General features: G+C 61.5%; 200 protein-coding genes, 2 tRNA genes and 6 pseudogenes. 97 read left to right on the top strand and 111 right to left on the bottom strand.

Translation table 11 applies throughout. From position 1 onward, the window contains the following. Nucleotides 1–377: 377 nt before the first annotated feature. The 6 genes from FFS60_RS06400 to rfbB form a co-directional block, all read right to left on the bottom strand. The gene (locus FFS60_RS06400; protein WP_137821433.1) at nt 378–1,751 is read right to left on the bottom strand and encodes a sigma-54 dependent transcriptional regulator; all 1,374 of its coding nucleotides are present in this window, start codon (nt 1,749–1,751) and stop codon (nt 378–380) included. Beyond that, a complete protein-coding gene (locus FFS60_RS06395) occupies nt 1,748–3,559 on the bottom strand; it encodes an ATP-binding protein (protein ID WP_137821432.1) in 1,812 nt (603 codons plus the stop codon). Before FFS60_RS06395 ends, FFS60_RS06400 begins: the two co-directional genes overlap by 4 nt. Nucleotides 3,560–3,696: 137 nt before the next feature. Further along, nucleotides 3,697–4,560, bottom strand: a complete 864-nt coding sequence (gene rfbD / locus FFS60_RS06390; protein WP_137821431.1) for a dTDP-4-dehydrorhamnose reductase — start codon at nt 4,558–4,560, stop codon at nt 3,697–3,699. Continuing rightward, the gene (rfbC, locus tag FFS60_RS06385; protein ID WP_137821430.1) at nt 4,557–5,102 is read right to left on the bottom strand and encodes a dTDP-4-dehydrorhamnose 3,5-epimerase; all 546 of its coding nucleotides are present in this window, start codon (nt 5,100–5,102) and stop codon (nt 4,557–4,559) included. The genes rfbD and rfbC overlap by 4 nt, the downstream gene beginning before the upstream one ends. Next, on the bottom strand, nt 5,099–5,971 hold the full coding sequence (gene rfbA / locus FFS60_RS06380; protein WP_137821429.1) for a glucose-1-phosphate thymidylyltransferase RfbA: 873 nt from the start codon (nt 5,969–5,971) through the stop codon (nt 5,099–5,101). Before rfbA ends, rfbC begins: the two co-directional genes overlap by 4 nt. Beyond that, nucleotides 5,968–7,032: a dTDP-glucose 4,6-dehydratase gene (gene rfbB / locus FFS60_RS06375; RefSeq protein ID WP_137821428.1), complete on the bottom strand. Its 1,065-nt coding sequence runs from the start codon at nt 7,030–7,032 to the stop codon at nt 5,968–5,970. The genes rfbA and rfbB overlap by 4 nt, the downstream gene beginning before the upstream one ends. Nucleotides 7,033–7,519: 487 nt before the next feature. Between rfbB and FFS60_RS06365 the strand changes: the two genes are divergently transcribed. Then, nucleotides 7,520–8,896: a site-specific integrase gene (locus FFS60_RS06365; protein WP_137821427.1), complete on the top strand. Its 1,377-nt coding sequence runs from the start codon at nt 7,520–7,522 to the stop codon at nt 8,894–8,896. Between the two features lie 121 nt (nt 8,897–9,017). Further along, nucleotides 9,018–9,230: pseudogene (locus FFS60_RS06360) on the top strand (M24 family metallopeptidase); the annotation flags it as partial. Between the two features lie 89 nt (nt 9,231–9,319). On the opposite strand, the gene FFS60_RS06355 reads toward FFS60_RS06360, so the two are convergent. Further along, entirely contained in the window at nt 9,320–10,702 is a 1,383-nt protein-coding gene (locus FFS60_RS06355) for a heavy metal sensor histidine kinase (protein WP_171016491.1), read from the bottom strand. Nucleotides 10,703–10,704: 2 nt separating this feature from the next. Next, nucleotides 10,705–11,382 carry a heavy metal response regulator transcription factor gene (locus FFS60_RS06350; RefSeq protein ID WP_004374688.1) on the bottom strand — a complete coding sequence of 226 codons (678 nt, stop codon included), beginning with the start codon at nt 11,380–11,382 and terminating at the stop codon, nt 10,705–10,707. Nucleotides 11,383–11,589: 207 nt separating this feature from the next. Between FFS60_RS06350 and FFS60_RS06345 the strand changes: the two genes are divergently transcribed. The 6 genes and pseudogenes from FFS60_RS06345 to FFS60_RS06320 all read left to right on the top strand — a co-directional run. Further along, entirely contained in the window at nt 11,590–11,949 is a 360-nt protein-coding gene (locus FFS60_RS06345; protein ID WP_024616817.1) for a co-regulatory protein PtrA N-terminal domain-containing protein, read from the top strand. 167 nt (nt 11,950–12,116) lie between these two features. Next, nucleotides 12,117–12,674: a plastocyanin/azurin family copper-binding protein gene (locus tag FFS60_RS06340; RefSeq protein ID WP_024616818.1), complete on the top strand. Its 558-nt coding sequence runs from the start codon at nt 12,117–12,119 to the stop codon at nt 12,672–12,674. A 147-nt stretch (nt 12,675–12,821) separates the two neighbouring features. Further along, a complete protein-coding gene (locus tag FFS60_RS06335; protein WP_003246762.1) occupies nt 12,822–13,355 on the top strand; it encodes a plastocyanin/azurin family copper-binding protein in 534 nt (177 codons plus the stop codon). A 79-nt stretch (nt 13,356–13,434) separates the two neighbouring features. Continuing rightward, a complete protein-coding gene (locus tag FFS60_RS06330) occupies nt 13,435–13,683 on the top strand; it encodes a DUF2933 domain-containing protein (protein WP_003246761.1) in 249 nt (82 codons plus the stop codon). Between the two features lie 5 nt (nt 13,684–13,688). Next, nucleotides 13,689–16,052 (top strand): heavy metal translocating P-type ATPase, encoded by a 2,364-nt coding sequence (locus FFS60_RS06325; protein ID WP_171016490.1) that lies wholly within the window; start codon nt 13,689–13,691, stop codon nt 16,050–16,052. 173 nt (nt 16,053–16,225) lie between these two features. Beyond that, nucleotides 16,226–17,686 (top strand): annotated as a pseudogene (locus FFS60_RS06320) (ATP-dependent endonuclease); the annotation flags it as partial. A gap of 167 nt (nt 17,687–17,853) precedes the next feature. Here the strand turns inward: FFS60_RS06320 and FFS60_RS06315 are convergent. The 4 genes from FFS60_RS06315 to FFS60_RS06300 all read right to left on the bottom strand — a co-directional run bounded on the left by FFS60_RS06315 (nt 17,854) and on the right by FFS60_RS06300 (nt 21,662). Beyond that, nucleotides 17,854–18,825 carry an ExeA family protein gene (locus FFS60_RS06315; RefSeq protein ID WP_024015038.1) on the bottom strand — a complete coding sequence of 324 codons (972 nt, stop codon included), beginning with the start codon at nt 18,823–18,825 and terminating at the stop codon, nt 17,854–17,856. After that, a complete protein-coding gene (locus FFS60_RS06310) occupies nt 18,815–20,452 on the bottom strand; it encodes a DDE-type integrase/transposase/recombinase (RefSeq protein ID WP_200876640.1) in 1,638 nt (545 codons plus the stop codon). Before FFS60_RS06310 ends, FFS60_RS06315 begins: the two co-directional genes overlap by 11 nt. Before the next feature lie 4 nt (nt 20,453–20,456). Next, on the bottom strand, nt 20,457–21,032 hold the full coding sequence (locus FFS60_RS06305) for a recombinase family protein (protein ID WP_033902375.1): 576 nt from the start codon (nt 21,030–21,032) through the stop codon (nt 20,457–20,459). Between the two features lie 195 nt (nt 21,033–21,227). Beyond that, on the bottom strand, nt 21,228–21,662 hold the full coding sequence (locus FFS60_RS06300) for a mercury resistance transcriptional regulator MerR (protein WP_010981353.1): 435 nt from the start codon (nt 21,660–21,662) through the stop codon (nt 21,228–21,230). A gap of 71 nt (nt 21,663–21,733) precedes the next feature. On the opposite strand from FFS60_RS06300, the gene merT reads away from it, so the two are divergent. From merT to FFS60_RS06265, 7 genes are read left to right on the top strand one after another with little or no spacing between them, the layout of a single operon-like run. Continuing rightward, on the top strand, nt 21,734–22,084 hold the full coding sequence (merT, locus tag FFS60_RS06295; protein ID WP_004099002.1) for a mercuric ion transporter MerT: 351 nt from the start codon (nt 21,734–21,736) through the stop codon (nt 22,082–22,084). A 12-nt stretch (nt 22,085–22,096) separates the two neighbouring features. Continuing rightward, nucleotides 22,097–22,372, top strand: a complete 276-nt coding sequence (merP, locus tag FFS60_RS06290) for a mercury resistance system periplasmic binding protein MerP (RefSeq protein WP_004099005.1) — start codon at nt 22,097–22,099, stop codon at nt 22,370–22,372. Nucleotides 22,373–22,399: 27 nt separating this feature from the next. Next, the gene (gene merC, locus FFS60_RS06285; protein ID WP_004099006.1) at nt 22,400–22,822 is read left to right on the top strand and encodes an organomercurial transporter MerC; all 423 of its coding nucleotides are present in this window, start codon (nt 22,400–22,402) and stop codon (nt 22,820–22,822) included. A gap of 39 nt (nt 22,823–22,861) precedes the next feature. Further along, on the top strand, nt 22,862–24,547 hold the full coding sequence (merA, locus tag FFS60_RS06280; RefSeq protein WP_137821424.1) for a mercury(II) reductase: 1,686 nt from the start codon (nt 22,862–22,864) through the stop codon (nt 24,545–24,547). Between the two features lie 17 nt (nt 24,548–24,564). After that, nucleotides 24,565–24,930, top strand: a complete 366-nt coding sequence (merD, locus tag FFS60_RS06275; protein WP_113935372.1) for a mercury resistance co-regulator MerD — start codon at nt 24,565–24,567, stop codon at nt 24,928–24,930. Continuing rightward, nucleotides 24,927–25,163, top strand: coding sequence for a broad-spectrum mercury transporter MerE (gene merE, locus FFS60_RS06270; protein ID WP_113935373.1), 237 nt, complete (start codon nt 24,927–24,929; stop codon nt 25,161–25,163). The genes merD and merE overlap by 4 nt, the downstream gene beginning before the upstream one ends. Next, a complete protein-coding gene (locus tag FFS60_RS06265; protein WP_113935374.1) occupies nt 25,160–26,152 on the top strand; it encodes a DUF3330 domain-containing protein in 993 nt (330 codons plus the stop codon). Before merE ends, FFS60_RS06265 begins: the two co-directional genes overlap by 4 nt. Before the next feature lie 7 nt (nt 26,153–26,159). On the opposite strand, the gene FFS60_RS06260 is transcribed toward FFS60_RS06265, so the two are convergent. The 5 genes from FFS60_RS06260 to FFS60_RS06240 form a co-directional block, all read right to left on the bottom strand. Then, entirely contained in the window at nt 26,160–26,774 is a 615-nt protein-coding gene (locus tag FFS60_RS06260) for a recombinase family protein (protein WP_015063516.1), read from the bottom strand. A gap of 60 nt (nt 26,775–26,834) precedes the next feature. Further along, on the bottom strand, nt 26,835–28,052 hold the full coding sequence (locus tag FFS60_RS06255) for a TniQ family protein (protein ID WP_137821423.1): 1,218 nt from the start codon (nt 28,050–28,052) through the stop codon (nt 26,835–26,837). After that, nucleotides 28,049–28,957: a TniB family NTP-binding protein gene (locus tag FFS60_RS06250; RefSeq protein WP_003830789.1), complete on the bottom strand. Its 909-nt coding sequence runs from the start codon at nt 28,955–28,957 to the stop codon at nt 28,049–28,051. Before FFS60_RS06250 ends, FFS60_RS06255 begins: the two co-directional genes overlap by 4 nt. 2 nt (nt 28,958–28,959) lie before the next feature. Continuing rightward, a complete protein-coding gene (locus FFS60_RS06245) occupies nt 28,960–30,639 on the bottom strand; it encodes a Mu transposase C-terminal domain-containing protein (protein WP_003830788.1) in 1,680 nt (559 codons plus the stop codon). Nucleotides 30,640–30,895: 256 nt separating this feature from the next. Then, nucleotides 30,896–31,789 carry a cation transporter gene (locus tag FFS60_RS06240; RefSeq protein ID WP_033902376.1) on the bottom strand — a complete coding sequence of 298 codons (894 nt, stop codon included), beginning with the start codon at nt 31,787–31,789 and terminating at the stop codon, nt 30,896–30,898. A 100-nt stretch (nt 31,790–31,889) separates the two neighbouring features. Here FFS60_RS06240 and cadR (FFS60_RS06235) point away from each other — a divergent pair, with 100 nt between their 5' ends. The 8 genes from cadR (FFS60_RS06235) (at nt 31,890) to FFS60_RS06200 (ending at nt 37,264) form a co-directional block, all read left to right on the top strand. Continuing rightward, a complete protein-coding gene (cadR, locus tag FFS60_RS06235; RefSeq protein WP_024015046.1) occupies nt 31,890–32,297 on the top strand; it encodes a Cd(II)/Pb(II)-responsive transcriptional regulator in 408 nt (135 codons plus the stop codon). A gap of 130 nt (nt 32,298–32,427) precedes the next feature. Then, nucleotides 32,428–32,775 carry a DUF3703 domain-containing protein gene (locus tag FFS60_RS06230; protein WP_137821422.1) on the top strand — a complete coding sequence of 116 codons (348 nt, stop codon included), beginning with the start codon at nt 32,428–32,430 and terminating at the stop codon, nt 32,773–32,775. Then, nucleotides 32,772–33,281, top strand: coding sequence for a signal peptidase II (gene lspA / locus FFS60_RS06225; RefSeq protein WP_003452327.1), 510 nt, complete (start codon nt 32,772–32,774; stop codon nt 33,279–33,281). Before FFS60_RS06230 ends, lspA begins: the two co-directional genes overlap by 4 nt. Beyond that, complete coding sequence (locus tag FFS60_RS06220) at nt 33,281–34,027, top strand: AraC family transcriptional regulator (protein WP_036992934.1); 747 nt, start codon at nt 33,281–33,283, stop codon at nt 34,025–34,027. The genes lspA and FFS60_RS06220 overlap by 1 nt, the downstream gene beginning before the upstream one ends. 68 nt (nt 34,028–34,095) lie before the next feature. Further along, on the top strand, nt 34,096–34,962 hold the full coding sequence (locus FFS60_RS06215; RefSeq protein WP_036992931.1) for a sterol desaturase family protein: 867 nt from the start codon (nt 34,096–34,098) through the stop codon (nt 34,960–34,962). Nucleotides 34,963–35,288: 326 nt separating this feature from the next. Then, nucleotides 35,289–35,549: a hypothetical protein gene (locus FFS60_RS06210; protein WP_256658040.1), complete on the top strand. Its 261-nt coding sequence runs from the start codon at nt 35,289–35,291 to the stop codon at nt 35,547–35,549. Continuing rightward, complete coding sequence (locus tag FFS60_RS06205) at nt 35,539–36,966, top strand: UvrD-helicase domain-containing protein (RefSeq protein WP_137821421.1); 1,428 nt, start codon at nt 35,539–35,541, stop codon at nt 36,964–36,966. Before FFS60_RS06210 ends, FFS60_RS06205 begins: the two co-directional genes overlap by 11 nt. A gap of 97 nt (nt 36,967–37,063) precedes the next feature. After that, nucleotides 37,064–37,264 (top strand): heavy-metal-associated domain-containing protein, encoded by a 201-nt coding sequence (locus tag FFS60_RS06200; protein WP_003246756.1) that lies wholly within the window; start codon nt 37,064–37,066, stop codon nt 37,262–37,264. A 19-nt stretch (nt 37,265–37,283) separates the two neighbouring features. Here FFS60_RS06200 and FFS60_RS06195 read toward each other — a convergent pair whose 3' ends face one another. The 4 genes from FFS60_RS06195 to FFS60_RS06180 are packed head-to-tail and all read right to left on the bottom strand — an operon-like array spanning nt 37,284 to nt 39,578. Beyond that, complete coding sequence (locus FFS60_RS06195) at nt 37,284–37,598, bottom strand: hypothetical protein (RefSeq protein WP_017675723.1); 315 nt, start codon at nt 37,596–37,598, stop codon at nt 37,284–37,286. Nucleotides 37,599–37,645: 47 nt separating this feature from the next. Beyond that, nucleotides 37,646–38,440 (bottom strand): DNA-binding domain-containing protein, encoded by a 795-nt coding sequence (locus FFS60_RS06190; RefSeq protein ID WP_003460128.1) that lies wholly within the window; start codon nt 38,438–38,440, stop codon nt 37,646–37,648. Next, nucleotides 38,437–39,273: a DUF692 domain-containing protein gene (locus FFS60_RS06185; RefSeq protein WP_004374664.1), complete on the bottom strand. Its 837-nt coding sequence runs from the start codon at nt 39,271–39,273 to the stop codon at nt 38,437–38,439. Before FFS60_RS06185 ends, FFS60_RS06190 begins: the two co-directional genes overlap by 4 nt. A 44-nt stretch (nt 39,274–39,317) precedes the next feature. Next, nucleotides 39,318–39,578: a hypothetical protein gene (locus FFS60_RS06180; protein WP_108232652.1), complete on the bottom strand. Its 261-nt coding sequence runs from the start codon at nt 39,576–39,578 to the stop codon at nt 39,318–39,320. A 290-nt stretch (nt 39,579–39,868) separates the two neighbouring features. Between FFS60_RS06180 and FFS60_RS06175 the strand changes: the two genes are divergently transcribed. From FFS60_RS06175 to FFS60_RS06150, 6 genes are all read left to right on the top strand, one after another. Then, on the top strand, nt 39,869–40,075 hold the full coding sequence (locus FFS60_RS06175) for a co-regulatory protein PtrA N-terminal domain-containing protein (protein ID WP_003139535.1): 207 nt from the start codon (nt 39,869–39,871) through the stop codon (nt 40,073–40,075). 193 nt (nt 40,076–40,268) lie between these two features. Then, entirely contained in the window at nt 40,269–42,101 is a 1,833-nt protein-coding gene (locus tag FFS60_RS06170) for a copper resistance system multicopper oxidase (RefSeq protein WP_137821420.1), read from the top strand. 12 nt (nt 42,102–42,113) lie between these two features. Further along, the gene (locus tag FFS60_RS06165) at nt 42,114–42,428 is read left to right on the top strand and encodes a hypothetical protein (RefSeq protein ID WP_009686150.1); all 315 of its coding nucleotides are present in this window, start codon (nt 42,114–42,116) and stop codon (nt 42,426–42,428) included. Beyond that, the gene (locus FFS60_RS06160; protein WP_004374649.1) at nt 42,418–43,509 is read left to right on the top strand and encodes a copper resistance protein B; all 1,092 of its coding nucleotides are present in this window, start codon (nt 42,418–42,420) and stop codon (nt 43,507–43,509) included. The genes FFS60_RS06165 and FFS60_RS06160 overlap by 11 nt, the downstream gene beginning before the upstream one ends. Nucleotides 43,510–43,518: 9 nt before the next feature. Beyond that, nucleotides 43,519–44,361: a cytochrome c gene (locus tag FFS60_RS06155; RefSeq protein ID WP_003139525.1), complete on the top strand. Its 843-nt coding sequence runs from the start codon at nt 43,519–43,521 to the stop codon at nt 44,359–44,361. Continuing rightward, entirely contained in the window at nt 44,351–44,794 is a 444-nt protein-coding gene (locus FFS60_RS06150; RefSeq protein WP_003246746.1) for a DUF411 domain-containing protein, read from the top strand. The genes FFS60_RS06155 and FFS60_RS06150 overlap by 11 nt, the downstream gene beginning before the upstream one ends. A 177-nt stretch (nt 44,795–44,971) precedes the next feature. Here FFS60_RS06150 and FFS60_RS06145 read toward each other — a convergent pair whose 3' ends face one another. The 5 genes from FFS60_RS06145 to FFS60_RS06125 form a co-directional block, all read right to left on the bottom strand. Continuing rightward, nucleotides 44,972–46,297 carry an OprD family porin gene (locus FFS60_RS06145; RefSeq protein ID WP_137821419.1) on the bottom strand — a complete coding sequence of 442 codons (1,326 nt, stop codon included), beginning with the start codon at nt 46,295–46,297 and terminating at the stop codon, nt 44,972–44,974. A 157-nt stretch (nt 46,298–46,454) separates the two neighbouring features. Continuing rightward, nucleotides 46,455–46,787 carry a DUF2790 domain-containing protein gene (locus FFS60_RS06140; RefSeq protein ID WP_017675718.1) on the bottom strand — a complete coding sequence of 111 codons (333 nt, stop codon included), beginning with the start codon at nt 46,785–46,787 and terminating at the stop codon, nt 46,455–46,457. A 341-nt stretch (nt 46,788–47,128) separates the two neighbouring features. Then, nucleotides 47,129–48,388: an OprD family porin gene (locus FFS60_RS06135; protein WP_137821418.1), complete on the bottom strand. Its 1,260-nt coding sequence runs from the start codon at nt 48,386–48,388 to the stop codon at nt 47,129–47,131. 129 nt (nt 48,389–48,517) lie between these two features. Then, a complete protein-coding gene (locus tag FFS60_RS06130; RefSeq protein ID WP_045733424.1) occupies nt 48,518–49,921 on the bottom strand; it encodes a heavy metal sensor histidine kinase in 1,404 nt (467 codons plus the stop codon). Further along, nucleotides 49,918–50,592, bottom strand: a complete 675-nt coding sequence (locus FFS60_RS06125; RefSeq protein WP_017675714.1) for a heavy metal response regulator transcription factor — start codon at nt 50,590–50,592, stop codon at nt 49,918–49,920. The genes FFS60_RS06130 and FFS60_RS06125 overlap by 4 nt, the downstream gene beginning before the upstream one ends. Before the next feature lie 571 nt (nt 50,593–51,163). Here FFS60_RS06125 and FFS60_RS06120 point away from each other — a divergent pair. From FFS60_RS06120 to FFS60_RS06105, 4 genes are all read left to right on the top strand, one after another. Next, nucleotides 51,164–52,432 (top strand): TolC family protein, encoded by a 1,269-nt coding sequence (locus FFS60_RS06120; RefSeq protein ID WP_045733423.1) that lies wholly within the window; start codon nt 51,164–51,166, stop codon nt 52,430–52,432. A gap of 153 nt (nt 52,433–52,585) precedes the next feature. Further along, nucleotides 52,586–54,175, top strand: coding sequence for an efflux RND transporter periplasmic adaptor subunit (locus tag FFS60_RS06115; protein WP_045733422.1), 1,590 nt, complete (start codon nt 52,586–52,588; stop codon nt 54,173–54,175). A gap of 14 nt (nt 54,176–54,189) precedes the next feature. After that, on the top strand, nt 54,190–54,531 hold the full coding sequence (locus tag FFS60_RS06110) for a P-II family nitrogen regulator (protein WP_045733421.1): 342 nt from the start codon (nt 54,190–54,192) through the stop codon (nt 54,529–54,531). An 11-nt stretch (nt 54,532–54,542) separates the two neighbouring features. Beyond that, nucleotides 54,543–57,665: an efflux RND transporter permease subunit gene (locus FFS60_RS06105; protein ID WP_045733420.1), complete on the top strand. Its 3,123-nt coding sequence runs from the start codon at nt 54,543–54,545 to the stop codon at nt 57,663–57,665. Between the two features lie 107 nt (nt 57,666–57,772). Here the strand turns inward: FFS60_RS06105 and FFS60_RS06100 are convergent, their stop codons facing one another. Beyond that, nucleotides 57,773–58,741, bottom strand: a complete 969-nt coding sequence (locus tag FFS60_RS06100) for an arsenic resistance protein (protein ID WP_059392065.1) — start codon at nt 58,739–58,741, stop codon at nt 57,773–57,775. Nucleotides 58,742–59,026: 285 nt separating this feature from the next. Here FFS60_RS06100 and FFS60_RS06095 point away from each other — a divergent pair, with 285 nt between their 5' ends. Then, nucleotides 59,027–60,007: an IS5 family transposase gene (locus tag FFS60_RS06095; protein ID WP_137821417.1), complete on the top strand. Its 981-nt coding sequence runs from the start codon at nt 59,027–59,029 to the stop codon at nt 60,005–60,007. A 392-nt stretch (nt 60,008–60,399) separates the two neighbouring features. On the opposite strand, the gene FFS60_RS06090 is transcribed toward FFS60_RS06095, so the two are convergent. From FFS60_RS06090 to FFS60_RS06065, 6 genes are all read right to left on the bottom strand, one after another. Further along, the gene (locus tag FFS60_RS06090) at nt 60,400–60,678 is read right to left on the bottom strand and encodes a hypothetical protein (protein WP_224490798.1); all 279 of its coding nucleotides are present in this window, start codon (nt 60,676–60,678) and stop codon (nt 60,400–60,402) included. 147 nt (nt 60,679–60,825) lie between these two features. Beyond that, complete coding sequence (locus FFS60_RS06085) at nt 60,826–62,151, bottom strand: OprD family porin (RefSeq protein ID WP_026088463.1); 1,326 nt, start codon at nt 62,149–62,151, stop codon at nt 60,826–60,828. Between the two features lie 212 nt (nt 62,152–62,363). Continuing rightward, the gene (locus FFS60_RS06080) at nt 62,364–62,660 is read right to left on the bottom strand and encodes a hypothetical protein (RefSeq protein WP_017675706.1); all 297 of its coding nucleotides are present in this window, start codon (nt 62,658–62,660) and stop codon (nt 62,364–62,366) included. A gap of 96 nt (nt 62,661–62,756) precedes the next feature. Then, entirely contained in the window at nt 62,757–63,233 is a 477-nt protein-coding gene (locus tag FFS60_RS06075) for a hypothetical protein (protein WP_017675705.1), read from the bottom strand. A 26-nt stretch (nt 63,234–63,259) separates the two neighbouring features. Beyond that, nucleotides 63,260–63,604, bottom strand: a complete 345-nt coding sequence (locus FFS60_RS06070; protein ID WP_017675704.1) for a DUF3703 domain-containing protein — start codon at nt 63,602–63,604, stop codon at nt 63,260–63,262. 16 nt (nt 63,605–63,620) lie between these two features. Then, entirely contained in the window at nt 63,621–65,903 is a 2,283-nt protein-coding gene (locus FFS60_RS06065) for a heavy metal translocating P-type ATPase (protein ID WP_137821438.1), read from the bottom strand. Between the two features lie 235 nt (nt 65,904–66,138). Between FFS60_RS06065 and cadR (FFS60_RS06060) the strand changes: the two genes are divergently transcribed. Next, the gene (gene cadR / locus FFS60_RS06060; RefSeq protein ID WP_017675702.1) at nt 66,139–66,591 is read left to right on the top strand and encodes a Cd(II)/Pb(II)-responsive transcriptional regulator; all 453 of its coding nucleotides are present in this window, start codon (nt 66,139–66,141) and stop codon (nt 66,589–66,591) included. Nucleotides 66,592–66,673: 82 nt separating this feature from the next. On the opposite strand, the gene FFS60_RS06055 is transcribed toward cadR (FFS60_RS06060), so the two are convergent. The 6 genes and pseudogenes from FFS60_RS06055 to mreA all read right to left on the bottom strand — a co-directional run bounded on the left by FFS60_RS06055 (nt 66,674) and on the right by mreA (nt 71,171). Continuing rightward, on the bottom strand, nt 66,674–67,318 hold the full coding sequence (locus tag FFS60_RS06055) for a thioredoxin domain-containing protein (RefSeq protein WP_137821416.1): 645 nt from the start codon (nt 67,316–67,318) through the stop codon (nt 66,674–66,676). After that, nucleotides 67,315–67,758: a disulfide bond formation protein B gene (locus FFS60_RS06050; protein ID WP_137821415.1), complete on the bottom strand. Its 444-nt coding sequence runs from the start codon at nt 67,756–67,758 to the stop codon at nt 67,315–67,317. The genes FFS60_RS06055 and FFS60_RS06050 overlap by 4 nt, the downstream gene beginning before the upstream one ends. Nucleotides 67,759–68,611: 853 nt before the next feature. Then, a pseudogene (locus FFS60_RS06045) lies at nt 68,612–69,266 on the bottom strand (TraX family protein). A gap of 47 nt (nt 69,267–69,313) precedes the next feature. Then, nucleotides 69,314–69,754 (bottom strand): YqaA family protein, encoded by a 441-nt coding sequence (locus FFS60_RS06040; protein WP_137821414.1) that lies wholly within the window; start codon nt 69,752–69,754, stop codon nt 69,314–69,316. 3 nt (nt 69,755–69,757) lie between these two features. Further along, a complete protein-coding gene (locus tag FFS60_RS06035; RefSeq protein WP_137821413.1) occupies nt 69,758–70,873 on the bottom strand; it encodes a nickel/cobalt efflux transporter in 1,116 nt (371 codons plus the stop codon). 10 nt (nt 70,874–70,883) lie between these two features. Beyond that, nucleotides 70,884–71,171, bottom strand: coding sequence for a metal-sensing transcriptional repressor MreA (mreA, locus tag FFS60_RS06030; RefSeq protein ID WP_045733414.1), 288 nt, complete (start codon nt 71,169–71,171; stop codon nt 70,884–70,886). 118 nt (nt 71,172–71,289) lie between these two features. Here mreA and FFS60_RS06025 point away from each other — a divergent pair, with 118 nt between their 5' ends. Genes FFS60_RS06025 through FFS60_RS06015 form a run of 3 tightly spaced genes read left to right on the top strand, consistent with a single transcriptional unit; the run spans nt 71,290 to nt 73,109 of the window. Next, nucleotides 71,290–71,649, top strand: a complete 360-nt coding sequence (locus FFS60_RS06025) for a hypothetical protein (RefSeq protein WP_137821412.1) — start codon at nt 71,290–71,292, stop codon at nt 71,647–71,649. A gap of 47 nt (nt 71,650–71,696) precedes the next feature. Continuing rightward, entirely contained in the window at nt 71,697–72,434 is a 738-nt protein-coding gene (locus FFS60_RS06020; protein ID WP_137821411.1) for a HupE/UreJ family protein, read from the top strand. 12 nt (nt 72,435–72,446) lie between these two features. Beyond that, the gene (locus FFS60_RS06015) at nt 72,447–73,109 is read left to right on the top strand and encodes a transmembrane anchor protein (protein ID WP_137821410.1); all 663 of its coding nucleotides are present in this window, start codon (nt 72,447–72,449) and stop codon (nt 73,107–73,109) included. Nucleotides 73,110–73,177: 68 nt separating this feature from the next. Here FFS60_RS06015 and FFS60_RS06010 read toward each other — a convergent pair whose 3' ends face one another. The 8 genes from FFS60_RS06010 to FFS60_RS05975 all read right to left on the bottom strand — a co-directional run bounded on the left by FFS60_RS06010 (nt 73,178) and on the right by FFS60_RS05975 (nt 83,820). Further along, nucleotides 73,178–76,312, bottom strand: coding sequence for an efflux RND transporter permease subunit (locus FFS60_RS06010; RefSeq protein ID WP_137821409.1), 3,135 nt, complete (start codon nt 76,310–76,312; stop codon nt 73,178–73,180). Next, nucleotides 76,309–77,769, bottom strand: coding sequence for an efflux RND transporter periplasmic adaptor subunit (locus tag FFS60_RS06005; protein WP_137821408.1), 1,461 nt, complete (start codon nt 77,767–77,769; stop codon nt 76,309–76,311). Before FFS60_RS06005 ends, FFS60_RS06010 begins: the two co-directional genes overlap by 4 nt. Then, nucleotides 77,766–79,028 (bottom strand): TolC family protein, encoded by a 1,263-nt coding sequence (locus FFS60_RS06000; RefSeq protein WP_137821407.1) that lies wholly within the window; start codon nt 79,026–79,028, stop codon nt 77,766–77,768. Before FFS60_RS06000 ends, FFS60_RS06005 begins: the two co-directional genes overlap by 4 nt. A gap of 92 nt (nt 79,029–79,120) precedes the next feature. Next, the gene (locus FFS60_RS05995; protein WP_171016489.1) at nt 79,121–79,450 is read right to left on the bottom strand and encodes a hypothetical protein; all 330 of its coding nucleotides are present in this window, start codon (nt 79,448–79,450) and stop codon (nt 79,121–79,123) included. A gap of 487 nt (nt 79,451–79,937) precedes the next feature. Then, nucleotides 79,938–80,963, bottom strand: a complete 1,026-nt coding sequence (locus FFS60_RS05990; protein ID WP_137821406.1) for an IS110 family transposase — start codon at nt 80,961–80,963, stop codon at nt 79,938–79,940. 248 nt (nt 80,964–81,211) lie between these two features. After that, nucleotides 81,212–82,159, bottom strand: a complete 948-nt coding sequence (locus FFS60_RS05985) for a site-specific integrase (RefSeq protein ID WP_256658039.1) — start codon at nt 82,157–82,159, stop codon at nt 81,212–81,214. Nucleotides 82,160–82,359: 200 nt separating this feature from the next. Beyond that, on the bottom strand, nt 82,360–82,611 hold the full coding sequence (locus FFS60_RS05980) for a hypothetical protein (protein WP_137821404.1): 252 nt from the start codon (nt 82,609–82,611) through the stop codon (nt 82,360–82,362). A gap of 582 nt (nt 82,612–83,193) precedes the next feature. Further along, the gene (locus FFS60_RS05975) at nt 83,194–83,820 is read right to left on the bottom strand and encodes a glutathione S-transferase family protein (RefSeq protein WP_137821403.1); all 627 of its coding nucleotides are present in this window, start codon (nt 83,818–83,820) and stop codon (nt 83,194–83,196) included. A 124-nt stretch (nt 83,821–83,944) separates the two neighbouring features. Between FFS60_RS05975 and FFS60_RS05970 the strand changes: the two genes are divergently transcribed. Next, nucleotides 83,945–84,889: a LysR family transcriptional regulator gene (locus FFS60_RS05970; protein ID WP_137821402.1), complete on the top strand. Its 945-nt coding sequence runs from the start codon at nt 83,945–83,947 to the stop codon at nt 84,887–84,889. Between the two features lie 320 nt (nt 84,890–85,209). Here FFS60_RS05970 and FFS60_RS05965 read toward each other — a convergent pair whose 3' ends face one another. From FFS60_RS05965 to FFS60_RS05950, 4 genes are all read right to left on the bottom strand, one after another. After that, nucleotides 85,210–85,566 (bottom strand): hypothetical protein, encoded by a 357-nt coding sequence (locus FFS60_RS05965; RefSeq protein ID WP_137821401.1) that lies wholly within the window; start codon nt 85,564–85,566, stop codon nt 85,210–85,212. A 69-nt stretch (nt 85,567–85,635) separates the two neighbouring features. Continuing rightward, on the bottom strand, nt 85,636–85,983 hold the full coding sequence (locus tag FFS60_RS05960; protein WP_137821400.1) for a hypothetical protein: 348 nt from the start codon (nt 85,981–85,983) through the stop codon (nt 85,636–85,638). Between the two features lie 130 nt (nt 85,984–86,113). Continuing rightward, nucleotides 86,114–86,845: a phage antirepressor N-terminal domain-containing protein gene (locus FFS60_RS05955; RefSeq protein WP_137821399.1), complete on the bottom strand. Its 732-nt coding sequence runs from the start codon at nt 86,843–86,845 to the stop codon at nt 86,114–86,116. Nucleotides 86,846–86,849: 4 nt separating this feature from the next. Next, nucleotides 86,850–87,338 (bottom strand): hypothetical protein, encoded by a 489-nt coding sequence (locus FFS60_RS05950; RefSeq protein WP_137821398.1) that lies wholly within the window; start codon nt 87,336–87,338, stop codon nt 86,850–86,852. A 110-nt stretch (nt 87,339–87,448) separates the two neighbouring features. Between FFS60_RS05950 and FFS60_RS05945 the strand changes: the two genes are divergently transcribed. Beyond that, nucleotides 87,449–87,712 carry a helix-turn-helix domain-containing protein gene (locus FFS60_RS05945; protein WP_137821397.1) on the top strand — a complete coding sequence of 88 codons (264 nt, stop codon included), beginning with the start codon at nt 87,449–87,451 and terminating at the stop codon, nt 87,710–87,712. A 916-nt stretch (nt 87,713–88,628) separates the two neighbouring features. On the opposite strand, the gene FFS60_RS05935 is transcribed toward FFS60_RS05945, so the two are convergent. The 7 genes from FFS60_RS05935 to FFS60_RS29225 all read right to left on the bottom strand — a co-directional run bounded on the left by FFS60_RS05935 (nt 88,629) and on the right by FFS60_RS29225 (nt 93,768). After that, nucleotides 88,629–88,704, bottom strand: a tRNA-Thr gene (locus FFS60_RS05935). Between the two features lie 293 nt (nt 88,705–88,997). Further along, nucleotides 88,998–90,212 (bottom strand): methyltransferase, encoded by a 1,215-nt coding sequence (locus FFS60_RS05930; protein ID WP_137821395.1) that lies wholly within the window; start codon nt 90,210–90,212, stop codon nt 88,998–89,000. A gap of 86 nt (nt 90,213–90,298) precedes the next feature. Beyond that, the gene (locus FFS60_RS05925; RefSeq protein ID WP_028629891.1) at nt 90,299–90,988 is read right to left on the bottom strand and encodes an ABC transporter permease; all 690 of its coding nucleotides are present in this window, start codon (nt 90,986–90,988) and stop codon (nt 90,299–90,301) included. After that, nucleotides 90,985–91,680 (bottom strand): ABC transporter permease, encoded by a 696-nt coding sequence (locus FFS60_RS05920; protein WP_137821394.1) that lies wholly within the window; start codon nt 91,678–91,680, stop codon nt 90,985–90,987. Before FFS60_RS05920 ends, FFS60_RS05925 begins: the two co-directional genes overlap by 4 nt. Nucleotides 91,681–91,727: 47 nt before the next feature. Further along, entirely contained in the window at nt 91,728–92,480 is a 753-nt protein-coding gene (locus FFS60_RS05915; RefSeq protein WP_137821393.1) for an ABC transporter substrate-binding protein, read from the bottom strand. Between the two features lie 19 nt (nt 92,481–92,499). Beyond that, entirely contained in the window at nt 92,500–93,273 is a 774-nt protein-coding gene (locus tag FFS60_RS05910; RefSeq protein WP_028629888.1) for an ABC transporter ATP-binding protein, read from the bottom strand. Between the two features lie 63 nt (nt 93,274–93,336). Then, entirely contained in the window at nt 93,337–93,768 is a 432-nt protein-coding gene (locus FFS60_RS29225) for an EAL domain-containing protein (protein WP_274802496.1), read from the bottom strand. 100 nt (nt 93,769–93,868) lie between these two features. On the opposite strand from FFS60_RS29225, the gene FFS60_RS28620 reads away from it, so the two are divergent. Further along, the gene (locus FFS60_RS28620; RefSeq protein ID WP_171016487.1) at nt 93,869–94,351 is read left to right on the top strand and encodes a hypothetical protein; all 483 of its coding nucleotides are present in this window, start codon (nt 93,869–93,871) and stop codon (nt 94,349–94,351) included. A 468-nt stretch (nt 94,352–94,819) separates the two neighbouring features. Here the strand turns inward: FFS60_RS28620 and FFS60_RS05900 are convergent, their stop codons facing one another. From FFS60_RS05900 to FFS60_RS05835, 14 genes are all read right to left on the bottom strand, one after another. After that, nucleotides 94,820–95,176, bottom strand: a complete 357-nt coding sequence (locus FFS60_RS05900; protein WP_137821392.1) for an HNH endonuclease — start codon at nt 95,174–95,176, stop codon at nt 94,820–94,822. A 224-nt stretch (nt 95,177–95,400) separates the two neighbouring features. After that, entirely contained in the window at nt 95,401–95,871 is a 471-nt protein-coding gene (locus FFS60_RS05895) for a hypothetical protein (protein ID WP_137821391.1), read from the bottom strand. Next, nucleotides 95,872–96,117 (bottom strand): hypothetical protein, encoded by a 246-nt coding sequence (locus FFS60_RS05890; protein WP_137821390.1) that lies wholly within the window; start codon nt 96,115–96,117, stop codon nt 95,872–95,874. Continuing rightward, entirely contained in the window at nt 96,114–96,383 is a 270-nt protein-coding gene (locus tag FFS60_RS05885) for a hypothetical protein (protein ID WP_137821389.1), read from the bottom strand. The genes FFS60_RS05890 and FFS60_RS05885 overlap by 4 nt, the downstream gene beginning before the upstream one ends. Nucleotides 96,384–96,467: 84 nt before the next feature. Then, on the bottom strand, nt 96,468–96,704 hold the full coding sequence (locus tag FFS60_RS05880) for a hypothetical protein (RefSeq protein WP_137821388.1): 237 nt from the start codon (nt 96,702–96,704) through the stop codon (nt 96,468–96,470). A 78-nt stretch (nt 96,705–96,782) separates the two neighbouring features. Then, nucleotides 96,783–97,130: a hypothetical protein gene (locus tag FFS60_RS05875; protein WP_137821387.1), complete on the bottom strand. Its 348-nt coding sequence runs from the start codon at nt 97,128–97,130 to the stop codon at nt 96,783–96,785. Beyond that, entirely contained in the window at nt 97,130–97,342 is a 213-nt protein-coding gene (locus tag FFS60_RS05870) for an AlpA family transcriptional regulator (protein WP_137821386.1), read from the bottom strand. Before FFS60_RS05870 ends, FFS60_RS05875 begins: the two co-directional genes overlap by 1 nt. A 122-nt stretch (nt 97,343–97,464) precedes the next feature. Continuing rightward, on the bottom strand, nt 97,465–98,037 hold the full coding sequence (locus FFS60_RS05865; RefSeq protein WP_137821385.1) for a hypothetical protein: 573 nt from the start codon (nt 98,035–98,037) through the stop codon (nt 97,465–97,467). Continuing rightward, the gene (locus FFS60_RS05860; protein WP_137821384.1) at nt 98,037–99,242 is read right to left on the bottom strand and encodes an integrase arm-type DNA-binding domain-containing protein; all 1,206 of its coding nucleotides are present in this window, start codon (nt 99,240–99,242) and stop codon (nt 98,037–98,039) included. The genes FFS60_RS05865 and FFS60_RS05860 overlap by 1 nt, the downstream gene beginning before the upstream one ends. A 208-nt stretch (nt 99,243–99,450) precedes the next feature. Next, nucleotides 99,451–99,526 (bottom strand) — tRNA-Phe (locus tag FFS60_RS05855). Between the two features lie 76 nt (nt 99,527–99,602). Beyond that, on the bottom strand, nt 99,603–99,875 hold the full coding sequence (locus tag FFS60_RS05850; protein WP_028629886.1) for an oxidative damage protection protein: 273 nt from the start codon (nt 99,873–99,875) through the stop codon (nt 99,603–99,605). After that, nucleotides 99,872–100,939, bottom strand: a complete 1,068-nt coding sequence (mutY, locus tag FFS60_RS05845; protein WP_137821383.1) for an A/G-specific adenine glycosylase — start codon at nt 100,937–100,939, stop codon at nt 99,872–99,874. Before mutY ends, FFS60_RS05850 begins: the two co-directional genes overlap by 4 nt. Beyond that, nucleotides 100,936–103,167: an AsmA family protein gene (locus FFS60_RS05840; protein WP_137821382.1), complete on the bottom strand. Its 2,232-nt coding sequence runs from the start codon at nt 103,165–103,167 to the stop codon at nt 100,936–100,938. The genes mutY and FFS60_RS05840 overlap by 4 nt, the downstream gene beginning before the upstream one ends. 147 nt (nt 103,168–103,314) lie before the next feature. After that, on the bottom strand, nt 103,315–103,713 hold the full coding sequence (locus tag FFS60_RS05835) for an acetyl-CoA sensor PanZ family protein (protein ID WP_028629883.1): 399 nt from the start codon (nt 103,711–103,713) through the stop codon (nt 103,315–103,317). 129 nt (nt 103,714–103,842) lie between these two features. Between FFS60_RS05835 and hisB the strand changes: the two genes are divergently transcribed. The 7 genes from hisB to FFS60_RS05800 all read left to right on the top strand — a co-directional run bounded on the left by hisB (nt 103,843) and on the right by FFS60_RS05800 (nt 108,833). Continuing rightward, on the top strand, nt 103,843–104,436 hold the full coding sequence (gene hisB, locus FFS60_RS05830) for an imidazoleglycerol-phosphate dehydratase HisB (RefSeq protein ID WP_137821381.1): 594 nt from the start codon (nt 103,843–103,845) through the stop codon (nt 104,434–104,436). Further along, the gene (gene hisH / locus FFS60_RS05825; RefSeq protein ID WP_137821380.1) at nt 104,436–105,074 is read left to right on the top strand and encodes an imidazole glycerol phosphate synthase subunit HisH; all 639 of its coding nucleotides are present in this window, start codon (nt 104,436–104,438) and stop codon (nt 105,072–105,074) included. The genes hisB and hisH overlap by 1 nt, the downstream gene beginning before the upstream one ends. 4 nt (nt 105,075–105,078) lie before the next feature. Continuing rightward, a complete protein-coding gene (locus tag FFS60_RS05820) occupies nt 105,079–105,336 on the top strand; it encodes a DUF2164 domain-containing protein (protein WP_028629880.1) in 258 nt (85 codons plus the stop codon). Between the two features lie 40 nt (nt 105,337–105,376). Beyond that, nucleotides 105,377–106,114, top strand: coding sequence for a 1-(5-phosphoribosyl)-5-[(5-phosphoribosylamino)methylideneamino]imidazole-4-carboxamide isomerase (hisA, locus tag FFS60_RS05815; RefSeq protein ID WP_016495212.1), 738 nt, complete (start codon nt 105,377–105,379; stop codon nt 106,112–106,114). Between the two features lie 142 nt (nt 106,115–106,256). Further along, nucleotides 106,257–107,027 (top strand): imidazole glycerol phosphate synthase subunit HisF, encoded by a 771-nt coding sequence (gene hisF, locus FFS60_RS05810; protein WP_028629879.1) that lies wholly within the window; start codon nt 106,257–106,259, stop codon nt 107,025–107,027. Between the two features lie 134 nt (nt 107,028–107,161). Next, the gene (locus tag FFS60_RS05805; RefSeq protein ID WP_028629878.1) at nt 107,162–107,917 is read left to right on the top strand and encodes an ABC transporter substrate-binding protein; all 756 of its coding nucleotides are present in this window, start codon (nt 107,162–107,164) and stop codon (nt 107,915–107,917) included. Between the two features lie 160 nt (nt 107,918–108,077). Further along, entirely contained in the window at nt 108,078–108,833 is a 756-nt protein-coding gene (locus tag FFS60_RS05800) for an ABC transporter substrate-binding protein (protein ID WP_137821379.1), read from the top strand. Between the two features lie 268 nt (nt 108,834–109,101). Here FFS60_RS05800 and FFS60_RS05795 read toward each other — a convergent pair whose 3' ends face one another. The 4 genes from FFS60_RS05795 to gpmI all read right to left on the bottom strand — a co-directional run bounded on the left by FFS60_RS05795 (nt 109,102) and on the right by gpmI (nt 114,157). Continuing rightward, the gene (locus tag FFS60_RS05795) at nt 109,102–109,866 is read right to left on the bottom strand and encodes a divergent polysaccharide deacetylase family protein (protein ID WP_028629876.1); all 765 of its coding nucleotides are present in this window, start codon (nt 109,864–109,866) and stop codon (nt 109,102–109,104) included. Nucleotide 109,867: 1 nt separating this feature from the next. Continuing rightward, nucleotides 109,868–111,181 carry a S41 family peptidase gene (locus FFS60_RS05790; protein WP_028629875.1) on the bottom strand — a complete coding sequence of 438 codons (1,314 nt, stop codon included), beginning with the start codon at nt 111,179–111,181 and terminating at the stop codon, nt 109,868–109,870. 26 nt (nt 111,182–111,207) lie between these two features. After that, a complete protein-coding gene (locus FFS60_RS05785) occupies nt 111,208–112,473 on the bottom strand; it encodes a murein hydrolase activator EnvC (RefSeq protein ID WP_137821378.1) in 1,266 nt (421 codons plus the stop codon). A gap of 148 nt (nt 112,474–112,621) precedes the next feature. Continuing rightward, on the bottom strand, nt 112,622–114,157 hold the full coding sequence (gene gpmI / locus FFS60_RS05780; RefSeq protein WP_137821377.1) for a 2,3-bisphosphoglycerate-independent phosphoglycerate mutase: 1,536 nt from the start codon (nt 114,155–114,157) through the stop codon (nt 112,622–112,624). A gap of 167 nt (nt 114,158–114,324) precedes the next feature. Between gpmI and FFS60_RS05775 the strand changes: the two genes are divergently transcribed. The 3 genes from FFS60_RS05775 to secB are packed head-to-tail and all read left to right on the top strand — an operon-like array spanning nt 114,325 to nt 115,500. After that, on the top strand, nt 114,325–114,738 hold the full coding sequence (locus FFS60_RS05775; protein WP_028629872.1) for a rhodanese-like domain-containing protein: 414 nt from the start codon (nt 114,325–114,327) through the stop codon (nt 114,736–114,738). 1 nt (nt 114,739) lies between these two features. After that, entirely contained in the window at nt 114,740–115,015 is a 276-nt protein-coding gene (gene grxC, locus FFS60_RS05770; RefSeq protein ID WP_028629871.1) for a glutaredoxin 3, read from the top strand. 14 nt (nt 115,016–115,029) lie between these two features. Then, complete coding sequence (secB, locus tag FFS60_RS05765; RefSeq protein ID WP_028629870.1) at nt 115,030–115,500, top strand: protein-export chaperone SecB; 471 nt, start codon at nt 115,030–115,032, stop codon at nt 115,498–115,500. Nucleotides 115,501–115,639: 139 nt separating this feature from the next. On the opposite strand, the gene trmL is transcribed toward secB, so the two are convergent. Then, on the bottom strand, nt 115,640–116,101 hold the full coding sequence (gene trmL / locus FFS60_RS05760; protein WP_137821376.1) for a tRNA (uridine(34)/cytosine(34)/5-carboxymethylaminomethyluridine(34)-2'-O)-methyltransferase TrmL: 462 nt from the start codon (nt 116,099–116,101) through the stop codon (nt 115,640–115,642). 76 nt (nt 116,102–116,177) lie between these two features. Here trmL and FFS60_RS05755 point away from each other — a divergent pair, with 76 nt between their 5' ends. After that, nucleotides 116,178–116,540, top strand: a complete 363-nt coding sequence (locus FFS60_RS05755) for a hypothetical protein (protein ID WP_305955944.1) — start codon at nt 116,178–116,180, stop codon at nt 116,538–116,540. Nucleotides 116,541–117,257: 717 nt separating this feature from the next. On the opposite strand, the gene FFS60_RS05750 is transcribed toward FFS60_RS05755, so the two are convergent. The 5 genes from FFS60_RS05750 to FFS60_RS05730 all read right to left on the bottom strand — a co-directional run bounded on the left by FFS60_RS05750 (nt 117,258) and on the right by FFS60_RS05730 (nt 121,671). Beyond that, nucleotides 117,258–117,464 carry a hypothetical protein gene (locus FFS60_RS05750; protein WP_256658038.1) on the bottom strand — a complete coding sequence of 69 codons (207 nt, stop codon included), beginning with the start codon at nt 117,462–117,464 and terminating at the stop codon, nt 117,258–117,260. Nucleotides 117,465–117,716: 252 nt separating this feature from the next. Continuing rightward, nucleotides 117,717–119,153: a nitrogen regulation protein NR(I) gene (gene ntrC, locus FFS60_RS05745; protein WP_028629866.1), complete on the bottom strand. Its 1,437-nt coding sequence runs from the start codon at nt 119,151–119,153 to the stop codon at nt 117,717–117,719. Continuing rightward, the gene (glnL, locus tag FFS60_RS05740; protein WP_028629865.1) at nt 119,150–120,235 is read right to left on the bottom strand and encodes a nitrogen regulation protein NR(II); all 1,086 of its coding nucleotides are present in this window, start codon (nt 120,233–120,235) and stop codon (nt 119,150–119,152) included. The genes ntrC and glnL overlap by 4 nt, the downstream gene beginning before the upstream one ends. A gap of 257 nt (nt 120,236–120,492) precedes the next feature. Further along, nucleotides 120,493–121,116 (bottom strand): DUF4124 domain-containing protein, encoded by a 624-nt coding sequence (locus FFS60_RS05735; protein WP_028629864.1) that lies wholly within the window; start codon nt 121,114–121,116, stop codon nt 120,493–120,495. A gap of 3 nt (nt 121,117–121,119) precedes the next feature. After that, on the bottom strand, nt 121,120–121,671 hold the full coding sequence (locus tag FFS60_RS05730; RefSeq protein ID WP_028629863.1) for a DUF4124 domain-containing protein: 552 nt from the start codon (nt 121,669–121,671) through the stop codon (nt 121,120–121,122). Nucleotides 121,672–121,918: 247 nt separating this feature from the next. On the opposite strand from FFS60_RS05730, the gene FFS60_RS05725 reads away from it, so the two are divergent. Beyond that, nucleotides 121,919–124,162 (top strand): mechanosensitive ion channel domain-containing protein, encoded by a 2,244-nt coding sequence (locus tag FFS60_RS05725; protein WP_137821374.1) that lies wholly within the window; start codon nt 121,919–121,921, stop codon nt 124,160–124,162. A gap of 183 nt (nt 124,163–124,345) precedes the next feature. Here the strand turns inward: FFS60_RS05725 and glnA are convergent, their stop codons facing one another. Then, nucleotides 124,346–125,749, bottom strand: coding sequence for a glutamate--ammonia ligase (gene glnA, locus FFS60_RS05720; protein ID WP_028629861.1), 1,404 nt, complete (start codon nt 125,747–125,749; stop codon nt 124,346–124,348). A gap of 332 nt (nt 125,750–126,081) precedes the next feature. On the opposite strand from glnA, the gene thiI reads away from it, so the two are divergent. The 9 genes and pseudogenes from thiI (at nt 126,082) to FFS60_RS05675 (ending at nt 138,506) form a co-directional block, all read left to right on the top strand. Next, nucleotides 126,082–127,536 (top strand): tRNA uracil 4-sulfurtransferase ThiI, encoded by a 1,455-nt coding sequence (thiI, locus tag FFS60_RS05715; protein WP_137821373.1) that lies wholly within the window; start codon nt 126,082–126,084, stop codon nt 127,534–127,536. Nucleotides 127,537–127,665: 129 nt separating this feature from the next. Further along, entirely contained in the window at nt 127,666–129,483 is a 1,818-nt protein-coding gene (gene typA, locus FFS60_RS05710) for a translational GTPase TypA (protein ID WP_028629859.1), read from the top strand. A gap of 337 nt (nt 129,484–129,820) precedes the next feature. Beyond that, a complete protein-coding gene (locus FFS60_RS05705) occupies nt 129,821–131,476 on the top strand; it encodes a ShlB/FhaC/HecB family hemolysin secretion/activation protein (RefSeq protein ID WP_137821435.1) in 1,656 nt (551 codons plus the stop codon). 115 nt (nt 131,477–131,591) lie between these two features. Beyond that, a pseudogene (locus FFS60_RS05700) lies at nt 131,592–132,701 on the top strand (filamentous hemagglutinin N-terminal domain-containing protein); the annotation flags it as partial. A gap of 163 nt (nt 132,702–132,864) precedes the next feature. Further along, nucleotides 132,865–135,348, top strand: a pseudogene (locus tag FFS60_RS28840) (DUF637 domain-containing protein); the annotation flags it as partial. After that, nucleotides 135,340–135,621: an EndoU domain-containing protein gene (locus FFS60_RS29395; RefSeq protein ID WP_371926376.1), complete on the top strand. Its 282-nt coding sequence runs from the start codon at nt 135,340–135,342 to the stop codon at nt 135,619–135,621. The pseudogene FFS60_RS28840 and the gene FFS60_RS29395, both read left to right, overlap by 9 nt. A gap of 9 nt (nt 135,622–135,630) precedes the next feature. Continuing rightward, nucleotides 135,631–135,879 carry a MafI family immunity protein gene (locus FFS60_RS05690; RefSeq protein ID WP_137821370.1) on the top strand — a complete coding sequence of 83 codons (249 nt, stop codon included), beginning with the start codon at nt 135,631–135,633 and terminating at the stop codon, nt 135,877–135,879. A 499-nt stretch (nt 135,880–136,378) separates the two neighbouring features. Continuing rightward, on the top strand, nt 136,379–137,566 hold the full coding sequence (locus FFS60_RS05685; RefSeq protein WP_305955945.1) for a DUF637 domain-containing protein: 1,188 nt from the start codon (nt 136,379–136,381) through the stop codon (nt 137,564–137,566). A gap of 655 nt (nt 137,567–138,221) precedes the next feature. After that, nucleotides 138,222–138,506, top strand: a complete 285-nt coding sequence (locus FFS60_RS05675; protein WP_137821368.1) for a hypothetical protein — start codon at nt 138,222–138,224, stop codon at nt 138,504–138,506. A 257-nt stretch (nt 138,507–138,763) separates the two neighbouring features. On the opposite strand, the gene FFS60_RS05670 is transcribed toward FFS60_RS05675, so the two are convergent. After that, complete coding sequence (locus FFS60_RS05670) at nt 138,764–140,521, bottom strand: carboxylesterase/lipase family protein (protein WP_171016488.1); 1,758 nt, start codon at nt 140,519–140,521, stop codon at nt 138,764–138,766. A 200-nt stretch (nt 140,522–140,721) separates the two neighbouring features. Beyond that, nucleotides 140,722–141,171 carry a Bro-N domain-containing protein gene (locus FFS60_RS05665; protein WP_028629856.1) on the bottom strand — a complete coding sequence of 150 codons (450 nt, stop codon included), beginning with the start codon at nt 141,169–141,171 and terminating at the stop codon, nt 140,722–140,724. Between the two features lie 605 nt (nt 141,172–141,776). Between FFS60_RS05665 and estP the strand changes: the two genes are divergently transcribed. The 4 genes and pseudogenes from estP (at nt 141,777) to FFS60_RS05645 (ending at nt 146,214) form a co-directional block, all read left to right on the top strand. Further along, nucleotides 141,777–143,717 (top strand): esterase EstP, encoded by a 1,941-nt coding sequence (gene estP / locus FFS60_RS05660; protein WP_137821366.1) that lies wholly within the window; start codon nt 141,777–141,779, stop codon nt 143,715–143,717. A 68-nt stretch (nt 143,718–143,785) separates the two neighbouring features. Then, nucleotides 143,786–144,106 (top strand): annotated as a pseudogene (locus FFS60_RS05655) (hypothetical protein); the annotation flags it as partial. 75 nt (nt 144,107–144,181) lie between these two features. Continuing rightward, on the top strand, nt 144,182–145,096 hold the full coding sequence (locus tag FFS60_RS05650; protein ID WP_137821365.1) for a DUF808 domain-containing protein: 915 nt from the start codon (nt 144,182–144,184) through the stop codon (nt 145,094–145,096). A gap of 278 nt (nt 145,097–145,374) precedes the next feature. Beyond that, nucleotides 145,375–146,214 carry a potassium channel family protein gene (locus FFS60_RS05645; protein ID WP_137821364.1) on the top strand — a complete coding sequence of 280 codons (840 nt, stop codon included), beginning with the start codon at nt 145,375–145,377 and terminating at the stop codon, nt 146,212–146,214. A 16-nt stretch (nt 146,215–146,230) separates the two neighbouring features. Here the strand turns inward: FFS60_RS05645 and FFS60_RS05640 are convergent, their stop codons facing one another. Continuing rightward, nucleotides 146,231–146,626 carry a YkgJ family cysteine cluster protein gene (locus FFS60_RS05640; RefSeq protein ID WP_028629853.1) on the bottom strand — a complete coding sequence of 132 codons (396 nt, stop codon included), beginning with the start codon at nt 146,624–146,626 and terminating at the stop codon, nt 146,231–146,233. A 266-nt stretch (nt 146,627–146,892) separates the two neighbouring features. Between FFS60_RS05640 and FFS60_RS05635 the strand changes: the two genes are divergently transcribed. The 7 genes from FFS60_RS05635 (at nt 146,893) to FFS60_RS05605 (ending at nt 156,348) form a co-directional block, all read left to right on the top strand. Then, nucleotides 146,893–150,489 (top strand): DUF2339 domain-containing protein, encoded by a 3,597-nt coding sequence (locus FFS60_RS05635; RefSeq protein ID WP_137821363.1) that lies wholly within the window; start codon nt 146,893–146,895, stop codon nt 150,487–150,489. Beyond that, entirely contained in the window at nt 150,486–151,868 is a 1,383-nt protein-coding gene (locus tag FFS60_RS05630; RefSeq protein ID WP_137821362.1) for a DUF3999 domain-containing protein, read from the top strand. Before FFS60_RS05635 ends, FFS60_RS05630 begins: the two co-directional genes overlap by 4 nt. A 172-nt stretch (nt 151,869–152,040) precedes the next feature. After that, nucleotides 152,041–153,690 carry a histidine kinase N-terminal 7TM domain-containing protein gene (locus tag FFS60_RS05625; RefSeq protein ID WP_137821361.1) on the top strand — a complete coding sequence of 550 codons (1,650 nt, stop codon included), beginning with the start codon at nt 152,041–152,043 and terminating at the stop codon, nt 153,688–153,690. 155 nt (nt 153,691–153,845) lie between these two features. Beyond that, nucleotides 153,846–154,856 (top strand): class 1 fructose-bisphosphatase, encoded by a 1,011-nt coding sequence (locus FFS60_RS05620; protein ID WP_028629849.1) that lies wholly within the window; start codon nt 153,846–153,848, stop codon nt 154,854–154,856. A 3-nt stretch (nt 154,857–154,859) separates the two neighbouring features. Further along, nucleotides 154,860–155,459: a DUF924 family protein gene (locus FFS60_RS05615; protein ID WP_137821360.1), complete on the top strand. Its 600-nt coding sequence runs from the start codon at nt 154,860–154,862 to the stop codon at nt 155,457–155,459. Nucleotides 155,460–155,527: 68 nt separating this feature from the next. After that, on the top strand, nt 155,528–155,782 hold the full coding sequence (bamE, locus tag FFS60_RS05610) for an outer membrane protein assembly factor BamE (protein WP_028629847.1): 255 nt from the start codon (nt 155,528–155,530) through the stop codon (nt 155,780–155,782). Further along, nucleotides 155,779–156,348, top strand: coding sequence for a lipocalin family protein (locus tag FFS60_RS05605; protein WP_137821359.1), 570 nt, complete (start codon nt 155,779–155,781; stop codon nt 156,346–156,348). Before bamE ends, FFS60_RS05605 begins: the two co-directional genes overlap by 4 nt. 27 nt (nt 156,349–156,375) lie before the next feature. Here the strand turns inward: FFS60_RS05605 and FFS60_RS05600 are convergent, their stop codons facing one another. Further along, complete coding sequence (locus FFS60_RS05600) at nt 156,376–157,740, bottom strand: formimidoylglutamate deiminase (protein ID WP_137821358.1); 1,365 nt, start codon at nt 157,738–157,740, stop codon at nt 156,376–156,378. Between the two features lie 193 nt (nt 157,741–157,933). Between FFS60_RS05600 and hutC the strand changes: the two genes are divergently transcribed. The 12 genes from hutC to hutG all read left to right on the top strand — a co-directional run bounded on the left by hutC (nt 157,934) and on the right by hutG (nt 171,774). Continuing rightward, entirely contained in the window at nt 157,934–158,686 is a 753-nt protein-coding gene (gene hutC, locus FFS60_RS05595) for a histidine utilization repressor (protein ID WP_137821357.1), read from the top strand. After that, a complete protein-coding gene (locus FFS60_RS05590; protein ID WP_137821356.1) occupies nt 158,683–159,282 on the top strand; it encodes a HutD family protein in 600 nt (199 codons plus the stop codon). The genes hutC and FFS60_RS05590 overlap by 4 nt, the downstream gene beginning before the upstream one ends. A gap of 185 nt (nt 159,283–159,467) precedes the next feature. Then, on the top strand, nt 159,468–160,475 hold the full coding sequence (locus FFS60_RS05585; protein WP_137821355.1) for an ABC transporter substrate-binding protein: 1,008 nt from the start codon (nt 159,468–159,470) through the stop codon (nt 160,473–160,475). Nucleotides 160,476–160,730: 255 nt separating this feature from the next. After that, complete coding sequence (locus FFS60_RS05580; RefSeq protein ID WP_137821354.1) at nt 160,731–162,056, top strand: YjiH family protein; 1,326 nt, start codon at nt 160,731–160,733, stop codon at nt 162,054–162,056. Nucleotides 162,057–162,095: 39 nt separating this feature from the next. Continuing rightward, nucleotides 162,096–163,766 carry a urocanate hydratase gene (gene hutU / locus FFS60_RS05575; RefSeq protein ID WP_137821353.1) on the top strand — a complete coding sequence of 557 codons (1,671 nt, stop codon included), beginning with the start codon at nt 162,096–162,098 and terminating at the stop codon, nt 163,764–163,766. Continuing rightward, a complete protein-coding gene (hutH, locus tag FFS60_RS05570; RefSeq protein WP_137821352.1) occupies nt 163,763–165,301 on the top strand; it encodes a histidine ammonia-lyase in 1,539 nt (512 codons plus the stop codon). The genes hutU and hutH (FFS60_RS05570) overlap by 4 nt, the downstream gene beginning before the upstream one ends. Nucleotides 165,302–165,510: 209 nt before the next feature. Beyond that, nucleotides 165,511–166,479: an ABC transporter substrate-binding protein gene (locus FFS60_RS05565; RefSeq protein WP_028629838.1), complete on the top strand. Its 969-nt coding sequence runs from the start codon at nt 165,511–165,513 to the stop codon at nt 166,477–166,479. A 71-nt stretch (nt 166,480–166,550) separates the two neighbouring features. Next, the gene (locus FFS60_RS05560) at nt 166,551–167,402 is read left to right on the top strand and encodes a proline/glycine betaine ABC transporter permease (RefSeq protein ID WP_028629837.1); all 852 of its coding nucleotides are present in this window, start codon (nt 166,551–166,553) and stop codon (nt 167,400–167,402) included. Further along, nucleotides 167,399–168,229 carry a glycine betaine/L-proline ABC transporter ATP-binding protein gene (locus FFS60_RS05555; protein ID WP_081668116.1) on the top strand — a complete coding sequence of 277 codons (831 nt, stop codon included), beginning with the start codon at nt 167,399–167,401 and terminating at the stop codon, nt 168,227–168,229. The genes FFS60_RS05560 and FFS60_RS05555 overlap by 4 nt, the downstream gene beginning before the upstream one ends. An 11-nt stretch (nt 168,230–168,240) precedes the next feature. Then, the gene (hutH, locus tag FFS60_RS05550; protein WP_137821351.1) at nt 168,241–169,773 is read left to right on the top strand and encodes a histidine ammonia-lyase; all 1,533 of its coding nucleotides are present in this window, start codon (nt 168,241–168,243) and stop codon (nt 169,771–169,773) included. Continuing rightward, nucleotides 169,770–170,978 carry an imidazolonepropionase gene (hutI, locus tag FFS60_RS05545; protein ID WP_137821350.1) on the top strand — a complete coding sequence of 403 codons (1,209 nt, stop codon included), beginning with the start codon at nt 169,770–169,772 and terminating at the stop codon, nt 170,976–170,978. Before hutH (FFS60_RS05550) ends, hutI begins: the two co-directional genes overlap by 4 nt. Then, nucleotides 170,971–171,774, top strand: coding sequence for an N-formylglutamate deformylase (gene hutG, locus FFS60_RS05540; RefSeq protein ID WP_028629834.1), 804 nt, complete (start codon nt 170,971–170,973; stop codon nt 171,772–171,774). Before hutI ends, hutG begins: the two co-directional genes overlap by 8 nt. A 51-nt stretch (nt 171,775–171,825) precedes the next feature. On the opposite strand, the gene FFS60_RS05535 is transcribed toward hutG, so the two are convergent. The 4 genes from FFS60_RS05535 to FFS60_RS05520 form a co-directional block, all read right to left on the bottom strand. After that, nucleotides 171,826–172,782, bottom strand: a complete 957-nt coding sequence (locus FFS60_RS05535) for an alpha/beta fold hydrolase (RefSeq protein ID WP_137821349.1) — start codon at nt 172,780–172,782, stop codon at nt 171,826–171,828. Between the two features lie 15 nt (nt 172,783–172,797). Further along, nucleotides 172,798–174,210: an NAD(P)/FAD-dependent oxidoreductase gene (locus tag FFS60_RS05530; protein ID WP_137821348.1), complete on the bottom strand. Its 1,413-nt coding sequence runs from the start codon at nt 174,208–174,210 to the stop codon at nt 172,798–172,800. 175 nt (nt 174,211–174,385) lie between these two features. Continuing rightward, nucleotides 174,386–174,859 (bottom strand): NUDIX hydrolase, encoded by a 474-nt coding sequence (locus FFS60_RS05525; protein WP_137821347.1) that lies wholly within the window; start codon nt 174,857–174,859, stop codon nt 174,386–174,388. Next, a complete protein-coding gene (locus tag FFS60_RS05520) occupies nt 174,856–175,287 on the bottom strand; it encodes a hypothetical protein (RefSeq protein ID WP_028629830.1) in 432 nt (143 codons plus the stop codon). The genes FFS60_RS05525 and FFS60_RS05520 overlap by 4 nt, the downstream gene beginning before the upstream one ends. 93 nt (nt 175,288–175,380) lie before the next feature. Between FFS60_RS05520 and pip the strand changes: the two genes are divergently transcribed. From pip to FFS60_RS05495, 5 genes are all read left to right on the top strand, one after another. Continuing rightward, nucleotides 175,381–176,355 carry a prolyl aminopeptidase gene (gene pip / locus FFS60_RS05515; RefSeq protein WP_028629829.1) on the top strand — a complete coding sequence of 325 codons (975 nt, stop codon included), beginning with the start codon at nt 175,381–175,383 and terminating at the stop codon, nt 176,353–176,355. Beyond that, nucleotides 176,355–176,792 carry a D-aminoacyl-tRNA deacylase gene (dtd, locus tag FFS60_RS05510; protein WP_028629828.1) on the top strand — a complete coding sequence of 146 codons (438 nt, stop codon included), beginning with the start codon at nt 176,355–176,357 and terminating at the stop codon, nt 176,790–176,792. Before pip ends, dtd begins: the two co-directional genes overlap by 1 nt. Before the next feature lie 120 nt (nt 176,793–176,912). Further along, nucleotides 176,913–177,704, top strand: coding sequence for a transporter substrate-binding domain-containing protein (locus tag FFS60_RS05505; RefSeq protein ID WP_028629827.1), 792 nt, complete (start codon nt 176,913–176,915; stop codon nt 177,702–177,704). Nucleotides 177,705–177,784: 80 nt separating this feature from the next. Next, on the top strand, nt 177,785–178,747 hold the full coding sequence (locus FFS60_RS05500; protein ID WP_028629826.1) for an amino acid ABC transporter permease: 963 nt from the start codon (nt 177,785–177,787) through the stop codon (nt 178,745–178,747). Next, nucleotides 178,740–179,474 (top strand): amino acid ABC transporter ATP-binding protein, encoded by a 735-nt coding sequence (locus FFS60_RS05495; RefSeq protein WP_028629825.1) that lies wholly within the window; start codon nt 178,740–178,742, stop codon nt 179,472–179,474. The genes FFS60_RS05500 and FFS60_RS05495 overlap by 8 nt, the downstream gene beginning before the upstream one ends. A 173-nt stretch (nt 179,475–179,647) precedes the next feature. Here the strand turns inward: FFS60_RS05495 and FFS60_RS05490 are convergent, their stop codons facing one another. From FFS60_RS05490 to ubiE, 10 genes are all read right to left on the bottom strand, one after another. Continuing rightward, on the bottom strand, nt 179,648–180,070 hold the full coding sequence (locus tag FFS60_RS05490) for a UPF0158 family protein (protein ID WP_028629824.1): 423 nt from the start codon (nt 180,068–180,070) through the stop codon (nt 179,648–179,650). Between the two features lie 39 nt (nt 180,071–180,109). After that, on the bottom strand, nt 180,110–180,817 hold the full coding sequence (locus tag FFS60_RS05485; protein ID WP_028629823.1) for a 16S rRNA (uracil(1498)-N(3))-methyltransferase: 708 nt from the start codon (nt 180,815–180,817) through the stop codon (nt 180,110–180,112). Continuing rightward, nucleotides 180,814–181,614 carry a twin-arginine translocase subunit TatC gene (gene tatC / locus FFS60_RS05480; protein WP_028629822.1) on the bottom strand — a complete coding sequence of 267 codons (801 nt, stop codon included), beginning with the start codon at nt 181,612–181,614 and terminating at the stop codon, nt 180,814–180,816. The genes FFS60_RS05485 and tatC overlap by 4 nt, the downstream gene beginning before the upstream one ends. After that, nucleotides 181,611–182,129 (bottom strand): Sec-independent protein translocase protein TatB, encoded by a 519-nt coding sequence (tatB, locus tag FFS60_RS05475; RefSeq protein WP_137821346.1) that lies wholly within the window; start codon nt 182,127–182,129, stop codon nt 181,611–181,613. The genes tatC and tatB overlap by 4 nt, the downstream gene beginning before the upstream one ends. A gap of 6 nt (nt 182,130–182,135) precedes the next feature. Continuing rightward, entirely contained in the window at nt 182,136–182,393 is a 258-nt protein-coding gene (locus FFS60_RS05470) for a twin-arginine translocase TatA/TatE family subunit (protein ID WP_028629820.1), read from the bottom strand. A 25-nt stretch (nt 182,394–182,418) separates the two neighbouring features. Continuing rightward, entirely contained in the window at nt 182,419–182,754 is a 336-nt protein-coding gene (locus FFS60_RS05465) for a phosphoribosyl-ATP diphosphatase (RefSeq protein WP_028629819.1), read from the bottom strand. Further along, entirely contained in the window at nt 182,747–183,148 is a 402-nt protein-coding gene (gene hisI / locus FFS60_RS05460) for a phosphoribosyl-AMP cyclohydrolase (RefSeq protein ID WP_137821345.1), read from the bottom strand. The genes FFS60_RS05465 and hisI overlap by 8 nt, the downstream gene beginning before the upstream one ends. A 78-nt stretch (nt 183,149–183,226) precedes the next feature. Beyond that, nucleotides 183,227–184,819: a ubiquinone biosynthesis regulatory protein kinase UbiB gene (ubiB, locus tag FFS60_RS05455; protein WP_137821344.1), complete on the bottom strand. Its 1,593-nt coding sequence runs from the start codon at nt 184,817–184,819 to the stop codon at nt 183,227–183,229. Then, entirely contained in the window at nt 184,816–185,433 is a 618-nt protein-coding gene (locus FFS60_RS05450) for an SCP2 domain-containing protein (protein WP_028629816.1), read from the bottom strand. Before FFS60_RS05450 ends, ubiB begins: the two co-directional genes overlap by 4 nt. After that, complete coding sequence (gene ubiE / locus FFS60_RS05445; protein WP_028629815.1) at nt 185,433–186,203, bottom strand: bifunctional demethylmenaquinone methyltransferase/2-methoxy-6-polyprenyl-1,4-benzoquinol methylase UbiE; 771 nt, start codon at nt 186,201–186,203, stop codon at nt 185,433–185,435. The genes FFS60_RS05450 and ubiE overlap by 1 nt, the downstream gene beginning before the upstream one ends. A gap of 130 nt (nt 186,204–186,333) precedes the next feature. Between ubiE and FFS60_RS05440 the strand changes: the two genes are divergently transcribed. The 3 genes from FFS60_RS05440 to FFS60_RS05430 all read left to right on the top strand — a co-directional run bounded on the left by FFS60_RS05440 (nt 186,334) and on the right by FFS60_RS05430 (nt 188,132). Continuing rightward, nucleotides 186,334–186,609: a polyhydroxyalkanoic acid system family protein gene (locus FFS60_RS05440; protein ID WP_028629814.1), complete on the top strand. Its 276-nt coding sequence runs from the start codon at nt 186,334–186,336 to the stop codon at nt 186,607–186,609. Between the two features lie 175 nt (nt 186,610–186,784). Next, nucleotides 186,785–187,216 carry a phasin family protein gene (locus FFS60_RS05435; RefSeq protein ID WP_137821343.1) on the top strand — a complete coding sequence of 144 codons (432 nt, stop codon included), beginning with the start codon at nt 186,785–186,787 and terminating at the stop codon, nt 187,214–187,216. Between the two features lie 10 nt (nt 187,217–187,226). Next, the gene (locus FFS60_RS05430) at nt 187,227–188,132 is read left to right on the top strand and encodes a phasin family protein (RefSeq protein WP_028629812.1); all 906 of its coding nucleotides are present in this window, start codon (nt 187,227–187,229) and stop codon (nt 188,130–188,132) included. A gap of 48 nt (nt 188,133–188,180) precedes the next feature. Here the strand turns inward: FFS60_RS05430 and FFS60_RS05425 are convergent, their stop codons facing one another. From FFS60_RS05425 to FFS60_RS05380, 10 genes are all read right to left on the bottom strand, one after another. After that, a complete protein-coding gene (locus FFS60_RS05425; protein ID WP_137821342.1) occupies nt 188,181–188,795 on the bottom strand; it encodes a TetR/AcrR family transcriptional regulator in 615 nt (204 codons plus the stop codon). Nucleotides 188,796–188,870: 75 nt separating this feature from the next. Further along, nucleotides 188,871–190,553, bottom strand: coding sequence for a class II poly(R)-hydroxyalkanoic acid synthase (phaC, locus tag FFS60_RS05420; RefSeq protein ID WP_028629810.1), 1,683 nt, complete (start codon nt 190,551–190,553; stop codon nt 188,871–188,873). A gap of 172 nt (nt 190,554–190,725) precedes the next feature. Further along, on the bottom strand, nt 190,726–191,583 hold the full coding sequence (phaZ, locus tag FFS60_RS05415) for a poly(3-hydroxyalkanoate) depolymerase (RefSeq protein WP_028629809.1): 858 nt from the start codon (nt 191,581–191,583) through the stop codon (nt 190,726–190,728). A gap of 153 nt (nt 191,584–191,736) precedes the next feature. After that, nucleotides 191,737–193,416 (bottom strand): class II poly(R)-hydroxyalkanoic acid synthase, encoded by a 1,680-nt coding sequence (gene phaC / locus FFS60_RS05410; protein ID WP_028629808.1) that lies wholly within the window; start codon nt 193,414–193,416, stop codon nt 191,737–191,739. A gap of 276 nt (nt 193,417–193,692) precedes the next feature. Further along, complete coding sequence (locus tag FFS60_RS05405) at nt 193,693–194,067, bottom strand: gamma-butyrobetaine hydroxylase-like domain-containing protein (protein ID WP_137821341.1); 375 nt, start codon at nt 194,065–194,067, stop codon at nt 193,693–193,695. 58 nt (nt 194,068–194,125) lie between these two features. After that, on the bottom strand, nt 194,126–195,463 hold the full coding sequence (gene hslU, locus FFS60_RS05400; RefSeq protein WP_028629806.1) for an HslU--HslV peptidase ATPase subunit: 1,338 nt from the start codon (nt 195,461–195,463) through the stop codon (nt 194,126–194,128). 29 nt (nt 195,464–195,492) lie between these two features. Continuing rightward, nucleotides 195,493–196,023 (bottom strand): ATP-dependent protease subunit HslV, encoded by a 531-nt coding sequence (gene hslV / locus FFS60_RS05395; RefSeq protein ID WP_028629805.1) that lies wholly within the window; start codon nt 196,021–196,023, stop codon nt 195,493–195,495. Between the two features lie 96 nt (nt 196,024–196,119). Then, nucleotides 196,120–196,833, bottom strand: a complete 714-nt coding sequence (locus tag FFS60_RS05390; RefSeq protein WP_028629804.1) for an SPOR domain-containing protein — start codon at nt 196,831–196,833, stop codon at nt 196,120–196,122. Nucleotides 196,834–196,839: 6 nt separating this feature from the next. Further along, nucleotides 196,840–198,579 (bottom strand): arginine--tRNA ligase, encoded by a 1,740-nt coding sequence (gene argS / locus FFS60_RS05385; RefSeq protein WP_028629803.1) that lies wholly within the window; start codon nt 198,577–198,579, stop codon nt 196,840–196,842. A 138-nt stretch (nt 198,580–198,717) separates the two neighbouring features. After that, a complete protein-coding gene (locus tag FFS60_RS05380; RefSeq protein WP_137821340.1) occupies nt 198,718–200,940 on the bottom strand; it encodes a primosomal protein N' in 2,223 nt (740 codons plus the stop codon). A 167-nt stretch (nt 200,941–201,107) separates the two neighbouring features. Here FFS60_RS05380 and rpmE point away from each other — a divergent pair, with 167 nt between their 5' ends. From rpmE to FFS60_RS05360, 4 genes are all read left to right on the top strand, one after another. Beyond that, nucleotides 201,108–201,320: a 50S ribosomal protein L31 gene (gene rpmE, locus FFS60_RS05375; protein ID WP_028629801.1), complete on the top strand. Its 213-nt coding sequence runs from the start codon at nt 201,108–201,110 to the stop codon at nt 201,318–201,320. Nucleotides 201,321–201,346: 26 nt separating this feature from the next. Continuing rightward, complete coding sequence (locus FFS60_RS05370) at nt 201,347–202,147, top strand: thermonuclease family protein (RefSeq protein WP_028629800.1); 801 nt, start codon at nt 201,347–201,349, stop codon at nt 202,145–202,147. Further along, nucleotides 202,144–203,595, top strand: coding sequence for a M48 family metalloprotease (locus FFS60_RS05365; RefSeq protein ID WP_137821339.1), 1,452 nt, complete (start codon nt 202,144–202,146; stop codon nt 203,593–203,595). The genes FFS60_RS05370 and FFS60_RS05365 overlap by 4 nt, the downstream gene beginning before the upstream one ends. A 99-nt stretch (nt 203,596–203,694) precedes the next feature. Further along, nucleotides 203,695–204,963 carry a malic enzyme-like NAD(P)-binding protein gene (locus FFS60_RS05360; protein ID WP_028629798.1) on the top strand — a complete coding sequence of 423 codons (1,269 nt, stop codon included), beginning with the start codon at nt 203,695–203,697 and terminating at the stop codon, nt 204,961–204,963. Nucleotides 204,964–205,105 lie beyond the last annotated feature (142 nt).

The following is a 205,105-nucleotide window of genomic DNA, read 5'->3' as shown; positions in this document are numbered from 1 at the left end:
CCAGGTCGAGTAACTGCTGCTGGAAAGACATAAAAAATCCGATGCCAGAGATCTGGCATCGGATTCTCGGGGAGCCTCGGCAACAGCTCAAATGCTTATGTGAACAGCATTACGGCGCAGGGCCGGGCTCGTTCGGACACCCGGCGGGTAGCCAGGTGTTGCCGCGGGCCAGTACCCGACGGCGATCATGAGAGGACCCCGTGGCTGGCTTGTGGCCAGGTCGGGGAGAGGTCAGGCACTTGCGGGCCCAGCCTCCTGACCCTGCACCAGGCAGGGATTGCGTCTCGAAGGGCAAGCCTTGTGCCATTGCGGCGAAACCGCTCTGTTTCGGGCTTTCGCGCCAGCGCGGATACGCCGGCTGAGCGGATTATTGCCGATCAATCCTGCTCGTCGGCGGGATTTCCGCCGCTGAAGCTGAGGTTGTGCTTGCGCAGCTTGTCCGAGAGGGTCTTGCGCGGCAGGCCAAGGGCTTCGGCCACGCTGCGCAGCGAGCCATGGGGGCGGGTCAGCTCGGCGGCGATCAGTGCGCGCTCGAAGGCTTCCACCTGTTCGCTGAGGCCACCGTCCACTTTCGGCAGGTCCACCGGCGTGTTGTCCAGGGCCAGGTCCAGGCCGAGGGCAAAGCGTTCCGCGGCGTTCTGCAGCTCGCGCACGTTGCCCGGCCAGGCGTGGGTCAGGAGCAGGGCGCGCTGGCTGCTGTCGAGGCTGCGCGGGGCCATCCCATGACGGCCGCGCGCTGCGTCGGCGAAGTGCTGGAACAACGTCAAGGCGTCTTCACCGCGTTCGCGCAGTGGCGGAATGCGCAGGCTGGCGACGTTCAGGCGGTAATAAAGGTCGGCGCGGAAGCGGCCCTGGTCGGCGGCCTGGCGCAGGTCTTCCTTGGTGGCGGCGATCACACGGATATCCAGGGGGATCAGCTGGTTGGCACCCAGGCGCTCCACCACGCGCTCCTGCAGCATGCGCAGCAGTTTGACCTGGACGTCCAGGCTCATGCTCTCGATTTCGTCGAGGAATACGGTGCCGCCGTTGGCGAACTCGAACTTGCCGATGCGGCGTTTCTGCGCACCGGTGAACGCGCCCTGCTCGTGGCCGAACAGCTCGCTCTCCACCACAGACTCGGCCAGGGCGCCGGCGTTGATGGCGACGAAGGGGCCATCACGGCGTGCCGACAAGTCGTGCAGGGCGCGCGCCACGACCTCCTTGCCGGCGCCGGTTTCGCCGAGGATGAGCACGTCCGCGTTGGTGGCGGCGAGGGCACCGATCTGTTCACGCAGGCGCTGCATGGCCGGCGACTGACCTACGAGACGGCCGCTGAGCTGTTGGCGATCGGACAGGGCCAGGCGCAGGCTGCGGTTCTCCAGCACCAGGCGGCGCAGATCCAGCGCGCGGCGCACGCTGTCCAGCAACTGGTCGCTGGGGAAGGGTTTTTCCAGGAAGTCGTAGGCGCCCGCACGCATGGCCTGCACCGCCAGCGGCACGTCGCCGTGGCCGGTGATCAGCAGGACCGGCAGGTCAGGGTCGCGCTCGCGCAGCTGGCGCAGCAACTCCAGGCCATCGATGCCGGGCATGCGGATATCGGTGACCACCACGCCGGGCCAGTCCTTTTCGATCTTCTCCGCCACACCTTGGGCGTCGCCCAGGGCCTGCACCTTGAGGCCGGCCAGGTCGAGGGTCTGGCTGAGGGCCTGGCGCAGGTGCGGGTCGTCATCGATCAGCAACACCTGGGTGCGGGCGTCTAGGGCGTTGGTCATGCAGAGAGGTCCTCGGGGGGCTGTGGGATGACGCCCGGAGCGGCGTTGCGCAGGCGCAGGGTCAGCAGGGCGCCGCCATCGGGGTGGTTGGCGAGCAGCAACTCGCCGCCGAGGGCGCGCATCAGGCTATCGCAGATGGCCAGGCCCAGGCCAAGGCCCTGAGCGCTGGTCTTGGTCGTGAAGAAGGGCTCGCGGGCATGGCGCAGGGCGTCTTCGGAGAACCCGGGGCCATTGTCGCGCAGGTGCAGCTCGACGCCCTCGGCCGTGGTTTCGGCGCTGAGCCAGATGCGCCGTGGCTGGGGCTTTTCCTTCAAGGCGTCGAGGGCATTGGCGAGCAGGTTGCCGAGCACCTGGCGCAGACGGGTTTCACCGGCCTGGACCCAGAGCGGTGCGTCAGGCAGGTCGCGGATCAGTTCCACGTCCATGGCGCGTCGGCGTTTGGCCAGCAGGGCCAAGGCGTCGTCCAGGGCGGGTTGCAGCGCGACACTCTCCGGCGCGTGCCGATCGCGACGGGCGAAGGCGCGCAGGTGGGCGATGATGGACGCCATCCGGCCGGTCAGCTCGCTGATCTGGCGCAGGTTGCCGCGTGCGTCGTCAAAGCGTTCGTGGTCCAGCAGGACGCCAGCGTTGTCGGCGTAGCTGCGGATGGCCGCCAGGGGTTGATTCAGCTCGTGGCTGATGCTCGCCGACATGGTGCCGAGCGCGGAGAGCTTGCTGGCCTGCACCAGTTCGTCCTGGGCGCGCACCAGCTCTTGCTGCGCCTGTTCACGCTCCAGCACTTCGTCCTTCAGCCGGCTGTTCAAGGCTTCGAGGTCCTGGGTGCGTTCCTGCACACGCATCTCCAGTTCGTGGCGGGCGCGGGCATCGAGGGCGATACGGTCGAGGTAGTGGCGGCGCCGTTGCATCATCAGGCCGAGCAGCAACAGCAGGGTCAGCAGGGTGGCGCCGCCGATGGCGACGGTGGTCGTCACCTGGCGATCCACCAATTGGCGCGGGGCGAGGATGCTGGCGGTCAGGCCGGTTTCCTGCAGTTCTCGGCTCTGGGTCATCCAGGCGTTGTCATCGAGCTTGAGCGGTGGCGGTGATTGCGTCGGATAGGGCTGGTTGGCGGCGATGGCAGCGCGCTCGGCATTGTCCAGCGATCGCGTGGCGTGGAAGCGCCAGTCGCTGCGCGAGGAGATGATCACCACGCCGTTGGCGTCAGTCACCATGAGCTGCTCCGGGGTATTGCCCCACAGCGTCTCGGCATCGTCCAGGTCCACCTTCACCACCAGGATGCCGATGATCCGTGCCCCATCGCGCACCGGACTGGCGAAGAAGTAACCGCGCTTGCGCGAGGTGGTTCCCAGGCCGAAGAAGCGACCCTGCTTGCCGGACAAGGCTTCGCGGAAGTAGGGGCGGAAGGTGAAGCTGCGGCCGACGAAGCTGTCTGACTGATCCCAGTTGGAGGAGCTCAGGGTGAGACCGGCAGGGCTCATCAGGTAGATCACGTCGGCCCCAGTATCCTTGCGGACTTCGGCCAGCACGCGATTGGCTTCGGCCTGCAGGGCCGCGCTGTCCGGTGCCGCCAGCAGATCGCGCAGCGGCGGCAGGTCGGCCAGGATGGGCGGCAGGACCTCGTAGCGGTGCAGAGTGCCCAGCAGGTTGGCGACGTAGAGGTCCAGGGTCTGGCGATTCTGTTCAGCCAGGGACTCGCTGTAGTAGCGCTCGCTGAAGTGCTGCAGCGGCCACAACAGTGGCGCCAACAGCAGCGCCAGCAGCACCAGGCTGCGCCAACGTGGGCGGTGGGGAGTGGGGATGGCAGTCATGCGGTCACTGTGCGCCGGTCGATGAAGCGCATTATGGCATCGCGGCAGCGGGCTGTTGCCAGGAAAGTCCCGCGCGGAGAAGGGGGGGAGCGCGCTTGCTGCGAAGATTCGCGAGCAAGCTCGCTCCTAGGTTGGCGTCAGCTTCTGCGTAGGCATTCCGCCAGGGCGACGCGCCAGTCTGGCAGGGCTACCTGCCAGTCCCGCTGCAGCTTGCTGCCGTCGAGTCGCGAATTGAGCGGGCGCTTCGCCGGCGTTGGGTACTCGCTGGAGGGGATGGCCACCAGGTGTGCGCAGGGCTTGCCGGCGGCCTTCAACTGCTCGGCAATGGCGCTGGCAAAACCGAACCAGGAGGTCTCTCCCTGATTGGTCAGGTGGTAGACGCCCCAGTGCTGGTTGCCCGCTTGCCACTGGTCCATCAGTTGGAGCGTGGCCTCGGCGATGCTGCCCGCCCAGGTCGGCGCGCCAACCTGGTCATCCACCACACGCAGCTCTTCGCGCTCCTGCAGCAGGCGCTGCATGGTGAGCAGAAAGTTGCGTCCGTGTAGGGAGTAAACCCAGCTGGTGCGCAGTATCAGGTGCTGGCCGCCGACCGCCTGGATTGCCTGTTCGCCGGCCAGTTTGCTGCTGCCATAAACACCCAGCGGATGGGTCGGGTCGTCCTCGCTGTACAGGCCGGCCTTGCTTCCGTCGTAGACGTAGTCGGTGGAGTAATGGAACAGCGGAATGCCGAGGGCGGCCGCTTCCTCAGCGAGTACGCCGGGGGCCGTGGCATTGATGGCGAAGGCGGCTTCCGGCTCGTTCTCAGCCTGGTCTACGGCGGTATAGGCGGCGGCGTTGATCAGCAGGTCGGGCGCCTGGGCACGCACGTGCTGGCGAACTCGCTCGGGATTGGCGAGGTCGAGCTGCTCGCGCCCAAGGGCAATGACTTCTGCCTTGCCGGCCAGGGCGAGCTGGAGTTCCTGAGCCACCTGGCCGTTGTTGCCTGTAATGAGGATCTTCATTCGAACAGGTCCGCGTCCTTGAAGTTGACGCCAGCCTTGTCCTTGGCGGACAGCTGTGGCGCTTCGGCGAGCGGCCAGTCGATTGCCAGGTCCGGGTCGTCCCAGCGGATGCAACGCTCGTGTTCGGGGGCGTAGTAGTCCGTTGTCTTGTAGAGGAACTCGGCGTACTCGCTCAGGACCACGAAGCCGTGGGCGAATCCTTCCGGAACCCAGAGTTGGCGCTTGTTATCGGCGGATAGCACGATGCCGGCCCATTTGCCAAAGTTCGGCGAGCTACGGCGCAGATCCACCACTACATCGAAGACCTCCCCCTGGGTTACCCGTACCAATTTCCCTTGGGGTTGCTGTAACTGGTAGTGAAGCCCGCGCAGAACTCCGCGCTGGGAGCGCGAATGGTTGTCCTGCACGAATTCACGTTTGATGCCGGTCGCTTCGGCAAAGGTGCGGGCGTTGAAGCTTTCATAGAAGAAGCCGCGTTCGTCGCCGAAGATTTTGGGTTCGAGGATGAGGACTTCGGGGATGGCGGTTGGAGTCGCTCTCACGCTTTCTCTCCTGCGATATCGAACAGGTACTGGCCGTAGCCGGTCTTGCCGAACGCCTTGGCACGGACCAGCAATTGCGCCTTGTCTATCCAACGGTTCTGGTAGGCGATCTCCTCCAGGCATGCCACCTTCAAACCTTGGCGGTGTTCGATGGTCTGGACGTACTGGGAGGCTTCCAGAAGGCTGTCGTGGGTTCCTGTATCCAACCAGGCAAAGCCACGGCCAAAGCGCTCCACGCGCAAATCACCCCGATGCAAGTAGGCGTTGTTTACGTCCGTGATTTCCAGCTCGCCGCGCGGGGATGGCTTCACCGCTTTGGCAATGCGAATCACGTCGTTGTCGTAGAAATACAGGCCGGTGACGGCATAACTCGATTTCGGCTTGGCGGGTTTCTCTTCGATCGAGACGGCACGACCGTCCTCATCGAACTCCACAACGCCAAAGCGTTCAGGATCCTTTACCCAATAACCGAAGACCGTGGCTCCGTTCGAGGACTGGGCGGCGCGCTTGAGCTTCTCGGTGAAGTGCTGCCCGTGGAAGATGTTGTCGCCCAGGATCAGGCAGACCGAATCCGTGCCGATGAATTCTTCACCGATCAGGAAGGCCTGGGCCAGGCCATCCGGGGAGGGTTGTTCGGCATAGCTGAACTGCACGCCGAACTGGCTGCCGTCGCCCAGAAGATTGCGGTATTGGGGCAGGTCCTGGGGCGTGGAGATGATCAGGATCTCGCGGATACCGGCAAGCATCAGTACCGAGAGCGGGTAGTAGATCATCGGCTTGTCGTAGATCGGCAGCAGCTGCTTGGAAACGCCCAGGGTAATGGGGTGCAGGCGGGTACCGGAGCCGCCGGCGAGGACTATCCCTTTCATTCGGACGCTCCCAGTCGTTCGCGTTGATAGCTGCCATCCTGGACACGATGGCTCCACTCCATATTGTCGAGGTACCAACGGACGGTTTTGCGCAGGCCGGTCTCGAAGGTTTCCTGGGGCGTCCAACCGAGCTCGCGCTCGATCTTGCTGGCGTCGATGGCGTAACGCACGTCGTGGCCTGGGCGGTCCTTGACGTAGGTGATCAGCTCTTCGAAGTGGGTGATTCCCGCCGGCTTCTGCGGCGCCAACTCTTCCAGCAGGGCACAGATGGCACGGACCACATCGAGGTTCTTCTGCTCATTGTGCCCGCCGATGTTATAGGTTTCGCCGACTTCGCCACGGGTGACGACTTCGAGCAGGGCCCGAGCGTGGTCCTCGACGAACAGCCAGTCGCGGACTTGCTGGCCATTGCCGTAAACCGGCAGCGGCTTGCCCTCCAGGGCATTGAGGATCATCAGCGGGATCAGCTTCTCAGGGAAGTGATAGGGGCCGTAGTTGTTCGAGCAATTGGTCAGCAGGACCGGCAGCCCGTAGGTGCGGTGCCAGGCGCGAACCAGATGGTCGGACGCGGCCTTGCTGGCCGAGTAGGGCGAACTCGGGGCATAGGGCGTGGTTTCGGTGAACAGGTCGTCCACGCCGTGCAGATCGCCGTACACCTCGTCCGTGGAAATGTGATGGAAGCGGAATGCCGCCCTGCGTACCTCATCCAGGCCCAGCCAATAGGCGCGTACGCTTTCCAGCAGGCTGTAGGTCCCGACGATGTTGGTCTGGATGAAAGCCGCCGGCCCGTCGATGGAGCGGTCGACATGGGATTCGGCGGCCAGGTGCATCACCGCATCGGGCTGGAAGCGAGTGAGCGCTTCGCCGACCGCCTGGCTGTCAGCAATGTCGGCCCGGAGGAACTGATAGCGCGGATTATCCGAGACCGAAGTCAGGGATTCGAGGTTGCCGGCGTAGGTCAGCTTGTCGAGGTTCAGTACCTCGTGCTGGGTCTCGGTCAGTAAGTGGCGAATGAGAGCTGAGCCAATGAAGCCGGCTCCACCGGTGACCAGGATGCGCATATTCCATGTCCTGAAGATTTTGAATGGCGCATAGCTTGTTGGCAGTGATGGGCTGATGCAAGTCCACCGGACAGAAATGCAACTTGGTTGTGCCGATTGGCTCGTGGAGCTTTGTGCTGAAAACAGGACGGATTGAAGCGGGTTGGAGCGGCGGCTTTGCTTCTAGTCAGGCGGTGTGGCCTTGCAAACAAAAAGGCCTCGCATCGCTGCGAGGCCTTCTTTTATATGGTGCCGGCACCAGGAATCGAACCCGGGACCTACTGATTACAAGTCATTGTCAAAGGCCTGTTGTATACAGGTCGTATGATGAAAATTGACAGGATTGACGAGTTGTAAATTCTTATATTTAAAGGATTTTAACGTGTTTACTGGCTTTCGAGGCTGAATATAACCCTTGTTTGTTTTTAGTCAAAACCCTACCCCGGCCCTACCCCAAGCGCTATAATCCCTACCCCAAACCTACCCCGGAAACGGTCAGGATTTCGGTATGACGACGCGCACGGCCATGAACGAACACACCCTCAAACGGCTCAAGTATGACCCCGCGAAAGGTCGTGTCGAATTCCTCGATCCCCCTATGCCCGGACACGGCACGTTCGGGGTCAGGGTCAACAAAACATGCAAAAGTTTCATCTTGCTGTACAGCTTTCATAACCATCCGCGCCGCCTGACCCTGGGCACTTACCCCGATTTGTCTCTCGCAGAAGCGCGCGCAAAAGCCATGCAGGCCGTTGAGCTCCTTAAGCAGGGCATTGATCCGGGGCAGAAGAAGATTGTCGAGTTGGTCGAGTACCGCACCAGTCCGACGTTCGAAGAGGCAGTTGTCAGCTACCTGGAGTGGGCTGAAAAGAACAAGAAATCGTGGCGTGAAGATGAGCGCATGCTGCGCAGCGAGTTTGTTCCGCACCTCGGTCGCACCAAGATCAGTGACGTCACACGTAAGCAGGTCATGGCGCTGCTGGATCACAAGGCCAAGACCGCCCCGGTACAAGCCAACCGTCTGCTCGCCGTGATCCGCAAGATGTTCAACTTCTGCGTTGATCGCGAGATTGTTCAAGCTACGCCCCTGGTGCAGATTAAGAGGGTGGCCAAGGAAACGCCACGGGAGCGCAGTCTCAATCGGCACGAGCTGGTGTGGTTCCTCCACCAGTTGGCCGGAGCCTCGCTGACGACCAACACGCGCTTTGCTCTGCTGCTGAGTCTGATGCTGGCGCAGCGCTCGGGGCGCGTTGTAGCGATGCGCTGGGTCGACTTTGACCTCGACGACCTGATCTGGGACCGCAGTGGCAAGTTCGAAAAGAACAACAACCCGATTGCTATTCCGCTTTCAGAGGATGTGCTGAGCATTCTGAAATATCTGCGCGAGCGGCAAATTCAGAAAGTGATGTCGAATGATCCTGATCGCTGGGTGAATAGTAAAAAGCTGCCCAGTCCTGGGCAGTACGTCTTTCCCGGGCGTTGGCCTACCAAGCCGCAGACGCAACCTTCGCTCAACCGCGCGATGCGCCGCTTCTACGATGACTACGTGAAGGATTCGGAGCGAGTTGAAGAGGAGAGCCTGTTACGTGTCGCGGACGGCTATCCGCGCCCAACCGTGCATGACTTGCGTCGCACGGCGACCACGCACATGTCCAAGCATGGTTTGGGCAAGGAAGTGCGCAGTCGCATCCTCAACCACAAGGACCTGTCGGTGGATGCAATCTATGACCGGTACTCGTACTTTGATGAAAAGGCAGAGGCGCTCCGGGGCTGGCATGTCTATCTGAAGGGGTTGCTACGGAAGGAGTTTGGTGACGTGGATTGGGTGGAGTTTTACGGGCGCCGCATGGAGGCTGTTACGCCTAGTGAAGACAATGAGGAATAAGTCCACGTCCTGAGCGCCGGCTTGCTGGTGCCTGAGCTCTGTGGCTGCTGGTTAATGGGTAGTCGTCATTAGCCTGAGCTGTCTCTCGATCCGGAGTGTGTGTCTACAGGTTTGATTTAAGCTGCGCGAAGGCATGGTCTTCACCATCGAACCCATGCTCAATCAAGGCAGAACCGAGGCCGACGGCTGGACGGTGGTAACCAGAGAGGGGGCGCTTTCCGCGCAGATCGAGCACACCGTCGCGGTGACTGCATCGGGTTTTTCAGTGCTGACATTGTGTCCAGATGAGGCGAGCATGCTGATCCGTTGCACGGATCAAGGTCTGGCCGGATAGCAGCCCTTAGTAACAGACTACTATCGGTCAGGAGCAGCCATCCAGCGCCTACAAGTTCTGGGTCGGTTTATACCCTCAGCCCCTATCAACTAGGGTGGGGAGAACCGAGGAAGCTCGATGTGGAAGCCTGTGAGGCCCTCTACCGAAGTGCACCAGATGCGGCCTTTGTGGGCCTCGATGATGGAGCGGGTGATGGCAAGGCCGAGGCCGGCATTGCTCGGGCTTCCCTCGCGCCGGGCGGGATCTACCCGGTAAAAGCGGTCAAAGAGTTTCTCCAGGTGCTCTGGAGCGATTGTGCCGCCCGGGTTCTCGATGCTGAGGCTGGTTGTGTCCGCTGTCTGGCGGATCCGCAGCGAAATCGTCTTCCCCTCCGGCGTATAGCGCAGGGCATTGGACAGCAGGTTTGAGATCGCACGATCAAGCATCAGCCTATCGCCACGCACTTGGCCTGTACCCGTTACAGAAAGTCGGATGTCGCGCTCTTCGGCCAGCAGGCGGTAGTACTCGGTCAGCTTGGCGGCAACGTCCGCCAGCTCGATGGCGGTTTGTTCCGGGACGATCAGGCCATTATCAGCCTTGGCCAAGAACAGCATGTCATCAATCATCCGAGACATGCGCTTCAAGTCCTCCAGGTTGGAGTACAGATTATCCTCATAGGCATTGATATCGCGTTTTTTACTCAGCACGACCTCGGTGTGGGTCATCAGATTGCTGACTGGAGTTCGTAGCTCGTGGGCAATGTCGGCCGAAAAATTGGAGAGCCTAACGAAGGCATCCTCTAGCCGAGCCAACATCGCATTGAAGGATAGAACCAGTTGCTGAAGTTCCCGCGGCACTGGTTCGAGAGGGATTCGTTCCTGTAACGAGCGAGCGGACATCCCGGAGGCCACATGAGTGACTTGCCGCAGAGGCCTAAGGCCGCTGCGAGCAACCACGCAGCCGAGCGCGGCACTGAACAGGGCACTGATGACCAATCCAATCCAGAACCATCGTTGCAGCGTGTCGAAAAAGTGTGTGTGATTGGTGACGTCAAGAATCAGCAAAGCTGTGAGCGGCTCAGCCTGATCGGCTACCGAGATTTGCGCCGTCATGCCGCGGTACATGTGTTGGCCGTTCTGCCACTCCCACATGCTCTGCTCATTTTCACGTCTGAAACGCTCTGGTACTTCGACTGCTCTGGGGTCGGAGAACAGTACAGAACCGTCACTGGCCAGGATAGTGGCCGCCAGATCCTGATGGGCTCCCAGCAAGGCTCGCAACTGCGGTAATTCTTCCGAAAGGCTCGCTTCACCGCGAGCATTGTTGAGGATATGTTTGGCGGATTCGAGTTTCTCCACCAGGGCCTGCCGATCCAGCATCTTGAAGTGGTGCTGGCTGAGCATATTGAAACTCAGCCCTGCTACCGTCAGGACTGCAATTACCGCGGACATGAACATCAGGCTCATGCGTGCTGTCAGCGAAAGGTGCTTCATATTCACTCCGGCGCATCCATCATGTATCCCATGCCGCGGGCGGTATGAATCAGCTTGAGATCGAAATCGTCATCGATTTTTGCGCGTAGCCGGCGTACCGCAACCTCAATGACATTGGTGTCGCTGTCGAAATTCATGTCCCAAACCTGAGAGGCAATCAGCGACTTCGGGAGCACCTCGCCGCGCCGGCGCAGTAGCAGTTCCAGCAGTGAAAACTCCTTCGCGGTCAGGTCAATTCGTTTACCGCCGCGGATGGCGCGACGCTTCATCAGATCGACTTCCAAATCGGCAATTTTCATCGTTGTTTGCGTGGGTGAGCCATTGCCTCTACGCAGCAGCGTTCTGACCCTGGCCAGAAGCTCTGAGAAAGCAAATGGCTTGATCAGGTAGTCGTCCGCACCCAGCTCCAACCCTTTAACGCGGTCTTCCACACCATCGCGTGCCGTCAAGAACAGTACGGGGACGTCTTTTCCTGCTGCGCGCAACATGCGCAGCACTTCCCAACCGTCCAGCCCAGGCATCATTACATCCAGAATTAGCAGGTCATAGGCTTCGCTAAGTGCATGCTGAAGGGCATCTGTACCGGTCATAACCCGGTCGACATTGAACCCAGCCTCGGTGAGACCTTGCTGGAGGTACGTACCGGTTTTGGGTTCGTCTTCAGCTACCAGTAGTTTCATGTGTGCAGACTCCAAAAGTCGGGTGGCCTGAGTTTGCAGGCAAACCGCGGCCCCAACCAGAAGCTTACGAAAATGTAATTCTGACTTCAGCTCACTGACAGGGTGGCTTGTCTAGGGTGCAAGCATGAGCACTAGGTTGTGCTCTCGGCCCTCGACAGACCAAAAGCAGAGGTGCCGGCCATAGTTAGCACTGATGGAGACTGCCCCATGAAATCGCTGAAACCTTTACTTCTGGTTGGTTCGCTGCTGCTTTCTTCTATGGTCTGGGCCGAAGGGGGGGGTGATCGTACCTTTGAGCGCATGCAGCAGATGCGCGACAAAGCGGAAGCCGTGCTGATCCAGGCAGAGAAGGCCCCAGTCGGCGAGCGGCATGTGCATATGAAGGAGCACATGAACATGCTCGAAGACCTCATGAGTCAGCTGCACAATGAACATCCTGCTCCAGGCATGTCTGCCGAAGATCATTTGGCCTGGATGGAAAAACACGACAAGTTAGTAGACGACGTGCTGGGTCAAATGATTCGCGAGCACAAGCTGATGATGGCCGACAAAGAGTGCCATAAGTAAGAGTTTCCCCCATCTTCCAGGCCTTCCGTGATTGCTCCTTTGGCCTAGCGGCGCCTCAATGGCGCCGTGCTTTTTTCCAGCTGACGCAATTGTAGTTTTGGGGTCAGCGGCCTGGCAGGAAGCGGGGAATAGCATGAGATTTCCAGCCTACCTAGCGAGGTCTCACCATGAAACGCATCCCTCTTAAGCTGCTGATCAGCACACTGTTCATCAGCACCACTTTTCCGGCATTTGCCGAGACCAGCGACAGTAGCAATGGCATTGGGCAGCAGGCCCAGGCGACGCCAGCGACTCGTACCATCTTGGTAAAGATGGACGACATCAACTACAGCCAGAAAACGATCGATGTGAAGCCAGGTGAAACCGTGCGCTTCGTTCTGAAGAACGAGGGCGCGTTGATGCACGAGTTCAACATCGGGCAGGCAGCGTCCCAGCTGGAGCACCAGCGCAAGATGGCGTCCTTGTTCAAGGACGGCACACTGACCCCGACCGGCATGGCCGAGCGCATTGTCTGGCATGAGCGTTATGGCACGGGAGACTCCAACCCTCCAGGCTATCCGGAAGTCATCAAAGCCAAGCATGACGACCCGAACGCGGTTCTCGTCGAGCCCGGCACAACCAAAGAGTTCGTGTGGACCTTCCCTAAGGCGGGCAGTTTGAGCTTCGCCTGTACATTGCCTGGGCATTACCAGGCGGGGATGGTCGGTGAGTTTGCTCTGCGTTAGTCCGGCATCGGTGCTACCCGTTGGCAGCGGGCTGGGTAGCACCGATCTGACGAACCTTACTGCGATGTAGTTTTCACGTCAGCGTACCGCCAGCTGCACCTCATTAGCATCGGGACTCATCCCTCCTCAACACCTCAGAGGCACACCATGAAACTCAGACCCGCTTTCATAATCACCACCCTTGGCTTGCTGCTCAGTGCTGCCAATGCGCTGGCCAGCCCGGGCCACAAGAAAGACAGTATTGGGCAACCGGGAGACGGTCAGGCAGTAGATCGCACCATCGAAGTCCGGATGGGGGACATCTTCTTCGAACCCAAAGCAATGGAGATCAAAGCAGGCGAGACAGTTCGCTTCGTCCTGAAAAATGACGGTGCACTGCTACACGAATTCAATCTTGGCAAAGCGGCATCCCATGCCGCGCACCAGAAAGAGATGGCCGCGATGTTTCAGAACGGCACGCTGTCCCCTACAGGTGCACATGACATGAGCAATATGGGCCATGCCATGGGCGGCATGAAGATGGTCGGTATGGAACACGATGACCCCAACAGTGTTCTTGTCGAACCTGGAGCACGCGAAGAGTTGATCTGGACCTTCTCCGCCGCCACCGAACTGGAGTTCGCCTGCAATATTCCAGGACATTATCAGTCGGGAATGGTCGGTAAGGTGACCGTACGCTGACGTTTATTGATACTCGCCAACTCCGTCCAGTCTGAGACACCTATACTGATCCGGCCGCCATTGAAACGAGGCTATTGTCGTGGACCATACCCATCACACCAGTACCACTGAGCCGCCTTTTTGGAAGAGCAAGATTGGCATTGCGCTGATCATGCTGGCCGTAATCGGCATCTTCTATGTAGCGCGTGAGCATTACGGTCATCTTTCGCAGGCCCTGCCGTACCTCATCCTGCTGCTATGCCCGCTGATGCATCTGTTTGGCCACAATCACGGCGGGCACTCCCACTCCAGCAGCACCGCTGTTTCCAAGGACGAAGAAAGGACATAGATCGCATGCAAAAGACCTCCTGCCATCATGACCAGGATCATTCACATAACTCGCACGCCCACTCCGAGAGCCAGCGCGACCCGGTGTGTGGCATGGAGGTCAAACCTGATGGCCCTTATCGCGAGAGCTTTGAAGGGAAGGCCTATCATTTCTGCAGTGCGAAGTGCCTAGAGAAATTCCAAGCAGATCCTCATCAGTACATGAGCCATCAGTCTCATGGGGAGCATCACCAGCACGCGACTCCAGCACCCACATCGACACCTGTAGGTGCTGAATACACCTGCCCGATGCATCCAGAAATCCGTCAACCGGCTCCCGGAAACTGCCCGATCTGCGGGATGACGCTGGAACCTGTCATCCCGGAGCTGGAAGAGGAGGAAAATCCAGAGCTGAAGGACTTCTCGCTGCGGTTCTGGTGGACCCTACCGTTGACCGTCATCGTGACCGTATTGGCGATGGCCGGCCATTCCTTGCAACTGTTTCATGGCACGACCCAGAACTGGGTCGAGCTGGCTCTGGCGACGCCCGTGACGCTATGGGGTGGCTGGGTATTCTTCACCCGCGGCATTGACTCCATCCGCCACCGCAGCCCCAACATGTGGACCCTGATCGGTTTGGGAACGGCCGCTGCCTACCTCTACAGCGTGACCGCTACCTTGGTTCCGCAGTGGTTTCCGGCGGCTTTTGCCCAGGACGGACGTATCGGCGTCTATTTTGAAGCAGCCGCGGTGATTATCTCACTCACGCTGTTGGGCCAAATGCTCGAACTCAAGGCCCGCTCGCAGACTTCGGCAGCCATCAAGTCACTGCTGAGGCTGGCACCAAAGACTGCGCGTCGCATCAAGCCCGATGGCCAGGAAGAAGATATTCCGCTGACACATGTCCATCAGGGCGACCACCTACGTGTCCGGCCGGGAGAGAAAGTCCCGGTGGACGGTACGGTTCTAGAGGGGGAGAGCGCCGTCGACGAGTCGATGCTTACCGGAGAACCGTTACCCGTGACCAAGCGGGTAGGGGATGCCCTTATCGGTGCCACCCTGAACACCCACGGCAGCCTGGTGATGGAGGCGCAGAAGGTCGGTGCCGAGACCATGCTGTCGCAGATCGTTCAGATGGTGGCCAGAGCCCAACGTTCCAAGGCCCCCATGCAGCGTATGGCTGATGCGGTGGCAGGGTATTTCGTGGTCGGGGTGATCCTGATCGCGATTCTGACCTTCTTCGGCTGGGGGCTATTAGGGCCGGAATCAGGCTGGGTATTTGGCCTGATCAATGCGGTGGCGGTGCTAATCATTGCGTGTCCCTGCGCTCTGGGTCTGGCAACCCCGATGTCCGTCATGGTTGCGACTGGCAAGGCCGCTAGCAGCGGTGTGTTGTTCCGCGATGCCAGCGCCATCGAAAATCTATGCAAGATCGACACGCTCATCGTCGACAAGACTGGAACCCTGACTGAGGGGCGTCCCGTATTTCATAGTGCGGAAGGGACAGGCGGTTACGACTCCAATGAAGTGCTGCGCCTGGCTGCTAGTCTCGACCAGGGTAGTGAGCACCCGCTGGCTCATGCCATCGTCGATCATGCGCGCGGTCAGGGCATTGCACTGGTCAAACCGGACACTTTCGAATCTGGCTCGGGTATTGGTGTGCGCGGCCAGGTCGATGACCATCAGCTGCAGCTCGGCAACACCGCACTGATGGACGAGGCGGGCGTCGATATTACCCCGCTGCGCAATCGCGCCGAGCAACTGCGTCTGGAAGGCATCAGCATCATCTATTTGGCCGTTGATGGTCGCCTGGCGGGACTCCTGGCCGTTTCCGATCCGATCAAGCCTACTTCTCAACAGGCTGTCTCCAAGCTTCAAAGCGAAGACGTAAAGGTCATCATGGCCACTGGTGATGGCCTCACCACAGCAAGAGCCGTGGCGAAGCAGCTCGGAATCGAGGAAGTGCATGGTGAGGTCAAACCGCAGGATAAGGAGAAACTGGTCGCCGATTTGCAGGGCTATGGCCGTCGTGTCGCCATGGCGGGTGACGGCATCAACGATGCGCCCGCCCTGGCCAGGTCTGACGTAGGTATCGCCATGGGCACCGGTACCGATGTGGCGATGAACAGCGCCCAAGTGACGCTGGTCAAGGGAGATCTGATGGGCATCCTGCGAGCGCGCACCCTGTCAGTGGCAACCGTGAAAAACATGAGGCAGAACCTCGCCTTTGCGTTCCTCTACAACGCGATGGGAATCCCGCTAGCAGCGGGGCTGCTGTACCCGCTGACGGGGCATCTTCTGTCGCCCTTGATTGCTGCGCTGGCGATGAGTGTCAGCTCGGCGTCGGTGGTCTTCAATGCTCTGAGGTTGAAATCAACGGACATCGGATAGGCTTCCATACCACCGACCAGGTGATTATTCAGAAGCGCATCTGACCGGAAAATGCCGTACGGTAGTTTCCGGTCCGACCTATCTGTCGCAACACATAGTGACGAGGTGACGTTCGATGGACTGTTGCCGCTGCGGGTAGGAGACTGGTCGTCGTTAACCCATGAGGACTCTCCGTGGCCCGCATTCGCAGACTGATTATCAGCAACTTCCGATCTATCCAGGCGCTCGACTGGGTGCCGGCCCCAGGAATTAACTGCCTCATAGGTCCTGGCGATAGTGGAAAGTCCAGCATTCTAGATGCGATTGACCTTTGCGTCGGCGCCCGCCGAGGCGGCACGTTCGGCGACATGGACTTCTTCGCATTAAACGTCGATGTACCCATCACCATCAGCGTGGCGCTTGGCGATTTGCCGGTATCGCTGATGGATATCGATGTCTACGGCGAGTTCTTGCGTGGATTCCATCCCGGTACGGGGGAAGTCGAAGACGAACCGCGAGCGGGGCTGGAGACCGTCATCACCTTGCGTCTGCAAGTTGGTGCCGATTTGGAGCCTGTTTGGACACTTTTCTCCGAGCGCGCGGAGCAGCAGCAACTTGAACGCACTCTTCCCTGGAAAGAACGAGCGGCACTAGCGCCCGCCCGTATCGGCAGCTTTGCGAGCTCGAACCTGTCGTGGAGTCGTGGCTCAGTGCTCAATCGACTTACCGATGAGCGCGCCGAGCTTGGTGCTGAACTGGCGCGCGCCGCTAGGCAAGCAAGAGCGAACTTTGGCAATCAAGCAGCCGAACATCTGACCCAGACGCTTGAGGTCGTGCAACGCACAGCACAGCATCTTGGCGTTTCGGTCGGGGCTATGCCTCAGGCGCTTCTTGACGCACATTCTGTGTCGATTGGCGAGGGGGCGATCGCGCTGCACAGTGAAACAGGTATTCCGCTGCGCTCCCTTGGCACGGGCTCGTCACGCTTGCTAGTGGCAGGGCTTCAAAGGGCTGCGGCCAGCGCCGCGCCAATTGCCCTGGTTGATGAGGTGGAATACGGGCTTGAACCTCATCGGCTCATGCGATTCCTGGACTCGCTGGGTGCAAAGGACGCTGCCGCTCCGTTGCAAGTGTTCATGACGACGCACTCGCCGGTCGCGCTGCGCGAGCTGTCCGGCAGCCAGTTATTCGTTGTTCGGTCAGCACCTCAGCGCCACAGTGTTATGCCAGCTGGGGAAGCCAACGAGGTACAAAGTACCCTTCGGAAGGACCCCGAAGCATTCCTCGCCAAATCCATCATCGTTTGCGAGGGGGCCAGCGAGGTTGGCTTCGCGCGTGGCCTTGACCAATGGTGGGTCAGTCTTGGCGCTACCTCATTCCTGGCCCATGGCGGCGCGTATGTGGACGCCGGCGGGGGAAGCCCCGATAACAGTCTTATCCGGGGAACAGCACTTCTGAACTTGGGTTACCGCGTGATGGTTTTTGTAGATGCCGACAAGCCTTCGACCGCGGGGCTCGCTGAAGCATTCTTGGCCGCCGGCGGGCAAATTCTTACATGGCGACCAGGTCTCACTCTGGAGGACGAGATCTTCCGCCATCTCAGTGACCAAGCACTCGATGCACTTCTGGCGAAAGCCGAAACAATAGTTGTAGCGGCCTGCATTTAAAAACGTCCCGACCTGCAATCAATACGATTTTCGACCGGAATTAACTGCGACTGACCGGCCCGGCAAACCAGCATTAACTGCGAATGAGCCTGCATTGATCCGCGCCGACCTGCATTCCATCGTCGCCAGCCTGCATTATTTGCAAATGACAGGACTCAGATAGGCAAGCCCGCTGCCAGCATCTTGTCACGTAACTCAACCGCCCGCGCCGGGTCTAGCGCATTACTGAACAGAGCCTTGATTTCGGTGGGTTTGGCATCGAATTGCTCCACTAGATCCTTGATGCGGTAGCCGTGACGAGTGAGGGTTGGCTCCAGATCATCCAGTTGGCGCGACAGCACCGATTGCACGAGTTCCGCCGAAACGGGTTTCTCGCCGGTCAGGTAGCCGGCTTCCAGTGCCAGGCTGAGGTGCAGTTGGATTTGCAGTGGCGTGCGCAGTTTAGTGGCGAGTAGGTCGATCGCGTCTTCGGTCAGAATCGACTCGGGTTCGACCTTCCCCGCAGTGCAGGTTTCCAGCAGCCACTGAATGTATTCCCGCTGACTGCCAGCAATGCCATCGAGCGAGAAGATGTCGGTGCGGTAGCCGATTTCCTCCATCGTCGGTCGGCGCAGGTCGTTACGCAGCTTGGGATGCCCGGCCAACACGATCGACAGCCGCCCGTCACCGTCCTCCACCAGCTCCATCAGACGCTTAAGACCGGTCAGGGTATGGCCGTTGAGGTCATGGGCCTCATCGACGAACAGGGCGACCGGGCGCTTGTTCTTCCTCACCAACTCGCGTAGGTCACGCTCACGCTTTTCGCCCTGGGTGGGGATGCGTACCTGCTTCTCGGTGGAGAGGTCATAGAAGAGCGCTGCGATGAAAGTGGCCAGCTTGATGCTGTGCTTTTCAATGGCGAGAGACTTGGAGACCGTGATCTTCTTTTCCTCTTCCATCGCTTGTTGAAGCCGGCGCAGCATTACGGTCTTGCCGCTGCCGATGACGCCGCACAGTGCAATCAGCCGTCCTTCGAAGATCGCCCCCTTGATGTCCTTGATCAACTGCTGATGGTGGGCGGTTTCAAAATAGCCGGCCTGGTTCAGTGGCAACGCCAGTCCGTAGTGCTGCATTACTTCAGCCCGCATGTTCTTCTCCTGTTTTCTTATGGCGGAAGTAGCCCCGCACGCGCTCCAAGACAATGCGGCGTGTCAGGGTTTCGCTCAGCACCTGATGGATGAAGGCTTGATCGTCGGGAGAGAGCTTAGCCAACGGCTGCGCTAGGTCATCGGCAATGGCGAGCTTGGCGGCGATGGCATTGGGAAACCGGTATTCGTGCGCCTCGGCATCGAAGGGTTGGCGTGGCAGTGCCGTCGGAATAATAGAGGGTGTGAGTCGCACATCGTCGCCAGCCAATGCGGCGATAGGCAGGCCAAGCTGGCCGGCTAGCAAGCGGATGCGATCAGAGCGCTCATCCGCCTTGCCGCGTTTGAAGGCGCGGTAACGATGTAGGGGAATTGGCCCGGAGACGGGGTAGTAAGGTCCGAAGCGCTCCCCCTCGAACTCGGCATAGAGTTCGTCATCGAACAAGCCCCAGAGCAACACCACGGTTTCGCCCGCCATGTCGGGCTCCACCTCGTAGGCCGTGCCGTCGATGGTGACGCGGGCATCGACGCCGACCTTGCGTCGTTCCGGCTCGCGGGCAAAGCGGCAAAACTGTTCCCAGGTGCACATTTCGCGCAGGCCCTCGACGGGCAGGTTGGCCAGCCAGTCCTCAATCCGCGAATGCGGTTCGGAGCGATGATCCTGCACGTTGTAGGTGCGCACCAGATAACGCAGCAGCCACTCATTGGCCTGCGCTTCGGTTTCCGGTTTGTGGAAGTGATACAGCGTCTCGTGGGCTTCCTTCACCGTGCGGAAGGGGCGCTCCACTTTGCCTTTCGAGCGAGCCGTGGTGCGGGTGCCATCCTTGCCGGCCGGGATGTGTGTCTGCCATTCGATGTCCAGCGCCTGCATGACGTTCTGGAATACTCGGCGTTTGGCCACCGGGCCGTTGTCCAGGTAGATCATCTTCGGGCGGCCTTGGAAGGGAAAAGTCGGGTCCGCCTTCAGCGTCATGGCGTTGAACAGGAAGCGCAGCGCTGACTCCGCGTCCTCGCCATATACACAGTGGTACTCCTGATAGGCCACTCCGCTGCGGTCATCCACCACGCTGAACAGCATCAGCGTCGGCATGCCCCTAGCCGGATCGATCCAGTCCGGCTTATCGATGTGCTTGAGGTCGGAGGGCGACAGGTCGAACTGCCAGCAGTCATTGCTGTGCGCAGCCTGAAAGCGGGTGGCCGGTGGTTGCCGCAACAGCCGCGACTGGTCCAGGTGCCAGCGGCTTAGGTACTCGTTCACCGTGCTGCGGGTCAGAACCCCTTTGGGCGCCTTGACCAAGCCTTGCTCGGTTTCCACCCCATAGCCCTCCAGCAGCTCGATGGCACGGCGGGTAGATAGGTGCCGCCCTTGTTTGTTGGTGGTGCGCAGTTTCAGCGCGGCAATTAGCTCGCAGTAGCGCTCCAGCTCGGCCTGCTGCAATACCCGCGGCTTACCATGGTCGGCGCGGTGAGCCGCGTGGGGTTTATGGATGAGGTTCAGCGCCCGGTATACGGTGCTTGGGGACACGCCGTACAACTCGGCTATCGCGGCCACCTGAGTAATCCGTTCCGGGCTTTTCTTGGGCAGACGGTCGAGCCGCTGCCGCAACTGCATCAGCGAATCGGTCGGGATGGCTTTACGCCGCCCGCTGGGCATCACGCTCGGCCTCGGTGAGATAGTTGTAGAGCGTCGAGCGGCCGATGCCCATCATCCGACAGATTTCCGCCACGGTATGTTTCCGCTCATGGTAGAGGCGCAGGGCAAGCTCCTGCTTGGCCGGGTCGAGCCGTTTCTTGCGTCCGCCCTTGCGGCCTCGCGCCCGTGCAGCGGATAAGCCGGCTTGGGTGCGCTCGCGGATTAGGTTGCGTTCGAACTCGGCCAAGGCACCGAACAGGTGAAACACCAGGCGGCCACCAATCGAGGCGGTGTCGATGTTTTCCTGCAAGCTGCGCAAGCCGACGCCGGCGGCGTCCAATTGCTCAACCAGCCGGATCAGATCCTTCAGCGAGCGGCCGAGGCGATCCAGGCGCCAAATCACCACGGTGTCGTCACGGCGTAGCGTGGCCAGCAAAGCGGTCAAGCCAACCCGCTCAGCCTTGGCACCGCTGGCGGTATCCTCGAACACCCGCTCGCAGCCGATCTTCGCCAGAGCATCGCGTTGCAGATCGAGGAGTTGGTCGTCGGTCGAGACGCGGGCATATCCAATCAACATGGCGTTGTCCAACTATTCAGCGATAGTTCAGTGTAGTCGGATACTGAAAGATGGAGACTGTAGTTGGATGCCAACGATGCGGGTTTGCGTGGGAATTGCTGTCATTTTCAGAAGGTGACTGCACGGAATATCAAGAGTCGGCTGCACAGTCTTTTCTGATCTGTGGTCGTCTCAGAAAACGGAAAATAAAGCACGCTAAGCTGTGGAAGCCCCTGCCAAGCTCGTTCCACCTTGCAACGACGCAATCAGCGGACACGAAACATTCCCCTGCCGCGAATGGCAGGCGCACACCAGGTCAGACAGCACAGCCTCCATGCGCGCCAAATCGGCCATCTTCTCGCGCACGTCTTGGAGCTTGTGCTCGGCCAGGCTGCTGGCCTCCTCGCAGTGGGTGCCATCGTCGAGCCGCAGCAACTCGGCGATTTCATCCAGGCTGAAGCCCAACCGCTGGGCCGATTTCACGAATCGCACCCGTGTCACGTCCGCCGCGCCATAGCGGCGAATGCTGCCATAGGGCTTGTCCGGCTCGGGCAACAAGCCCTTGCGCTGATAGAACCGGATGGTCTCCACGTTGACGCCGGCTGCCTTGGCAAAAACGCCAATGGTCAGGTTCTCCAAATTATTTTCCATACCGCTTGACTCCGTACATGAGTACGGAAGTAAGGTTACGCTATCCAATTCAAATTCGAAAGGACAAGCGCATGTCTGAACCACAAACCGGGCGCGGCGCGCTCTTCACTGGCGGGCTGGCCGCCATCCTCGCCTCGGCCTGCTGCCTCGGGCCGCTGGTCTTGGTCGCCTTGGGATTCAGCGGGGCATGGATCGGCAACCTGACCGTGCTGGAGCCGTATCGCCCGATTTTCATCGGTGCAGCGTTGGTCGCGTTGTTCTTCGCCTGGCGGCGCATCTACCGCCCTACGCAAGCCTGCAAACCGGGTGAGGTCTGCGCGATTCCCCAAGTGCGAGCTACTTACAAGCTCATTTTCTGGGTCGTGGCCGTGCTGGTCCTGGTCGCCCTCGGATTTCCCTACGTCATGCCATTTTTCTACTGATCGGAGTTCACCATGAAAAAACTGTTTGCCTCCCTCGCGCTCGCCGCCATTGTTGCCCCGGTGTGGGCCGCCACTCAGACCGTCACGCTGTCTGTACCGGGCATGACCTGCTCCGCCTGCCCGATCACCGTCAAGAAGGCGATTTCCAAGGTCGAAGGCGTCAGCAAGGTTGACGTGACCTTCGAGACCCGCGAAGCGGTTGTCACTTTCGATGATGCCAAGACCAGCGTGCAGAAGCTGACCAAGGCCACCACCGATGCGGGCTATCCCTCCAGCATCAAGCAGTGAACCACTGAACCCGAACCTGGGGCGATCATGGGACTGATCACACGCATTGCCGACAAGGCTGGCGCGCTTGGCAGCGTTGTTTCCGCGATGGGCTGCGCCGTGTGCTTCCCGGCCATCGCCAGCTTGGGCGCGGCCTTCGGCCTCGGTTTTCTACAGGAATACGAAGGATTGTTCATCTCCAAGCTGCTGCCGCTGTTCGCTGTCGTGGCTTTGCTGGCGAACGCATTGGGCTGGCTCAGTCATCGCCAATGGCACCGCAGTCTGCTCGGCATGATCGGGCCAGCCATCGTGTTCGCTGGAACTGTCTGGCTGCTTGGCAACTGGTGGGCAGCACACCTCGTATACACCGGCCTGGCGCTGATGGTCGGCGTGTCGATCTGGGACTTGGTTTCGCCGGCACATCGCCGTTGCGGCCCGGACGGTTGCGAACTCCCCACGAAACAAGGCTGACGGCGGAAGTCGGCAGCCAACACAGAAAAGGAACGATGAATGACCACCCTCAAAATTACCGGCATGACCTGCGACTCCTGCGCGGTTCACGTCAAGGAAGCTCTGGAGAAAGTGCCTGGCGTGCAATCAGCGGAGGTTTCCTATGCCAAGGGCAGCGCCAGGCTCGCCATCGAGGCCGACACATCGCCGGATACGCTGACCGCTGCCGTGGCCGGACTCGGCTATCGGGCTACGCTCGCCGATGCGCCCGTGGCTCCGGCGGGCGGCGGATTGCTCGGCAAGGTGCGCGAATGGCTGGGCAGTGATGACAAGGCTGGCGGGGATGCTGGCAAGCTCCATATCGCCGTGATCGGCAGCGGCGGCGCCGCGATGGCGGCAGCGCTGAAGGCCGTCGAACAAGGCGCGCACGTCACGCTGATCGAGCGCGGCACCATCGGCGGCACCTGCGTGAATGTCGGCTGCGTGCCGTCCAAGATCATGATCCGCGCCGCCCACGTCGCCCACTTGCGTCGCGAAAGCCCGTTCGATGGCGGCATGCCGCCCACGCCGCCGACGATCTTGCGTGAGCGGTTGCTGGTCCAGCAGCAGGCGCGCGTCGACGAACTGCGTCATGCTAAGTATGAGGGCATCCTGGACGGGAATCCGGCCATCACCGTTCTGCACGGCGAAGCGCGTTTCAAGGACGGCCAGAGCCTTGTCGTTCGTTTGAACGATGGTAACGAGCGCGCTGTGGCCTTCGACCGTTGCCTGGTTGCCACGGGTGCCAGTCCGGCCGTGCCGCCGATCCCGGGCTTGAAAGAGTCACCCTACTGGACTTCGACCGAGGCCCTGGTCAGCGACACGATTCCCGAACGCCTGGCCGTGATCGGCTCGTCAGTGGTGGCGCTGGAACTGGCGCAAGCCTTTGCCCGACTCGGCAGCAAGGTGACGATCCTGGCACGCAGCACGCTGTTCTTCCGCGAAGACCCGGCCATCGGCGAAGCCGTCACGGCCGCGTTTCGCATGGAGGGCATCGAGGTACTGGATCACACGCAGGCCAGCCAGGTCGCGCATGAAGGCGGCGAATTCGTGCTGACCACGGGGCACGGCGAAATACGCGCCGACAAGCTGCTGGTCGCTACCGGCCGAGCGCCGAACACGCGCAGCCTGAATCTGGAAGCGGCGGGCATCGCACTCAATCCGCAAGGCGCTATCGTCATCGACTCCGGCATGCGTACCAGCGTGGAACACATCTACGCCGCCGGCGACTGCACCGACCAGCCGCAGTTCGTATATGTGGCGGCAGCGGCCGGCACCCGTGCGGCGATCAACATGACGGGCGGCGACGCAACCCTGAACCTGACCGCGATGCCGGCGGTGGTGTTCACCGACCCGCAAGTGGCGACCGTGGGTTACAGCGAAGCGGAAGCACACCACGACGGCATCGAGACCGACAGCCGATTGCTGACGCTGGACAACGTGCCGCGCGCGCTGGCGAACTTCGATACGCGCGGCTTCATCAAGCTGGTAGTCGAAGTGGGCAGCGGGCGCTTGATCGGCGTGCAGGCGGTCACGCCGGAAGCGGGCGAGCTGATCCAAACGGCAGCGCTGGCGATTCGCAACCGCATGACGGTGCAGGAGCTGGCCGACCAGTTGTTCCCCTACCTGACGATGGTCGAAGGACTGAAGCTCGCGGCGCAGACCTTCAACAAGGACGTGAAGCAGCTTTCCTGCTGCGCTGGGTGAGGAAAAGGAGGTGTTCTATGAACGCCTACACGGTGTCCCGGCTGGCCCTTGATGCCGGGGTGAGCGTGCATATCGTACGCGACTACCTGCTGCGCGGACTGCTGCGGCCGGTGGCGTGCACCCCAGGCGGCTACGGCCTGTTCGACGAGGCGGCCTTGCAACGGCTGTGCTTCGTGCGGGCGGCCTTCGAAGCGGGCATCGGCCTCGATGCGCTGGCGCGGTTGTGCCGGGCACTCGATACGGCGGACAGCGACCAGGCCGCAGCGCAGCTTGCCGTGCTGCGCCAGTTCGTCGAACGCCGACGCGAAGCGTTGGCCGATCTGGAAGTGCAGTTGGCCACCCTGCCTACCGAGCCGGCACAGCACGCGGAGAGTCTGCTATGAACAGTCCCGAGCGTTTGCCGACCGAAACACCCAAGCCGTTCACCGGCTATCTGTGGGGCGCGTTGGCCGTGCTCACCTGTCCCTGTCATTTGCCGATTCTCGCCGTTGTGCTGGCCGGAACGACAGCCGGCGCATTCATCGGGGAACATTGGGGTATTGCAGCCCTCACGCTGACCGGCTTATTCATTCTGTCCGTGACGCGGCTACTGCGCGCCTTCCGGGGCGGATCATGATGACTTCGCACCCCGCCGGATGGACGGCGACTGAGTTGGCGCAGGCGGCGGCGAGCCGGCAGCTTGAGCTGTATTACCAGCCGCTGGTCGATCTGCGTAATAACCGGATCGTCGGCGCGGAAGCGCTGCTGCGCTGGCGGCATCCGAGCTTGGGACTGCTGCCACCAGGTCAGTTCATACCGCTGGCCGAGTCGTCCGGCCTGATGCCGGCAATTGGCACGTGGGTGCTGTGCGAAGCCTGCCGACAGATGCGCAAGTGGCAAGCATTGGCGTGGCAGCCGTTCCGGCTCGCCGTCAATGTGTCCGCGAGTCAGGTCGGGCCGATGTTCGATGCCGAGATTCAGCGGGTGCTGACCGATGCGGACTTACCCGCCGAATGTCTGGAGATCGAGTTGACTGAATCGGTCGCCTTCGGCAATCCGGCCCTGTTCGCCACCTTCGACGCCTTGCGTGCCCTCGGCGTGCATTTCGCGGCCGACGACTTCGGCACGGGCTATTCCTGCCTGCAACATCTGAAGTGCTGCCCGATCACCACGCTGAAGATCGACCAATCGTTCGTTGCCAGGCTGCCGGACGATACCCGCGACCAATGCATCGTGCGGGCGGTGATCCAGCTCGCGCATGGGCTGGGCATGGAGGTAGTGGCCGAAGGCGTGGAAACACCCGACAGCCTGGCGTGGTTGCGGCAGGCCGGCTGCGACACGGTGCAGGGCTTTCTGTTCGCCAAGCCGATGCCGGCGGCGACCTTCGCCAGCTTCGTCAACCAATGGAGAAACACCACCATGAACGTCAACGAACCGAGCACCGCTTGCTGCGTGTGTTGCAAGGAAATCCCGCTCGATGCCGCCTTCACCCCGGAAGGCGCGGAGTACGTCGAGCACTTCTGCGGGCTGGAGTGCTACCAGCGCTTCCAGGCACGCGCCATTACTGCGACCGAAACCAGCGCCAAGCCGAGCGCTTGCGATTCGCCGCCGTCAGGCGGAGGCTGACTACTTGTCAGGTACGGTTGAGTAGTTTCGTCCCATCTGGGCGCAACTCGCCTTTTGGGGAAATGTGTCGGTACAGGGTCTGTCGCGTGATGCCGAGTTCCTGGCACAGGTCGCCGACCTTGGTTTCGGGCTGGCACATTGCCGCCATCGCCAGGCGCAGCTTGGCGGCCGTCATCTTGAACGGCCGGCCACCTTTCCGACCGCGCGCCCGTGCCGAGGCCAGGCCCGCCACGGTGCGCTCGGCGATCAGTTCGCGCTCGAACTCGGCCAGCGCGGCAAAGATGCCGAAGACCAGCTTGCCGGCGGCCGTCGTGGTGTCGATGGCCGCACCGTGGCCGGTCAGCACCTTCAGTCCGACACCACGGCCGGTCAGGTCGTGGACGGTATTGATCAGGTGGCGCAGGTCACGCCCGAGCCGGTCCAGTTTCCACACCACCAGCGTATCCCCCTCGCGCAGCGCCTTTAGGCAGCTCGCCAAGCCAGGGCGGTCTTCGCGCTTGCCAGACGCCTGATCCTCGTAAAGTTGGGTGGGATCGACGCCAGAAGTGACTAGCGCATCGCGCTGCAAGTCGGTGGCCTGTGAGCCGTCTGCCTTCGATACCCGCATGTAGCCAATCAGCATCTTGCACCTGTCACATATACGTTCGATTATGTGACAGTGTGAACCGGAAAGTTCTGGTCGTCAAAATTTGTCACTTAACCCGTCATTCTGTCTAAGACATGCAAAGGGCTCATCAGGCTCGTAATGTGACAAAAATTCCGTGGGGATGCCTTCCTTCGCGAAGGTAGCGCGCAACTGTTCCAGGGAAGCGGGGTCGCGCCGACCATAGGAAGCCAACGCGAACAGCGAGCGTGCCGTCTCGGGGCCGTGCCGCGCTTCAATGATGGCCTCATCAATGGCCTTGACCGCACGCTGCCAGTGATCGACGGGTTCGGGCTTCAGCGCTTTCGCCGGCAGGCCACTGGTGAACCCGGTTTGGGGCTCGGACCAGAACAGCTTTGCATGCTCGCCTGGCGGGCTAATATCCCTCACCTCAATCAAGCTGATTGCCGTTGCCGCCGCCTCCAGCATCTGCAATCGTACTGCCGGGTTCAGGGTTTCATACGGTCGCCACAGACTTTGCCCAGCACGCAGCGGATGCCCGCAGCCTTCCCATACTTGGCGGAGATACCCCGCGCAGGTTCCGCACGTCGAAAGCGGGGTGTTCAGCTCATCGAGCAGCGTGCGTATTAGCCGAAACCACAATCCAGCGTGGATGCGTCGGCGCGGCAGCTCCACATGGCCGGTCGTCAGTGCCTGCCAGGTACGCCGGTCCATCACTGCAATCGCGTCGCTGGCGGTGCGCGGCGCAGTGTCGGCGTTATCCCAGCCGAGAAACCGCCCAGGCACGCCCCAATAGGATTCCAGCCAGCAACCATGCAGCGGGCAGCTCAGCATCAGGGGCAGCTTCCATGCAAGCAGTACGGCTTGGTTTGCCGGGTCGTTCAGACAGAGCGGACAGGCGCGATGTATCGGCTGGCTGGGCAGCCAGGCACGCCAGTTCGTGATGGATCGCGTCCTACGGCGGAGTTTCGGCAGCAGCACCGAGAGCTGGAACGCATAGGTTTCCAATGCGTCTGGAATCTGATCATCAAGGCTATCCAGTAGCCAAGGCACCCAGCCGGCGAAACTCATGCAACGCAGCCGGTCCAGCTCGATGCCGCTCCGCTGGAAGAGCATCATCAGCAGCGACAGTGGTGGCGCGGTATCCAGGTCATCAACCTGGCCGTGACCAAGATCGTGCTCCAGCAGGTCGGACACCTCCATGTGATAGCAAAGGGCCACGCGGTTGAGCCATGAAGACAAGGCTTCGCCTTCCTTGGGAGCCGGATGCAGCGGCCAGCGTGGCGCTGGCTTCACATCAGTTCCCGCTCGAATTGCCGACGCCGCTCGCTTGGGCCGGTGTAATCGGCCATGCTGAGCGTGCGGTGGTTGATCGCTTCCTCGCCGCTCTCCACGGCGACGAGGGCCGCCGCCATCAGCAAGTGCGCCAGTTCGCCGATGGTGCCCTCGCTGCGTGTGAGCAGGTAGCGGGCCATGTCCAGCGTGGCAATCGACGAGGGTCGCCGCAATGGAAGCGAAGCGGCGAAGCTGGCCAGCAGTGAGCAGCAATCGTCGTTGGCCTCCCACACCGGCAGCATCATGGGCTCGAAGCGGTTTTCCAATTGGTCATCCGAGCGGATGGCCAGGTAGGCGTCGCGCGTGCCGACCCCGACCAATGGGATGCGCAGCTCATTGCCGAGGAAGCGCAGCAGGTTGAGAAATTCCCGCCGGTTGACGCTGTTGCCGGCCAAGACGTTGTGCAGCTCGTCGATCACCAGCATGCGCACGCCGACCTTGCGCAGCAGTGCCAGCGCCAGTTGCTCCATTTCCGGCAGCCGTGGGCGCGGGCGCAATGGTGCCCCCATCGCGGCAAGTAGCGCGACGTAGAAGCGGATCACCGACGGTTCGGACGGCATCTGCACGACCAGCACCGGCATGTGTTCCTGGTCCGCGTCGGAGCTGGCCGGATGCGTGCGCCGGAATTTCTCGATGATCATCGACTTGCCGTTGTTGGTCGGGCCAACCAGCAGCAGGTTGGGCATGCGTTGCTTGTTTGGCCACGCATACAGGGTTTCCAGCCGGTTCAGCGCCTCGACCGCGCGCGGGTAGCCGATCCAGCGGTCGGCGCGAAGGCGCTGGATGCGCTCGTCCGCCGGCAGCCGAGCCAGCCCCTGTGCCGCTGGCAGCAGGTGTGACAAGTCGATGATGGGATATTCGTCCACGGCTACCACTCCTCGATCTGGTCGAACGGTTTGGCCGGAGGCAGGTTGTCTGCCTGCGGATCAGCAACGTCCGTTTTCGGCGGAATCGGCTTGTCCGGCGGAGGCGATGCCTTGAGGTGCTGGCGTCGATCCGCGTCGCGCCGCGCCTTGCGCGTGGCCTTCTGTGCGGTGGTCACGATCTCGCGCATCTGCCCGATCATGCGGAACAGCGCCGACTCATCCACCTGTTCGCGTCCCTGCTGCCGCAATTTCGTCAGCGCCTGCCGTTGTTCCCAGAGGGTGACAGCCGGGTGCGACAAGGTACGGTAGGGGATTTCCAGGTAATGCTGCCCCTCCGGTTCCAGCACCCAGATACGGCTGATGTCACGCGGGTCGCGCCGGATCAGGAAAGCGGGCAAGCGGTCGCGTCGTGCGATCCACGGTTTGAGCGCATCGGCGTAGTAGTGAATGTGGTCGATGACAAAGCCGGTGCGAGTCAGAGTACGGCGAATGATGGGCAGGAAATCGACCAAAAAAGCCAAGGCGCGGGTGACGACAGCCGGTACACCGACACGCGCCACGGCTTCTGACCAGCGCGCCGCCGGCGGCTGAAGCAGGCCGTTGTGCACAGAGCCGTGATAGGTGCCCACCGCCAACGTGAGCCAGCGCTCCAGCTCACGCAATGTCAGGGCGGCCTTGTTTTCGGAATCGTAGTCCCCGCGCTGGTCAGGGTTGGAGAAGGTCGTCCCTGGCAATTCATCGTGGATCATCTGCATCGCCGTACCGATGATCCGTTCCACGATGCCGCCGTAGTGCGGCTGCCCTGGCGGACGATAGTCCAACCGGATGCCGTGCTGCTCGCAGCCACGGCGCAGCGCCTCGCTCTTGAACTCGGCCGCGTTGTCCAAGTAGAGCAGCCTGGGCTTGCCGCTCATCGGCCAATCCATTTCTATATTCAGACCCTCCAGCCAGGGACGCTTGTCGCAGGCGACATGCACAAGGCACAGGCCGACCGAAACAGATGACGGCGCTTCCAGCGTGACGACCATGCCGAGCACGCAGCGGGTAAACACGTCGATGGCGATGGTCAGATACGGACGGCCAATCGGTTGCCGGTCGCGCTCGTCCACCACGATCAGGTCGATGACCGTGTGATCAATCTGCACTTGTTCCAGTGGCGCGGTCACGGCGGGAGGCTCACCACCGACACCTTGCAGGCTGCGGGACGCATCCTGACCTTCCCGGCGGCGAGTGGCCTTGAGCGGGTCGAGGCCGGCGATCCGCAGGGCCAAAGTGTTGCGCGCCGGCACCCGTAGCTTTTGCGCTTTGCAAGCCTGCGCGACCTCGCGGTGGAACGCCGCCAGGCTACGCTTCTGCTTGGTCAGGAAGCGCTTTTGCAGCAACTCGCGGATGATGCGCTCAACTGATTCCGGCAAGCGTCCCTTGCCTTTTCCGCCGCCGGACTGGCCGGGAACCAGGTCCGTCACAAACCCAGCACCTTGCCGGGCACGCCGGATCAGGACATACACCTGCCGCCTGGATAGGCCCAGCGCTTGAGCAGCGGCATCGGCGGCTTCATGCCCAACCACTTCAAGCGCTGCCAGCGGCCCGATGATTTCGGTCCGGTGCCGGGCCTGTGCCCATGCCGCATCGGGCAGGGTGGCCACGCCCTGCTCGGCAATTGGTAATGTGTCTGACGCCATGCTCACACCTCGCTTTGGTGCACACGAGTATTGAGCATAGTCGAGATTGGTGCAGATGACTTCTGATATTGCGTGGTCAGGAGCCGACTGCACACCTGGCGTTACGCCCCGTCAATTGGTGCAGTCGTCTTCTGAAAATGACAATTGCCTGCTCAGAGCGTGGAGTCCAACAAACGAAGGTTTATTGGACTGTCCGTACCATTGATGTTCACTTGTAGAAAGTGAGCCCATCGCGATGGAATACAGGATCGGTTGGTCAGGCTTTCAATGCCAGGATTCGGCGCGCACCGTTCAATACGATGAGGCCAACGACCGTACCAATCACCAAGTCTGGGTAGGGAGAGCCCGTCCACGCAACCAGCGCGCCGGCGACGATAACGCCAATGTTCGCGAGCACATCGTTGGCCGAAAAAATCCAGCTCGCTTTCATGTGTGCACCGCCTTCGCGATGGCCATAGATCATCAAGAGACAGCTGGCGTTTGCGACGAGTGCAACTAAGCCAATCCCCATCATCAGCATCGACTCAGGTTCGCTGCCATAGTGGAAGCGTCTAGCCACCTCCACGAGTACGCCCAGTGCCAACAGGATCTGAAAGAAACCCGCCAGGTGCGCAGCGCGAACTTGCAGCTGTGCACTGCGGCCGACGGCAAAGAGAGCCAAGCCATAGACGGCAGCATCCGCAAACATGTCCAGCGAGTCGGCAATAAGGCCCGTCGACTGAGCGATCAACCCTGCGCCCATCTCGATAACAAACATGGCAGCGTTGATGCCGAGCAAAATTTTCAGGGTGCTCGCCTCTTTCGACGCCGCTAATTCCTCATCAGCGCGATTGGTCGAGGCTGCTTCCTGACTAGCTGGTTGAGTCCCCAGTAGCGCTGCCCCTAGACCCAGGGACTCCAGCTTGGTAGTGATTGGGTCAACCGCCCCGTCATGGAAAGCGAGTACCTGCCTGCTGCTCAGATCAAAGGACAACGAACGAAGCTCAGGCAAGCTATTCAGCGCGAGCCGAATCATTCGCTCTTCCGAAGGGCAATCCATCTTGGGTACAGAAAAATGGCTGACCCAGGCTCCTTCGGTCGAGGGCGCGCTCGCTGCTTCAGCAGGCGCTGACACTGAACCGCAGCCACAGGATTTTTCACACGAGCTCATGATCCGCCTCTCCTATCAGGTTCAATTCTGGCAATTGAAAACCATATAGCAGGTATAGGGTCAAGCCTGGATATACTGGCTGTTTATCGAGGAGCAGCCTATGCGCATTGGTCAACTTGCACAGCTGACGGGAGCGGACATTCAGACCATTCGTTTCTATGAGCGCCAGGGCCTGCTTGCATCGCCCAATCGCCAGGCAAATGGCTACCGAGCCTACGAAGCGGATCATGTGGAGAAACTGCTGTTCATCCGCCGTTGCCGGTCCTTTGGCATGTCGTTGGACGAAATTGGTGTTTTGCAGAGCGTTCAAGCACAGCCGCAGCAACCGTGCGCGGCGGTCAATACGCTGCTTGATAGCCATATCGCCCAGGTCAGGGCCCAGATCGCATCCTTGCAAGCCCTGGAAAACCAGTTGGTGACGTTACGCAGCTGCTGCGATGACGAACGACAAAGCCTGGACTGCGGAATACTTTCGGGTCTAGTGGAGGGAGGCAAACGGCTTCCATAAGGCGCGCTAGAAAAGTGCCATTCGCTTCTGCTCAAAGCGTAGAGCTTGACCCTATAGCGGCTACAGGGTGTTCACTTGCACGATCGGCCCAGAATCATGGCCTTCCAACTGCTGCGCAAGTGAGTTCCAGATGAATACCGCCCTCCGCAATGCCAACGATGAAGCCTTTTTCCAGGCAAGGACAGCACTCCGTGAAAAGGCGCCAACCGAGGCATTCCCCTGGCTCGAGCGCGCCCACATCTTGAGCCAGCACATGCCCGTCCTGCATGCGCGGAGCCATTGGTTGATGCTAAGGGCTGGCTGGCAGTTGCGCGACTACCGGGAAATGTTCGGCCAAGCACCACGGATCATCGCTGCCGTGTTGTTCTCGAAGATCTGGGTACCGCTCGGCAATACCGGACGCGCGAGGATCAGTGCATTCGCGCCGATGCCCGTCTCACCCGGATTGCAGCGACTGTTTCAGGGAGCGAAACAATGAAATCGCCACTTGGAATGGCGCACCGTATCACTCCCGGGCTCTGGTGGACGCTATCGCTAGCCGTTGCCCTGGCCGACCAGGCGATCAAATATGTAATTGAGGGTTCGCTCTCGGTCGGCGCCGTGGTTCCTCTGACCCCAGTCTTCAATCTGGTCCATTTCTGGAATACCGGCGCAGCGTTCAGCTTCCTAGCTGACGCGGGCGGTTGGCAGCGCTACTTCTTCATTCTCCTCGCACTGGTTGTTTCGATTGGGCTCGCGTTGCTCTTGCGTAAGCCCAGGGCCAAGCTCGAAGCGCTGGGCTATAGCCTCATACTGGGAGGGGCAGTGGGGAATCTGATCGATCGCAGCTTCCGAGGCCATGTGATCGACTATCTGGATTTTTTCTGGCAATCCTGGCATTGGCCTGCATTCAACTTGGCGGACATCGGCATCGTGGGCGGTGCCGCCATGTTGCTCCTGAGCAGTGTGCTGAGTCCAAGCGCGGAACTGGACCGGGGCAGATAATGCGAAGCTCGGATGCCGCAGAAGTGGCTCGCTGGTCAGGCCATGCCTGGGTCGGCCCCGGTATCGGCGTCTTTCTCGGCCATGCCGCCCACCAGGATTGGCACCATCATCAAGCACATCAAATTGCAGTGGGGCTCGACGCCGCGATAACGGTTGAAACGCCGTTGGGTGGGCAATCTGGGGCTGCCATCTTGATTCCGGCAGGCTTGAAGCACCGGCTCAGTGCTGGGCAGGTCCTGTCGATCTACCTGGATGTGCTGTCCGATGAGGCGCGTGCCTTGCGGGTGAGCGGAGCCGTGAGGCTGATGGAGATCGTAGCGGCCGATATTGCTGCGATGGTCGAGGCACTGAGGGCGTCGGGGCATTCGCCTGTCCAGTTGCAGGCGCAGGTACGTCGGCTGTTGCGGCTTGCCGATCCACCAATCCCTGATCCGCGCTTGACCAAGGTCACCGCAGCGCTGCGCGAAGGCCAAATGGGGCGTGAGGCAATGGCCGCGTTGGTGCATTTGTCACCCACGCGTTTTTCCCATTGGTTCGTGGAGCAAACCGGCCTGCCGTTGCGCAGCTATGTCAAATGGCTGCGCCTCACCCAAGCCCTGCAACACCTGGCCAAAGGGGGACGGCTGACCGAAGCCGCGCATGCGGCAGGTTTTTCCGACTCGGCGCATTTCTCCCGGACATTCAGGGCGCTGCTGGGCATCGATCCGTCCTCCGCCCTGGCTGCGGTCGATCTCCAGAAGTCATAGCTCTTTCGTTCAAGTCGAACGTCGTCCTCTGCACCTACCGTGAAGGCTCTCTACATAGGAGCTGAGCGATGTCCACTTCTCTTCGATTCGCCCTACGCTGGTTGAGCTATCCGCTCGTGTTTGGTGGCAGCGCCGCCTTCATGGTCTGGGCCTTGTACGCCGGGGTGCCGTACTGGCCCAGCACACCCTTGGTAGCCGCAGTCGGTCTATTGGCCGTCGCGGGGCTGGAGCGTATCCAGCCTTTCCGGGAGGGCTGGCTGGAGGATCACCAGGACACCCTGACCGACCTGGTGCATATGCTGGTGAATCTTTCCGTCATCCAGTTCACCGCCGAAATCCTGGCCAGGCTGGGCGATGCAGTGCCGGCTACAGTTCGTCTCTTCCCAGTCGAGAGTCCACTTTGGGTTCAGCTGCTGCTGGTCGCCGTCGTGCTCGATCTGAGCCTGTATGCCATGCACCGCATCAGCCACCACGTACCCTGGCTGTGGCGTTTTCACATGATTCACCACAGCGCCGAGCGCTTGTACTGGATGAATGGGGAGCGCCGGCATCCCCTACATGCGATGCTCATGGCTGGCCCGGGATTGGTGCTGCTGTTTGCATCCGGCGCGCCTTCGGCAGTGGTTGCCACCTGGTTCGGCATTCTGACCGTTCACTTGGGCTTTCAGCACTCGAACCTGGATTACCGGCTGGGTTGGCTGCGCCATGTCATCGGGGTGGCTGAAATTCATCGTTGGCACCACAAGCGCGACTTCGAAGATGCCCAGGTGAACTTCGGCGAATTTCTGATGGTGTGGGATCGGCTATTCGGGACGTTCTACGACAGTACAGGAAAGCAGGGCGACGCCAATGTCGGCTTGCGTGAGAGGGACTATCCCAAGGGTTACCTTGGTCAGTTGACCGAACCCTTTGGGCGAGACCGAGCCCGCACATAGCGTAGTGGGCCTCAAAGCTGTAGGCCCCATGTGTTTGCCTGGAATGATCTGGCTCGTGGGCGGAAGAGACTAGATGTTCCCGCATGCCAAGCAGACATGCGCTCTAACGAGGCAATCGATTCACTACCTATAAGCCCCGTCATTTGCAATTAATGCTGGTTGGTAGCCATGGAATGCAGGTCAGCGCGGATAAATGCAGGTTCATTCGCAGCTAATACTGGTTTGCCGGGCCGGTCAGTCGCAGTTAATTCCGGTCGAAAATCGTATTGATTGCAGGTCGGGACGTTTTCGTTTGCAAGCCGTTACAAATAGTGGGTGCAGAGCTGATGAACGCACACATTCAGACGAAGTCCCAAGGCCGCGTGACGCTGAACGATATCCGAGCCGAGCGACTCGTGGATGGGTACTCACCTGAGAGACGAGAGCTGCTGGGAACCGCATCCCGTATCCGCAACAGCGGCTGGTTCAAGTCGCTGACAACCTATCAGGAGGTTGCAAGGGACATCGTCGGTCCGTCTTTACAGAACGCCGAACCGGGCTTCATGGCAGTCACGAATCAGCTCTGGACGTTTACAAGTGCCCCCTGAGATTGATCTTTTCGCTATCGAGCGTGGCTCCATAACGGCCCCCGCAGGTTGTGGAAAAACGCAATTGATTGCCGAGACGCTCATCGCGCATAGGCAGAGCAAACCCATCCTCGTCTTGACACATACGAACGCCGGCGTTGCGGCCTTACGGGCGCGCCTGAGACGAGCCGGTGTTCCTAACTCCGCATATCGAGTCTCCACCATTGACGGATTCTCGATGCGCCTGATCGCTAAGTTCCCAGCGCGAAGCGGCCATAACCCGCAGATCCTACAGCTGCATCAACCCAATACTGACTACCCGGCAATTCGGGAGGCCGCCATGCAGTTGTTGCAGGCCGGTCACCTCGCTCAGCCCCTTCGCGCCACCTATGCACGGTTGCTTGTCGACGAGTACCAAGACTGCAACGTCGTCCAGCACGCCATCGTGTCTGGTTTGGCCCAGGTGCTTCCGACCTGCGTGCTCGGTGACCCGATGCAAGCCATATTCAGCTTCCGTGGCAATCGACTGGTGCATTGGGCGAATGAGGTGCAACCCCTGTTTCCCGCAGCGGGAGAGTTGAGGATACCGTGGCGCTGGCGGCTGGCTGGAGCTGAGAACCTCGGGCAGTGGCTGCTCGCCATAAGGCAACAACTTCAAGCTGGTCAGCCGGTGGATCTGCGCACGGCTCCAGCAGAAGTGCGTTGGGTGCAGCTAAACGCCGGAACCGAAGTTCAGCAGCGACTGGTGGCCGCGAGAACCGAAGCTCCCAACGCTCAGGGTAGCGTCCTCATCATCGGGGACTCCATCAACGTGCAAGGTCGCCATCAGCTCACGAGCCAGACACCCGGTGCCATGGCCGTAGAAGCCGTCGACCTGAGAGATCTCGTCAACTTCGCCAGGAACTTTGACTTGCAGGGTGCCAATGCTCTGGCACAACTTGTGGAGTTTGCTTCCAGCGTAATGACGGGGGTAGGTGCAGCAAACCTGCGAACGCGCGTGGAGTCGCTGCGTGCAGGAAGGGCCCGAACGCCTCCGACCGCGGCCGAGGCTGCGGCGATCGATTTCGTAGCAGCGCCAACATTGGGGCAAGCGCTCCGTGTGATCGATACGCTCGCTGAGCAGCACGGGGCACGTGTATACCGACCGGAGGTTCTGTACTGCTGCCGGTCTGCAATGCAAGCGGTGGTGGGAGGTGCTGCCGACTTTCTGAGTGCAGCCATTCAAGCGCGAGAGCGCAATAGACACCTTGCCCGACCGATCGCAAGACGCTCTGTAGGCAGCACATTACTTCTCAAGGGGCTGGAGGCGGATGTCTCGGTTGTCCTGCATCCTGAGCTTATGACCCCCCAGAATCTATACGTCGCACTGACGAGGGGCGCAAGGCATGTCGTGGTGTGTTCACCAACCCCCATCCTTACGCCCGTGGTAAACGGCTGATCCTTTTGTAGCGCTTACGGGCTTGACCTTGCCATCGTGTCAAGGTCGATGCTGTCCGTGCGGTAACTTGAGCCGCGGACGAAATGAGGTGAAAGACATGTTTAGTCTGAGTGTTGCGGGGATGGGCTGTGGCAGTTGCGTGAGCAAAATCACGAAGGCCATTCAAGCTCTGGATCAGGATGCACGAGTAGAAGTGGATCGAGCGGCCGGCAAGGTCACCGTTGAGAGCACAGAAAGTGCCGAATCGATCCGCGAACTCATCCAGGAGCTTGGCTATTCGGCCCAGGTCAGCGCTTGAGCGCTGACCTGCTATCCCACTAAATCTCCAGTTCTGAGAGCTCTTTTAGCCCTGGGATACTGGTGACCTCGTTGGTCATACCTTCTGAACCATCTCGGCCGCGAAGCCAGTTTGAGTGATCGCCTGGCTCGCGCATTTCCAGCGTGTCATAGGAGTACCGCTTGCGCTTGAACAGGCTTTTCAATGCAGCGAACTCGTGGCTTTTTTCGTCTTCTATGCCGACGACTTCTCCTGCAAGCCGCTCCCAGTGGCCAACGCCGTCGGCCAGCATTGCCTGATAGGTCTCCGGGTCAAGCAAGGCTTGCTGTTTGAAATGCATGATGCGGTGAGTCATAGCGCTCGGAGTGGCCAAAGAGAGAGCGCTAGCCTAAAGGTTCCGGGTCATTCGTGTAATAGCTGGCCGCGCTTTAGCAAACCGTCGTTGACCCACAACTTCAACCAGGTCGCGGCTTGCAAGGGAGCTTGCTCGCCATGCGTGGCGCTCAACGACTCGCAGAGTTCAGCGAACGATCCGCCCTCGATGAGAAACTGCAATGCCGAAGCCTCCGCTGGCTCCAGGCTCCGGTACTGGCAGACGAGTTCATGACGCCAAACAAGACAGGCTAGGTTCGTTGGCAGGCGGGTAATATCAGGCAGCAAGCTGCCGGACTTGGCGGCTTTCCACAACTCCAGCGTGTTGTACTGCAGCTGCAACCACCGGGCAGATGCAGTCAGGGAAACCCTGAGTGAAATCCAGTCTTCAGCCGAAAAATCACTCATGGTCTCCAGCGAAAGCGCTTCGACATCCTGAGCGTCGAAGGCCAGTGTAAAGGCCCATTCCAGTTCCGCGAGTTCGCGCATCGGCGATAGTTGGGGTTCTTCGACGTAGCTGCTAATGAACTCGGGCAGCTTCTCGCCCAGCCAGCGAATGCTGAAATGTCGTGGTGGCCAGGCGGCCAAGTAGGCCAGTGCGAGCTGCTCGAATGATTCGTTGCCGATCCAGTGAAGCAGGGCAGGGAAGTCTTCTCGCAAGACCGCAAGCAGGCGCGAACGGTAAGCGTTGTGGTAGATCTGCAGGCCTTCGAGAGCACTCAGCGCTGTGCTACCTCGGATCTGCTCCAAAAGCTCGTTGGAGGGCAGGGCACTGTCACCTGTCAGGTAAGTTTCAAATGCAGTCTGTAGGGCGATCAGGCTCAAGGGGTGGCCCCCGATATCACAGATTTGGCGATAGCACGGGCATGTGCTAATTCGGACAACAGCTCTTCCAGCGGCGGAAACTGGTCATCCCGCTCGATCAAGGTCGATGTCGGGCCCAAGTAGCTCAAAGTCTTGCTGTAGAGAGACCAAACCGGATCAGCGATGGGCTGGTCATGGGTGTCGATGAGGTACTGCCCGTAATCGCTGTGCCCGGCCAGGTGAATTTGCCGAATCCGCTCGTGCGGCAATTCCATGATGAACTGCCAAGGGTCGAAACCCTGGTTGCGCGAACTGACGTAGACGTTGTTCACGTCGAGAAGCAGCTCGCACCCGGTCAGGTAACTGAGCTCCGAGAGGAACTGAGACTCGCTCATGCTGGATGTTGTCCACTGCACGTAGGAGGAAACGTTCTCCAGCACGATGGGACGTTCCAAAACATCCTGCACCAAGCGCACCCGGGCCGCGACATGCAGCAGGCTCTCCTGGGTAAACGGCAGCGGTAGCAGATCGTGAAGTTGATGGGCGTTGCCTCGACTCCAGCACAGGTGATCAGACACCCACTGAGGCTGCACCCGATCCGCCAGCTGCTTGAGCTGTCGTAGGTAGTCTATGTCCAAGGCATGTGAGCCGCCAATCGAAAGAGATACTCCGTGCATCACCAGGGGGTAGTGCTCGCCGATCGCATCAAGGAAGTAGAGAGCCTTGCCGCCCTCCACCAGGTAATTCTCGGAAATGATCTCGAACCAGTCGACCGCAGGCCGTTCCTCCAGGATCTGCCGGTAATACTCGTTACGAAGGCCAAGACCGAAACCCAGAGTTTTGCGCTTACTCATTCGAGACTCCAGCAGGGGAGTGGCATGCACTCCCCTGAACCGCCTTATTCGCTGGTTTTGCCACCGGCTTCGTCACATTTGGTCTGGGTCATCAACTTGAACCCTTGGCCTTTGCATTCGCCTTGGCCTTTGCAGTCGTTTTTCGCGGTCATGCAGTCGTTCTGCCCTTTGCAACCATTGATCCCGAAGCACTTCACTTCTGCTGCTTTGGTGTCCTGGGCGGCCTGGACAGGCAGGGTAGCAAACAGGCTGGCGGCCACGAGAGCCAGAGCGGCACCGGTAGCGACGTTGGATTTATTCGACATAGTGACAATCTCTCTTAATTGTTGGTGGTCTTATCCGCGGGTGCGAATGACCCTGAGTAGCTTAGGCATCGCTGCCGAGCATGCCCTCTCAAGAAATTCGCAAGGCTTTATGAGGGCATGAAAGACAGTACCGAGCCTTCTGGATGGGCTACAAGAAAGAAATAGCAACCTGACAGAACTGTAATGTTCGGCTCAGGTTGCTGACAGGCCCTCTTAGTTAACGTGACATCGAGCCTAAAGCTCGGCCTCTGCAGTTGCAGGGACCACTTAACTTACGAGGAATACCCAAAATGAAATCGATCAAAGCTCTGCTTGTAGTTACTGCTCTGAGCATCTCCAGCTTGGCAATGGCTGAAGGTGGTGCTGACCGAACCTTCGCGCGCATGGAGCAGGCACGCCAGACGTCTCTGGAGGCCTACCGGGTGGCCCAGCAGCAGAAAGTTGAGGCTCCTGTAGCCAGCAGTCCAACCGAGCAAGCAGAGCACACCAACTGCTGAAGTCATCTACCTTACAGAAATGTAATCACCCGGATGGTTGGGATATGGCAGTTTCATACTGCTCATCGTCGGTAAGGCTTGTGCAATGCACCGACGTGGAAAGTTGAGGGGTAAATCCCCGACATTGAAGCAGCCATGAACCCGAGACCGGGCACACCATCACCGGCTCATTTGACGGATTGGACAAAACGGCATGCAAAGCAAAACCACAAGGCGCACCTTCGTCAAAGGCCTGGCAGCCACCGGTATTATCGGCGGACTTGGCCTGTGGCGCACGCCGGTCTGGGCGGTGAACAGCCCCGGCCAGCCCAACGTACTGACTGGTAACGAATTCGACCTATTCATCGGTGAAACCCCGGTGAACATCACCGGCGCAGCGCGCACGGCCATGACCATCAACGGCTCGCTCCCTGGGCCGATTCTTCGTTGGCGCGAAGGCGATACCGTCACATTGCGCGTGCGCAACCGCCTCAAGGAGGACACCTCCATCCATTGGCACGGCATCATCCTGCCGGCGAACATGGATGGTGTTCCTGGCCTGAGCTTCCATGGCATCGCCCCTGACGGCATGTATGAGTACAAGTTCAAGGTCAACCAGAACGGTACCTACTGGTATCACAGTCACTCGGGGCTGCAGGAGCAGGTCGGCGTATACGGCGCGCTGGTCATCGATGCCAAGGAGCCCGAGCCCTTCAGTTACGACCGTGATTACGTCGTGTTGCTGAGCGACTGGACGGATGAAAATCCAACGCGGGTACTGGCCAAGCTCAAGAAACAGTCGGACTACTACAACCAGCACAAACGCACCGTTGGTGACTTCATCGATGACGTAAGCGAGATGGGTTGGTCCGCCGCCGTAGCCGATCGCAAGATGTGGGCCGAGATGAAGATGAGCCCGACGGATCTCGCTGACGTCAGTGGCTACACCTACACCTACCTGATGAATGGCCAGGCACCCAATGGCAACTGGACCGGCATATTCAAACCAGGCGAAAAGATCCGCCTGCGCTTCATCAACGCCTCGGCGATGACCTATTTCGATGTGCGCATCCCGGGCCTGAAGATGACTGTGGTTGCGGCCGATGGTCTGCACGTCAAACCGGTCAGCGTCGACGAGTTCCGTATCGCCGTGGCCGAGACCTACGACGTGATCGTCGAACCAGACAGCGAACAGGCCTATACCGTGTTTGCACAATCCATGGATCGCACTGGCTATGCGCGCGGCACCCTTGCTGTACAGGAGGGGTTGAGTGCACCAGTACCCAGCCCCGACCCGCGTCCGCTGATTGCCATGGGCGACATGGGTATGGATCACGGCAGCATGGGCGGTATGGATCACGGGAACATGGCCGGGATGGATCAGGGCAATATGGCGGGAATGGATCATGGCAGCATGCAGGGTGGCATGGCTGGTATGGATCACAGCCAGATGGCCGGAATGGATCATTCGGGCATGGCAGGCATGGCAGGCATGGCAGGCATGGCAGGCATGGCAGGTGCCATGCAGGCACACCCAGCCTCAGAGACCAACAACCCGCTGGTCGATATGCAAACCATGACACCAACGCATAAGTTGGACGACCCAGGTATTGGTTTGCGAGACAACGGCCGACGCGTCCTCACGTACTCTGACCTGCGCAGCACCTTCCTCGACCCGGATGGTCGCGAACCAAGTCGCACCATCGAGCTGCACCTCACCGGGCATATGGAGAAATTCTCCTGGTCCTTCGATGGAATCAAGTTCTCTGACGCCGAGCCTCTACGCCTCAAGTACGGCGAGCGTGTTCGCATCACGCTGGTCAACGACACCATGATGACTCACCCGATCCATCTTCATGGCATGTGGAGTGATCTGGAGGATGCGAACGGCAATTTCCTGGTGCGTAAACACACCATCGACATGCCGCCAGGTTCCAAGCGCAGCTATCGGGTGACCGCCGATGCGTTGGGGCGTTGGGCCTACCACTGCCACCTGTTGCTCCACATGGAAATGGGCATGTTCCGTGAAGTCCGTGTGGATGAGTAAAGGAGATTTCTGATGAGTACTTTTATGAAGCGAAATGCCCTGGCTGGCAGCGCAGTCATGTTCAGCCTATTGGCTGCCCTGCACGCACCGGTTTCGTTGGCAGGTGAGGGGCACAGTGAGCACGAACAACATGCTGCCGAGTCGGCTGTACCCAAGACCGCCAGTGGCAATCACGCAGATCAGTCGAAGGATAAGGCGGCTGGCCAGCATATGGATCATGGCGCCATGGATCACGGAGACATGAAGCATGACGGCATGAATCACGAAAACATGATGGATAAGCATGGCGGCACCGAAGCCGAAGCAGGTTCGAACCATGACCACTAGGTTTTCACGTCCATCTCTCTTGGCGCTGGCTGTGTCGCTGAGTGCGTTCAGCGGCGGCGTTACTTTGGCTGCGGAAGAAATGGATCATTCGGCAATGGGGCACGGCACCATGTCGATGGACCATAGCCAGATGAGCCACGGCGCTACCAAAGCGCCGATGGAGGGCATGGATCACAGCAAGATGGACCATGGTGCCATGCAGGGTGCTTCGGGCAGCATGGATCATAGCCAGATGGGCCACGGCCAGAGCCAAGAGAAGGCCCAGGCTATGGATCACAGCAAGATGGGGCATGGCGCCATGCAAGGACAGATGGAGGGCATGGATCATTCAAAGATGAACCATGGCTCCGCTGAAGCCCCGAGAACCACCAGCCGTACGCCGATTCCCGTTCTGACGGATGCTGATCGCCAAGCGGCTTTCCCGCCATTACCTGGCCACAAGGTTCACGACAGCGCCATCAACAGTTTTTTCCTGCTCGATCAGCTCGAATACCAGGACGCAGATGAGGGCAGCACCCTGGCCTGGGATGCGTCGGGCTGGGTAGGCGGTGATATCAACCGGGTCTGGTTCCGCTCCGAAGGCGAGCGTACCAACGGCGTGACCGAGGATGCTGAATTACAGCTGCTGTACGGCCGCTCGATCGGCCCTTGGTGGGATGTCGTCGCGGGCGTTCGCCAGGACTTCAAACCGGAGTCGCCGCAGACTTGGGCCGCCTTCGGTATCCAGGGCATGGCGCTTTACGCCTTTGAGGCCGAAGCCACGGCCTTCGTCGGCGAGAATGGCCAAACTGCTGCCCGACTGGAGGGCGAGTACGACATTCTGCTGACCAACCGGCTGATTCTCCAGCCAACTGCCGAAATGAACTTCTACGGCAAGAACGATCCTGAGCGAGGTGTGGGGTCTGGGTTGGCAAATACCGAGCTCGGCTTGCGTCTGCGTTACGAGATTGTCAGGCAGTTTGCCCCCTATATCGGGGTTTCCTGGAGCCGCTCCTATGGCAACACGGCAGACATGGTGCGCGACGAGGGCGGTGATGTAGACGAGGCGCGTTTTGTCGCCGGTATCCGGATGTGGTTTTGAGAACCTGACATGAAAAGAACAATTAAAACTTTGGTGGCGGCCGGCGTGGTCGGTAGCACAGCTGTCCTGGCCGGCGCCTACTTTGGCGTGGTCAACGTGGGGGCCGACGATCCCCATTTTCCTGCAGTGCATGCGTTTCTCACGATGGCCCGTGACCGCTCTATCGAAGTCCGTTCGCGGGACATCGAGGTTCCCAACCTGGATGATCAAGCTCTTATTCGCGCCGGTGCGGGCAACTACAACTCCATGTGTATCGGCTGTCATTTGGCGCCAGGTGTGGCGGAGACCGAGCTAAGCCAATCGCTTTATCCTGCGCCCCCCAACCTCGCCAAGATCGGTGTCGATGGCAATCCGTCAGCAGCGTTCTGGGTGATCAAGCATGGCATCAAGGCAACGGGTATGCCTGCGTGGGGCAAGAGCATGGGAGACGAGTACATCTGGGGCATGGTTGCCTTCCTCAACCAACTGCCGACGATGGATGCCAAGCAATACCAAACACTCGTCGCATCCAGTGGCGGCCATCAGCACGGTGGTGGGGAAACGCAGATGCATAACCATGAAGGACAGCACGGCGACAACAAGCCTGGCCATCATGACAATAGTGGCGGTGGCGATGACCATCATGGATCAGGTGATGCTGGAGAGCCTGGTCATCACGATGCCGCGGCTACGGATAGCGAGGGTGGCTCCGCACCTAAGGCAGGTCACCATTCGGATATGAGTGGCGATGACCACCATGCTGGGGATGAGGCGTCGTCCAACGGAGGTGATCATCACGCCGAGCAGGCTCCGAACGCCTCGCCCAAGACCCACACCCACGCCGATGGCAAAGAGCACGTACATGAAAGCTAAATATCTGGCCTTACTGGCCGCTCTCTCCGTCACGTCTGCGGTTCAAGCAGCTGATGCCCTGACGATTGATGTCCATCGTGATGCCAATTGCGGATGTTGCAAGAAGTGGATTTCACACCTCGAAGCGAATGGCTTCAAAGTCGTCGACCATGTTGAAAGCAACATGACAGCAGTGAAGCAAAGACTGGGCGTCGCGCCACGGTTAGCGTCTTGCCACACCGCGGTGATTGACGGCAAGTTCGTCGAAGGTCATGTGCCGGCGGCTCAGGTCATCGAACTCACCAAGCGCGATGATCTGCTGGGCATCGCTGTTCCCGGGATGCCGGCGGGCTCCCCCGGCATGGAAGTCGATGGCGTACAGCATGCCTACCAGGTCATTGGCTTGACCAAGACGGGTTCTGATCAGGTCGTTGCAGAATATCCCGCCCAGTAGTACTGCCTGCCAGCACGGCCGCTTGTGTGTAGTGGCCGACTCATTTTCATACGTCCTTTAACCTAAGTAAAAAAGGCGCCCTAGGGCGCCAAGGGCTGTCTCCAAACCAAAGGAGCACTACGAGGGGACAGCAGGACCAAGGAGCGAGCGGGCAATCAACCCGCTCGCTTGCCAGGGTTAGAGAACTTCCAGCGGGTACTCGACAATCAGGCGGAACTCATCCAAATCCGACTCGAAGTCGGTGGCGCGAGTCGTGGCTTGTCGAATGCGAAAGGACATGTCCTTCAACGACCCAGACTGCACAACGTACTTGGCCTCGATGTCCCGCTCCCAGCGCTTCTGGTTGGTCAACGGATCGCCGTTGTCATCACGGCGCATATAGACTTCGTTGGCGTTGCTGTAGTCGGCATCCCAGCCCTGGGCATATCGAGTCATGAAGCTCAATCCAGGCACACCGAAAGGCTCCATATCCAGGTCATAGCGCACTTGCCATGACTTCTCCTTGGGCGAGTTGAAGTCGCTGTACTGGATGGAGTTGTCGAGGTAGATGGAGTCCGATTGGCGCAAGTAGTCGAAGTCATCATTGCCGTTGTTGCGCTGGAGACCCACCAGTACTGTGTGAGCGCCGAATTGGATACCGACCTGGCCGCTCCAGATGTTGTTATCGAAGCTCCCGAGGAGCTGCCTCCCTTCATCGACCGCCTTGTAGTAGTTCAGCCCGCCGATCAAGGCGACATCGTCCGCAAGCGGGTAGCTCAGCGTGGTGCCCGCGTAATATTGATTCCAGGCATCCTTGAGGCGGCTGGTGTAGAGACTAAAGCCGACGTTGTCATTAAGCGTGTAATCACCACCGAAATAGGCGATCCATGGCGAGTCCACTTCGCCCGCGTAGAAGGTAGCGAAGCCGTCGCGCATGCTGCTGGTATTGGGTTGGCTCATCGAGTGGAGGCGACCGCCCTGAAGCGACAGTCCTTCCACGCTGCTGTTGACCACGGTGACACCTCGGAAACTCTCCGGTAAAAGCCGTGCATCACCGTATTGGACGACCGGGCTGACGGGAAAGACGTCGCCTACCTTGATCTCGGTATCCATGAACCGAGTTTTCACCGCGCCCCCCAGTTTGGAGTAGTTGTCCTCAGCCTGCCCGAGGCTGTTGTAAGGCATCACGTCGACTGAGCCCCCGGCACCAGAACGGCCGTCGCCGGTGTCAAGCTTGAGCCCCAGCATGGCAAAGGCATCGACACCAAAACCTATGGTGCCCTCCGTGAAACCAGACTCGAATCGGCCTATCACGCCATGCGCCCACTCTTCCGAATAGCCATTACCCGAGCTGCTGGACTGGCCTTTACGGAAATCGCGGTTGAAGTAGAGGTTTCGATTGAGAATGGTCAGGCTGCTGCCTTCGATAAATCCCTCGCCTTTCTCGCCGGCGGCCATTGCAGCTTGCCCGGTACTGACGCTCAGAGTGAGCAGAGAAAGTCCTAACAGGGTTCTGTTATTCATAAATGCTCCTGATGTTATTGGCAGTTGTCATTGTGTGGTCGCATATATGTGCCAAGCGCGCCGGGCATAGCCAGGCACGCCTTGGTCATATTTCCACATGCCAAATAACGTCAGGGTGACTTGGAAATTACATTTCAGTCAGCGCGATGTCATTTATCTAGTTTTGATTACGGCAACCTGTCCCGGCTGCCCGGTATTCAAGAATATTCAGATCGCCATTGGAGTCCTCGTAGGTCATCTGGGCCGGCATCACACCGCAGCTAGAGTCCGTCGGGGTAGTGGCCACGACCCTGGCGATATCGAGTTTCATGCCGTAGCGGTAATGAATAACTTCAGGCGGATTCTTTCCGTTAGCGGCAGCATACTCTTGCATGGCCTGCTCATTGGCCTGAATCATCCGACCATAGACACGATCAGCGCCGCCTTCTGCCAGAGCTGCAGAGGAAACAACCATAGCGGAAAGTGCAGCAATGACTTTGAGGTTTTTCATGTTTAATCACTCCTTCAAGGTGGTGATTAAAATATAAACGCAAGACCCTGTCACAAACGTGAAGCGAGAATTACATTCCTGTAATGGATCTAAACTCTTTGAGAGTAAAGGTTTTGATACGTCAGTTATGTTTGGCACTCGTCAGAGCAATTACAGGCGTCGGCTACCGAAGATAACAATTTCTACCCAGGTATCAGTGAGTGGGTCATTGGAAAGTCAGCTTTGGTGAGGCGATCGTTAGCGGTAGTAATGCACTCTTGGCGGCTCCCCATAGTCGCCGTCTGTGCATTTCGCTAAATGCGTGCGCTGCACAAACAGTGCAACGCACGGATTATTGCTAATTACAGCAGTGGAAGGGTGTAGCTCACGATCAGGCGGTTCTCATCAACGTCGTTGCCGAAGTTGGTTGAACGTAGTGTGGCGTTGCGCCATTTAACGCCCAGGTTTTTCAGCGCACCGTCCTGAAAGACATAGGCGATGTCAGTATTGCGCTCCCACTCCTTACCATCGGCACCGCCTGCGCCTAGATCAATATTGTCGCCGGTCAGGTAACGGGTCATGAACGTCAAGCCAGGGATGCCAACGCTGGCAAAGTTGAAGTCATAGCGGGCCTGCCATGAGGTTTCGTCTTTGTTGGCGAAGTCACCGATTTGCACATAGTTGACCAGGAACGGATCGGTGCCGTTGATGTAGGCGTAGCCGGTGTCTCCGCTCATGCTCTGGTAACCAACACCGAGTGCGTGACCGCTAAATGCATAGGTGAACATCGCCCCGAATGCCTTGTTGTCGACGTTGCTGTTGCCCTCGTCGGTGGAGCGAGCGTAGCGCAGATCAGTTTTCAGCGATTGCTTGTCACCTAGCGGCAAGGTGTGCAGGACCGTGAAAATATGCTGCTTGTAGAAACCGTCTAGATTGCCGTAGTTGTAGCCGGTGGCTAGGTTGCTGTTCCACTTGTAGGTTGCTCCGGCGAAGTTGAATTCATCGCTATTCTGGGTTCCGCCGCCGCTGATAGCGCGGGCTGCGCCGCTGGTAATGCTGAGGTCTTCGCTATCGGATGAGTCGCGCTGGCTTACTTGTTTGAGCTGGCCGGCATCGAAGGTCAGGCCGGCAATCTCCAGCGAATTCAGGTGCCCGCCTTGAAAGGTCTGTGGCAGCAGGCGCGAATCGTTTGCTTGGACGGTTGGCAGTCGAGGTTGCAGCGTGCCCAGTTTCAGCACGCTGTTTGAAGCGCGCAGCTTCGCGGTTAAGCCCATCTCACCATATTCATCCTGCGCTGCACGAGGTGCTTCTTTGTTGCGTTTTAGAAGGCCCGTGCCTGAACGATCAGCGCTGGAGTCCAGCTTGAGACCCAGCATGCCGATGGCGTCGATACCCACGCCGACTGTCCCTTCAGTGAAGCCGGATTCGTAGCGCAGCAGGAAGCCCTGGGCCCATTCCTCCTGCTTTGACTGGCTAGCTGAGTCTTGGCGGAAGTCGCGATTGAAATAGAAGTTACGCGCTTCCAGACCGGCTTTGCTGTCTGCAAAAAATTCAGCGGAGGCTGGCTGGCTAAGACTGAGTACCCCAGTACTCACCGCGACTGCCAAGAGGGTCTTCTTCATTGTTGTTTCTCCATGCTCAGGGGGTTGGCATATCGGGGAGCCGTCGCTGTATGCCGTGCTCTCCGAATAGGGGCGGGTTCCTCTGCAGCCAATCTTCGGCTGGTCGTTATGCCTGTACGCCTGCAGGGTCTAGGTCGAGGAACCATTGCGGACTTTGGGGAAGATCAAACGGAACACGGTGAAGCTGCCTGGCAGGCTGCTGACCTCGACCGTGCCCTGATGCAGGCTCATGATCGAGCGAACAATTGCCAGGCCAAGCCCTGTTCCACCTTCGGCACGAGAGCGGCTGGTATCGACACGGTAGAAGCGTTCGAACAAATGAGGGATGTGTTGTGCGGGAATGCCAATCCCGGGGTTTTCCACCGAGAACGATACGGTTTCGCTGTGCTTTTCGATCAGCAACGAAATGTTTGCGCCGATGGGGCTATGTCGAATCGCATTGGACAACAGGTTTGAAATCGCGCGCTGCACCATCAGCCGATCACCGAAGGTTAGGCCTGCTCCGACAATGCTCAGGCTGATCTGCTTCTCTTCCGCGGAGATGCTGAACAGATCCACAACGCGTCTTGCCTCATCTTCTAGGGCAATCTTCTCGAAGGGAACCAGGGACGCCGGGTGGCTGACTTGAGCGAGAAACAGCATGTCGGAAACAATCCGGGTGACGCGCTCAAGCTCTTCTGTACAGCACTCCAGTACGGCTTTGTATTCCTCTGGCGGACGCTCTCTGGAGAGAGTTACCTGGGCTTTGCCCATCAGGTTGGTGATGGGCGAACGCAACTCATGGGCCAAGTCATCAGAGAATTGCGATAGCTGCTGAACGCCGCCATCAAGTCGATGCAGCATGAAGTTGATGCCGTGGGCCAGCGCGCTGAGTTCTTGTGGAAGCTTATCCACGGAAATTCGGTGGGTCAGATCCTGTGTGGAGATCAGCGATGCAACCTGGCGAAATTGCCGGAGCGGAGAAAGGCCTCGCTGCACGATCCACCATGCGCCCATGCCAATCAGCGCGAGCAGAAGAGGGAGTGCGATCAGTGTTGACTTGAGGTAGGCACTGAGCAGTGCTTCGTCGGCAGATCGATCAATTGAGAGTAAGACCCTGACGTGGTCGCCGTCGTTGAGCAGCATCACCTTGGATGCGGTCAGGAAGTTGTTTCCCTCAGTATCCGACCAGCTTTGGTAACTAGGGGTATCGCCTGCTGGTATGTTGGCAAGAATGGGCTCCCTGGATTTCTCACCCAGATTCAGGAGTAATTTGGTGCCTGACTTTTTCCCGTAGATCGTCAGGTGCAGGTTGTCATGCCCCATGACCAGATCCAGCAACTCGTGAGGTTGCTGGGCAATTGCATGTGCACTCATGTCTTCGGCGAGATTGTGCTGAATCTGCTCCAGTTTGCCGTCAAGACTCTGCTTGGCCAACGAGTCCAGCTCATGGGTAAGCGCGAAGTAGGCGAGTGCCGCTAGCAGAACAACCAGTGCCGCCCCCATCACGCTGACCGACAGGCCAAGGCGCATGGATAGACTGGCCGGCTTCATGCCCGTTCCTCAAGCACGTACCCAACACCCCTGAGGGTGTGGATCAGTTTGTTATCGAACGGATCATCAATTTTGGCGCGTAGCCTGCGGATGGAGACTTCGACGACGTTTGTGTCGCAGTCAAAATTCATATCCCAGACCAGCGAAATGATCTGGGTGCGCGATAGCACTTCCCCAGAGCGGCGCATCAGTAGGTGCAGCAACGCAAACTCTTTAGTGGTCAGGTCGATGCGCTGCTCACCACGGAACGCGCGGTGCCTCGCCGGATCAAGCTCAAGGTCGGCTACCCGCAGCACTTCCGGTACTGGAATTTGCTCGCTTCGCCGTAGCAATGTACGAATTCGCGCAAGTAATTCAGGGAACTCGAACGGTTTGACTAAATAATCATCTGCCCCCAAATCCAGGCCTTTAATTTTATCCACTAAGCGCCCGCGTGCAGTCAGCATTATCACGCGTGTACTGCTGTTACTGCGTATATGCTCAAGCACGCCCCAGCCATCAATTTCAGGCAGGTTTACATCAAGCACTACCAAGTCGTAAGCGTGTTGCCTAACAAGGTGGAGACCGTCCACGCCAGTGGCTGCCTTATCAACTACATAGCCACTTTCGCTTAAACCTTGGTGTAAGTATTCGGCAGTCTTGGGCTCGTCCTCGACAATAAGGATTCGCATAAAAATTCACCTTAAAATGTGCAGCCAGTATTTTTTAGATATTCTTTTGTTGTGGCTGCGGAGTGGTTTTAATTCTTTCATCGGCGGTCACGGATATGACCTACGGCTTTTCAGGTTGCTCCAAGGCTAAAGCCTGAAGCGGCTTTAGGGTCAAGCTGTAATGCCTATTTCGCATGGCTCCAAGGTGTTAAGCGACAACGTGTCGCAGTACTTGCCCTTATCCAAAACCCCCAACTTTTGACTGGCAGGGCTGCCCGGGGCGCTACACGCGAGGCAACCGCTATTTAACTGTGTTTGTTTCTAGTTGTTGCTGGGCGCTAAATCGCCTGCTCTCTTGAGCGCTGCCAATACTAATACAGGCCTACTTGGAAAGGTGCTGGATAACGTATTTGTAATTTTCCAGTCACCTTGCTGATAGGCGTGGAGCACTACATTCTGCCGGGAATTGGCTTTCTACTTATTTTCCCAAGTAATGATCCTCGATATCCCTCGGGATTAATAAATATAAAGGCCTTCATTATATTCCAGCAGAGTTAGTTCTGCGGAGGACTTTTAAGTGCATGTAAAAACAATGGCCGGACATGGAGTTGGAGTAGGTAAGTTCTGTGTGTTATCAGGGCTACTGGCTGCATTGTTAATTGCTCCAGTTCCAACAACTGCTGCCGAATCAACAAGGCAGTCAATAACGATTGATGAGGCGTTGGCGCAAGCGCTCACTGAGAACCAGGAGTTCGCTGCAGCACAATGGAATACAGGTATTGCCGAAGGTGCTCGTACTCAAGCTGGGCTGATCCCGAATCCTGAGTTGTCCTGGAGCGTTGAGGACACGCGCAGTGAGTCGCGCGTTACCAGCATTCAGGTATCTCAGCCAATTGAGCTGGGCGGCAAGCGTAGCGCGCGTATTGATGTGTCTGAGCGTGATCAGGACGCGGTGGCGATTGATCTGGAGCGTAAGAAAAACATCTTGCGCGCTGAGGTCATCCAGGCCTTTTACTCAGCCCTGCGTGCCCAGGAAGGACTGCAGCTTTCCACTCAGTCGTTAGACCTTGCCCGTCGCGGACTTCAGGTGGTCGAAGGGCGCGTAAAGGCCGGCAAGGCTTCGCCAATCGAAATTTCGCGTGCTCAGGTGCAGCTTTCGGAAATTCAACTGGAGCTGAATCGCGCACGCCTCAATCAAAGCAATGCCTACAAGCAACTGGCGCTCATAACGGGTGCCGAGACACCGAACTTCGCGCATGTCGAGGGTGATCTTGAGCGCCTGCCGTACCTGCCGTCGCAGGCTGAGATGCTTGCACGCATAACAGATACAGCGGACCTACGGCTGGCCAGCACGCACATCCAGCGTGCCGAGTCTTCCTTGGAACTCGAAAAGTCGCAGCGCATTCCAGACCTCACCGTCAGTGTTGGCAGCCAATACGACGAAGGGCTTGGCGAGCGCGTCAATTTGCTCGGCTTGTCGATGCCTATTCCGTTGTTCAACCGTAACCAAGGCAATGTGCTGGCCGCTGCTCAAGGAGCTGACCAAGCGCGGGATTTGCGCAATGCCGCAGAACTCCGCCTGCGCGCGGAAGCCCAGCAGGCATTTGAGCAGTGGGAAAGCGCTAGAAGTGAAGTCGACTCGATCAGCGGCACACTGCTGCCGACCGCGCAGCAAGCAGTAGAGGGCGCAGTACGTGGATTCGAGATGGGCAAGTTTGCCTTTATCGATGTACTCGATGCTCAGCGCACCCTCGTAAGCATGCGCTCCCAGTACCTGAATACCCTGGATGAAGCTATCTCGGCCTGGGTGAGCTTGGAGAAGATTTACGGCTCCCAACTCAACATCGAATTCAAAAAATAAGCATCTCTGCGCACCTACATAACGCCTTAGACGGTCGCGTCATGCGACATGAAGCCTCGCCTGCTTTCCTGGCGGCTGCATGTTTATTGAGCGCGTTTAGTCGCCGCCTGGGCATGAATCAAATTCAATACTTTTGATAATTTGGAGTTACCAATGGCATCAACAACTCCCAGAAAGCAGTGGCTGATGATTGTGGCTGTTGTCGTCATCGGTTTAGCCGTGGCGGGCCTGATTCTAAGTGGTAGCCCTGGTAAGTCCGGGGAGGAAGGCCATGGCCATGATGAGAGTCATGAGGATGTATCGGCTCACGCAGATCCCGAGCACCACGGGGAGGCTTCGGCCGACGAGCATGAAGAGGCCGATGAGCATGCAGATAAAGAGCACCATGAAACTGTAGAACCCACCAAGGGCGAGCATGGCGGCAAGCTTTTCACCGAGGGTGATTATGCGCTTGAAGTGACGATTTTTGAGGAGGGCGTAGAGCCTCAGTTCAGGCTCTATACCTACCTGGACGGCAAGCTTCTAAATCCTGCTGAAAGCACGGTGCAAGTGACCTTGTTGCGTCTTGGCCAACCTGCGCAAATCATCAATTTCAGCAAAGAGAATAACTACCTACGTGGCGATGCCGCGGTTGTAGAGCCGCATTCATTCCAGGTTTCCATCAGCGCCACGCACAGTGGCAAGAGCTATTCGTTCGGTTACGAGCAGGTTGAGGGCCGCGTGACCATGACGGATGCGCAGCTTGAGCAGGGTGGCGTCACGCTCGCCACTGCTGGTCCCGCGAAAATCGCCTCCACGCTGCAAGTGCTCGGCGAGGTTCGTTACAACGGTGACCGCACGGTTCAGGTGACCCCGCAACTTGCCGGGCGCGTCGACTCGGTGGCGGTTAGTGCTGGCGATACGGTCAGCAAGGGTCAGGTATTGGCCAAAATCTCCAGCCAGGCGCTGGCCGAACTGCGTGGCGAGCTACTGGCCGCCCAGCAACGCTCTGCGCTTGCCCGCACGACCTATGCACGTGAAAAGCAATTGTGGGAAGAGAAGATTTCCGCCGAGCAGGACTTCCTGCAGGCGCAAGTTGCCATGCAGGAAGCTGCTATCGCAGTGCAGCGCGTCCAGCAACAAATCGCTTCGCTGGGCGGTGCACCGGCCAAAGGCCAGAATCTCACCGAATTCGAGATTCGTGCCCCTATCGATGGCGTGATAACCAGCAAAAGCATCTCTGTTGGTGAAGTACTCAAAGAGGATTCCGCAGTCTTTACCGTCTCGGATTTGTCGACCGTATGGGTGGACTCAACCGTCGCGGCGAAAGACTTGGGCGTAATCGCCGAAGGGCAAAACGTTGTCGTGAGCTCCAGCGCATTCGCCGCCACGGCTAAGGGCTCCATTTCCTATGTCAGCGCTCTGGTTGGGGCGCAAACCCGCTCAGCGACTGCTCGCATCGTGCTAGCTAACCCAGATCGGCTATGGCGGCCTGGTTTGCCAGTGACGGTCGAGGTGATTGCCGAGGAGAACAACGTTCCCGTTGCAGTAGCGGTCGAAGCGATCCAGACCGTTCGCGATTGGCAGGTAGTGTTCGGCCGCTTCGATAACCAGCTAGAAGCTCGGCCTCTTGAGCTGGGCAAATCCGACGGCCGCTTCGTCGAGGTTATCTCGGGTCTGAAGGCGGGCGATCGATACGCGCTGAAGAACAGCTTCCTGATCAAAGCTGAGCTTGGCAAAGCCGGCGCGAGCCATGACCACTAATTCGGAGTCGAGCTATGAAACAAGTTACAGCTATTTTTCGCCCGATCCGGCTTGAGGCCGTCGAGCAAGCTTTGCATGCACTGCCACACCTGCCTGGATTTACCATCCTGCCCGCCCATGGTCATCCACGTGGCCACGGCAAGGATCACAGCTACATCGCCGACGAGTGGAACCCCGACGCCCATCAGCATCTCGTGCTGCTGGCGTTCTGTTCAGAAGAAGTTGCCGATGAGATCGTCCATGCCATCGAGAAGGCCGCCCACACAGGTGTACCCGGTGATGGAATCGTCGCCGTGGCCCCTTTGACCGACGCATTGCGCATCCGTACTGGAGAGCGCGGTGATGCTGCGCTTTAGGGGAAATTGACATGTACGAACGATTAATTCGCTTCGCCATCGACCAGCGCTGGCTAGTCTTGCTGGCTGTGCTCGGCATGGCAGCGTTGGGTGTTTACAGCTACCAGAAGTTGCCGATTGATGCGGTTCCCGACATCACCAACGTGCAGGTGCAGATCAATACCGAGGCAAAGGGCTACTCGCCACTGGAAACCGAGCAACGCGTGACCTTTCCGATTGAATCGGTAATGGCTGGGCTGCCCAACTTACAGGAAACGCGTTCAATCTCACGTTACGGGTTGTCGCAGGTCACCGTCATTTTCGAAGACGGCACAGACATCTACTTCGCTCGTCAGTTGGTGAATGAGCGGATACAGGAAGCGCGTGGAAATCTACCCAGTGATCTGTCGCCGAGCATGGGGCCAATCGCTTCTGGTCTGGGCGAGATCTACATGTGGACCATCGAGGCGCAAGACGGTGCGAAGAAGCCGGATGGCAGCACCTATACACCGATGGATCTGCGTGAGATTCAGGACTGGATCGTCAAGCCGCAACTGCGAACCGTCAAAGGTGTTACCGAGATCAACACCATTGGCGGTTATGCCAAGGAGTTCCAGGTTTCACCCAAGCCGGAGCGCCTGGTCGCACATGGCCTCAGCCTGCAGGACATTGTGGTTGCGTTGGAGAGCAATAATGCCAACGTTGGTGCGGGCTACATCGAACGCAGCGGCGAGCAGTACCTGATCCGCGCTCCGGGACAAGTCGGCAATATCGCTGACATCGCCAACATCATCATCAAGAACACCGATGGTGTTCCTGTGCGCATCGGTGATGTGGCCGAGGTTGGCCTGGGTAAGGAGCTGCGCACCGGTGCCGCTACTGAGAACGGCCAGGAGGTGGTGCTCGGCACTGCCTTTATGTTGATTGGTGAGAACAGCCGCTATGTATCGCAGGCTGTCGACCAGCGCATAAAGGAGATCAATCGCAACCTGCCGAAAGGAGTCATAGCGAAGACGGTCTATGACCGCACTGTATTGGTCGATAAGGCCATCAATACGGTGAAGAAGAATCTGATCGAAGGCGCTCTGCTGGTTATCGCTATCCTGTTCCTGTTCCTGGGTAACATTCGGGCGGCCCTCATCACCGCAATGGTGATTCCGCTGTCGATGCTGTTCACCTTTACGGGCATGGTCAGCAACAAGGTCAGCGCGAACCTGATGAGCCTTGGCGCACTCGATTTCGGCATCATCATCGATGGTGCCGTGGTGATCGTAGAGAACTGCGTGCGTCGTTTGGCTCACGCCCAGGCCGCAGCAGGCCGAACGTTGACCCGTAATGAGCGCTTCCATGAGGTGTTCGCGGCGTCGAAGGAGGCGCGTCGTCCACTGCTGTTCGGCCAACTGATCATTATGGTGGTGTACCTGCCGATATTTGCGCTGACCGGCGTGGAAGGCAAGATGTTCCACCCAATGGCGTTCACCGTGGTGACAGCCCTGTTCGGAGCCATGATCCTCTCGGTGACATTCGTCCCGGCAGCTGTTGCACTGTTCCTCAATGGCAACGTCAGTGAAAAAGAAAATCGGCTAATGGCCTGGGTCAAGCAAGGCTACGCGCCGTTGCTAGATTGGGTCATGGTCAGCAAGCCGTTAGTGCTGACCATTGCGACAGTCATCATGGTGCTTTCTGGTTTAGCTGCTTCGCGGATGGGCAGTGAGTTCGTGCCGAGCCTGGATGAGGGCGATATCGCTTTGCATGCCCTGCGTATTCCTGGCACTAGCCTTTCGCAAGCAATTGAAATGCAGGTGCAACTCGAACAACGAATCAAATCCTTTGCCGAGGTTGATACGGTGTTCGCCAAGCTTGGAACCGCTGAAGTCGCAACCGATCCAATGCCGCCGAACGTGGCGGACAACTTTGTCATGCTAAAGCCGCGCGACCAGTGGCCCGATCCTGATCGCAGCAAAGCCGATTTGGTTGCGGCGATGCAGGAGGCGGTTGAACAGGTTTCCGGCAACAACTATGAGTTCACTCAGCCCATTCAGATGCGCTTCAACGAGCTGATCTCCGGCGTACGCAGTGACGTCGCAGTGAAAGTGTTTGGCGATGACATGGATGTGATGAACGAGACCGCCGAGCAAATCGCTGAGGTGCTGGAGGGTATTCCAGGAGCAGCTGATGTGAAGGTCGAACAGACCACCGGTCTGCCGATGCTCAGCGTACAAATCGACCGTGAGAAAGCCGCACGATTCGGTTTGAATGTCTCGGAGATTCAGGACGCCATTTCCACCGCCATCGGCGGGCGCGAGGCGGGTGCACTGTTTGAAGGTGACCGGCGTTTCGATATCCAAGTTCGCCTGGCGGACGAGTGGCGCAATGATGTCGACAAGATCCAGCAGCTGCCTATTCGTCTGGCCAATGGCGATGGGCTGGATGGCCCAGGGTTTGTGCGCCTGGCTGATGTGGCGAGCGTGGTGTCCGCACCGGGGCCGAACCAGATCAGCCGTGAAAGTGGCAAGCGTCGCGTGGTGGTCACCGCCAACGTTCGCGGCCGCGATATTGGCTCTTTTGTCGCCGAGGCCGAGAGCAAGATCGCCCTGGCGGTTAGCGTCCCTACAGGCTACTGGACGACCTGGGGCGGCACCTTCGAGCAGCTTCAGTCGGCAGCCAAGCGCCTGCAGATTGTCGTACCGGTCTCGTTGCTGCTGGTGTTCACGCTGCTCTTCATGATGTTCGGCAATGTCAAAGATGGCCTGCTGGTATTCACCGGCGTGCCCTTCGCGCTGACCGGCGGGATCATGGCCTTGTGGCTGCGTGATATTCCGCTCTCGATCTCTGCGGGGGTGGGTTTCATTGCGTTGTCGGGTGTCGCGGTACTCAACGGCCTGGTGATGATTTCCTTTATTCGCAGTTTGCGTGAGAACGGCATGGGGCTGGACGAGGCTATTCGTGAAGGCGCGTTGACTCGTTTGCGGCCGGTGCTGATGACTGCTTTGGTTGCGTCTCTGGGCTTTATTCCAATGGCCACTGCCATCGGTACGGGCGCAGAAGTTCAGCGCCCTCTGGCGACGGTGGTGATTGGCGGAATCCTGTCTTCAACCGTGCTGACGCTGCTGGTTTTGCCATTGCTCTACCGCTTGGCCCATCGTCTGCGCTAAGTTCACAGCGCTATTCGTGTGCAACTGAAAAGCCCCGCTCTTGAGCGGGGCTTTTTGCTTACCGTAAATACCGCTCAATGTGGGCGGTGACTGTGCCTGTGACGTCCTCAGCGGCTTTTTTTACGCCAAATAAGAATCGGAACTGCCCGGATGTAGACAAGCTCACCCACCAACTCAACCAGCGTCTGGGTGATGACCGCTGCGGCTGCAAGCCCCCGTATTTCTTCAGGCAATGCCAGGGCCAGCGGAAGAACCACCAACGAGTTACGTGTGGAGGTACTGAAAGTAACCGCTCTCGCCGTCGAGGCGGGCAGTTTATAAGCTCTTGAAGCCAGTGCGCCCACTACGGGGGCCAAAAGCATGAAACCGATGTACACCGGGATCACCGGTAAAAGCTGGTCGATATCACGAACCACCGGCGAGATTTGCGACCCAACCACCGCAATGAGAACTGCCGCCATCGCAGGGACTGGCATCCATGCCCATACGGTGTTCCAGCGACCTACGAACCGTGAGCGCTTAGCCAAGGCTGCTGTAGCAACCGCGAGCAATAAAGGCACGACAATCAGTGCGAGAAAGGCTTCAGCGAAAGGCGCTATCGAGATAACGACTCGGGATTGCTCCCCTAGCATGAAAGCCAAGTACACAGGCAACAGCACAAGCTGCAACAGCAAGAGGATGGGGGTTGCTGCAAGAATCGCACGCGAGTCGCCTTTGCCAATGTGAGTAAAGACCACCACGTAGTCGATACACGGGGTGAGCAAAACTAGAAGAGCGCCTATTAGGATTGCCGGGTGTTCTGCGAGCCCTCTGGTGAGTGCCCATACCAGCAGTGGAATCAGTACGAAATTGGCGATAAGCAAGGCTGACATGAAGCGTTTGTTGCTAAGACTTTTGCGGAGATCAAGAAAGGGAATTTGCAGAAACATCGCGTACATCAGCACGGCGATAGTCGGGGTCACTAATGCGTTCAGGCTCTGCGCCGCTGCAGTAGCTATTAACCCACCGATTGCCGCTGCAATGACCGCGACGAAATAGATCGGTATCTGGTTTTGTTCAAGTGCATCCCTACTCATAGCATCCTCAAGGATGAAAAACGTCAGCTTACATGAGGAAGCGAAAAGCGTGGCGATCCTCTTGGATGGCTTGAATCATGAAAGATTGAGATGGGCACGGCGTCTGGCTATTGAGTGGGTATCTGCTGACGGTGCAAGGGCGCGGTATTCAAATGACACCGTGTTCTAGCATCGGGGTGATAGCCGAGTGCCTTTGCAGATATCAGGCAGATCAATCTAAGGAAATTCTGAAGAAGACTTCCTGATTTTGGCAAAATGCCCGGATTCCACCCGCCGAGTTTTCCGATGAAGCAGATGACCTTCGCCGACGCCGAGTACGCAGGCAAGCGCAAGCAGACCCGCAAGGAGTTGTTCCTGATCGAGATGGATCGGGTGGTGCCGTGGAAGGGTTTGGTCGCTCTGATCGACCCGCATTATCCCAAGGGTGAAGGCGGTCGTCCGGCCTATCCGCTGATGGCGATGCTGCGCGTACATCTGATGCAGAACTGGTTCGGCTACAGCGATCCAGCGATGGAGGAAGCGCTGTACGAGACCACCATTCTGCGCCAGTTCGCGGGGCTTAGCCTTGAGCGCATTCCCGACGAAACCACGATCCTCAACTTCCGTCGCTTGCTGGAGAAACACGAACTGGCTGCCGGCATCCTGGCCGTGATCAATGGCTACCTGGGCGACCGGGGTTTGTCGTTGCGCCAAGGCACCATCGTCGATGCCACGCTGATCAATGCGCCAAGTTCGACCAAAAACAAGGATGGCAAACGCGATCCGGAAATGCACCAGACCAAGAAGGGCAACCAGTACTACTTCGGCATGAAGGCGCATATAGGCGTTGATGACGAGTCCGGCCTGGTGCACAGCGTGGTGGGAACGGCAGCCAACGTTGCAGACGTTACCCAGGTCGACAAACTGCTGCACGGCGAGGAAAACATGGTGGGGGCCGATGCGGGTTATACCGGCGTGGAGAAGCGCCCGGAACATGAAGGCCGTGAGGTGATCTGGCAGATCGCGGCCCGTCGTAGTACGTACAAGAAGCTGAGTAAGCGCAGCGCGCTGTACAAAGCCAAGCGCAAGATCGAGAAAGCCAAGGCCCAGGTGCGTGCCAAGGTCGAGCATCCGTTCCGGGTGATCAAGCGCCAGTTCGGCTATGTGAAGACACGCTTCCGAGGCCTGGCGAAGAACACGGCACAGTTGGTGACATTGTTCGCGCTGTCGAACCTGTGGATGGTGCGCCGGCATTTGCTGACGAATGTGGGAGAGGTGCGCCTGTAATGTGGGAAAAGGCCGCTGCGAGGTTATCGCGGCGGCCAGAAACACTGAAATGAGCGGGTGATCTGATCGTTTTTGATTGGTTTGCCGCTTTCAAAATCGGCGGGGGCTGAAGTCGGCCCGAAATACATGGCTACTTCAGAGCATCCCTAAAGGCCTTCACCGGTATCATTTTGCCCTTCTTGCTACACGCTGACAGCGATGGCTTGTTGCAGATATGAATGACTTGCGGAAGAGAAGAGTTAGTTGTCTAGCTTGGAGGTTTAAACTCCCAGTGAATCTTTCTTATTATTAAAGATTAAATAAAAAAAGCGCCCCGAAGGGCGCTTAGGGTACACCTCTTTCCAAAGGAGCTCGGGAGCTTCTAGAGGTGAACATCGTTCGGAAGTGAGCGGTTAGTCAGCGTTGGTTTCTTTTTTAAGATCGGTATTGGTCCGATCTTGGTTGCTGGTCTTAACCTTTAGTTCGTCCGCCGGTTTGGCAGCAGGCTCAGTTCCGTGAATTCGTTTTTGATCTGCTCGAAATTTTGCCTGAGCTTTCATTGAGCGATCATAGCCATCTTCTGCATAAGACTGTGTGGAGCCGACAAGAAGTACTGATCCAATAACTAGGGCTTTCAACATCTTCATAAGGCAGGCCTCGTAAAATTCAATTATTAGCTTGTCGAGGTTCATGGACAAGTTCTGCAAGTTCGAGTGAATTTTACGGAGGTGAAGCTAACAGCAGCGTGAGCCCAACATTACATTCTTGAAATCTAATAACTGCCTATCTTGTTATGCATGAGCGGGCAGTGCTTTTAGAGCCCGCCCGCCCATCCATTTTTAGAGCACGCTCAGTGGGTACTCGACGATCAGACGAACCTCGTCCAGATCCGACTCGTAATCCGTTGCGCGGGTAGTCATCTGGCGAACACGGAAGGACATCTCTTTCAGTGAGCCCGTTTGGACGACGTACTTGGCTTCGATGTTGCGTTCCCAGCGCTTCTGGTCAGTCAGCGGGTTGCCATCGGCATCACGACGCATATACACACTGTTGGCGTCGGAATAGTCCGCATCTGTACCCAGCGCATAGCGCGTCATGAAGGTCAGTCCAGGAACGCCATAGCTGGCCATATCTAGGTCGTAGCGCAGCATCCAGGACTTCTCTTTCGGCGAGTTGAAGTCGCTGTACTGAATAGAGTTGTCGAGGAAGATGGAATCAGACTGGCGCAGGTAGTCGAAATCATCGTCGCCGTTGTTGCGCTGGTGCGACAGGGCAACGCTGTGTGCACCGAACTGCACACCCACTTTGCCGCTGTAAATGTCGTTATCGAACTCACCCAACAGCTGCTGGCCGTCATCAACAGCTTTGTAGTAGTTCAAGCCACCGAACAAGGAAACACTGTCGGTCAGCGGGTAGGTGAAGGACGTACCGGCATAGTGCTGCTTCCAAGCATCCTTGAGTTGGCTGCTATAGAGACTAAAGCTCAGGTTGTCATTTAGCGAATAGTCACCGCCGAAATAGGCAACCCATGGAGACGCGACAGAGCCCGCATAGAAGGTTGCGAACTCATCACGCATGGTGCTGACCTGCGGCTGGCTCATGGCATGCAGGCGGCCACCCTGAAGGGTCAAACCATCAAAGCTTGTGTTCTCAACCGTAACGCCGCGAAAGCTTTCCGGTAGCAGGCGGGAGTCACCGTAGTGAACCACCGGCGTCATGGGGAACACATCACCCACTTTGACAACGGTGTCGAATAGCCGGGCTTTTACTGCACCACCCACTTTGGAGTAGTTATCTTCGGCTTCACCATCACTATTTACCGGCAGCAGATTAACAGTACCACCTGGGCCATATCGACCATCCCCGGTATCCAGTTTAAGGCCGAGCATGGCGAAGGCATCAATACCAAAGCCTACGGTGCCTTGGGTAAAGCCCGACTCGAACTGGCCAATGATCCCGTGTGCCCAAGCTTCAGTATAACCATTGTCAGTGTTGCTCGACTGACCTTTACGAAAGTCACGATTCATGTAGAAGTTACGGTTGAGAATATTGAAACTGCTACCTTCTACAAAACCTTCGGCTTGCTCTTCTGCGGCCGCCATGAGCGGAGCTGCACTGACAATCGCCGAAAATACTGCAAGGGATAGTTTGGTTTTATTAAGCACTTATTGCTCCTTTATAATTGGCAGTTATTAGTCTAGTTTTCGCCATGGCGTTCTTATAGGTATTGCACCCTCAAGCGCTCTGCGCCTTTGGGGAGCTGAGCCCTATCCTTGCAAGCTGAAGATAACTTGAAGATGATTGGAAAATTACAATTCTGTAATCTTCACAAGGCGGCAATGAAAGTTGTCTTAAAGCGACATTTGAATTCAGATTTTCAATAGAATCCGACGGGTAGGTCGAGAGAGCTCCAGCCTTGATCAGGCCGAATGTTCATGACTGCCAGCTCATAGGACGGTGCACTCAGATAGATCGATAGCGCCGGGCTGATGTGACAAGCCGGCTGGGGGTGACGCCGGTTGATCTTGTTTGGATGCTCGTAAGCGTCCACCCGAATCACCTTGCGTGATTCGGGCATGCTGCTCACTCCCGCCGTGTAAGCCAGCATTTCGCTGACGAGCTGGAGCTGGCAGGCGCACTGCGTATATTCCAGCTCATGGCAGTAATGGTGCATGAAACTGTGACCGCATGGGTGTGAATAGCCATGGGCTCAGCGCTTACCAGACGAAGAGTTGGTTGATGCGACCAAGAACCTAGCAAGGTGCGATTACTACAGCGGCTGAGAGTTTCCGTAGTTAAAGCCATTTGCCGCCAAGGTTGCCCAGCGGCGCTGACGGTGGGCGTAGAACAGGCGCGCAAATAGCCAGACGAACGGAGTGAGGACGCCCGCCTTGATGGTCACGCTATCTCGGTAAAGCGTTCCGCCGTTGACCTCTTGTGCCGTAATGAGGTGATCCCACTTGCTGATCAGCGGGCTGTAGCCGTTGTCTCTTAGCATGAAAATCTGAGCATTTTCCGTCTGCGGGTATGTAATCACAATCGCCTGACGGCCAATGGGAAGTACGCCGAATAACTTCAGCTTGACCCAGTAAGTGCCCTCGCTCCAGGTGCCAGGAAACTCAACGGGAGTCAGCGGGCTGAAACTCAGCAACGGTGATGCAACCTGATGCAGCAGACGTGGCGTGCGCACCTGGGCGATCACCTCTGCCAGTGAGCATGGCAGCTGGGTAGAGATATCAATTTGCATGGGCGCAATCACCGACCGGATTGAGTTTACTTGTCATCGGCAAGCAAGGTCTGTGGTTCTTCGGGAACCGGCATGGGCTTGAAAGCACTGACCCTGGAGCGGCCTGTATTGCCGATAGGCACCCAGATTTTGGAGAACAGCAGGGCCGCGAAAATACGTGGTAGTTGCCCCGCGACCTCGCGGTAATCGCCGGTCTGCCAGCCGAGCACAAGCATCAGCCAGTGTGACCCAGCATGCAGCACGGGTTGGCGTTGGGTCAGGATGTGCGCGCGCTCTAACCATTGAAAGGCATCTGCGCTGCGCTGTTCCTGCATGGCCTGCCGGGCCTGCTGAAAGGCTTGTTCAATTGCGAGTTGCAATGCTGCTTTCATCTTCAATCCTCCGATCCTACTTTTTAAGCAGGCGCAGGCCGTTGAACACCACCAGCAGGCTGACGCCCATGTCGGCAAAGACGGCCATCCACATCGTCGCCTGCCCCGTTAGGGTAATGGCGAGAAACAGGGCCTTGATCCCTAACGCCAGCACGATGTTCTGCTTGAGGATGACGGCGGTCTGTTGAGACAGGCGGATGAAGGCCGGGATCTTGCGCAGGTCGTCATCCATCAAGGCCACATCCGCAGTTTCGATGGCCGTGTCCGTGCCGGCGGCGGCCATGGCGAAACCGATTTCAGACTTCGCCAGCGCCGGCGCATCGTTGATGCCATCGCCGACCATCCCTACAACGTAGCCGCGCGCCTGCAATGCTTCAATGGCCTGCAATTTGTCGACTGGCAGTAGGTTGCCGCGTGCCTCGTCGATGCCTACCTGCTGTGCAATCGCATCTGCGGTGTGCGGGTTATCGCCGGTCAGCATTGTGGTCTTCACGCCAAGCGCATGAAGCTCCTCAATTGCCTGGCGGCTGGAGCCCTTGACGGTATCGGCAACGGCGAACAGGGCAATGGCACGCTGCGGATTGCACAGCACCACCACTGTTTTACCTTGGCGTTCGAGACGCTCCAGCGTCGCTTCCAGCTCGGGTGAGCAGAGGCCAAGCTCTTCCACCAGGCGGTGGTTACCCAGGTGGAAATCTATGCCTTCGATGGTGCCTCGAACACCTCGACCCAGTAGGGCTTCGAATCCCTCAACGGCAGCAAACGTCAGGCCATTCTCAGTGGCATGCGTGGCTATTGCCTGCGAAACCGGGTGGTCAGAGCGACTGGCGAGGCTGGCAGCATGAGTACGGTAGAGTTCTGAATCCTGTTCAACCAACGGCATGTAATCGGTCTGTACCGGCTTGCCATGAGTAATGGTTCCGGTTTTGTCGAGTGCCAGGAAGCCAAGCTTGCCACCGATTTCCAGATAGACGCCGCCTTTGACCAAAATGCCTTTACGCGCCGCCGCTGCCAGGCCACTGACAATGGTGACGGGCGTCGAGATGACCAAGGCGCAAGGGCAGGCGACCACCAGCAGCACCAAGGCACGGTAGATCCAGTCGTACCAGGGCTCGGCCATGAAGAGTGGCGGCACAATGGCGATAGCTAGGGCGAATAGGAATACGACAGGGGTGTATACCTTGGCGAATTGATCGACAAAGCGCTGGGTCGGCGCACGTGACCCCTGCGCCTCTTCGACCGCGTGAATGATACGTGCCAGCGTGGTGTTGGCAGCGGCGGCTAGGACGCGGTACTCCAGGGAGCCGGCTTCGTTGATGGTTCCTGCAAAAACCGGGTCGCCAATGATTTTCTCTACGGGCAGGCTTTCCCCCGTGATGGGCGCTTGGTTGATGGTGGAGTTGCCGGAAGTAACCTCGCCGTCGAGACCGATTCGTTCGCCAGGTCGAACCCTGACCAATGCGCCTACGGCGATGGTCTTAACGTCAACGTCCAGCCATGTGCCATCGACCTGCTGCACCGTGGCGCGCTCAGGGGTCAGATCCATCAGGCCACGGATGGCATTGCGAGCCCGATCCAGCGACTTCGCTTCGATCAACTCGGCGACAGAAAAGAGGAACATGACCATGGCCGCTTCTGGCCATTGCCCAATCAGCACCGCACCGGTCACCGCGATACTCATCAGCGCATTGATGTTCAGGTTGCGGTTCTTCAGCGCGATCCAGCCCTTTTTATAGGTCGTTAGGCCGCACAGCAGAATGGCGAGCAGCGCCACGCCAGCCACAACCCACTCTGGCGCAAGCTCGGCAAAGTGGATCACTTCCGCCGATACGGCGGCCACGCCCGAGAGCGCCAAGGGCCACCAGGCTTTCTTGTGCGGGGTGCCTTGTGCTTCTTCGCTTGCTGTTGCTGAACCCTCAACCACTGGCGTGAAACCAAGCTCGCGAATCGCTGCCAGTGCTGCTGGCAGCGCTTCTGCTGTGTGGCTGAGCGTCAGTACACGTTGAAGCAGGTTGAACTCCAATGCACTGATGCCGGGTAGCGAGGTCAGCTTGTCGCGGATGAGCTTTTCTTCAGTTGGGCAGTCCATCTGTTCGATTTTGATGCGGGCTTGCCCTTCAGCAGATAGCGGTTCTGCCTGCATTCCCAGGGACGAGATCGCCGCTTCGATAGGCGCGGTCGAAGGCAAGCTGTGCCATACCCCAAGAATCCGATTGATCAGGTTGAAGTCGAGCTTATCTATGCCTGCCAGCTTGCTCAGCTTGTCCTGAATCAGCGACTGTTCGGTAGGGCAGTCCATTTGTTCAATACGGAAACTGCTGAGCCTGGAGCCAACCATGGCATTTACCGTTGTAGTTGCCGTGGCCGAGCACTTAAACGCGCCGCTGGGGTCACAGCAGACATCCTTTGAAACCGCTTCAGGTTTTTGTTCATCACTGCAGCAACCAGCCATGGGGGTATCCTTATTGGTCAGTGCTGTAGAGTGAACACCCTGAAGCCACTACAGGGTCAAGAGTTTGTAGAAGGGGTATTTCATGAAAATTGGAGAGCTGGCCAAGCTTGCCGATTGCCAGGTTGAAACGGTTCGCTATTACGAGCGTGAAGGGCTGTTGCCGACACCGGCTCGCAGCGAGGGCAATTATCGTCTTTACAGCAGTGAGCATCTTGAGAGGCTTACGTTTATTCGTAATTGCCGAACACTGGACATGACCCTGGACGAGATCAGAAGCTTGTTGGCGCTGATGGATCGGCCAGAGGGGAACTGTGAGGGTGTGAATAGCTTAGTGGATGAGCACATCGAGCATGTGCAAGCGCGAGTGACCAGCCTGCTGGCACTGCAACAACAGCTGGTTGAGTTACGCCACCGTTGCGCCTCTGAGCGGGGTGTAGACGAGTGTGGAATTCTTCAGCGGCTGAACACCACTGGCGGAGTCAGTGCACTTCCAGATGATGGCCATACCCACGTTGGGAAAAGCCATCGCCACTAAACAATGCGCCACCGCCTGCAGTACTCGGCACGAGACATTGCAGGCGGTGGTGCGGGTTCGTTTGTTTACAAACTGCAAGCGCTTATTTGCTTTGTTCGATTTCAGCTTTAACCAGATCAATCAGTGGCTGTGCACCAAAGCTCAGGAGCGGCTTGCCATTCACAAAGAACGTGGGCGTCTGGCGCACGGCAGCAGCTTGGGCATCCTGGGCGTCTGTTTTAAGCGTTTCGGTGATATCGGTAGCCATCATCTCTGCGCGGGCCTTTTCCACATCTAAGCCTGCAGCTTCAGCAGCCTCCCAGGCTTTGAGCACCTGAGGGTCACTGTGCCATTGCGGTTGAGCCGCGATGATTGCCTCCAGAACCGGCTCATAGACCCCCTGCTTACGCGCAGTTTCAAGGATTCTTGCCGCTGTTTCAGAGCCTTCATGGAAGAGGACGTAACGCAGCACCAAGCGCACATCTTTCGGGTTCTCAGCCAGGATCTGCTTAACCAGTGGAAAGAAGGCACGGCAGGCTTCGCAGGACGGATCGAAGAACTCAACAATGGTTACTGGCGCATTAGCGGCACCGATAACTGGCGAATGGAAGCGCACCAAGGAGCTGGTTGCCGGGGCCGCTGGCGGAGTTTCTTCGCTTGCCGAATATCGATCATAAACGAATGCCGCAGCAGCGAAGCCGAGCGCAGTAAGAATGCTGATGACGAGGACGATTGCACGTCTGCTCATAGGGAAGACCTCCGGCGGATGAGAACAAGAAGAACAGCGATAAGGGTGAATGCACCCAGCGAAAGCAGTGGCAGCGGTATGCTGCCGAAAATCATCATGTCAGCGCTGGAGCATGATGGTCCTGCACCACAGGGCTTGATGCTCTCCGGGATGATCCCGAGGTAGAGCAGGCTGTGGTAAAGCGCGATGAGCCAACCCACGACGGTAACTGGCAACGCATAGCGCCAGACGCCGAAATCTGAGATGTAGCAACCAGCGGCCAGAATCACGACCAGTGGGAACATGAATGCGCGCTGGAACCAGCAGAGAACGCAGGGTGTTTTCCCCATGACCTCGCCGATGAACAGCGCGGCTAAAGTTGAAACAAGCGCAATACCCCAGGCCATAAGTAGCAGGCCCCAGGGGTTGATAGCGCGAGTGTTTGTCTCTGCTTCCTTCATGGTTGATACCTGCCCTCGACTGAGGTGGATGGCGCGGAAACTAGCTTTGGCGCGATACCGCTTGTGGTGACGTCTTGAGCCCGTGCATCTGCCATGCCCATAACCATCAACGAGATGGCGAACAGCGATAAGAGCGCCGGGCGGCGTAGGTGCACGGACAGAGCCACGAACCCGCGAGGAGAAAGCGATTGCATAAGTTGATCCTGGATTGCAGTGGTCTTTGGCCGCAATGCGGTTTTGTCTAGATCACGCGTCTGGATCGTGGAGGGCGCTCAATCAGGTAGATAGGGCGAACTGGCGTAGCTTGATCCGAAATAGCCGCAAGTGCGTTGTTTTCTGCTTGGGCAGGCAGGGTAAGCAACGGCCCGAGGTAAGGGGTTTCATGCACATGGTCAGCAGTCACCGGCGAGTGCCGATGATCTTCACACCATGAGCAAGAGGGGGCTGTATCTGTGGACAAACTACTGTGCGTGGATTCGCTTTTGAATCCCGCTTGCGGCTCTGTACCCGTCAACAAGGAAGATGTATGCCAGACCATGACCAGCAGTAATGCCAGGCTCAGTGCAAGTACTGCTTGAGTTGTAATAGTACGGCTGGGCATCGTTGATGTCGGTAGGCATTAAGTGGGGGAGGGAGGTTTGATCCTAGCCTCATTGAAAATACGGTCGTCGTACGAATTGTCCCGCATGAGATCACTCTCAGGTGGGCGGCACAAGCACCATAGGCATCGCATAACCTTTTAAAAGGTGACGCGCCCAAAGGGCTAATTACACAGTGCACGGCGGCTGTTAACGATGGTTCCTTGCTGATTATATGGAGTGAGCAAGCAGGCTTTGAAGAAGGAAAACCCACACTAGCTGAGCGTGCGGATCAGGTGCAGTGCTACTAGATGACTAGGGTAGAACCAGTAGCCCCAGCGCTTGACCGGCCAGATCCTGAAATGGCGCGTTCGGCGCAGTAGCCATAGCCCAATTAAGGGCGCCGCGAACGCTGTGGCCAGGATCAGCAACGTATAGGGCTGCAACTCCCACTCCGCGAGCCAGCGGTTACGGCTGTTGGCCAGTACGCAAAGTGCGGCTGGCAATAGCCAAACCAGACCAGGGCGTTGCATGGCCAGCAACAATGCTGCCGGCAACAGCGCACCGAAAATCCCGTACATCAGGCGTTCTTGAATCAGCACTGCCAGGCTCACTCCGGCCAGAGCCAGAATAAGGCCATCGCGGCCACGATGGTGTGCGCCCCAGACGATAAGCAGGCCCAGCAGCAGCGAGGGCCGTGCTACTGTCGCTGGAAAGCAGGCGATAGGGCAACTCCGAGATCACGGCAAACGCAACCATCCAGCCCAAATAACGAACGTTGTCATCGGTGTACAGTGCTCCCGATTGCGAGCGCGCCACATTGGCTGCAATGCCCAGGCAGAACAGCGGGAACGCTAAACGACCGACGATAAACAGCCATTCGGCTTCAGGCCAAACGTAGCGCAAGTGATCCAGCAGCATCGTCAGCATCGCCAGCCACTTGATCAGATCCAGGTTGGCGTCGCGTGCATGCGGGCTCACCCGAACCACCCAAGCGTCAGCGCAGCCAGCAGCAGGTAGCGAGTGGCCTTGGCCAGCGTCACGACTAACAGGAAGCTCCAGAACGGTTCGCGCATGACACCGGCTACCACGGTAAGTGGATCACCAATGATCGGTACCCAACTGAGCAGCAGCGACCAGCGACCGAAGCGGTGATACGCCTGCTGGACCCTTTCCAGCTTGCCTTCGCTGACGGGAAACCAGCGCTTGTGCCGGTAGTGCTCGATGGAGCGACCCAGCAGCCAGTTCAGCACCGAGCCCAGCACATTGCCCGTGGTGGCCACCGCCAGTAGTGTCCATGCTGTATAGCGGTCAGTCAGCAGCAACCTGACCAGTACCGCCTCCGACTGCATGGGCAGCAGCGTGGCGGCACCGAAGGCTGTGAGGAACAGACCGAAATAACCGGATAACTCCCACATCGGCTAGGCGTTCAGGCCGATCCAACCGTGGAAACCGACGTAAATCCCCACGCCGATGATCAGCAAGCTGGACAGGTAAGGGGCGCGACGCGCTACAGCGCCAAGCCACGGCCAGCGACTGGAGGCTTGGCGAGCGCCGATAGCGGCGGCAGCGCCAACGGTGACCAGAGTGATGGCCAAACCAATGCTGAAGCACAACACCAGTACGGCTCCCAGCGCAACTTCCTTCACTTGCAGGCAGAGCAGCAGCACGGTGATTGCGGCCGGACACGGAATCAGCCCTCCCGTTAGGCCGAACATGATGATCTGACTGGTGGTGACGTTAAGGCTGCTGAAGCGTTTGCGGATGTCGTTGGCGTGCGCCCGTTCATGGGCATCTTGATAGCCCTCCAGCGACAGTTCCAGTTCCTCCTGCTCAGCATGCTCATGACCGTGGCTGTGCTCGCGGAACTCCAGGTCATAGTCGTGGGAATGACCGGTATGGCCCAGGCTAAGCCGTGCAGTGAAGTCATGGGGCTCAGGAATCTCGACCAGTGATTCCAGATAGCCTCCTCGGTCTACGAACCAGAATTGTTCGGTCTGGCCATCGGGCCGGGTAGCCAGCAGGCTCACTTCAATAGCCGACCAGGTATGGCCACTCAAGGACTTCAGCCGCCAGCGTGGTGGAACTCCTTCTTCAAAGATCGACAGCTCGATACACCCATGCCCGGTATCGATGCGATGGGTTTCATCGTGTTGGTGATGGTCATTGCCCTCCTCGAAGCGCCACATCTGCTCGCCACGCCAAGTGCGCCAAAGCATCCACAAGGCGATAGTGATAATGATCGCTGCGGACGCGAGCTGGAAATAAGGCTCGGTGGTTTCGGCATCCAGGCCTTGTCCTAGGTACATGCCAGCCATGGCCACTAGCCAGACCACGGCTGTGTGCGAAAGCGTTGCAGCAAGACCCAGCAGAATGGCCTGCTTCACCGAGCCACGAATGGCCACGATAAATGCCGCCATCATGGTTTTTGAATGCCCTGGCTCCAGGCCATGCAAGGCACCGAGCAAGATGGCACTAGGGAAATACAGCCAGGCCTGCGAGGCCCCCTGTTGCAGCAGTTCGGCGAAGCTCGACATGGGAAGAGGCCTAGAGGTACTTGGTGATTTGCTTGAAGTCTTCGAGTGATGCGCGCTCGCCTATTGCAAGTGCTTCGACCGTGTGTTCCAGGCAGTGGTCGATATGGTCTTGGATCAGCACACGCTTGGCCTGGCAGACGGCTTTCTCTACGGCATGCAACTGCTGAGCGATGTCGACGCAGGCACGGCTGTCTTCGATCATGGTGACGATGCTGCGCAGGTGGCCCTCCGCACGCTTCAACCTTTTGATGATGTCGCCATGACTTTGGTGCTGGTGGCCGTGTTCGTGATCGCTCATACCTTGAGTCTCGTGCGTCGATGAATTACGCTCGCATGCTATCCCCCTGGGGGGGATATGGTCAAACCGACCACCCCTCCAGAAAAGCCACCCGCTTAGGCATCGAAAGAACCACAACATGCTCACCAATCCCATCAGCACCAAGGTGATTTTTGCCCTTGCTCTCGCCATATTGATGGCTTGGGCTGGACATACCTCTGCGCTGTTTATGGGATCGAGCCAGCCTTCCTTGAGTGGCAATGACGGTGCTCATTCGCATGCGCATGGTGACGAGACGCTGGCCTGTGCTGCGTACGGTGATCACTGCCACTCGCCGCTGACCGCCGACCATCTACATGAAACACCACACCTGACTGCGCTGCTGAGCATCAGCACGCTGCCAGAACGTGCGCAGCCGATACCCGCCCCTCGCTACTCCATTCCTCCAAGCCCGATCTTCCTGATCGAGCGGCCACCGCGCGCCACATTTGTGCTCTGACACAGGCCGCTGTGCGGCCCAAGACCCCTTTAATTTAGGACTCAACCATGCAATCGCTATCTATGGGCGCAATGGACGCATCTGTCGTGCGCCCGAATCGCTCGTTACTACTGTTGCTGCTGTTCACGGCATTGCTGTTTCTCGGCATGCCTGACGCACTGGCCCACGCTGTCGCCGAGGGCGACAAGGGCTTTATCCAGGAAAGCTCCGGGGTGATGGTGCTGCCGTTCATCTACATGGGCGCTAAGCACATGATCACCGGCTACGACCACCTGCTGTTCCTCTTCGGGGTGATCTTCTTTCTCTACCGCCTGAAGGACGTGGGGCTCTACGTCACCCTGTTCGCCCTGGGTCACACCGTGACGCTGCTATTGGGCGTACTGGCGGAAATCAACATCAGCTCCTATGTGATCGACGCCATCATCGGTTTCTCGGTGGTGTACAAGGCGCTGGATAACCTGGGCGCATTCCAGCGCTGGTTCGGCCATCAGCCGAACACCAAAGCGGCCACGCTGATTTTCGGCCTGCTGCATGGTTTTGGTCTGGCGACCAAGATTCAGGAATACGAGATCTCGGCAGATGGCCTGATCACCAACCTGATCGCCTTCAACGTCGGCGTCGAAATCGGTCAGCTCCTGGCCCTGGGCGCAATTTTGATTGTCATGGGCTACTGGCGACGTACCGCCAGCTTCTGGCGTCATGCCTACACCGCCAACGTCGCCATGATGAGCGCCGGTTTCCTCTTGATGGGTTACCAGCTCACCGGCCTGATCGTCTCTCAGTAAGGAATTCTCAGCATGTTCAATACCAAACTCCCGACCCAAAGCGAATTGCCGACCAGCCGCCAACTGCTGCGCTCCACTGTGATCGCCGTGGGTGTTGCCGCTGCCTTACTGGTCACCGTGGTGATGCCTTCGGAGTACGCCATCGACCCGACGGGCGTTGGTCGCGTACTCGGCCTGACCCAGATGGGCGAAATGAAGATAACCCTGGCCGAAGAAGCGGCAGCGGATGCATCGGTTCAGCCAGCGGCGGCTCCCGTAGCTCAAGCTCCTGTACCTGTTCAGCCAGTAGTTCAAGAGCCTGTTGCAGCAGCATCTGTGGCCGAACCAGTAGCTGAGCCGCAGCCAGCCCTGAAGTCTGACGAGATAACCGTCACCCTGAAGCCAGGTGAGGCCAGTGAAATCAAGCTGGAGATGCTGAACAAGGCCACGGTCAGCTACGAGTGGACGACCAATGGTGTTCCGGTCAACCACGACACCCATGGCGAACCCTACAACGGCCCAAAGGGCTACTACCACAGCTATAGCAAGGGTAAGCAGATCAAGGGCGACAAGGGTGAATTCACCGCCATCTTCGACGGTACACACGGCTGGTTCTGGCGCAACCGCAGCAACCGCGACGTGACCATCACGCTGAAGACCAAGGGCGATTACCTGAGCGTTAAACGCGTGATTTAAGACAGATAAGCCCCTTCGTCATATGGCGGAGGGGCTCACCTGAACATTCAGAGCTATAGCTCCTGTGGTTAGTAACTCTTTCGTTTACCCCGTCGACGCATCAACCAATAGGCGGCAGGCAACACCAGCATGGACAGCAGCGGGGCTGTGATCATGCCGCCAACCATAGGTGCGGCAATGCGTTTCATGACCTCTGAACCCGCTCCGCCGCCCCAGAGAATGGGCAGCAGGCCAGCGATGATCACGGCAACGGTCATCACCTTGGGTCTGACACGCAGGACAGCTCCTTCGCGAATTGCCTCCAGTAGGGCCGGATCGTCGCTGCGCCCTGCATCCATACGTGCATGCCAGGCATTCTTCAGGTACAGCAGCATGATTACCCCGAACTCTGCCGAGACGCCGGCCAGGGCAATGAAGCCCACGCCAGTGGCGACCGAGAGGTTGAAGCCGAACCAGTAGAGCAGCCAGATGCCGCCCGATAGGGCGAAGGGCAGGGTGGCCATGATCAGTAGGGCCTCACCGAAGCGGCTGAAGGTCAGGTAGAGCAGCACGAAGATAATCAACAAGGTCGCTGGCACCACCCAGGCCAGCCGCGCATTGGCGCGCTCCAGGAACTCGAACTGACCGGAGTAGGAGACGGTCATGCCAGCATCGAGTTGTACCTGCTCAGCTACGCGTTGCTGCAACTCGCGCACGGTCGATGCCAGGTCGCGCCCACGGACATCGACATAGACCCAACCGGACAGACGCCCGTTCTCGCTGCGCAGCATTGGCGGCCCTTCGGTCAGACTAACCTGGGCGACGGTGCCCAAGGTGATCTGTTGGCCGGCTGGCGTGAGGATCGGCATACGCCGTAGTGCCTGCGGACTGTCTCGCCACTCCTTGGGATAGCGCAGGTTGATCGGGAAGCGGGCCAGTCCTTCAACCGTCTCACCAATATTGCTGCCGCCGATGGCGCCCGATACCACCGCCTGCACATCGGCGATGCTCAGGCCATAGCGCGCCGCGGCCAGTCGATCGATCTGGATGTCCACGTAACGGCCGCCAGTAAGGCGTTCTGCCAAGGCCGAACTCACCCCAGGCACCTCTTTGGCCACGGCCTCGATATCGCGCGTTATGCGCTCGATGTCGACCAAGGAGGTTCCGGACACTTTCACCCCAATGGGGCTCTTGATCCCCGTCGCCAGCATGTCGATGCGGTTGCGGATGGGCGGCACCCAGATATTGGACAGCCCCGGAACTTTTACCGCGCGATCCAGTTCCTCGATCAGCTTTTCGGGTGTCATCCCCGCGCGCCATTGATCGCGTGGTTTGAACTGCACCGTGGTCTCGAACATTTCCAGCGGTGCTGGATCGGTGGCGGTCTCTGCTCGCCCGGCCTTGCCGAATACCCGTGCCACTTCGGGCACCGTGAGGATCATCCGGTTGGTTTGCTGCAGCAGCTGGGTGGCCTTGCTGGCCGGCAAGCCGGGCAGGGCTGATGGCATGTACAACAGGTCGCCCTCGTCCATCGGCGGTAGAAACTCTCCTCCGAGTCTGCTGAGGGGCCAGAGACTGGACAAAAACACTAGCAAGGCCAGCGCTAGGGTCACCTTAGGCCAAGCCAGCACCCACTCCAGCACCGGCCGGTATGCACCGATCAGCCAACGATTCAAGGGGTTCTGTTGTTCGCTGGGGATATGCCCACGAATCCAATAGCCCATCAGCACCGGTACCAAGGTGATCGAGAGGCCAGCAGCGGCAGCCATGGCATAGGTCTTGGTGAATGCCAGCGGGCCAAACAGGCGACCCTCCTGGGCCTCCAGGGTGAAGACCGGGAGGAAAGACAGGGTGATGATCAAAAGGCTGAAGAACAGCGCCGGCCCGACCTCGGCCGCAGCTTCGCCGATCACCCGCCAGTGCGCCTCGCCCTGAAGCGGTTCGCCGGGGTGTCGAGCCTTCCAGGCCTCGATGTGCTTGTGCGCGTTCTCGATCATCACCACGGCGGCATCGACCATGGCGCCGATGGCGATTGCGATCCCGCCGAGCGACATGATGTTGGCATTGACGCCCTGGTAGCGCATGACGATGAAGGCCATCAGGATGCCCAGGGGCAGGGTGATGATCGCGACCAGCGACGAGCGCAGGTGCCAGAGGAAGATCAGGCAAACCAGGGCAACCACCGCGAACTCTTCCAGCAGCTTGTAGCTGAGGTTATCGATGGCGCGGTCGATCAATTGCGAACGGTCATAGGTGGTGACCACCTCGACGCCGGCCGGCAAGCTGCCCTTCAGGCTGTCCAGCTTGGTCTTCACCGCGGCGATGGTATCGCGGGCATTCTTTCCGGAGCGCAAGATGACCACGCCACCTACAACTTCACCCTGGCCATCCAGCTCGGCAATGCCACGACGCATCTCTGGCCCCAACTGAATGGTGGCCACCTGACCCAGCAGCACCGGAACTCCGCTGGCCGAAGCCCGCAGCGGCACATTGCGGAAATCCGCCAGGCTCTCTAGATAGCCTGAAGCCCGGACCATGTACTCGCGCTCTGCCAGCTCCAGGATGGCGCCGCCGGTTTCCTGATTGGCGCTCTTCAGCGCCGCTTCGACCTCCTGCTGAGTTACCCCATAAGCCACCAGCTTCTGGGGATCGAGCAGCACTTGGTATTGCTTGACCATGCCGCCGAGGGTGGCCACTTCGGCTACGTTGGGCAGGCCCTTGAGTTCGTACTTAAGGAACCAGTCCTGCAGTGCCCGCAGCTGGGCAAGATCATGCTGGCCGCTGCGGTCGACCAAGGCGTACTGGTAGATCCAGCCCACGCCGGTGGCATCCGGCCCAAGGGTGGTGGTAACACCCTCGGGCAGGCGTTCCTGCGCCTGGTTGAGGTACTCCAGCACCCGCGAGCGTGCCCAGTAGAGGTCGGTATCGTCCTCGAACAGCACATAAACGAAGGAGTCGCCGAAGAACGAGTAGCCGCGCACTGTCTTCGCCCCCGGCACCGAGAGCATGGTGGTGGCCAGCGGGTAGGTCACCTGGTTCTCGACAATCTGCGGTGCCTGCCCGGGGAAGCTTGTGCGGATGATGACCTGGGTGTCGGACAGATCCGGCAGTGCATCCAACGGCGTGTTGCGCAGCGACCAGATGCCCAGGGCGGTGATGAACAGGGTCGCCAGCAGCACCAGAAAGCGATTGCCGATAGACCAGTGGATCAGACGTGCGATCATGGCTGGTCTCCTTCCTTGCTGAGCTGCTCGATCATCAGGCCGGAGTTTTTCTGGCGGGCGCCGATACGTACGTGATCTCCTGGCTTAAGTCCCACAGCTACTTCTGAGCTGACCAATGGAAAAGCCATGGTCATACCTGGCATATTCAGGCTCTCGAAGGGCCCGTGCTCCAGGGTGACTGACTCCGCGTCCAGAGCACGAATCACACCATGGGCCTCATGTAGTTCCTTCTTATTGTCCTGCTCGGCATGGCTGGCCATGACACCCTGTAGGCTGGCCTCCGAATCGATGAGGAACTGGCCGGAGGTAACGACCGCCTGACCCTCCTCAAGACCGGACAACACCTCCAGACGCCCATCAGCCTCGCGGCCCAAGGTTATTTCCAGGGGGCGGTAGCGCCCATCGCCTTCTACCAGCATCACCAACGCACGCTTCCCGGTGCGAATCACGGCTTCACTCGGCACAAGAAGCGTGGATTGTTCGACGGCACTGTTCAGGCGTACGGCGGCGAACATGCCGGGGCGCAACTTACCGGCAGGGTTGGGTAGCTCGCTGCGTACCGTGAGCGTGCGTGTTTGCGGATCGGCACTCGGCAGCAAGGCTATGACGCGGCCCAGCAGCGGTCGATCAGGAAAGGCCGTCAGGTTGGCGCGGATCTCGTCCCCGACCTGGATACTTCCGGCCATGGCCTCGGGTATCGCCGCATCGAGCCAGACACTGGATAGCCCGTTAATCAACGCCAGATCCTGCCCGGCTTCGACGGTCATCCCGGCGCGTACCTGCAAGGCTTGGAGCTCGCCGCTGATAGGTGTGGTGAGGGTTTGCACCGCCCGTGGTTTGCCGCTGTGGCGGACCTGCTCGATCAACGTTTGAGGCATGCCAAGCAGGCGCAGGCGCTCTTGGGCCGCACTTATCAAGCGAGTGTCAGCGGTACGCAGTACCGCCAGGAACTCCAACTGCGCGGCGGACCATTCGGGAATCAGCAGGTCGACCAGGGGGGCTCCGGCAGGCAGCACATCGCCCGGGGCGCGACCGTAAACCCGCTCGACGAATCCGCCGGCGCGGGCCTGGAGGTTCGCCACTTCTCGCTGGTTATAGGCCAGGGAACCCACCGCCTCGATATCCGAGGGCAGTACACCTCGGATCACCATCGAGGTTCGCATTCCGAGGTTCTGCACGGCTTGAGCGGGGATGCTCAGGACAGACGGATCCTGCTCGGATCCTGCGTATTTAGGGACAAGTTCCATATCCATGAAAGGTGACTTGCCCGGCTTATCGAAGCGCTGCTCAGGCTGCATCGGGTCGTACCAATAGAGCACCTTGCGCTCGTCCGTCGGTGCGGAGCTAGGCAGGATCTCGTGTTTGGCTTGCCGCTGGGCCAGCCAGTAGCCACCGCCCGCCGCGCCAATGCCCACGGCCAGCAAGGCGACCGCAAAACCAAATGCCGATATCTTCATTTCAGTCCCTCCACATAGGCGTAGTACAGGCTTGCGGAGAGCTGGCTCAGCTTGCGCTGCTGTTCAATCTGCCGTAGCTGAGCCTCGATCAGGTCGCGCTGGGCGGTGAGGACGGATGTCAGCTGGCTGTTGCCGGCCTGGTAAGCGGCAAGTTCGAGATCGGCACGTTTGCTTGCAAGCGGGATCAAGGTTTTTTCGGTGCGTGACAAGGTCCTGCGCAGTTGCTCAAGCTCGGCAATACCGCCTTCCAGCTCAGCCTGATGGGCGCGCAGTAATGCTTCCTGCTCGGCTTCCATCTGCGACACGCTTTGTTGTCTGGCGTTGATCTTGGGCCCCTGACGTGTGCCTACGAACAACGGCAGGTCGAACGTGAATTGCACCATCACCATATCGCCGAACTGGTTGTCGCGATTGTTGTAGGCAAACTCAACACCCCAGTCGGGGGTCTTCTCGGCGATGGCCTCGTTCAGCTCGGCGCTAGCCTCGCCGACTCGGGCGGAGGCAGCGCGCAACTCAGGGTGTGAGGCAATGCGTTGCTGCAGGTGCGGTGCCACCAGGTTCAGATTGGGAACATCTCCTTGCAAAGGCTGGTCAGCCTCGTTGCCTATCCAGCGGCGCAGCTTGGCACGAGCTACTGCCACATCGCGATTCAGTTCATCTCGCCGATCTTGTAACGCCAAAGCTTCCTGGTCGGCCTGCAACAGCTCGCCAGGCTGAGCACTACCGCCGGCAATCAGCGATTGCACGGTCGAGCGGAGCATCTCGATCTGACGGTCCAGTTGATCGAAGAGGCCAACACTGCGTTCGGCGTAGTACACGTCCAGCCAGCTCACTGCCGTCTGGCGCTTGATTTCCAACTGCATGGCACGCTGCTCGGCCTCGGCCCGCGTCATGGAGGCTTCGGCCAGTTGGCGACGGGCCAGACGCTTGTCGCCGTTTGGTACCTCCTGCATGAGTCCAATGCGGCGCATGGTCATGGAGTCACGATTAAGTGTGTAACGGTCAGGGCCTTCGATCGGCAGGTTGTCGATGCCTATAATCAGCTTGGGATCGGGCAAGGCGTCTGCGGGCCCTACAGCCTGCTGTGCCGATGCCACCTGCGCCTGGCGCGCGAGGTTCTCAGGGGCACTCTGTTCGGCCAGAGCTTGGGCTCGTTCGAAGGTTAGGGGCTGTGCCTGCGCGGCAAGCCAGGGAGCTGCCCAGAATGCGGCAGCCAACACGCCGAGATAGCCACAGCGTGGAAAAAGGAAAGCGGACATGCTTTCGCCTCCAATGCGTTGATCGAAGTTGCTACCACGCAGTGCAAGGTAGCAACGGCACGCCTGCGATGCAGACGTGGTGGATCACGACATCAGGCGAAACGGGGGGGGCGCCAGAGCCCGGCGGGCTCGCGCTCGATCACCGACTGGCTCGGCAATACCTCGGGGCGGGAAAGGCGCGGGGGGAACGTCTTGATCACTACGGTCTGCAGCAGGCTGGCGGTCTTGCAGTCCTGACCGGATTTGCAGGGGGATTTGTCTGCCACCCCATCCGCCAGGTCAGCGTGATCGCAGCAGGGAGCGTCGGCCATCGCGTGGCCCTGATGATCACCGCTCTGCATCGGACAGGGTTGTGCCGGCATGCTCAAAGCCATACCGCCGAAGGCCGGCAGCACGAGGCTAACAATCAGCAGCAGAACCAAGCTAACTCGACGCACGGCAAGTTACTACTCAGGTGGATGGCGGGATGATAGCAGATAGTTTTGTGCGACGTCGCATTGCTGCAGCAAACAATTGACTTGCGTTGATCTGGGTCAGAAAGTTGAGCCTGGAAAGATTACCAATAACAGTCATGAGGAATACCTCAACTCTGGGCCATCTGACGCCTGTAGGTCTGGCTGACTACTGGCTGCTTTTGGCCCAGACCGTGTAAAAATCTATGGTCACCCCCACTTTTGCAATACTGATCGGCGATGAACGTTAGGCTTGCCTAAATCTATCCGGCGTCTGGGTGGAGCAAGCTCCGCGCCTCGATGAGAGTCGCGCCTGACGATCCTGAAAACGTTGGCGGCTTCGAAAGCCAGTTTTTACATCAGGTTCTTCGTCAGGCCGGTGGGCCGTTCACGTCATCGTCTGTTCAGCTATCGCAAAACCGGAAAAGGTGGTCGTGGTACTGCTCAGTCAGTAGGGTCAGGCGGTCAAGCCGTTTGGCTCGGTTTCATATCGAGTGTGCTTAACGGCAATCGCCCAGGCAATGCGGGCCAGTTTGTTCGCCAGTGCGCAAGCCACCACGTTCGAGTGGCGGCGAATGAGCAAGCACCGCACCCAAGTCGCCAATGCCCCGCGCTGATGCTCAAGTCGCATCAGATAGACGCGAGCGCACTGAACCAGCAAACGCCTGAGGTGCTTGTCACCCCGCTTGCTGATGCCCAACAGATTGGTGCGACCGCCTGTGCTGTACTGCCGGGGCACCAGCCCGAGTGATGCGGAAAAGTCGCGGCTACTGGCGTATTGCCGGCCATCGCCCATCTCGACCGCCAGCAAGCTGGCTGTGATCGGGCCGACCCCTGGCATGCTGAGCAACCGACTGCTCAAGTCATCCTCGGCTACTTGAGTCTCCAGTTGCCCCTCCAACTCCTTGATCTGCTGATCCAAGTAGAGGAAGTGCTGATGCAGTCGCATCAGCAACTGCATCAGCTGCGGCGGCAACGAGTGCTCTGACAAAGTGCTCGGGAGTCGCTTCATGGTTGCCAGGCCCTTGGGCAGGCTGATGCCGAACTCCAGCAGGAAACCATGTGCCTGGTTGGTGGCCTGTGTGCGCTCACGCACCAAGGCGTCACGCATGCGATGCAAAACAGACAGCGTCTGTTGTGCCTCAGTCTTGGGTGCGACAAAGCGCATGGAGGGTCTGCACGCGGCCTCGCAGATGGCCTCGGCATCCACGAAGTCGTTTTTGTTGCTCTTCACGAACGGTCTGACAAATTGCGGTGCGATCAGCTTGGCGACGTGTCCGAGCTTGTTGAGCTCCCGCGCCGTGAAGTGGGCTCCGGCGCAGGCCTCCATGACCACCGTACAGGCTGGCAGATTGCCGAAGAGCCGCATCATCTGCAGTCGCGAGAGTTTCTTGCGAAAGACCGCCCGGCCTGCCCCATCCTGACCATGCAGATGGAAGCTGTGCTTGCCGAGATCGATACCCACCAGTGCAACTTTGTTCATGGCGATGGCCTCCGAGATGAACCCTGCGAGAGCGTAGCCCTCGCGGGGTGTGGGGGTGACCATAGATTTTTACACAGCCTGGGCCGATTTCTGCCTGTTGTGGTGGGCCACAGTCGGCCCAGAGTGTGTAAAAACACCCGGACATACCCTTGCTATGATTTCTGAGAATTTCATCGCAAGGGAAGCCCATGAAACGGTTTATCCAGGGTGAGCACCTTACTTCCCGAGAGCCTATATCCACGATGACGTTACGGCGTCCGCTGGTTTTTTTCGTCACGTCGACTTTTCATCTCGGTATACCAATGCCCTCTGGTGGCGGCAGGAAACTCGATCACCCCCAGGCTGCGTCCTTGACCGTACCTTGGGGGCTTCTGTGGCTGGCGAATGCTTGTCAGGTCAGCGCTATCGGCGGGACGAATGTGAGCCTTCATGCCTGTCCCCAGTCGGCTATCCCCGTAAACGCTCAGGGAGCTGATGCACTGATGCCCCATGACGTACGCCTGGGATTCTGGGCTTTCGCCAGAAGCCTTGAGGATCGAGCCCATCTGATGCCGGAAGCTCTTCAAGGTCGGAACCTGTCGGCGCCTCGACCATAGAGCTCGTGACTCCCGGCGAAATCGATCTCGAATAGCCGTGTTAGTGCGCGGGCAATTCGACATCCTATGTGCGGCCCATTCAATCAATTTCAGAATGTTGGGTTTGTCGATCACCAGGGTTCGGTCAGCGCCGCGATGCAACTCTGCGGATTTTTTGCCACCGATGATTTGCACTAGGTTTCCTGTGACGGAGATCGTCCGCATCTCACAAGGGCGCACGCCTATGCAGTTCGCCAGGACAAGCGAGGCGGCTTCATCGAGATTACCCCCGGCATGAAGGTGCTTGTACAGCGCTTTGAAGTCCTCGAATGGGACTTTACGAATCTGTTTCAGCTTGGATTTTCTGGGTATCGTGCTTTTAGGTGCTGTGACCGGATTGATCAGCTTTCTGATTGCAGTAGCTGTGTCGCTGTTGCCACGAGCAAGCTGATCGTTCATCAGCGAATTTTTGAGCGTGCTAAATGAGTTGGGGCAATAGTTACCTGCGCAGGCAAGTAAAGCCGCGCAGATCTGCGCCGAAGATGGATCAGCCTCGCCGCAGCGATGCTGATAAAAATTGCGTGCTCGGGTTTGGTACCGCTTCAAGGTTGTTGGTTGCATGGTCGTCATCTCTTTTTGTTGTTTTGATGACAAAGCTAAGCCGCTGCGCGAATGGCGTTGTGTCAGTTCGGCCTGAACTGAAATGCACTACGCCTTCGCTTCGTTTTTTCTTGTTCCGTCCGAACTGCCCCAACGCCCTCTTACTCGCGCCGCGAGTAAGAGGTGCGCGCTCTCACTCACGCGACACGCTTCATCTACATTCAGCGTGCGCGTGGAGCAAAAGCGCGCGCAAGCCTTTTGTCATCAAAATCAAAAAGCAGCCAGCGCCTGTGGCGCTGAAGGGACGAGCTTGGCAGCACGAAGCCCGCTAGCGGAGATGCATCAAAAAACGATGGTTTCAAAAATACTTGCCATTGGTCGAGGTTTTGGTTGTGTATTTTTAGTGTAAGTGATTGATTTATATTGTTTTTATGTCGAAATATAGCCAATAAAAGCAGTGCCAGTTTGGGCACTCTTTGCGCCAGAGGTGGCGGTGATGGTGCCACTTCCGGCTGCTTTCGGTGCCTGATCAGGCACTGTTAATGCCGCATGCGGCACAGTAAGTGTGTCGCAAACCGCAGTTGCGACATGCGGGGTGTATCGCAGCTAGCTGCATGCGACATGGTCAGCGTATCGCAGCGCATGTTGGTGACAGGCTAGGAGTGTCGCACCGGTGCCCGGCGACACTCCTAGCCTGTCGCAAATCGAGTCTGCGACATGCGTGGGATATCGCTACTAGCGCATGCGACACAAGATTCGTATCGCTGCGCGAGCTTGCGACACGCCTAGGGTGTCGCAGTTAGGCTATGTCATAGGGGCAAACAGCTTTCGTACGGATGGGGCTGTCTGTTGCTTTTGCCAATATGCAATGGCACTCATCTGACCAGCCATTTGCACTGATTTGCTCGCCTGAGCACCGAGGAAGAGTCGATCACGACAGGCGGCAACCGGCCAATAGCTGCCTGATTTAACCGGTTGCCTCTCGCCAGAAACAGGGTGAGTCAGTACTTAGGTCTTGCATGATGACCAGTCGCCTATCCCTGATGTCGCCTCTGTTAAGTCACCATTGCTTGACTCTCAGTCATTGAAGCCTTCTTCACCTCTGCCAGCTCGTTCATAGCGTTTACAAACCGCTTGATATTGGGGAAGGCGTCTAGCGATATCTGAAATAAGCGGCACCAATTCAAAATCGCCAATAACAGATAGTCCGGCGCAAAGGGGTGTTCGCCCGTGCAGTAGGTATGTTCATCAAACACGCCATCAACATACCGAAGCTGCACTTTAACCCTCTCAAGAGACATGGCTTTGACTTCATCCCTGGCTGAATTTGACGTTCGCTCAGGGTGAAACAGAACTGCAAAAGCCGGGTGCAAAGTGCTCGACAAATAGAACAGGGCTTTCAACGCCGAATTTCTTAACGGCGATGATGGATCAGGCATCAGCGCCGCTTCTGGGTGCAATTCCGACAACCTCAACAGAATCGCCCCGGCCTGGGTCAGCGTCTCGCCTTCAAACTGAAGCACGGGCACCTGACCTTGCGGATTAATTGCCAGAAAAGCCTCTGTCTGCTGCTCGCCTGCCAGCAAATTCACCCTATGCAATGCAAAGGGTTGGCCGGTCTTTTCCAATGCAGCATGCACCGCGTAAGAACAAGCAAAGGGTTGATAATACAGGGCGTACATGGGCAGTCCTTTCAGGTGGTGGTCAGTACGCGGCCAGTGTAAGATCGACAAAATTGTGAATCCATCTCATTATTTTTGTATAAATGATGAATTTCTTTAATTTATAAAACAATGGGCTGATTCCATGGAGTCGTTGCTAAAGCGCCTTGAGATTCGCCATTTACGGTTGGTTAGCGCTGTTGCCAGTACCGGCAGCCTGTCAGCAGCCGCCAAGGGCTTGCACTTGACTCAATCGGCATTGAGCCATCAGTTGAAAGTGCTCGAAGAAACCCTGGCAGGCAGTCTGTTTCATCGGCATGGCAAGAAGATGGTGATCACACCACTCGGGCGCCGTGTATTAGAAGCGGCCGAGAAGATACTCGGCGAACTGGCGTCCATGAGCGACGACCTGAACCACCTTAAACAGGGCGGGGATGCCTGCATCCGCATGGCAACCGAGTGCTACACCTCGTTCCACTGGCTGCCTCGTGTCATTCCCCTCTATCAGCAGCAACATCCCGGTGTACGCATTCAACTGCAACCTGAAATCAGCAATGACCTATCCCGGCAGTTAGAGTTTGGCGAACTGGACATTGCCATCCGCATGTCGCCTGCCAGCGATAAATTCTCGAACCATCTGCTTTTTAGCGACGACATGGTGGTGGTCATGTCGTCAAATCATGCACTGGCTCAGTCAGACTCCATTCTTCCTGAGCAATTGCTCGATCAGCATTTGCTGTTGTACCACTCGGGCAAAACCCGCCTGCTTCGCGCCATGTTTAATGACCTGCAGATAAGCAAGCTCAACGTGACCGAAATGCCGCTGACAGAGGCCATTCTGGAGTGGTGCAGCGCCAATTTAGGCGTCACAGTCATGGCTCGCTGGGCAGCCAAGCGCTGGGTTGACTCCGGGGATGTAGTCCTACGCCCGCTAGATGCGCAATGGTCCATCCGCCATTGGCATGCCGTTACCCTCAAACAGGACATGCCTTCTTACTTAGAGGATTTCCTGGATTTGCTTAAAGCACATCCGCCCTCGATTCACCGGGCATTAAAGAGTGGAAAGAACAAGAGCTCTGTTTCTCTCTAGTGAAAAAAGGGTTCTGCACTAATAAGGTCCACTTTTGGCCGGTTTCTGCCTGTGGCTGCCGGAGTACTGGCTGCCGGAGTACTGGTTGCCAGCTATGTCGCAATCGCCCATGCGGCACGGGAGTCGTGTCGCAGATTTTGGGCCCCAATCTTGAGTAGCAACGCCCCTTGGATTGGCTCGCTACACATCGGGCCGGCCCAGAAAAGGTGAGTCAGGAACAGGTCGTTGATATCCCCGGAAAGACCAGCAATGATCCCAGGCATGGAGGTGAAGAAGGCGTTATGGCCTTCATGACGCGGCTTGGCCTCTTTCTGATTGTGTCAGTGGAGCCGATCAGGCGTCGGATAGAAGCCCTGAGGCAGAAATGCCTGATAGTCCACCAGGGATTGGTATCCATCTGGGTGGAACGAGGCGATGACGTAGAAACTTCCTTTGTATGTATGCAACACCCAGAACGCTCCCTCCAGTTCGATACGCAGGATGTCCGAGGTGCGAATCAGACGCCCATCGGTAAATCGCCCCCCGAGCGGATCAGCCCTGACATGCCGGTGCGTTACTCCCAGGCAGCAGCATGCTGCGATATGAGCATCTGTGAGATAGGCCGTGACCGGCTTGCTGAAAGGGTATGCCAGAGCCTTGCGCAGCTTCTGCATATTCTCGGGAGAAATTGGGCGCATTACTGCTCCTCACAGATCAATGATCAACTCCGGGTTGACGCCCGTGTGTTCTCCGGGATACTCCATGGCTTATATCAGGCATGCGATGGTGTCGGCGCTGGCAGGCTTGCGAGTACCGGGGCCCAGTAGCAGGTACACAGAATTGAGCGTTCTGAAATGAAATCCCTCGCTGAACTGATGCAGTAGCGAAGTTCTCACGAAGTCGCCGACATCCCATCGTCGCTCGCTGTCGAAGACAACCTGGTGCGCATAGATCAAAGCCGGCTGGCGTTGTGTCTTCTCCAGGGCATGCCGTTGAGCGTCCGTGGTCTCTATATCGAGCCACAGCCAGTCACGCACCAGGCAAAAATTTCCATAGGGGAAGTTCTTTCGGGCATAGCTGAGTGCCTCTTCGTCGGACATGGAACTGCCGGTCATGGGCGCTCCTGCTACGTACAACAGCTCTGTGATATCTCTCAGTGAGCTCATGGCTGATCGATCTGCATCCCCTGAGGGTGGCTGGTGACGTTTTGGTTCGTAGCTGGGGCAGCTGGCTGCCCACTACCACTCATGGCGTCTGTTGCATGTTGCAGGTCTGACGATGCTGCTGCTCCAAGTCGATGCCACAGAGCAGGGCAGCGAAATCCGCGTCAGGCAAATGCATACGCTGTGTGCGAGTCTCAACAATGGATTTGATGATCGCATCGACCCGCAGCGAAATCGGCATCTGGCTCGGCGTCTTTGAGCGATCATGCTGATAGATGATCGAGCTGAGAGAAGCGACTGCTGCACGTAGTTGATGGTCTTGAGTCTCGGCAATTCCAAAACCGTTAGAGCCTCGGAATTGGTTGGTAATCTGCTTGAGCAGTTCCGGACGATTGGCTGGATCTGCCTGTTGCGTTCGCCAGTTCAGAATTCGGTTCAGGACTGTTGGTGCAGCAGCTGTTGCTGGCACTGGGGGCTGTTCCTCCACAGTCGTTGTTCCGCCAAAAAAGTGAGTGCGTAACTGATCGAGATGCCGCCGAACGACTGGGGACACCTTGCGCGAGCTCAAGCTTTTCAGCCAGAACTCGAACTCTGACTGCGGCAGGCACAGCGCCCGCTTCATAAGAGGCTGGCCCGGCAGTGATACATCATGCTCACGAGGGCTGTAACGGGGGGGATGCAGCTTGGCTGCTTGAGAGTGCCAGTTCAGCCCCATCGCTTCGCATATCGGCCGCATAGGCCAGAAGCGCTCACTGTCGCTGCCGATCAGATAAGGAATAGTCAGCCCCTGAATTTTGATTTTGGATGTGCGCATTGGATTACTGGACCCCTTGGGTGGCTGGGTTCGGGGCAAAGGCTGTCGAGCGCTTAAATTGCGCAGCGATGAGTTCGTGCAGTGCATGGCTGGCCGGGGCCTTTTCCATCCATTGCCGCATGAGGTCGAGCACTTCGGGCCTGTTAGTCTGTGTCAGCGTGATGAGCTTGTTGGCGCTTGCCTCTACTGCACGGAAACCATCCCTGAACTGGATTGCTTCCGCGCTGCTCTCCGCGCTCAGTTGATCAAGGATCTGATCAATGAACGCTGGAATCAGCCGGACCGGCAGGGAGTACAACGTGGATTTAGATTCAGTGTCATCTTCGATCAGCAGGTCGCGTTCCCATGCCGTAGCGGCAACCTGGGCCAAGTCAGTTGGTGCACCGAAGGAGGTGAGTAGAGCATTCAGCTCCATGTGGATTTCTAGCGTTTGCTTGTTCAGCGTGAGCTGAAGCTTCGGGCTTGGGGAGGAGGGTTGTGCTGTGGTGTTCATCAAGGGGTTCCTTGAAAAGGGGATTATCAAAACAATCTGAATATCGGTAAATCAGATAACTGTAGATTAGATATACCCTCGCATGCTGTCAAGTCGTGAGGTGGTCCTCGTTGGAAAAGTCGGTGTATCGAGAAGAAAATCTGGTGCTGCTCAGGCTGCTGAAGCAGTGCAGGGTGGAGGCTGGTTTGACCCAGATGCAGTTTGCTCAGGCGCTTGAACGTCCGCAGTCTTTCGCGAGCGACATCGAGCGCGGTCTGCGTCGTCTTGATCTTGTTCAGCTGCGCGACATCTGCATTGCACTGAACATTGGTCTTGTCGACTTTGTGCAGCGATTTGAAGATGAGCTGGCTTTATCAAAAAGGGCAGGTGAGTAACACCTGCCCTTTTTGAAAATGGACGCGCGGTTCGCTCCGTGGGGCGCTCCGAATTGCCCAGTTACTGGATGCCAGTGAGGGCTTGTCTTGGAGGCGTGCGGATGAGATGGGCAGCCCCCTTACCCTTGGTCACTGTGCTTTAGGCGGCGCCTCGCTGCATCCTCTCCCATGCTGCGGAGTACAGCCCTGCAGCATCGCTGCACAGCAGCCGAATCGCTTGTATGCATCCACCTAGTGGCTCGTCTGAAAGCTCATTCAAAATGGATGTACCACTGAGCGCGCAGAGTAGGCCTAAGACAGCGTGCTGTCGCTGCATGGCTTCGTCATAGAGTTCGGCTGCTTGGGCATCGCTTCGATAGCCAAGCAGGCTGTTGTGCTCGTTGGCATGTAGCGGGGTAAAGCCCGGGGATGAGTTGCTCTGGTGCATAGGGTGACCTCTAGAGTTTTAGAGGCCGCCATCACTCGCTACCAAACGAGAGGGTGGCGGCTGTATGCGGGTTGGTAGACCGAGACTCTAGGAACTCGGCGCGCCGAAGCGCCCCGCATACAGCCACCATAACAAGTTGCCTCATGGTGGCAGTGATCCTGAAGTCAGGTCTGTTGACCCGCCCATTCACACTATTCAGCTCTCAGGGGCTGTGCAAGATCCCACTTTAAGGCATCTGGGCGAAAAAGGCCTTCGCCATGAATGGCCTTCAAGATGACTAAGAATGCGTCTGACGATTTTAGGGTCGCTAGGCAATCCGCACCAAGATGACCTGGGTCGCGATAAATTTCGGACAAACGGTATTGAGGTCGGCGCGATTTTTTTCTAACCAACAGGGTAGGGGGTGTCAAAACCCTACCCCAATCCTACCCCAAGCCAAATTTTGCCCACAAAAAAGGCCTACGATCTCTCGTAAGCCTTTGATTTGTATGGTGCCGGCACCAGGAGTCGAACCCGGGACCTACTGATTACAAGTCAGTTGCTCTACCAGCTGAGCTATACCGGCCAGGAGGGGCGGCCATTATAGCGATTGGGCGCCGCGAGTAAACCTCTGTAAGCGAGCTTCAAGCAGCTTTGAGCATCAGCATGGCGTGGCTTATGCACAAAGGTGATCTTTTTTGCACGATCGTGCTTGAAATCTGTGCGCTACATCTCGGATTTCGTCAAGTGTTTGTTTTTATTGGCGCTTTATCTGTTGTCCAGAAAATGCTCAACGCCTGCTGGTTGCGCAAGGCGGGGCCTTACAGTGAGTTGCCCAGATTTCATCAACAAAGTTATCCACAGGTTCTGTGGGTAAGCTCAGCGTTCGGCCAGTAGCAGGACGTTACGTGGTGTGAGTTGGGGCGAGCAGAAGCTGCCGAGCTTGACCTGGTAGCCCTGTTCTTCAAGAAACAGGGCGCGGTCCAGTAGCAGCCAGAGTTCCATAGGGCGGCGGAACAGGCTGCGGGGGAGTTCCAGGTTGCGTACCACGGCAAGGCGTTGCCAGCCCGCGGCCTCCAGCGCTTTCCAGTCGCGCGGCTGTGGTTGCGGGAGACCCTTGAGTGCGCAGAGGTCCCGGCAATAATCGGCGAACGGCTTGGCCAACCAACTCGTGGCGAGGGAGGGCGTCGGCAGGTACTGGTCTTCGCCGCGCAGTTCTCGCTGCAGCAGGTCGAAGGCCAGGCGGCGGGCCATGGATTGGTCGCGTTGGCGCCGCACGCGGGCGCCAGCGGTGACGGTCTCGCTCATTGGCAGGCGCAGGTCGGCGTGGCTGAGGCGCAGTGCGGAGGCTGATGCTGTCGTGGACAGTGGCTGATAGTCGGGTGTGCGGATGCGGTTGTAGCAGCAGGGTGCTACGGCCAGTTGCCGGCAGCCGGCCGCGTTGGCCAGTTGCAACAGGCGTACGTGCAGGTCGCCGCAGGCATGCAGGGCGACCACTGTGTGCTCGGGCGCGAGGTGCTGTGCGGCGTCATCGGCCAAGGCATCCTGCTGGTGATGATTGGCGGCGAGCCCCAGGCGCTGGCTGAGTTGCTGGCCGCTGGCAACCAGTTGCGGGTCGAGCTCGATGCAAGTCAGCGATGCGCCGTCATGGGCCAGGCGGCGTCCCAGGTGCCCCTTGCCGGAGCACCAGTCCAGCCAGTGGCCTGGTGCCTGGTCAAACCGCAGGCGGCTGGCGAAGGCGTCGATCTGCTGCCATTTGCGCCCGGGAACGTCCACCGTGAAGCTGTTGGGCACTGCGGCTATCTGCGCTGCGGGCAGCTCGCCGATGCAACTGAGGTCGGCGCACCGCGCTGCAAGCTGTGGATAAGGCGCCGGCGCCTGCAACTGTTCCGGGTTGTTATGGATGGCTTCTGCTTCTGCCAGGGTGCGGCCGCGTAGCCATGCGGCCAGTTCGGGGTGCTGGCGTTCCCAGGGCAGTTCCAGTTCGGTGAAGGGCACGGGACGCCAGATGTCCTGGTGCGCGAGGAGGAAGTCGTCCAGGGCGGCGAAGCGTTCCCGCAGGTGCGGGCCTTGGAGGGGCGCAGGGTTGGTCATGCGGGCTAGGCGATGGGGAATCAGGGGTGGCGATTATAGCGTCGCCGGCACCGCTCCTCTCCCGGGGGCGAGGAGCGGTCGCGGGTTCAGCGGCCCTGCAGGGCATCCACCCGCAATTTGCGTTCGAGCAGGCGGAAGGCTCGCACCAGCACGTAGGCGATCAGCAGGTAGAAGAGGCCGGCGGCGAAGAAGATCTCTACCGGCAGGTAGGTGCGGGCGATGATGGTGCGCGCCATGCCGGTGAGTTCCAGCAGGGTGACGGTGCTGGCCAGGGCGCTCGCCTTGACCATCAGGATCACTTCGTTGCTGTAGGCCGGCAGGCCGATGCGCGCCGCACGCGGCAGGATGATGTACACCAATGCCTGGAAGCGTGACATGCCCAGTGCCCGTGCCGCCTCGATTTCGCCCGGCGGTACGGCCTGGATGGCGCCACGCAGAATCTCGGCGATGTAGGCCGCGGTATGCAGCGTCATGGTGATTACAGCGCACCAGAAGGGGTCGCGCAGGTACGGCCAGAGCGGGCCCTTGCGCACTGCATCGAACTGCGCCAGGCCGTAGTAGACGAGAAACAGCTGCACCAGCAAGGGCGTGCCGCGGAAGAAGAAGATGTAGCCGTAGGGCAGGGCGCGCACGTACCAATGGCGGGACGCGCGGGCAATGCCCATGGGCAGCGCCAGGATCAGGCCGGCGATCACTGCGATGGCCACCAGCTCCAGGGTGAGGATGGCGCCTTGGGCCAGCTGTGGCAGGTATTTGAGGATGACTTCCCAGTTCATGCTGCGCTCCGCTTGAAGCCACGGCCTGCGCGCTTCTCCAGCCAATGCATGCCGATCATCGCGAGGATGGTCAGGCCCAGGTAGATGAAGGCGGCCACCAGGAAGAAGGTGAAAGGCTCCTTGCTTGAGGTCACGGCGATTTGCGAGCGACGCATGATTTCCTCAAGGCCGATCACGGAAACCAGTGCGGTGTCCTTCATCAGGATCATGAACAGGTTACCCAGGCCCGGCAGGGCGATTCGCCACATTTGCGGCAGGATCACGCGCCAGAGAATGCGGTTCTTGGACAGGCCCAGCGCCATGCCGGCTTCGCGGTGTCCCTTGGGGATGGCCAGGATGGCGCCGCGGAAGACTTCGGTGGCGTAGGAGCCGAAGCACAGGCCCAGGGCGATGGTGCCCGCGGCGAAGGCGTTCAGTTCCAGTTCGGGGTAGCCGATCCATTCACCCAGGGCGCGCATCAGGTTGACCGTGCCGAAATAGATCAGCAGCACCCAGAGCAACTCAGGGACGCCGCGCACAAGTGTGGAGTAGGTGCCGCCCAGCCACTGCAGTGGTTTGAGGGGGGAAGTCCTTGCCAGCGCGCCGAGCAGGCCGAGCACCAGGCCCACCGCAAGCGCGGACAGCGCCAGCTTGATGGTCATGAGGGTGCCCGCGGCCAGGGCCGGGCCGAATCCGTAGAGGTCTAGGGTCATGGGAGCTCAGGCGCCGGTGCCGCGCTGGGCGGCACCGGACGTGCAGGTCAGTAGATGCTGAAGGGGAAGTACTTGTCGTTGATCTTCTTGTAGGTGCCGTCAGCAACGATTTCCTTCAGCGCGGCGTTCAGCTTCTCGCGCAGCGGGTCGCCCTTGCGTACGGCGATGGCGATCTTGTCGTTGTCGAACACCGGGTCACCCTTGAACTCGAAGTCCTTGCCGGAATCGCTCTTCAGCCATTCCCAGTTGACGAACTTGTCGGCCAGTACGCCATCGAGGCGGCCGGAAGACAGGTCGAGGTAGGCATTTTCCTGGGTGTCGTAGAGTTTGATGTCGACCACGTCAGCCATGTTGTCTTCCAGCCAGGTTCCGGCGATGGTGGCACGCTGCGCGCCGATTACCTTGCCTTTCAGGCTGGCCTTGTCGGTCTTGAAGTCAGAGCTTTTCGGGGCAATGAACTGCAGTTTGTTGGTGTAGTAGGGGTCGGTGAAGTCGACGGCCTGCTTGCGCTCTTCGGTGATGGACATGGAGGCGGCGAGGAAGTCGAACTTCTTGGCGTTCAGGGCGGGAATGATGCCGTCCCAGTCGGAGGTCACCACTTCGCACTCGGCCTTCATCTTGGCGCAGAGGGCTTGGGCGATCTCGACGTCGAAACCGCCGGCCTGGCCGCTGGCATCGATCAGGTTGAAGGGCGGGTAGGCACCTTCGGTACCGATCTTCAGCTTGTCGGCGGCGACGGCGTTGGTGCCGAAAGCGAGGGTGGCGGCCGCAGCCAGCAGAATCTTCTTGTAGTTCTTCATTGCGCTCTTGCTCCGTGTTTTAGCGATTGCTGGACATGAATTGTTTACAGCGCGCCGACAGCGGGTTGTCAAATACCTGCTGTGGCGGTCCCTGCTCTTCTACCAGCCCCTGATGCAGGAAAACCACTTCGCTGGAGACATTCCGTGCGAAGTTCATTTCATGGGTGACCAGCAGCATGGTGCGGCCTTCCTCGGCCAGCGCGCGGATCACGTTAAGCACTTCTTGTACCATTTCCGGGTCAAGCGCCGAGGTGGGTTCATCGAACAGGATCACCTTCGGTTGCATGGCCAGGGTGCGGGCGATGGCTGCGCGTTGCTGCTGGCCGCCGGAGAGCTGGGTCGGATAGACATGGCGCTTGTCAGCGATGCCGACCTTCGCCAGCAGGGCCTCGGCGATTTCGGTGGCCTCGGCCTTGCTCTGGCCGAGTACGCGACGCGGCGCTTCGATGATGTTGTCGAGCACCGTCATGTGCGGCCAGAGGTTGAAGTTCTGGAAGACGAAGCCGATTTCGCTGCGCATGCGATTGATCTGCTTGTTGTCGGCGGCGACCAGTTCGCCGGAGCGGCTCTGCTTGAGCTTGAGTTCTTCTCCAGCCACCAGGATCTGGCCCTGGTGCGGGTTCTCAAGCAGGTTGATGCAGCGCAGGAAGGTGGACTTGCCGGAGCCAGAGGAGCCGAGGATGGAGATCACGTCACCGTCGTTGGCGGTGAGGGATATGCCCTTGAGCACTTCGAGATCGCCGTAGCGTTTGTGCAAGTTACGGATTTCAAGCGCTGGCGTGGCTTGGGCCATGGGGGGTCCTCTTATTGTTCGGGGGCACTCTGGCGGTGGGGCGGCCTTCCTGGCGAGGGGAAGCTAGCATAGCGCTTTGCCAGGCGAAAGCCGACGGAGAGCCCCTGGAGGGTTCTGTAGGTGAGTTTGTCGCATCGCTGCAGTTGCTTGTCGCGGTAGCAAAAACTCGCGGAGCTCGTGCCGAAATGCCCGGATTTCGCGCCTTTGCGCCGATCCTTTGTCTTTTTCCTTTGTGATCAAATGGTTACTCGGTTGGCGCGACGAAAGCGCCAGGATCGGTCGCGGTTTGTCCATCCGGCTGCGGTCTATCTCCAAGCTCTCCTCGCACTGGTCGAACTGGGCCAGGAAGGAGCGGTCGACCCTCAGGGCATTCAGGCGGAAACGGTGCAGGTAGCTGAGGGAGGAGTAACCGGTACCGAAGTCATCGATGCTGATGCGTACCCCCAGATCATGAAGCTGCTGTGGCACGGTGATGGTCCGCACGGAATCGGCCATGGATACGCTCTCGGCGATGATGGCGCCCACCTGGACGACCAGGTCGTGCTGGGCGAACTGCCGGCAGAGAGGTTGATGCTTACCGTCAGTGAGGGCGGGCTTGGGCACGCCTGATGCCGGCGGGCCATGCTGCGGCAGGCTTCGCAGTGAGATTGGCAGCGCCGTTCGCATCGTGCGCGGCAGCGGTGTGAGGGGGCTGAAAACAAAAAGCCCCAGCACATGGCTGAGGCTTTTTGACGGTATTAATGGTGCCAGGGACGGAATCGAACTGATGGCTACGGACGGCGATATCGCTGCGTCATTGGCTGGAGGTTTAAATTCCTACTCACATTCCTACTCACATTTCGCAGCGCTGCTCCAGCCTGCGCCTTTCCCGCACTCCAGTTTGCTGGTTTTCCGCATACTGAAATCCCGCAACCTGGCCGCGTCGGAATTACCAGAATTGGTAGTCTCGCCACCGTGGCGGGAGTGCCACAGTGTGGCGTTCTCGGCACTCAGTGCCGGATCTGGCAGTTTGGCGAGGTGGGAAAATCCCACTTCGGTCGCCCCCTGCTTTGATGCCGGATTATCCGACATCAAGTGATCCTGGCTCACATCTAGATCCCTCGAATTCGAGGTATTTCGGCGACACCTCGGCGAGCCCTCGCCACCTCCTAGGCGATGTCGAGCACCAGGCAAACCCGGTGCTAACCCAGAAGAAACCCGATCGGTTTCAACGTCCGTCCAACACGTGTTCAGCGGGCGTGACTCGTCGTGACATCGCCTGACGCCGGTAACGTTACCCCACCGTTACTCCACCGTTACCAGATTTTCCGGTAAAGCTCCGGTAAAGCTCCAGGCGTTAGCAGTTAACGCCTTTTCAGCAAATCAATGGGTGTTAACAAATGGATGAGTGCCTAGAGCCGCAAGGGCTCCAGGGCGTTTGCTGATTTGATTTGCTGATTAACAGGGGTGTTAACCGGAGGCTGCAGGGGGGATTTAATCCGCGAATGGGGTGGCGGGCGGTTTCCAGTAGGAAGGGGTTTGGAATATCCGACTACCCCCCCCCTGGTCAGGCGCCGTGGAGGTCGCTCGCTGTCTTCTTGGCGTGACAACCATCGAGGCCGGAGCACAGCACTTGGCAGTTGTCTTCGGTATCGCTGCCACCTTGGTACAGCGGCACCTTGTGATCCAGCTCGAACCCGGCCGGGAAGTCGCAGAGCCTTCCGCAGTGGGCGCAGTGGGGATTGCGCGACCACACCTTCATGCGCCTATCCTGGAGCTTCCTGCCGGTGATCCTGCGATCGGCCACGGTGGGCAGCAGGATCGCCACGCCGTTGTTCCGGCACCACTGGCGAATGGCTTCGGCTTCGGCCTCCACCGGATCAACCGGCAGAGCCTGGCCGCAGGTCGGGCAGCAGCACGTCATACGCCACCCCCGAAAGTTGTCCGCATTTTGTCCGCAATCGAGTCGGGAAAGTTTTCGAGGGGGCCGCCCGGGGTCTGAAAGGCTTTTTGGAGCGGTGGAGCAGGAAGAGCACAAGACGCTTTTCCCATGGTTCCCATGGTAAATAAAAAGGTCTTCGATTTTCGAAGGACCAGATTCTTCGACAGTGCTTCGATTTTCGAAGGACCAAACGTGATTTTCATCGCTCAGACCGCCTCTGGTACTTCGATTTTCGAAGTGGTCGACTTCGATTTTCGAACAGGGTGATTTGATTCTTCGAGGCTGAATTTCCGTGGTGGGGTGGCCGTCGGATCAACGTCCAGACGACCGCCACACTCGTCGATGGCCAGCCAGGAGAGCGCATAGAGGGCGCAGATGCCGCCGGGGTTGCAGTACTTGGGATCCCTGGTCCTGATGATCAGGTTTCGGTCCATCAGCTCTTGCAGGGCGATAACCAGCGTCGACGGGCTCTTTACGCCCCACACCCGCGACTGCTGGATAGTTGCCGAAAGGTTGCCGTTGTTGGCGCCCCGGAACTGCCGTAGCAGCCCCAGGAGCACCCTTAGGGCGGCGCCGGAGATAGCCAGGAAGTCCTCGCTGTCCATCACCACATGGGGAATGACAGCGTAGGTTCCGGACGGGCTCCGGCCCTTGGCTTTGCGCCGGTTCGCCACCATTCACGCGCCGTCCTGTTCGGCCAGCTGTTCGACCTCGAGGCCCTTCTCATAGAGCACCGTGCCCAAGACCTTCAGGCCGCTCAACAGGCCGCCCAGGTTGGGCGCGGTCAAGAACTCGCTACCGTCGTGAGACTCCCGGCGGATCTGGTCTTCTTCCAGCAGCTTGGCGATGGACTGGACCGCCAGGCTGGCGTGCATGATGGTGGCGCCGACCGCTTCAGCCCGGAACTTGATGAAGTCGCTCATTGCTGCTCCTCCTCGCTGATTTCCCAGAGACGGAGGCCGATCTCGTTCATCAGCGCACCGATGGCCAGGACGGCACTGGCGACTCCTTCAGTCAGTTCCTCGGTCATGTGGTGCTCCGAGCCATCAGCGCCCAGCAGCTCGGCCAGGGCGCACAGGCCGATGCCGGCAGATTGAACGACTGCGGAGCGGCGGTTTACCTCGCGGCGGAGGTCCAGGTCGATAGCGTGAGATGCAGACGGATTGCGGGTATGATTTGCTTGTTGCATGGCGATCTCCTCAAATGCTCGCCTTGTGATAGCCGGACCACTGTTGGCGCAGTGGTCCGGCACCTTTACGCTCTGCGAAACGGGTCAGTCGGTTTCGAGTACCTCCCAGTCCGCGAGGGCTCCGATTTCTCTCCCCAGTTTTTCCAAGTCGCAGTGCTTGGCGGTGATGGTGTTGCTGTTCACGTTCACGACGTACAGCGATCCGAGTTCCGAAAACGCCCTCGAATCCTCCTTGCAGCGGCGTAGCCGCTCCCCATCCTTGGCCAACTTGCGGTCGATCCTCGCGAACAACGCGCGTTCCGTGACTATGGCTTTGGTCATTGCGGCTCCTTTCGTTGAGACACAAAAACACATTATCACAAAAACACACTTTCGCAAGGTGTGCGGGAGCGGAATTCATCATGCTGCGCACCTCCGGCCGGCGGCCATGAACTCCAGGATCTGGCGCGCCTCATCCAGGCGGCTCTCGGGCAGGCTGTAGCGGGTCACATGGCAGGACTTGCCCCAGTTGGTGGGGACCTTCTCATCCATGCAGACGAACACAATCCCCCAGTTGTTTTTGAGGGCGCTGATGGTGGAGTTCAGGCAGTGGTCGCCCAGGCGCTCGGCCTCGAAGCGATTGAGGCTGCCACCCTCCACCAGGAAGGCGAGGATGCGGGAGGCCTTGGTGGGGGCATTGGTGGTCGTGATAGTATTACGTTGCGTTTTTTCAGGGCTGGCCAGTTGGTCGGCCTTCTTTTTGTCCATTAGGCGGCCACCCCGCGAGCTTCGGCGATGCGCGCCTCGATCCAGGCATCAACCTCGGCCTCGATCCATACGGCATGGCCTTCGGAGAGCTTTACCTGGGCAGGGAAAGTGCCGGCGTGAATGCGGCGGTAGATTTCGGAGTCGCTGAGGCTGGTCTTTGCCTTGACCTCTTTGCGGCGGATGAAGCGGTGGGGGCTGGCTTGGTTTGCCATCGCTGCGGCCTCCTTGGGGCTGTCTGGGTGCGATGGGCAAATGCTGCTGGGGAAGGGGAAAGAGAAAAATTATACGGCCGCTACGGAAATGGGGTTTTCCGTAGCGGAAAAGGGGTTATTCGTTACGGGCGCAGTGTTTTCTTGGGTCGCCCTCCGCGGCGTGCGTGCTCGGGAGCTACGGGCTTGATCCACTCCTTCAAGCGCTCGGAACCTCCGGGTAGGCTTTCGTCAAAGCCCTCTGAGGACAGCTGTCGGTACACTCGATCGGCCATATCCCCGACGCGGAGATCGCGGAACTCCCCCGACCACAGGTCAGCGGCAATCTCTCTGGCGCGCTCCATTGCTCTTTCCTTTTCGGCCTTCAGTTTCGCCAGCGGCCCGAGCATGGCCCGCTCTCGCTGAATCGCTACGCATGCTTCTTCGTTGGTGTGCCATACGACGGCAAGCATCAACGAGAAAACAGCGCCCTGGAGGTCGTCCGCAATATCCGGATGCTCAAGGGCGATAGCGCGAAACTGCTCAAAGCCAAAGGAGACTAAATCTTCTTCAGGATCTGCATGGGATGCAGAGGGAAGGCACAAGCGTGCCAGGCGCTCCATGCGATCCAGCGTGTATCCGGTCATGCCAATTTCTTCGATCAAGGCATCGAGCGGTCCGCCAAAACGCTTATGAGTAGGCGTCTGCTTCTCGTCCATCAGGCCCTCCGAATGGCCACAACGTTGGCGCCAGCGCATAGCGCGTCGATCTCGTCCGCCCAAGCTTGCATCATCCCCCGGCGCTGCTCGAGGTAGTGGGCATGGTTGTAGGTGTCGCGGATCTCGTCCTTGTCGCCGTGGGCGAGCTGGCGCTCGATCCAGTCGCGGTTGTAGCCGCGGCTGTTCAGCTCGGTGCTCAGCAGGTGGCGGAAGCCGTGGCCGGTCTGACGCCCCTCGTAGCCGATCAGGCGCAGCGCCTTGTTGATGGTGTTCTCGCTCATCGGTCGGTCGGGGTTCTGCTTGCCGGCGAAGGCGAGCGGATAGCAGCCGGTGATCTCGGCCAGCTCGCGTAGCATGACCACGGCCTGGGCGGGCAGCGGGACGATGTGCGGCCGGCGCGCCTTCATGCGGGCCGCCGGAATGGTCCAGGTGGCCGAATCAAGATCGAACTCATCCCAGGGCGCCGTGCGCAGCTCGCCCGGGCGGACGCCGGTGATCAGCAGCAGGCGGATAGCAAGGCGCGTCGGGGCGTCACTGGAGGCCGCTGCGAGCTTTTCCAGCAGCTCGGGTATCTCCGCCAGGGGGACGTGCGGATGATGCCGTGCGCGCGGCGCGTGGGCCGCCACCACGTCGAGGTCCGTGGCGGGGTTGGTGGTGGCCACCCCCTTGGCCAGGCCGAAGCGAAAAATCTGGTTCAACCACTGGCGGATCTTGCCGGCGGCATTCAGGGTGCCGCGCTTCTCGACCTTGCGCACCAGGTCCACCAGATCAGGGCGGGTGATCTCGGCCACCAGGCGCCGGCCGATGGCCGGGATGATGTCGTTGTCCAGGTAGAGCCGGGCCTTGTAGGCGGTCGACTCTGCCCAGCGGGGGGAGTTGTAGGCGTACCACTCGTTGGCCAGGATCTCGAAGGTGTGCGCCTCGGCCTCGCGGGTGCGTTTCTCCGCCTGCTTGTGCGAACTGGGGTCGATCCCTTCGGCCACCAGTGAACGCGCCGCATCGCGGCGCTCGCGGGCCTTGGCGAGGGTGACGGCCGGGTAGGCGCCCAGGCTGATCATTTTCGGCTTGCCGGCGAACCGGTAGCGGAACCGCCAGAGTTTGGCGCCGGTGGGCGTCACCTCCAGGCACAGGCCCAAGGAGTCGGAGAGGCGGTAAAGCTTCTCCTTCGGCTTGGCGGTGCGGGCGGCGGTATCGGTGAGTGGCAAGGGATGTCCCCCGAAGCCGGGCCAGGCGCAGGTTAGCGGCCGGCGTGTGAGTAGAAATCCATGACCGAACTGGGTCTACTCACGAATCTACTCACAAAGTTTTGGGCTTACAAGGGAACCGACGGGAACGCTGGGCACAAAAAAACCGGCGCTAGGGCCGGTTTCTCTGTGTTGCCGAGCATCGTGGGGACTGCTAGACACCGATGTATGGTGCCCAGGGACGGAATCGAACCGCCGACACGGGGATTTTCAATCCCCTGCTCTACCGACTGAGCTACCTGGGCAACGGGGCGCTATTAAACGGATTAAGCGGCCCCTCGTCAACACCCTTCTGAAAAAATTTTTAGTTATTACGGGCGCTTACGCGCTCGGGGGGACATAACCTTCGGCTTGGGCGTAGTCCTCGCCCGAGAAAAACTTGTCCATTTCAGCCTGGAGGAACTTGCGGTCCTCGGCGTTCATCATGTTCAGGCGGCGCTCGTTGATCAGCATGGTCTGATGCGCCTGCCACTCATCCCAGGCCTTCTTCGAGATGTTGTTGAAGATGTCCTCGCCCTTGGCGCCCGGATATGGCGGACGCTCCAGGCCCGGCAGTTCCTCTTTGTACTTGCGGCACATGATGGTGCGGGTCATCGCGGTTCTCCTGCATTCAATACATCGGCCGCGCGCTTGAGCAGCTTTTTCACTGGGGCGGCGAGCCCCAGGCGCGGCGGGGTGGCGAGGTTATACCAGAGCCAGTCGCCCTCGGCCACGATGGGGACGCTGCCCTCCACGGCCACCAGCCAGGGTTCGATGGCCAGTTGGAAATGACTGAAGGTGTGGGTCAGGCCGGGCAGTTCGCGGCGCTCGCCGAGCTGCAACGAATGCTGGTTGGCCAGCGGGGCGAGCGCGTCGAGATCGTCCAGTTCCGGAAGGCTCCAGAGCCCGCCCCAGAGGCCGCTCGACGGCCGACGGTAGAGCAGGATGGCGCCGTCACCATTGGCCAGCAGGGGCATCAGGGTGCGCTTCTGGGGCAGCGCCTTGCGCGGTTTCGGGGCGGGGTAAGCCGTTTCCCGGCCTAGCCGGTGCGCACGACAACCGCTCTGCAATGGGCATAGCAGGCAGCTGGGTTTGCTGCGGGTACAGAGGGTGGCGCCGAGGTCCATCATTGCCTGGGTGTAGTTGTTCACTCGCTGGTACGGGGTGAGGCGCTCGGCCACTTCCCAGAGTTGCCTGGCGACCTTCGGTTCACCCGGATAGCCGTCCTGCGCGACATAGCGGGCCAGGACGCGCTTGACGTTGCCGTCGAGGATCGGTGCACGCAGGCCCATGGACAGGCTGGCGATGGCGCCGGCGGTGGAGCGCCCAATGCCAGGCAACTCCGCCAGTTGATCGACGTCGCAGGGGAAGTGGCCGTCGTAATCGGCCACCACCTGTTTCGCGGTCTTCTGCAGGTTGCGGGCGCGAGTGTAGTAGCCGAGGCCGGTCCAGAGGTGCAGTACTTCGTCTTCCGGCGCGGCTGCCAGCGCCTGCACGGTTGGCAGGGCCTCCATGAAGCGATCGAAGTAGCCCAGGACGGTGCTCACCTGGGTCTGCTGCAGCATGATTTCGGACACCCAGACGCGGTAGGGGGTGATGCCCTGCTGCCAGGGCAGGTCCTTGCGGCCATGACTGTCGTACCAGTCGAGCACGGCGCCGGAGAACTGCTCGGGGGTCATTGCTTGAACAACCCCTTGAGCGCGTCTTTCAGCTCCGGGCTGACCTTGTCGCCCAGCTTCTCTTCGAGTTTCTCGTTGAGTTTGTCGCCGGCCAGCCTGGCGGCCACCTTGCCCATACCGTCCTTGTCCAGGCGGCAGGCTTTGGCGCCCAGCTCCAGCGGGCCGCGGCAGCGCAGTGGCCACTCGATGCCGACGTAGCGCTCGTTGACCTGACAGGCCGGGTCCGGCATCGCGCTCTTGTCGCCTTCGATGACTACGCCGATCCGGTAATCCAGACCGAGCACGCGCAGGTCGACTGCGCCATCACCCTTGACGTTGAGGCCGGGGATGCTGGCGCGCAGGTCGGGGTTGTTGGCCACGCCATTGTTGAAGGTGAGCGAGCCCTTGAGCTCGCGGAAGGGGGTCTCGCTGCCGCTGCGCGTGCTGCTCAGCGTTTTGCGGTTGAGGGTGGCGATGCCCTGGCAGAGTTGCTGTTCGAGGTTGGCGTCGAGCAGCGCGCCGTCGTTCAGGGAGAAACTGGCGGTGCCATTGAGACCGTCAATCCAGGCCTTCTGGCTATTGCCGCTGCTGGTGATGTCAGCGGTCATGTCCAGCAGGCCGCGCACCGGTGGCTTCTGCTCCTGGGCCTGGAGGAGTTTCTCCACCGGCACGTTGCTGATGCGTTTTTGGGCCTTGAGCAGCGGTACTGCCGGACGCGCGTCGATTTGCGCGCTGGCCTGGAAGCTGCCACCGAGCAGACCCCCACGCAGGTCTTCAAGGGTCAGCAGGCCTCCCTTGCCGTTGGCCTTGAGGCTGACGTCATTCAGAGGCAGTTTGTCGACGGTGAATTGGCCGAGGTTCAGCGTGGCTTGCAGATCGACCTTGCGCAGCTGGTCCATTGGCAGTATCGGTGCTTCGCTCCAGGCAGCCTGGGTTGGCGCGTTCGGTAGCGGCGTGGTGCCCTGGCTCGCGGCGGCTACAGCGGGCTTTACTTCGGCCTGGCGGGCGGTTTGGGCTTCCTGCTTGGCCTTGGTTTTGGGCGGCAGGTAGCGGTCGAGGTCGAGCTTGTCGCCCTTGAGCTGGATGCGCACGGCCTTTTGGGCGAAGTCGGCCACGGCCAGGCGGCCGCTGAAGCTGCTGTCGTCCAGTTTCAGGTTGAGGCCTTCGAGGGCGAGGCTGTTGGGGCTGCCGCCCAGTTTGGTGACCAGCTCGAATTTCTGCAGCGTGGTGGCGTCGCTCATTGGCGGCAGTTCGACGCCGATGCCGGTCAGGAACTCCCGCAGGTTGAGCGGGGCGATGGACAACCCGCCCTCCAGCCGTGCGCCCTTGTTCAGGTCATGCACCTTGAGTTCACCGAGTGCGCGCAGTTGGTTGGCGGAAAGCTTGAGGCTGTTCCACTCGGCGACGTTGGCGGCGAGATCGGCCAGCAGCTGGCCCTGGGCGTTGAAGGTCAGGGTCTTGCCCTTGAAGGGTTCGCCGGACGCTTCGCCGTTCAGCTTCAGGTCCTCGAGCTGGTAGCGTTTGAGCGCGCGCTCGAAGCGCAAGTTGGTAGTGAGTTCGGTCTTGGCGCGCAGCACCGGCTGGTTGGTGCCAAAGAAGGCACTGAGTTTGACCGGGATGCTGGCTCCCTCGCGGATGGCACCGGTGACCAGTTCGATGCCTTCGGCGTTGAATTGCTGACCGCTCTTGGCATCGGTGTAGTTGATGCGCGCATTGCGCACGGTAAGGCTGTCGATATCCAGCTTGACCGGGCGCGCTGGTTCTTCGGCAGCGGGCGCCTGCTGGGCGCCGTCGGTCGGAGCGGGGCTGGTCGGCGTGCCGGCCTGGGCAGTTTCCGGAGCCTTCGCCGGGCGGCCGATATCCTCCCAATTGCCGTGGCCCTTGTCGTCGCGCTGCAGATCGAGGTTGAGGCCTTCGACGCGGATGTCGCTCATCTGCACCTCGCGACGCAGCAGCGGCAGTACGCGCACCGACAGGCCGATCATGTCGAGGTTGGCGAAGGGCTTTTCCGGGCTGGCGGCACTGGCCAGGGTCGCCTGGTGCAGTTCGAGGCCGAGCCAGGGGAACAGGCTCCAGCCGATGTCGCCGTTGAGGGTCAGTTCGAGGTTGGCCTTGTCGCGGGCCAGTTGTTGAATCTCGTCCTTGTAATCGTTCGGGTCGAACAGGTGGGTCAGGGCGAAGCCCAGGGCCACTATGATCAGCAACAGCCCGAGGAAGATGAGGCCCAGGATTTTTCCGAAGGCTTTCATTGGCCAGTCCTTGTGATGGATCGCGTGAATTGAAGGTGCCGAGTATAGCGCCGGGCCATCAGTCATGGCGTGCAGTGGCGTGGGGCTTCGGCGCCCTGGTCAGGGACTTTTGATGGTGATTCTGGCCGTCGGTTCAGCGCAGGGGGCTTAGAGGCTTTCCAGCGGCAGGTGCAAGCGAGCCGCGAGGGCCTGGCTTTCCAGATGGCCCTCTGGAGCGGCCAGGGCCAGCGATCTGCCTGCTTCCCGCGCCAGGCGAGCGCTTTCCTCAACCAGGCGACGGGCAACGCCGCGATGGCGGGTGACCTTGCGCACGCAGAGGTGGGACAACCGCCAGTGCTCCTCCCCGCGCTCGATCAGCGCTGCGCCGAGCAGGCGATCGTTGAAACGCCCGGCCACCAACAGGCCGTCGGCCAGGCCGCGTTCCACCAGTTCCGCCGCATTGGCGTAGGGCGCCAGCAGCCAGTCCGGAGCATCGGCGTAAATTTTCGCCAGGTCGCCGCGATCCTGCTCGGACGGGCAATTCAGGGTCTCTACGATCACGGGCATGGGGGTTCCTGGAGGGCATTGCGGACGCGGCTCGGCAGTGTAAACCCCGCCGACCGTCGTCGGTAGCCGCGCCAGCGGCCGGCGGCCTATAATGGCGCTCTTTTTTGTGAGCCTTTTGTGGAGCTGGTGATGGCCGAACGTACGGCATCCGTCGAACGCAATACCCTGGAAACCCAGATCAAGGTCTCGATCAACCTGGATGGTACTGGCAAGGCGCGCTTCGATATCGGCGTACCTTTCCTTGAGCACATGCTCGACCAGATTGCCCGTCACGGCCTGATCGACCTGGACATCGAGTGCAAGGGCGATCTGCATATCGACGATCACCACACCGTGGAAGACGTCGGTATCACCCTCGGCCAGGCCTTCACCCAGGCCATTGGCGACAAGAAGGGCATCGTCCGCTACGGCCATTCCTATGTGCCGCTGGATGAAGCCCTGTCCCGCGTGGTCATCGACTTCTCCGGTCGTCCCGGCCTGCAGATGCACGTTCCTTTCACCCGCGCCGTGGTCGGTGGCTTCGATGTCGACCTGTTCCAGGAGTTCTTCCAGGGCTTCGTCAACCACGCCCTGGTGAGCCTGCACATCGACAACCTGCGCGGCCATAACACCCACCACCAGATCGAAACCGTGTTCAAGGCCTTCGGCCGCGCCCTGCGCATGGCCGTCGAGCGGGACCCGCGCATGGTCGGTCAGATGCCCTCCACCAAGGGCGTGCTCTGATGCAGACGGTTGCAGTCATCGACTACGGCATGGGCAACCTGCACTCGGTTGCCAAGGCCCTGGAACACGTCGGCGCCGGCCGTGTGCTGGTCAGCAGTGATGCCAGCGTGATCCGCGAAGCCGACCGGGTGGTGTTTCCTGGCGTCGGTGCCATCCGCGATTGCATGGCGGAGATCCGTCGCCTGGGCTTCGACGAGCTGGTGCGCGAGGTCAGTCGCGATCGTCCGTTCCTCGGCATCTGCGTCGGCATGCAGGCGCTGCTGGAGCGCAGCGAGGAGAACGACGGGGTCGACTGCATCGGCCTGTTCCCCGGCCAGGTGCGCTTCTTCGGCAAGGGCCTGGTGGAAGATGGCGAGCACCTGAAAGTGCCGCACATGGGCTGGAACGAGGTGGAGCAGAGTGTCGCCCACCCGCTCTGGCACAACATTCCTGATCGGGCGCGCTTCTACTTCGTGCACAGCTACTACGTCGAGGCCGGCAACCCTGCCCAGGTAGTCGGTCGCGGTCACTACGGCAAGGACTTCGCCGCCGCGCTGGCCGAAGGCTCGCGCTTCGCCGTGCAGTTCCACCCGGAAAAGAGCCACACCCACGGCCTGCAGCTGCTGCAGAACTTCGCCGCCTGGGACGGCCGCTGGTAAACCGATGAGCCGCGCGAAGAAGACCCCGAGCCTGCAACTCGACGCCGCACAGACCCAGGACGCGGTGCTGGCGATCAAGCGTTTCATGGCCGATCGCTTCGAGCTGGAGCTGGGTTCCTTCGAGGCCGAGGAAGTGCTCGACTTCTTCGCCCAGGAGTTCGCGCCACATTTCTACAACAAGGCGATCTCCGATGTGCAAGCGCACCTGAAAGACAGGTTCGAAAGCATCGAGAGTGACTTGTGGGCGCTTGAGAAAAGCTGAGCGCCAAGCCGATTCCACTGACTTCGAACAGGTTGAACCGATGCTGATTATCCCCGCTATCGATCTGAAGGACGGCGCCTGCGTGCGCCTGCGCCAGGGCCGCATGGAAGACTCCACCGTGTTCTCCGACGACCCGGTGAGCATGGCCGCCAAGTGGGTAGAGGGCGGCTGCCGTCGCCTGCACCTGGTGGACCTGAACGGCGCCTTCGAAGGCAAGCCGGTGAACGGTGAAGTGGTCACCGCCATCGCCAAGCGCTACCCGAACCTGCCGATCCAGATCGGCGGCGGCATTCGCTCCCTGGAAACCATCGAGCACTACGTCAAGGCCGGCGTCAGCTACGTGATCATCGGCACCAAGGCAGTGAAAGAGCCCGAGTTCGTCACCGAGGCCTGCAAGGCCTTCCCCGGCAAGGTCATCGTGGGCCTGGACGCCAAGGACGGATTCGTCGCCACCGACGGTTGGGCCGAGGTCAGCAGCGTGCAGGCCGTGGACCTGGCCAGGCGCTTCGAGGCCGATGGCGTCTCCGCCATCGTCTACACCGACATCGCCAAGGACGGGATGATGCAGGGCTGCAACGTCGAGGCCACTGCGGCCCTGGCCGCCGCCAGCCGCATCCCGGTGATCGCGTCGGGCGGTATCCACAACCTCGGCGACATCGAAAAGCTGCTGGCCGCCAAGGCCCCCGGCATCATCGGCGCCATCACTGGCCGTGCCATCTACGAAGGCACCCTGGACGTCGCCGAGGCCCAGGCCTTCTGCGACAGCTACAAGGGCTGATCATTACGCTGAAGCCCTCGCTGGCCGAGAGCCGTAGGATGGGTTAGTCGCGCAGCGGCGCAACCCATCAACTACTGACAGATCGATGGGTATCGCGGCGCTCCGCGGAACGCCGCCCGACCCATCCTACGAGAGCAATGTTATGGCACTGGCAAAACGCATCATCCCCTGCCTCGACGTGGACAACGGTCGCGTGGTCAAGGGCGTCAAGTTCGAGAACATCCGCGACGCCGGCGACCCGGTCGAAATCGCCCGTCGCTACGATGAACAGGGCGCCGACGAGATCACCTTCCTCGACATCACTGCCAGCGTCGACGGCCGCGACACCACCTTGCACACGGTGGAGCGCATGGCCAGCCAGGTGTTCATCCCGCTGACCGTGGGCGGCGGCGTGCGCACCGTGCAGGACATCCGCAACCTGCTCAATGCCGGTGCCGACAAGGTGTCGATCAACACCGCTGCTGTCTTTACGCCGGAATTCGTCGGCGAGGCCGCCTCCCGTTTCGGCTCCCAGTGCATCGTGGTTGCCATCGATGCCAAGAAAGTCTCCGGCCCGGGGGAAACACCACGCTGGGAAATTTTCACCCATGGCGGACGCAAACCCACCGGCCTCGACGCTGTGGCCTGGGCGAAGAAAATGGAAGACCTGGGTGCCGGTGAAATCCTCCTCACCAGCATGGACCAGGACGGTGTGAAGAGCGGTTACGACCTGGGCGTCACTCGCGCCATCAGCGAAACCGTCGGCATTCCGGTGATTGCCTCCGGCGGTGTCGGCAATCTTGAGCACCTGGCTGCTGGCATCCTCGAGGGCAAGGCCGACGCCGTTCTGGCGGCGAGCATCTTCCACTTCGGTGAATACACCGTGCCCGAGGCCAAGGCCTATCTCGCCAGCCGCGGAATCCTGGTGCGCTGAGCACGATTCTTGCCTAGCATTCGCCCAGGCTGCTCGCGTGACGGACTTCGCAGCCTGGGCTGCTGATGCCCGAGCCCCGTTCCCACGGGGTTAAGCTCAGCGCATTTCCCATCTCTCCTGGAAGGTAATCGCTAATGTCGAAACGCCTGCTGCTGGCGCTGGCCGGTACCCTCATGGTGTTTGCCGGTGCAGCTCGTGCCGAAGTGGATGAGAACTACAGCGTCGTTCTCCTGACCGAAAACTTCCCGCCCTACAACATGTCGATCAACGGGAAGAACTTCGCCCAGGAAGACAATATCGATGGCATCGCCGTCGACATCGTCCGTGAAATGTTCAAGCGTGCCGGGGTCAAGTACAGCCTGACCCTGCGCTTCCCCTGGGATCGCATCTACAAGCTGGCGCTGGAGAAGCCGGGCTATGGCGTATTCGTCACTGCGCGCCTGCCTGAGCGCGAGCAGTCGTTCAAATGGGTCGGCCCGATCGGTCCCGACGACTGGATCATGCTGGCTCGCACCGACAGCTCGATCGCCCTGGGCAGCCTGGAAGACGCGCGCAAGTACAAGGTGGGCGCCTACAAGGGCGATGCCATCGCCGAGTACCTGACCCAACAGAAGCTCGAACCGATCACCGCCCTGCGTGACCAGGAAAACGCCAAAAAGCTGGAGAAGGGCCAGATCGACCTCTGGGCCACCGGCGACCCCGCTGGCCGCTATCTGGCCAAGCAGGAAGGCGTAGGCGGCCTGAAAACCGTGCTGCGCTTCAACCAGGCCGAGCTGTTCCTGGCGCTGAACAAAGAAGTGCCCGACGAGGTGGTGAACAAGCTGCAGGCCGCGCTGGACCAGCTGCGGGCTGAAGGCTATGTCGACGAGATCCTGAACAGCTACCTCTAACAGGTAGTGCTTCAAACCTAGCAACGAGACCTCAGCGACCGGCCACAAGCTGGTCGCTTGCCATGGAAGGCAGGACGGGTCGTGCCGTACGTCCGTGGGTGGGGAGCCCACGCAAGGAAGCCGCTTAGCCACAACCACAACTCAAGCGAGCGGTATGACAATGCAGAAGCTGATTCAACGTGCCCTGACCCTGGGCCTGATGTTCTTCGCCTTCACGGCGCGCGCCGATTTGCCGGCGGACTACAAGGTGGTGTTGCTCACCGAGAACTTCCCGCCCTTCAACATGGCGGTGGATGACAAGAACTTCGCCCGCGACGACGGCATCGATGGCATCAGCACCGATATCGTCCGCGAGATGTTCAAGCGCGCCGACATCAACTACAGCCTGACCTTGCGCTTCCCCTGGGATCGCCTGTATCGCCTGACCCTGGACAAGCCCAGCTATGGCCTGTTTTCCACCACCTTCACCGCTGAACGCCAGCCGCTGTTCAAATGGGTCGGTCCGATTGCCAAGACCGAGTGGGTGCTGCTCGCCGCGCCGGGTAACAACCTGAGCGTCAAGGACCTGAAGAGTGCGTCCCAGTACCGCATTGGCGCGTACAAGAACGATGCCGTGAGCCAGCACCTGGAAAGCCAGGGCATGGCGCCGCAGAACGTCCTGCGTGACCAGGAGAACGTGAAGAAACTGCTCAAGGGCCAGATCGATCTCTGGGCCACGACTGATCCCGTTGGCCGCTACCTGGCCAAGCAGGAAGGCGTGACCGGCCTGCAGACCGTGCTGCGCTTCAACAGCGCCGAGCTCTACCTGGCCTTCAACAAGGACACCCCGGACGAGGTCATCGAGCGTCTGCAGAAGGCCCTGGACCAGATGCGCACTGACGGTTACGTCGACGAGATCACCCAGAACTACCTGTAATGATTGGCAGGCCCGGCGCGGCCTGCTTCTGAATGCCCTTCTTTAGGGGCGAATTCATTGGCTATGTCTGCGTTAGCTGTTGCGAGAGATTGACCATCGGGCCAGGAGCCTACGGGTAATGCAGCTGCCTACAACACGTAATGCAGACATAGCCAGTTCATTCGCCAAGCAGACCGCAGGTCTGACCTGCATGCCTTCATAGGGCAGCTGCGCTGCCCTTGGCGATTGAATTCGCCCCAACGAGGCGTCCCTGGCGCCGCTTGAGCATCTACCGGTAAAACCCCGCCTTGCCGTGAGCCGCCATGGCGCGGTTGCCGCGCAGGGCGATCAGCATTTCCACATCGATCAGCTCGAAGCCCCGTTCCTTCAGGCGCGGCAGCTCGCGCTCGAGCAGTTCCAGGGTTGCCGGGTGAGGGTGGCCAATCATCAGGGCTGAGCCCTGCTTGCGCGCCAGGTCCAGTGCCGCGTCGAATTGCTTGGCCACCGCGGCCGGACTCTGGTCGTCATCGAGAAAGACATCCCGCGAGAGGCTGGCCAGCCCGGCCTTCTGCGCCTCGGCGGCGGCCACCGTGGCAGCGCTGGTGCGGCTATCGATAAAGAAGCGGTGTTCCTGTTGCAAGCGATGCATCAGCCAGGTCATGGCGGGACGCTGGGCGGTCATGCGGCTGCCCATGTGGTTGTTCAGGCCGCGGGCGAAAGGCACCTGGCGCAGGGCCGCGTCCAGGCGTTTCTCCAGCTCGGCTGTGGATAACTCTGGCCGCCAGGCATAGGGGCCGGTGGCCGGGTCCATGGGCAGGTGCAGCATCACTGTCTTGCCGGCGGCATGGGCGGCTTCGGCGAGTTCACGGGAGTGAGGGGCATCCGGAAGGATGGAAAGCGCCACCGGGCCGGGGAGGGCGAGAACACGGCGGTCGCGGGCGGGGGTTTGGCCCAGGTCGTCGATCACCAGGGCCAGGCGCGCCGTTGGCGCGGCCCAGGCACCGGTTGCCGTTGCGCCCAACCACAACGCAAGCAACCAGGCGCCCCACCTCATGTCACTTTCCGCGAGTGACGTTCAGGCCTTTCAGCAGATTGAGGGCCTGGCTCAGTTGGAAGTCGTCATCCTGCGGGCGGGGCTCCGCCGATTTCTTGTTCGAACTTGGGCGGTCGGCACCGCCATTGCCGTTGCCGAGGTGGCCGGCGAGATCGGCTTCCTTGAAGGATTCGCCGTCCTGCTCGCGGGTGACCTTGGCTCGCGCCACTTCGATGTCCGGAACGATGCCCTGGGCCTGGATCGAGCGGCCGTTTGGGGTGTAGTAGAGCGCGGTGGTGAGCTTCAGGGCGCGATCGTTGTTCAGCGGCAGCACAGTCTGCACCGAGCCCTTGCCGAAGCTGTCGGTGCCCATCAGCACGCCACGTTTGTGGTCCTGCAGGGCACCGGCGACGATCTCGGCCGCCGAGGCACTGCCGCCGTTGATCAGCACCACCAGGGGTACGCCTTCGCTGGCGTCGGCCGGGTCGGCGGAGAAGCGCAGTTCGGAGTTGGCGATGCGGCCCTTGGTGTAGACGATCAGGCCTCTCTTCAGGAAGTGGTCGGAAACTTCCACCGCCGCCTGCAGCACGCCGCCGGGGTTGTTGCGCAGGTCCAGGACCAGTCCGCTCAGACGGCCGCCATTGTCCTTGCGCATCTTGGCCAGGGCTTTGCCCACTTCTTCGCCGGTGTTGACCTGGAACTGGGTGATGCGCAAATAGCCGTAGCTCTTGTCCAGCAGCTGGCTCTTCACGCTCTTGACCTTGATGGCCGCGCGCACCAGTTCCACGTCGAAGGGCTGGCCGCCATCGCGTACCAGGGTAAGGGTGATCTTGCTGCCGGCCTTGCCGCGCATCTTGTCCACCGCTTCCATCAGCGAGATGCCCTTGGTCGGCTGGCCGTCGATCTTGACGATCAGGTCGCCCGGCTGGATGCCGGCCTTGGAGGCCGGGGTGTCGTCGATGGGGGAGACCACCTTGACGAAGCCATCCTCGGCGCCGACTTCGATGCCGAGGCCGCCGAACTCGCCACTGGTGCTTTCCTGCAGCTCCTGGAAGTCTTCCGGTTCCAGGTAGGCCGAGTGCGGGTCGAGGTTGCTGAGCATGCCCTTGATGGCGTTCTCCAGCAGAGTTTTGTCGTCCACCGGCTCGACATAGGCGGACTTGATGCGATCCAGCACCTCGGCGAAGGTGCGCAGCTCGTCCAGCGGCAGCGGTGCCTTGCCGTTCACCGCCGTCGCGGGGAGATTTGCCGGCTCCTCGGCGGCCAGCAGCTGCGGGGCGCCGCCAAGCAGCGCCAGTGCCATGGCCAGGGAGGTGAGGCGGGACAGATGCGGCATGCGAACTAACTCCTGCTAGATGAGACCTATCCTTGGGCGCGGCACCACTGTGCCGGGTCGGTCGGTCGGCCTTGCTGGCGTATGGCGAAGTACAGTGCGGGCGTGTCCTGCCCGCCACTGGTGCCGACGGTGGCGATGGATTCGCCTGCTTTGACGATATCGCCGGCATTTTTCAACAGGCGCTGATTGTGGCCGTAGAGGCTCAGATAACCGTTGCCATGATCGAGAATGACCAGAAGCCCGGCGCCGCGCAACCAATCTGCGAAAACCACACGGCCGCCATGCACCGCGCGTACGGAGCTGCCTTCAGGGGCGCCGATCAGCACGCCGTCCCACTTGGCGCGGGAGTCGCCGCCACGGGCCGAACCGAAGCGGGCGACCAGGCGGCCGTCCACCGGCCAGGGCAGTTGGCCACGGGCTTTGACGAAGGGGCCGCCGAAGTTGCCGCCGGTGCTGGAAACCATCGGACCGTTGCTGGCCTTGGCCGGGCTGCCGGCCGGGTGTTCGCGTAGCTCGCGCTGCTGTTCGGCGAGTGCACGCTTGCGGGCTTCTTCGGCCTCGCGGGCCTCACGCTCCTGGCGGGCCAGGGTTTCTTCGATGGTCTTGAGTACCTTGCCCAGTTCGGCCTGATCCTGCTGGCGGGCCTTGAGCTTCTTGTCCCGGTCGCTGACGTCCCGGTTGAGCTTGGCCAGAGCCTGCTGGCGCTCCTTGCGCGTCGCGGCGAGTTGCTCGCGACGGCCATCGAGGGCGGCCTTCTGCTCGTTGAGCTGGTTCTGCTGGGTGGTGATTTCCTGCTCGACGTTCGCCAGCTGGCGCAGGGTCTCGTTGAACGCGGCAAGCTGTTCCAGGCGGGCCTTGCTCAGATAGTCGTAGTAGGTGAGGGTGCGGGCGAACTTCTCGGGGTGCTGCTGGTTCAGCAGCAGCTTGAGGTATTCCTGTTGACCGCTCTGGTAGGCGGCGCGGGCCTGGATGCCGATCAGGCGCTGTTGTTCAGTGCGCGCGCCCTGGAGTTTTTTTTTCTCTTCGTCCAGGCGCTGAATCTCGCCTTCGCTCTTCTCGAGTTCCTGTTGCAGCTCTTTCACCTGCTGCTCCAGGCCGCCCATTTCGGTTTCGGTTTTCTTCAGGTCGGCCTGGACGCCGGATTTCTCCTGCTGCAGTTGCTGCAGGAGTTTCTTCAGTTCGGTGACATCCTTTGCGGCCCGGTCCAGCTGTTGCTGGGTTTCGGCGCGCTGGTCGGCCATGACCGGGGTGATCAGGCTGGCAAGGATTGCGAGGGCGAGGGCGCGAAACATGGGGGTGGGGCACCAGGGGAAAGGACCGGCCTAGTATGCCCGTGGCGCGGGGCAAAAAAAACGCCCGGAACCGGTGGTTCGGGGCGTTTCCTGATAAGGCGCGCAGATATTCACGCCTGGGCCGCGCCGGGGCTACGGCCCGCGTCGATCATTGCAGCTCGACGATGGTCTTGCCGGTCATCTCGGCCGGCACGGGCAGGCCCATCAGGGTCAGCAGTGTCGGGGCCACATCGGCCAGCACGCCGCCTTCGCGGATCGTCGCCGGACGCTTGCCGACATAGATGAAGGGCACCGGCTCGCAGGTGTGCGCGGTGTGCGCCTGGCCGGTCATTTCGTCTTCCATCTGCTCGACGTTGCCGTGATCGGCGGTGATCAGCGCTTCGCCGCCGACCTTGTCCAGGGCTTCGACGATACGGCCGACGCAGCTGTCCAGGCACTCCACGGCCTTGACCGCGGCTTCGAACACGCCGGTGTGGCCAACCATGTCGCCGTTGGCGTAGTTCACCACGATCACGTCGTAGCGCTGGTTTTCGATGGCGTCGACGATCTTGTCGGTGACCTCGGGGGCGCTCATTTCCGGCTGCAGGTCATAGGTGGCGACCTTGGGCGACGGAATCAGAATGCGCTCTTCACCTTCGAAGGGCTCTTCGCGGCCGCCGGAGAAGAAGAAGGTCACGTGGGCGTACTTCTCGGTCTCGGCGATGCGCAGTTGGGTCTTGCCGTTCTTCGCCAGGTACTCGCCCAGTACGTTGTCCAGGGATTCCGGCTTGAAGGCGCTGGGGGCGGGGATGCTGGCCGCGTACTGGGTCAGCATCACGTAGCTGGCCAGGTTCAGTTCACGCTGGCGGGGGAACTCCTTGAAGCCCGGCTCGACGAAGGCGCGGGACAGTTCACGGGCGCGGTCGGCACGGAAGTTCATGAAGATCACGGCATCGCCATCTTCCACCTTCACCGGCTCGCCGATGCAGGTGGCTTTTACGAACTCGTCGCTCTCGCCGCGCTCGTAGGCGGCAGCCAGGCCCTCGACGGCGCTGGCGGCGGAGAATTCAGCCTGGCCCTCGGTGATCAGGTTGTAGGCAGCTTCGACGCGGTCCCAGCGGTTGTCGCGGTCCATGGCGAAGTAGCGGCCGATCAGGCTGGCGATGCGGCCCTTGCCGAGGCGGACGAAGGCGTCGTCCAGCAGCTTGATGGAGGGCTCGGCGCTCTTGGGCGGGGTGTCACGGCCGTCGAGGAAGGCGTGCAGGTAGATTTTCCCGGCACCGCGCTGAGCGGCCAGTTCGGCCATGGCGACCAGGTGGTCCTGGTGGCTGTGCACGCCGCCGTCGGAGAGCAGGCCCATGAAGTGCACAGCCTTGCCGGCGGCCACGGCCTTGTCCACCGCTGTGGTGATTTCCGGATTGCTGAAGAAGTCGCCGTCGCGGATCGCCTTGGTCACACGGGTGAAGTCCTGGTACACCACGCGGCCGGCGCCCAGGTTCATGTGGCCGACCTCGGAGTTGCCCATCTGGCCGTCCGGCAGGCCGACGTCCATGCCGCTGCCCGAGATCAGGCCATGGGGCTGGGTGGCGCGCAGACGGTCGTAGACCGGTGTCTTGGCGGCATAGATGGCGTTGTATTCGGGGCTGTCACTGTGACCGAAACCGTCCAGGATGATCAGGACCAGGGGTTTGGGCATGGCTGTCATAGTGTCGGACTCGTCTGCGGCAATGGGTGGAAAGTTGCGGGCAAGGCCCCGGAAAAAAGAGGCGGCATTCTACGGTCTGGTTCCGTCGGCGTCACCGCCAGACGGGTTTTGGCCGACCTGTGGGCCTGTGTATACTGGCCGGCATTTTACCGTCCCGGAAGCCGACGATGCTCGCTAAGCTGATTGAATTTGCCACTAACCACTATGTACTGAGTGGATCGTTCGTGGTGCTGCTGGCCCTGCTGCTGGCACATGAATTGCGCCGCAGTGGCCGCGCCATTTCCTCTCGCGAGCTGACCTCGATGGTCAACGGCGGCCAGGGCGTGGTCCTGGACGTGCGCGCCACCAAGGATTTCGCCGGTGGCCACATCGTTGACGCCCTGAACATCCCCTACGAGAAGCTCGCCAGCCGCATCGCCGAACTGGAGAAGTACAAGGACAAGGCCATCATCGTGGTCGACGCCATGGGCCAGCATGCCGGCACCGTCTGCCGTGACCTGAAGAAGGCCGGTTTCAACGCCATCAAGCTGTCCGGCGGCATCGGCACCTGGCGTGGCGACAACCTGCCGCTGGTGAAGTGAGATGGCCGAAATCGTCGTCTATTCGAGCGCCTGGTGCCCCTTCTGCGTCCGCGCCAAGCACCTGCTGGACAGCAAGGGCGTGCGCTATGAAGAGATCAGCGTCGACGGCAACCCCGCAATTCGCGCCGAGATGACCCGCAAGGCCGGGCGCACCTCGGTGCCGCAGATCTGGATCGGCCAGACCCATGTTGGCGGCTGTGACGACCTGTATGCGCTGGAGCGCGCTGGCAAGCTCGATGCGCTGCTCCAAGCCCGCCCGCAAACGGAAACGCACTAGAACAAGGCAGAATCATGACCGAACAAGCAAGCAACGCCGAAAACCAGAACCCCCAGTTCTCCCTGCAGCGCATCTACGTACGCGATCTGTCTTTCGAAGCGCCGAAGAGCCCCGAGATCTTCCGCCAGGAGTGGGCGCCGAACGTTTCCCTGGACCTGAACACCCGTCAGAAGCAGCTGGATGGCGACTTCCATGAAGTGGTGCTGACCCTGTCCGTGACCGTGAAGAACGGTGAAGAAACCGCCTTCATCGCCGAAGTGCAGCAGGCCGGTATCTTCCTGATCAAGGGTCTGGACGCGGCCTCCATGAGCCACACCCTCGGCGCCTTCTGCCCGAACATCCTGTTCCCCTACGCCCGTGAAACCCTGGACAGCCTGGTTGTCCGCGGCTCCTTCCCGGCGCTGATGCTCTCCCCGGTGAACTTCGACGCCCTGTACGCCCAGGAACTGGCGCGTCTGCAGGCCGCCGGCGAAGCCCAGGCCTGATTGCCAAGCTTCAGGAAAAAGCGCCCTTCGGGGCGCTTTTTCTTTGGCCGGTGAAATTGGCCCGTAGGGTGGGCTTCAGCCCACCAGCGGAGGTCAGCGTGGGCTAAAACCCACCCCACATAATAGAGCCGGGCAGCATTCACTCCAGACTGAAATCGTGCTGCCGCCAGGCCTCGTAAACTGCAACGGCCACGGTGTTCGACAGGTTCAGGCTGCGGCAGTTGGGGCGCATCGGCAGGCGCAGCCGCTGTTCCGGGGGCAGGCTTTCCCGGACGTCCTGGGGCAGCCCACGGCTTTCCGGGCCGAAGAGGAAAGCGTCGCCCTTCTCGAAGGCCACCTCATGGAACAGCTTGGTGCCCTTGGTGGTGAAGGCGAATACCCGAGGGTGGCCGAGGGCGTCCAGGCAGCTTTCCAGGTCGCTGTAGCGCTTGAGGGTGGCGTACTCGTGGTAGTCCAGGCCGGCACGGCGCAGACGCTTGTCGTCCAGTTCGAAGCCGAGCGGTTCGATCAGGTGAAGGTGGCAGCCAGAATTGGCGCACAGCCTGATAATGTTGCCGGTATTCGGCGGAATTTCCGGTTGAAACAGGATGACGTGAAACATGGGTGGCCCCGAGCCCGAAGACGGGCGGCATTCTACTCCCGATGATGATCCGCGACCGAGCCTGTGGCCGCGCTTTTTGTTCGCCCTTGCCCTGATCGGCGTGCTGGTGGGAATGATGCTTGGCCGCCTGACGGCGCCGGACCCCGTGCACCTGCAGCGCATCGAGGTGCGCGAGGGTGGTTTGACGCTCTGGTTCGACCATGAGCCCGAGGTCCGGGCCGAAGCGTTGGAGGGCGCCTACGCGCTGATGCTGGGGGCGGACGGGGAGAACGCCAAGGGACAACTGACCCTCGGTACCGCACCGGTGAGCTGGAAGGTGCTGCGATCGACCCATGGAGTGATGGTGCGATTCGTCGCGGCGCGGCCCTTGCACGGTGATTGGCATGGTGCCGCGGAGGATGGGCGCTGGCGGTTGGAAGTCAGCCTGCGCGCCGAATAAGAAAGGGGGAATCCTCGGCCTGCCTGTACCAAGGCCCCCTGAAGGGTGGTCGCCTGCCGTAGCGAGCGACGCGGTCCTGTACCGGGCCCTTGCGGGGCCCTTGGCGGCTGGGAGACCAGCGCGCCTTTGCATAAAAGAGGGGATTCCCCGGCCTGCCTGTACCAAGGCCCCCTGAAGGGTGGTCGCCCGCCGTGGCGTGCGACGCGGTCCTGCACTGGGCCCCGTGGGGCCCGGGCGGCTGACTGAGCAGCACACCTGTCGAATAAAAGAGGGGATTCCCCGGCCTGCCTGTACCAAGGCCCCCTGAAACCTGGTCGCCCGATGGCGACGCTGAAACGCTTTCGGCTCTTCTGGAGCCGTGGCGGCTGGAGGTCAGCCTGCCTGTCATAAGAGTGGGGATTCCCTGGCCTGCCTGTACCAGGGGCCCCAAAACCGCTGTTGTCTTGGGTATTGCAGGGGGCGTGCCAGTTTCTTGATAACCTTCGTGAGAGTTTCGTTGATTCGTCTGGAGGCCGCGTCATTAGTGGCTTTGAGCGAAGTGAAATTCGACGTGGAGGGAAGGTGGCGGCGGTCTTCGGCGCCGGAAGTGCCTGGGCGTGAGGCACTTTTTTGAGGCGGGGAGGTGATTCAGGCACCAGGGATGATCCTTTTCCCTGGCCGAATGCACGGTGAGCGTCTGACGGGAGGGACCCCGCCGAAGCGAGGTCCGGGGCCGGGTCAGTGGTTATCCGGGGCCAGGTAGGCTGCGGTGGACTTGCAGTCCCGCAGTCGCTCCACTTTGAGCGAAAGGCCCTTTGGTAACCGGACGCCGATGCGAGAGCGGCCATCTTCCATTGGCCCCACCACGATTTCGATGCCTTTGGTTCGCAGCATTTGCCCCAGCTCGGCGTCGCTGCAGCCTTCCAAGGCCTTGAGCCTGAGCACGTCTCCTTCCTTTCGAACACCCATATGTAACTGCATGGTTTTCACCCTGTCTCTGGTTCAGGTCCGGGCAGCATCCCGCCCTGATTCACTGCAGTCCACGACCTCTAGGAAAACCAGACATTTCATACGGAGTGGGTGGCATTGGAGCGCGGGCGTGATGGCGGCAGGCGGCTGGTGTGATAGGGAGATTGCGTGCTGTGCCGCAGGCGCGAGGGCAGGAGGCGGGGCGCAGGGCACCCCGCCGAAGGGGGGTCAGGCGTCGTCGCCGTCGTCGTCGTCTCCGCCGTCCACCTTCATGCCCAGTTCCTTGATCTTCCGCGTCAGGGTGTTGCGGCCCCAGCCCAGCAGCACGGCGGCGTCGCGACGGCGGCCAGCGGTGTGCTTGAGGGCGGTTTCGATCATGATCCGCTCGAAGGCCGGCACGGCCGAGTCGAGCAGGCCGGACTGGCCGCGGGCCAGGGCCTGGTCGGCCCACTGGCGCAGGGCCTGTTCCCAGTTGGTTACCGGTGCGGCGTCCTGGGGCTGGGTGAGCAGTTCCGGCGGCAGGTCGTCGACGTGGACTTCGCGACCGGAGGCCATCACGGTGATCCAGCGGCAGGTGTTCTCCAGCTGGCGCACGTTGCCCGGCCAGGGCAGGTGCTTGAGGTAGTCCTCGGTCTCGTTCTTCAGCAGCTTGGGCTCTACCGCCAGTTCCTGGGCTGCGCGGGCGAGGAAGTGCCGGGCCAGGGCCGGAATGTCCTCGCGGCGGTCGGACAGGCGCGGGATGTGGATGCGAATGACGTTGAGGCGGTGGAACAGGTCCTCGCGGAACTTGCCGGCCTGCACCAGGTTTTCCAGGTTCTGGTGGGTCGCGGCTATGATGCGCACGTCCACCTTCACCGGGGTGTGCCCGCCCACACGGTAGAACTCGCCGTCGGCCAGTACTCGCAGCAGGCGGGTCTGGGTGTCGGCCGGCATGTCGCCGATTTCGTCGAGGAACAGGGTGCCACCGTCAGCCTGCTCGAAGCGTCCGCGACGCTGGTTGGCCGCGCCGGTAAAGGCACCTTTTTCATGGCCGAACAGCTCGGATTCCATCAGGTCCTTGGGGATTGCCGCCATGTTCAGGGCAATGAAGGGCGAGGCGGCGCGCGGGCTGTGTCGGTGCAGTGCGTGGGCCACCAGTTCCTTGCCGGTACCGGACTCGCCGTTGATCAGCACCGTGATGTTGGAGTGGCTGAGGCGGCCGATGGCGCGGAAAACCTCCTGCATGGCCGGCGCTTCGCCGATGATTTCCGGGGTGCGGGCCTGGGGCGCCGGAGCTTCCAGGCCCTGCTGTTCCTGGGCGTGCTGGAAGGCGCGCTTGACCAGGGACACCGCCTCGTCCACATCGAAGGGCTTGGGCAGATACTCGAACGCGCCGCCCTGATAGGAGGCTACCGCGCTGTCCAGGTCGGAATGAGCGGTCATGATGATCACCGGCAGGCGCGGGTAGAGTTCGCGAATGCGTGCCAGCAGGTCCAGGCCACTGGCGCCGGGCATGCGGATGTCGGAGATGATCACATCCGGCTGTTGCCGGGAGAGCCGCCCAAGCAGGCTGTCGGCGCTCTCGAAGCTCTGGGTATTCATGCCATCCTGCTGCAGTGCCTTCTCCAGGACCCAGCGGATGGAACGGTCGTCGTCGACGATCCAGACGGTTTCACTACGGCTCATGACGAGGAAGCTCCTTGTTCCAGCGGCAGGAAGATCGAGAAGACGGTGTGGCCGGGATGGCTTTCACACTCGATCAGGCCCTGGTGCTGACTGATGATGTTCTGGGCAATGGCCAGGCCCAGCCCGGTACCGTCCGGGCGGCCGCTGACCATGGGATAGAAGATGGTTTCCTGGAGCTCGGCCGGGATACCCGGGCCGTTGTCGATGATTTCCACCTTGGTCACCAGGCGATGGCGGGTGTGGCCGATGGTGAACTGGCGCAGGGTGCGCGTGCGCAGGGTGATGCGGCCAAGGCGCAGGTCGCTCTGCGCGGAGAGGGCCTGCATGGCGTTGCGCACGATGTTGAGCACGGCCTGGATCATCTGCTCCTTGTCGATGAAGACATCGGGAATGCTCGGGTCGTAGTCGCGCACCAGATTGATGCCGCCCTGGCTTTCCGCTTCCACCAGGCTGCATACGCGCTCCAGCACTTCGTGGACGTTGGTCATGGCCAGCGACGGCAGCTTGTTCGAGCCGAGCATGCGGTCCACCAGGTTCCGCAGGCGGTCGGCTTCTTCGATGATGACGTTGGTGTAGTCCTTCAGGTGCTCTTCCGGCAGTTCGCGGGAGAGCAGTTGAGCGGCGCCACGGATGCCGCCCAGGGGATTCTTGATCTCATGGGCCAGGCCGCGTACCAGCAGCTTGGTGGTTTCCTGCTTGGACAGCTGCGCCTCTTCCTTGGTGATCCGCAGCAGGCGATCACGCGGGTGGACCTCCAGCAGCAGGAGGGTTTCGCCGCGATTGAGGATCGGCGTCACCGCGTAGTCCACGGTCAGGGTCTGGCCGGAGAGCGAGGTCAGCATGGCTTCACGCTTGGTGAAAGGGTGCGCCTGTTCCACCGCCTGGCGCAGGGAGGTCAGGGCTTCGGGCGACTCGGTGAACAACTCGCTGATGAACTGGCCATGGCTGCGCTGGCCACTGACGGCCAGGAGCATTTCCGCCGCCGGGTTCATGTACTCGAGGCGCAGGTCGGCGTTGAGCAGGATCACCGCGGTGGTCAGGTTGTCGAGCAGCAGTCGGTGCAGGGCGTCGTTGATGGTCATGGCTTCGGCGCTCGTGGCGATGACAGGAAAATGCAAGAAGCAAACCAAAGCCCTGAAAAAGCGCGGGAAAACAGGCTTTCTGCTGGTCGCAGCCGCTTTTCAGAGCAGATCGTTCGGTTCGATACGAACCAAAATGGGGAGAGTATAGAAAGCGGTGCAAGGCGACGCACCGAAATGGTGCGAATTGACGTCGTTGCGTGGGAGAAACGAAGCGATACCCATGGGAGTGTTGTCGGGTATCGCTGGGCAGTTGCCCTTCAGATGAAGGGCAGGATGGCGATGTCGTCGTCTTCTTCTTCAGGTTTGTCCTTCAGCGGGCATTCCGGACGCACGCCGTAGTCGTCCTTCTCGCACGGGCGCGCCTGGCGCTTCTGCGACAGCGACATGCGCACGATATGCACCGGTTGGCTGGGCGTGCGCTCCACCATGCGCCCCTGCGCGTCGATGATTTCCACCGCCAACTGGTGGGTGCCGCGGTCGAGGTTTTCCAGCGGAAACACCGGGCTGCGCCCGGGCTCGCCTACGGGGTTGCCATCCAGCAGCAGCCGATAGCTGTGGTTGGCGCGCAGGCCCGGCTCGCTCATGGCGCTGACGATCAGGTTGCCTTCGCCATCGCGGATGGTGGCATCGGGTTCGGGTACCAGAATGCGTAGCACCTGATAGCCCTGTTCGCGCGGAATGGGCTTGGGGTAGAGGGGCGGTGGCTGGATATCCCGTGGCGCGTTCATCTCGTTGGAGGGCGCCATCTCCAGGCGTTTGGCGTTGCCCGGCTTGGGTTGGTCGGTAAAGACGCGATTACCCTCGTCATCGATGTAGGTGTAGACCTCGGCTAGCGCGGGCTGGCCAAGGAGCAGGAGGGCGAGTAGCAGGAATCGGGTCATCGGTCAGTTGTTGGGCCGTGGCGTAGGGGCGGGCGGGCGCAGCGCCGGGCTGCTGGTATTGACCCGCTGGACGGTAAAGGTGACGGGAGCGCTGCTCTGCACCACATTGGTGCCTGAGAGGACGTCCACCGCGAGGCTGTGATCGCCGCGGTCGACGTTCATCAGTTGCAGGCGCGGTACGTTGGTTGGCTGGCCATAGGGCTGGCCGTCCAGGCGCAGGCGCAGCCTGTGGCCGGGTTGCAGCCTGGGCTCCAGACGCACGCCGACACTGAAGGTGCCATTGTTGGCGCGCAGGGCCTCTTCGTCAGGGAGATCGGTCAGCTCCACCACCTGGTAGATGGCCTGCTGGTCGGCACTTGTCGCTGAGTCGGCCGGCTGGCTCGGCGGTTGTATCTGGACCGCGTTGGTCGGTGGCAGCTCCACCTTCTCGCTGGCGGCACCATCTGGCGGCTGGTTGGTAAACACCGTGTTGCCGTTTGCGTCGGTGTACTTGTAGATCTGCGCAGCGGCAGGCAGCGTGGCGGCCAGCAGCAGACAACTGATGATGAGGCGCATGGGGGGCGGTCTCCGGAAGCTCATGCCAAGCCTTGCACCCAGACGGCGGGCTGGCAAGTCGGGCATTGTGCGACAGCGCCGTGACGACCGGTGTGCGTTGCAACACGTTAGGACATTTCTGAAAAGTGCCGCCACCTGCTCCGCTCTGTATGGCCGGGGCGAACGGAGGTCGCCGCGTGCTGTCACTCTAGCCGCTGACTACAAAAGCCGCGGCTATTGTCTGATTGGGGCGAGTGCCCGCTTTTGTATGATGCGACTCGCTTTCATTGTTCTGGGGGACATCTCTCTCGTGCCTATACCGTTCTTGCCTGCTGTCCGTTTCCTGTTCCCGCTGCTGCTCTGCCTGGTCGTCGGCCTGCTCTGCCCGACGCAGGGCCAGGCCGCTTTGCCCAATCCCCTGGCGGGGAGTTCGTCGGGCAGCGAGCAGATCAGCAATGCCCAGCTCGAACAGTCGCTCAACCAGGTGATCCAGACCCTGGAGAACGACAAGCAGCGTGCCGACTTGCTGAAGAAGTTGAAGCAGTTGCGTGACGTTACCGGCAAAGAGAAGGAGAGCGAGAGCGGGGTGCTCGGCCTGATCGGCGATACCTTGAGCAGCCTGGAAAAGCAGTTTCAGGGCGACAACAGTCCGCTGGTGATCTGGAGCAACCAGTTCCGCCTGGCTCGGGCCGAAGTGGAGGAGCGCCTGCCCGGATGGCGTGACTGGCCGGGGATCGTGTTCAACTTTGCGGTGGTCATCCTGCTCTGGGCCTGCCTGGCCAGCGCCCTGCTCTGGCTGGGGCGGCGCATGCGCGAGCGCTTCGGCCTGTCGGCGGAGCTGCCACAGCATCCCAAGACCCGCGACCTGGTGCTGTTCGCCCTGCGCAAGCTGGGGCCTTGGCTGATCGCCTTCTTCATCACGCTTTACCTGTCGTTCGTGCTGCCCAGTTCATTGAGCAAGATGCTGGCGATGGTGATGGCCTACGTGCTGGTCTGCGGCACGCTGTTCTCCGCGCTCTGCGTCATCTGCCTATCGTTGCTCAGTGGGCCGCACCGCATCCGTGCCCTGGATATCCTGCGGCGCCAGGCGTTCCGCCCGCTGTGGCTGATCGGCAGCCTGGCCGCCCTTGGCGAGGCGGCCCATGACCCCCGGCTGATCGACGGCCTCGGTGAGCACACGGCGCTCTGCCTGAGCACTCTGGCAAATGCCACGGCGGCGGTTTTCACCGCGCTGTTCGTGCTGCGCTTCCGTCGCCCCATCGCCCATCTGATCCGCAACCAGCCGCTGGAGCGTCGTCTCAAGCGCCGGGGGCTGCACGAACTGGTGGAGTTGGTGGGTTCCCTGTGGTTCGTGCCGGTACTGTTGCTGGTGGGCACATCGCTGTTCGCAACCTTCGTGTCCGCCGCCGATAGCAGCGTGGCCCTGCGCCGCGCCTTGGTCTGTGCCGTGCTGGCTGTGGTGGCGATGACGGTGATAGGACTGCTCAGCCGCCGCACCGGGCGCAGTGGTGACGGGCCCCGGCGCAGCGCTCCCTACGTCGAGCAGTTGCAGAAGTTCGGCCTCACCCTGGTGCACCTGTTCGTGGTGCTGTTTTTCATCGAGGTGGGGCTGCGGGTCTGGGGCATGTCGCTGATCCGCTACGCCGAAGGAGATGGCGCGGAAATCAGCATGAAGATAGTCAGCTTCGGCACCACGTTGCTGGTGGCCTGGCTTGTCTGGATCCTCACTGACACCGCCGTGCAGCACAGCCTCGGTGTGGGTGGCAGGAACCGGCCGAATACCCGTGCCCTGACCATGCTGCCGTTAATCCGCAACGTGCTGTTTGTCACCATCGCGGTCATTGCCTTGATCGTTGCCCTGGCCAACATGGGCATGAATGTGACGCCACTGCTGGCTGGCGCCGGTGTGATTGGTCTGGCGATCGGTTTTGGTGCGCAGTCCCTGGTGGCGGACCTGATCACCGGCCTGTTCATCATCATCGAGGACTCGCTGTCCATCGATGACTACGTGGATGTTGGCGGCCACCTGGGTACGGTGGAGGGGCTGACCATCCGCACCGTGCGCCTGCGTGACCTGGATGGGGTGGTGCATACCATCCCGTTCAGTGAGATCAAGAGCATCAAGAACTACTCGCGGCAATTCGGCTACGCCATGTTCCGCTGGCCGGTGCCGGCGAGCATGCCTATCGACGATGCGGTGGCGCTGGTCCAGGACGTGGCGAAAGAGTTGCGCAGCGATACGGCGATCTACCGCAGTCTTTGGTCGCCGCTGGAGCTTCAAGGGGTGGAGAGTTTCGATAACGGTCAGGCGATTCTGCGCTTCCGTTTCAAGACTGCCCCGATCAAGCAGTGGGAAGTGCAGCGGGCGTTCAACCTGCGCTTGCGCAGGCGCCTCGACCAGGCGGGCCTGGAGCTGGCGATGCCGCGCCTGAACGTGCAGCTCAGTCGGATGCGCCAGTCGCGCGCCGAACCGCCGGAAGAGCAGGGCGACCTGGCGGAAAGAGGGGTTTGAGCGGAGCGCGCTTAGGTTGGGTAGAGGTACGAAACCCAACAAAGCGGACCTTCGGGTCGCGTGTACGTCGGGTCGCGCCGCCAATCGTTGGGTTTCGCTGCGCTCTACGCCAACCTACCGCAAATAAAAAAGGCCTCCCGAAGGAGGCCTCTCAATCATGCCGCTTGCGCGGTCACAACTGGATCAGACGCTGTAGTACAGGTCGTATTCCAGCGGGTGCACGAAGGTGCGCACCTTGATTTCTTCTTCGCTCTTCAGCTCGATGTAGGCATCGATGAAGTCGTCGCTGAACACGCCGCCCTTGGTCAGGAACGCACGGCCCTTGTCCAGTTCTTCCAGCGCCTCTTTCAGGCTGCCGCAAACCTGCGGGATTTCCTTGGCCTCTTCCGGCGGCAGGTCATACAGGTTCTTGTCAGCGGCATCGCCGGGGTGAATCTTGTTCTGGATGCCGTCCAGACCGGCCATCAGCAGAGCTGCGAAGCACAGGTAGGGGTTGGCAGCCGGGTCCGGGAAGCGCGCTTCGATACGGCGGGCTTTCGGGCTGTTCACGTACGGGATGCGGATCGAGGCGGAACGGTTGCGGGCGGAGTAGGCCAGCATGACCGGGGCTTCGAAGCCCGGGACCAGACGCTTGTAGGAGTTGGTCGACGGGTTGGTGAAGCCGTTCAGGGCCTTACCGTGCTTGATGATGCCGCCGATGAAGTACAGGGCGGTATCGGACAGGCCGGCATAGCCTTCGCCAGCGAAGGTGTTCTTGCCATCTTTGGAGATGGACATGTGAACGTGCATGCCCGAACCGTTGTCGCCGTACAGCGGCTTCGGCATGAAGGTCACGGTCTTGCCGTAAGCGTCAGCCACGTTGTGCACGCAGTACTTCAGGGTCTGAACTTCGTCAGCCTTGGCAACCAGGGTGTTGAACTTCACACCGATTTCGTTCTGGCCGGCAGTCGCCACTTCGTGGTGGTGAACTTCTACCACCAGGCCCATTTCTTCCAGGGCGTTGCACATGGCGGTGCGGATTTCGTGGTCGTGGTCGACCGGCGGTACCGGGAAGTAGCCGCCTTTGACGCCCGGACGGTGGCCTTTGTTGCCGCCCTCGATGTCAGCATCGGTGTTCCAGGAAGCCTGCTCGGAGAAGATCTTGAACATGGAACCGGAGATGTCGGACTTGAACTTCACTTCGTCGAAGATGAAGAACTCCGGCTCCGGGCCTACGAATACGGTGTCACCGATACCGGTGGTCTTGAGGAACTCCTCGGCGCGGCGGGCGATGGCGCGCGGGTCGCGGTCGTAGCCTTGCATGGTGCTCGGCTCGATGATGTCGCAGACCAGGATCAGGGTCGGCTCTTCGGTGAAGGGGTCCAGGACGGCGGTGGCGTCGTCCGGCAGCAGGATCATGTCGGAAGCTTCGATGCCTTTCCAACCTTCGATGGAGGAACCGTCGAACATCTTGCCGTGCTCGAAGAATTCGTCATCGGCGTCACGGGCCGGCATGGTCACGTGCTGCTGCTTGCCTTTGGTATCGGTGAAGCGCAGATCAATCCACTTCACGTCGTGTTCTTTAATCAGTTGAAGCGACTTCGACATGTTGTCCTCCAGGTGGTCGGGGGCAGAAACCTTGCCTCCCAAGAAATTCGGGGTGAAGCCGGAGCGGGATAGTCCGCCAGGGCGACCTGCCTCACAAGGGAGCAAATTGCGTGCCAGTGCCCTGGAATGGGCAAGGGCCCCAAAACTCACGGCTGGCGGGGGCTTCGCTCCGATTGTGCACAGTTTTGCGCACTGTTTTTGTGCCTGCCATGGTGCGCGTGGTCCATTTTGGTGCGTTGCGAGCTTTGCTGAATGATTTTGGTCAAAGCTTGAACAATTTCCGCTATAATCCGCGCCCCTCTTTTTCGGCCGCTGCCCTCGCGCTGTTTTTCATGAAACTCATCGTCAAAGTCTTCCCGGAAATCACCATCAAGAGCCGGCCGGTGCGCAAGCATTTCATCCGCCAGCTCTCGAAGAACATCCGCGCGGTCCTGAAAGACCTGGACCCGGAGCTCGAGGTGACCGGCGTTTGGGACAACCTTGAAGTCCAGACTCGCCAGACCGAGCCGAAGCTCCTGCGCGAAATGATCGAGCGGCTGACGTGCGTCCCCGGCATCACCCACTTCCTTGAAGTGCACGAGTACCCGCTGGGCGACTTCGACGATGTGCTGGAGAAGTGCAAGCTGCACTACGCCGACCTGATTCCCGGCAAGATCTTCGCCGTGCGCTGCAAGCGTGCGGGCAAGCATGAGTTCACTTCCATGGAGCTGGAGCGCCACGTCGGCAGCCGCCTGCGCCAGGAGTGCAACGCGGCCGGCATCTCCCTGAAGAACCCGGAAGTGGAAGTGCGGATGGAAGTGCGCGACCAGCGCCTGTTCGTCATCCACCACCAGCACGACGGCATCGGCGGCTACCCGCTGGGCTCGCTGGAGCAGACCCTGGTGCTGATGTCCGGCGGTTTCGACTCCACTGTCGCCGCGTACCAGATGATGCGCCGCGGCCTGATGACCCACTTCTGCTTCTTCAACCTCGGCGGCCGTGCCCACGAACTGGGCGTGATGGAAGTGGCCCACTACCTGTGGGAAAAATTCGGCCGTTCCCAGCGCGTGCTGTTCATCAGCGTGCCCTTCGAGGAAGTGGTCGGCGAAATCCTCAGCAAGGTCGACAACAGCCAGATGGGCGTCGTGCTCAAGCGCATGATGCTGCGCGCGTCCACCCACATGGCGCGCAAGCTGACCCTGGACGCGCTGGTCACCGGTGAAGCCATTTCCCAGGTATCCAGCCAGACCCTGCCGAACCTCTCGGTGATCGACTCGGCCACCGACATGCTGGTGCTGCGCCCGCTGATCGCCAGCCACAAGCAGGACATCATCGACACCGCCAACCGCATCGGCACCGCCGAGTTCGCCAAGCACATGCCCGAATACTGCGGCGTGATTTCGGTGAACCCGACGACCAAGGCCAAGGCCAGCCGTATCGAATACGAAGAAGCGCAGTTCGACATGGCCATCCTCGAGCGCGCCCTGGAACGTGCGCGCCTGGTGCCCATCGACCGGGTGATCGACGAGCTTGGCCAGGACGTGGCCGTGGAAGAAGTGCGTGAAGCGCTGCCAGGGCAGATCGTCCTCGACATCCGCCACCCCGATGCCCAGGAAGACGATCCGCTGGAGCTGCCTGGCATCGAAGTGCAGCCCCTGCCGTTCTATGCGATCAACAACCGCTTCAAGGAACTGGACGCCAACCGCCAGTACCTCCTGTATTGCGACAAGGGTGTGATGAGTCGTCTGCATGCCCATCACCTGCTCAGCGAGGGACACGCCAATGTGCGCGTTTATCGCCCGGCCTAAACAGCCCGGGCTGTTTGGCGGCAGCATCCGCCATCGCCCTCCCGACCATCGGGCCGCCTGATACGCCGTTAGTTCATATCAGCCGCTTAGACTTCGCGGCACACCGAATCCACTGATCGAGATACAAACGTGATCGAAAAACTCCGCAACATCGCCATCATCGCCCACGTCGACCATGGCAAGACCACCCTGGTGGACAAGCTCCTGAAGCTGTCCGGCACCCTCGACCGCAAAGAAGCGGAAAGCGAGCGCGTGATGGACTCCAACGACCAGGAAAAAGAGCGCGGCATTACCATCCTGGCGAAGAACACCGCCATCAAGTGGAACGGCTACAACATCAACATCGTTGACACCCCCGGCCACGCCGACTTCGGCGGTGAGGTTGAGCGCGTGATGTCCATGGTCGACTCCGTACTGCTGGTGGTCGACGCCCAGGACGGCCCCATGCCGCAGACCCGCTTCGTGACCCAGAAGGCGTTCAAGGCCGGCCTGCGTCCGATCGTGGTGGTGAACAAGATCGACCGTCCGGGCGCGCGTCCTGACTGGGTCATTGACCAGATCTTCGACCTGTTCGATAACCTCGGCGCCACCGACGAGCAGCTGGACTTCCCGATCGTCTACGCCAGTGCCCTGAACGGCATCGCCGGCATGGACCACGAGAAGATGGACGACAACATGGACGCCCTGTTCCAGGCCATCATCGACCACGTGCCGGTACCGGACGTAGACGTCGACGGCCCATTCCAGATGCAGATTTCCCAGCTGGACTACAACAGCTTCCTCGGCGTGATCGGCATCGGCCGCATTGCCCGTGGCCGCATCAAGTCCAACACCCAGGTAGTCGCCATCAGCGACGACGGCACCAAGCGCAACGGCCGTATCCTGAAGATCATGGGCCACTCCGGCCTGCAGCGCGTGGAAGTGGCTGAAGCCGAAGCCGGTGACATCGTTTGCGTCAGCGGCATGGAAGAGCTGTTCATCTCCGACACCCTGTGCGACCCGCAGAACGTCGAAGCGCGTCCGCCGCTGACCGTTGACCAGCCGACCGTGAGCATGACCTTCCAGGTCAACGACTCGCCGTTCGCCGGCAAGGAAGGCAAGTTCGTCACCAGCCGTAACATCAAGGACCGTCTGGACAAGGAACTGCTGCACAACGTCGCCCTGCGCGTTGAAGCCGGCGAATCCGCCGAGAAGTTCAAGGTCTCCGGCCGTGGCGAGCTGCACCTCTCCGTACTGATCGAAACCATGCGCCGCGAAGGCTTCGAGATGGCCGTCGGCCGTCCGGAAGTGGTGATCATCGAGAAGGACGGCGAGAAGCAGGAGCCCTACGAGAACGTCACCATCGACATCGAAGAGCAGCACCAGGGCTCCGTGATGGAGCAGATGGGCCTGCGCAAAGGCGATCTGACCAACATGATCCCCGACGGCAAGGGCCGCGTTCGCCTGGAATACACCATCCCGGCGCGTGGCCTGATTGGCTTCCGTAACAACTTCCTGACCCTGACCTCGGGTACCGGCATCCTGACCTCGACCTTCAGCCACTACGGCCCGATCAAGGCCGGCGAAGTCAGCAACCGTCAGAACGGCGTACTGGTCTCCATGGCCACCGGCACCGCACTGACCTACTCGCTGGAAACCCTGCAGAGCCGCGGCAAGCTGTTCCTCGCCCCGGGCGACGAGATCTACGAAGGCCAGCTGTGCGGCATCAACAGCCGTGACAACGACCTGGTGATCAACCCCACCAAGGGCAAGAAGCTCGACAACATGCGCGCTTCCGGCAAGGACGAGGTCATCGCCCTGGTTCCGCCGATCAAGTTCACCCTGGAACAGGCGCTGGAATTCATCGCCGACGACGAGTTGGTGGAAGTGACGCCGAAGTCCATCCGCCTGCGCAAGAAAATGCTGAACGAGAACGACCGCAAGCGCTACGAGCGCACCAAGGTCTAACTCGACCCGCTGCTGAAAACGCCCCCGCCGGCCCTGCCTGCGGGGGCGTTTTCGTTTGGGGCTAGGGCGGCCCTCTGCTCGTTTCAGTCTTCATGCACTCGCTTCGTGCCGTCTCGCGTCGTGCGCACCCGTCAGGGGTGCGGGTCAGACATGCCGAGGCCCTGTTCAGGGCTTCATACAGTCAATCAGGAAATTTCCAGCGACCTGATCAGGGTTCGCTGGCATACCGCACCGGCTCAGTTGTTTTCAATGGCGCCCTTTCCATTCCCGGCCCATTGCCAAGGAACTGCCCAGCGTGCGTCCCCTGAAATTGGATGTCGTAGTACTCAGTCTGTTCATGGTCGGCGCCCACGGCCTGGCCAGCGCCGATGTGTCCCCCGGCGATCGCGACCTGATCCGCGACCGCCAGGAGCGCCTGCTGCAGGAGCAGCAGAAGCGGCTGGAGGAACTGCAACAGCTTCCAGGCAAAGCTGTGGAAGCCGCGCCGCCCGCCCCAGTCGAAGAGGGCCGCTGCTTCGAAATACGCCGCATCGACCTGAAAGGCGCTGAGCACCTCAATGCCGAGGATCGGCAGCAGTTGCTGGAGCCCTACGCGGGCCGTTGCCTCGGCGTCGCGCAGCTCAATGAACTGCTGAAAGTCATCACCGACTACTACCTGGATCGCGGCTTCGTTACCTCCCGCGCCTACCTGCCGCAACAGGATCTGTCCGATGGCCAGCTCGACGTCATCGTGGTGGAGGGCAAGCTGGAGGGACTTGATAGCTCCAGCATCGCCAGCGACCGCGAATTGGCCATGGCCTTCCCCGGCGAGACCGGCCAACTCCTCAACCTGCGCGAACTGGAGCAACTGGTCGACCAACTGAACCGCCTGCCCTCACGCCCGGCGCAGTTGGAACTGCTGCCCGGCGAGCAGGTGGGTGGCAGCCGGGTAGCCCTCAAGGGTGAGCGGAGCAAGCCCTGGCGGGTCTCTGCCACCCGCAATAATGACGGCGATCGCAGCACCGGCGAACAACAGCTGGGGCTCGGTCTGGACTGGGATAGTCCGCTGGGCCTGGCCGACCAACTCAGCCTGCGTGCCAACAACGATGCCGTCACTGACCAATGGCGCCACTCTGATAACCAAAGCGCGTTCTACAGCCTGCCCTACGGTTGGTGGACCTTCAGTTACAGCTACAGCCAGAGGTACTACCGCACCCGTAGCGAAGGCAATGGCTTCGCCTTCGCCCTGGACGGCGATAGCAAGACCCACCAATTGCGCGCCGAGCGCGTGCTGCACCGCGACGCGCAGAGCAAGACAGCTTTCAATTTTGGCCTCAGCCACGTGCGCACCCGCAACTACATCGACAACGCCCTGGTAGATGTGTCCAGCACCCGCCTCTCAGAGGGTCAGCTCGGCTTTAACCATGGCCGCCGCATCGGCACCGCCTTCGTCAACCTCGATGCGGGCTGGCAGCACGGCAACGGCAGCTTCGACGCCCAGGGCGATGGCAACCCGCATGGCAGCGAGCCAGTGGCCCGTTACAACAAGTACAGCCTCACCCTCAGCTACCTGCAGCCGTTCCAGCTGTGGGGCGAAGGCTTCAGCTTCGACAGCCTCGCCACCGGGCAGCGGAGCGAGGACGTGCTGTTCAGTCCACAGCGCATCAGCTTGGGCGGCCTGAGTTCGGTGCGCGGCTTCAAGGACCAGACCCTGTCCGGCGACACCGGCGGCTACTGGCGTAACCAGCTGCGCTGGCGCCGGGCCGTCACCTGGCAACCGCTGCAGTCCTTGTTTCAGGAATACGGTGCCGCACTGGCCTACGACCTCGGCGTGATCCATGGCGATTCGCACAACCCCAAGGCTCGCGGTCGCATGAGCGGCAACGCCCTGGAGCTGAACCTGCGCGGGCAATACGTCGCCGCCTCCGTGACCTTGGCTCGCTCTCTGGAGCGGCCGGACGCCATCGAGCGCCGCGAGCATCCGACGTACTTCCGGATCGATGCCTTCTTCTAGGGGCATCGGCAACTGCCATCGAGCATCCGCGGCCTGGAGCTGCCAAGCCCCTGCGGACCACACCACCGAATCAGCGTTACGCGACCCGAGCAAGGCCGCCTAAAGAGGACACCACATGGACGTTCGCAGCCCCCTTAACCAATGCATCGCCCTGGCCCTGGCCGGCATCCTCTCCCTCAACCCCATCGTCACCGTGGCGGCCGAATTGGCCATCGACCAGGCCGCCGGGGGCAATACCCAACTGGGCCAGGCCGGCAACGGCGTACCGGTGGTCAACATCGCTACACCAAACGGCAGTGGGCTGTCCCACAACAAATTCAGCGAGTACAACGTCGGCCAGCAGGGCCTGATCCTCAACAACGCCACGAACAAGACCCAGTCCACCCAGCTGGGCGGGATCATCATCGGCAACCCCAACCTCAAGGGGCAGGCCGCCAGCACCATCCTCAACGAAGTCACCGGCGGCAACCGCAGTCACCTGGGCGGCTACACCGAAGTGGCGGGTCAGTCGGCGCGGGTCATCGTCGCCAACCCGCACGGCGTCACCTGCAACGGCTGTGGCTTCATCAACACGCCACGCGCCACGCTGACCACCGGCAAGCCGATTGTGGAGGGCGGACGACTGGATCGCTTCCAGGTGGATGGCGGTGATATCGCCATCGAGGGCGCGGGCCTCAATGCTGGCAACGTCAACCAGTTCGACCTGATCACCCGAAGCGCCAAGCTCAACGCCGAAATCCATGCGCAGGAACTGAATATCGTCGCCGGGCGTAACGAAGTGCAGGCCGACAGCCTTGCCGCCACGCCACGTGCAGGGAGCGACGCCGACAAGCCCCTGCTGGCCATCGACAGCTCTGCTCTGGGCGGCATGTACGCCGGCGCTATTCGCCTGGTGGGCACCGAGGCCGGTGTCGGCGTGAAGCTGGCCGGCGATATGGCGGCCAGCGGAGGCGACATCCAGATTGACGCCAACGGCAAGTTGACCCTGGCGCAAACTGCGGCCGTCGGCGACCTGCGGATCAACGCGCAAAGCGCCGAACTCACTGGCAAGACCTACGCCGGTGGCAGTGCCACGCTCGCCACCCAAGGCGACCTGGACAACCGTCAGAGCCTTGCCGCTCGCGATGCCATCCGCCTCTCCAGCGGCGGCCGGCTGAGCAACCAGGGGGTGATTGAGGCCGGGGTCAATCCGGACAACAGCCGCAACGCCAGCGGCGACCTCCAACCGCCTCGATCTGCTGGCTACAGACAGCATCCGCAACGCCCAGGGCGGCATCATCTCCGGGCGCGATGTCAGCGCAACGGCGCTCACGGGAGACATCATCAATGAGCGTAGCCAGGGCTCCCTGCTGCATGCCGGGCCCAGTACGCGTCAAGACAGCGTCATGGACAACGCTGCCCGAATCGAGGCGGGCAACAATCTCAGCCTCTCGGCCGGCCGCGACCTCGCCAACATTGGCAGCGTGCTGAGTGCCGGCGGTAACGCCGGCCTGAGCGCGGGGCGCGATCTACTCATCGCCTCCGCCACCGAGGTGGATACCGCCGAAGGCCATGCCAAGAAGTCGCGCTGGACTGAAACCGACATCACCCAGCATCGCAGCGAGGTGCAGATTGGTGGCGACCTCAAGATCGAGGCCGGCCGCGATCTGGCGGTCATTGCCAGTCGTGTCGGCGCCGGTGGCGATATCGACTTGGCCGCCGGGCGTGATCTCGATATCGCTTCAGCCGCCAACGAAAGCCACTACGAGTACCACTACAAGGGGGGTGGCAAGAAGCTCGATATCCAGAACGACCAGGTCCGCCAGCAGGGCAGTGAAATCACCGCCGGTGGTGGCCTGAGCCTGGTCAGCGGCAACGACCTGAGCATTACCGCCAGCCGCCTCGAGGCAGGCGATGAAGCCTACCTCTACGCCGGTAATGACCTCAGCTTGCTGGCGGCCGAAGACAGCGACTACTCGCTGTACGACAAGAAGAAAAAGGGCAGCTTCGGCAGCAAGAAAACCCAGCGCGACGAAGTCACCGACGTACGCAACATCGGCAGCGAAATCATCAGCGGCGGTGACCTCACCTTGGTCAGCGAAGGCGACCAGCGCTACCAGAAGGCCAAGCTGGAATCCGGCGGTGACCTCACCCTGGACAGCGGCGGTGTGATTGCCTTCGAAGCAGTGAAAGACCTGCACCAGGAGAGCCACGAGAAAAGCAAAAGTGACCTCGCCTGGACCTCCATGAAGGGCAAGGGCACCACCGACGAGACGGTGCGCCAAAGCGAGCTCGTCGCCCAAGGCGACCTCATCATCCAGGCCGTGGATGGTCTGAAGATCGATATCAAGCACATCGACCAGCAGACGGTCAGCCAGACCATCGACGCCATGGTCCAGGCCGACCCGAACCTGGCCTGGATCAAAGAGCTGGAACAGCGCGGGGATGTGGACTGGCAGCGGGTGAAGGAGATTCACGACTCCTTCAAGTACAGCCATTCCGGGTTGGGCGCTGGGGCGCAGCTGGCGATTGCCATTGTTATGGCGGCGACCGTGGGGCCGGCGGCCGGCGCGGCTGTAGGAGGAGGCGCTGGCGGCGCGATAGTCGGGGCGGTCGCGACCACGGCCGCGACCAAAGGCAGCGTCAGCGTCATCAACAATCAGGGCGATCTGGGCGCCGTGTTCAAGGACGTCACCTCCAAAGAGAGCCTGAAGGATTACGTCGTGGCCGGCGCCACGGCGGGGCTGACCTCAAGCCTCTTCGACAAGTTGTTCGGGACCCAGACCAACACCTTCACGGACAAGGTCAATAACGTCGATCTGGGGACGCTGGAAGGCGTCGGCAACTTCGCCGGTAACCAACTGGCCCAGAGTGGCACGGCGGCGGCGCTGAACAAGCTGATGGGGCGTGATGCTTCGTTCAGGGATGCCTTGCAGGGCGCGCTTTACAACACCCTGGCCGCAGCAGCCTTCAACGCCGTGGGCGACTTCACCGAAGACAAGTGGGTCGATGGCTCCCCGCAAAAGGTGGCTATCCACGCCATCGTCGGCGGCCTGCTCAGCGAGGCCACCGGCGGCGACTTCAAGACGGGGGCCATTGCAGCAGGTGCCAACGAAGCGTTGGTTGTACAGCTCGATGCACTGGTGAAGGGTGATCCGAACCTGCTGACCATGTCCTCGCAACTGGTTGGCCTTGTCGCGGCAGCGGCGGTGGATGGGGATATCGAGAAGGGCGCGTGGGTCGCGCAGAACGCGACGCAGTACAACTACCTCACCCATGCGCAGGAAGCTGAAAAAGACCACGAGATGGAGGGCTGTAAGGAAGACAAACTCTGTCGAGTGGAGAAAGCAACGAAGTGGGCGCTGATAGATGCCCAGCAAGACCTTGGCATCGTTGTTGGCGTTGGAGGTGGAATCGGGCTTTCGGCTGCAGAAACAGTCGAGGGTGTTCTCGAACTGGTGCAACATCTGCCGGAAACAGTCAAGGCGCTGAAACAGCTGGCAAGCTCGCCCGAATTCCGCCAGCAATTCACCGATAGCTACGTCAGCGATCTGGAGCAGAGAGCTGCAAGGCTGACCCAGGCCTACAACGATGCGGGGTGGCAGGGATCAGTCACCGCTGGCGTTGAAGGTGCGCGCTTCGCGGTTGAGCTGGTTGGCGTCTTGACCGCAGTTCGTGGCACTGCGCAAGTTGCGGCTAAGCTACCCGATGCTGCCAAGCAGGTTGTCAATGCCATTGCTGAAGCTCCCGCATCAGGAGGTTGGAAAGCACAGGTCGGAGCTGTTGGTGATCTGGGTAAGCTTGAGGTTCCGGGTGGTGCAAAAGCGACTCCGAGCACCGACTCGCTTATCAACTTGGCAAACAATCAGCGGACGCAGCATATATTGCTGGGGGATGCTACTGGCGGAGGGCATCTATGGCCGGGAGCTGCAGGAAAAACAGCTTTTCCTGCCACTTGGAACGGCAATAAGGTCATGCACAACGTTTCTGACTTAGCTACAGATCCTAAAGCTTCGTGGACACAATTGACTGGCAAGCCTGGTGCCCAGTTCACCACGAAAGGCAAGCCTGTCCGCTGGGCTGTAGAAGGTGTGCGTGATGGCGTGAATATCCGTGTAATAGTTGAGCCTCACGGCGAGGGGATTATTACTGCATATCCTAAGTAGAGGTACGGCATGCGTGAGTCTGGAGAAATAATACAAGAGGTCTTGGAAGCGGTTTCGGGATGCTTCGAGGACGATACAGAAAGAAATGTCAAAGAACTTCTCGCATGTGGAGAGCCTGGTTTAGCGCTGGAAGTTCTTTGCTCTCAGTTGGTGGAATTCGACATAGCTATCTCATTTAAGATGAAAGAGCAGCTTGCAATAGCAGCAGAAATCATGGGGATGGATATTGAGGAGCTGCAAGATATAAATATCTTGTAGTTTCTTTGTCGCAAAAGGAACTGCTACGGCTGGTGGGCAAGCAGCCTCTACACTTCCGAAGAACTTTAACGAGTCAGTTCTCGGTCATAACACCCAGATCGGCGTGCGAAACAGTAAGGCGGGTACGATTTCTGGTGCCCACAACAACGATGCATTCCTGGAGTCGGTTGAGATAACCGGCGCGAAGATTTCCAACAAAATCACGGATACTCGTTTCCCAGGGGTTGTTGAATACAGCTATCAGTTGCCTAGAACTAATACTAAGGGTGGTATTTTGCCTGCTCTAATTTTCTGCGGACTAGGACTATAACTCCATGTCAGCTTCGGACGCTGGTTGCGGACATTTCCTCAGGCCCAATCATCCTGGCTCTTGCATACAGATAGTTCCGGGTCTGGCTTCATGCTGGGCTGCTTCCGTTCATTAACAAACCAATCGATTTGACCGTCAAAGGCGCCCAGGCTGGTGCGCCTTTGAGTCGCCGGGCGCGATGTCAGTGCCATCGCCCTCACTGGCGACATCTTCGACAAGTTGTTCGGGGCCCATACCAACACCTTCACGGACAAGGTCAATAACGTCGATCTGGGGACGCTGGAAGGCGTCGGCAACTTCGCCGGCAACCAACTGGCCCAGAGTGGCACGGCGGCGGCGCTGAACAAGCTGATGGGGCGTGATGCTTCGTTCAGGGATGCCTTGCAGGGCGCGCTTTACAACACCCTGGCGGCAGCCGCCTTCAACGCCGTTGGCAACTTCACCGAAGACAAGTGGGTCGATGGCTCCCCGCAAAAGGTGGCTATCCACGCCATTGTCGGCGGCCTGCTAAGCGAAGCCACTGGAGGTGATTTCAAGACCGGCGCCATTGCAGCAGGTGCCAACGAAGCGTTGGTTGTACAGCTCGATGCACTGGTGAAGAACGATCCGAACCTGCTGACCATGTCCTCGCAACTGGTTGGCCTTGTCGCGGCGGCGGCGGTGGATGGGGACATCGAGAAGGGCGCGTGGGTCGCGCAGAACGCTACGCAGTACAACTTCCTTGGTCATCAAGAGCTGGACGACCTCGAGGAGGAGGCACGTAGATGTCAAGCACAAGGTAACTGCGAGGCAATCCAAAAGAAGTTCCGTGAGCTGAGCGTCGCCAACGATGATGCGATTAGCTCCTTGTGTAGCAGCAACCCTGCCCTTTGCACTCAGTATTATGGCGATCTGCTTCATGATCGGAACAGCTTGCAAGAGCGGCTGGCTGGGCTGTACTTCGACGACAACATCCCTTCGTTGTTCAAGGATGATCTGCACCGCTATCAAATGCAGAACTCCAGTGCGACCGGGGTCCTGACCCAAGCGGGTTCGCGGCTTGAGCTGGAAAGCAAGGGGGTTTCGCCCGAGAAGGCCGGTTGGGGAGCGGATCTCCTGGCGGCAATGGGTGGGTTTCTCGGAAACAAGGGAGGCGTTTCACGAACTCCAGTATTTACAACAAACAAAGAGGCGCGGGTTGCAGCTGAGGGTCTAGGGTTTAAAAGAGTGGCAGAGACAGTTCATGGCGGTCAGTTGGTTTACAAGAAGGGGAATTTATATATAACAAGGGATTTGGACGGACATAACGGCGGGGCATGGAAAATGGCTACTTCCATAAAGGATCTTTCGAGCAAGGGTACGCGTATGGGGCATATGATAAAAATCTTAATCGCATAGGTGACTAGATTGTGGATAAGTTATTGGAGAGTAATGGTTGGCAATCCGTCGGGAAGACAATCAGGCAGTTGATTGTTGAGTTGGAGACTTTTGATGATAAAGATCTCGTGGTGGAGATCTCGATCGATGGAGGGAGGAGTGGAAAGGCAATAAGTCTGGTTGGGAAAAAAGACGGAAAGTGCATGTTGATTCATGTTGAGTGAACTGCAAAAGGAGCTGGTGGGGCTGGAAAGGTATATGATCTAGCCACTGTTGGAAAGCCTATCGGCAGCAACTTAAATCCAACCCAAAACCTTTCAAGTGGTGCAGGTCTTGGCGGATTCAAGGTCGGCTTAAGTGTAGATGACATCACCTCAATAAACTCAAAATTTGGTTGGTCAATTTCTTTCAGAGATGTTGATGCGGCTATAGCTAATGCTGCTAATCATAATGGGTTCTGTAACAAGGCTGGGTCAATGATTAGGGATATTGCTGGTGGGCACTTATTTTATAATGGAAGTAAGCGTACTGCGGTTGAGGTGGCTGAGTAGCTAATTATGAAAACGGTGTGGATGGTCCGCCAAAGCAGGTTATATGGGATGTCGTAGATAAAGTTGCGACAGGTTAGTTAACTGATGCTAAAGATATTTCAAAAGCATTAAGAGGGGCTGGATTAATGTCTTTCGGTGAGCTCGCTGATAAGTATGCTGCCCATTTTGGCTCGTCAAGTATGAGTAGTGTCGGGCTTGAGGATTTTGTACAAATATTAAAATTGGCAGCGATTAAAAATAAATGGTTCTCTATATTTAAGGTGGATGGCGAAAGGGGTAATAATATATATACTTTTGTTTTGAATATGTCATCAAGTGTTGGTGTGGTGATAAGAAAAGATACAGATGAAATGCGAGAAGGTATGGAGTTTGTTTTTTCTGAACTTGAGCGAGCTGGTATATATCCATAATTCACCCGTAAGGAAAAGAAGGAAAAGGGGAGGGGGAAAAGAGAAGGAAAAGGGGACAGATTTATTTTCCCTACTCTAATTTGGGGAAGAGCAGGCTTTATTTATCCATGGAGGGAGAATTCATGCCCAGGGTGGGGCGCGCTCTGTTGCCAAACTGAGTGAAAAGTGTAAACAGACGCGTTTGGTATCAGTAGACCACTACAGCCCCCGCCGGACCGATCCAGCGGGGGCTTTTTGTTGGGCGTCTTTTTTATGGATTACTGGTAGGCCACCCCCGCATCCTCCAGCTGCACCTGCTGTCCCGTCATCACATCCAGCACCTTCTGTCGGTCGTCCGTGCCGAGTTGATCGAGCGCGCTGTTCACATCCGATAGCCAGACGTCGTGTGAGCTGGTTTTCACCGTGTTATCGAGGATCTGGCGCTTCTGGAAGACCCAGAAGTTCGACCAGTCGTACCACTCGGGCAGGCCGTCGAAGGCCTTGTTCGGGTTGCCGGTGCGCATGAACTGGGACGCGTACTGGGTGAACTTGTTGGATAGTGCGGTGCGTTGGCTCTGGTTGCTGCTGGTGCTGATGAAGCGCAGCAGGTCCTGTTGCGGTGCCACGGGGAAGTTGCCGAAGAGGAAGGGTAGGTCCATGCCGTGCACGGCGCCGAAGGCTTCTTGCCAGGGTGCTGGCGAGTCGTCCCAGTCGAAGTTGTAGCGGTAGATGCTGCCTTGCAGTAGCCGCAGGTAGCGGCAGATGTTGTCCACCGTCAGGTCCACGCCCAGGCTCAGGGCGCGGTGCACCGGGCGGTAGGTGGGGTAGAGCTCCGGCTTGACGATGTCGGTGATGGCGAGGCTGGCGGGGTTCTGGTTGTTGACCATGTCCCACATCTGCGCGTGGTCGGGCTTGTAGTAGCTGAGCAGTTCGCCGGCGAAGTAGGTGCCTTCGTCCTTGGTGGTGCCGAGGATCATTGGCACCTTGTGGTAACCGCCAGCGATGAGGTCGACGTAGCCAGCCCAGGGGATCACGTGGCCGTCGGTGAAGTGCCCCATCACCACGGGCGTTGGCGTGTGGCGCACGATGTCGGCCGCCGGCAGCCCTCGTAGGAAGCTGCGCACCCAGGCCGGGCCCTGGCTTGTCCGGAAGGCCGCGGCTTGCAGCTTGTCGCTGGCATAGCCCTTCTCGATCAGCAGGTCGTCGATCATACCGTCGGATTGCACCTCGCCCAGGGCCTTGGGATAGGCGTTGGGCAGGCCCGACATGCAGATCATGCGGTCCACCAGCGAATCTGCCAGTGGCGATTGCAGCAGCCCCCAGGCGTTGATGCAGCCGGCGGACTGTCCGGCGATGGTGACGCTGTTGGGGTTGCCGCCGAACTGGGCGATGTTGTCGCGCACCCACTCCAGGCCTTTGATCAGGTCCAGGGTGACGTAGTTGCCGGAGTCGTCCTTGGCGTTGCCTTCGTGCAGGGCAGCGTTGTACAGCCAGCCCAGGCTGCCGAGGCGGTAGTTCACCGTCACCACCACGGCGTTGGCATTGCGGGCGAAGTTGGCGCCGTTGTAGAGCAGTTCCGAGCTGGCGCCCTTGAGGTTGGAGCCGCCGTGAATCCAGAACAGCACGGGCAGGTTGCTTTCCGTGCTCTTCGGGCGCCAGACGTTGAGGTAGAGGCAATCTTCCGAGCCTATTGGCTGGCCGAAGGTGGCCGGGTCGGGTGCGCCGAAGAAGCTGCCCAGCTGCGGGCAAATGCTGGCGAACTGGCCCGAAGGACGCACACCGTTCCAGGTCGCGGGATCGCGCGGCGCCTTCCAGCGCAACTCGCCCACAGGCGGCGCCGCATAAGGAATGGCGCGCCAGGATTGAGTGTTATTGACATCGGCCACGCCCTGCACCTGAGCGCCGCCCAGGGAGGTGATCGAGCGTGTGAGGGACTGGTTGTCGGCGGCCTGGCTGACGGGGGCCAGGAAGGAAAGCAGGAGGAGGGAACCGCCTAGCAGACGGCCCGGGAAACGCAGCTTTGCGATCGAATTCATTGTTGTTATCTCGATTCGAGCCACAGGAATGGCGGGGTGCGTTCCGTGGGTTTGCCCCCGCCGCGTGTCCACCCGAGTCCAACTGCGTATTGGGACTCGGGTGCCAGTACTAGTCATGCCGGGCGGGCTGGTCAAACACGCTCAGGCCACAAACCGCCGACCGGTTGGTCACCTGCCGAACCGCACCCACACGCGGGGCGTCAGGGCATTTCGTAGCGCGGTGCCTGCTCCCATGGCATCCAGAGTTCGCCCTGCCACTCCAGCAGCATCAGCCGCCGGGCTTGCCAGGTCATCAGCACCCGCCGGGGGTGGAAGTAGCCTTCGGCGTGCTGGTCGCGCAGGGTGGGGATTACTTCGCGGGTGAGCCATTCATCCAGTTGCTGGCATTCGGGGTGGCCGAAGCGGATCAGGGCCTTGTAGAGGCCGGCTTCGTTGATGACGTGGATCTCTTCTTCATGGCCGTTGGCGTAGCGGATGGGGACCCGGCGTGCCTCGAAGGGCCGCAAGCGGCGATGCAGGGATTGCGGGTGATGCAGGCCGAGCAGGCGGGCGAAGTCGTAGGCGGAGAACCAGGGTTGATTGTCGATCATCACGCCGCGCAGGGGGCGGTTGTGACGGGTGAAGAAGGTGGGGATGGATGCGTCATGCATGGCGTTGCTCCGTTTGCGGGTTAAGTCCGCCACCCCACGTCGTCAAACGAAGGGTGGCGAATCGCGCGGGGTTGACGAACCGGGCAAACGGGGCCGGCAGACCGCAGGGGTCTCCCCACGCGATCCGCCATTGTGTGATGCAGCCTGGATAACTGCATGCGAGCCGGTGCCTACCAGAAACGTCCGCCGTTTCTCGTATGCGCCGTAGGCGCTATCGCGCCGCTTGCTTCAGGTCGTCAAACCCGGTCGCGGGCTCGGCCGCGACCCGGGCACGTTAGGGAGGGGGAGGGGAGCGAACAAGTCGCCGGAGAGCGTTTGGGAAATTTCTGAGTGTTGTTCGGCGTCATCGGGTGGCCTGAAGCTCAAAGCGCCACGATCAACACCTTCAAGTCGATGGTTGGCAGCGACCTGCAGGAGCCCGTGAAGGCATCGCGAACATGTGAGCAATGCAGGTCCGTGTGCCATGCGGCATCTGAAGGGTTATCAAGTTTTTCCGGTCTATGCTGATCCGCTGAGGCGGGGCCATGGAATGAGCTTTGGGCGTGCTCGGGCTTTTTGGTACTTTCGTGCCTCCAGACAATAAGAACAATCACGGAGTAAGTAGCATGACCAGAATGGCGCTCAAGCCACTCGTGGCAGCTTGCCTGCTGACCACGCTGTCCACTGCATTACAGGCGGCTCCTTCCCCCTATTCCACCTTGGTGGTGTTCGGCGACAGTCTCAGCGACGCCGGGCAGTTCCCAGATCCCGGTGGCCCCGCCGGCAGCACCTCACGATTCACCAACCGCGTTGGCCCGACGTACCAGAACGGCAGCGGCGAGATCTTCGGCGCGACCGCCCCCATGCTACTCGGCGGCAGTCTCGGCATTGCGCCTGGAGACCTTGGTGCCTCCACGTCGCCGGTCAACGCCCAGCAGGGCATCGCCGATGGCAACAACTGGGCGGTCGGCGGCTACCGCACCGACCAGATATTCGACTCGATCACCGCGTCGGGCGGCTCGGTGGTCGAGCGTAACGGCACCGTACTGCGCAGCCGTGATGGCTACCTGGTGGACCGCGCGAGCCAAGGGCTGAGCGCTGACCCGAATGCCCTCTACTACCTTACCGGCGGCGGCAACGACTTCCTCCAGGGGCGCATCCTCAATGATCTCCAGGCCCGCCAGGCGGCGGGGCGCCTGGTCGACAGCGTGGAGGCCCTGCAACAGGCCGGCGCCCGTTACATCATGGTTTGGCTGTTGCCCGATCTGGGTCTGACCCCGGCGACGTTCGGCAGCCCGATCCAGTCCTTCGCGACTCAACTCAGCACCACCTTCAACACCGAGCTGGCCGCGCAACTGGGCCAGGTGAATGCCAACATCATCCCGCTGAACATTCCCCTGCTGCTCAAGGAGGGCCTGGCCAGCCCCGGTGCTTTTGGCCTGGCCACCGACCAGGATCTGATTGGCACCTGCTTCAGCGGCGACGGTTGCGTCGGCAACCCCACCTATGGCCTCAACGGTACCTCGCCGGATCCAACCAAGCTGCTGTTCAACGACAGCGTGCACCCGACCATCGCCGGTCAGCGGCTGATTGCCGACTACGCCTATTCGTTGCTTGCAGCGCCCTGGGAAGTGACCCTGCTGCCCGAGATGGCTCACGGCACCCTGCGGGCCTATCAGGATGAGCTGCGCAATCAGTGGCAGACGGATTGGGAAAACTGGCAGGGCGTGGGCCAGTGGCGCGCCTTTGTTGCCGGTGGCGGCCAGCATCTGGACTTCGACTCCCAGGACAGCGCCGCCAGCGGCGACGGCAACGGCTACAACCTCACCCTCGGCGGCAGCTACCGGCTTGACGATGCCTGGCGTGCCGGTGTCGCGGCGGGGTTCTTCCGGCAAGAGCTGGAGGCCGGCGTCGAGGACTCGGAATACCGCCTGAACAGCTATCTGGCCAGCGCCTTCGTCCAGTACCAGGAGAACCGCTGGTGGGCGGATGCCGCGTTGACTGGTGGCTATCTCGACTACGACGACCTGAAGCGCAAGTTCGCCCTTGGTGGCGGCTCGCGCAGCGAGAAGGGAGATACCGACGGTTACCTGTGGGCCTTCAGCGCACGCCTGGGCTATGACATCGCCCAGCAAGTCGACAGCCCATGGCATATTTCCCCGTTCATCAGCGCCGACTACGCGCGAGTAGAGGTAGACGGTTACGCCGAGGATGGTGCAAATGCCACGTCGCTCAACTATGACGACCAAAAGCGCAACTCCAAGCGCCTGGGCGCCGGCCTTCAGGGCAAGTACGCATTCAGCGCCGACACCCAGGTGTTCGCCGAGTATGCCCATGAACGGGAGTATGAGGACGATACGCAGGATCTGACCCTTTCCCTCAACAGCCTGCCCGGGAATCGCTTCACGCTCGAAGGCTTTACGCCACAGGACCACCTGAACCGGGTGAGCCTTGGTTTCAGCCAGGCGCTGACGCCGGAGCTGTCGCTGCGCGGCGGCTACAGCTGGCGCAAGGGTGAGGACGATACCCAGCAAGGCGCCAGTCTGGCATTGACCCTGGACTTCTGATCCCGCTTCCCGGCCGTCGGTGTCTTCCGACGGCCGGTTTCCCTTCCGATTCTGATCGGTTCGATCCGATCCCCTTCATGCTCTGGCGCTCGCCGCAGTGGCGCGCGGAGCACCCCCAGGCGCTTCGCGCCAACCTTGGTCGCCCCTACAGCAGTTCGAGCTTCATCCACACCTGGGCGGATCTGGCCGGGCTACGCTTCGATGGCTTCGACCCGAGCCGCAGTGTGGTCAGCGCCGCCTTCCAGCCGCGCCCGCTGCTGATTGGTGACCCATACCGGCCCAAGGCGCTGATCGATTTCAGCCTGATCAAGCCCAAGACCAGACCTGCCGACATCGAAGTGGTCAGCGTCAGGCGTGAACCGACTGGCAGAAAAGCGCCGCCGGGTTGACCGGCGGGGCGTTTTTGTCTGTAGTGCGCCTTCGCCGAACCAAGGCGCCCCGTTTCCCCTCTGCAAGGACACACCATGGCCGGAGCCAGCCTGCTGACCCTGATCGACGACATCGCGACCCTGCTCGATGACGTCTCGGTAATGACTAAAGTCGCCGCGAAGAAGACCGCAGGTGTCCTGGGTGATGACCTGGCGCTGAACGCCCAGCAGGTCAGCGGCGTGCGCGCCGATCGCGAGCTGCCGGTGGTCTGGGCGGTGGCCAAGGGGTCGATGGTGAACAAGGCCATCCTGGTACCGGCGGCCCTGCTGATCAGCGCTTTCGCACCCTGGGCGGTGATTCCGCTGCTGATGCTCGGGGGTGCGTTTCTCTGCTTCGAAGGTTTCGAGAAGCTGGCGCACAAGTGGTTGCACAGCCACGAAGAGGACGAGCAGGCCCATGCGGCCTTGACCGAAGCCGTGGCCAATCCCGAAGTCGACCTGGTGGCCATGGAGAAGGACAAGATCAAGGGGGCCATCCGTACCGACTTCATCCTGTCCGCCGAGATCATCGTCATTACCCTGGGCACGGTGTCTGCTGCTCCCTTCGGTACCCAAGTGGCAGTGCTTGCAGGCATTGCATTGATCATGACGGTGGGTGTGTATGGCCTGGTGGCGGGCATCGTGAAACTGGACGACCTGGGCTTCTATCTGGTTCGTCAGGCCAGCTCCGCGGCCCAGGCCATTGGACGAGCCATCCTCGTTGCCGCCCCCTGGATGATGAAAGGGCTGTCGGTGCTGGGCACTGCCGCCATGTTCCTGGTGGGTGGCAGCATCATCCTCCACGGCATTCCCGCCGCCCATCACCTGCTGGAGCCGGTGCTGGCGGCGTCTGGCGGCTTCGCCTGGCTGGTGCAGATACTGGTCGATGGTCTGGCGGGCATCGCCTCAGGCGCCCTGGTGCTGGCCGGGGTGAGCCTGGTGAAAAAGCTGCTGTCGGCCGTGAAGCGTTGAACTGCTGACTGTATGTATGGGGTCTTGGGGCAACTGCGCCGCCCTTGGCGATTGAATTGGCTATGTCTGCGTTAGCTGTTGCGAGAAATTGACCATCCGGCCAAGAGCCTTGTAGGAGCTGGCTTGCCAGCGAAACGGGGCCATTCGCTGGCAAGCCAGCTCCTACGGGCAATGCAGACATAGCCATTGAAATCGGCCCCACAGTGTGTCGCCGCTGATGCGGCGCGATTTCGGGGGCTTTGGGCTAGGCTGAAAATCCGTACCCCGGGTTTGCCAACATGCTCGACATCCCCCCTGAGGACGACTTCTGGCGGGATGCCAAGCAGGACAAATCGGACGCGCCCGAACTCACTCCGGCACTCGAGGCGCGGGCACGCAGTGGCGCGCCGATGCGGGGTTTTTGCCTGAAGAAGTGCCGGCTGGCTGGCCTCGATCTGGTGCACCGTGGCAGCGCGGTCGGCTATGACTTGTCCGGCAGCGATCTCTACCGAGCCGACCTGCGCGATGCCAATCTACTGGGGGTGAAGCTCGACGGCGCACGCCTGGACAACGTGGTGTGGGGCGAGCAGGTGCAGCAGGAACGTCAGGCGCGTGCGGCACGCAAGGCCGGGCAGCGGGAGTTGATGTTCGATCTGTTGCAGCAGGCCGAAGAGGTCTATCGCAACCTGCGCCTCCATCTGGAGCAGGCCGGGTTGTTCGAGCAGGCGGGGCGCTTCTTTTATCGCGAGATGGTCATGCGCCGGCTACAGATGCCGCGCTGGTCCGGGCATCGCTTTTTCTCGTGGATGGTCGATCTGTTTTGCGGTTACGGCGAGCAGCCGTTGCGGGTGGTGCTGTTTTCGGTGGGCTTCATGCTGATTTTCGCCCTGCTCTATTTTCTGGTGGGCGTCTACCACGGCGACGTGCGGCTGGCCTTCTCCCCGGACCAGGACGTACTGACCAACCTGATGGAGCTGGCAGCCTGCATGTACTTCAGCGTGGTGACCTTCACCACACTCGGTTATGGCGACATCGCGCCGCTGGGCCTGTCGCGGCCATTGGCGGCTTTCGAGGCGTTTGTCGGCAGCTTCACCATGGCGCTGTTCGTGGTGGTCTTCGTGAAGAAGATGACCCGCTAGCGCCAGAGTCCGGGGTTCAGTCCTTCGGCTTGAAGGCGCAGTAGCCCGGGCGCGGACCGATGCGCGGGTGGTTGCGGCAGGTTTCCGGGCGCTTGTCGTAGACGGTGCACAGACGGCTCTTGCGGTCGAGGAAGTAGCAGTCGTTGTTGCCCATGCGAGTGAGGGTGAAGATGCCGGACTTCTGGTTGAAGCGCTCCACCACGCCGTCCTTCATCAGCCGTTTCGCAATGTTCTTCGGCGGTTCGCCTCGCTCGAACTCGGCGACCAGCTCCAGGCGGATCAGGTCGCTCAGACGCGTTTCGACCGGCATGGTGCAGCAGCTGGAGGCGCAGGCGTGGCACATGGTCTTTTCGTATTTGATCCAGGTGTCCGTCCGGTCAAGGTCGGCACCGACGATCATCATGGTCTTCATGGTCGGCGAGCAGGCTAGGGGAGAAGGGCGGGCATCATAGCGATGTCGGTGAAAAAGTGAACAGTTTCCCGTCGGGGAACGCGAAATTTCCCTTTGTCTCACCAGATTTGTGTCGATATCGCGCGGGGCTGTAGGAATCTTCTGTGTCCGTGAGCCAGGACTCAGGCGTCTCTATTGGGTCGACGCCTGTTCTCCTGTAGCGTCCGGCCGGTCGCGGCTGCGATGGATGCGGCCCCAATGTGCACAATCATCCGAGAAAACGCTGCATGCAATGGATCTTCATGCTGGTTGGCCTGGCCTTCGGCGCCGGGATTGATGAAAGCGTTACGGGTGCCCTGCTCGGCGGCCTGATAGGCCTGGGGTTGGGCCAGGCCATTCGCCTCCAGGGGTTGGCGCGGGAGAACGCCGAGTTGCGCAAGGCGCAGGCCAGCTTCGCCGCCCGTTTTGACAAAGGCACCCAAGCCATCCATGAGCGCCTGCTCAAGGTGGAGCAGGGCAAAGCGCAGCCGGCTGCAGAGGCGCCATCTCCTGTTACCCAGCCTGAGGTGGCTCCGGCTGAGCGCGCGCCCGAAGCGATGCCCGACGACGATTCCCAGCTGGTCTGGGAGTTGCCTGCCGAGGTGCTGGCGGAATCGGTTGCCGCTGCGGAGCCGAAGCCCGCGCCAGCGGCTGCCCCGCCCGCCGATGCCTGGGGCCGTGAAGCGCGCCCCAGCGCTCCCCGCCAGGCCCCTCCGAGTCCGCCCAAACCCCGCGAACCCTCGCTGCTCGAGCGGGGTTTTGCCGCGGCGCGCAATTGGCTGTTCGGCGGCAATACCGTGTTGCGCGTCGGGGTGGTGCTGCTCTTCCTGGGCCTGGCCTTCCTGCTGCGCTATGCCACTGAAGGCATGGTTGTTCCCATCGAACTGCGCTATGCCGGGGTGGCCCTGGCGGCTATTGCCTTGCTCGGCCTTGGCTGGTGGTTACGCCGACGCAATCCGAACTACGGGCTGATGCTCCAGGGCGCCGGTATTGCCGTGCTCTACCTGACGGTGTTCGCCGCCATGCGCCTGCATCCGCTGCTGGACCCGACGATGGCCTTCGGCCTGCTGGTGGCGGTCACCCTGTTCTCCGCCATCCTCGCCGTGGCCCAGGATGCACTCGGCCTGGCCGCCGCTGCAGCCCTGGGCGGTTTCGCCGCGCCGATCCTCACCTCCAGTGGCAGCGGCAATCATGTGGCGCTCTTCAGCTACTTCGCACTGCTCAACGCGGGCATCTTCGCGATTGCCTGGTTCAAGGCCTGGCGGCTGCTCAATCTGATCGGTTTCGTCGGGACCTTCGGCATCGGCTTTGCCTGGGGCCTGCGCTCGTATCGTCCGGAGCTCTTCGCCAGCACCGAGCCCTTCCTGGTGTTGTTCTTCCTGATGTACGTGGGCATCGGCCTGCTGTTCGCCCGGCGCAAGCTGGCGGATGCGGCGGACGCGCCCGAAGAGCGTGGCGAACTACTGCGCTGGTCGGCACGTCAGGGCGATACGGTGGACGGCACCGTGCTGTTTGGTCCGCCTATCATCGGTTTCGGCCTGCAGGTGGCGTTGATCCGCCATATCGAGTTCGGCGCCGCCTTCAGTGCCCTCGCCCTGGGGCTGTTCTACATCGTCCTGGCACGAGTCCTTGCCGGCCGCACGGCTGGCCGCGCGCTGCTGCTGGTGGAAACCTGCCTGGCGCTGGGCGTGGTGTTCGGCAGCCTGGCGATTCCGCTGGGGCTGGATGCCCGCTGGACGTCTGCCGCCTGGGCGGTGGAGGGCGCCGGGATCTACTGGCTTGGCCTGCGCCAGGGCCGGCCCTTGGCGCGGGCGTTCGCCTTGCTGCTGCAGGTTGGCGCGGCCCTGGCCTTCCTGGGCGGGTTGCGTGACGGGGGCGATGCCATGCTGGACGGCTCGCCCCTGGGGGCCTTGATGCTGGGTGCGGCGCTGCTGTTCGTGTTCTGGCAGCTGCGCCGGGCACCCGTTGAGGCCGCCACCGAGCTGGAACGCCGCTGCCTGCCAGCGCTGGCCTGCGCCGGCCTGGCATTCCTTTACCTGATGGCGCCGCTTGCGCTTGCCGCCCAAGGCACGGCCATTGCCTGGGCCCTGGCCGGTCTGGCGACGCTCTTTGTTGGGCTGCGGCTGGGGTCGCGCACCTTCCTGTTCAGTGCGTTCGCGGTGCAGTTGCTCGGCGGGGCGATCTTCCTCCTCGATCTGGATGGCACGGGCCTGGGCAGCGGCAATGTGCAGGGCTGGCGTGGGCTGATGGTGGCGTCGCTGATCGGCCTGGCGCTGATCGCCGGGATGCTGCTGACGGCACGCCACCCGCTGGCGCGCAGTGATGCGCGGCTGCTCCGCGGTCTGTCGCTGGTGCTATTGGCAGGATTGGCCTTCGTCAACCTGGCGGTGCTGTTCGTCCTGCCCTGGCGCACGGCAGGTGCGGTCTGGGCGGGCAGTGGGCTGTTGATCCTCTGGCTCAGCCTCTATCTGCAGCAGCGCGCGGCATTCTGGTTCGGCCTGTTCTTGCAGTTGCTGGCGGGCATGAGCTTCCTCGCGGTCAGCCCGCTGCTGTTGGGCGAGCTGAGTGGCGAAGGCTTGCGGCCGCTGGCCCATGCCGGCTTCTGGACGCCAGCGGTGCTGGCCATGGCGGCCTTTATCGGGGCTTGGCGCCTGCAGCGCGTGGCGCGTGTCGACGCGGCCATGGCGGGGCTCAGCCTGGCGCACCTGGCGCAGTTGCTGCTGGCCTGGAGCGCCGGCTGGTGGGCGCTGGCTTGGCTGGCGGAAATCGGCCGCTTCGTGGAGCCCGGGATGCAGGTGCCGCTGGCATTGCTACTGGTCGCCGCCAGCGTGGCCTTCACCACCTGGCTGGCAGGGCGTGAGCAGTGGCGCGCGCTGGCCTTGCTTTGCCTGGTACTGGCTCCAGCGGGGTTGGTGGCGCTGGCGGTTGCCTGGGCGCCGCAGTATCACCCGGCGGCGCAGCTTGGCTGGGCCGGCTGGAGTGCGCTGTTCGTGGTTCACCTGCTGACGCTGCGGCGGCTCGACGGTCTGTTGCCGGCCGGTGCGCGCGGTGCCGCCCATGTGTTGGGTTGCTGGTTGCTGCTCGGCGTGCTGGCGCTGGAGCTGCGTTACCTGCTGATGCTGATGTCCGAGCAGTACAACGCCTGGCGATGGCTGGGCTGGGCGCTGTTGCCGAGCGCCTGGCTGCTGCTGGTAGCGCTGCGACCGCGCCTGCCGTGGCCGGTCGCCGCCTACCCACAGGAGTACCGCCTTTGGGCATCGCTACCGCTGGCGCTGCTGATGCTCGCCTGGTTCTGGATCGCCAACGCCTGGAGCGATGGCGCTGCCGAACCGCTGCCCTACCTGCCGCTGCTCAACCCGCTGGAACTGGGGCTGCTGTTCGCGCTGCTCGGCGTTTGCCTCTGGCTGCGTGATTGCCTGCCGCAGTTCGGCCTGATCATGCTGCCGGCCTGGCTTGCGCAAGGGGTGGCCGGCGTGTCGCTGTTTGCCCTGGCCACCGCGGCGGTGTTCCGCTGCGCCCACCATTGGGGCGGTGTGCCGTACCAGTTGGAGGCGCAGCTCGACTCGATGCTGGTGCAGGCCGGACTCTCCATCGTCTGGACCAGCATTGCCCTTGGCCTGATGGTCGGCGGACACCTGCGTGCCCGCCGTGAACTCTGGCTGGTAGGCGCGGCGCTGATCGCGCTGGTGGTGGCCAAGCTGTTCTTCGTCGAACTGGGCAATCGCGGTGGCCTGGAGCGCATCGTGTCCTTCATTGGCGTCGGCGTCCTGCTGCTGGTCGTCGGCTACTTCGCGCCCCTGCCGCCCAGGCGCGCGGAACCTGAACAGGAGCGGGTCAACGCATGATCGGACTCTCTAGCCTGCGCCGCCCAGGCCTGGCCCTGCTGGCCGGCCTGGGATTGCTCTGCCAGCCACTGCTTGCCGCTGTGCAGCCAGACGACTTCACCACCCGCGTTGAGTTGCGACTTGATGGCGAAGGCCCCTGGTATCGCATGGACCTGCCCATGGCGCTGCACTTCGCCGCTCGCCATGCGGACCTGCGCGATCTGCGGGTGTTCAACGCCGACGGCGAGGCGCTGGCCTACGCCCTGACCCGCAGCAGCGCCAGCGAGCAACGCGCCCGCCATGAACATGCGTTGCGCAGGTTCCCTCTGCGCGGTCCGGCCGAAGGGGCAGGTCTTCCCAGTGTGCGGGTCGAGCGCAGCACCACCGGCACCGTGGTGCAGGTGGTACCGGACGGCCCGGCTTCGGCGGGTGAGCAGCTGCGTGGCTGGCTGCTGGACGCCAGCGGCGTGCAGGCGCCCCTGGAAAAGCTGAACCTGGACTGGAACGCCGACGGCGAGGGCTTCCAGCGTTTCAGCATCGAGGCCAGCGATGACTTACAGCATTGGGAGTCCTGGGGGGATGGCCAGGTGGCCCGGCTGTCCTTCGCAGACCAGCGCATCGACCAGCGAGAAGTCTCTCTGCCCGGACGTTCGGCGCGCTATCTGCGGCTGATCTGGCAGAGCCCGCAGCAGGCACCAGAGCTGACGGCCGCGACCGTGGTGAGCGCCAGCCGGCAGAGCCTGCCGGCAACCATGGCCTGGTCTGCTCCGTTGGAGCCGATCAGCAGCAAAGATGGCCAATATGTCTGGGACTTGCCGCTGGGGCTGCCCATCGAGCGTCTGCGTATTGCCGTGGAACGGCCTGGCAGCCTGTTGCCGGTGCAGGTGGAGGCCCGTCGCGACGGTGCCCCGCAATGGCAGCCGTTGACGTCCGGCGTGCTCTACCGGCTGCCCCAGGACGGCAAGGAGGTGGCCCGGGAGGAGCTGGATCTGCCGGGCTGGATGGCGGTCAAGCAACTGCGCCTGACGGTGGACCCGCGCGCCGGTGGCTTCGGCCAGCAGGTGCCGCGCCTGGAGGTGGGCATGCACGCGACCCAGGTGGTGTTCCTCGCCCGAGGCAACCCGCCGTTCATGCTGGCCCTGGGCAATCTCGAAGCGAGCCGCACGGAACTGCCCCTGGCTACGCTGGTGCCGGGTTTCGACCGTTCCAGCCTGGCGAAGATGGGGCAGGCCGACGCGGTGGCACTACCGCCGCAAACTGGCGTGCATCCGGCGGAGCGGCAGACCGCAGGGCAGATCGTCTGGAAGCGTGTCGGGCTCTGGGCTGTGTTGCTGCTGGGTGTTGGCCTGTTGGGCGCCATGGCCTTCAGCCTGTTGCGACGGCCAACGGCGCGATCCTGAGTATCGACGGAAGACCCTACGGTAGTAGTGGCTTTTTGATGTATCTTTGTTCTGTGTTTTCTGGGGCGGCAACCTGCCGTCCCAATGCCAGGTCAGGACGGCCAGTGCTCAGCTTTCAGCAGTTCTCTCCAGATTCCGCCTCGCCGCTTGCCGCGCTCCTCGGAGCCTGGCGATGAACGCCTGCCTGGCCAGTGGCTGGAGCCTCAACGGTCCGGTGGCGCTGACCATCGCCGTTGGGCTGGGGGTCATGCTCATGGCGCGCTGGGTCAGCCGCCAGCGCCATTTCCCCGGCCGCGAAAGCTTTATCGTCCTGCACTTCGGGATTTGCTGGTGGCTGGCCGCCGCAGGTCTGGAACTGGCCGCGCAGGGCCCGCAGTGCAAGGTGTTCTGGGCCAGCATGGCGTGGCCCGGCATCATCGGCGTGCCAACGTTCTGGGCCGTCTTCCTCTGGCAGTACGTCAACAGCATCCGTGAACCTTTGAGTCTGCGCGGTTTCCTGCTGCTGGGCATCGGCCCGCTGGTGGCTTCCGGCATGGCGTTGAGCAATCCCTGGCATCAGCTGTTCTACGGACCCGGCACCCTGCCGGTGGACGACTTACCCGGCGCGGCGATCCGCTATGACCATGGCCCGCTGTTCAATGCCGTGGCCATCTACGTCTATGTCTTCATGGTTTTCTGCCTGGCCGTGGTGACCCGTGCGGCCCTGGCCAGCCATGGCCTCCATCGGCGGCATTATCTGGCCTTCGTGCTGGTTACCTGCGTGCCCTGGGGCGCCAACCTGAGCTATGTGGTCTACGGCTGGACGCTGTTCGGCTTCGACCCCACGCCCTTCAGCTTCGCCTTCACCCTGGTGGCGTTTGCCTGCCTGATTCTCGGCGTGCGCCTGTTCGATATGTTGCCGGTGGCGCGTCACCTGCTGCTCGAGGAATTGCCCGACCCGGTGCTGGTGGTCGACCCCAGGCGTCGGGTGATCGACGCCAATCCCGCCGCCCTGGCGCTGGCCGGGCAGCCAGCGGCCTGGCAGGGCATGGTGCTGGCCAAGTGGCCGGTGTACGGCGTGGAGCTGGAGGCAATGCTGACGGCCGGGGAGCGGGAGATGTTGCTGGTTCCGGCCAGTTCCTCGCGCTATTTCGAAGTGCGTTCCCGTGATATCGAGCGGGTTACCCGGGGTGGCACCTTCATCCTCGGGCAGATGCTCTACCTGCGCGACATCACCGAGCGCCATTGCAGCGAACTCAAGCTGGCCGAGGCGCTCGCCACCAGCGAGGAGCGCCTGCGTACCATTACGCGCCTGCACGAACAATTGCAGGAGCAGGCCCTGCGCGACCCGTTGACCGGCCTGTACAACCGCCGCCATCTGGGTGAGCTGTTCGCCCGCGAGCTTGCCCGCAGCCAGCGCGAACGTACGCCCATCGCCCTGGCGCTGATTGACCTCGACCATTTCAAGCAGCTCAACGACCGTCATGGCCACCTGGTCGGCGACGACGTGCTGCGTGCGGTGGCCATCCACCTGACCGGCAACCTGCGTGGCAGTGATGCGGTGTTCCGCATTGGTGGCGAGGAGTTCCTGTTGTTGCTGCCCGGTGCCACGGGCGAGGAGGCTTTCGCCCGGCTGCAGGTGCTCTGCCAGGCGCTGGCCGGCCAGCCGCTGCCTACCCGCGAGGGGCCGCTGTCGGTGACCCTGTCCGCCGGGCTGGCGGTCTGGCCAGTCCAGGGGCAGACGCTGGAAGAGCTGATGCAGGTGGCCGATGCCGGCCTCTACGAGGCCAAGCGCAACGGCCGTAACCAGGTGTGGAGGATGGCGGCGCCTGCTGCAGGCTGACCGCGGAACCCGTCGCAATCCTTGTCGTCAGATGAATCCATAGCCCTTGCGGGCTGCCGCCGCAGGCCGTTTCAGCACCTTCCATCCCGCTGAGAGGCATTGCGAATCGAGTCGCGCTAAACTGCGCGCATTTTTCCACCCTCCGGAGCCATTCCATGTCCCGCGTTACCCTGAGTCGCTACCTGATCGAGCAGACCAGAAGCCACAACACCCCTGCCGATCTGCGCTTCCTCATCGAGGTTGTCGCGCGCGCCTGTAAGGAAATCAGCCATGCGGTGTCCAAGGGCGCGCTGGGCGGCGTGCTCGGCAGCATGGGCACCGAGAACGTCCAGGGCGAGGTGCAGAAGAAGCTGGACGTGATGTCCAACGAGATTCTGCTGGAAGCCAACGAGTGGGGCGGCCACCTGGCCGGCATGGCCTCCGAGGAAATGGACAACGCCTACCAGATCCCCGGCAAATACCCGAAGGGTGCCTACCTGCTGGTGTTCGACCCGCTGGACGGCTCCTCCAACATCGACGTCAACGTGTCGGTGGGCACCATCTTCTCGGTACTGCGCTGCCCCGACCAGCACCTCTCGCAGAACGACAGCCTCAACGAGCAGGCTTTCCTCCAGCCGGGTTCCCAGCAGGTCGCCGCCGGTTACGCCATCTACGGCCCGCAGACCATGCTGATGCTGACCCTGGGCGATGGCGTGAAGGGCTTCACCCTGGACCGCGAACTGGGTTCCTTCGTGCTCACCCACGACAACATCCGTGTACCGGAAACCACCGCCGAGTTCGCCATCAACATGTCCAATGAGCGTCACTGGGAAGAGCCGGTGAAGCGCTACGTCGGCGAGATGCTGGCCGGCAAGGAAGGCCCGCTGAGCAAGAACTACAACATGCGCTGGATCGCCTCCATGGTGGCCGACGTGCACCGCATCCTCACGCGCGGCGGCATCTTCATGTACCCCTGGGACGCCCGTGAGCCGGAGAAGCCCGGCAAGCTGCGCCTGATGTACGAGGCCAACCCGATGTCCTTCATCATCGAGCAGGCCGGCGGCGCCTCCACCGATGGCCGCCAGCGCATCCTCGAGATCCAGCCGACCTCCCTGCACCAGCGCGTGCCGGTCTTCCTCGGTTCCAAGGAAGAAGTCGCCCGCGTCACCGGTTACCACCAGGAGTAACCCGTGCAGCCCTGGCAGCCGTTGCTCGACTGGTGGTTCGGCCCCGAGGCCTCCGCCAGCCAGACCGCCGCGGCGCGCCAGGGGCTCTGGTTCGGCAAGAAAGACCATCAGGATGCCGAAGCCCGCGAGCGCTTCGGCGACCTGGTCGAACAGGCCCTGGCCGGCGAACTTGCCGACTGGGCCGAGCAGCCGGATGGCTGGCTGGCGCTGGTGCTCCTGCTGGACCAGTTGCCGCGCATGATCTTTCGCAATAGCCCGCGCGGTTTCGCCGGCGACGCGCGCGCCCAGGCACTGGTGGCCGACGGCCTGGCCCGTGGCCTGGAGCGGTACCTCGTGCCGATCCGTCAGGTGTTCATCTACCTGGTGCTGGAGCACGCCGAAGACCTGGCCAGCCAGGAGCGCGCCCTCTATCGCTATCGCCTTTTGCTCGACGGCGTCGACCTAGCGGACAGATCACTGTTCGAAGGCTTCCTCGATTTCTCCGAGCGCCACCGGGTGGTCATCGCCCGCTTCGGTCGCTTCCCCCATCGCAACGCCGTCCTCGGACGCCCATCCAGCGCTGAAGAATCCGCTTTCCTGCTGGAACCCGGCTCACGCTTCTAGGCTCAAATGGGGCAGTCTCGCGACCGCTGTGCCAAGCTTGTCGCGTCCCATCCGCCAAGGAGTGCTTCATGTCTCTGCGTACCCTCGCTCTTTTGTCCTGCTGCCTGGTGCTGGCCGCCTGCAACAAGCTCAACCAGGAAAACTATTCCAAGCTCAAGTCCGGCATGACCAAGGCCGAGGTCGAGATGCTGCTCGGCAGCCCGACCGAGTGCTCCGGTGCCGTGGGCCTGACCAGCTGCACCTGGGGTGACGAGAAGGCCTTCGTCAGCGTGCAGTACGCTGGTGACAAGGTGCTGATGTTCTCCGGCAAGGGGCTCAAATGACGCGAACCGGCGTACTGCTGGCGGCCCTGCTGACGGCCGGCTGCGCCAGTCATCACGAGGCGCCGCCAGCACCGCGCACGGTGGCGGCGGTGGACCTTGAGCGCTACCAGGGCACCTGGTACGAGCTGGCGCGGTTGCCGATGTTCTTCCAGCGCGGCTGCGCCCAGTCCGAGGCGCACTACCGGCTGCAGGACGACGGCCGCCTGGGCGTGCTGAACCGTTGCCGCACCCTGGACGGTGACTGGAAGGAAGCCCGTGGCAACGCCGTGCCCCAGGTGGAAGGACGTACCGACAAGCTGTGGGTGCGCTTCGATAACTGGTTCTCGCGGCTCTTTCCGGACGTTGCCAAGGGCGACTACTGGGTGCTGTACCTGGACGATGACTACCGCACCGCCGTGGTGGGCAATCCTGATCGCCGGTACCTCTGGCTGCTGTCGCGAACGCCGGTGGTTTCGGAGAAGACTCGCGAGCAGTTGCTGGAACGGGTGGAAGAGCAGGGCTATGACACCGACCTGCTGATCTGGCGCACGCCGGACAGTGCCCTCTCCCCCAGCCCCTCTCCCTGAAGAGGAGAGGGGTGAGGACGGCTCGGGCTAGCGCAGGACTTCCCGCAATACCCCGGCAAAGGCCTTGGCCGTTTCCGCTTCCGCCGCATGTCGGCCCTCGCGCACTACCCAGCTCCCCGCCACCATCACATCGCGCACCTGGCGGTCGCCGCCGGCGAACAGCCAGCGGTTGAGCAGGGCGTCACCGTCGGCGGTGGCGAGATAGGGGTCATCGCCGTCAAGCACGATCCAGTCGGCACGCTTGCCGACTTCCAGTGCGCCCACAGGCTGACCAAGGGCCTGGGCGCCACCGGCAAGGGCGGCATCGAACAGGGTGCGGCCGACCTGGGGCTGGTCGGCGCGGTACAAGCGGTTGCGGCGCTGGTCACGCAGGCGCTGGCCGTACTCCAGCCAACGCAGTTCCTCCACCACGCTGACCGACACATGGCTATCGGAGCCGATGCCCAGGCGGCCGCCCTGGGCGAGGAAGTCCACCGCCGGGAAGATGCCATCGCCCAGGTTGGCTTCGGTGGTCAGGCAGAGTCCGGCCACCGCGCCGCTTGTGGCCATGGCCGCTACTTCTCCGGCTTCGGCATGGGTGGCGTGCACCAGGCACCAGCGTTCGTCCACCGGCGCATGCTCGTACAGCCATTGCAGTGGGCGTCGGCCACTCCAGGCCAGGCAGTCATCCACTTCCTTCTGCTGCTCGGCGATGTGGATATGAATGGGGCGAGCGCCCTGTTCCGCCGCCAGAACTGCGCTCAGTTGCTCGGGCGTGACCGCGCGCAGGGAGTGGAAGCACAGCCCCAGTTGTTGATTGGGCTGGCGGGCGATTTCGCCGCGCAGGCGCTCTTGCAGGGCCAGGTAGCTGTCGGTGCTGTGGATAAAGCGTCGTTGCCCGTCGTTGGGCGCCTGGCCACCGAAGCCTGCGTGGCTGTAGAGCACCGGTAGCAGGGTCAGGCCGATGCCGGCGTCGCGAGCGGCCTGACTGACCCGCAGGGACAGCTCGGCGGGGTCGGCATAGCGGCGGCCGTCAGCGTCATGGTGCACGTAGTGGAACTCGGCGACGCCGGTGTAGCCGGCCTTGAGCATTTCGATATAGAGCTGGCGGGCGATGACCTCCACCTGCTCCGGGTTGAGTCGGCCCACCAGCCGGTACATCAGGTCGCGCCAGGTCCAGAAGCTGTCGTTGGGGTTGCCCGCGACTTCGGCAAGCCCGGCCATGGCGCGCTGGAAGGCGTGGGAGTGCAGGTTCGGCATGCCCGCCAGCACGGGGCCCTGGAGGCGCTCGGCGCCTTCTGAGCTGGCATCGGTCAGGACCTGCTCGATCAGGCCGTTGAGGGATACTTCGAGGCGGACGTTGCGAGCCCAGCCTTGCGGCAAGAGGGCGCGTTCGGCGAAGAATGCGGACATGGTGAGGGGCCCTGGCATGGGTGGTTTTATTTGTATATACATATACAGACGTTTGCGGGTAACGTAAACTCACGTCAGTCGCGCACTTGTCTGGAGTTGTCGATTCCGGTACATGCCGGGAGCGGGCACCCAGTTCCGGGCTCAGCCTGTTTTCCTTCCAGGGTCCTGCCTCTTCGCCGACAAGGAGATTCCCGTGCCCAGTTCACCCGTCGCACCGTCTTCGCTGGCCGCCCAGATCGGGGAAGCTCCTGCACCCCTCTATGCCCGCGTCAAACAGATGATCAGCCAGCAGATCCAGAGCGGAGCCTGGCCACCGCACTACCGCGTGCCGTCCGAGAGCGAACTGGTCAATGAGCTGGGCTTCAGCCGCATGACCATCAACCGCGCGCTGCGCGAGCTGACCGCCGAAGGGTTGCTGGTGCGCATGCAGGGCGTGGGCACTTTCGTCGCCGAGCCCAAGGGCCAGTCGGCCCTGTTCGAAGTGCACAACATCGCCGAAGAGATCGCCGCACGCGGCCATCGCCACCACTGCGTGGTGGTCAGCCTGGTGGATGAAGTGGCCGGGCCCGAGCGTGCGATGGCGCTGGACCTGCGCGAAGGCCAACGGGTGTTCCACTCGCGCATCGTGCATTTCGAGAACGACGTGCCGGTGCAGATCGAAGACCGCTTCGTGAACCCCGCCGTCGCCCCTGATTACCTGAAGCAGGACTTCACCCGCCTGACGCCCTACGCCTATCTGTCCCAGGTGGCACCGCTGACCGAAGGCGAACATGTGGTCGAAGCCATCCTGGCCGACGCCGATGAATGCAAGCTGCTGCAGATCGAGCGGGGCGAGCCCTGCCTGCTGATTCGCCGGCGCACCTGGTCCGGGCGCAATACCGTGACCAGCGCACGCCTGCTTTACCCCGGCTCCCGCTACCGCCTCGAAGGACGTTTCGGTTCATGACCCAATCCCGCCTGCTGCGCGCCGCCGATTACCCCCGTATGCCGTGGAAGAACGGCGCCGGTTCCACCCTGGAAATCGCCCGCGACGCAGGCGACGGTCTCGACGGCTTCGGCTGGCGCCTGTCCATCGCCGATGTCGGCGAGTCCGGCGGCTTCTCCGCCTTCACCGGCTACCAGCGGGTGATCACCGTGCTGGAAGGTGCTGGCATGCGCCTGGAAGTGGATGGGCAATGGTCCCGCACACTCACCGCCCTGGATGCGTTCGCTTTCGATGGCGGTAGCGCAGTGCAGTGCGAACTGATCGACGGGCCGATCCGCGATTTCAACCTCATCTACTCGCCCACGCGTTACGCCGCACGTCTGCAATGGCTGCAGGTCGCGGGTGAGGCCGAATTCTTCTCGTCCGCCAGCCCCCTGTTGTTGTTCGCTGCCGAAGGTGGAGTGAGCCTTGCGCACGAAGGCCAGGTGTCAGCGGTTCTGGGTCGGCACGACTGCCTGCACCTGGAAAGCGCCGGCGCCCTGGCCGGGGTGAAGCTGAGCGGCACCGGCACGGTCTGCCTGATCGAGCTGATTCCCAAGCCGGCTCCAACTGCGTAGGGGCGAATTCATTCGCCAAGGGCAGCGCAGCTGCCCCCGAGAGCCTCCAACGGCAGGCCTTCGGCCTGCTTGGCGAATGAATTCGCCCCCACAGGAAAAGCCTTCCACCGAGTTCCCGTCGGGCACGACCGCGCCATAGGGTCTACACCTAACCCTGTCGCCCGCCACGCCTACCGGAGCCGCCCATGCCCCGCCACAGCGTTCTCGTTGCCATTGTCCTGTCCCTGGTCCTGCCGGCCTCTCTGGAGGCCGAAGCCGCCGAGTGTCCCTATCCCAAGCCGGTGATGCTGGCTGGCCTGAACTGGGAAAGCGGCATGTTCACCACCGAAGTGTTGCGGGTGCTGCTGGAGAAGGGCTACGGCTGCAAGACCGATGTTCTGCCCGGTAACACCCTGACCATGGAAAACGCCCTGCGGCAGAACGATATCCAGGTGATTGCCGAGCAGTGGGCTGGCCGCAGCGAGTTGTGGCGCAAGGCCGAAGCGGCCGGTGAAGTCTTCGCCGTCGGCGAGCCGGTGAAGGGTGCCACCGAAGGCTGGTGGGTGCCGGATTACCTGGTGAAGGGCGAGGGTGCGCCCGCCGCGGACCTGCGTTCGGTGAGCGACCTGCCGCGCTTCAAGGCGCTGTTCAAGGACCCGGAGGATCGCAGCAAGGGGCGCTTTTACAACTGCCCCACCGGCTGGACCTGCGAAGGCGTCAACAGCCAGAAACTCAAGGCCTACGGACTGGAAGACAGCTACGTGAACTTCCGCACGGGCACCGGCCCGGCGCTGGATGCGGCCATTACTTCGGCCATCCGCCAACGCCAGCCGATCCTCTTCTACTACTGGTCGCCGACGCCGCTGATGGGGCGTTACAAGCTGGTGCAGCTGGACGAGCCGCCGTTCGATCAGAAGGCCTGGGAAACGCTGATCGACCCGAAGCACCCCAAGCCCATCGGTACCCGTTCGTTACCGGCGAAGCTCTCGATCGGCGTCTCCCGCGACCTGCACGAAAAAGCGCCGGCGCTGGTGCAGGTGTTCGAACAGGTGGAGATCCCGCTGCCGCTGTTCAACGGCATCCTGGCACGCATGGCCGAGGAGCGCGCCGAGGCGGGTCCGATGGCTGACGCCTTCTTTCGCCAGCACAGGGACATCTGGTCGAGCTGGGTGCCGGCGGAAGTCGCCCAACGCGTCGATGCTTCCCTGAAGTGATTGTTACCTAAGGCCCCAATCTGGGGCCTGAGTGCTTCGAAATCGGGCATTTTGCCGTTTGGTAACAGATTGAGATGCCTGGTCAGTTCGCGTCGCACCACCTACCGCTTCCCTCCGTCCCCCGTCACACAAGGCTTTTCCGTGGATTCACCTCCATGGCAAAGGAGTTGGCCCTTTGCTTGCTTATGCTTGTATGTACAAGTAGAGATGTGTTCAGACATTCACCCCGTCCTCTATCGCCAACGGAGAATAAAGATGCCCGAAGAGCTATCGCCAACCCTCGCCTCCTCCCGCGGATATGCCTTGGCCCGGTTGCTGGGCTATAGCCTGATCGGGTTGGTCCTGTTCTTCGTGCCGTTCGAGATCGCCGGCCGTTCGACCATCCTGCTGGACCACGCCGCCACGGCGCTGCAGACGCATGCGCGGCCCGTGGTGATCGGTCTTGCGCTGCTGTTCATGCTGTTTGGCGCGATCGAGCCCTGGTACAGCGGCAGTTGGCGCAACGGCGCGACGCGGCTCGTGTTCAGCGTGCTGAAGGTGATTGGCCTGCTGATCGGCGTGGCCTACCTGTTCCAGTTCGGCCCGGCAGCCATCTATCAGCCTGGGATGCTGCCCTTCCTGTTCGACAAGCTGGTGCTCAGCCTGGCCCTGATCGTGCCGTTGGGCGCGCTGTCGCTGGTGTTCCTGATCGGTTTCGGCCTGCTGGAATTGATCGGTGTGCTGATGCAGCCGGTGATGCGGCCGATCTGGCGCACGCCGGGCAAATCGGCGATCGATGCCGTCGCCTCCTTCGTTGGCAGCTACTCCGTCGGCCTGCTGATCACTGACCGCATGTACCAGCAGGGCCACTACAACGTGCGTGAAGCGGCCATCATCGCCACCGGCTTCTCCACGGTTTCCGCCCCCTTCATGGTGATCATCGCCAAGACCCTGGGTCTGATGGACCAGTGGAACCTGTATTTCTGGGGTGCCATGGCCGTGACCTTCGCCGTGACTGCCGTCAGCGCGCGCATCTATCCGCTTTCCCGCTTGCCGTCCGAGCCCATTCCCGAACCGCAGCTGCAGCCTGGTGTGGGCCGCCTGCGCAGCGCCTGGCAGGCCGGCATGGAGCAGGCGAGCGTCGCGCCGCCCCTTGCGGTCTCGCTGCGGGAAACCTTCGTCGATGGCTTGCGCATGACCGCCGCGATCCTGCCGAGCATCCTTGCTGTCGGCCTGCTGGGCCTGCTGGCGGCCAAATACACCCCGCTGTTCGACGCCGTCGGTGTCCTGCTCTACCCGGTCACCTGGCTGTTCGGCCTGAACGAGCCGATGGAAGTGGCCCGCGCGATCTCCGCCGGCCTGGCCGAAATGTTCCTGCCCGCCATGCTGCTGAAAGATGCCGACGTCGTGGTCAAGTTTGTTGCCGCCATCGTTTCGGTCAGCAGCGTGCTGTTCCTCTCTGCTTCGATTCCCTGCGTGCTCGCCACGCGGATTCCGCTGAGCCTGCGCGACCTGCTGGTGGTCTGGCTGCAGCGCACCATTCTCAGCCTGGTGTTCAGCATCCCGCTGGCTTACCTGGCCCAATTCATGGGCTGGCTCTGATCGCCGCCCCCGCTACTACCCTTTAATGAGGAGTCTGCCATGACCAAATTCCGTGACACCGAAATCCGCGCCCCACGTGGCACCAAGCTGAACGCCAAGAGCTGGCTGACCGAAGCGCCGCTGCGCATGCTGATGAACAACCTCGACCCCGAGGTGGCGGAGAATCCGAAGGAACTGGTGGTCTACGGCGGCATCGGTCGCGCTGCGCGCAACTGGGAGTGCTACGACAAGATCGTCGAGACCCTGAAAGCGCTGAATGAAGACGAGACCCTGCTGGTGCAATCCGGCAAGCCGGTCGGCGTGTTCAAGACCCACGCCAATGCCCCGCGCGTGCTGATCGCCAACTCCAACCTGGTACCCCACTGGGCTACCTGGGAACACTTCAATGAACTGGATGCCAAGGGCCTGGCCATGTACGGCCAGATGACCGCCGGCAGCTGGATCTATATCGGCAGCCAGGGCATCGTCCAGGGCACCTATGAAACCTTCGTCGAGGCGGGTCGTCAGCACTACGACGGCAACCTCACCGGGCGCTGGGTGCTCACCGCTGGCCTCGGCGGCATGGGTGGCGCCCAGCCCCTGGCCGCGACCCTGGCCGGCGCCTGCTCGCTGAACATCGAATGCCAGCAGACCAGCATCGACTTCCGCCTGCGCAGCCGCTACGTCGACGAGCAGGCCAAGGACCTGGACGACGCCCTGGCACGCATCGCCAAGTACACCGCCGAAGGCAAGGCGATCTCCATCGCCCTGCTGGGTAACGCCGCCGAGATCCTGCCGGAACTGGTCCGCCGCGGCGTACGCCCGGACATGGTCACCGACCAGACCAGCGCCCACGACCCGCTCAATGGTTACCTGCCGATCGGTTGGAGCTGGGAGCAGTACCGCGACCGCGCGAAGAGCGACCCGGCTGCGGTGGTCAAGGCTGCCAAACAGTCCATGGCCGTCCACGTACAAGCCATGCTGCACTTCCAGAAGATGGGCGTGCCCACCTTCGACTACGGCAACAACATCCGCCAGATGGCCAAGGAAGAGGGCGTGGCCAACGCCTTCGACTTCCCCGGCTTCGTTCCGGCCTACATCCGTCCGCTGTTCTGCCGTGGTATCGGTCCGTTCCGCTGGGCCGCGCTGTCCGGTGATCCGCAGGACATCTACAAGACCGACGCCAAGGTCAAGGAACTTATTCCGGACGACGCCCACCTGCACCGCTGGCTGGATATGGCCCGCGAACGCATCAGCTTCCAGGGCCTGCCAGCACGTATCTGCTGGGTTGGCCTGGGCCTGCGCGCCAAGCTCGGCCTGGCCTTCAACGAAATGGTGCGCAGCGGCGAGCTGTCCGCGCCCATCGTCATCGGCCGCGACCACCTGGACTCCGGCTCGGTCTCCAGCCCGAACCGCGAAACCGAAGCCATGCAGGACGGTTCCGACGCCGTCTCCGACTGGCCGCTGCTCAATGCCCTGCTGAACACCGCCAGCGGCGCGACCTGGGTGTCCCTGCACCATGGCGGCGGCGTGGGCATGGGCTTCTCCCAGCATTCGGGCATGGTGATTGTCTGCGACGGTACCGACGAAGCCGCTGCACGCATCGCTCGCGTACTGACCAACGACCCGGGCACCGGCGTGATGCGCCATGCCGATGCGGGCTACCAGATCGCCATTGATTGCGCACGTGAGCAGGGCCTGAACCTGCCCATGATCGGCAAAGGAGAATGAGCGTGAACGCGCTGAACCTGAAACCCGGAACCCTGACCCTGGCGCAGCTGCGCCAGGTCTTCCACGCGCCCGTGCATGTGACCCCGGACGCCAGCGCCGGAAAGGCCATCGACGCCAGTGTCGCCTGCGTCGAGAGCATCGTCGCTGAAGGCCGCACCGCCTACGGCATCAACACCGGATTTGGCCTGCTGGCCTCGACCCGCATCGCCCCGGCCGACCTGGAAAAGCTGCAGCGCTCGCTGGTGCTGTCCCACGCCGCCGGTGTTGGCGAGCCGCTGGACGATGCCATGGTGCGTCTGATCATGCTGCTCAAGGTGAACAGCCTGGCACGTGGTTTCTCCGGTATCCGCCGCAAGGTGATCGACGCCCTGGTCGCACTGATCAATGCCGAGGTCTACCCGCACATTCCGCTGAAAGGCTCCGTGGGCGCGTCCGGCGACCTGGCGCCCCTGGCGCACATGTCCCTGATCCTGCTCGGCGAGAGCAAGGCGCGCTACAAAGGCCAATGGCTGCCGGCCACCGAAGCCCTGGCGGTTGCCGGCCTGGAGCCGCTGACCCTGGCCGCCAAGGAGGGCCTGGCCCTGCTCAACGGCACCCAGGTGTCCACCGCCTATGCCCTGCGTGGCCTGTTCGAGGCCGAGGACCTGTTCGCGGGCGCCACTGTCTGCGGCGGCCTCAGCGTCGAGGCCATGCTTGGCTCCCGCGCCCCCTTCGATGCGCGCATCCATGCCGCCCGTGGCCAGCGCGGCCAGATCGATGTAGCAGCCGCCTACCGTGACCTGCTCACCGCCAGCAGCGAAATCGCCCGCTCCCACGAGAAGTGCGACAAGGTGCAGGACCCGTACTCCCTGCGCTGCCAGCCGCAGGTCATGGGCGCTTGCCTGACCCAGCTGCGCCAGGCCGCCGAGGTGCTGGAGATCGAATCCAACGCAGTCTCCGACAACCCGCTGGTGTTCGCCGAAGAGGGTGACGTGATCTCCGGCGGCAACTTCCACGCCGAGCCGGTGGCCATGGCCGCTGACAACCTGGCGCTGGCCATCGCCGAAATTGGCTCGCTGTCCGAGCGTCGCATCTCGCTGATGATGGATATGCACATGTCGCAGTTGCCGCCCTTCCTGGTGGAAAACGGCGGGGTCAACTCCGGCTTCATGATCGCCCAGGTCACCGCAGCCGCCCTGGCCAGCGACAACAAGGCCCTGGCTCACCCGGCCAGCGTCGACAGCCTGCCCACCTCCGCCAACCAGGAAGACCACGTGTCGATGGCGCCGAACGCCGGCAAGCGCCTCTGGGCCATGGCCGAGAACGTGCGCGGCATCCTCGCCATCGAATGGCTGGGCGCCTGCCAGGGCCTGGATTTCCGCACCGGCCTGAAGAGCTCGCCGAAGCTGGAAGAAGCCCGCGGCCTGCTGCGCGCCCAGGTGGCCTACTACCAGGAAGACCGCTTCTTCGCCCCGGACATCGAAACGGCCAGTAACCTGCTGGCCAGCGGCTGCCTGAACAGCCTGATGCCGGCGAAGCTGCTGCCGAGCTTGTGAACCTGAAGCAAGGAGCCGGAGGTTGGGACGCATGCGTTCCAGCCTGGCTCAGGCGCCTCGCCGCTGCGCGAGTTATCCGGGGCGATCACGAGTCGTGGCCGGTTCTTAAAACAACAATTGCCAGTTACTGGCACCGGGAGCCGGCACGACCGGCGCCTGTCGATGAACGAACTGCCTCATTCCATTCCAAGTTTCAGGAGCGTCGGAACATGCAATTCAAGAAGCGAGTGTTGAGTCTGATGTGTGCCGCTGGCCTGCTGGCCGGGGCAGCTTCCGCCCAGGCGGAGGGCTGGTGCGAATCCGGCAAGGCCGTGAAGTTCGCCGGGCTCAACTGGGAGAGCGGCATGCTGCTCACCGACCTCCTGCAGTTCGTGCTGAAGAACGGCTACGGCTGCGAGACCGACAGCCTGCCGGGCAACTCCATCACCATGGAGCAGGCCCTGGGCAACAACGATATCCAGGTGTTCGCCGAGGAATGGGTCGGCCGTAGCGATGCCTGGAACAAGGCCGCTGCCGCCGGCAAGGTGGTGGGCGTGGGCGCACCGATCGTCGGCGCCACCGAAGGCTGGTACGTGCCGCGCTACGTGATCGAGGGTGACGCCAAGCGTGGCCTCGAACCCAAGGCACCGCAGCTGAAAGCCATCGCCGACCTCGGCCAGTACGCCGAGCTGTTCCGTGACCCGGAAGAGCCGGGCAAGGGCCGTTTCTACAACTGCCCGGCCGGCTGGACCTGTGAGCTGGACAACAGCGAAATGCTCAAGAGCTACGGCCTGGAAGAGAAGTTCACCAACTTCCGTCCCGGCACCGGCCCGGCCCTGGATGCCGCCGTGTTGTCGAGCTATCGCCGTGGCGAGCCTATTCTTTTCTATTACTGGTCGCCGACGCCGCTGATGGGCCAGGCCGACCTGGTCAAGCTGGAAGAGAAGGCCGGCGTGGACAAGAGCGTGACCATCCAGGTCGGCCTGTCCAAGACCTTCCACGACGAGGCCCCGGAGCTGGTGGCGGTGCTGACCAAGGTCAACCTGCCGATCGACCTGCTGAACCAGAACCTGGCCAAGATGGCGAAGGAGAAAATGGACTCGGCGGACCTGGCCAAGCTCTTCCTCAAGGAGCACCCGGAGGTGTGGCACGCCTGGGTCAGCGAGGATGCGGCGAAGAAAATCGAAGCCGCTCTCTGAGGCCGCTGGGCACTACTGATCCCGGCCTTCTCCCAGGGTGGAGAAGGCCCCCCACATGACCGGAGCGAGCTATGTTCCCCGAACGCTTCACCTTCTCCATCGCTGATTGGGTCAATGGCTGGGTAGACAGCCTGGTGACCAACTACGGCGATGTGTTCCGCCACATCTCCGACACCCTGCTCTGGGCCATCGTCTATCTGGAAGGCACCCTGCGCGCCACGCCCTGGTGGCTGGTATTGGCGATAGTCGCCGGCATCACCTGGCATGCCACCCGGCGCATCTTGCCGACAGTGGTGATCACCGGCCTGCTGTTCCTGGTCGGTGCGGTGGGGCTCTGGGACAAACTGATGCAGACCGTGGCGCTGATGCTGGTGGCCACCTTCATCTCGGTATTGATCGGCATCCCCCTGGGCATCCTTGCGGCCCGTAGCGACCGCCTGCGCGCGGTGCTGATGCCGCTGCTGGACATCATGCAGACCATGCCCAGCTTCGTGTACCTGATCCCGGTGCTGATGCTCTTCGGCCTGGGCAAGGTGCCAGCCATTTTCGCCACCGTGATCTACGCCGCGCCGCCGCTTATCCGTCTGACCGATCTCGGCATCCGCCAGGTTGACGGAGAAGTGATGGAAGCCATCAACGCCTTTGGCGCCAACCGCTGGCAGCAACTGTTCGGCGTGCAGCTGCCGCTGGCCATGCCGAGCATCATGGCCGGTATCAACCAGACCACCATGATGGCCCTGTCGATGGTGGTGATCGCCTCGATGATCGGCGCCCGTGGCCTCGGTGAAGACGTCCTGGTGGGCATCCAGACGCTCAACGTCGGCAAGGGCCTCGAAGCAGGCCTGGCCATCGTCATCTTGGCTGTGGTCTTCGACCGCATCACCCAGGCTTACGGCCGTTCGCGGCACGCAGTCAGCAAATGAGTGGCGAGAACATGAGCAAGATCGTCGTCAAGAACGTATTCAAGATCTTCGGCCAGCGCGCCGAGGAGGCCCTGGCACTGATCCAGCAAGGCAAGAGCAAGGCCGATGTGCTGGAAAACACGGGTTGCGTGGTCGGGGTCAACGACTTGTCGCTGTCCATCGGCGCGGGCGAGATCTTCGTGATCATGGGCCTGTCCGGTTCCGGCAAGTCCACCCTGGTGCGCCACTTCAACCGCCTGATCGACCCCACCAGCGGGCAGATCCTGGTCGATGGCGAGGACATCCTGCGCTACGACATGGAGCAGTTGCGCGAATTCCGCCGCAAGAAGATCAGCATGGTGTTCCAGAGCTTCGGCCTGCTGCCGCACAAGTCGGTGATCGACAACGTCGCCTACGGCCTCAAGGTGCGCGGCGAGACCAAGGAATACTGCCTGGAGCGTGCCCAGCACTGGATCACCACCGTGGGCCTGAAAGGCTACGAGAAGTCCTACCCGCACCAGCTTTCCGGTGGCATGCGCCAACGCGTCGGCCTGGCCCGTGCATTGGCCTCCGACACCGACATCATCCTCATGGACGAAGCCTTCAGCGCCCTCGACCCGCTGATCCGCGCCGACATGCAGGAGCAGTTGCTGGAGCTGCAGAAGACCCTGCAGAAGACCATCGTCTTCATCACCCATGACCTGGACGAAGCCGTGCGCATCGGCAATCGCATCGCCATCCTCAAGGACGGCCAACTGATCCAGGTCGGTACGCCGCGTGAAATCCTCCACCAGCCCGCGGACGATTACGTCGACCGCTTCGTCCAGCGCCGCGTGGCCAATCTGTAAGGAACATCCGAATGTCGTTACCCGAGAAAGTCCTGCTGGGCGATTCACCGCTGAACTGGCGCCAGGTGGTGGCGGTGGCCCGTCACGGCGCCCGCCTGGAGCTGACCCCGGCAGCCTGGGCGCGCATCGAGAATGCCCGTGGCATCGTCGAACGTATCGTCGAACGGGGCGAACGCGCCTACGGGATCAGCACCGGCCTCGGCGCCCTGAGCGACATTGTGCTGAACGCCGAACAATTCGCCGCGCTGTCGCGTAACACGCTGCTCAGCCACGCCTGCGGCGTTGGTCCGGTCCTGGCAGACGAGCAGACGCGCGCCATCATCTGCTGCGCCATCGCCAACTACAGCCACGGCCACTCCGGCCTGCAGCGGCAGGTGGTGGAGGCGCTGCTGGCCCTGCTGAATCGTGGCATCACCCCGCGGGTGCCGTCCCAGGGTTCCGTGGGCTACCTGACCCACATGGCCCATGTCGGCATCGCCCTGCTCGGCGTTGGCGAGGTGAGCTATCGCGGCCAGGTGGTGCCCGCCGTCGAGGCCCTGGCCGCTGAAGGCCTGGAGCCTGTGCGCCTGGGCGCCAAGGATGGGCTCTGCCTGGTCAATGGCCTGCCCTGCATGACCGGCCTGACCTGCCTCGCCCTGGACGACGCCGAACGCCTGATGCGCTGGGCCGACGTGATCGGCGCCATGAGTTTCGAAGCCCTGCGCGGGCAGATCGCCGCCTTCGACCCGGACATCATCGCCCTCAAGCCACACCCGGGCATGCAGACGGTGGGCGCCAACCTGCTGGCCCTGCTCGCGGGCAGCGAGGTGGTCGCCGAAAGCCGCGGCGTCCGCACCCAGGACGCCCTGAGCATCCGTTCCATCCCGCAGGTGCATGGCGCCTGCCGTGACCAGCTGGCCCACGCTGCGCGCCAGGTCGACACCGAACTGTCCGCGGCCAACGACAACCCGCTGCTGCTGGGCACGCCGGACGCCTACAAGGTGGTGTCCCAGGCCAACCCCCACGGCGAATCGGTCGCCATGGCGGCGGACCTGCTGGCCATCGCCGTGGCCGAGCTGGGCGGTATCGCCGAACGGCGCCTGGATCGGCTGGTCAACCCGCTGGTCAGTGGCCTGCCGGCCTTCCTGGTGAGCCAGCCCGGGGTCAACTCGGGAATGATGATCGCCCAATACGTGGCTGCCGCCCTGGTGAGCGAGAACCGCCAGCTGGCGCAACCCGCGGTTGTGGATAACTTCGTCACGTCCGGGCTGCAGGAAGACCACCTGAGCCTGGGTACCAGCGCAGCCCTCAAATTGGGCCGGTCGCTGGAGAACTGCGGCCGTATTCTCGCGATCGAATACCTGTTGGCCGCCCAGGCCTTTGAGTTCCACAAGCCCAGGAGCTTTGGTGCCGGCACCGCAGCCGCCTGGGAAACCCTGCGCGAGCGTGTGCCCGCCTATGACCAGGACCGTTGGCTGGCGCCGGACATCGCCCGTGCCGCCGACCTGTTGCGCGACGGTGCCGCGCTGGAAGGGATCGCCGCTCGCACCGGAGGACTGCAATGAAACACCTCTGGCAGAATTGCCATGCTGCGACCATGAAGGACGGCAAGTACGCGATCATCGAAGACGCGGTGCTGGTCACCTATGCCGGGCGCATCGAGTGGATCGGCCCGCGCGAGGCACTGCCGGCGATTCCCTATGACGTGGAAGTCGATCTCAACGGCGCCTGGGTCACCCCGGGGCTGATCGATTGCCACACCCACCTGGTCTTCGGTGGGGATCGCAGCCGCGAGTTCGAGCAGCGACTGGAAGGCGTCAGCTACGCCGAGATTGCCGCCCAGGGCGGCGGCATCGCCAGCACCGTGCGCGCCACCCGCGAGGCCAGTGAGGACGAGCTGCTGGAAAGCGCTACCCGTCGCGCCCGAAAGCTGCTGCGCGACGGCGTTACCACCCTGGAAGTGAAGTCCGGCTACGGCCTGGACCTGGCCAGCGAGCGCAAGATGCTGCGGGTCGCCCGGCGCCTGGGCGAGACCCTGCCGATGACCGTGCGCGCCACCTGCCTGGCGGCCCACGCCTTGCCGCCGGAGTATGCCGGTCGTGCCGACGATTACATCGGCCACATTTGCAACGAGATGCTGCCGACCCTGGCCGGTGAAGGGCTGGTGGATGCGGTGGATGCCTTCTGCGAACACCTGGCCTTTTCCCCGGCCCAGGTGGAGCGGGTATTCAAGGTGGCCCATGAGCTGGGCCTGCCGGTGAAGCTGCATGCCGAGCAGCTCTCGTCCCTGCATGGCTCCGCCCTGGCCGCGCGCTACCAGGCGCTGTCGGCGGACCACCTGGAGTACATGACCGAGGACGACGCCATTGCGATGGCGGCGGCCGGGACGGTCGCCGTGCTGCTGCCAGGCGCCTTCTACCTGTTGCGGGAAACCCAGCTGCCGCCCATCGACGCACTGCGCAAGCACGGCGTTGCCATGGCGGTGTCCACCGACCTCAACCCTGGCACCTCCCCGGCGCTGTCGCTGCGGATGATGCTGAACATGGCCTGCACCTCGTTCCGCCTGACCCCGGAAGAGGCGCTTGCCGGCGCCACCCTGCACGCGGCCAAGGCCCTGGGGCTGGCCGACAGTCACGGCAGCCTGGAAGAGGGCAAGGTGGCCGACTTCATCGCCTGGGACATCGAGCGCCCAGCGGAACTCGCCTATTGGCTGGGCGGCGACCTGCCCAAGCGGGTGATTCGACACGGACAGGAGATCGACTGTGGATAACGTTCTGAGCTTCAGCCGCGGCAGCGCGCCGTTGCTGATCAGCATGCCGCACCCCGGCATCCACCTGACCCCGGCGGTGGAGGCCGGCATGGTGGAGGCCGGCTGGGACCTTACCGATACCGACTGGCACATTCCGCGCCTGTATGACTTCGCTGCCGAGCTGGGCGCGAGCACGCTGGCGGCGCAGTATTCGCGCTATGTCATCGACCTCAATCGCCCGGCCGATGACACGCCGCTCTATGCCACGGCCACCACCGGCCTCTATCCGGCCACCCTGTTCGATGGCGAGCCGCTCTACCGCGAGGGCGAAGAGCCCACCGCGGCGGAGCGTGCGCGTTATCTGGCGGAAATCTGGATGCCCTACCACCAGACCCTCCGTGATGAGCTGGCGCGCATGAAAGCCGAGTTCGGTTACGCGCTGCTGTTCGACGCCCACTCCATCCGCTCTTTCGTCCCGCGCCTGTTCGATGGTCGGCTGCCCGACTTCAACCTCGGCACCAACGCCGGTGCCAGTTGCGATTCGACCCTGGCCGAGGCGCTGGTGGCGGTTTGCGCCGATGCGCAGGACTACAGCCATGTGCTGAATGGGCGCTTCAAGGGCGGCCACATCACCCGCCACTACGGCCAGCCCGACCAGCACATCCACGCGGTGCAGCTGGAACTGGCCCAATGCACCTACATGGACGAGCAGGTGCCCTTCGACTACCGCGAAGACCTGGCTGTGCCGACCCAGGCCGTGCTGCGCAAGCTGTTGCAGGCGATGTTGGCGTGGGGGCATCAGCGCTACGGCAGGTGACCTGGCCGAGCCGATGTGCACGCGGGAAGTGATCCCGTCACCCATGCCGGTTTAAAGGGTGCGGAGGAACTCCAGCATCAGCCTGCTGACTTCCGTGGCTCGCTCCTGCTGTATCCAGTGCCCGGCTCCCTCGAGCATGTGGCACCCGCGCAGCCCGGGCAGTGTTTTCGGGAAGGCAGCGATCAGCTGGGGGATCATCGGGAATCCGAGTACGGAGTCCCGGGCCCCGGCGATGAACAGCGACGGCTGCCGGACGATGCAACCGCGCCAGGGCGCCATCAGTTCAGCGGAGAGCCGCATGGTCCGGTACCAGTTGAGCCCGCCGCGAAAACCGGTGCGGCGGAATTCCCCCGTGTAGTGTGCGATGTCGTCTTCGGTTAGCCAGGTCGGCAGCCGCCTGGGGGCTTCCATGTGGTCGAGGAAGCCCTGCCCGGGGAGGCGGCCAAAGGCTGGCACACCGCGCCAATCCCCGGAGCCGCAATGGAGCAGCCGCCTGATGGTCGCTTCGGTATCCCGCTCCAGCTCGGCTTCCGCCACACCAGGCACCTGGAAGTACTGCAGGTAATAGTCATGGATACCTAGGTCTTCCAGCGCTTTCAGGACATCCGTGGGGTCGGGTGGCGCGAAGGGCACGCTCATGCCGATGACGGCGCGAAACAGGTCCGGTCTGGTCAGCGCGGCGCCCCAGGCCACCATTGCCCCCCAGTCGTGGCCGGCAATCACCGCTTGTCTTTCCCCCAGCACCCGGACCAGGTCCACCATGTCCCCGATCAGATGCAGCCGGGTGTAAGCCTCCACCTGCAGCGGCGCGTCGGTCCCGCCGTAGCCGCGCATGTCCGGGGCGACGACCCGGAATCCGGCGGCCGCGAGCGCGTCGAGCTGGTGCCGCCAGGAGTACCAGAGCTCCGGAAACCCATGGCACAGCAGCACGAGTGGCCCAGCCCCCTGCATGGCGACCTGCATGTGGATGCCATTGACGCTGAGGGTTTCCAGCTGCGGAGTGGTCATGCTCGCGTCCCGTGCTCAGGTGAGCATCGCCATCAGCCGCGGCAGGTTTTCCACTCCGCGCTGCCGGGCATTCGCCAGCTTATGGAGCAGGGCATGTCGTTCCGTGTCTTCCGGACGCAGATCGCGCATGACGGTGGTCATCAGAAACAGGCGTGACTTCCCCAGCCACTGGGTCAATCCCGGATCAGCACGCCAGCGCACGAAGTTGTTCATATAACTCGCCCAGATCCTGATCCAGTCTTCGGGTAATCGGGGGGCGGGAACCGGTCCGCAACAGGCGTTCTTCTCGTGGTCGTCCGCCAAGTGGCATTCGACATAAGCGATCAGCGCTGCGGAGAAGACCGGCTGGTTGTTGCTGACCAGGGTCAGGTTGATCCGCTCGGCGTCGAATACCCGCACCGGGTCCCAGCCGTCGAGGCCCTTTGCACTGCAGTCCACATGCAAGGCGCCGGGGGGCACGTCGAGGGTGCCCCGCTCGAGCTCGATTCGTCCCGGCTCTATCGCTTGCACATGACCCAGGCGCACCTTGTGCCGAATGCCGCGCAGGGCGCCCAGTTCTGCTTGCGATACGGTCGCCCCGCGATAGGCCGTCGGCGTGACGGCAGGGTCGATGCGCAGGAGCTGGCCAGACTGCTCCAGCCGGCCGAACAGGTCGGGCAGGGACGTGGCGTCGGCGATGGCGTCGTACTGTGCCGCGACGCCCTGGACCACCTGTTCGAAATACTCCAGGCCGGGCTGAATATTTGCGCGGTCCACCAGCCAGGCGTCCTTGGGCATGATCCAGTAGATCGATTCCGGCGCCACGCCGTTCTGCAGCAGCCACACGCAGGTATCGATGCCGGTCTTGCCCGAGCCAACCACCACATAGGCCGGGCACGGCTGGCCGATTCGCGGCAGGTCATTCGGGGGCACGCAAGCCACCCCGCCGGCGACCCGGTACTTCGGGGGATGGGTGGAGGGCACCTGGGTCCGGGCGTGAGTGGCATCCACCAGTTTGCGCCGCACCTGTACCCGGTACTCCCGGCCACTGAGCAGCGAGACGAAGCGATGGTCGGACGCGCGGTCACCGATGTAATCGCACATGGGGTAGTAGCGCACGCGCCCCGACAGCAGGAACTGCTGATTCATCACCTGCTCGTAGTAGCTGAGAATCTCCGTGCCGGAAGCCAGTTCGCACAGGCCATTGCCCAGTGCGGAGGCGTCCTTCCTGCCACTGCCGAGTTCGCGGGAATTGACCCCGTAGCAGGCCGAGGGCTGGTGCAGGCGCACGAATGGATAGGCATCGTTCCAGTGGCCGCCGGGCTGGGCGTGCCGGTCCACCATCAGCACGGTGGCGTCAGATTCGCTGAGCAGGGTGTCGACGAATGCCATTGCCGCAGCGCCGGCGCCGATCACCAGGTAGTCGACCTCCAGCAGGTTTGGGTCCATGGTGGCTGTCCTCGTGAAGATGAATGCCCCCAAACTCCCAAACTTAGTGCGATGGCGCCGGCAAACCAGACCAAGAGCTGATTGCTGTCATAGCTAACGGCTCTATGACCCTTGTTGCTTGGCGCCTTCGCCGGTATTCGGGCGGCACTTCACTCCGCCCGACGCTGGTCTCGCGCTAGCGCTGCAGGCCGAGGTGGCGGATCACCACTTCCTCGGCGGCCACCCGCTCCCACACATCATCCAGCAGCTCCGCCGGGTAGAAGGGCAGGGCGGCGAGTTCCTCGCGGCTGACCCAGCCCAGTTCGCGAATCTCGAACTCGTCGCCGCCCAGGCCATTCAGGTTGGCCAGGCTGAGTTCGCCGCGCCAGGCGTCGATCCGGTAGAACAGTTCCATGTGGAAGCGGCCCAGGGCCGGTTCGGCGAATTCGCGGACGTAGACCAGCGGTCCGACCTCAACGTCCAGTCCGGTTTCCTCCCTGAACTCTCGGCGTACGGTGTCTCGGGTGGATTCGTCGCTCTGGGACTCGAAGCCGCCGCCCGGCGGGATCCAGTAGGTGTCGTCGCCCACCACGTGCTTGACCAGCAGGATGCGACCGTCCTCTACCAGCAGGCCGGCGGCGCGGATGCGATGGGTGAGCGGCGCGCTCATTGCCAGTCCAGCCGGGCGAGCTTCCACTGGCCATCGTCCAGCCACCACTCCAGCTTCACCCCGTAGTGGCGGGCACTGTCGGGAATCAGCCCTTCGGCGCCGGTGAGGGCCACCTGGGCCTCGGTGTAGCCTTTCTCGTGGTAGGTCGGGTCGAGCCGGCTGGCCTTGCTGAGGGCGAGCACGCTGACGTTCTTGTGGCGCATGAACAGCAGGGTCATGGTGCGCTTGGCCCAGTCGCGGTCGTTCTGCTGCTGGGCGATGAACTGCGGGTGCAACTGCTCCAGTACCGCGCTGGTTTTCTTCGCTTCGAGGTTGTCCTGTAGTTGTTGCACCGCCGCATCCAGCTCCGCGGCCGGGTCGTTTCGGCCACAACCGGCTAGGATTGCCAGAACGCAGAGCGTCGGCAGCGCGAACTTCCTGAGTAGCATGCTGAACTCCTTTTTCCTCGTTATGATGCCCGGCAGATTAGAAGGCCGGACTCGCCCAGGGGTCGACCTTACGCACAGTTTCGGGAGCCCAGCATGCAGACTTTGTATCCGGAGATAAAACCCTACGCCCGGCACGATCTGGCGGTGGATGCGCCACACGTGCTCTATGTGGACGAGAGCGGCACGCCGGAGGGCCTGCCGGTAGTGTTCATCCACGGTGGGCCGGGGGCCGGTTGCGATGCGCTGAGCCGGCGCTTCTTCGATCCGAACCTGTACCGCATCGTCACCTTCGACCAGCGTGGCTGTGGCCGCTCCACGCCCCACGCGAACCTGGAGAAGAACACCACCTGGGACCTGGTGGCCGACCTCGAGCGCATCCGCCAGCATCTGGGCATCGACAAGTGGGTACTGTTCGGTGGCTCCTGGGGTTCCACCCTGTCCCTGGCCTACGCCCAGGCGCACCCGGAGCGCGTGCTCGGCCTGATCCTGCGGGGCATCTTCCTGTGCCGCCCGGAGGACTTCCACTGGTTCTACCAGGAAGGCTGTAGCCGCCTGTTCCCGGACTATTGGGAGGACTACCTGGCGCCGATTCCGGCCGAGGAGCACGGCAACCTGATGCAGGCCTTCCACAAACGCCTGACCGGCCCGGACCAGATCGCCCAGATGCACGCCGCCAAGGCCTGGTCGACCTGGGAAGGCCGCACGGCCACCCTGCGCCCGAGTGCACCGGTGGTGGAACGCTTCAGCGAGCCGATGCGCGCCCTGTCCATCGCCCGCATCGAGTGCCATTACTTCGTCAACAACGCCTTCCTCGAGCCCAATCAATTGCTCCGCGACATGCCGCGCATCGCCCATCTGCCGGGCGTGATCGTGCATGGCCGCTATGACGCCATCTGCCCGCTGGACAATGCCTGGGCGCTGCACAAAGCCTGGCCCAACAGCGAATTGCAGATTGTCCGTGACGCGGGTCATGCCGCGTCCGAGGCTGGCATCACCGACGCCCTGGTGCGTGCGTCGAACCAGATGGCTCGCCGCCTGCTGGACATGCCGCAGGACGAAGACGCCTGATGAAGGCGCTGCTGCAACGGGTCAGTGCCGCCCGTGTAGAGGTCGAAGGGGACGTGGTCGGCGCCATCGACCAAGGGCTGCTGGTGCTGGTGGGCGTCGAGCCCCAGGACACCGAAGCCAGCGCCGACAAGCTGCTGCACAAGCTGGTCAACTACCGCGTGTTTGCCGATGCCGAGGGCAAGATGAATCTGTCTCTCGGCGCGGTTGGCGGCGGCCTGCTGCTGGTCTCCCAGTTCACCCTGGCCGCCGATACCAGGAGCGGGCTGCGCCCGAGTTTCTCCACCGCTGCCGCACCGGCACGCGGTGAGGAACTGTTCGACTATCTGGTGCAGCAGGCGCGGCTCAAGCATCCGCAGGTGGCCACCGGCCGCTTCGGCGCCAACATGCAGGTCCATCTGGTCAACGACGGGCCGGTGACTTTCCTGCTCGAAAGCTGAGCTGGCCCGATATCTGCTTCCCGTGACTCGCCATCCACGTGGATGCCGTTTAGCATGCGCGCCATGCCCCGTCGTTCGTGGGCTGCACAACAACAAAGAGCTGCCCCATTAGGAGAAAGAATGAAAAAGTTTCTCGCGTCACTGCTGTTCGCCGCCAGCGCCCTGACCGGCCTGGCCCACGCTGGCATGGTCGATGATGCAGTCAAGCGCGGCACCCTGCGCGTCGGCATGGACCCGACCTACATGCCCTTCGAAATGACCAACAAGCGTGGTGAGATCATCGGCTTCGAAGTCGACCTGCTCAAAGCCATGTCCAAGGCCATGGGCGTCAAGCTGGAGCTGGTATCCACCAGCTACGACGGCATCATCCCGGCCCTGCTGACCGACAAGTTCGACATGATCGGTTCCGGCATGACCCTGACCCAGGAGCGCAACCTGCGCATCAACTTCTCCGAGCCCTTCATCGTGGTCGGCCAGACCCTGCTGATCCGCAAGGAGCTGCAAGGCGACATCAAGTCCTACAAGGACCTGAACGATGCCAAGTACCGCATCACGTCCAAGATCGGCACCACCGGCGAAATGGTCGCCAAGAAGTTGATTGCCAAGGCCCAGTACCACGGCTTCGACAACGAGCAGGAAGCGGTGATGGACGTGGTCAACGGCAAGGCGGACGCCTTCATCTACGACGCCCCGTACAACGTGGTGGCGGTGAACAAGGCCGGCGCCGGCAAGCTGGTGTTCCTGGAAGAGCCCTTCACCTTCGAGCCCCTGGCCTTCGGCCTGAAGAAGGGTGACTACGACAGCATCAACTGGATCAACAACTGGATGCACCAGATCCGCCATGACGGCACCTACGATCGCATCCATGCCAAGTGGTTCAAGAAGACCGACTGGCTGAAAGAGATGGAATAAGTCGGCTGACGCTGGCTTCGACAGGCCCGGCCCACAAGGCCGGGCCTGCCTTTTGTACCCCGCCATGAGCGAGATTTCCCGTGACTAGCAAACATCGCCGCACCTGGCCCTGGCACGTCCTGACCGGTCTGATCCTGGTCGTGACGGGCTGGGGCCTCTGGTACTCCACTTCACTGATTTCCTACGAATGGCGCTGGAATCGCGTGCCCCAGTACTTCGCCTACCAGGCAGAGGAAGGTCAGCGCGCAGCCGACTACGGCACCGTCAGCGCTATTGCCGATGCCGGCGACAACGCCCGTGTGACCCTGACCGCCGAGGGCGGTGAGGAACAGGTACTGGAAGTGGCCCGCGACAGCCTGCAGGTGAGTCAGGGCGACGATGTTTCCGAAGGCGACCTGATTGGCGTGACACGCCACTGGGCTGCCGGACCGCTGCTCTGGGGGCTCTGGACCACCCTGTGGATTTCCGTGGCCTCTGGTGTGTTCGGCCTGGCCATCGGCCTGTTCACCGGCCTCTGCCGCTTGTCGAACAACCCCACGCTGCGTGACCTGTCCACCGTCTATGTCGAGCTGGTGCGTGGTACGCCGCTGCTGGTGCAGATCTTCATCTTCTACTTCTTCATCGGCACCGTGTTGAACCTCTCCCGCGAGTTCGCCGGGGTGGCCGCGCTGGCGCTGTTCACTGGCGCCTATGTGGGCGAGATCGTCCGCGCCGGGGTGCAGTCCATCGCCCGTGGCCAGAACGAGGCGGCGCGCTCCCTTGGCCTGACCGCAGGCCAGTCCATGCGTCATGTGATCCTGCCGCAGGCCTTCAAGCGCGTGTTGCCACCGCTGGCCGGGCAGTTCATCAGCCTGGTGAAGGACACCTCGCTGGTTTCGGTGATCGCCATCACCGAACTCACCAAAAGTGGCCGCGAAGCGATCACCACGTCCTTCTCCACCTTCGAGATCTGGTTCTGCGTCGCAGCCCTCTACCTCGTCATCAACCTGCCGCTGTCGCAAATCGCCAGCCGCCTGGAGCGGAGGCTCGGGAAAAGTGATTGAAGTCCGCAATCTGGTGAAAGTCTTCGATGCCCGCGGCCATGAAGTGCGGGCTGTGGATAACGTCACCACGCAGGTGAAGCGTGGTGAGGTCGTGGTGGTGATCGGCCCCTCGGGCTCGGGTAAATCCACCTTCCTGCGCTGCCTGAACGGCCTGGAAGAGCTGGATTCCGGTTCGGTGAGCATCGACGGCGTCGACCTCGCCAACCCGAAAACCGACGTGAACGCCTACCGCCGCGAGGTGGGCATGGTGTTCCAGCACTTCAACCTGTTCCCGCACATGACCGTGCTGGAAAACCTCTGTCTGGCGCAGAAAGTCGTGCGCAAGCGTGGCAAGGCCGAGCGCGAGGCCAAGGCCCAGGCGCTGCTGGCCAAGGTGGGCATCGGGCAGAAGGCCAACGAGTACCCGTCGCGCCTCTCCGGCGGCCAGCAGCAACGCGTGGCCATCGCCCGCGCCCTGTGCATGGAGCCCAAGGTGATGCTGTTCGACGAGCCCACTTCGGCACTGGACCCGGAAATGGTCGGCGAAGTGCTGGACGTGATGAAGCAGCTCGCCCAGGAAGGCATGACCATGGTCTGCGTGACCCACGAAATGGGCTTCGCCCGCGAGGTTGCCGACCGGGTGCTGTTCTTCGATCACGGCAAGCTGCTGGAAGATGCGCCCCCCGCGCAGTTCTTCGAGAAGCCCCAGGACCCGCGCGCACAGAGCTTCCTGCGGCAGGTGCTCTGATCGGATTGCTTTGGGCCGCTGTGCGGCCCTTGGCGAATGAACTCGCCCCTACAGAAAGTGCGCTGTGCCAGGCACCGGCACAGACAGCCCCCTCTCCCTCCGGGAGAGGGCCGGGGTGAGGGTAGGCGTAGCCTTTCGCGAATGAGTTCGCTCCCATAATGGGAGGGGCACCCTCAATGCAGCGGCGTGGCCGGGCTCAGCTCGTTCTCTTCCAGCCAGTCCTGGGCCAGCTCGCGCAGGCGGGCGGCTTCGAACTGGTGCCAGGCTTCCAGCAGTACCGGGTACTCCATCAGCACGTGGCGAAAGGTGCGTACCGGCTTGCGGCCCGCGAGGGCCTGTTGCAGGGCGGCAAAGGCGTGGGGATGGACCACTTCGCTGAGGAATTCCTGCATCAACGCCAGCTCATCGCCATGGCCGAGCGGCTCCACCAGCAGGAAACGCTCCGGTTCGTCGCGCAGCAAGGCTTCGAGTTCGGGGTCGGCGTCTTCTTCGGGGATCAGCAGCACCTTGCCGCTGAGCAGATCCAGGTAGTGGTCGAGGCCGGCGGTGTTGAGGGCGAAGGCGAGTTGGTCGAGGTCGATGGTCAGCGGGCGCATGGCTCAATCTCGATGTCGAAAGGATGCCGTCAGCCTGCCTCAGAATAGCCGGGCGAGCAATGCGGTGACCGCTGTCTCGACGCGCAGGATGCGCTCGCCGAGCTGCACCGGCTGCAGGCCGGCCTCGCGCAGTTTCTCCACTTCATAGGGAATCCAGCCGCCTTCCGGGCCAATGGCCAGGGTGATGGGCTGGCTAACCGCGCGCGGGCAGGGTGGGTAGTCGCCAGGATGGCCCACAAGACCCAGGGTGTTGGCGGCGAGTTGCGGCAGGCGGTCCTCGACGAAGGGCTTGAAGCGCTTCTCGATGATTACCTCGGGCAGGACGGTATCCCGCGCCTGTTCCAACCCCAGGATCAACTGCTCACGGATGGCAGCCGGTTCGAGGAAGGGGGTTTGCCAGAAACTCTTCTCCACGCGGTAGCTGTTCAATAGCACCAGGCGCGGCACGCCCATGGCGGCGACGGTCTGGAACACGCGGCGGAGCATCTTTGGCCGTGGCAGCGCCAGCAGCAGGGTGATGGGCAGCTTCGCAGGGGGCGGTTGGTCGAAGCTGACTTCCAACTCCGCACAGTCGGCTTCCAGGCGCAGCAGGTGGCCCTGGCCCATTTGTCCGCCAAGGCGGCCAACTCGCAGGCTGTCGCCAGCCTCGGCGCGGTGCACCTCATGGAGGTGCTTCAGGCGCCGGCCTTCCAGGTGCGCACGGTCCGCCGCGATGAAGTCGGCGTCTTCGAGTAGAAGCAGATTCACGGGTGGGTAGCAGGCGGTTGGTCGCCGTCTTCGGGTTCTTCGGCGCCGTCATCCGGATGGTCGCCGCGCTTGCGGATCATGCCGCCAAAGAACACGCCGACTTCGAACAGCAGCCACATGGGCACGGCCAGCAGGGTCTGCGAGAAGATGTCTGGCGGGGTCAGGATCATGCCCACGACGAAGCAGCCAATGATCACGTAGGGGCGGATACGCTTGAGGTAGGCAACGTCGACGATGCCGACCCAGATCAGCAGGATCACCGCCACGGGAATCTCGAAGGCCACGCCGAAGGCGAAGAACAGCGTCATCACGAAGTCGAGGTAGCTGCTGATGTCGGTCATCATCGACACGCCTTCCGGGGTCACGCTGGCGAAGAAGTGGAAGATCAGCGGGAACACCAGGAAGTAGGCGAAAGCCATGCCGGCGTAGAAGAGGACGATGCTCGACACCAGCAGCGGCAGGGCAATGCGCTTCTCGTGCTTGTACAGGCCGGGTGCGATGAAGCCCCAGACCTGGTGCAGGATGACCGGCATGGCGAGGAAAAGCGCCACCATCATGGTCAGTTTGAATGGCGTGAGGAAGGGCGAAGCCACGTCGGTGGCGATCATGGTCGCGCCTTCCGGCAGGTACTGGCGCAGGGGCGCGGATACCAGTGTGTAGATCTTCTGGGCGAAGTAGAACAGGCCGGCGAAGATCAGGAAGATCGCCGCCACGCAGCGCAACAGGCGCGTACGCAGTTCGGTGAGGTGCGAGACCAGGGGCATTTCCTGGTCTTGTTCCGGCTTCTGGTCGCTCATGGGATGCGGGACGGCTGCTGCGGTTCGATGGGGGCCTGTGGCTGGGGAGCCGACGTGGCGTTGGGCGCCTGGGCGGGCGTGCCCGCGCCGGGCTGGTTCGGTGTGGCCGGAGCCGGAGCCGGAGCCGGAGCTGCCGCTGCCGCTGCAGTCATCGCCGGAGCTGGAGCTGGCGCCGCTGTTGCCGGTACTGCTTGCGCTGCCGGGGCTGCGGATGCGGGGGGCGCAGCGTCGCTTTCAGGCTCGGCTTCGGAAAGCAGGGATTCGGCGGTCGGAGGCACAATGCTCTCCTTGATCTGCTTCTCCAGCGCCATGATGTGTTCGTTATGCAGCTGGCGACGGATCTCGTCGGCGCCGATTTCGCGTTCGACCTCGGTCTTGATCGCATTGAAGCTGCGTTTCAGGCGACCGATCCACAGGCCGGCGGTGCGCGCCGCGCCGGGCAGCCGTTCAGGCCCGAGCACCAGGAGGGCGATCAGGCCAATCAGCAGCAGTTCACCAAAGCTGATACCGAACATGGGGCATCAGTCCTTGCGGGTCACCGGGTCCTGCACCTTCTGCGCCTGGCCGTCGATGGTGTGCGGCTGGTTCAGCGGGGTGTTGGATTGCTGCGCGGCGGGTTGCTCGGGCTTGGCACCTTCTTCTTCGGTGTTCATCGCCTTGCGGAAGCCCTTGATGGCGTCGCCGACGTCGGAACCAAGGGTCTTCAGGCGCTTGGTGCCGAATACCAGGACGACGACGATGAGAATGACCAGCCAGTGTTTCCAGTCGAAAATACCCATGGAGTGTTCCTCTTGATTGTCTTTGTCAGGCGGAAGGCTCGCGGGCAGCCTTTTCGGCGTGCCCGGACAGGCCAAAGCGACGGTCCAGTTCATCGAGCACGGCCTGGGGGTGCTGGCCGAGGGCGGCGAGCATGACCAGGCTGTGGAACCAGAGGTCGGCGGTTTCGTAGATCAGGTCGCTGTGGTCGCCGCTGACGGCGGCGTCCTTGGCGGCGAGGATGGTTTCCACCGCTTCTTCGCCGACCTTTTCCAGGATCTTGTTCAGGCCCTTGTGGTACAGGCTGGCGACATAGGAGCTGTCAGGCGCGGCATTCTTGCGCTCTTCCAGCACCTCGGCCAGGCGGGCGAGGGTATCACTCATGGCTGTGTCCTGCGGCGTAGATGGCATGCGGGTCCTTGAGCACGGGGTCGACGGTCTTCCAGCCGCCGTCCTCGAAGACGCGGTAGAAGCAGCTTTCGCGTCCAGTATGGCAGGCGATGCCGCCCAGTTGCTCGACCAGCAGGATGACGACGTCGGCGTCGCAGTCCAGGCGCAGCTCGTGGAGGTGCTGCACATGGCCGGACTCCTCGCCCTTGCGCCACAGCTTGCCACGGGAGCGTGACCAGTAGATGGCGCGATTCTCGGCAACGGTGAGGGCGAGGGCTTCGCGGTTCATCCAGGCCATCATCAGCACGCGACCCGTCTTGTGGTCCTGGGCAATCGCCGGGACCAGGCCTTCGGCATTCCAGTGAATCTCTTCCAGCCAGTCTTTCATCGTGTCTTCCACAACTGGGCCGGCCTCACGGGGCCGGCACTCGGATCGAAATAGTGTGCCAGTGCCACTCGGGGCTGGCTATCGGCGCAGCACCAGATATAGACCGCCGGCCAGCATCAGCCAGCTGGGCCAGGTTTCGGCCGTGGGGGCCAGGCCTTGCGTGGCTGCGCCGGCGATCAGCAGGGCGCCGAGCAGACGTGCCGGCCACTGGGCGCCAATCGGTTGTTCGGCCTTCTGCGGGGCGCTGGTGGGCTGGGCCAGGCGCTCCAGGGTGTCGCGAGCGATCTGCGACAGGTGCGGTACCTGCTCGGCCTGTTGCTGCAGGTTGCGCAGCAGGTGCAAAGGGCTGACCCGTTCGCGCATCCAGCGCTCGAGGAACGGCTGCGCCGTGCTCCACAGGTCCAGGTCGGGGTAGAGCTGGCGGCCCAGGCCTTCGATGTTCAACAGGGTTTTCTGCAGCAGCACCAATTGCGGCTGGACTTCCATGTTGAAGCGGCGCGCGGTCTGGAACAGGCGTAGCAGCAACTGACCGAAGGAGATGTCCTTGAGCGGCTTTTCGAAGATCGGTTCGCAGACGGTGCGGATGGCCGCCTCGAAATCGTTGACCTTGGTTTCCGGCGGCACCCAGCCGGAATCGATGTGCAACTGCGCCACGCGGCGGTAGTCGCGCTTGAAGAAGGCGATCAGGTTGCGCGCGAGGTAGTCCTGGTCCTCGGGGGTGAGGCTGCCGATGATGCCGCAGTCAATGGCGATGTACTGCGGGTTCCAGGGCTGGCGGGTGGCAACGAAGATGTTGCCGGGGTGCATGTCGGCGTGGAAGAAGCTGTCGCGGAACACCTGGGTGAAGAAGATCTCCACGCCGCGCTCGGCCAGCAGTTTCATGTCGGTGCGCTGGTCGGCGAGGGTGGCCAGATCGGTCACCGGGATGCCGTAGATGCGTTCCATCACCAGCACCTTGGGGCGGCACCAGTCCCAGTAGACCTGCGGGACGTAGAGCAGCGGCGAGCCGTCGAAGTTGCGCCTCAGCTGGCTGGCGTTGGCCGCTTCGCGGAGCAGGTCGAGCTCGTCGTAGATGGTCTTCTCGTAGTCGCTCACCACTTCCACCGGGCGCAGGCGGCGGGCATCGGCGGACACGCGCTCGGCCAGGCTGGCGAGGGTGAACAACCAGGCGAGGTCCTGACGGATGATCGGCCGCAGGTTGGGGCGGATCACCTTGACGACCACTTCCTCGCCGCTCTTGAGTTGGGCAGCGTGGACCTGGGCCACCGAAGCCGAGGCCAGCGGCTCGACGTCGAAGCGGGCGAACACTTCGCTGACCTTGGCGCCGAGTTGTTCCTCGATGCGCGCGACGGCCTTCGCCGGTGCGAAGGGCGGTACCTGGTCCTGCAGGCGCGCCAGTTCATCGGCCATATCCGGCGGCATCAGGTCGCGACGGGTGGAGAGCAACTGGCCGAACTTGATGAAGATCGGGCCGAGGTCTTCCAGGGCCAGACGCAGGCGCTCGCCACGGGAAAGGGTCAGTTCCTTGCGCGGTAGCCAGCGCCAGGGCAGGGCGTAGCTCAGCGTGCGCAGCCACCAGGGCAGCGGCAGTTCGAGCAGCAGGTCATCGAGGCGGTAGCGGATGACGACCTGCTGGATGCGCAACAGGCGGCGGGCGGCGAGCAGCTTCATGCGTTGGGCTTGAGTCTCTGGTTCAGACGCTCGACGCGGGCGTCGAGGCGGTCGAGGGCGAGCTTGAGGCGATCCAGTTCAGCAAAGCGCGCGTCGGCTTCACGGCGGCCCACCAGGGTACGCGACTCCTCGGCCAGGTAGTCGGCGAGGTTCTGCCGCAGGCTGTCCAGGCCCTGTCCGGCCCAGTTGGCCCGGCTGCGCAAGTGGCCGGCGAGCAGTTGGGTGCCGACCGGGCCGAGCCAGCGTGACAGCTCATACTCCCAGTCCAGCTCCAGGTCCTGGAGGATGGCAGCCAGTTCCAGCAGCGCAGCGCTGTCGCCTTCCAGGGTCACTTCCGGACTGTGCAGGACGGCGGTCTTCTCCCGCGTGGTGGCCAGCTTCAGCAGGCTGCTGGCCGGTGCGCGCAGGCGGCAATCGGCGGGGGCGGACCAGTGGGCGGAGAGCTTCAGGCCATCGCCTCCAGGAAGCAGGAACAAGGTCAGCGCGGGGTTTTGGCAGTCGACTTCGATGACGCTGCCTTCCAGCGCGGCCATGCGCGGCAACGCGGTGCTGTCCAGGGTCAGCACCCGGTTGAGGCCGAGCTCGATACCGGCCAGCAGCGCCTGGGTCAGCATCAGGGCTTGATGCCGCGGTGCAGGGCGACGATGCCGCCGGTCATGTTGTGGTAGGTGACGCGTTCGAAGCCGGCCTCGACCATCATCGCTTTCAGGGTTTCCTGGTCCGGGTGCATGCGGATCGACTCGGCCAGATAGCGGTAGCTTTCGGCGTCGTTGGTGATCAGCTTGCCCATCAGCGGCAGGAGGCTGAAGGAGTAGGCGTCATAGGCCTTGGACAGCAGGCCGCTGGTGGGTTTGGAGAACTCCAGGACCAGCAGGCGGCCGCCCGGTTTGAGCACGCGCAGCATGGAACGAATGGCTTCGTCCTTGTGGGTGACGTTGCGCAGGCCGAAGGCGATGGTGACCACGTCGAAGTGGTTGTTGGGGAAGGGCAGCTTCTCGGCATCGGCCTGGACGAAGCTGACGTTGCCGGCGACGCCGCTGTCCAGCAGCTTGTCGCGACCCACCTTGAGCATGGAGGCGTTGATGTCGGCCAGCACCACTTCACCGGTCACGCCCACCAGGCGCGAGAACTGGCGGGTGAGGTCGCCGGTGCCGCCGGCGATGTCCAGCACGCGGTTGCCCGGGCGGACGCCGGACAGCTCGATGGTGAAGCGCTTCCACAGGCGGTGGACGCCGCCGGACATCAGGTCGTTCATCAGGTCGTACTTGGCTGCCACCGAGTGGAACACCTCGGCGACCTTGTCGGCCTTCTGGCTCTCGGGGACCTGTTGATAACCGAAGTGGGTCGTGGGTTCGGCGTCGTTGCCTTTGCGAGGATCGTTCATGTCGCTGCCACCGGAATTGAATGGCGGTCATTCTAATGCCCGCGTCCGGCTTTGTCTTGGCAACGGCGTGCGGCGGCCAGGGTGGGCGCGCTATAGTCGCGCGACCGAAAGTCGCAGTCAGGAGTTGCCAATGTCCCGCATCCACGTCGAACGTTCCCATGCCCTAGGCCACGAGGCCGTCCGGGAGAAAGCCGAAAAACTGGCTGAGCGCCTGGCGCGCGAGTACGACGTGCGTTACCAGTGGCGCGGCGACACCCTGGAGTTCAAGCGCAGCGGCGCCGAAGGGGCGATCGAGGTGAGTGATGCCAAGGTGCGGGTGGAGGTCAAGCTGGGCCTTCTGCTGTCGGCCATGAGCGGGAGCATCAAGCGGGAAATCGAAAAGGCGCTGGATGAGTATCTGGTCTGAACCAGGACCTTTTCCGGGGCCGCTTCGCGACCCTTCGTCAATGGATTCGCTCCCGCCGTGCCTCGCCCGGAATGCCCCATCTCGCGGCTAGTATGCGGTTTCTAATTTTCCTCGCTACCTTGCGCTCAAGTCCTGAAAAAGGGCGAGTCATCTACCATTCCGCGTGAGGTGCACCATGGCCAAAGTAGCCGTCAAGAAGAAAGTCGAGAAAGCCGAAAGCAAGTCCACCGTCGTTGCCGACGTGAAGCTCTATGCCCGCAAGATCTGGCTGGCTGGCCTGGGTGCCTACGCCAAGGCTGGCGCCGAGGGTGTCGACTACTTCAAGGAGCTGGTTAAGGCCGGCGAAGGCGTCGAGAAGCAGGGCAAGAAGCTGGTGGACGAGCAGGTCGAAGCCGCCAACACTCAGTTCGACAGTGTCAAGAGCAGCGTGACCGGCGTGAAGGAAAAGGTCGAGGTTCAACTCGACAAGATCGAGAAGGCTTTCGACAACCGAGTGGCCAGTGCACTCAACCGCATTGGTATTCCCTCCCGGAAGGACGTTGAGGCACTCTCTGCTAAGCTTGATGAGCTGAGCGCGTTGCTCGAGCACGTCGCGCGAACCAAATAAGGAGAGCAGGATGGCTGGCAAAAAGAAAACCGATAAAGACACCAACTCCTGGATCGGCGAGATCGAGAAATACTCGCGCCAGATCTGGCTGGCTGGCTTGGGGGCCTACTCGAAGATCAGCAACGACGGCAACAAGCTGTTCGATACGCTGGTCAAGGACGGTGAGAAGGCTGAAAAGCAGGCCAAGACCGAGGTGGACAAGCAAGTAGACGCGGTCAAGTCGAAGGTCGGCTCCCGCGTGGGTACGGCCAAGTCCAAGGTCGAAGAGGTCAAGGGCAAGGCGATCGGCAAATGGGGCGAGCTGGAAGAGGCTTTCGACAAGCGTCTGAACAGTGCCATTTCCCGTCTTGGCGTGCCCAGCCGCACCGAAGTGAAGGATCTGCAAGGCAAGGTGGATGCCCTGACCAAGCAGCTCGAGAAACTCACGGGCGTGTCGGCCAAATCGGTCAAGCCTGCAGTCAAGGCGGCTGCCAAACCTGCGGCTAAACCCGCTGCCAAGCCGGCTGCCAAGGTCGCCGCTGCGAAACCTGCAGCCAAGGCCGCGGCCGCCAAACCCGCCGTTGCGAAGCCTGCGGCCAAGCCTGCTGTCAAAGCCGCGGCGAAACCGGCTACCAAGCCGGCTGCAGCGGCCAAACCGGCAGTGAAAGCCGCTGCCAAACCAGCTGCCGCGAAGCCAGCTGCCGCTGCCAAACCGGCCGCAGCGAAGCCCGCTGCCAAGCCGGCGGTTGCCAAGCCTGCCGCCGCGAAGAAACCGGCAGTGAAGAAGCCCGCTGCGCCAAAGGCTGCCAAGCCTGCTGCACCTGCCGCGAGCCCGGCTCCGTCTGCTCCGGCCGCCGCAGCTGCTCCGGCTCCCAGCATGGCACCGGCGGCACCGGCTCCGGCAGCATCGGCAACACCGCCGACCAGCCAGTCCTGAGCTTTATCGGTATGACGCAAACGCCCGGCTTGTCCGGGCGTTTGCGTTTCAGGCTTCCAGATAGCGCCTGGCCAGGCTCTCTGCGGCGTGTCGCGCGCCGGGCCGCAGATGCGGGGCGACCAGCATCATCACCTGATAGACCACCAGACGAATCTCGCCGCCGCTGCCCAGCACACGTTGGTAGTCGAGGGAGAACAACAGCGTGAGGGTGATCTGCTCCACCAGTTGGCCAAGGGCGTCGGTATCACTGGTCAGCTGATGCTCCGCCTTGAGCCGGGCCAGAAGCGAGGCCAGGGTCCGCTTGAGGGCGTTCAGCCAATTGCGCATGCCGCGGGCCAGCTTTGGCAGGCGTCCGGCCAGGTTGGACAGGTCCTGGAACAGGAAACGGTACTGGGACAGGCGCTCGACGATCAGGTGCAGGAACAGCCAGTAGTCTTCGGCGTCGAGTTGTGCGTCGGCGGGTGGGTCGAGCAACGGCGCGAGTTCGTCCTGGAATCGCGCGAACAACTCCATCACCAGTGGTTCCTTGCCATGGAAGTGGTAGTAGAGATTGCCAGGGCTGATGCCCAGTTCGGTGGCGATTTCCAGGGTGGTGACGTTGGGTTCGCCGTTGCGGTTGAACAGGTCGAGGGCGCATTCGAGGATGCGGTCGCGGGTTTTCATCCAGGGTTCTTGCCAAACGTTCCGTAGAAGGGGGAAGGGACGGCCGGTGCATTGCCCGGCCGGCCTCCAAGGGTGTCAGCGCACGTGTACATAGGTGCCGGGCGCGGCTTCCATGGGCGGGTAGTCCTGGTTGCCCAGGGCCATGATGGTTTCCCGCTGCTCGCCGGATCGCTCCTGGATCCAGCCCAGCCACTGCTGCCACCAACTGCCTTGCACGTGTTTGGCGTCGTAGTACCAAGCGCGTGGGTCGGAGCTCAGCTTGCCATTCTCGTAGAAGTTGGCCTTGGGGTTACCCGGCGGGTTGAGGATGCTCTGGATGTGGCCGCTGTTGGACAGCACGAAGCGGCTGTCACCACCCAGCAGTAGGGTCGAGCGGTAGACCGCGTCCCAGGGAGTGATGTGGTCGTTGATGCCTGCGACGCTGAAACTGTCCACCGTGACTTTCTGCAGATCGATCGGGGTGCCGCAGATTTCCAGGCCACCGCTGCGGGTCAACGGGTTGTGCTTGAAGAAATCCAGCATGTCGCCGTGCAGCGCCGCAGGCAGGCGGGTGTTGTCGTTGTTCCAGTAGAGGATGTCGAAGGCCGGGGGTTCACGACCCAGCAGGTAGTTGTTGACGAAGTAGTTCCACACCAGGTCGTTGGGACGCATCCAGGCGAAGACCTTGGCCATGTCCTTGCCGTCCAGCACGCCTGCCTGGTACGAGCGGCGCTTGGCAGCTTCCAGGGTCTGCTCGTCGGCAAAAAGCGCTGCGGGGCTGTCCAGTTGACTGTCCAGCAGGCTGACCAGGTAGGTGGCGCTGGTGACTTTGCGCAGCTGGCGGCGGGCTTGCAGGTGGCCCTGAAGTGCGGCGATGGTCAGGCCGCCAGCGCAGGCGCCTATCAGGTTGACTTCCTTGCTGCCGGTGATCGCGCGACAGGCTTCGAAGGCTTCCTCCAGCGCCTGCACGTAGGTGGACAGGCCCCATTCGCGATGGCGTGCATCGGGGTTGCGCCAGCTCACCATGAACACTTGCAGGCCGTTCTTCAGGGCGTACTGGACGAAGCTCTTGTCCGGGGCGAGGTCGAAGATGTAGTACTTGTTGATCTGTGGCGGCACCACCAGCAACGGGCGCAGGTACTGCTTTTCGCTCATGGGCTTGTACTGGATCAATTCCAGCAGCTCGTTGCGGAAGACCACTGCACCGGAGGTCGTGGCGAGGTTACGGCCAACCTCAAAGGCATGCTTGCTGACCTGACTGGGCATGCCGTCGTTGTGCAGCAGGTCGTCGACCAGGTGGCCGAGCCCCTTGATCAGGCTGAAACCACCGGTGTTGAAGAGCTCCTTCACGGCCTGCGGGTTGAGCAGGCTGTTGGTGGGCGAGAGGGCGTCGCTCAATTGGGCGAGGACGAAACGGGCACGGGCGCGGTCGTCGTCGCTGAGGTCGCTCTCGTCAATCCAGGCGCCGAGCTGCTTCTGCCAGGCCAGGTAGACCTGCAGGCCGCGGCGGTAGAAGGGGTTGTGCTGCCAGGAGGGGTCGACGAAGCGGCTGTCCTGCGGATTTGGCTGGTGCAGGGTATCGCCGAGCAGCACGCGACCGACCTGGCCGCCAAAGGCAAGCACATGCCGTGCACTGTGGACCGGATGCCGCAGTCCTTGCAGTGCCAGGTTGCGTACGGTGGAAAACAGATCCTTGCCGCGCAAGCCGACAATCGCGTTCTGTGCATTCATGAAAGCGGCAGGTACCGGCAAGGTGCCCGGGATTTGTTTTTCTCGCATGGGGCATCGCTCCGTATTCGGTCCGTGGTTCTGGAGGTCTACAGCAAGGGTTGTACCATCAGCAGCCCGAAGTGCATTCCAGACTATCGCGGGCAGAATTCAAGTTGATGACAATGCGCACCGCTCTGGTTCGGGCGTCGATGCACCGCCCCACAAGGGAGCGGTTGCGGTGTTAACCGCTCCGTAGCGGCACGGCCTGGGGGTGGATCACCGCCCGCTGACGTTCCTCGGCGAGGAACTTCATGATGATCGGCGCCACCGTTTCAGCGCGGGTCACCAGGAACAGGTGGCCGTCGTCGATCACGTGGAGTTCCGCATTGGGGATGCGCCAGGCCAGCAAGCGCATGTTCACCAGCGGGATGATCGGGTCGTCGTCGCCGGCCAGCACCAGGGTCGGTTGGCGGATACGGTGCAGCCAGTGGATGCTGGTCCAGCCGAGCCCGGCGAACAGCTGCCAGTAATAGCCCATCTTGCCGGAGGAGCGCACTTTGCTGGCGTGGGCCATGGCCAGGCCGGGATCGCGACGGAAGGCGCCGCCGTAGATGTCCGGGGCGATATGCACGCCGTAGGACGGCTGGATGTAGCGTCGCGGGCTGGCCATGCGCCAGAGCACCTTGGGCTTGCCCGGCACCATCACGGCACCGGCCGAGGTGGCCGCGAGGATCAGCTTCTTGCAGCGCTCCGGATAATCGTGGGCGAACTGCTGGGCCAGGGCGCCGCCCCAGGACACCCCAATGACGCTGACCTGGCCGTAGTCCAGGTAATCCAGCATGCGCGCGGCGAGCTTGGCCAGACTGGAGAAGCGGTAGGGCCTGCTCGGGGTGGACGATCCGCCGACACCGGGCACGTCGAAGGCGATCACCTCCAGGTCCGGGTCGAGTGCCTGGACGAAGGGGAACACCAGTTCGAGGTTGGCGCCGATGCCGTTGAAGATCAGCAGTGGCGTCATGTGCGACTGACCCGGGCGGACGGCGGTGCGGATGGTCTGGCCGTCCAGCTCGATGGTTCGGAAAACGAAAGGTAGCGGCATGCGCGGAGCCCTATTGATTAGAAAGTCGGGAGGAACCAACCGTGGCTCCTCCCGAATTTGCCAGGCGGTGCCTGACCAACGCCGCTGGCAGCTGCCAGCGGCGCGCAAGGCACATCCTGGTGCCATGGGCAGTGGTGCGCAGGGCGCAATCTCTCATCGCTCGTGCACATAGGTGCCGGGCGAGGCTTCACCGGCCGGGAAGGCCTTGTTGCCCAGGGTAAAGCTGGCTTTCTTGGTCTTGCCGGAGCGTTCGCCGATCCACTGCTGCCAATGCAGCCACCAGGAGTCGGCGTGCTTGGTCGCATTCTCCAGCCAGGCCTTCGGATCTTTCGGCATCTCGCTGCCGGTGGAGAAGCGTGCCTTGGGGTTGCCCGGTGGGTTGAGAATGCTCTGGATGTGGCCGCTGTTGGACAGCACGAACTCGCATTTGCCGCCCAGCAGCAGCGCCGAGCGGTAGCAGGCTTCCCAGGGGGTAATGTGGTCGGTGGTGCCGGCAAGGCAGAAGAAGTCGCTGGTGACTTGCTTCAGGTCGATGGGCGTGCCACAGACCTCCAGGGCATTGGGACGGGTCAGGGCATTGGTCTTGAACATTTCCACCAGTTCGCCATGGAACGCTGCAGGCAGACGCGTGGTGTCGTTGTTCCAATAGAGGATGTCGAAGGCCGGCGGTTCGTTGCCCAGCAGGTAGTTGTTGACCCAGTAGTTCCAGATCAGGTCGTTGGGGCGCATCCAGGCGAAGACCTTGGCCATGTCTTTGCCTTCCAGTACGCCGGCCTGGTACGAGCGGCGCTTGGCGGCTTCGAGGGTCTGCTCGTCGGCGAACAGCGCGACCTGGCTATCGAGGTTGAAGTCGAGCACGCTGACCATCTGGGTGAAGGCATTGACCTTGGTTTCACCAATGGCCTGGTAGTGGCCGAGCAGGGCGACCGTGGTGATGCCGCCGGAGCACGCGCCGAGGATGTTGAGGTCCTTGGCGCCGGTGATCTTCAGGATGACGTCAATGGCCTCCTTGAGGGCCTCGATGTACGTGGACAGGCCCCACTCGCGCTGCGCCTTGGTCGGGTTGCGCCAGCTGACGATGAAGGTCTGCAGGTTGCTGCGCAGGCAGAAGCGCGCGAGGCTCTTCTCCGGTGACAGGTCGAAGACGTAAAACTTGTTGATCTGGGGCGGCACCACGAGTAGCGGGCGTTCGTACACGCTCTCGGTGATGGGCTTGTACTGGATCAGTTCCAGCACGTCATTGCGGAAAACCACCGCACCTTCGGTCGTGGCGAGGTTCTGGCCGACCTCGAAGGCATCCATGTTGACCTGGCTCGGCATGCCGCCGTTGTTCACCATGTCCTTGGCCAGGTGGGAGAGGCCATCCAGCAGGCTTTTGCCGCCGGTCTCGAAGAACCGTTTGACTGCGGCCGGGTTGGCCATGCTGTTGGTGGGCGCCATCGCCTCGGTCATCAGGTTGATGACGAAGTGGCCGCGACTGGCATCCTGTGACGAGAGGTTGCTCTCGTCGATCCAGCTGTGGAGCTCCTTGCGCCAGGCGAGGTAGGTCTGCAGATAGCGCTTGTACAGCGGGTTCTGGCTCCAGGCCGGATCATTGAAGCGACGGTCATCGGCTTCCGGTTGCAGACCGGACTGGCCAAGCAACACGTTTTTCAATTCCAGGCCGAAATGGGCGACGTGTTTTGCACTGTGGAAAGGTTGCTTGATGGCTTGCAACAGCACCATCCGTGCTGAAGACAGCAGGTCCTTGCCGCGGATACCTATCACCGGATTGAGGTTCAGGGTGTTGTCCGAGGCCTGGCGCTGCAGGTCTTCATTGTTCTTGTTGCTCATCTACGACGCTCCATTGTCCTGAGTCGAACAGCGCCCTGGCGGACTAGCGCGCTGACACGCTCGGGTTACCGGGAAGGCGAAGCGAACTTCGCGTATTTCTCTGTATCTGGCGATGCCAAATGCATGGAACCTGCCAGAACTTGGTTACCCGAGTTTGTCAGTTTGCGCAAGCTGACCGCAGAGAGTTCGCTGCAGCGGGAGTATGTCGCGAGCGTTTAGAAAATGCGCCCTAACCTTGGGCGGCAAGGGCCGGTATGGGGCGCGGACTGCACCGCTTCAGAGCATGAGTTTGACCACCGATTCGTTGGGGTCGCGCGAACGGCCCGCGGCTGCAAGCTCCTGCAGATAGTCGTTCCACAGCGCTTCCTGACGGGTGGCGAGCTGATAGAGGTAGTCCCAGGTGAAGAGGCCGCTGTCGTGGCCGTCGTCGAAGGTCAATTTCAGGGCATAGTTGCCGGCCGGTTCCAGCTTGCTCAGGCCGACATTCAGCTTGCCGTACTGGAGAATGGGCTTGCCGTGGCCCTGGACCTCTGCCGAGGGAGAGTGCACACGCAGGAACTCGGCGCTCAGGGTGTAGCTTTCCTCCGGCCCGTACTTCAGGGTCAAGGTCCTGGAGGTCTTGTGCAGTTCGATACCGCTGGGAATTCGCATTTCGAAGTCTCCAAAAACAGAAAGCCGGCGAGTGCCGGCTGTCCGTGATACGCGCCTGTCAGAGAATGTAGCGCGAAAGGTCCTCGTCCTGTGCCAGTTCGCCGAGGTGGCCGTTGACGTAGGCGGCGTCGATGAGGATCGGCGTCTCGTCATGCTGCGCGGCGAGGTCGCCAGCGCTGAAAGACACCTCTTCCAGCAGGCGTTCGAGCAGGGTGTGCAGGCGTCGGGCTCCGATGTTCTCGGTCTTCTCGTTGACCTGCCAGGCAATCTCCGCCAAGCGCTTGATGCCGTCCGGAGCGAACTCGATGTTCAGGCCCTCGGTCTTGAGCAGTGCGCTGTATTGCTCGGTCAACGAGGCGTGGGGCTCGGTGAGGATGCGCTCGAAGTCTTGCGGAGAGAGTGCCTTCAGCTCGACGCGGATCGGCAGGCGGCCCTGCAGTTCCGGCACCAGGTCGCTGGGCTTGGACAGGTGGAAGGCGCCGGAGGCGATGAACAGGATGTGGTCGGTCTTCACCATGCCCAGTTTGGTGTTCACGGTGCAGCCTTCGATCAGCGGCAGCAGGTCGCGCTGCACACCTTCACGGGATACATCGGCGCCGCCAACGTTACCGCGCTTGGCCACCTTGTCGATCTCGTCGATGAAGACGATGCCGTTCTGCTCAACCGCTTCCAGGGCGGCGGCTTTCAGCTCTTCCTCGTTGACCAGGCGTGCAGCTTCTTCGTCGCGCACCAGCTTCATGGCTTCCTTGACCTTCAGCTTGCGGGTCTTGCGCTTGCCTTTGCCGAGGTTGGAGAAGAGGTTCTGCAACTGGTTGGTCATTTCCTCCATGCCGGGCGGGGCCATGATTTCCACGCCAGCCGGGGACTCGGCCACTTCGATGTCGATTTCCTTGTCATCCAGTTGGCCTTCGCGCAGGCGCTTGCGGAACAGCTGGCGGGTGTTGGAGTCCTCGCGTGGCTGCTCATCGCCAAAGCCGGTGCGGGCCGGGGGCAGCAGGGCGTCGAGGATGCGGTCTTCGGCGGCGTCTTCGGCGCGGTAGCGTACGCGGTGCATTTCCTGCTCGCGCATCATCTTCACGGCGGCATCGGCCAGGTCGCGGATGATCGACTCGACGTCACGGCCAACGTAGCCGACTTCGGTGAACTTGGTGGCTTCCACCTTGATGAACGGCGCATTGGCCAGCTTGGCCAGGCGACGGGCGATTTCGGTCTTGCCGACACCGGTCGGGCCGATCATCAGGATGTTCTTCGGCGTCACCTCGGCGCGCAGTTCGGCCGGCAGCTGCATGCGGCGCCAGCGATTGCGCAGGGCGATGGCGACGGCGCGCTTGGCGTCGTCCTGGCCAACGATGTGGCGATTGAGTTCGTGGACGATTTCGCGGGGCGTCATGGACATGAAAATTGCTCCATTGCGGGACAGCGGCCTTACTCGGCGCTGTCCAGCTCCTCGATGGTCAGGTTCTGGTTGGTGAACACGCAAATGGTGCCGGCGATGTTCAGGGCGGTCTCGGTCACTTCGCGAGCGGACAGTTCTGTGTGTTGCAGCAGCGCCAGGGCAGCGGCCTGGGCGAAGCCGCCGCCGGAGCCCATGGCGATCAGGCCGTGCTCGGGTTCGACCACATCACCATTGCCGGTGATGATCAGCGAGGCATCCTTGTTGGCGACGGCGAGCATGGCTTCCAGGCGGCTCAGGGAGCGGTCGGTGCGCCAGTCCTTGGCCAGCTCGACGGCGGCCCGGACCAGGTGGCCCTGGTGCTTTTCCAGTTGGCCCTCGAAGCGTTCGAACAGCGTGAAGGCGTCGGCCGTGGCGCCGGCGAAGCCGGCCAGGACCTGGCCGTGGTAGAGGCGACGGACCTTGCGGGCGTTGCTCTTCATGACGGTGTTGCCGAGGGAAACCTGGCCGTCGCCGCCCATGACGACTTTGCCGTTGCGGCGGACTGAAACGATGGTGGTCAAGGGGAGAGTCTCCACGCAGCGGGGCGAAATGCCCGAATGGAAACTCAGATGGGGGGTCCTGCCCGGGTTTTCAACCGGGCAAGGTTATCAATGGACTCAACGGCTCTGGCGCTGCTGTAACAGCAAATTGCTGAATCCGCTGCCGGCGAGCTGCTTTTGTGCCGAGGCGAGCTGCTCGCGATTGGCGAAGGGGCCAACCAGCACGCGGTACCAGGTTTCTTCGCGAACGGTGCCGGACTCCACCTGGACGTTTTGTCCGAGCAGGATGATCTGTGCACGCACCTGGTCGGCGTCGTCGCGCTTGCGGAACGAGCCGGCCTGGAGGAAGAACTGGTTGGTGACCGGCGCCTTGGCCACCACCGGCGGCGGGGGCGGGGTCTCGCCGTTGAGGGCGGCCTGGGCGCGCGCCGCGTCGATCTTGGCGGCTTCCTCCGGCGTGACCGGCTTCTGCTCGGGCGGTGTGGGCGGCGTCTCCTTGGGCACCGCTTCCGGCGGCACGATGACCTCGGACTCCGGCAGCAGGGTGTAGAAGTCGTACTTCGGCTTCACTGGCTCCTGGGGCTGCGGTGCGGGCTTGGCCTGTGGCTTGCCGGCATCACTGCCGGCCTTGCCGCTGGCGGCACCGGTCGCGGCTTGCTCTGGCTTGGTCCGGCGTACTTCGTCGCGGCCCGGCTCGAGCTGGTTCAGGAAAACGACGAAGCCACCGATGACCAGTCCGATGGCGAGCCAGACCCAGCCGGGCACTGGCTTCTTGGCCGGCGCCTGGTAGCGGCTGGCCCCGCGCTTGGGTGCAGCTTTTTTCTTCGCCATAGTCCGTTACATGCGTTCCAGGGTTTGCAGGCCGAGCAGCTCAAGACCCTGTTTCAGGGTGCGGCCGGTCAGCGCGGCGAGGCGCAGGCGACTCTGCTGGGTAGCCTGGTCGTCGGCGGTGAGGATCGGGCAGTTCTCGTAGAAGCTGGAGAACAGACCGGCCAGGTCGTAGAGGTAGGCGCAGAGGAGGTGCGGGACGCCTTTCTCGGCGACGTTGCCCAGGGTATCGGCGAACTGCGCCAGCTTGGCAGCCAGTGCCTGTTCCTGGTCGGCGGCAAGGATGATCTGGCCGTCGACTTCGGAGAAGTCCTTGCCGAGCTTGCGGAACACACTGGCTACGCGGGTGTAGGCGTAGAGCAGGTAGGGGGCCGTGTTGCCCTCGAAGCTCAGCATCAGCTCGAAGTTGAAGCTGTAGTCGCTGGTGCGGTGCTTGGACAGGTCGGCGTACTTCACGGCGCCGATACCTACGGCGCGGGCAATCAAGCGCAGCTCGGCCTCGTCCAGCTCAGGGTTCTTGCCTTTGACCAGGTCGTAGGCGCGCTGTTCGGCTTCATCCAGCAGATCGATCAGCTTCACGGTGCCGCCATCGCGGGTTTTGAACGGGCGGCCGTCAGCGCCGTTCATGGTGCCGAAGCCCATGTGCTCCATCTCGAACGACGCGGGCACGAATCCCGCGAGGCGCGCAGCTGCGAAGACCATCTGGAAGTGCAGGGCCTGGCGCTGGTCGACGAAGTACAGCGCGCGGTCGGCCTTGAGCACATTGGCGCGGTAGCGGGTGGCGGCCAGGTCGGTGGTGGCGTAGAGGTAACCGCCGCCAGCTTTTTGTACGATCAGCGGCAGGGGGTTGCCTTCGGCGTTCTTGAACTCGTCCATGAACACGCACAGGGCGCCGTCGCTCTCGGTGAGCAGGCCCTTGGCGCGCAGGTCGGCAACGACGTTGGGCAGGTCGTCGTTGTAGGCGCTCTCGCCTTTCACGTCAGCCATGGTGAGCTTGACGCCCAAGCGGTCGTAGACGGCCTGGCAGTGGCTCAGGGAAATGTCGTTGAAACGGTTCCAGAGGCGCAGGCAATCGGGGTCGCCGGCCTGCAGCTTGACCACCAGCTCGCGGGCGCGGTTGGCGAACTCCTCGGACTCGTCGAAGCGCTTCTTGGCGGCGCGGTAGAAAGACTCCAGGTCGCTCAGCTCGGCATCGCTGCCCACCGGCTGCTCCTGCATGTACGCCAGCAGCATGCCGAACTGGGTGCCCCAGTCGCCTACGTGGTTCTGGCGGATGACGGTGTCACCGAGGAACTCGAGGACCCGGGCTACGCCGTCACCGATGATGGTGGAGCGCAGGTGGCCGACGTGCATTTCCTTGGCGAGGTTCGGTGCCGACAGGTCGACGACGACGCGTTGCTGCGGGCCGTTCTTGCGCACACCGAGGTGATCGTCGGCCAGGGCGGCCTCCAGGCGTTGGGCCAGGGCCTGGGTGTTCTGGAAGAAGTTGAGGAAGCCTGGGCCGGCGATTTCCACCTTGGCGACTTGCTCGTCCTGGGGAAGGGCTGCGATGAGCTTCTCGGCCAGGTCGCGCGGCTTCATGCCGGCGGGTTTGGCCAGCATCATGGCGATGTTGCTGGCGAAGTCGCCGTGGCTCTTGTCCTTGGTGTTTTCCACCTGGATGGCCGGGCTGAGGCCCTCGGGCAACACGCCCTCGGTGGCGAGTCGGGTCAGGGCTTGCTGGATCAGCTGGCGAATGGTGTCTTTCATCTTCTGCTCTTCCGGCCGCCCCGGAGAGGGCTGGCACTGGTTGAAAACTGTGCATTATCGGTGGGCTGCGGCAGCAGCTTCAAGTTTTAAGCTGCGAGCTGCAAGGACCAGTGGGTGCTGTCGGTCGGTTGGTCCGCGCTAGAACAGGTCAATAGGGTCGACATCCAGCGACCAGCGCACTGTGCGACCACCAGGCAGCTGCTCCAATACCTGGCTCCAGGGCGTCAGCAGACGGTGTAGCGGCGCGCGGGCATGGGCCTGCAGCAGCAATTGCGCTCGATAGCGGCCGGCACGGCGTTCCATGGGGGCGGGCACCGGCCCCAGGAGTTCGACGCCATTGAGGCTCATCTCGGCCAATTGCTGCTCGGCTTCGAGGCAGGCGCTGTCGAGAAAAGCTTCCGCCTGGCCAGGCTTGTGCGCTTCGGCACGCAGCAGGGCAAGGTGGGCGAAGGGTGGCAGGCCAGCGGCTCGGCGCTCCGAGAGCGCCTGCTCGGCAAACGCGAAATAGCCCTGTTCGGTGAGTTGCACCAGCAGCGGATGGTCGGCCAGGTGGGTCTGGATGATCACCCGGCCCGGCTCCTCCGCACGGCCAGCGCGTCCGGCGACCTGGACGATCAACTGGGCCATGCGTTCGCTGGCGCGAAAGTCGGCGGAGAACAGGCCGCCGTCGGCATCAAGGATGGCCACCAGGGTCACCCTCGGGAAGTGGTGCCCCTTGGCGAGCATCTGGGTGCCGACAAGGATGCAGGGCTCACCGCGCTGGATGGTGGTGAACAACTTGTCCATGGCGTCTTTACGCGCGGTGCTGTCACGGTCGATGCGCAGTACCGGCGTTTTCGGAAAGAGGATTGCCAGGCGCTCTTCGGCGCGCTCGGTGCCGGCGCCTACGGGGCGAAGGTCAACCTTTCCGCAATCGGGGCAGCATGCCGGCTGGCGCTGGGTGTGGCCGCAATGGTGGCAGCGCAGTTCGTTGAAGCGCTGATGCAGGGTCATGCGCGCATCACAGCGCGGGCATTGGCTGATCCAGCCACAGTCATGGCACAGCAGGGTGGGTGCGAAGCCGCGGCGATTGAGGAACACCAACACTTGCTGGCCGGCGGCCAGGGTCTGTGCGATTGCCTGCTGCAACGGTATGGAGATGCCGGAGTCCAGCGGCAGGCTCTTCACATCCAGGCGCAGGAAGCGTGGCTGCTTGGCGCCACCGGCCCGCTGGGTCAGGCGCAGCAGGCCGTAACGACCGGCGTGGGCATTCTGCAGGCTTTCCAGGGAGGGTGTGGCTGAGCCCAGCAGGATCGGGATGTTCTCCTGGCGGGCGCGCACCAGGGCGAGGTCGCGGGCGTGATAGCGCAGGCCTTCCTGCTGTTTATATGAGGCGTCGTGCTCCTCGTCGATGATGATCAGGCCAGGATTTTTCAGCGGTGTAAAAAGTGCCGAGCGCGTGCCGATGACGATATCGGCCTCACCGTCGCGGGCGGCTAGCCAGGCATCCAGACGTTCGCGGTCGTTGACCGCCGAGTGGAGCAGGGCAATCCGTGCGTTGAAGCGTCGCGAAAAGCGCTCGAGGGTCTGCGGGCCAAGGTTGATCTCAGGGATCAGCACCAGGGCTTGCTTGCCGGCTTCAAGGGTCTGGCGGATCAGTTGCAGGTAGACCTCGGTCTTGCCGCTGCCGGTGACGCCCGCCAGGAGCAGGGCGTTGAAGCTGCCAAAGGAGGCGTGGACGGCATCGAAGGCAGCGCGCTGTTCCGGGTTCAGCGGGAGTTCCGGCTGGGCCAGCAGCGGGCCGTGGCGTTCGCTGGGGGCATGGCGGCGCACTTCGACGCGGGCCAGACCCTTCTCCAGCAGGATATCGAGGCTGTCCTTGTTCAACTGCAGCTGGGCGAGCAATTGGTGGGCTACGCCATGGGGGTGTTGGGCGAGGGTAGCCAGGGCCTGGCGCTGGCGTGGCGCGCGGGCCAGGCGCGGATCGTCGACGCTGGCACCGGGGGCTGCATGCCAGAAGCGCTCCTGCCGTGCCTCGGCCGGTTCACCCTGGCGCAACAGCACGGGCAATGCCCAGCTCAGGGTGTCGCCCAGGCTGTGCTGGTAGTACTGGGCGGTCCACAGGCACAGCTTGAACAGCGGCGGCGGCAGGGGCGGTCGGCTGTCCAGCAGTTCGAGGGCGGGCTTGAGCTTGTCCGCGGGCACCTCGCTCGTCTCCGCCAGCTCCACCAGCACGCCGATGATCTCGCGACGGCCGAAGGGGACGCGCAGGCGCACACCTGGCTGCAGGGCGGCACGCGGCACGCCGGCAGGCGCCCGATAGTCGAACAGGCGGCGCAGCGGAGAGGGCAGGGCAAGGCGCAGAATGAGGGCGTCGGGCAAGCGGGCGGTCCCTTCGGAAAAGGCGCGATCTTAGCATGGCCCGCCGCGACAGCCGGTGCGGCCGGCTGGTTGCAACGCCCCCTCACTCTGGTATCATCCGCCGCCTGTTTCCGTGCGGTGCTCGACATAGGGTCGGGTGGCGGCACGCCAGACCTGAGGATCAAGCAATGAAACCGGAAATCCATCCCGAGTACGTAGCGATCGAAGCTACCTGCAGCTGCGGTAACGTCATCAAAACCCGCTCCACCCTGGGTAAGAACATCAGCCTCGACGTATGCTCCGAGTGCCACCCGTTCTACACCGGTAAGCAGAAGGTTCTGGACACCGGCGGCCGTATCGATCGCTTCAAGCAGCGTTTCGGCGTGTTCGGCACCAAGTAAGGGTCCGAGCAGCCCGGGAAGGCCCAATGGCCATGTCCCCGCTGACAAAAAAGGCGCCTCTAGCAGGCGCCTTTTTCTTTTTCTGGGCACTGAGTTTCGCCCTGCAGGCCGCCTGCCCGGCTCCGGGTAAGCTTCCTACCTATAAAGTCCGAAAAGTCGTTGATGGCGACACCCTGCGTCTGATCGATGGGCGAAGCATTCGTATGATCGGTCTGAATGCGCCTGAGTTGGCGCGCAAGGGGCGGTCGGATGAACCCTACGCCAAAGCGGCACGCCAGCGTTTGGACGAGCTGGTGAAGTCCAGTGGCGGACGGGTGGGGCTTCGGCTCGGGCGCGAATCTAAAGACAAGTACGGTCGCACGCTGGCGCACCTGTACGACAGTCGCGGACGAAACCTTGAGGAGCACCTGCTTGCCGAGGGCTTGGCGTTTCGCATCGCCATTGGCCCCAACGCTGCCCTGAGTGATTGTCACGCTATTGCCGAGCGTGCGGCGCGTCGGGCTGGTCGTGGGCTTTGGCGTCGCCCGCCCCAGCAGTCGCCCTGGCAGCTGCGGCGGAGTGGCTTTGCGCTGGTGCAGGGGCGAGTGACGAAGGTTGATCGCAACCGCGGCGGCGTCTGGCTTCAACTGGAGGGGCCGCTGGTATTGCGGATCGAGCTGAAGCAGCTGCGCCAGTTCGATGCGGCCGCGCTGCAGCGCCTGGTGGGGCGGCGTGTAGAGGCGCGGGGCTGGGTAATTGACCGCGCGCGCAGGGGCGGCGTTAATACGAGGGATTCCCGCTGGATGCTCCCCCTTACCCACAATGGAATGCTCGAGGTGATTCGATGAGATCCGCTGCGCTCGTCATGGCGCTACTGCTTGCTTCTTCCCAGCTGGTTGGTTGTGCAGTCAACCCTGCAACCGGCAAGACCAACTTTGTGATGATGAGCGAGCAGCAGGAGCTGGATCTCGGACGCCGCTACAACCAGGAAATCGCCAAGCAGAATCCGCGATACGCAGATGAAAAGCTGCAGGCCTATGTGCAGGAAGTGGGGACGCGTGTCTCCCGTCACAGCCACCGCAGCAACATCTCCTACCTGTTCACCGTGGTTGACTCGCCCGACATCAACGCCTTCGCTCTGCCGGGTGGCTACATCTATATCAACCGCGGACTGCTGGCCTACCTGAACTCCGAGGCTGAACTCGCCGCGGTGCTGGGGCACGAGGTGGGGCATGTCACCGCGCGGCACAGCGTGCAGCAGCAGAGCCAGTCCACCGCCTGGAACATCCTCGGGCAGGCGGTGGCCATCGGTACCGGTGTCGGTGCTGCCGGCGACCTGACCAATGTGCTGGGTACCGCATTCGTGCGTGGCTATGGGCGCGATATGGAGCTGGAGGCTGACGGTCTCGGAGCGCAGTACCTGGCGCGCAGTGGTTATGACCCTCAGGCCATGATCGAAGTGGTGAAGGTGCTGAAAAACCAGGAGGAGTTCGCCCGCGACCAAGCCCAGCGCAAGGGCGAGCCCGCGCCGCCGTCGGGTTATCACGGACTGTTCGACACGCACCCTGACAACGATACCCGCCTGCAGCAGGTGGTGGGGCCGGCAAGCGCGCTGGCTGGCGGTAATCAAGTGGTGAACCGGGAGGTCTTCCTCAAGCACCTCGAGGGACTACCTTTCGGCGATTCGGCGGAAACTGGCGTGCGTCGTGACCAGAACTTCTACCACGCTGAACTGGATTTCACCCTGCATTTGCCGGACGGCTGGGGGCTGGTCAATCGCCCTGATGCGGTGATCACCCACAGCGCCGACCAGCAGGCATTCATCGCCATGACCCTGGATGGCCGCAAGCCAACCCTGACGCCCGCAGACTACCTGCGAAAAAAGGCCGGTCAGCGCCTGTCCATGGAGGAACCGTTGCAGCAAGCGGGGCTACAGGGGGCTACTGCGGTGCTTCCGGGAAGTCCGGCGCGGCGAGTGGCGGTGATCTACAAGGACGATAAGGCGTACCTGTTCGTCGGTGCCATTCGCAATCAGGCCTCGCTGGAAAGCCAGGACGATCACTTCATGTCTGTGATCAGGAGCTTCCGCCCGCTGAAGAAGGAAGAGCAAGCCTTGGCCCAGCCATTACGACTGCACCTGATCCAGGTGAAGTCGGGGCAGACCATTGCCAGCCTGGCTAGAGAGAGCAAACTGCCGGGTACGCAAGTGGATCTGGAAAATCGTATTCGATTGCTCAATAATTTGTATCCAATCGGCGAGCCGAGGCCAGGAGATTGGCTAAAAGTCGTACGTTAGAGGGGTTGACGCCGGGTGACTGAACGGTCTTGTTAGCCCCATGCATCTTGCGTATGCTCGCCCGTCACGTCTGTCACAAGCAAAAGCGGAAATGCCAAAATGTCTGATCTGAAAACGGCCGCTCTCGAATACCATGCCCAACCCCGCCCGGGGAAACTCAGTGTCGAGCTGACCAAGCCGACCGCCACCGCCCGCGACCTGTCGCTGGCTTACAGCCCGGGCGTTGCCGAGCCGGTACGCGAAATCGCGCGTGATCCTGAACTGGCCTTCAAGTACACCGGCAAGGGCAATCTGGTAGCGGTAATTTCCGACGGCACTGCCATCCTCGGTCTGGGCAACCTTGGCCCGCTGGCCTCCAAACCGGTGATGGAAGGCAAAGGCGTTCTGTTCAAGCGTTTCGCAGGCATCGACGTATTCGACATCGAAGTCGACGCTGAAAGCCCGCAGGCGTTCATCGATACCGTCAAGCGCATTTCCATTACCTTCGGTGGCATCAACCTCGAAGACATCAAGGCGCCCGAGTGCTTCGAAATCGAGCGCACCCTGATCGAGCAGTGCGACATTCCGGTATTCCACGATGACCAGCATGGCACCGCCATCGTGACCGCTGCCGGCATGCTCAATGCCCTGGAAATCGCCGGCAAATCTCTGGCCGAAGCCAAGATCGTCTGCCTCGGCGCCGGTGCTGCCGCCATTTCCTGCATGAAGCTGCTGGTGAGCATGGGCGCCAAGGTCGAGAACATCTTCATGATCGACCGTAAAGGCGTGATCCACGCCGGTCGCGACGACCTGAACCAGTACAAGGCCGTGTTCGCGCACGAGACCGACAAGCGCACCCTGTCCGAGGCGCTCGACGGTGCAGACGTGTTCGTCGGCCTGTCCGGCGCCAACCTGCTGAGCCCGGAAGACCTCAAGCGCATGGCGGCCAACCCGATCGTCTTCGCCTGCTCCAACCCGGACCCGGAGATCAAGCCGGAGCTGGCTCACGAGACCCGTAGCGACGTGATCATGGCCACCGGTCGCTCCGACTATCCGAACCAGGTCAACAACGTGCTGGGCTTCCCCTTCATCTTCCGCGGTGCCCTGGACGTGCGCGCCACCCGCATCAACGAGGAAATGAAGATCGCTGCCGCTAATGCCCTGCGCGACCTGGCCAAGGAGCCGGTACCGAAGGACGTCTGCGATGCCTACAACGTGGCGTCCCTGGAATTCGGTCGTGAGTACATCATTCCGAAGCCCATGGACAAACGCTTGATCACCGTTGTCTCCGATGCTGTGGCCAAGGCCGCCATCGAGTCCGGCGTAGCGACCCTGCCCTATCCGAAGCACTATCCGCTGACTTCGGTGGATGACGTGTTCAACGGCTAAGTCGAGAAGCAATAAAAAGCCCCGCAGTCCAGACTGTGTGAAAACCTAGCCGTCTGAGTCGAAGCTGAAGACAATGCCCGTATCGATCGATACGGGCATTGTCGTTTATGGGCTACATCCAGGGAGAGGCGCGCGGTCAGGA

Origin of the sequence: Pseudomonas sp. D(2018) (assembly GCF_005502555.1) — a bacterium.
Classification (GTDB): Bacteria; Pseudomonadota; Gammaproteobacteria; order Pseudomonadales; family Pseudomonadaceae; genus Metapseudomonas; species Metapseudomonas resinovorans.
This window is presented reverse-complemented; position numbering and strand designations above follow the sequence as displayed.

Excerpts from the sequence above, each read along its gene's own strand:
- FFS60_RS06090 (WP_224490798.1), bottom strand. The coding sequence starts at position 60,678 with ATGAACCTCGACAAGCTAATAATTGAATTTTACGAGGCCTGCCTTATG.
- FFS60_RS06265 (WP_113935374.1), top strand. The coding sequence starts at position 25,160 with ATGATGACTTCGCACCCCGCCGGATGGACGGCGACTGAGTTGGCGCAG.
- FFS60_RS05645 (WP_137821364.1), top strand. The coding sequence starts at position 145,375 with ATGCTCGACATCCCCCCTGAGGACGACTTCTGGCGGGATGCCAAGCAG.
- FFS60_RS05405 (WP_137821341.1), bottom strand. The coding sequence starts at position 194,067 with ATGCGAATTCCCAGCGGTATCGAACTGCACAAGACCTCCAGGACCTTG.
- FFS60_RS06365 (WP_137821427.1), top strand. The coding sequence starts at position 7,520 with ATGACGACGCGCACGGCCATGAACGAACACACCCTCAAACGGCTCAAG.
- FFS60_RS05635 (WP_137821363.1), top strand. The coding sequence starts at position 146,893 with ATGCAATGGATCTTCATGCTGGTTGGCCTGGCCTTCGGCGCCGGGATT.
- FFS60_RS05880 (WP_137821388.1), bottom strand. The coding sequence starts at position 96,704 with ATGACCAAAGCCATAGTCACGGAACGCGCGTTGTTCGCGAGGATCGAC.
- FFS60_RS06230 (WP_137821422.1), top strand. The coding sequence starts at position 32,428 with ATGAATACCGCCCTCCGCAATGCCAACGATGAAGCCTTTTTCCAGGCA.
- FFS60_RS05735 (WP_028629864.1), bottom strand. The coding sequence starts at position 121,116 with ATGACCCGATTCCTGCTACTCGCCCTCCTGCTCCTTGGCCAGCCCGCG.
- FFS60_RS06220 (WP_036992934.1), top strand. The coding sequence starts at position 33,281 with ATGCGAAGCTCGGATGCCGCAGAAGTGGCTCGCTGGTCAGGCCATGCC.
- FFS60_RS06145 (WP_137821419.1), bottom strand. The coding sequence starts at position 46,297 with ATGAATAACAGAACCCTGTTAGGACTTTCTCTGCTCACTCTGAGCGTC.
- FFS60_RS05670 (WP_171016488.1), bottom strand. The coding sequence starts at position 140,521 with ATGAATTCGATCGCAAAGCTGCGTTTCCCGGGCCGTCTGCTAGGCGGT.
- dtd (WP_028629828.1), top strand. The coding sequence starts at position 176,355 with ATGAAGGCGCTGCTGCAACGGGTCAGTGCCGCCCGTGTAGAGGTCGAA.
- FFS60_RS06080 (WP_017675706.1), bottom strand. The coding sequence starts at position 62,660 with ATGCACCATTACTGCCATGAGCTGGAATATACGCAGTGCGCCTGCCAG.
- FFS60_RS05975 (WP_137821403.1), bottom strand. The coding sequence starts at position 83,820 with ATGTACGCCCTGTATTATCAACCCTTTGCTTGTTCTTACGCGGTGCAT.
- FFS60_RS05450 (WP_028629816.1), bottom strand. The coding sequence starts at position 185,433 with ATGCTGACCCAGGCGCTGCTGGCCGGTATCGAGCTCGGCCTCAACCGG.
- FFS60_RS06140 (WP_017675718.1), bottom strand. The coding sequence starts at position 46,787 with ATGAAAAACCTCAAAGTCATTGCTGCACTTTCCGCTATGGTTGTTTCC.
- glnL (WP_028629865.1), bottom strand. The coding sequence starts at position 120,235 with ATGACCATCAACGACGCCCTGCACCGACTGCTGCTCGACAACCTGACC.
- FFS60_RS06075 (WP_017675705.1), bottom strand. The coding sequence starts at position 63,233 with ATGCAAATTGATATCTCTACCCAGCTGCCATGCTCACTGGCAGAGGTG.
- merD (WP_113935372.1), top strand. The coding sequence starts at position 24,565 with ATGAACGCCTACACGGTGTCCCGGCTGGCCCTTGATGCCGGGGTGAGC.
- FFS60_RS05925 (WP_028629891.1), bottom strand. The coding sequence starts at position 90,988 with ATGAACTGGGAAGTCATCCTCAAATACCTGCCACAGCTGGCCCAAGGC.
- FFS60_RS05875 (WP_137821387.1), bottom strand. The coding sequence starts at position 97,130 with ATGGACAAAAAGAAGGCCGACCAACTGGCCAGCCCTGAAAAAACGCAA.
- FFS60_RS05990 (WP_137821406.1), bottom strand. The coding sequence starts at position 80,963 with ATGAACAAAGTTGCACTGGTGGGTATCGATCTCGGCAAGCACAGCTTC.
- FFS60_RS06305 (WP_033902375.1), bottom strand. The coding sequence starts at position 21,032 with ATGTTGATTGGATATGCCCGCGTCTCGACCGACGACCAACTCCTCGAT.
- FFS60_RS06155 (WP_003139525.1), top strand. The coding sequence starts at position 43,519 with ATGAAAAGAACAATTAAAACTTTGGTGGCGGCCGGCGTGGTCGGTAGC.
- FFS60_RS06355 (WP_171016491.1), bottom strand. The coding sequence starts at position 10,702 with ATGAAGCACCTTTCGCTGACAGCACGCATGAGCCTGATGTTCATGTCC.
- FFS60_RS05585 (WP_137821355.1), top strand. The coding sequence starts at position 159,468 with ATGCCCCGCCACAGCGTTCTCGTTGCCATTGTCCTGTCCCTGGTCCTG.
- FFS60_RS06165 (WP_009686150.1), top strand. The coding sequence starts at position 42,114 with ATGAGTACTTTTATGAAGCGAAATGCCCTGGCTGGCAGCGCAGTCATG.
- FFS60_RS05895 (WP_137821391.1), bottom strand. The coding sequence starts at position 95,871 with ATGGTGGCGAACCGGCGCAAAGCCAAGGGCCGGAGCCCGTCCGGAACC.
- cadR (WP_017675702.1), top strand. The coding sequence starts at position 66,139 with ATGAAAATTGGAGAGCTGGCCAAGCTTGCCGATTGCCAGGTTGAAACG.
- FFS60_RS05565 (WP_028629838.1), top strand. The coding sequence starts at position 165,511 with ATGCAATTCAAGAAGCGAGTGTTGAGTCTGATGTGTGCCGCTGGCCTG.
- FFS60_RS06065 (WP_137821438.1), bottom strand. The coding sequence starts at position 65,903 with ATGGACTGCCCTACCGAACAGTCGCTGATTCAGGACAAGCTGAGCAAG.
- FFS60_RS06100 (WP_059392065.1), bottom strand. The coding sequence starts at position 58,741 with ATGAGTAGGGATGCACTTGAACAAAACCAGATACCGATCTATTTCGTC.
- grxC (WP_028629871.1), top strand. The coding sequence starts at position 114,740 with ATGGCCGAAATCGTCGTCTATTCGAGCGCCTGGTGCCCCTTCTGCGTC.
- FFS60_RS05805 (WP_028629878.1), top strand. The coding sequence starts at position 107,162 with ATGTCGAAACGCCTGCTGCTGGCGCTGGCCGGTACCCTCATGGTGTTT.
- FFS60_RS05600 (WP_137821358.1), bottom strand. The coding sequence starts at position 157,740 with ATGTCCGCATTCTTCGCCGAACGCGCCCTCTTGCCGCAAGGCTGGGCT.
- FFS60_RS05555 (WP_081668116.1), top strand. The coding sequence starts at position 167,399 with ATGAGTGGCGAGAACATGAGCAAGATCGTCGTCAAGAACGTATTCAAG.
- FFS60_RS06160 (WP_004374649.1), top strand. The coding sequence starts at position 42,418 with ATGACCACTAGGTTTTCACGTCCATCTCTCTTGGCGCTGGCTGTGTCG.
- hisB (WP_137821381.1), top strand. The coding sequence starts at position 103,843 with ATGGCCGAACGTACGGCATCCGTCGAACGCAATACCCTGGAAACCCAG.
- merT (WP_004099002.1), top strand. The coding sequence starts at position 21,734 with ATGTCTGAACCACAAACCGGGCGCGGCGCGCTCTTCACTGGCGGGCTG.
- FFS60_RS05850 (WP_028629886.1), bottom strand. The coding sequence starts at position 99,875 with ATGACCCGCACCATCATGTGCCGCAAGTACAAAGAGGAACTGCCGGGC.
- FFS60_RS05930 (WP_137821395.1), bottom strand. The coding sequence starts at position 90,212 with ATGACCAACCCTGCGCCCCTCCAAGGCCCGCACCTGCGGGAACGCTTC.
- FFS60_RS06120 (WP_045733423.1), top strand. The coding sequence starts at position 51,164 with ATGGCCGGACATGGAGTTGGAGTAGGTAAGTTCTGTGTGTTATCAGGG.
- tatC (WP_028629822.1), bottom strand. The coding sequence starts at position 181,614 with ATGAGCGACCAGAAGCCGGAACAAGACCAGGAAATGCCCCTGGTCTCG.
- FFS60_RS05390 (WP_028629804.1), bottom strand. The coding sequence starts at position 196,833 with ATGGCGAAGAAAAAAGCTGCACCCAAGCGCGGGGCCAGCCGCTACCAG.
- FFS60_RS05915 (WP_137821393.1), bottom strand. The coding sequence starts at position 92,480 with ATGAAGAACTACAAGAAGATTCTGCTGGCTGCGGCCGCCACCCTCGCT.
- FFS60_RS05955 (WP_137821399.1), bottom strand. The coding sequence starts at position 86,845 with ATGCGCACATCCAAAATCAAAATTCAGGGGCTGACTATTCCTTATCTG.
- FFS60_RS06315 (WP_024015038.1), bottom strand. The coding sequence starts at position 18,825 with ATGCGGGCTGAAGTAATGCAGCACTACGGACTGGCGTTGCCACTGAAC.
- FFS60_RS05725 (WP_137821374.1), top strand. The coding sequence starts at position 121,919 with ATGATGCGACTCGCTTTCATTGTTCTGGGGGACATCTCTCTCGTGCCT.
- FFS60_RS06195 (WP_017675723.1), bottom strand. The coding sequence starts at position 37,598 with ATGACTCACCGCATCATGCATTTCAAACAGCAAGCCTTGCTTGACCCG.
- FFS60_RS05580 (WP_137821354.1), top strand. The coding sequence starts at position 160,731 with ATGCCCGAAGAGCTATCGCCAACCCTCGCCTCCTCCCGCGGATATGCC.
- FFS60_RS06300 (WP_010981353.1), bottom strand. The coding sequence starts at position 21,662 with ATGGAAAATAATTTGGAGAACCTGACCATTGGCGTTTTTGCCAAGGCA.
- FFS60_RS05640 (WP_028629853.1), bottom strand. The coding sequence starts at position 146,626 with ATGAAGACCATGATGATCGTCGGTGCCGACCTTGACCGGACGGACACC.
- glnA (WP_028629861.1), bottom strand. The coding sequence starts at position 125,749 with ATGTCGAAGTCGCTTCAACTGATTAAAGAACACGACGTGAAGTGGATT.
- FFS60_RS05370 (WP_028629800.1), top strand. The coding sequence starts at position 201,347 with ATGGCCATGTCCCCGCTGACAAAAAAGGCGCCTCTAGCAGGCGCCTTT.
- FFS60_RS05435 (WP_137821343.1), top strand. The coding sequence starts at position 186,785 with ATGGCCAAAGTAGCCGTCAAGAAGAAAGTCGAGAAAGCCGAAAGCAAG.
- FFS60_RS06040 (WP_137821414.1), bottom strand. The coding sequence starts at position 69,754 with ATGTGGGAGTTATCCGGTTATTTCGGTCTGTTCCTCACAGCCTTCGGT.
- FFS60_RS06175 (WP_003139535.1), top strand. The coding sequence starts at position 39,869 with ATGAAATCGATCAAAGCTCTGCTTGTAGTTACTGCTCTGAGCATCTCC.
- hutH (WP_137821352.1), top strand. The coding sequence starts at position 163,763 with ATGAGCGTGAACGCGCTGAACCTGAAACCCGGAACCCTGACCCTGGCG.
- FFS60_RS05835 (WP_028629883.1), bottom strand. The coding sequence starts at position 103,713 with ATGCCCGTGATCGTAGAGACCCTGAATTGCCCGTCCGAGCAGGATCGC.
- FFS60_RS05910 (WP_028629888.1), bottom strand. The coding sequence starts at position 93,273 with ATGGCCCAAGCCACGCCAGCGCTTGAAATCCGTAACTTGCACAAACGC.
- rfbB (WP_137821428.1), bottom strand. The coding sequence starts at position 7,032 with ATGCGCATCCTGGTCACCGGTGGAGCCGGCTTCATTGGCTCAGCTCTC.
- FFS60_RS06000 (WP_137821407.1), bottom strand. The coding sequence starts at position 79,028 with ATGTCCGCTTTCCTTTTTCCACGCTGTGGCTATCTCGGCGTGTTGGCT.
- FFS60_RS05970 (WP_137821402.1), top strand. The coding sequence starts at position 83,945 with ATGGAGTCGTTGCTAAAGCGCCTTGAGATTCGCCATTTACGGTTGGTT.
- FFS60_RS06010 (WP_137821409.1), bottom strand. The coding sequence starts at position 76,312 with ATGATCGCACGTCTGATCCACTGGTCTATCGGCAATCGCTTTCTGGTG.
- FFS60_RS05625 (WP_137821361.1), top strand. The coding sequence starts at position 152,041 with ATGAACGCCTGCCTGGCCAGTGGCTGGAGCCTCAACGGTCCGGTGGCG.
- FFS60_RS05920 (WP_137821394.1), bottom strand. The coding sequence starts at position 91,680 with ATGACCCTAGACCTCTACGGATTCGGCCCGGCCCTGGCCGCGGGCACC.
- FFS60_RS05865 (WP_137821385.1), bottom strand. The coding sequence starts at position 98,037 with ATGGACGAGAAGCAGACGCCTACTCATAAGCGTTTTGGCGGACCGCTC.
- FFS60_RS05870 (WP_137821386.1), bottom strand. The coding sequence starts at position 97,342 with ATGGCAAACCAAGCCAGCCCCCACCGCTTCATCCGCCGCAAAGAGGTC.
- FFS60_RS05605 (WP_137821359.1), top strand. The coding sequence starts at position 155,779 with ATGACGCGAACCGGCGTACTGCTGGCGGCCCTGCTGACGGCCGGCTGC.
- FFS60_RS06005 (WP_137821408.1), bottom strand. The coding sequence starts at position 77,769 with ATGAAGATATCGGCATTTGGTTTTGCGGTCGCCTTGCTGGCCGTGGGC.
- phaZ (WP_028629809.1), bottom strand. The coding sequence starts at position 191,583 with ATGCCGCTACCTTTCGTTTTCCGAACCATCGAGCTGGACGGCCAGACC.
- rpmE (WP_028629801.1), top strand. The coding sequence starts at position 201,108 with ATGAAACCGGAAATCCATCCCGAGTACGTAGCGATCGAAGCTACCTGC.
- merE (WP_113935373.1), top strand. The coding sequence starts at position 24,927 with ATGAACAGTCCCGAGCGTTTGCCGACCGAAACACCCAAGCCGTTCACC.
- tatB (WP_137821346.1), bottom strand. The coding sequence starts at position 182,129 with ATGTTCGGTATCAGCTTTGGTGAACTGCTGCTGATTGGCCTGATCGCC.
- FFS60_RS05620 (WP_028629849.1), top strand. The coding sequence starts at position 153,846 with ATGTCCCGCGTTACCCTGAGTCGCTACCTGATCGAGCAGACCAGAAGC.
- mutY (WP_137821383.1), bottom strand. The coding sequence starts at position 100,939 with ATGACCCCCGAGCAGTTCTCCGGCGCCGTGCTCGACTGGTACGACAGT.
- FFS60_RS06035 (WP_137821413.1), bottom strand. The coding sequence starts at position 70,873 with ATGTCGAGCTTCGCCGAACTGCTGCAACAGGGGGCCTCGCAGGCCTGG.
- FFS60_RS05885 (WP_137821389.1), bottom strand. The coding sequence starts at position 96,383 with ATGCAACAAGCAAATCATACCCGCAATCCGTCTGCATCTCACGCTATC.
- hslU (WP_028629806.1), bottom strand. The coding sequence starts at position 195,463 with ATGTCCATGACGCCCCGCGAAATCGTCCACGAACTCAATCGCCACATC.
- FFS60_RS05840 (WP_137821382.1), bottom strand. The coding sequence starts at position 103,167 with ATGAAAGCCTTCGGAAAAATCCTGGGCCTCATCTTCCTCGGGCTGTTG.
- FFS60_RS06260 (WP_015063516.1), bottom strand. The coding sequence starts at position 26,774 with ATGCTGATTGGCTACATGCGGGTATCGAAGGCAGACGGCTCACAGGCC.
- mreA (WP_045733414.1), bottom strand. The coding sequence starts at position 71,171 with ATGAGCGATCACGAACACGGCCACCAGCACCAAAGTCATGGCGACATC.
- FFS60_RS05470 (WP_028629820.1), bottom strand. The coding sequence starts at position 182,393 with ATGGGTATTTTCGACTGGAAACACTGGCTGGTCATTCTCATCGTCGTC.
- FFS60_RS05960 (WP_137821400.1), bottom strand. The coding sequence starts at position 85,983 with ATGACCGGCAGTTCCATGTCCGACGAAGAGGCACTCAGCTATGCCCGA.
- hisF (WP_028629879.1), top strand. The coding sequence starts at position 106,257 with ATGGCACTGGCAAAACGCATCATCCCCTGCCTCGACGTGGACAACGGT.
- FFS60_RS05520 (WP_028629830.1), bottom strand. The coding sequence starts at position 175,287 with ATGCTACTCAGGAAGTTCGCGCTGCCGACGCTCTGCGTTCTGGCAATC.
- merP (WP_004099005.1), top strand. The coding sequence starts at position 22,097 with ATGAAAAAACTGTTTGCCTCCCTCGCGCTCGCCGCCATTGTTGCCCCG.
- FFS60_RS05360 (WP_028629798.1), top strand. The coding sequence starts at position 203,695 with ATGTCTGATCTGAAAACGGCCGCTCTCGAATACCATGCCCAACCCCGC.
- FFS60_RS05530 (WP_137821348.1), bottom strand. The coding sequence starts at position 174,210 with ATGGACCCAAACCTGCTGGAGGTCGACTACCTGGTGATCGGCGCCGGC.
- FFS60_RS06200 (WP_003246756.1), top strand. The coding sequence starts at position 37,064 with ATGTTTAGTCTGAGTGTTGCGGGGATGGGCTGTGGCAGTTGCGTGAGC.
- rfbA (WP_137821429.1), bottom strand. The coding sequence starts at position 5,971 with ATGAAAGGGATAGTCCTCGCCGGCGGCTCCGGTACCCGCCTGCACCCC.
- FFS60_RS05425 (WP_137821342.1), bottom strand. The coding sequence starts at position 188,795 with ATGAAAACCCGCGACCGCATCCTCGAATGCGCCCTCGACCTGTTCAAC.
- FFS60_RS06395 (WP_137821432.1), bottom strand. The coding sequence starts at position 3,559 with ATGACTGCCATCCCCACTCCCCACCGCCCACGTTGGCGCAGCCTGGTG.
- hutH (WP_137821351.1), top strand. The coding sequence starts at position 168,241 with ATGTCGTTACCCGAGAAAGTCCTGCTGGGCGATTCACCGCTGAACTGG.
- FFS60_RS06210 (WP_256658040.1), top strand. The coding sequence starts at position 35,289 with ATGAACGCACACATTCAGACGAAGTCCCAAGGCCGCGTGACGCTGAAC.
- ubiB (WP_137821344.1), bottom strand. The coding sequence starts at position 184,819 with ATGAAGCTGCTCGCCGCCCGCCGCCTGTTGCGCATCCAGCAGGTCGTC.
- FFS60_RS06180 (WP_108232652.1), bottom strand. The coding sequence starts at position 39,578 with ATGTCGAATAAATCCAACGTCGCTACCGGTGCCGCTCTGGCTCTCGTG.
- FFS60_RS05790 (WP_028629875.1), bottom strand. The coding sequence starts at position 111,181 with ATGCCGCATCTGTCCCGCCTCACCTCCCTGGCCATGGCACTGGCGCTG.
- FFS60_RS05440 (WP_028629814.1), top strand. The coding sequence starts at position 186,334 with ATGTCCCGCATCCACGTCGAACGTTCCCATGCCCTAGGCCACGAGGCC.
- hisH (WP_137821380.1), top strand. The coding sequence starts at position 104,436 with ATGCAGACGGTTGCAGTCATCGACTACGGCATGGGCAACCTGCACTCG.
- FFS60_RS06025 (WP_137821412.1), top strand. The coding sequence starts at position 71,290 with ATGCTCACCAATCCCATCAGCACCAAGGTGATTTTTGCCCTTGCTCTC.
- FFS60_RS06325 (WP_171016490.1), top strand. The coding sequence starts at position 13,689 with ATGCAAAAGACCTCCTGCCATCATGACCAGGATCATTCACATAACTCG.
- FFS60_RS06400 (WP_137821433.1), bottom strand. The coding sequence starts at position 1,751 with ATGACCAACGCCCTAGACGCCCGCACCCAGGTGTTGCTGATCGATGAC.
- FFS60_RS05965 (WP_137821401.1), bottom strand. The coding sequence starts at position 85,566 with ATGCGCCCAATTTCTCCCGAGAATATGCAGAAGCTGCGCAAGGCTCTG.
- FFS60_RS05430 (WP_028629812.1), top strand. The coding sequence starts at position 187,227 with ATGGCTGGCAAAAAGAAAACCGATAAAGACACCAACTCCTGGATCGGC.
- FFS60_RS06110 (WP_045733421.1), top strand. The coding sequence starts at position 54,190 with ATGAAACAAGTTACAGCTATTTTTCGCCCGATCCGGCTTGAGGCCGTC.
- bamE (WP_028629847.1), top strand. The coding sequence starts at position 155,528 with ATGTCTCTGCGTACCCTCGCTCTTTTGTCCTGCTGCCTGGTGCTGGCC.
- FFS60_RS06215 (WP_036992931.1), top strand. The coding sequence starts at position 34,096 with ATGTCCACTTCTCTTCGATTCGCCCTACGCTGGTTGAGCTATCCGCTC.
- FFS60_RS06345 (WP_024616817.1), top strand. The coding sequence starts at position 11,590 with ATGAAATCGCTGAAACCTTTACTTCTGGTTGGTTCGCTGCTGCTTTCT.
- FFS60_RS05890 (WP_137821390.1), bottom strand. The coding sequence starts at position 96,117 with ATGAGCGACTTCATCAAGTTCCGGGCTGAAGCGGTCGGCGCCACCATC.
- FFS60_RS06095 (WP_137821417.1), top strand. The coding sequence starts at position 59,027 with ATGAAGCAGATGACCTTCGCCGACGCCGAGTACGCAGGCAAGCGCAAG.
- hutU (WP_137821353.1), top strand. The coding sequence starts at position 162,096 with ATGACCAAATTCCGTGACACCGAAATCCGCGCCCCACGTGGCACCAAG.
- FFS60_RS05590 (WP_137821356.1), top strand. The coding sequence starts at position 158,683 with ATGACCCAATCCCGCCTGCTGCGCGCCGCCGATTACCCCCGTATGCCG.
- FFS60_RS06185 (WP_004374664.1), bottom strand. The coding sequence starts at position 39,273 with ATGAGTAAGCGCAAAACTCTGGGTTTCGGTCTTGGCCTTCGTAACGAG.
- cadR (WP_024015046.1), top strand. The coding sequence starts at position 31,890 with ATGCGCATTGGTCAACTTGCACAGCTGACGGGAGCGGACATTCAGACC.
- FFS60_RS05525 (WP_137821347.1), bottom strand. The coding sequence starts at position 174,859 with ATGAGCGCGCCGCTCACCCATCGCATCCGCGCCGCCGGCCTGCTGGTA.
- FFS60_RS05775 (WP_028629872.1), top strand. The coding sequence starts at position 114,325 with ATGCTCGCTAAGCTGATTGAATTTGCCACTAACCACTATGTACTGAGT.
- FFS60_RS05900 (WP_137821392.1), bottom strand. The coding sequence starts at position 95,176 with ATGACGTGCTGCTGCCCGACCTGCGGCCAGGCTCTGCCGGTTGATCCG.
- FFS60_RS06245 (WP_003830788.1), bottom strand. The coding sequence starts at position 30,639 with ATGGCGTCAGACACATTACCAATTGCCGAGCAGGGCGTGGCCACCCTG.
- phaC (WP_028629808.1), bottom strand. The coding sequence starts at position 193,416 with ATGAGCAACAAGAACAATGAAGACCTGCAGCGCCAGGCCTCGGACAAC.
- FFS60_RS06020 (WP_137821411.1), top strand. The coding sequence starts at position 71,697 with ATGCAATCGCTATCTATGGGCGCAATGGACGCATCTGTCGTGCGCCCG.
- FFS60_RS05630 (WP_137821362.1), top strand. The coding sequence starts at position 150,486 with ATGATCGGACTCTCTAGCCTGCGCCGCCCAGGCCTGGCCCTGCTGGCC.
- FFS60_RS05785 (WP_137821378.1), bottom strand. The coding sequence starts at position 112,473 with ATGTTTCGCGCCCTCGCCCTCGCAATCCTTGCCAGCCTGATCACCCCG.
- ntrC (WP_028629866.1), bottom strand. The coding sequence starts at position 119,153 with ATGAGCCGTAGTGAAACCGTCTGGATCGTCGACGACGACCGTTCCATC.
- FFS60_RS05490 (WP_028629824.1), bottom strand. The coding sequence starts at position 180,070 with ATGCGCCCGCTGACCATCGACCTCGACCAACTCGCCTTCGCCCTCAAC.
- argS (WP_028629803.1), bottom strand. The coding sequence starts at position 198,579 with ATGAAAGACACCATTCGCCAGCTGATCCAGCAAGCCCTGACCCGACTC.
- FFS60_RS05950 (WP_137821398.1), bottom strand. The coding sequence starts at position 87,338 with ATGAACACCACAGCACAACCCTCCTCCCCAAGCCCGAAGCTTCAGCTC.
- secB (WP_028629870.1), top strand. The coding sequence starts at position 115,030 with ATGACCGAACAAGCAAGCAACGCCGAAAACCAGAACCCCCAGTTCTCC.
- FFS60_RS05505 (WP_028629827.1), top strand. The coding sequence starts at position 176,913 with ATGAAAAAGTTTCTCGCGTCACTGCTGTTCGCCGCCAGCGCCCTGACC.
- hutI (WP_137821350.1), top strand. The coding sequence starts at position 169,770 with ATGAAACACCTCTGGCAGAATTGCCATGCTGCGACCATGAAGGACGGC.
- FFS60_RS06170 (WP_137821420.1), top strand. The coding sequence starts at position 40,269 with ATGCAAAGCAAAACCACAAGGCGCACCTTCGTCAAAGGCCTGGCAGCC.
- rfbD (WP_137821431.1), bottom strand. The coding sequence starts at position 4,560 with ATGAAGATCCTCATTACAGGCAACAACGGCCAGGTGGCTCAGGAACTC.
- FFS60_RS05800 (WP_137821379.1), top strand. The coding sequence starts at position 108,078 with ATGCAGAAGCTGATTCAACGTGCCCTGACCCTGGGCCTGATGTTCTTC.
- FFS60_RS06125 (WP_017675714.1), bottom strand. The coding sequence starts at position 50,592 with ATGCGAATCCTTATTGTCGAGGACGAGCCCAAGACTGCCGAATACTTA.
- FFS60_RS05730 (WP_028629863.1), bottom strand. The coding sequence starts at position 121,671 with ATGCGCCTCATCATCAGTTGTCTGCTGCTGGCCGCCACGCTGCCTGCC.
- FFS60_RS06130 (WP_045733424.1), bottom strand. The coding sequence starts at position 49,921 with ATGAAGCCGGCCAGTCTATCCATGCGCCTTGGCCTGTCGGTCAGCGTG.
- FFS60_RS05650 (WP_137821365.1), top strand. The coding sequence starts at position 144,182 with ATGGCCGGAGCCAGCCTGCTGACCCTGATCGACGACATCGCGACCCTG.
- pip (WP_028629829.1), top strand. The coding sequence starts at position 175,381 with ATGCAGACTTTGTATCCGGAGATAAAACCCTACGCCCGGCACGATCTG.
- FFS60_RS06115 (WP_045733422.1), top strand. The coding sequence starts at position 52,586 with ATGGCATCAACAACTCCCAGAAAGCAGTGGCTGATGATTGTGGCTGTT.
- phaC (WP_028629810.1), bottom strand. The coding sequence starts at position 190,553 with ATGCGAGAAAAACAAATCCCGGGCACCTTGCCGGTACCTGCCGCTTTC.
- FFS60_RS06135 (WP_137821418.1), bottom strand. The coding sequence starts at position 48,388 with ATGAAGAAGACCCTCTTGGCAGTCGCGGTGAGTACTGGGGTACTCAGT.
- FFS60_RS05705 (WP_137821435.1), top strand. The coding sequence starts at position 129,821 with ATGGTCGGCGCCCACGGCCTGGCCAGCGCCGATGTGTCCCCCGGCGAT.
- ubiE (WP_028629815.1), bottom strand. The coding sequence starts at position 186,203 with ATGAACGATCCTCGCAAAGGCAACGACGCCGAACCCACGACCCACTTC.
- FFS60_RS06105 (WP_045733420.1), top strand. The coding sequence starts at position 54,543 with ATGTACGAACGATTAATTCGCTTCGCCATCGACCAGCGCTGGCTAGTC.
- FFS60_RS05675 (WP_137821368.1), top strand. The coding sequence starts at position 138,222 with ATGTCTTTCGGTGAGCTCGCTGATAAGTATGCTGCCCATTTTGGCTCG.
- gpmI (WP_137821377.1), bottom strand. The coding sequence starts at position 114,157 with ATGACAGCCATGCCCAAACCCCTGGTCCTGATCATCCTGGACGGTTTC.
- FFS60_RS05560 (WP_028629837.1), top strand. The coding sequence starts at position 166,551 with ATGTTCCCCGAACGCTTCACCTTCTCCATCGCTGATTGGGTCAATGGC.
- hisI (WP_137821345.1), bottom strand. The coding sequence starts at position 183,148 with ATGAAAGACTGGCTGGAAGAGATTCACTGGAATGCCGAAGGCCTGGTC.
- hisA (WP_016495212.1), top strand. The coding sequence starts at position 105,377 with ATGCTGATTATCCCCGCTATCGATCTGAAGGACGGCGCCTGCGTGCGC.
- thiI (WP_137821373.1), top strand. The coding sequence starts at position 126,082 with ATGAAACTCATCGTCAAAGTCTTCCCGGAAATCACCATCAAGAGCCGG.
- trmL (WP_137821376.1), bottom strand. The coding sequence starts at position 116,101 with ATGTTTCACGTCATCCTGTTTCAACCGGAAATTCCGCCGAATACCGGC.
- FFS60_RS05465 (WP_028629819.1), bottom strand. The coding sequence starts at position 182,754 with ATGAGTGATACCCTCGCCCGCCTGGCCGAGGTGCTGGAAGAGCGCAAG.
- FFS60_RS05535 (WP_137821349.1), bottom strand. The coding sequence starts at position 172,782 with ATGACCACTCCGCAGCTGGAAACCCTCAGCGTCAATGGCATCCACATG.
- lspA (WP_003452327.1), top strand. The coding sequence starts at position 32,772 with ATGAAATCGCCACTTGGAATGGCGCACCGTATCACTCCCGGGCTCTGG.
- FFS60_RS06340 (WP_024616818.1), top strand. The coding sequence starts at position 12,117 with ATGAAACGCATCCCTCTTAAGCTGCTGATCAGCACACTGTTCATCAGC.
- FFS60_RS06015 (WP_137821410.1), top strand. The coding sequence starts at position 72,447 with ATGTTCAATACCAAACTCCCGACCCAAAGCGAATTGCCGACCAGCCGC.
- FFS60_RS06240 (WP_033902376.1), bottom strand. The coding sequence starts at position 31,789 with ATGAGCTCGTGTGAAAAATCCTGTGGCTGCGGTTCAGTGTCAGCGCCT.
- FFS60_RS05795 (WP_028629876.1), bottom strand. The coding sequence starts at position 109,866 with ATGAGGTGGGGCGCCTGGTTGCTTGCGTTGTGGTTGGGCGCAACGGCA.
- FFS60_RS29225 (WP_274802496.1), bottom strand. The coding sequence starts at position 93,768 with ATGGCCGATTCCGTGCGGACCATCACCGTGCCACAGCAGCTTCATGAT.
- FFS60_RS05690 (WP_137821370.1), top strand. The coding sequence starts at position 135,631 with ATGCGTGAGTCTGGAGAAATAATACAAGAGGTCTTGGAAGCGGTTTCG.
- FFS60_RS06335 (WP_003246762.1), top strand. The coding sequence starts at position 12,822 with ATGAAACTCAGACCCGCTTTCATAATCACCACCCTTGGCTTGCTGCTC.
- FFS60_RS05365 (WP_137821339.1), top strand. The coding sequence starts at position 202,144 with ATGAGATCCGCTGCGCTCGTCATGGCGCTACTGCTTGCTTCTTCCCAG.
- merC (WP_004099006.1), top strand. The coding sequence starts at position 22,400 with ATGGGACTGATCACACGCATTGCCGACAAGGCTGGCGCGCTTGGCAGC.
- FFS60_RS05665 (WP_028629856.1), bottom strand. The coding sequence starts at position 141,171 with ATGCATGACGCATCCATCCCCACCTTCTTCACCCGTCACAACCGCCCC.
- FFS60_RS05820 (WP_028629880.1), top strand. The coding sequence starts at position 105,079 with ATGAGCCGCGCGAAGAAGACCCCGAGCCTGCAACTCGACGCCGCACAG.
- FFS60_RS05985 (WP_256658039.1), bottom strand. The coding sequence starts at position 82,159 with ATGCAACCAACAACCTTGAAGCGGTACCAAACCCGAGCACGCAATTTT.
- FFS60_RS06150 (WP_003246746.1), top strand. The coding sequence starts at position 44,351 with ATGAAAGCTAAATATCTGGCCTTACTGGCCGCTCTCTCCGTCACGTCT.
- merA (WP_137821424.1), top strand. The coding sequence starts at position 22,862 with ATGACCACCCTCAAAATTACCGGCATGACCTGCGACTCCTGCGCGGTT.
- FFS60_RS06350 (WP_004374688.1), bottom strand. The coding sequence starts at position 11,382 with ATGAAACTACTGGTAGCTGAAGACGAACCCAAAACCGGTACGTACCTC.
- estP (WP_137821366.1), top strand. The coding sequence starts at position 141,777 with ATGACCAGAATGGCGCTCAAGCCACTCGTGGCAGCTTGCCTGCTGACC.
- FFS60_RS06055 (WP_137821416.1), bottom strand. The coding sequence starts at position 67,318 with ATGAGCAGACGTGCAATCGTCCTCGTCATCAGCATTCTTACTGCGCTC.
- FFS60_RS06050 (WP_137821415.1), bottom strand. The coding sequence starts at position 67,758 with ATGAAGGAAGCAGAGACAAACACTCGCGCTATCAACCCCTGGGGCCTG.
- FFS60_RS06070 (WP_017675704.1), bottom strand. The coding sequence starts at position 63,604 with ATGAAAGCAGCATTGCAACTCGCAATTGAACAAGCCTTTCAGCAGGCC.